Origin of the sequence: Sorangium sp. So ce590, assembly GCF_051521365.1 — a bacterium.
Taxonomy (GTDB): domain Bacteria; phylum Myxococcota_A; class Polyangia; order Polyangiales; family Polyangiaceae; genus Sorangium.
On sequence record NZ_CP150346.1, the window covers coordinates 5,542,450 to 5,773,135 of the forward strand.

Annotated in this window: 172 protein-coding genes, 2 tRNA genes and 3 pseudogenes (2 of these 177 running past the window's edge); 86 read left to right on the forward strand and 91 right to left on the reverse strand. The window is 71.3% G+C overall.

All coding sequences use genetic code 11. The features are described from left to right. Nucleotides 1-14,472, reverse strand: the 5' portion of a protein-coding gene (locus tag WMF28_RS20560; protein ID WP_437603959.1) for a type I polyketide synthase. 13,221 nt of this gene lie to the left of the window's left edge; the window shows 14,472 of its 27,693 coding nt (coding positions 1-14,472); it begins with the start codon at nucleotides 14,470-14,472; its stop codon lies beyond the left edge, outside the window. 439 nt (nucleotides 14,473-14,911) lie between these two features. Between WMF28_RS20560 and WMF28_RS20565 the strand changes: the two genes are divergently transcribed. Beyond that, nucleotides 14,912-16,078: an acyl-CoA dehydrogenase family protein gene (locus tag WMF28_RS20565; RefSeq protein ID WP_437603960.1), complete on the forward strand. Its 1,167-nt coding sequence runs from the start codon at nucleotides 14,912-14,914 to the stop codon at nucleotides 16,076-16,078. A 122-nt stretch (nucleotides 16,079-16,200) separates the two neighbouring features. After that, entirely contained in the window at nucleotides 16,201-17,097 is an 897-nt protein-coding gene (locus tag WMF28_RS20570; protein ID WP_437603961.1) for an SAM-dependent methyltransferase, read from the forward strand. A 91-nt stretch (nucleotides 17,098-17,188) separates the two neighbouring features. On the opposite strand, the gene WMF28_RS20575 is transcribed toward WMF28_RS20570, so the two are convergent. Beyond that, nucleotides 17,189-17,536, reverse strand: coding sequence for a DUF2834 domain-containing protein (locus WMF28_RS20575; protein ID WP_437603962.1), 348 nt, complete (start codon nucleotides 17,534-17,536; stop codon nucleotides 17,189-17,191). Between the two features lie 267 nt (nucleotides 17,537-17,803). On the opposite strand from WMF28_RS20575, the gene WMF28_RS20580 reads away from it, so the two are divergent. From WMF28_RS20580 to WMF28_RS20590, 3 genes are all read left to right on the forward strand, one after another. Next, the gene (locus tag WMF28_RS20580; RefSeq protein ID WP_437603963.1) at nucleotides 17,804-18,559 is read left to right on the forward strand and encodes a thioesterase II family protein; all 756 of its coding nucleotides are present in this window, start codon (nucleotides 17,804-17,806) and stop codon (nucleotides 18,557-18,559) included. 374 nt (nucleotides 18,560-18,933) lie between these two features. Further along, nucleotides 18,934-20,310 carry a hypothetical protein gene (locus tag WMF28_RS20585; protein WP_437603964.1) on the forward strand — a complete coding sequence of 459 codons (1,377 nt, stop codon included), beginning with the start codon at nucleotides 18,934-18,936 and terminating at the stop codon, nucleotides 20,308-20,310. An 82-nt stretch (nucleotides 20,311-20,392) separates the two neighbouring features. Then, the gene (locus WMF28_RS20590) at nucleotides 20,393-20,947 is read left to right on the forward strand and encodes a site-specific integrase (RefSeq protein ID WP_437603965.1); all 555 of its coding nucleotides are present in this window, start codon (nucleotides 20,393-20,395) and stop codon (nucleotides 20,945-20,947) included. Here the strand turns inward: WMF28_RS20590 and WMF28_RS20595 are convergent. Next, nucleotides 20,919-20,993 (reverse strand) — tRNA-Glu (locus tag WMF28_RS20595). The two genes, WMF28_RS20590 and WMF28_RS20595, sit on opposite strands and share 29 nt — an antisense overlap. A 508-nt stretch (nucleotides 20,994-21,501) precedes the next feature. Between WMF28_RS20595 and WMF28_RS20600 the strand changes: the two genes are divergently transcribed. The 3 genes from WMF28_RS20600 (at nucleotide 21,502) to WMF28_RS20610 (ending at nucleotide 26,540) form a co-directional block, all read left to right on the forward strand. After that, on the forward strand, nucleotides 21,502-23,556 hold the full coding sequence (locus WMF28_RS20600) for a TonB-dependent receptor plug domain-containing protein (RefSeq protein ID WP_437603966.1): 2,055 nt from the start codon (nucleotides 21,502-21,504) through the stop codon (nucleotides 23,554-23,556). Beyond that, complete coding sequence (locus WMF28_RS20605) at nucleotides 23,553-24,620, forward strand: HmuY family protein (protein WP_437603967.1); 1,068 nt, start codon at nucleotides 23,553-23,555, stop codon at nucleotides 24,618-24,620. Before WMF28_RS20600 ends, WMF28_RS20605 begins: the two co-directional genes overlap by 4 nt. Before the next feature lie 126 nt (nucleotides 24,621-24,746). Further along, the gene (locus tag WMF28_RS20610; RefSeq protein WP_437603968.1) at nucleotides 24,747-26,540 is read left to right on the forward strand and encodes a hypothetical protein; all 1,794 of its coding nucleotides are present in this window, start codon (nucleotides 24,747-24,749) and stop codon (nucleotides 26,538-26,540) included. A gap of 57 nt (nucleotides 26,541-26,597) precedes the next feature. Here WMF28_RS20610 and WMF28_RS20615 read toward each other — a convergent pair whose 3' ends face one another. The 5 genes from WMF28_RS20615 to WMF28_RS20635 all read right to left on the reverse strand — a co-directional run bounded on the left by WMF28_RS20615 (nucleotide 26,598) and on the right by WMF28_RS20635 (nucleotide 31,966). After that, nucleotides 26,598-27,713 carry a glycosyltransferase family 4 protein gene (locus WMF28_RS20615; RefSeq protein WP_437603969.1) on the reverse strand — a complete coding sequence of 372 codons (1,116 nt, stop codon included), beginning with the start codon at nucleotides 27,711-27,713 and terminating at the stop codon, nucleotides 26,598-26,600. 4 nt (nucleotides 27,714-27,717) lie between these two features. Beyond that, on the reverse strand, nucleotides 27,718-28,734 hold the full coding sequence (locus tag WMF28_RS20620) for an NAD-dependent epimerase/dehydratase family protein (protein WP_437603970.1): 1,017 nt from the start codon (nucleotides 28,732-28,734) through the stop codon (nucleotides 27,718-27,720). A gap of 95 nt (nucleotides 28,735-28,829) precedes the next feature. Continuing rightward, nucleotides 28,830-30,047, reverse strand: coding sequence for a glycosyltransferase family 4 protein (locus tag WMF28_RS20625; RefSeq protein ID WP_437603971.1), 1,218 nt, complete (start codon nucleotides 30,045-30,047; stop codon nucleotides 28,830-28,832). A gap of 148 nt (nucleotides 30,048-30,195) precedes the next feature. Continuing rightward, nucleotides 30,196-31,020, reverse strand: coding sequence for a CBS domain-containing protein (locus tag WMF28_RS20630; protein WP_437603972.1), 825 nt, complete (start codon nucleotides 31,018-31,020; stop codon nucleotides 30,196-30,198). A 553-nt stretch (nucleotides 31,021-31,573) separates the two neighbouring features. Further along, nucleotides 31,574-31,966, reverse strand: coding sequence for a hypothetical protein (locus WMF28_RS20635; RefSeq protein ID WP_437603973.1), 393 nt, complete (start codon nucleotides 31,964-31,966; stop codon nucleotides 31,574-31,576). A 711-nt stretch (nucleotides 31,967-32,677) separates the two neighbouring features. Between WMF28_RS20635 and WMF28_RS20640 the strand changes: the two genes are divergently transcribed. The 4 genes from WMF28_RS20640 to WMF28_RS20655 all read left to right on the forward strand — a co-directional run bounded on the left by WMF28_RS20640 (nucleotide 32,678) and on the right by WMF28_RS20655 (nucleotide 37,333). Further along, a complete protein-coding gene (locus tag WMF28_RS20640) occupies nucleotides 32,678-33,502 on the forward strand; it encodes a GNAT family N-acetyltransferase (RefSeq protein WP_437603974.1) in 825 nt (274 codons plus the stop codon). A gap of 50 nt (nucleotides 33,503-33,552) precedes the next feature. After that, nucleotides 33,553-34,959, forward strand: a complete 1,407-nt coding sequence (locus tag WMF28_RS20645; protein ID WP_437603975.1) for an FAD-binding oxidoreductase — start codon at nucleotides 33,553-33,555, stop codon at nucleotides 34,957-34,959. 128 nt (nucleotides 34,960-35,087) lie between these two features. Continuing rightward, nucleotides 35,088-35,960, forward strand: coding sequence for an alpha/beta fold hydrolase (locus WMF28_RS20650; RefSeq protein WP_437603976.1), 873 nt, complete (start codon nucleotides 35,088-35,090; stop codon nucleotides 35,958-35,960). A 149-nt stretch (nucleotides 35,961-36,109) separates the two neighbouring features. Then, on the forward strand, nucleotides 36,110-37,333 hold the full coding sequence (locus tag WMF28_RS20655; RefSeq protein ID WP_437603977.1) for an MFS transporter: 1,224 nt from the start codon (nucleotides 36,110-36,112) through the stop codon (nucleotides 37,331-37,333). Nucleotides 37,334-37,400: 67 nt separating this feature from the next. Here WMF28_RS20655 and serA read toward each other — a convergent pair whose 3' ends face one another. Then, a complete protein-coding gene (serA, locus tag WMF28_RS20660; protein ID WP_437603978.1) occupies nucleotides 37,401-38,660 on the reverse strand; it encodes a phosphoglycerate dehydrogenase in 1,260 nt (419 codons plus the stop codon). 168 nt (nucleotides 38,661-38,828) lie between these two features. Here serA and WMF28_RS20665 point away from each other — a divergent pair, with 168 nt between their 5' ends. After that, nucleotides 38,829-40,001: a S1C family serine protease gene (locus tag WMF28_RS20665; RefSeq protein ID WP_437603979.1), complete on the forward strand. Its 1,173-nt coding sequence runs from the start codon at nucleotides 38,829-38,831 to the stop codon at nucleotides 39,999-40,001. 89 nt (nucleotides 40,002-40,090) lie between these two features. Here the strand turns inward: WMF28_RS20665 and WMF28_RS20670 are convergent, their stop codons facing one another. Beyond that, the gene (locus WMF28_RS20670) at nucleotides 40,091-41,467 is read right to left on the reverse strand and encodes a DUF1552 domain-containing protein (RefSeq protein ID WP_437603980.1); all 1,377 of its coding nucleotides are present in this window, start codon (nucleotides 41,465-41,467) and stop codon (nucleotides 40,091-40,093) included. After that, nucleotides 41,464-43,179: a DUF1592 domain-containing protein gene (locus WMF28_RS20675; protein WP_437603981.1), complete on the reverse strand. Its 1,716-nt coding sequence runs from the start codon at nucleotides 43,177-43,179 to the stop codon at nucleotides 41,464-41,466. The genes WMF28_RS20670 and WMF28_RS20675 overlap by 4 nt, the downstream gene beginning before the upstream one ends. 351 nt (nucleotides 43,180-43,530) lie before the next feature. On the opposite strand from WMF28_RS20675, the gene WMF28_RS20680 reads away from it, so the two are divergent. From WMF28_RS20680 to WMF28_RS20690, 3 genes are all read left to right on the forward strand, one after another. Further along, on the forward strand, nucleotides 43,531-44,355 hold the full coding sequence (locus WMF28_RS20680) for an alpha/beta hydrolase (RefSeq protein WP_437603982.1): 825 nt from the start codon (nucleotides 43,531-43,533) through the stop codon (nucleotides 44,353-44,355). 113 nt (nucleotides 44,356-44,468) lie between these two features. Further along, nucleotides 44,469-46,256, forward strand: a complete 1,788-nt coding sequence (locus WMF28_RS20685; RefSeq protein WP_437603983.1) for a hypothetical protein — start codon at nucleotides 44,469-44,471, stop codon at nucleotides 46,254-46,256. Nucleotides 46,257-46,417: 161 nt separating this feature from the next. Further along, the gene (locus WMF28_RS20690) at nucleotides 46,418-46,933 is read left to right on the forward strand and encodes a putative immunity protein (RefSeq protein ID WP_437604282.1); all 516 of its coding nucleotides are present in this window, start codon (nucleotides 46,418-46,420) and stop codon (nucleotides 46,931-46,933) included. Here the strand turns inward: WMF28_RS20690 and WMF28_RS20695 are convergent. Further along, complete coding sequence (locus WMF28_RS20695) at nucleotides 46,850-47,506, reverse strand: hypothetical protein (protein WP_437603984.1); 657 nt, start codon at nucleotides 47,504-47,506, stop codon at nucleotides 46,850-46,852. The genes WMF28_RS20690 and WMF28_RS20695 overlap by 84 nt on opposite strands. A gap of 176 nt (nucleotides 47,507-47,682) precedes the next feature. On the opposite strand from WMF28_RS20695, the gene WMF28_RS20700 reads away from it, so the two are divergent. From WMF28_RS20700 to WMF28_RS20715, 4 genes are all read left to right on the forward strand, one after another. Beyond that, nucleotides 47,683-47,817, forward strand: a complete 135-nt coding sequence (locus WMF28_RS20700; protein ID WP_437603985.1) for a hypothetical protein — start codon at nucleotides 47,683-47,685, stop codon at nucleotides 47,815-47,817. A gap of 414 nt (nucleotides 47,818-48,231) precedes the next feature. Then, entirely contained in the window at nucleotides 48,232-48,984 is a 753-nt protein-coding gene (locus WMF28_RS20705) for an SDR family NAD(P)-dependent oxidoreductase (protein WP_437603986.1), read from the forward strand. A gap of 114 nt (nucleotides 48,985-49,098) precedes the next feature. After that, complete coding sequence (locus WMF28_RS20710) at nucleotides 49,099-49,737, forward strand: TetR/AcrR family transcriptional regulator (protein ID WP_437603987.1); 639 nt, start codon at nucleotides 49,099-49,101, stop codon at nucleotides 49,735-49,737. Between the two features lie 298 nt (nucleotides 49,738-50,035). Further along, nucleotides 50,036-51,628, forward strand: coding sequence for a S28 family serine protease (locus tag WMF28_RS20715; RefSeq protein ID WP_437603988.1), 1,593 nt, complete (start codon nucleotides 50,036-50,038; stop codon nucleotides 51,626-51,628). Nucleotides 51,629-51,682: 54 nt separating this feature from the next. On the opposite strand, the gene WMF28_RS20720 is transcribed toward WMF28_RS20715, so the two are convergent. After that, complete coding sequence (locus WMF28_RS20720; RefSeq protein WP_437603989.1) at nucleotides 51,683-52,264, reverse strand: LysR substrate-binding domain-containing protein; 582 nt, start codon at nucleotides 52,262-52,264, stop codon at nucleotides 51,683-51,685. Between WMF28_RS20720 and WMF28_RS20725 the strand changes: the two genes are divergently transcribed. From WMF28_RS20725 to WMF28_RS20740, 4 genes are all read left to right on the forward strand, one after another. Further along, on the forward strand, nucleotides 52,259-53,197 hold the full coding sequence (locus WMF28_RS20725; RefSeq protein ID WP_437603990.1) for a hypothetical protein: 939 nt from the start codon (nucleotides 52,259-52,261) through the stop codon (nucleotides 53,195-53,197). The genes WMF28_RS20720 and WMF28_RS20725 overlap by 6 nt on opposite strands. Nucleotides 53,198-53,312: 115 nt before the next feature. Beyond that, nucleotides 53,313-53,840, forward strand: a complete 528-nt coding sequence (locus WMF28_RS20730; RefSeq protein WP_437603991.1) for a hypothetical protein — start codon at nucleotides 53,313-53,315, stop codon at nucleotides 53,838-53,840. A 339-nt stretch (nucleotides 53,841-54,179) separates the two neighbouring features. Further along, the gene (locus WMF28_RS20735) at nucleotides 54,180-54,707 is read left to right on the forward strand and encodes a nuclear transport factor 2 family protein (RefSeq protein WP_437603992.1); all 528 of its coding nucleotides are present in this window, start codon (nucleotides 54,180-54,182) and stop codon (nucleotides 54,705-54,707) included. A 313-nt stretch (nucleotides 54,708-55,020) separates the two neighbouring features. Beyond that, nucleotides 55,021-56,088, forward strand: coding sequence for a trypsin-like serine peptidase (locus WMF28_RS20740; protein ID WP_437603994.1), 1,068 nt, complete (start codon nucleotides 55,021-55,023; stop codon nucleotides 56,086-56,088). Nucleotides 56,089-56,171: 83 nt separating this feature from the next. Here WMF28_RS20740 and WMF28_RS20745 read toward each other — a convergent pair whose 3' ends face one another. The 3 genes and pseudogenes from WMF28_RS20745 to WMF28_RS20755 form a co-directional block, all read right to left on the reverse strand. After that, nucleotides 56,172-56,396: a hypothetical protein gene (locus WMF28_RS20745; protein ID WP_437603995.1), complete on the reverse strand. Its 225-nt coding sequence runs from the start codon at nucleotides 56,394-56,396 to the stop codon at nucleotides 56,172-56,174. 91 nt (nucleotides 56,397-56,487) lie between these two features. Next, nucleotides 56,488-57,432: a hypothetical protein gene (locus WMF28_RS20750; RefSeq protein WP_437603996.1), complete on the reverse strand. Its 945-nt coding sequence runs from the start codon at nucleotides 57,430-57,432 to the stop codon at nucleotides 56,488-56,490. Nucleotides 57,433-57,797: 365 nt separating this feature from the next. Then, a pseudogene (locus WMF28_RS20755) lies at nucleotides 57,798-58,601 on the reverse strand (phytanoyl-CoA dioxygenase family protein). Between the two features lie 107 nt (nucleotides 58,602-58,708). On the opposite strand from WMF28_RS20755, the gene WMF28_RS20760 reads away from it, so the two are divergent. Beyond that, on the forward strand, nucleotides 58,709-59,464 hold the full coding sequence (locus WMF28_RS20760; RefSeq protein WP_437603997.1) for a hypothetical protein: 756 nt from the start codon (nucleotides 58,709-58,711) through the stop codon (nucleotides 59,462-59,464). Nucleotides 59,465-59,950: 486 nt separating this feature from the next. Here the strand turns inward: WMF28_RS20760 and WMF28_RS20765 are convergent, their stop codons facing one another. The 5 genes from WMF28_RS20765 to WMF28_RS20785 all read right to left on the reverse strand — a co-directional run bounded on the left by WMF28_RS20765 (nucleotide 59,951) and on the right by WMF28_RS20785 (nucleotide 65,099). After that, nucleotides 59,951-61,084: a glycosyl hydrolase family 18 protein gene (locus tag WMF28_RS20765; RefSeq protein WP_437603998.1), complete on the reverse strand. Its 1,134-nt coding sequence runs from the start codon at nucleotides 61,082-61,084 to the stop codon at nucleotides 59,951-59,953. Between the two features lie 135 nt (nucleotides 61,085-61,219). After that, on the reverse strand, nucleotides 61,220-62,209 hold the full coding sequence (locus WMF28_RS20770; protein ID WP_437603999.1) for a glycoside hydrolase family 19 protein: 990 nt from the start codon (nucleotides 62,207-62,209) through the stop codon (nucleotides 61,220-61,222). Between the two features lie 520 nt (nucleotides 62,210-62,729). Then, a complete protein-coding gene (locus WMF28_RS20775) occupies nucleotides 62,730-63,656 on the reverse strand; it encodes a hypothetical protein (RefSeq protein WP_437604000.1) in 927 nt (308 codons plus the stop codon). A 220-nt stretch (nucleotides 63,657-63,876) separates the two neighbouring features. After that, complete coding sequence (locus WMF28_RS20780; RefSeq protein WP_437604001.1) at nucleotides 63,877-64,740, reverse strand: PAS domain-containing protein; 864 nt, start codon at nucleotides 64,738-64,740, stop codon at nucleotides 63,877-63,879. 83 nt (nucleotides 64,741-64,823) lie between these two features. Next, nucleotides 64,824-65,099, reverse strand: coding sequence for a hypothetical protein (locus WMF28_RS20785; RefSeq protein WP_437604002.1), 276 nt, complete (start codon nucleotides 65,097-65,099; stop codon nucleotides 64,824-64,826). Nucleotides 65,100-65,597: 498 nt separating this feature from the next. Between WMF28_RS20785 and WMF28_RS20790 the strand changes: the two genes are divergently transcribed. Next, nucleotides 65,598-66,884 carry a PAS domain S-box protein gene (locus tag WMF28_RS20790; protein WP_437604003.1) on the forward strand — a complete coding sequence of 429 codons (1,287 nt, stop codon included), beginning with the start codon at nucleotides 65,598-65,600 and terminating at the stop codon, nucleotides 66,882-66,884. 46 nt (nucleotides 66,885-66,930) lie between these two features. Here WMF28_RS20790 and WMF28_RS20795 read toward each other — a convergent pair whose 3' ends face one another. The 7 genes from WMF28_RS20795 to WMF28_RS20825 all read right to left on the reverse strand — a co-directional run bounded on the left by WMF28_RS20795 (nucleotide 66,931) and on the right by WMF28_RS20825 (nucleotide 73,999). Next, nucleotides 66,931-67,269: a hypothetical protein gene (locus WMF28_RS20795; RefSeq protein ID WP_437604004.1), complete on the reverse strand. Its 339-nt coding sequence runs from the start codon at nucleotides 67,267-67,269 to the stop codon at nucleotides 66,931-66,933. Between the two features lie 9 nt (nucleotides 67,270-67,278). Then, nucleotides 67,279-67,449 (reverse strand): hypothetical protein, encoded by a 171-nt coding sequence (locus WMF28_RS20800; protein WP_437604005.1) that lies wholly within the window; start codon nucleotides 67,447-67,449, stop codon nucleotides 67,279-67,281. Between the two features lie 414 nt (nucleotides 67,450-67,863). Continuing rightward, nucleotides 67,864-68,676: a HugZ family protein gene (locus WMF28_RS20805; protein WP_437604006.1), complete on the reverse strand. Its 813-nt coding sequence runs from the start codon at nucleotides 68,674-68,676 to the stop codon at nucleotides 67,864-67,866. A 186-nt stretch (nucleotides 68,677-68,862) separates the two neighbouring features. After that, nucleotides 68,863-69,522: a DUF4276 family protein gene (locus tag WMF28_RS20810; protein WP_437604007.1), complete on the reverse strand. Its 660-nt coding sequence runs from the start codon at nucleotides 69,520-69,522 to the stop codon at nucleotides 68,863-68,865. Nucleotides 69,523-69,524: 2 nt separating this feature from the next. Beyond that, nucleotides 69,525-70,691, reverse strand: a complete 1,167-nt coding sequence (locus WMF28_RS20815) for an AAA family ATPase (protein ID WP_437604008.1) — start codon at nucleotides 70,689-70,691, stop codon at nucleotides 69,525-69,527. A gap of 170 nt (nucleotides 70,692-70,861) precedes the next feature. Continuing rightward, on the reverse strand, nucleotides 70,862-72,697 hold the full coding sequence (locus WMF28_RS20820; RefSeq protein WP_437604009.1) for a radical SAM protein: 1,836 nt from the start codon (nucleotides 72,695-72,697) through the stop codon (nucleotides 70,862-70,864). Nucleotides 72,698-72,724: 27 nt separating this feature from the next. Then, complete coding sequence (locus WMF28_RS20825) at nucleotides 72,725-73,999, reverse strand: glycoside hydrolase family 1 protein (protein WP_437604010.1); 1,275 nt, start codon at nucleotides 73,997-73,999, stop codon at nucleotides 72,725-72,727. Nucleotides 74,000-74,219: 220 nt separating this feature from the next. On the opposite strand from WMF28_RS20825, the gene WMF28_RS20830 reads away from it, so the two are divergent. Continuing rightward, nucleotides 74,220-74,897, forward strand: coding sequence for a tetratricopeptide repeat protein (locus tag WMF28_RS20830; RefSeq protein WP_437604011.1), 678 nt, complete (start codon nucleotides 74,220-74,222; stop codon nucleotides 74,895-74,897). 76 nt (nucleotides 74,898-74,973) lie between these two features. Here the strand turns inward: WMF28_RS20830 and WMF28_RS20835 are convergent, their stop codons facing one another. From WMF28_RS20835 to WMF28_RS20870, 8 genes are all read right to left on the reverse strand, one after another. After that, nucleotides 74,974-75,303 (reverse strand): DHCW motif cupin fold protein, encoded by a 330-nt coding sequence (locus WMF28_RS20835; RefSeq protein ID WP_437604012.1) that lies wholly within the window; start codon nucleotides 75,301-75,303, stop codon nucleotides 74,974-74,976. 111 nt (nucleotides 75,304-75,414) lie between these two features. After that, on the reverse strand, nucleotides 75,415-76,146 hold the full coding sequence (locus WMF28_RS20840) for a methyltransferase domain-containing protein (protein ID WP_437604013.1): 732 nt from the start codon (nucleotides 76,144-76,146) through the stop codon (nucleotides 75,415-75,417). A 76-nt stretch (nucleotides 76,147-76,222) separates the two neighbouring features. After that, entirely contained in the window at nucleotides 76,223-78,586 is a 2,364-nt protein-coding gene (locus WMF28_RS20845; protein ID WP_437604014.1) for a lantibiotic dehydratase, read from the reverse strand. Nucleotides 78,587-78,590: 4 nt separating this feature from the next. Then, on the reverse strand, nucleotides 78,591-79,436 hold the full coding sequence (locus WMF28_RS20850) for a hypothetical protein (RefSeq protein WP_437604015.1): 846 nt from the start codon (nucleotides 79,434-79,436) through the stop codon (nucleotides 78,591-78,593). Between the two features lie 4 nt (nucleotides 79,437-79,440). Beyond that, the gene (locus WMF28_RS20855) at nucleotides 79,441-80,340 is read right to left on the reverse strand and encodes a DUF692 domain-containing protein (RefSeq protein WP_437604016.1); all 900 of its coding nucleotides are present in this window, start codon (nucleotides 80,338-80,340) and stop codon (nucleotides 79,441-79,443) included. A 112-nt stretch (nucleotides 80,341-80,452) separates the two neighbouring features. After that, entirely contained in the window at nucleotides 80,453-80,650 is a 198-nt protein-coding gene (locus WMF28_RS20860; protein ID WP_437604017.1) for a hypothetical protein, read from the reverse strand. Nucleotides 80,651-80,708: 58 nt separating this feature from the next. After that, the gene (locus WMF28_RS20865) at nucleotides 80,709-81,833 is read right to left on the reverse strand and encodes a M50 family metallopeptidase (protein WP_437604018.1); all 1,125 of its coding nucleotides are present in this window, start codon (nucleotides 81,831-81,833) and stop codon (nucleotides 80,709-80,711) included. Then, nucleotides 81,830-82,792 (reverse strand): class I SAM-dependent methyltransferase, encoded by a 963-nt coding sequence (locus WMF28_RS20870; protein WP_437604019.1) that lies wholly within the window; start codon nucleotides 82,790-82,792, stop codon nucleotides 81,830-81,832. The genes WMF28_RS20865 and WMF28_RS20870 overlap by 4 nt, the downstream gene beginning before the upstream one ends. Before the next feature lie 275 nt (nucleotides 82,793-83,067). Between WMF28_RS20870 and WMF28_RS20875 the strand changes: the two genes are divergently transcribed. The 3 genes from WMF28_RS20875 to WMF28_RS20885 all read left to right on the forward strand — a co-directional run bounded on the left by WMF28_RS20875 (nucleotide 83,068) and on the right by WMF28_RS20885 (nucleotide 86,887). Further along, a complete protein-coding gene (locus WMF28_RS20875) occupies nucleotides 83,068-83,571 on the forward strand; it encodes a cupin domain-containing protein (RefSeq protein WP_437604020.1) in 504 nt (167 codons plus the stop codon). 1,609 nt (nucleotides 83,572-85,180) lie between these two features. Continuing rightward, nucleotides 85,181-85,783, forward strand: a complete 603-nt coding sequence (locus tag WMF28_RS20880) for a GNAT family N-acetyltransferase (RefSeq protein ID WP_437604021.1) — start codon at nucleotides 85,181-85,183, stop codon at nucleotides 85,781-85,783. A 60-nt stretch (nucleotides 85,784-85,843) separates the two neighbouring features. Further along, nucleotides 85,844-86,887 (forward strand): cation diffusion facilitator family transporter, encoded by a 1,044-nt coding sequence (locus tag WMF28_RS20885; RefSeq protein ID WP_437604022.1) that lies wholly within the window; start codon nucleotides 85,844-85,846, stop codon nucleotides 86,885-86,887. A 191-nt stretch (nucleotides 86,888-87,078) separates the two neighbouring features. Here the strand turns inward: WMF28_RS20885 and WMF28_RS20890 are convergent, their stop codons facing one another. Beyond that, complete coding sequence (locus WMF28_RS20890) at nucleotides 87,079-88,965, reverse strand: phosphoenolpyruvate carboxykinase (GTP) (RefSeq protein WP_437604283.1); 1,887 nt, start codon at nucleotides 88,963-88,965, stop codon at nucleotides 87,079-87,081. Between the two features lie 516 nt (nucleotides 88,966-89,481). On the opposite strand from WMF28_RS20890, the gene WMF28_RS20895 reads away from it, so the two are divergent. The 7 genes from WMF28_RS20895 to WMF28_RS20925 all read left to right on the forward strand — a co-directional run bounded on the left by WMF28_RS20895 (nucleotide 89,482) and on the right by WMF28_RS20925 (nucleotide 100,858). Further along, a complete protein-coding gene (locus WMF28_RS20895) occupies nucleotides 89,482-90,303 on the forward strand; it encodes an SAM-dependent methyltransferase (RefSeq protein WP_437604023.1) in 822 nt (273 codons plus the stop codon). 11 nt (nucleotides 90,304-90,314) lie between these two features. Further along, nucleotides 90,315-91,409, forward strand: coding sequence for a tetratricopeptide repeat protein (locus WMF28_RS20900; RefSeq protein WP_437604024.1), 1,095 nt, complete (start codon nucleotides 90,315-90,317; stop codon nucleotides 91,407-91,409). A gap of 15 nt (nucleotides 91,410-91,424) precedes the next feature. Further along, entirely contained in the window at nucleotides 91,425-91,715 is a 291-nt protein-coding gene (locus tag WMF28_RS20905) for a hypothetical protein (RefSeq protein ID WP_437604025.1), read from the forward strand. A 203-nt stretch (nucleotides 91,716-91,918) separates the two neighbouring features. After that, a complete protein-coding gene (locus WMF28_RS20910; RefSeq protein WP_437604026.1) occupies nucleotides 91,919-93,019 on the forward strand; it encodes a tetratricopeptide repeat protein in 1,101 nt (366 codons plus the stop codon). Nucleotides 93,020-93,044: 25 nt separating this feature from the next. Further along, on the forward strand, nucleotides 93,045-93,332 hold the full coding sequence (locus WMF28_RS20915; protein ID WP_437604027.1) for a hypothetical protein: 288 nt from the start codon (nucleotides 93,045-93,047) through the stop codon (nucleotides 93,330-93,332). 39 nt (nucleotides 93,333-93,371) lie between these two features. After that, complete coding sequence (locus WMF28_RS20920; RefSeq protein ID WP_437604028.1) at nucleotides 93,372-98,732, forward strand: trifunctional serine/threonine-protein kinase/ATP-binding protein/sensor histidine kinase; 5,361 nt, start codon at nucleotides 93,372-93,374, stop codon at nucleotides 98,730-98,732. Between the two features lie 146 nt (nucleotides 98,733-98,878). After that, nucleotides 98,879-100,858 carry a protein kinase domain-containing protein gene (locus tag WMF28_RS20925; protein ID WP_437604029.1) on the forward strand — a complete coding sequence of 660 codons (1,980 nt, stop codon included), beginning with the start codon at nucleotides 98,879-98,881 and terminating at the stop codon, nucleotides 100,856-100,858. On the opposite strand, the gene WMF28_RS20930 is transcribed toward WMF28_RS20925, so the two are convergent. The 6 genes and pseudogenes from WMF28_RS20930 to WMF28_RS20955 all read right to left on the reverse strand — a co-directional run bounded on the left by WMF28_RS20930 (nucleotide 100,801) and on the right by WMF28_RS20955 (nucleotide 110,850). Continuing rightward, the gene (locus WMF28_RS20930) at nucleotides 100,801-102,318 is read right to left on the reverse strand and encodes a complex I subunit 4 family protein (RefSeq protein WP_437604030.1); all 1,518 of its coding nucleotides are present in this window, start codon (nucleotides 102,316-102,318) and stop codon (nucleotides 100,801-100,803) included. The genes WMF28_RS20925 and WMF28_RS20930 overlap by 58 nt on opposite strands. After that, on the reverse strand, nucleotides 102,315-103,739 hold the full coding sequence (locus tag WMF28_RS20935; RefSeq protein ID WP_437604031.1) for a proton-conducting transporter transmembrane domain-containing protein: 1,425 nt from the start codon (nucleotides 103,737-103,739) through the stop codon (nucleotides 102,315-102,317). The genes WMF28_RS20930 and WMF28_RS20935 overlap by 4 nt, the downstream gene beginning before the upstream one ends. After that, nucleotides 103,729-106,791, reverse strand: coding sequence for a YbcC family protein (locus WMF28_RS20940; RefSeq protein WP_437604284.1), 3,063 nt, complete (start codon nucleotides 106,789-106,791; stop codon nucleotides 103,729-103,731). The genes WMF28_RS20935 and WMF28_RS20940 overlap by 11 nt, the downstream gene beginning before the upstream one ends. A gap of 141 nt (nucleotides 106,792-106,932) precedes the next feature. Further along, nucleotides 106,933-108,537 (reverse strand): annotated as a pseudogene (locus WMF28_RS20945) (SulP family inorganic anion transporter); the annotation flags it as partial. A gap of 548 nt (nucleotides 108,538-109,085) precedes the next feature. Then, nucleotides 109,086-109,964 carry an alpha/beta fold hydrolase gene (locus WMF28_RS20950; RefSeq protein WP_437604032.1) on the reverse strand — a complete coding sequence of 293 codons (879 nt, stop codon included), beginning with the start codon at nucleotides 109,962-109,964 and terminating at the stop codon, nucleotides 109,086-109,088. A 187-nt stretch (nucleotides 109,965-110,151) separates the two neighbouring features. Further along, a complete protein-coding gene (locus WMF28_RS20955; RefSeq protein WP_437604033.1) occupies nucleotides 110,152-110,850 on the reverse strand; it encodes a hypothetical protein in 699 nt (232 codons plus the stop codon). 674 nt (nucleotides 110,851-111,524) lie between these two features. On the opposite strand from WMF28_RS20955, the gene WMF28_RS20960 reads away from it, so the two are divergent. The 7 genes from WMF28_RS20960 to WMF28_RS20990 all read left to right on the forward strand — a co-directional run bounded on the left by WMF28_RS20960 (nucleotide 111,525) and on the right by WMF28_RS20990 (nucleotide 119,978). Further along, nucleotides 111,525-112,751 carry a FecR domain-containing protein gene (locus WMF28_RS20960; protein ID WP_437604034.1) on the forward strand — a complete coding sequence of 409 codons (1,227 nt, stop codon included), beginning with the start codon at nucleotides 111,525-111,527 and terminating at the stop codon, nucleotides 112,749-112,751. Continuing rightward, nucleotides 112,748-113,485, forward strand: a complete 738-nt coding sequence (locus tag WMF28_RS20965; RefSeq protein WP_437604036.1) for a hypothetical protein — start codon at nucleotides 112,748-112,750, stop codon at nucleotides 113,483-113,485. Before WMF28_RS20960 ends, WMF28_RS20965 begins: the two co-directional genes overlap by 4 nt. A gap of 773 nt (nucleotides 113,486-114,258) precedes the next feature. Then, nucleotides 114,259-115,242 carry an ABC transporter substrate-binding protein gene (locus WMF28_RS20970; RefSeq protein WP_437604037.1) on the forward strand — a complete coding sequence of 328 codons (984 nt, stop codon included), beginning with the start codon at nucleotides 114,259-114,261 and terminating at the stop codon, nucleotides 115,240-115,242. A 98-nt stretch (nucleotides 115,243-115,340) separates the two neighbouring features. Then, nucleotides 115,341-116,891, forward strand: coding sequence for a sugar ABC transporter ATP-binding protein (locus tag WMF28_RS20975; protein ID WP_437604038.1), 1,551 nt, complete (start codon nucleotides 115,341-115,343; stop codon nucleotides 116,889-116,891). Next, entirely contained in the window at nucleotides 116,872-117,954 is a 1,083-nt protein-coding gene (locus WMF28_RS20980) for an ABC transporter permease (RefSeq protein ID WP_437604039.1), read from the forward strand. Before WMF28_RS20975 ends, WMF28_RS20980 begins: the two co-directional genes overlap by 20 nt. A gap of 2 nt (nucleotides 117,955-117,956) precedes the next feature. Next, on the forward strand, nucleotides 117,957-118,961 hold the full coding sequence (locus WMF28_RS20985) for an ABC transporter permease subunit (protein ID WP_437604040.1): 1,005 nt from the start codon (nucleotides 117,957-117,959) through the stop codon (nucleotides 118,959-118,961). A 24-nt stretch (nucleotides 118,962-118,985) separates the two neighbouring features. Beyond that, the gene (locus tag WMF28_RS20990) at nucleotides 118,986-119,978 is read left to right on the forward strand and encodes an NAD-dependent epimerase/dehydratase family protein (protein WP_437604041.1); all 993 of its coding nucleotides are present in this window, start codon (nucleotides 118,986-118,988) and stop codon (nucleotides 119,976-119,978) included. A gap of 161 nt (nucleotides 119,979-120,139) precedes the next feature. Here WMF28_RS20990 and galK read toward each other — a convergent pair whose 3' ends face one another. Continuing rightward, a complete protein-coding gene (gene galK, locus WMF28_RS20995; protein WP_437604042.1) occupies nucleotides 120,140-121,261 on the reverse strand; it encodes a galactokinase in 1,122 nt (373 codons plus the stop codon). Between the two features lie 292 nt (nucleotides 121,262-121,553). On the opposite strand from galK, the gene WMF28_RS21000 reads away from it, so the two are divergent. From WMF28_RS21000 to WMF28_RS21010, 3 genes are all read left to right on the forward strand, one after another. Further along, nucleotides 121,554-121,991 (forward strand): CBS domain-containing protein, encoded by a 438-nt coding sequence (locus WMF28_RS21000; protein WP_437604043.1) that lies wholly within the window; start codon nucleotides 121,554-121,556, stop codon nucleotides 121,989-121,991. A gap of 244 nt (nucleotides 121,992-122,235) precedes the next feature. After that, nucleotides 122,236-122,451: an MbtH family protein gene (locus WMF28_RS21005; RefSeq protein WP_437604044.1), complete on the forward strand. Its 216-nt coding sequence runs from the start codon at nucleotides 122,236-122,238 to the stop codon at nucleotides 122,449-122,451. Next, on the forward strand, nucleotides 122,397-123,380 hold the full coding sequence (locus WMF28_RS21010) for a hypothetical protein (RefSeq protein WP_437604045.1): 984 nt from the start codon (nucleotides 122,397-122,399) through the stop codon (nucleotides 123,378-123,380). The genes WMF28_RS21005 and WMF28_RS21010 overlap by 55 nt, the downstream gene beginning before the upstream one ends. A gap of 91 nt (nucleotides 123,381-123,471) precedes the next feature. Here the strand turns inward: WMF28_RS21010 and WMF28_RS21015 are convergent, their stop codons facing one another. Next, the gene (locus WMF28_RS21015; protein ID WP_437604046.1) at nucleotides 123,472-125,856 is read right to left on the reverse strand and encodes a hypothetical protein; all 2,385 of its coding nucleotides are present in this window, start codon (nucleotides 125,854-125,856) and stop codon (nucleotides 123,472-123,474) included. A gap of 825 nt (nucleotides 125,857-126,681) precedes the next feature. Between WMF28_RS21015 and WMF28_RS21020 the strand changes: the two genes are divergently transcribed. From WMF28_RS21020 to WMF28_RS21030, 3 genes are all read left to right on the forward strand, one after another. Next, the gene (locus tag WMF28_RS21020) at nucleotides 126,682-127,203 is read left to right on the forward strand and encodes an STAS domain-containing protein (protein WP_437604047.1); all 522 of its coding nucleotides are present in this window, start codon (nucleotides 126,682-126,684) and stop codon (nucleotides 127,201-127,203) included. Between the two features lie 139 nt (nucleotides 127,204-127,342). Further along, nucleotides 127,343-129,076, forward strand: coding sequence for a nitroreductase (locus WMF28_RS21025; protein WP_437604048.1), 1,734 nt, complete (start codon nucleotides 127,343-127,345; stop codon nucleotides 129,074-129,076). 283 nt (nucleotides 129,077-129,359) lie between these two features. Then, entirely contained in the window at nucleotides 129,360-132,092 is a 2,733-nt protein-coding gene (locus WMF28_RS21030; RefSeq protein ID WP_437604049.1) for a protein kinase domain-containing protein, read from the forward strand. Nucleotides 132,093-132,136: 44 nt separating this feature from the next. Here the strand turns inward: WMF28_RS21030 and WMF28_RS21035 are convergent, their stop codons facing one another. Further along, nucleotides 132,137-134,068 (reverse strand): DUF6345 domain-containing protein, encoded by a 1,932-nt coding sequence (locus WMF28_RS21035; protein WP_437604285.1) that lies wholly within the window; start codon nucleotides 134,066-134,068, stop codon nucleotides 132,137-132,139. A gap of 252 nt (nucleotides 134,069-134,320) precedes the next feature. Here WMF28_RS21035 and WMF28_RS21040 point away from each other — a divergent pair, with 252 nt between their 5' ends. The 8 genes from WMF28_RS21040 to WMF28_RS21075 all read left to right on the forward strand — a co-directional run bounded on the left by WMF28_RS21040 (nucleotide 134,321) and on the right by WMF28_RS21075 (nucleotide 143,140). Beyond that, nucleotides 134,321-135,433: a polyprenyl synthetase family protein gene (locus WMF28_RS21040; protein WP_437604050.1), complete on the forward strand. Its 1,113-nt coding sequence runs from the start codon at nucleotides 134,321-134,323 to the stop codon at nucleotides 135,431-135,433. Beyond that, on the forward strand, nucleotides 135,430-136,518 hold the full coding sequence (mvk, locus tag WMF28_RS21045; RefSeq protein ID WP_437604051.1) for a mevalonate kinase: 1,089 nt from the start codon (nucleotides 135,430-135,432) through the stop codon (nucleotides 136,516-136,518). The genes WMF28_RS21040 and mvk overlap by 4 nt, the downstream gene beginning before the upstream one ends. After that, nucleotides 136,515-137,528 carry a diphosphomevalonate decarboxylase gene (mvaD, locus tag WMF28_RS21050; RefSeq protein ID WP_437604052.1) on the forward strand — a complete coding sequence of 338 codons (1,014 nt, stop codon included), beginning with the start codon at nucleotides 136,515-136,517 and terminating at the stop codon, nucleotides 137,526-137,528. Before mvk ends, mvaD begins: the two co-directional genes overlap by 4 nt. Continuing rightward, nucleotides 137,525-138,541 carry a hypothetical protein gene (locus tag WMF28_RS21055; protein WP_437604053.1) on the forward strand — a complete coding sequence of 339 codons (1,017 nt, stop codon included), beginning with the start codon at nucleotides 137,525-137,527 and terminating at the stop codon, nucleotides 138,539-138,541. The genes mvaD and WMF28_RS21055 overlap by 4 nt, the downstream gene beginning before the upstream one ends. A 484-nt stretch (nucleotides 138,542-139,025) precedes the next feature. Next, nucleotides 139,026-139,946 carry a hypothetical protein gene (locus tag WMF28_RS21060; RefSeq protein WP_437604286.1) on the forward strand — a complete coding sequence of 307 codons (921 nt, stop codon included), beginning with the start codon at nucleotides 139,026-139,028 and terminating at the stop codon, nucleotides 139,944-139,946. Nucleotides 139,947-140,080: 134 nt separating this feature from the next. Beyond that, a complete protein-coding gene (locus tag WMF28_RS21065; protein ID WP_437604287.1) occupies nucleotides 140,081-141,334 on the forward strand; it encodes an AAA family ATPase in 1,254 nt (417 codons plus the stop codon). Next, nucleotides 141,331-142,128: a hypothetical protein gene (locus tag WMF28_RS21070; protein WP_437604054.1), complete on the forward strand. Its 798-nt coding sequence runs from the start codon at nucleotides 141,331-141,333 to the stop codon at nucleotides 142,126-142,128. The genes WMF28_RS21065 and WMF28_RS21070 overlap by 4 nt, the downstream gene beginning before the upstream one ends. Before the next feature lie 247 nt (nucleotides 142,129-142,375). After that, complete coding sequence (locus tag WMF28_RS21075; protein WP_437604055.1) at nucleotides 142,376-143,140, forward strand: phosphoenolpyruvate--protein phosphotransferase; 765 nt, start codon at nucleotides 142,376-142,378, stop codon at nucleotides 143,138-143,140. A gap of 183 nt (nucleotides 143,141-143,323) precedes the next feature. Here WMF28_RS21075 and WMF28_RS21080 read toward each other — a convergent pair whose 3' ends face one another. Both WMF28_RS21080 and WMF28_RS21085 read right to left on the reverse strand, forming a co-directional pair. Continuing rightward, entirely contained in the window at nucleotides 143,324-144,049 is a 726-nt protein-coding gene (locus tag WMF28_RS21080; protein WP_437604056.1) for a nucleotidyl transferase AbiEii/AbiGii toxin family protein, read from the reverse strand. Further along, nucleotides 144,036-144,281: a hypothetical protein gene (locus WMF28_RS21085; RefSeq protein ID WP_437494337.1), complete on the reverse strand. Its 246-nt coding sequence runs from the start codon at nucleotides 144,279-144,281 to the stop codon at nucleotides 144,036-144,038. The genes WMF28_RS21080 and WMF28_RS21085 overlap by 14 nt, the downstream gene beginning before the upstream one ends. Nucleotides 144,282-144,398: 117 nt before the next feature. Between WMF28_RS21085 and WMF28_RS21090 the strand changes: the two genes are divergently transcribed. Then, nucleotides 144,399-145,211, forward strand: coding sequence for a DUF4150 domain-containing protein (locus WMF28_RS21090; RefSeq protein ID WP_437604057.1), 813 nt, complete (start codon nucleotides 144,399-144,401; stop codon nucleotides 145,209-145,211). Here WMF28_RS21090 and WMF28_RS21095 read toward each other — a convergent pair whose 3' ends face one another. Next, nucleotides 145,212-145,517 (reverse strand): hypothetical protein, encoded by a 306-nt coding sequence (locus tag WMF28_RS21095; protein WP_437604058.1) that lies wholly within the window; start codon nucleotides 145,515-145,517, stop codon nucleotides 145,212-145,214. Between the two features lie 828 nt (nucleotides 145,518-146,345). On the opposite strand from WMF28_RS21095, the gene hisC reads away from it, so the two are divergent. Together hisC and WMF28_RS21105 are read left to right on the forward strand one after the other, a co-directional pair. Next, a complete protein-coding gene (gene hisC / locus WMF28_RS21100; RefSeq protein WP_437604059.1) occupies nucleotides 146,346-147,437 on the forward strand; it encodes a histidinol-phosphate transaminase in 1,092 nt (363 codons plus the stop codon). Then, a complete protein-coding gene (locus tag WMF28_RS21105) occupies nucleotides 147,428-148,582 on the forward strand; it encodes a tetratricopeptide repeat protein (RefSeq protein WP_437604060.1) in 1,155 nt (384 codons plus the stop codon). Before hisC ends, WMF28_RS21105 begins: the two co-directional genes overlap by 10 nt. A gap of 2 nt (nucleotides 148,583-148,584) precedes the next feature. Here WMF28_RS21105 and WMF28_RS21110 read toward each other — a convergent pair whose 3' ends face one another. From WMF28_RS21110 to nuoE, 8 genes are all read right to left on the reverse strand, one after another. Continuing rightward, nucleotides 148,585-149,538, reverse strand: a complete 954-nt coding sequence (locus tag WMF28_RS21110; RefSeq protein WP_437604061.1) for a hypothetical protein — start codon at nucleotides 149,536-149,538, stop codon at nucleotides 148,585-148,587. Nucleotides 149,539-149,788: 250 nt separating this feature from the next. Further along, nucleotides 149,789-151,315, reverse strand: coding sequence for an NADH-quinone oxidoreductase subunit N (locus WMF28_RS21115; protein WP_437604062.1), 1,527 nt, complete (start codon nucleotides 151,313-151,315; stop codon nucleotides 149,789-149,791). Then, the gene (locus tag WMF28_RS21120) at nucleotides 151,312-153,318 is read right to left on the reverse strand and encodes a complex I subunit 4 family protein (RefSeq protein WP_437604063.1); all 2,007 of its coding nucleotides are present in this window, start codon (nucleotides 153,316-153,318) and stop codon (nucleotides 151,312-151,314) included. The genes WMF28_RS21115 and WMF28_RS21120 overlap by 4 nt, the downstream gene beginning before the upstream one ends. After that, nucleotides 153,315-155,825, reverse strand: a complete 2,511-nt coding sequence (nuoL, locus tag WMF28_RS21125) for an NADH-quinone oxidoreductase subunit L (RefSeq protein ID WP_437604064.1) — start codon at nucleotides 155,823-155,825, stop codon at nucleotides 153,315-153,317. The genes WMF28_RS21120 and nuoL overlap by 4 nt, the downstream gene beginning before the upstream one ends. A 55-nt stretch (nucleotides 155,826-155,880) precedes the next feature. Further along, complete coding sequence (gene nuoK / locus WMF28_RS21130) at nucleotides 155,881-156,192, reverse strand: NADH-quinone oxidoreductase subunit NuoK (RefSeq protein ID WP_437604065.1); 312 nt, start codon at nucleotides 156,190-156,192, stop codon at nucleotides 155,881-155,883. Beyond that, complete coding sequence (locus WMF28_RS21135; protein WP_437604066.1) at nucleotides 156,189-156,842, reverse strand: NADH-quinone oxidoreductase subunit J family protein; 654 nt, start codon at nucleotides 156,840-156,842, stop codon at nucleotides 156,189-156,191. Before WMF28_RS21135 ends, nuoK begins: the two co-directional genes overlap by 4 nt. Next, the gene (gene nuoF / locus WMF28_RS21140; protein ID WP_437604067.1) at nucleotides 156,839-158,191 is read right to left on the reverse strand and encodes an NADH-quinone oxidoreductase subunit NuoF; all 1,353 of its coding nucleotides are present in this window, start codon (nucleotides 158,189-158,191) and stop codon (nucleotides 156,839-156,841) included. The genes WMF28_RS21135 and nuoF overlap by 4 nt, the downstream gene beginning before the upstream one ends. 4 nt (nucleotides 158,192-158,195) lie before the next feature. After that, nucleotides 158,196-158,678, reverse strand: a complete 483-nt coding sequence (gene nuoE, locus WMF28_RS21145; protein ID WP_437604068.1) for an NADH-quinone oxidoreductase subunit NuoE — start codon at nucleotides 158,676-158,678, stop codon at nucleotides 158,196-158,198. A gap of 694 nt (nucleotides 158,679-159,372) precedes the next feature. Between nuoE and WMF28_RS21150 the strand changes: the two are divergent. The 3 genes and pseudogenes from WMF28_RS21150 to WMF28_RS21160 form a co-directional block, all read left to right on the forward strand. Continuing rightward, nucleotides 159,373-159,438 (forward strand): annotated as a pseudogene (locus tag WMF28_RS21150) (zinc-ribbon domain-containing protein); the annotation flags it as partial. Nucleotides 159,439-159,483: 45 nt separating this feature from the next. Further along, nucleotides 159,484-160,920, forward strand: coding sequence for a hypothetical protein (locus WMF28_RS21155; RefSeq protein ID WP_437604403.1), 1,437 nt, complete (start codon nucleotides 159,484-159,486; stop codon nucleotides 160,918-160,920). A gap of 114 nt (nucleotides 160,921-161,034) precedes the next feature. Then, nucleotides 161,035-161,388: a DUF2752 domain-containing protein gene (locus tag WMF28_RS21160; RefSeq protein WP_437604069.1), complete on the forward strand. Its 354-nt coding sequence runs from the start codon at nucleotides 161,035-161,037 to the stop codon at nucleotides 161,386-161,388. A 15-nt stretch (nucleotides 161,389-161,403) separates the two neighbouring features. On the opposite strand, the gene WMF28_RS21165 is transcribed toward WMF28_RS21160, so the two are convergent. Next, nucleotides 161,404-161,970 (reverse strand): hemerythrin domain-containing protein, encoded by a 567-nt coding sequence (locus WMF28_RS21165; RefSeq protein ID WP_437604070.1) that lies wholly within the window; start codon nucleotides 161,968-161,970, stop codon nucleotides 161,404-161,406. Nucleotides 161,971-162,123: 153 nt separating this feature from the next. Next, nucleotides 162,124-163,245, reverse strand: a complete 1,122-nt coding sequence (locus WMF28_RS21170) for a serine/threonine-protein kinase (RefSeq protein ID WP_437604071.1) — start codon at nucleotides 163,243-163,245, stop codon at nucleotides 162,124-162,126. A 255-nt stretch (nucleotides 163,246-163,500) separates the two neighbouring features. Here WMF28_RS21170 and WMF28_RS21175 point away from each other — a divergent pair, with 255 nt between their 5' ends. Further along, complete coding sequence (locus WMF28_RS21175; protein ID WP_437604072.1) at nucleotides 163,501-164,055, forward strand: exonuclease domain-containing protein; 555 nt, start codon at nucleotides 163,501-163,503, stop codon at nucleotides 164,053-164,055. A 19-nt stretch (nucleotides 164,056-164,074) separates the two neighbouring features. On the opposite strand, the gene WMF28_RS21180 is transcribed toward WMF28_RS21175, so the two are convergent. Next, the gene (locus WMF28_RS21180) at nucleotides 164,075-166,516 is read right to left on the reverse strand and encodes a hypothetical protein (protein WP_437604073.1); all 2,442 of its coding nucleotides are present in this window, start codon (nucleotides 166,514-166,516) and stop codon (nucleotides 164,075-164,077) included. A 33-nt stretch (nucleotides 166,517-166,549) separates the two neighbouring features. Further along, nucleotides 166,550-168,508 carry a hypothetical protein gene (locus WMF28_RS21185; RefSeq protein WP_437604074.1) on the reverse strand — a complete coding sequence of 653 codons (1,959 nt, stop codon included), beginning with the start codon at nucleotides 168,506-168,508 and terminating at the stop codon, nucleotides 166,550-166,552. 131 nt (nucleotides 168,509-168,639) lie between these two features. Between WMF28_RS21185 and WMF28_RS21190 the strand changes: the two genes are divergently transcribed. Then, nucleotides 168,640-169,332, forward strand: a complete 693-nt coding sequence (locus WMF28_RS21190; protein ID WP_437604075.1) for an HAD family hydrolase — start codon at nucleotides 168,640-168,642, stop codon at nucleotides 169,330-169,332. A gap of 37 nt (nucleotides 169,333-169,369) precedes the next feature. On the opposite strand, the gene WMF28_RS21195 is transcribed toward WMF28_RS21190, so the two are convergent. Both WMF28_RS21195 and ileS read right to left on the reverse strand, forming a co-directional pair. Continuing rightward, entirely contained in the window at nucleotides 169,370-170,590 is a 1,221-nt protein-coding gene (locus tag WMF28_RS21195) for an AAA family ATPase (RefSeq protein WP_437604076.1), read from the reverse strand. 302 nt (nucleotides 170,591-170,892) lie between these two features. Further along, entirely contained in the window at nucleotides 170,893-174,825 is a 3,933-nt protein-coding gene (gene ileS, locus WMF28_RS21200) for an isoleucine--tRNA ligase (RefSeq protein ID WP_437604077.1), read from the reverse strand. A gap of 189 nt (nucleotides 174,826-175,014) precedes the next feature. On the opposite strand from ileS, the gene WMF28_RS21205 reads away from it, so the two are divergent. Next, on the forward strand, nucleotides 175,015-175,143 hold the full coding sequence (locus WMF28_RS21205) for a hypothetical protein (RefSeq protein WP_437604078.1): 129 nt from the start codon (nucleotides 175,015-175,017) through the stop codon (nucleotides 175,141-175,143). 26 nt (nucleotides 175,144-175,169) lie between these two features. Here WMF28_RS21205 and WMF28_RS21210 read toward each other — a convergent pair whose 3' ends face one another. From WMF28_RS21210 to WMF28_RS21230, 5 genes are all read right to left on the reverse strand, one after another. Beyond that, a complete protein-coding gene (locus WMF28_RS21210; RefSeq protein WP_437604079.1) occupies nucleotides 175,170-175,787 on the reverse strand; it encodes a thiamine phosphate synthase in 618 nt (205 codons plus the stop codon). Between the two features lie 33 nt (nucleotides 175,788-175,820). Continuing rightward, complete coding sequence (locus WMF28_RS21215; RefSeq protein WP_437604080.1) at nucleotides 175,821-176,138, reverse strand: tetratricopeptide repeat protein; 318 nt, start codon at nucleotides 176,136-176,138, stop codon at nucleotides 175,821-175,823. Nucleotides 176,139-176,239: 101 nt separating this feature from the next. After that, nucleotides 176,240-177,508 (reverse strand): glycosyltransferase family 4 protein, encoded by a 1,269-nt coding sequence (locus WMF28_RS21220; protein ID WP_437604081.1) that lies wholly within the window; start codon nucleotides 177,506-177,508, stop codon nucleotides 176,240-176,242. A gap of 100 nt (nucleotides 177,509-177,608) precedes the next feature. Then, a complete protein-coding gene (locus WMF28_RS21225; RefSeq protein ID WP_437604082.1) occupies nucleotides 177,609-178,898 on the reverse strand; it encodes a glycosyltransferase in 1,290 nt (429 codons plus the stop codon). Nucleotides 178,899-179,123: 225 nt separating this feature from the next. Further along, the gene (locus WMF28_RS21230; protein WP_437604083.1) at nucleotides 179,124-179,906 is read right to left on the reverse strand and encodes a thiazole synthase; all 783 of its coding nucleotides are present in this window, start codon (nucleotides 179,904-179,906) and stop codon (nucleotides 179,124-179,126) included. A 164-nt stretch (nucleotides 179,907-180,070) separates the two neighbouring features. Here WMF28_RS21230 and WMF28_RS21235 point away from each other — a divergent pair, with 164 nt between their 5' ends. The 4 genes from WMF28_RS21235 to WMF28_RS21250 all read left to right on the forward strand — a co-directional run bounded on the left by WMF28_RS21235 (nucleotide 180,071) and on the right by WMF28_RS21250 (nucleotide 184,732). Then, nucleotides 180,071-180,700, forward strand: a complete 630-nt coding sequence (locus WMF28_RS21235) for a hypothetical protein (protein ID WP_437604084.1) — start codon at nucleotides 180,071-180,073, stop codon at nucleotides 180,698-180,700. After that, a complete protein-coding gene (locus WMF28_RS21240; protein WP_437604085.1) occupies nucleotides 180,687-181,652 on the forward strand; it encodes a matrixin family metalloprotease in 966 nt (321 codons plus the stop codon). The genes WMF28_RS21235 and WMF28_RS21240 overlap by 14 nt, the downstream gene beginning before the upstream one ends. Continuing rightward, nucleotides 181,649-182,860 (forward strand): HRDC domain-containing protein, encoded by a 1,212-nt coding sequence (locus tag WMF28_RS21245; protein ID WP_437604288.1) that lies wholly within the window; start codon nucleotides 181,649-181,651, stop codon nucleotides 182,858-182,860. The genes WMF28_RS21240 and WMF28_RS21245 overlap by 4 nt, the downstream gene beginning before the upstream one ends. 114 nt (nucleotides 182,861-182,974) lie before the next feature. Beyond that, nucleotides 182,975-184,732, forward strand: coding sequence for a mechanosensitive ion channel family protein (locus WMF28_RS21250; RefSeq protein WP_437604086.1), 1,758 nt, complete (start codon nucleotides 182,975-182,977; stop codon nucleotides 184,730-184,732). Here the strand turns inward: WMF28_RS21250 and bioB are convergent. Next, the gene (gene bioB, locus WMF28_RS21255; RefSeq protein ID WP_437604087.1) at nucleotides 184,671-185,723 is read right to left on the reverse strand and encodes a biotin synthase BioB; all 1,053 of its coding nucleotides are present in this window, start codon (nucleotides 185,721-185,723) and stop codon (nucleotides 184,671-184,673) included. The two genes, WMF28_RS21250 and bioB, sit on opposite strands and share 62 nt — an antisense overlap. 438 nt (nucleotides 185,724-186,161) lie before the next feature. Between bioB and WMF28_RS21260 the strand changes: the two genes are divergently transcribed. Beyond that, nucleotides 186,162-186,494 (forward strand): hypothetical protein, encoded by a 333-nt coding sequence (locus tag WMF28_RS21260; protein ID WP_437604088.1) that lies wholly within the window; start codon nucleotides 186,162-186,164, stop codon nucleotides 186,492-186,494. A gap of 597 nt (nucleotides 186,495-187,091) precedes the next feature. Here the strand turns inward: WMF28_RS21260 and WMF28_RS21265 are convergent. The 7 genes from WMF28_RS21265 to WMF28_RS21295 all read right to left on the reverse strand — a co-directional run bounded on the left by WMF28_RS21265 (nucleotide 187,092) and on the right by WMF28_RS21295 (nucleotide 193,230). Continuing rightward, nucleotides 187,092-188,144, reverse strand: a complete 1,053-nt coding sequence (locus tag WMF28_RS21265) for a type IV pilus twitching motility protein PilT (RefSeq protein ID WP_437604089.1) — start codon at nucleotides 188,142-188,144, stop codon at nucleotides 187,092-187,094. 126 nt (nucleotides 188,145-188,270) lie between these two features. After that, nucleotides 188,271-189,032, reverse strand: a complete 762-nt coding sequence (locus WMF28_RS21270) for a thiamine biosynthesis protein (protein WP_437604090.1) — start codon at nucleotides 189,030-189,032, stop codon at nucleotides 188,271-188,273. A gap of 13 nt (nucleotides 189,033-189,045) precedes the next feature. Further along, nucleotides 189,046-190,440, reverse strand: coding sequence for a phosphomethylpyrimidine synthase ThiC (gene thiC, locus WMF28_RS21275; protein WP_437604289.1), 1,395 nt, complete (start codon nucleotides 190,438-190,440; stop codon nucleotides 189,046-189,048). A gap of 138 nt (nucleotides 190,441-190,578) precedes the next feature. Beyond that, nucleotides 190,579-191,031: an ExbD/TolR family protein gene (locus tag WMF28_RS21280; RefSeq protein ID WP_437604091.1), complete on the reverse strand. Its 453-nt coding sequence runs from the start codon at nucleotides 191,029-191,031 to the stop codon at nucleotides 190,579-190,581. Between the two features lie 5 nt (nucleotides 191,032-191,036). Continuing rightward, on the reverse strand, nucleotides 191,037-191,453 hold the full coding sequence (locus tag WMF28_RS21285; RefSeq protein WP_437604092.1) for an ExbD/TolR family protein: 417 nt from the start codon (nucleotides 191,451-191,453) through the stop codon (nucleotides 191,037-191,039). Nucleotides 191,454-191,564: 111 nt separating this feature from the next. Further along, entirely contained in the window at nucleotides 191,565-192,281 is a 717-nt protein-coding gene (locus WMF28_RS21290; protein WP_437494415.1) for a MotA/TolQ/ExbB proton channel family protein, read from the reverse strand. A 169-nt stretch (nucleotides 192,282-192,450) separates the two neighbouring features. Continuing rightward, on the reverse strand, nucleotides 192,451-193,230 hold the full coding sequence (locus WMF28_RS21295; protein WP_437604093.1) for an energy transducer TonB: 780 nt from the start codon (nucleotides 193,228-193,230) through the stop codon (nucleotides 192,451-192,453). A 267-nt stretch (nucleotides 193,231-193,497) separates the two neighbouring features. Between WMF28_RS21295 and WMF28_RS21300 the strand changes: the two genes are divergently transcribed. Together WMF28_RS21300 and WMF28_RS21305 are read left to right on the forward strand one after the other, a co-directional pair. Continuing rightward, the gene (locus WMF28_RS21300) at nucleotides 193,498-196,695 is read left to right on the forward strand and encodes a TonB-dependent receptor (RefSeq protein ID WP_437604094.1); all 3,198 of its coding nucleotides are present in this window, start codon (nucleotides 193,498-193,500) and stop codon (nucleotides 196,693-196,695) included. Nucleotides 196,696-196,725: 30 nt separating this feature from the next. After that, on the forward strand, nucleotides 196,726-197,712 hold the full coding sequence (locus WMF28_RS21305) for a hypothetical protein (RefSeq protein WP_437604095.1): 987 nt from the start codon (nucleotides 196,726-196,728) through the stop codon (nucleotides 197,710-197,712). Nucleotides 197,713-197,803: 91 nt separating this feature from the next. On the opposite strand, the gene WMF28_RS21310 is transcribed toward WMF28_RS21305, so the two are convergent. The 3 genes from WMF28_RS21310 to WMF28_RS21320 form a co-directional block, all read right to left on the reverse strand. After that, the gene (locus WMF28_RS21310; protein WP_437604096.1) at nucleotides 197,804-199,105 is read right to left on the reverse strand and encodes a hypothetical protein; all 1,302 of its coding nucleotides are present in this window, start codon (nucleotides 199,103-199,105) and stop codon (nucleotides 197,804-197,806) included. Nucleotides 199,106-199,171: 66 nt separating this feature from the next. Then, nucleotides 199,172-199,837, reverse strand: a complete 666-nt coding sequence (locus tag WMF28_RS21315) for a class I SAM-dependent methyltransferase (protein ID WP_437604097.1) — start codon at nucleotides 199,835-199,837, stop codon at nucleotides 199,172-199,174. Between the two features lie 10 nt (nucleotides 199,838-199,847). Beyond that, a complete protein-coding gene (locus WMF28_RS21320; protein ID WP_437604098.1) occupies nucleotides 199,848-200,825 on the reverse strand; it encodes an NAD-dependent epimerase/dehydratase family protein in 978 nt (325 codons plus the stop codon). 87 nt (nucleotides 200,826-200,912) lie between these two features. Here WMF28_RS21320 and WMF28_RS21325 point away from each other — a divergent pair, with 87 nt between their 5' ends. Continuing rightward, on the forward strand, nucleotides 200,913-201,839 hold the full coding sequence (locus tag WMF28_RS21325; RefSeq protein ID WP_437604099.1) for a lysophospholipid acyltransferase family protein: 927 nt from the start codon (nucleotides 200,913-200,915) through the stop codon (nucleotides 201,837-201,839). Nucleotides 201,840-201,907: 68 nt separating this feature from the next. On the opposite strand, the gene WMF28_RS21330 is transcribed toward WMF28_RS21325, so the two are convergent. The 9 genes from WMF28_RS21330 to WMF28_RS21370 form a co-directional block, all read right to left on the reverse strand. Continuing rightward, complete coding sequence (locus tag WMF28_RS21330) at nucleotides 201,908-202,882, reverse strand: S66 peptidase family protein (RefSeq protein WP_437604100.1); 975 nt, start codon at nucleotides 202,880-202,882, stop codon at nucleotides 201,908-201,910. 44 nt (nucleotides 202,883-202,926) lie between these two features. Beyond that, a complete protein-coding gene (locus WMF28_RS21335) occupies nucleotides 202,927-208,170 on the reverse strand; it encodes a hypothetical protein (protein WP_437604101.1) in 5,244 nt (1,747 codons plus the stop codon). A gap of 176 nt (nucleotides 208,171-208,346) precedes the next feature. Further along, entirely contained in the window at nucleotides 208,347-209,813 is a 1,467-nt protein-coding gene (locus WMF28_RS21340; protein ID WP_437604102.1) for a serine/threonine-protein kinase, read from the reverse strand. Between the two features lie 249 nt (nucleotides 209,814-210,062). Next, nucleotides 210,063-211,082, reverse strand: coding sequence for a hypothetical protein (locus tag WMF28_RS21345; protein ID WP_437604103.1), 1,020 nt, complete (start codon nucleotides 211,080-211,082; stop codon nucleotides 210,063-210,065). Continuing rightward, nucleotides 211,082-212,161, reverse strand: coding sequence for a tetratricopeptide repeat protein (locus WMF28_RS21350; RefSeq protein WP_437604104.1), 1,080 nt, complete (start codon nucleotides 212,159-212,161; stop codon nucleotides 211,082-211,084). Before WMF28_RS21350 ends, WMF28_RS21345 begins: the two co-directional genes overlap by 1 nt. 190 nt (nucleotides 212,162-212,351) lie before the next feature. Further along, complete coding sequence (locus tag WMF28_RS21355; RefSeq protein ID WP_437604105.1) at nucleotides 212,352-212,660, reverse strand: hypothetical protein; 309 nt, start codon at nucleotides 212,658-212,660, stop codon at nucleotides 212,352-212,354. A gap of 56 nt (nucleotides 212,661-212,716) precedes the next feature. Continuing rightward, the gene (locus WMF28_RS21360) at nucleotides 212,717-213,787 is read right to left on the reverse strand and encodes a DUF4190 domain-containing protein (RefSeq protein WP_437604106.1); all 1,071 of its coding nucleotides are present in this window, start codon (nucleotides 213,785-213,787) and stop codon (nucleotides 212,717-212,719) included. A gap of 66 nt (nucleotides 213,788-213,853) precedes the next feature. Continuing rightward, nucleotides 213,854-214,984 (reverse strand): hypothetical protein, encoded by a 1,131-nt coding sequence (locus WMF28_RS21365; protein ID WP_437604107.1) that lies wholly within the window; start codon nucleotides 214,982-214,984, stop codon nucleotides 213,854-213,856. A gap of 239 nt (nucleotides 214,985-215,223) precedes the next feature. Further along, nucleotides 215,224-215,307: transfer RNA gene (locus tag WMF28_RS21370), tRNA-Leu, on the reverse strand. A gap of 256 nt (nucleotides 215,308-215,563) precedes the next feature. On the opposite strand from WMF28_RS21370, the gene WMF28_RS21375 reads away from it, so the two are divergent. From WMF28_RS21375 to WMF28_RS21415, 9 genes are all read left to right on the forward strand, one after another. Continuing rightward, entirely contained in the window at nucleotides 215,564-216,895 is a 1,332-nt protein-coding gene (locus WMF28_RS21375; protein WP_437604108.1) for a dihydroorotase, read from the forward strand. Then, the gene (gene rimO, locus WMF28_RS21380) at nucleotides 216,892-218,358 is read left to right on the forward strand and encodes a 30S ribosomal protein S12 methylthiotransferase RimO (protein ID WP_437604109.1); all 1,467 of its coding nucleotides are present in this window, start codon (nucleotides 216,892-216,894) and stop codon (nucleotides 218,356-218,358) included. Before WMF28_RS21375 ends, rimO begins: the two co-directional genes overlap by 4 nt. A gap of 109 nt (nucleotides 218,359-218,467) precedes the next feature. Continuing rightward, nucleotides 218,468-218,857 carry a hypothetical protein gene (locus tag WMF28_RS21385; protein WP_437604290.1) on the forward strand — a complete coding sequence of 130 codons (390 nt, stop codon included), beginning with the start codon at nucleotides 218,468-218,470 and terminating at the stop codon, nucleotides 218,855-218,857. Nucleotides 218,858-218,982: 125 nt separating this feature from the next. Further along, nucleotides 218,983-220,461, forward strand: a complete 1,479-nt coding sequence (locus WMF28_RS21390) for a sigma-54-dependent transcriptional regulator (RefSeq protein WP_437604110.1) — start codon at nucleotides 218,983-218,985, stop codon at nucleotides 220,459-220,461. 163 nt (nucleotides 220,462-220,624) lie between these two features. Next, complete coding sequence (locus WMF28_RS21395; RefSeq protein WP_437604111.1) at nucleotides 220,625-221,206, forward strand: type IV pilin protein; 582 nt, start codon at nucleotides 220,625-220,627, stop codon at nucleotides 221,204-221,206. A gap of 150 nt (nucleotides 221,207-221,356) precedes the next feature. Then, entirely contained in the window at nucleotides 221,357-221,971 is a 615-nt protein-coding gene (locus WMF28_RS21400; protein ID WP_437604112.1) for a type IV pilin protein, read from the forward strand. Nucleotides 221,972-222,048: 77 nt separating this feature from the next. Then, complete coding sequence (locus WMF28_RS21405) at nucleotides 222,049-222,663, forward strand: type II secretion system protein (protein WP_437604113.1); 615 nt, start codon at nucleotides 222,049-222,051, stop codon at nucleotides 222,661-222,663. A gap of 62 nt (nucleotides 222,664-222,725) precedes the next feature. Further along, nucleotides 222,726-223,223: a hypothetical protein gene (locus WMF28_RS21410; protein WP_437604114.1), complete on the forward strand. Its 498-nt coding sequence runs from the start codon at nucleotides 222,726-222,728 to the stop codon at nucleotides 223,221-223,223. Beyond that, the gene (locus WMF28_RS21415; protein WP_437604115.1) at nucleotides 223,220-224,209 is read left to right on the forward strand and encodes a hypothetical protein; all 990 of its coding nucleotides are present in this window, start codon (nucleotides 223,220-223,222) and stop codon (nucleotides 224,207-224,209) included. Before WMF28_RS21410 ends, WMF28_RS21415 begins: the two co-directional genes overlap by 4 nt. 197 nt (nucleotides 224,210-224,406) lie before the next feature. Here the strand turns inward: WMF28_RS21415 and WMF28_RS21420 are convergent, their stop codons facing one another. The 3 genes from WMF28_RS21420 to WMF28_RS21430 form a co-directional block, all read right to left on the reverse strand. Further along, nucleotides 224,407-226,623, reverse strand: coding sequence for a PEGA domain-containing protein (locus tag WMF28_RS21420; protein ID WP_437604116.1), 2,217 nt, complete (start codon nucleotides 226,621-226,623; stop codon nucleotides 224,407-224,409). Nucleotides 226,624-226,636: 13 nt separating this feature from the next. Beyond that, complete coding sequence (locus WMF28_RS21425) at nucleotides 226,637-227,155, reverse strand: hypothetical protein (protein ID WP_437604117.1); 519 nt, start codon at nucleotides 227,153-227,155, stop codon at nucleotides 226,637-226,639. An 82-nt stretch (nucleotides 227,156-227,237) separates the two neighbouring features. Continuing rightward, complete coding sequence (locus tag WMF28_RS21430) at nucleotides 227,238-230,042, reverse strand: hypothetical protein (protein WP_437604118.1); 2,805 nt, start codon at nucleotides 230,040-230,042, stop codon at nucleotides 227,238-227,240. A 185-nt stretch (nucleotides 230,043-230,227) separates the two neighbouring features. Between WMF28_RS21430 and gatC the strand changes: the two genes are divergently transcribed. Then, complete coding sequence (gene gatC, locus WMF28_RS21435; protein ID WP_020737093.1) at nucleotides 230,228-230,539, forward strand: Asp-tRNA(Asn)/Glu-tRNA(Gln) amidotransferase subunit GatC; 312 nt, start codon at nucleotides 230,228-230,230, stop codon at nucleotides 230,537-230,539. Nucleotides 230,540-230,544: 5 nt separating this feature from the next. After that, a protein-coding gene (gene gatA / locus WMF28_RS21440) for an Asp-tRNA(Asn)/Glu-tRNA(Gln) amidotransferase subunit GatA (protein ID WP_437604119.1) crosses the window boundary here: on the forward strand, nucleotides 230,545-230,686 show its start. Its footprint extends 1,406 nt past the window's final position; the window shows 142 of its 1,548 coding nt (coding positions 1-142); it begins with the start codon at nucleotides 230,545-230,547; its stop codon lies beyond the right edge, outside the window.

Consider the following 230,686-nt stretch of genomic DNA (forward strand, 5'->3'; position numbering starts at 1 on the left):
AAACGGGATCTCCGTCGCCTTCGGCCTGAGCGACGACAGCTTCGCCCCCAGCTCGGGCAGCAGCGCATCCATGTGCGCGCTGTGCGACGCGTAGTCGACATTGACCTTCCGGCAGAACACACCTTCTGCCGTCAGCTCCGCCATCAGCCCGTCCACCGCCTCCACGTCCCCCGACATCACCGTCGAGCTCGACGTGTTCACCGCCGCTATCGCCAGCGCGTCGCCGTACCGCTCGATGCGCTGCTGCACCTCCGACACCGGCCGCTCGACCAGCATCATCGCCCCTGACCCCGACCGCTGACGCACCGCCTGGCTGCGCAGCGCCACGACCCGCGCTCCCTCCGCCAGCGACAGCGCTCCGCATACCACCGCCGCCGACACCTCGCCCTGGCTGTGGCCCACCACCGCCGCAGGCTCGACCCCCAGCGAACGCCACGCCGCGGCCAGGCCCACGCACATCGCGAACAGCGCTGGCTGCACCACGTCCACCCGCTCCAGCGACGGCTGCTCCTCCCCGCCTTCTCCGCGCAGCACCGACAGCACCGACCAGCCCGTCCACGGTCGCAGCGCCTCATCGCACGCCTGCACCGCCTCCGCGAACGCCGCGCTCTGCTCCAGCAGCGCCCGGCCCATCCCCGGCCACTGGCTCCCCTGGCCGGGGAACACGAACACCACCTTGCCTCGCGCGCGCGCCGTGCCCACCGACGCCGCCCGGTGGCCGCGCCCCTGCGACAGCGCTCTCAGCCCCTCCACCGCCTCCGATACGCTCGCCGCCTGCACCGACGCGCGCGAGGCGAAGTGCGTCCGGTGCAGCGCCGCCGTCCTCACCACGTCCGACCAACGCACCTCCCCGCGCTCGCCGAGCCATGTCGCCCAGCGCTGCGCCTGCGCCGCCACCGAGGCCTCGTCTCGCCCCGACAGCACCAGCGGCATCGCAACACCCTCTGCCGCCGCCGCCGCCGCCGGCTCGCGCACCGCCTCCAACGGCGCCTCTTCGAGGATGACATGCGCGTTCGTCCCGCTGATGCCGAACGACGACACGCCCGCGCGGCGCGCCCGGCCGTTGCGCGGCCACCGACGCGCCTCTTGCAGCAACGACAGCCCGCTCCCCTCCCACGCAATGTGCGGGCTCGGCTGCTCCGCGTGCAGCGTCCGCGGCAGCACCTCGTGCTGCATCGACAGCACCATCTTGATCACACCGACCACGCCCGCCGCAGGCCCCGTATGCCCCAGGTTCGATTTCGACGAGCCCAGGTACAGCGGCCGCTCGGCCTTGCGCCCAGGCCCGAACACCTCCGCAAGCGCTCCGGCCTCGATCGGATCTCCGAGGCTCGTGCCCGTCCCATGCGCCTCCACCACGTCGATGTCCCCGGGCGACAGCCGGCACGACGAGAGCGCCTGCTCGATCACCCGCTGCTGCGAGGGGCCGTTCGGCGCCGTCAGACCCTGGCTGCGACCATCCTGGTTCACCGCTGACCCACGGACCACCGCCAGCACACGGTCCCCGTCGCGCCGCGCGTCCGAGAGCCGCTTCAACACCAGAATCCCGCACCCATCCGACCAGATGACGCCGTCCGCTCGCGCAGAGAAGCTCTTGCAGCGACCGTCCCGTGCAAGGCCCTTGAGGCGGCTGAACTCCACGAATCCCGCAGGCGTGGTCATCACGATCACCCCGCCGGTCAAGGCCAGATCGCACTCGCCCTGACGCAGCGCCGTGCACGCCAGGTGCAGCGACACAAGCGACGACGAGCACGCCGTGTCCACCGTGATCGCTGGACCCTGCAGCCCGAGCACGTAGGCCACACGGCCTGAGAGCACGCTCGCCGCGCTCCCGGTGCTTTGATACCCGTCCAGCGCCTCCAGGTCGCCGCCGTGAAGAGCACCGTAGTCCGAGCCTATCGAGCCCAGGTACACCCCGGTGGCGCTCCCGCTCAGCGCCGACGGGCGCACGCCGGCCCGCTCCAAGGCCTCCCACGTCGTCTCCAGCACAAGCCGCTGCTGGGGATCCATCGACTGCGCCTCGCGCGACGATATCCCGAAGAAACCCGCATCGAACAGGTCGATGTCCGGCAGGAACCCCCCCTCGCGCACGTAGGTCTTGCCCACCGCCTCCGGATCGGGGTCGTAGACCGAAAGCGCATCCCAGCGCGCAGGGAAGCCCGCGATCACGTCCCTCTCTTCCGCCAGGAGACGCCAGTAGTCTTCCGGCGTCTCGACGCCCCCCGGCAGCCGGCACGCCATCGACACGATCGCGATCGCCTCGTCTTCCCGCCCCCGACGACGCGCCCGCGGACGGGATTCCACCAACAGCAGCTCCGAAAACGCGTGTCTAAGGAGCAGCTCTGCGATCGCCCGCGGTGTCGGGTAGTCGAAGACCAGCGTCGCCGGCAGGGAGATCTCGGCTCGGGCGCTGAGCCGGCGGCGCAGCTCCACCGCCATCAACGAGTCGAGCCCCAGATCCTTGAGCACCTGATCCGCTGCCACAGCCTCGCTGCGCGGAAGCCCTATCACGGCCGCAACCTCGCCCCGCACCAGCTCGACGAGCGCGTTCAGCCGCTCCGCCTCCGGCAGCGCCGAGAGGCGCTCGCGGAGCGCCGAGGCGTCTCGCCTCGTTGCCGAGGACGCCTTGCGCAAGCTGGGCCGCAGCAGCGCCCGAAACAGCGCCGGCAGCTCGCCGCTGGCCTCCAGCCCACGCTGCAGCTGCGCGAGATCCAGGTGCACAGGGACCAGGCTCGCTTCAGGGCGCAAAAGCGCGGCGTCCAGCAGCGAGAGCCCCTCTTCCACCGGCATCGGCACGAACCCGTTGCGCCTCATGCGCGACAGCTCGGCCTCGCCCAGGTGCGCTGTCATCCCCACGCCCGCCTGTGTCCAGAAGCCCCACGCGAGGCTCGTCGCCGCGAGCCCGCGGCCGCGGCGGTGCGCCGCGAGCGCGTCGAGGAACGTGTTCGCCGCCGCGTAGTTGCTCTGGCCCGCCGTGCCAAACGTACCGGCCACCGACGAGAACAGCACGAACGCCGCGAGATCGAGCTCCCGCGTCAGCTCGTGCAGGTGCAGCGCCCCGTCCACCTTCGGCGCCAGCACCCGCGAGAGGCGCTCGGCCGTCTGGGCGGCGAGGACGCCGTCGTCGAGCACGCCGGCCAGGTGCAGCACCGCGTTCAGCGGGCACGCCGCGTCGATGCCGGCCAGCACGCGCGCGACCTCCTCCCGCTTCGACACGTCGCACGCAGCCACCGTCACCGTCTCGGCGCCGAGCTCCTCGAGCGACCGCACAAGCTCGCGTGCCCCGGGCGCCTCCAGCCCGCGGCGCGACGTCAGCACAAGGTGCCGCACCCCGTGCGCGCGCACCAGGTGCGCCGCGACCGCCTGACCCAGCTCGCCTGTTCCGCCGGTCACCAGGACCGTGCCCGTCGGGTCCAGCCCGCGAACCGGCGTGAGCGTCTCCGCTGCCGCCTGCACGCGCACAAGGCGCGCGGCCAGCGCCGCGCCGCCACGCAGCGAAAGCTCCGGCTCCGCCGCCGTCGCCAGCGCCCGCGCCAGCAGCCCAGCGTCCACGCGCTCGGTCCCGACATCGATCAAGCGCAGCCGGCGCTCGGGGTGCTCGTTGCACGCCGTGCGAACAAGCCCCCACAGCGGCGCGTGCGCCAGGTCCTCGACAGCGTCGCTCGGCGCCGCGCTGACCGCGTCCCGCGTCATCCACACCAGCTCGGTCGCGTCGAACCGTGGCTCCGACAGCCACGCTTGCAGCAGCGACAGCGCCTGCCGCGTCGCCTCGTGCGACGACCCCGCCACGTCCAACGGGCTCGGGCTCGCGGCGGTGACGTCGACCACCACCCACGCAGGCGCGCTCGCGCCCTGCTCGAGGCGCGCAACCAATGCATCGAGATCGGCAATCGCCTCCGCCCCCAGGGCTTCGGCGAGCCTCCCGCGTCCCTCCGCTGCACCGAGGACCACCAGCGAGCCCGCCTCCAGGGGGGCCGCCGCGAGCTCCACAGGTTGGAAGCTCACCCGGTACATATGCTGGGTTCCAGAGTGAATCGCTGTCCACAGCTGCTCGGCCGTCGCCCGGCGCAGATGCAGAGCGCCGATCTCCGCCACCGGCTGCCCCGCGGAGTCTGCGACTTGCAGCGAAGCGGTGTCCTGGTGTGCGCCTCGGTCCTGGATCTCCACCCGGACCCGAAGCTCGCTCGCCCCCGTCGCGTGCAGCGCCACGTCCGACCAGGCAAACGGCACGAGCACCTCGTTCGCCCCTGGGCTCTCGGAGAGGGCCGCGACCATCGTGTGGAGCGCGGCGTCCATCAACGCCGGGTGCACGCCATACGCGTCCGCGCTGTCCTTCTCGGTCCCCGGCAGCACCACCCGACCGAAGTAGGTTGTGCCTTGGCGCGACAGCTCCACGAGCCCTTGAAACGCCGGGCCGTAGTCGAGCCCGCGCTCACGCAGCCGCTCGTAAAACCCGGACAGGTCCACCGCCTCCGCGCCCGGTACAGGCCACGTCGACAGCTCGTCGAGCTCGTCAGGAGCGCCGGGCGTCTCGTCCGTCAACACCCCCGTGGCGTGCTGCATCCACGGGGCGTCCTCCGGGGCCTGCTCGGACTGGCTGTACAGCCCGACCTCGCGCCGGCCCGCCGCGTCCGGCGCTCCGACCGAAAGCTGCAGCCGCGCCGCGCCCTCCTCGGCCAGCACCAGCGGCTCGGCGAGCGTGAGCTCCGACAGCGACCGGCTGCCCACCGCGCGCCCCACCGCCAGCGCCAGCTCCAGCATGCCCGTGCCCGGAAACACCACCTTGCCAAACACCTTATGATCCCGGAGCCACGCATGCTCCGCCAGCGACAGCCGCCCTGTGAACAGGTGCCCCTCGCCGTCGGCCAGCTTCATCGCGGCGCCGAGCAGCGGATGGCCGGCCGCCTTCAGGCCCGCCGAGCTCACGTCACCGCGCCCCCTCGGCGCCTCCAGCCAGTAGCGCTGCCGCTGAAACGCGTACGTCGGCAGCTCCACGGGCCGGCCGCCACGGCCCGACAGCACCTGGGCCCAGTCCACCTCGTGCCCTTGCACGTGCAGTTGCCCCAGCGCCGTCGCCAGCGCGCGCTCTTCCTCCTGCTCTCGCCGCAGGCTCGCCACAAACGTCGCCTCCGCTCCCTCCGGCAGGCACCCCGCCCCCAGCGCGCACAGCACGCCATCCGGACCGCACTCGACGTACGTGCTCACCCCCGCCGCCGCCAGCGTCCGCATCCCGTCGAAGAACCTCACCGCCTCGCGCGCCTGCCTCACCCAGTACTCGGGTGACCTCAGCTCCTGCGCGCTCCACAGCTCGCCCGTCACGCTGCTCACCACGGGCAACTGCGGCCTCCCATACTCGCACTCGCGCGCCACCCTCCCGTACTCTTCCAGCATCCCGTCCATGTGCGGGCTGTGGAACGCGTGCGACACGCGCAGACGCCGCGTGCGCCGGCCCTGCGCCTCGAACCGACTCCCCACCTCCAGCACCGCCGCTTCGTCCCCGCTCAGCACCGTCTGGCTCGGACCGTTGAGCCCCGCGATCCCGAGCACGCCCTCCAGCCCCATCGCCGACAGCGCCCCCTGCACCTCCGGCTCCGACGCTTCCACCGACATCATCGCTCCGTCCGCCTGGCACCTCTGCATCAGCCGGCCTCGCGCGCACACGAGCCTCGCCGCGTCCACGAGGCTCAGCACACCCGACACGTGCCCCGCGCTCAGCTCTCCTATCGAGTGCCCCAGCAGCGCCGCGGGCCTCACTCCCCACGCCTCCCACTGCCGGTACAGCGCCACCTCCAGCGCGAACAGCCCGGGCTGCGTGTACTCCGTCCGCTCCAGCAGCGCTCCCTGCTCGCTGCCCGCTTCCGCGAACACCACCTCTCTCAACCCACGGTCGAGCTGCGCGTCCAGCGCCTCGCACACCTCGTCGAACGCCGCGCGGAACACAGGGTATGATTCGTAAAGACTCTTCCCCATCCCCGCCCGCTGGCTACCCTGCCCCGTGAACAGCACCGCCAGCTTCCCGCCGCGCCCTCCCGTCCCGCGCACCACCCCGGCAGAAGCTCGACCCTCCGACAGCGCCCTCAGCCCCTCCACCGCCTCCGATACGCTCGCCGCCTGCACCGACGCGCGCGAGGCGAAGTGCGTCCGGTGCAGCGCCGCCGTCCTCACCACGTCCGACCAACGCACCTCCCCGCGCTCGCCGAGCCATGTCGCCCAGCGCTCCGCCTGCGCCGCCACCGAGGCCTCATCTCGCCCCGACAGCACCAGCGGCATCGCAGCACCGTCCGCCGCCGCCGGCTCGCGCACCGCCGCCACCGGCTCGCGCACCGCCGCCACCGGCTCGCGCACCGCCTCCAACGGCGCCTCTTCGAGGATGACATGCGCGTTCGTCCCACTGATGCCGAACGACGACACGCCCGCGCGGCGCGCCCGGCCGTTGCGCGGCCACCGACGCGCCTCTTGCAGCAACGACAGCCCGCTCCCCTCCCACGCAATGTGCGGGCTCGGCTGCTCCGCGTGCAGCGTCCGCGGCAGCACCTCGTGCTGCATCGACAGCACCATCTTGATCACCCCAGCCACACCGGCGGCCGACTGCGCGTGCCCGAGGTTCGACTTCGACGAGCCCAGGTACAGCGGCCGCTCGGCCTTGCGCCCAGGCCCGAACACCTCCGCAAGCGCTCCGGCCTCGATCGGATCTCCGAGGCTCGTGCCCGTCCCATGCGCCTCCACCGCGTCGATGTCCCCGGGCGACAGCCCGCACGACGACAGCGCTTGCTGGATCACGCGCTGCTGCGAGGGGCCGTTCGGCGCCGTCAGGCCCTGGCTGCGACCGTCCTGGTTCACCGCTGACCCACGGACCACCGCCAGCACACGGTCCCCGTCGCGCCGCGCGTCCGAGAGCCGTTTCAGCACCAGGATCCCGCACCCCTCGGCCCAGATGACGCCGTCCGCCTGGGCAGAGAAGCTCTTGCAGCGACCATCTCGCGCAATGCCCTTGAGACGGCTGAACTCCACGAAGGTCGTGGGCGTGGTCATCACCATCACCCCGCCGGCCAGCGCCAGGTCGCATTCGCCCCGGCGCAGGGCCATAGAGGCGAGGTGCAGCGACACAAGCGACGACGAGCACGCCGTGTCCACCGTGATCGCTGGGCCCTGCAGCCCGAGCACGTACGCCACGCGGCCCGAGATGACGCTGCCGGCCCCGCCCGTAATGCGATAGCCATCGAGCGTCCTCAGGTCGTCCGCGTGGCCAGCGGCGTAGTCCGAGCCCATCCAGCCCAGGTACACCCCGGTGGCGCTCTCGCTCAGCGCCGACGGGCGCACGCCGGCCCGCTCCAAGGCCTCCCACGCCGTCTCCAGCACAACCCGCTGCTGGGGATCCATCGACTGCGCCTCGCTCGGCGATATCCCGAAGAACCCCGCGTCGAACAGGTCCACGTTCCGTAGAAATCCCCCCTCTCGCGCGTAGCTCTTGCCCACCGCCTCCGGATCGGGATCGTAAACAGAAGAAGCTTCATATCGGGAGGGGAAGCTCTCGATGACATCCTTCCCTTCACGCAGGACACGCCAGTAATCCTCCGGCGTCTCGATGCCACCCGGCAGCCGGCACGCCATCGACACGATCGCGATCGGCTCGTCGTCCCTCACCCGACGGCGCACACGCGCGCCGCCCCCCGTCTCCTGCAGCTCCGAGAAGGCCTGCTTCAGGAGCAGCTCTGCGATCGCCCGCGGCGTCGGGTGGTCGAAGGCCAGGGTCGCCGGCAGCGAAGTCTCGGCCCGGGAGCTCAGTCGACTGCGCAGCTCCACCGCCATCAACGAGTCGAGCCCAACCTCCTTCAGCACCTGGTGGGGCTCCACCAACGCGGGGTGGTGCAGCCCGAGCACCGCGGCGACCTCGCCCCGCACCAGGTCGATCAGCGCTTCGAGCCGCGCCGACTCCGGCAGCGCCGAGAGGCGCGCGCGAAGCGCTGAGGTCTCCTGTGTCCCGGAGGATGCCTTGCGCAGGCTCGGGCGCACGAGAGCCCGGAGCAACGCGGGCACTCCGCCGCTGGCGTCAAGCCCCGATCGCAGCTTCCCCAGATCGAGGTGCGCCGGAACCAGGCTCGCTTCAGAGCGCGAGAGCGCGGCGTCCAGCAGGAACAAGCCCTCTGCTACGGACATCGGAATAAATCCTGCGCGCCTGATGCGAGAGAGCTCGGCCTCGCCCAGGCTGTCCGTCATGCCCCCGGCACCCGGCGCCCAGAAGCCCCAGGCGAGGCTCGTCGCCGCGAGCCCGCGGCCGCGGCGGTGCGCCGCGAGCGCGTCGAGGAACGTGTTCGCCGCCGCGTAGTTGCTCTGGCCCGCCGTGCCAAACGTACCGGCCACCGACGAGAACAGCACGAACGCCGCGAGATCGAGCTCCCGCGTCAGCTCGTGCAGGTGCAGCGCCCCGTCCACCTTCGGCGCCAGCACCCGCGAGAGGCGCTCGGCCGTCTGGGCGGCGAGGACGCCGTCGTCGAGCACGCCGGCCAGGTGCAGCACCGCGTTCAGCGGCCGCGCCGCGTCGATGCCGGCCAGCACGCGCGCGACCTCCCCCCGCTTCGACACGTCGCACGCAGCCACCGTCACCGTCTCGGCGCCGAGCTCCTCGAGCGACCGCACAAGCTCGCGTGCCCCGGGCGCCTCCAGCCCGCGGCGCGACGTCAGCACAAGGTGCCGCACCCCGTGCGCGCGCACCAGGTGCGTCGCCACGATCTGACCCAGGCCGCCCACGGCTCCGGTCACCAGCACCGTGCCCGCGGGGTCCAGCCCGCGGGCTCGGGTGAGCTCTTCCGCTGCCGCCTGCGCGCGCACAAGGCGCGCGGCCAGCGCCGCGCCGCCGCGCAGCGAAAGCTCCGGCTCCGCCGCCGTCGCCAGCGCCCGCGCCAGCAGCCCAGCGTCCACGCGCTCGGTCCCGACATCGATCAAGCGCAGCCGGCGCTCGGGGTGCTCGCTGCGCGCCGTGCGGACGAGCCCCCACAGCGGCGCGTGCGCCAGGTCCTCGACAGCGTCGCTCGGCGCCGCGCTGACCGCGTCCCGCGTCATCCACACCAGCTCGGTCGCGTCGAACCGTGGCTCTGACAGCCACGCTTGCAGCAGCGACAGCGCCTGTCGCGTCGCCTCATGCGACGACCCCGCCACGTCCGACGGGCTCGGGCTCGCGGCGGTGACGTCGACCACCACCCACGCAGGCGCGCTCGCGCCCTGCTCGAGGCGCGCAACCAATGCATCGAGATCGGCAATCGCCTCCGCCCCCAGGGCTTCGGCCAGTCGCGCTCCTCCCTCCGGTGCACCGAGGACCACCAGCGAGCCCGTCTCCGGCCCGGTCGCCACGAGGCTCACCGGTTGGAAGTCCACCCGGTACAGCTGCTGGGCATTGGCACGGCTGGCAGCCGACAGCTGCTCCGCTGTCGCTCGCCGCAGATGCAGGGCGCCGACGCTGGCCACAGCCTGCCCCGCCGCGTCCGCGGCCCACAGCGACGCCACGGCTTGCGTCATGTCTCCTGCTTCAAGCTCCAGCCTCACCCGGAGCTCGCGCGGTCCCGTCGCGTGCAGCGCCACGTCCGACCACCAGAAGGGTAGCAGCACCATGTCCGCTCCAGCCGCCTCCGAAGAGGCCGCGAACAGCACATGCAGCGCGGCATCCATCAGCGCCGGGTGCACCCCATACGCCTCGGCGCTGTCCCTCGTGCTCTCGGGCAACACCACCCGGCCGTAAAGCCTCGTGCCTTCGCGCCACAGCTCCACGAGCCCTTGAAACGCCGGGCCGTAGTCGAGCCCGCGCTCACGCAGCCGCTCGTAAAACCCGGACAGGTCCACCGCCTCCGCGCCCGGCACAGGCCACGTCGACAGCTCGTCGAGCTCGTCAGGAGCGCCGGGCGTCTCGTCCGTCAACACCCCCGTGGCGTGCTGCATCCACGGGGCGTCCTCCGGGGCCTGCTCGGACTGGCTGTACAGCCCGACCTCGCGCCGGCCCGCCGCGTCCGGCGCTCCGACCGAAAGCTGCAGCCGCGCCGCGCCCTCCTCGGCCAGCACCAGCGGCTCGGCGAGCGTGAGCTCCGACAGCGACCGGCTGCCCACCGCGCGCCCCGCCGCCAGCGCCAGCTCCAGCATGCCCGTGCCCGGAAACACCACCTTGCCAAACACCTTATGATCCCGGAGCCACGCATGCTCCGCCAGCGACAGCCGCCCTGTGAACAGGTGCCCCTCGCCGCCGGCGAGCCTCATCGCGGCGCCGAGCAGCGGATGGGCGGCGGCCTTCAGGCCCGCCGAGCCCACGTCACCGCGCCCCCTCGGCGCCTCCAGCCAGTAGCGCTGCCGCTGAAACGCGTACGTCGGCAGCTCCACGGACCGACCGCCACGGCCCGACAGCACCCGCTTCCAGTCCACCTCGTGCCCTTGCACGTGCACCGTCCCCAGCGCCGTCGCCAGCGCGCGCTCTTCCTCCTGCTCTCGCCGCAGGCTCGCCACAAACGTCGCCTCCGCTCCCTCCGGCAGGCACCCCGCCCCCAGCGCGCACAGCACGCCATCCGGACCGCACTCGACGTACGTGCTCACCCCCGCCGCCGCCAGCGTCCGCATCCCGTCGAAGAACCTCACCGCCTCGCGCGCCTGCCTCACCCAGTACTCGGGTGACCTCAGCTCCTGCGCGCTCCACAGCTCGCCCGTCACGCTGCTCACCACGGGCAACTGCGGCCTCCCATACTCGCACTCGCGCGCCACCCTCCCGTACTCTTCCAGCATCCCGTCCATGTGCGGGCTGTGGAACGCGTGCGACACGCGCAGACGCCGCGCGCGCCGGCCCTGCGCCTCGAACCGACTCCCCACCTCCAGCACCGCCGCTTCGTCCCCGCTCAGCACCGTCTGGCTCGGACCGTTGAGCCCCGCGATCCCGAGCACGCCCTCCAGCCCCATCGCCGACAGCGCCCCCTGCACCTCCGGCTCCGACGCTTCCACCGACATCATCGCTCCGCCCGCCTGGCACCTCTGCATCAGCCGGCCTCGCGCGCACACGAGCCTCGCCGCGTCCACGAGGCTCAGCACACCCGACACGTGCCCCGCGCTCAGCTCTCCTATCGAGTGCCCCAGCAGCGCCGCGGGCCTCACTCCCCACGCCTCCCACTGCCGGTACAGCGCCACCTCCAGCGCGAACAGCCCGGGCTGCGTGTACTCCGTCCGCTCCAGCAGCGCTCCCTGCTCGCTGCCCGCTTCCGCGAACACCACCTCTCTCAACCCACGGTCGAGCTGCGCGTCCAGCGCCTCGCACACCTCGTCGAACGCCGCGCGGAACACAGGGTATGATTCGTAAAGACTCTTCCCCATCCCCGCCCGCTGGCTACCCTGCCCCGTGAACAGCACCGCCAGCTTCCCGCCGCGCCCTCCCGTCCCGCGCACCACCCCGGCAGAAGCTCGACCCTCCGACAGCGCCCTCAGCCCTTCCACCGCCTCCGATACGCTCCCCGCCTGCACCGACGCGCGCGAGGCAAAGTGCGCGCGAGCGGTCGCCAGGGTGAAGGCGACGTCGACGAGAGCCATGTCGCCTCGGCCAGCAAGATGTGTCGCCAGGCACGCGGCGTTCTCCTGCAGGGCCTGCACCGTCTTCCCGGACACCACCAACGGCAGAGTGACCGCGCGCGAAGCCGCCGCGCGGCCGCCCGTGCGGACCGCGTCCCAGTCGACATCGATCCCTTCGCGCCACAACGCGCCGAGCAGCGCCTCCAGCCCGCCCCGCGCGGCCGCCTCGCGCCAGCAGGTCGCGAGGACCACAGAACGGCTGTCTCCCCACGTCTTCAGCGACGCTTCGAACGAGCGCACCGCGACTGGATGCGGCCCCACCTCGACGATGCACGCGCTGTGCTGCCGCGTCACGCTCTCGACAGCTTCGACGAGTTGAACCGGCTCGCGGAGGTTCCGCGCCCAGTAGTGCCCATCGAGCTCCGGACCGGCGATATACCGGTTCGCGACCGTGGACCACATCGGGATCGTGGGCGCGCTGGGCTGGATCGCCGCGAGCCGCCGCTCGATCTCGGGGAGCAGCGGCTCCATCTCGGCGGTATGAGCGGCGTAGTCGATGCGCACGCGCATGGCGCCGATGCCATCGCTCGCGAACCGGCGCACAAGACGCTCGACGGCATCGACCGGCCCGGCCAGGCAAACCTGGCCGGGGGCCAGATGGACGGCGACTTGAACGCCGCCCGCGTCGCCGCTGGCGAGGACGCGCTCGGCGTCCGCGACCGACAGATCGGCGACGATCATCGCGCCACGTCCTGACGCATGGTTCGCGATCAGAGCCGACCAGGTGGAGATCACCCGCGCCCCGTCGCGCAACGACAGGGCCCCAGCGACCACGGCCGCGGCGACCTCGCCGACGCTCTGGCCGAAAACGAGCTCAGGGACCACGCCCCAGCTTTGCAGGGTGCGGGCAAGCGCGACCTGAACGCTGAAGACCACGGGCTGCACGACGTCGGTTCGGTCGAGCCGCGAGCACGCCTCGTTCGCCGCGAGCTCGGCGATCACGGACCACCCGGTGAACTCCCGGACGGCTCCATCGCAGGCCTCGAGGGTCGCGCGGAACACCGGCTCCCCGGCCATCAGGTCACGGACCATGCCAGCCCAGTGGCCGCCGTGTCCTGAAAAGAAGAACACCAGCCGCGGCCTCGGCCGGGAAATCGGGTGGAGCTCCGCGCCACCGTCGACCAGCTCCCGCAATGCGGCCTCCACCGAGGCAGCATCGCGCCCCTGGACCATGGCGCGAACGGAGCCCGTGCCGGGCTGGACCACGAGCCGCTCCGCGTCGCGACCCGCGCCCGAAGCAGCGAAATCGGCGAGGAGGCGTCGAGCCGCATCGCGGAGCGCCTGCTCCCCATCAGCAGCCAGGGGGACGAGGATCTGCGGTCTGTAGGGAGGTTCCTCCAGCGCAACATGGGCATTCGTTCCGCCGAAGCCGAAGCTGCTGACGCCGGCGAGACGGCCCGCGTCCCTCGGCCAGCCTTGCTGCCGTGCGACGACTTCGAGCCGAAGCGCCTCAAAGTCGATGTGGGGGTTCGGGCTCTCGAAATGCAGGCTCGGCGGCAGCTGCCCGTGATGCAACGCGAGCGTCGCCTTGAGGAGCCCGGCGATGCCCGCCGCAGCCTCGAGGTGGCCGAAGTTCGTCTTGACCGAGCCGATGCGAAGCGGCTGCTCCCGGCCGGGTGCGAACACGGCGGCCAGCCCCGCGGCCTCGATAGGATCGCCGAGGATCGTGCCCGTACCATGGGTCTCGACGTATGCGACCTCGCGGGGCGCAACCCCCGCTCGCTGCCAGGCGTCTCGGATGACGTCAGCCTGAGCCTCAGGGTTCGGTGCCGTGAGTCCATTGGACGCGCCGTCGCTGTTCACGGCGCTGCCTCGCAGCACCGCGTAGATGCGGTCGCCTGCGACGAGCGCGTCCGAGAGGCGGCGCAGCACCACCACGCCGCACCCCTCGCCACGGACGTAGCCGTTGGCACCTGCAGCGAAAGCCCGGCAGCGGCCGTCAGGACTCATCGCGCCGAACTTGGTCATCTGGACCGTGGCGTGGGGGGTCAGCATGAGGTTGACCCCACCCGCGAGCGCCAGATCCGCCTCCCCACGCCTGAGGCTCAGCGCCGCGAGATGCACGGCTACCAGCGAGGAGCTGCATGCCGTGTTGACCGTCATCACCGGCCCGCGAAGCCCCAGAGCGTAGGCGATGCGGGCGGGGATGATGGAGTTATCCCAGCCCACGGCAGAGTGTGGCTCGATGCCTGTCGCGTCCGCCCCCGCGACGCGGCCATACTCCTGCCACATGGCGCCGAAGAACACGCCCGTCCGAGACCCCCCGAGCCCGGTGGGAACGATGCGCGCGTCCTCGAGCGCTGCCCAGGCAGTCTCAAGCGCGAAGCGCTGCTGCGGATCCATCTGCCTGGCTTCAGCCGGCGAGATTCCGAAGAAGCCTGCGTCGAAGCCCACGATCTCATCGAGAAAACCACCCCATCGGGTCGTCATCTTCCCGGGCGCCTGGGCGTCCGCGTCCAGCCAGGCCTCAGCGTCCCAGCGGTCCGGAGGAACCTCGACGATGGCATTCACGCCCGAGCACAGGGCCCGCCACATCCCCTCGGGGGACGTGATGCCGCCGGGCATGCGGCACCCGAGCCCGATGATGGCGACGGGCTCGTCGACGGACGACGACGCGACGGCGCGCGCGCCGAGGGCTGTGGAAACGGGCTCACCGTGCGTATCCGCCAGATGCCTGGCAAGCGCGTTCAAGGTGCTGTGCTGCCATATCAGCGTGGCGGGGAGAGCGCGCCCCATCCAGCTCGACAGCTTTTCAACCAGGAGCAGCGCCCTCGCGGAGTCGAGGCCCTGCTCGTGGAATCGAACATCATCCTGAACGGCTCCCGGCGTAACCTGCAGCAAATCGGCCAATGAATCGCGCAGAAACCCAAAAATCCTGTCCATCGGCGCCACGCTTAACACAATGAATTATTATGATCAAGCACGACCCCATAAAGATGCACACGGCAAAACCGCCATCACCCCGCACAGTGCGGGCGCAATTTCACACAAACCGCGACACGTCTTTGAAATATGTGCCGCGATCCCCCAGGGACACGAACGATAGCGTTCATTGCGCCGCACATCAGGGAAAGAGATTTCCAAAACCAAGCAGCCAACATGAATCCGCTTGCAATCAAACAAACAAGCAAATACTGTGGCCCGCGCACCCCCACCTGTAGGTTTGCTGCCATCTCTCGATGGCGTTCCGCGGTCGTGCAGCGCTCGTAGTCACGGAGCTTCTGCCTCGCAGAGGCTCGCCTGTGGAAGGGGGTCACGAAAGGCAGCTCGCGCCGCTCGATGCGACGAGAGCCTGCACGACCGCAAAACGCAAGGAAGACCAATGAGCTCCACGCAAGGCCATCTCAGCATTCAGGATATACTCGTCTCCACGCGAGAGCTCGTCCCCGCGCTGCGCGCTTCTGCAGCCGAGGTCGAGGCAGGCCGCAAGCTCCCCAGTAGCGTATTGAGCTCCCTGGACAAGACGGGAGTGTTTCGGATGGCCATGCCCAAGGCGTGGGGCGGTCCGGAGGCCGATCCGTTCTCGCAAATCGAGGTGATAGAGAACCTTGCGCGCGGCGACGCCTCGTCGGCGTGGTGCGCGATGATCCTTTCGGGCAGCGGCTTCTATGCATCCCATCTGGAGGACAGCGTGGCGCGGCGCCTCTACGGCAAGCTCGACGTACGCCACGCCGGAAGCCTGAGATGGTCCGGGAAGGCCGAGAAAGTGGCCGGAGGCTATCGGGTGACAGGAACCTGGGACTTCTGCAGCGGTTGCCACCACGCGGACTACCTTGCGACGGGCTGTCTGGTCACCGAAAATGACAGCCCGGTTCTCAACGCGGACGGCACCCCACGTACCCTCTGGGCCGTCCTCCCCGCTGGAAGCTTCGAGGTCCTGGACACCTGGTACACGACGGGCCTGGCGGGAAGCGGTAGCAACGACTGCAGCGCGAGCAACGTCTTCGTGCCGGAGGAGCACACCTTCAACCTGGTGGACCGCAAGCGCAGCGAGCCGCTGTACTCCTATGCCCCCCTCTTCCTGCAAACCCTGGTGGGCGTTCAGCTAGGCATCGCGCGCCACGCGATCGAGCTCGCGCTCGATCTCGCGCAGAACAAGAAGGTCATGCCGATGGGGTACAGCCTGGGCGCCGAGCAGAGCGTGCAGGTGGCGATCGCCGAGGCGGAGGGCACGCTGGGCTCGGCCAGGTGCTACGTGCGCGATGTCGTCGGCGAGCTGTGGGATGCGCTGCAATCCGGCAACGGACCGTCGCTGAAGCTGCGCGCCAAAGGAATGCTGATGATGATCCACGCCGCACAATCGACGCGACGCGTGGTCGAATCGATGTGCGACGTAGCAGGGGCCACCGCGATCTTCGCCAAGCATCCCATCGAGCGCCTCCGGCGCGACATCATCACCGCGAACTCGCACTTCCTCTGCCAGCCGAACAGATATTCAATCATCGGCCAGGCGCTGATGGGTATCGAGCCGGCCTACCCCTACTTCTGATCCGGCAAGGACCGGGGCGGTCAGGGCGAGCCGGTCACGGGCTCGTCCGGTCGTCGCGAGCAATGCCGCATCGAGGGATGACTCAAACCTCTGGCCATGCGCCAAGGCACCATGAGGACGGTATGGATATACATCGGAATAGAGCGAGCTGGCGCGCGGCGCTGAGCGGGGTGTTCACGTCGGTGCACACCATCGCGAAGGGCAAGGACCCTCGCTGGTACTACAACAACCTCGGCGAGAACATATTCACCGAGCAGTCCAAGTTCTTGAACCTCGGGTACTGGGCCGACCCAGAGACGAGGACGATGGACGCCGCGTCGACCGCGCTGGTCGACCTCGTCGCAGGGGCCGCGAAGCTCTCGGCGGGCGACGAGGTGCTGGACGTGGGCTTCGGCTTCGGTGACCAGGACATCCACTGGGCAAAGCGTTACTCGCCGAAGCGCATCGTCGGCATCAATGTCACAGAGAAGCAGGTAGAAGAGGCGCGCAGGCGGATCGCGGAGCTCGGGCTCGACGACCGCATCGACCTGCGCGTGGGCTCGGCGACGGACATGCGCTTCGCGCCGGAGAGCTTCAACAAGGTGCTCGCCGTGGAGTCGGCCTTTCATTTCGATACGCGCGACAAATTCTTCGGCGAAGCCTTCCGGGTCCTCCGCCCGGGAGGTCGAATCACCACCGCCGACATCATCCCGCTGCCAGGGCGGCGGGGCTCCCCGCTGTTCACGCTGCAGTCGCAAGCCCCCGCGGAGAATCACTACCCTCGCGATGTCTATGCGGAGAAGCTTCGCGCTGCCGGCTTCGTGAACGTCGAGGTCCGGTCGATTCGCAAACACGTCTACGATCGGTACCTCGACCACCTGGATCGCTGCACGGCGAGCCCCGACTTCAAGCGCAAGAACCCGCTGCTCCGGCTGCTGATGATGAAGGAGAACCCGCTGCTCTCCTGGCTGTGGGCCTCATTCGATTACGTCATCGCATCCGGGGAGAAGCCCGGGAACACGCCTCAGCCCGCCACGTGAGCACCGCGCGCGGCCTCCCGGCGCAAGTGGCCTGTCTCGCCGGCGCGCTCCACGTCGCGCGCCGGCGGCCGCCCCGCTCCGACCGTCCGCGTCACCCCGCTCCTTCGAGCGCAGCGAGGCGCAGCTCGCGCGCGAGCAAGAACGCCGGGAACGTCGCCGCGAAGGCGAGCAAAAAGCTCAGCAACACATACGCCCAGACATGGCGCACGCCCACCCGCCGGCCCTCGACCACCATGAACAGCATCCCAGCCGCGGAGGCCACCGCGATGTCGACGAACACGGAAGCGCCCGCCGGGTTGACCGTGGCCGCGTCGACGAACCCCGTCGGGGAATCGAACCCCCCGGCGTTCATGAACTGCATATTGAACCACAAAACGCCGGCAGCGCCGATCAGCGTGAGCGCGGCATACAGGACGATACGAATTTTTCGTGTGTTCATGGCGATGCCTCGATGGCAACGCCTAACATAGAACACATTACCTCGTCAAGCGACTGCGATACCGGCGAGCATCGAAGGCGTGTGCGAGGCTGGATGGATAGAACCGCTGCCGCACTGGCCGTGAAGCCGGCATCGGGACGCCGCCTTCGCGATGAGACCGTATCGCCTCTCACGGAGCGGGTTGACGCGAATCGCAACCAATGCAAATGGCTTTGACCATGATCGCTCTCGCGGGAGAGACACGATCATCTTGCACCGGAGATCTACATGGAGAAGAATCCCTGGCTGTCGCACCGGACCGCGCGGACGGACGCGAAGCTTCGCCTTTTCTGCTTCCCCTACGCCGGCGCCGGCGGGGCCATTTATAGAGACTGGGCGAAGAGCCTACCAGCGCACATCGACGTCTGCCCGATAGAGCCGCCGGGGCGATTCGCTCGGTCCAAGGAGAAGCAACCTCGCTCGATGTCGGAGCTCGTCGACGGCATCGAGCGGGGGCTGGACCACATGCTCGACCTGCCGTTCGCGTGTTTTGGATACAGCCTGGGAGCGCTGATGGCCTTCGAGTGGGCCCGTTCTCTCCGCAGGCGCCGTGGGATCGAGCCGACATGCATGGTCGTCGCCGCGAGCAGAGCCCCTCACGTACCCGCCCGCCTGCCGCGGATCTCTCACCTCCCCGCGAGCGAGTTCCTGCGACGTGCGCAGCAGAGGTACGGCGCGTTCGATCGTGTGGTCCAGGAGGACCCTGAGCTGCTGCAGCTCGTCGGCAAGATCATGCAGGTCGATCTGGAGGTGCTGGAGCGCTACGAGTGCAGCGACGAAACGCCGTTCACCTGTCCGTTCACTGCCATCGGCGGCACCGACGATCCTGGGACGAAGCGGGAAGACCTGGATGCGTGGGGTAGCCACACGGTGGGCGGATGCGACGTGCGAATGGTGGACGGAGGCCACTTCTTTCTTCGTCCACGCGGCCAGGAGCTGCTGGACATCGTCCGGTCCGCGGTGCAGGCGCCCGGCGCGGCCTGACCCGCCGGGCAGCATTCATGATCGATACAATCACAGACAGCTGAACCACGAGGATGTGCCTGATGTCTAACGCAAAACGATGTCGACCCAGGACGCTCGCCGGCCTGGCGACGCTGGTCCTCGCTTTCACCGCAGCGTGTGGGAGCACGGACAACGACATAGCTCCGGTGGCCACGGGCGGCTGCGGGGATGCTGAGCTTTCCAGTACGTGGGAAGGAATTCAGCGAGTCATCCTCGCTGGCTACCAATGCAGCAACAGCACGTGCCACGGCGGCGCGAGCGCTCCGGCGGGAGGCCTCGATCTCCGGCCGGAGGCAGCGTATGCGAGCCTGGTCAACGTACCGGCGAACGCGCCGCTTCAGACCGAGACCGGCGTGACGCTGCGCATCCACCCGGGTGAACAGGAGCTGAGCTCGTTCTACAAGAAGATCGAGGCGGCGACGCTGGGCGTCTCCTTGCCTACGGACTTCGGCGCTCCGATGCCACCGCCGCCGACGTCCGCCGTCTCCAAGGAGCACCTGGAAGCCCTGCGGCTGTGGATCCGGGCCGGAGCGCCCGAGACGGGGATCGTGCAAGGAACCGAACAGCTCCTCGGATGCGACCTGCCCGACGACTTCGACGCGAACAAGCTCCCTCCCCTCGCCCCCCCGCCCGCCGGCGAGGGTCTTCAGTTCTACTCGTCCGGCTGGCATGTGCCCGCCGGAAGTGAGCATGAGGTATGCTACGCGACGTACTACGATTTCACGGCCGAGGCCGGGCAGATACCGACCTGGGCTGAGGCTCCATGCAGGCCCGAGGCCGGCGGCCCGGAGGAGACCTGCTTCTCCATCAACCAGAACCTGCTGCACCAGGATCCGCAGTCGCATCACAGCATCATCTATTCTGTCAGGGCCGTAGTGGAGCCGGAAGACGCGTCTTGGGGACAGTGGACCTGCCTGGGAGGCGATCTCGCCGGAGCGCCATGCGACCCGAGGATGCAAGGCGTCTCGGCGTCGCAGGGCGGCGCCGACTGCGGGCCCCGCAGCGCCTGCACGTCGCCGCCGAGAGACTCGATCGCTTGCTGGGACTACCTTCCGTCCGTGGCCATGAGCCCCGAGGTGCTCACGCCGCTCGGAGGCGCACAGGAGCCCGTGAGCGGCGGTCCGCTGCACGAGGGGGTGTACGACACCCTGCCCCTCAGAGGATACATCTTCTGGAACTCGCACGGATTCAACCTTACACGCAAAGACACGACCATCGAGCTTTACCTCAACCTGCGCTTCGCGCGCCCCGAGTCACGCAAGTTCATGTTCCAAGGCTTCGGCGCCAGCAGGTTCATGTTCGCGATGGATGTCCCTCCGTTCGAGAGCCGGGAGTACTGCGCCAGCTTCACGCTGCCACGATATTCCAAGGTCACCGATATATCCTCTCATATGCACCAACGCGGAGTGCAGTGGAGGACCTGGGAGCCCCCTCAGGATCCGGAGTGCAGCCCGGACAACGGATGCCTCCCGAACGATGATCCTCCGGACTACACCAGCACGATATATAGCGATCCTTTCAAGAAGGAGTACGAGACGCCTCTCGCCCTCGACGAGGAAGACGACGCGTCCCGCACATTCAAGTACTGCGCCGTCTTCGACAACGGCTTGAGGAATCCTGCGACCGTGAAGCGCTGCGAGGACGGACGCCCGTGCAATCTGGTGGGCGGCTACACGACGGATGACGAGATGCTGTTCTTCATCGGCCACTATTACCTCGACGAGCCGTAGGGATCCTGCGGGCGTCACGCCCACACGGCGGCCCGGAGCCCAGGCTCGGCAGCGGAAGCCCCCATCCACGTAGCCCACGTCCATGGACCCCCTGGTCCACGTCGACGTCCTGCGCCGCGTCCTCGCCGGGACCTGCGCCAGCACCAACACGGTCGGCTTCGCGACCGTCCCCTGTCGGGGTGACGGGAGGCCGCAGTACCTCACGGGGCTGAATCCCCTCGCCTTCGAGCTCGGTGGCGTGCGCCGCGTGGCTGTAGCGGACGCCGCAGTCGAGCAGGTGCGCCCCGACGCCTCCCCAGCGGCGCTCGGGCGCGCCGAGCTCTTCGCCAACGACGCCACCCGCAAACAGCTCACCTTCCACGATCTCCGCGCAACCGGCATCACGTGGATGGCCCTTCGCGGCGACGAGCCGATCAAGATCATGCGCCGCGCCGGCCACGAGGACATCGCGACCACCATGGGCTACGTGCGCGAGGCCGAGAACCTCATGCACCCGGTGGGCGAGCCCTTCCCGCCGCTCCCTGCCGCGCTCCTGGTTTCGTCAGCGGAATCGTCAGAAGGGCCGGCCCACTGGGCCCAACTCCGCGAATCTACTTACAAAACCGTAGCGTCCCCAGCGGGATTCGAACCCGCGTAGCAGCCTTGAAAGGGCTGAGTCCTGGGCCGGGCTAGACGATGGGGACCGGCGATGCGGCGCGGGAAGCTACCGTCCGTCGTCGACCAATGCAAGCCTTACTCGCATCGCCCGTTCCGTCAGGTCCCGCCCCCCGGGAAGCCGCGGCGTGAGCCGGCCGCTCGGCCGCTCGTCACGGCGGGCTTCCCTGGGGAAGGCGCCGGTCCTCGTGGACCCGCTCCAGACCACCTGGAGCCGTCGAGGCGCACCGCAAGGGGGCCAACCGGGCGCCGGTGAGCTCGACAGGGCTCGACGCAGCCGCTCGTCCGGCACGGACCTCCCTGCCCGCGCCGGGTCCCGCGCTGCCCTTGCGCCGCGTAGCCCTTGCGCCGCGCGCCGCGCACCCGTGCCCCCCGCGGCGCGACCTCCCGCTCGCTGCCCGCGAACCGCTGGACGACCGCGCTGAATCGGGCGACCATGCGAGCCGCGCACCCACCTTGCGCCACACAGGCAGACCTTTTCCCCATGCTTCCGCTTCTGCCCCTCGGGCCTGCCGTTCCGACGTCCCAGGGAGGACCGTGCATCGCCCTCGGCGCCTGACGCGCCCCGCGCGGCTCGCCTTCTGCCTTCTCCCGGCGCTCCTCTCAGCCGCCCCTTCGCGCCCTGCGCTCGCGCAGCTTCCGCCTGCGCCGCCCTCCCCGCCCTCTCCGCCCTCCCCCGCCCCGCCTCCCCTCGAGGTCGTCGTCACCGGCACCCGCACCCCCGAGAGCAGCCAGCGCGCCACCGTGCGCACGCGCGTCATCCCCCGCGAGGAGGCCGAGCGCCGCGGCGCCACAAACGTCGGCGAGGCGCTCGACGGCGAGCTCGGTGTCCAGGTCAACCCGAGCGCCTACGGCGCCATCGGCAACCCGAGCGCCATCCAGATCCAGGGCTTCGACCTCGACCGCGTCCTCGTCCTCGAGGACGGCGAGCGCGTCATCGGCGACAGCGGCGGCGCCATCGACCTCTCCTCCCTCCCGCTCAGCGACGTCTCCCGCATCGAGCTCGTCACCGGACCGACGAGCTCGCTCTACGGCGCGAGCGCCATCGGCGGCGTCGTCAACGTCCTCTCCGCCCCCCCGGCCCACCCCGGCTTCAGCGGCCGCGGCCGCATCGAGGGCCGCAGCCGCGCCGGGCTGCTCGTCCAGGGGTCCGGCGCCTACCGCGACGAGCACGCCTGGGCGACCGCCGACGCCTCGTTCCAGCGAGAAGACAGCCTCTCCCTCCTCGACGACAGCGCCGCCACCACCCTGCCCGAACGCGCGCAGCACCTCGTCGGCCTGCGCGCCGGCGCCGCGCTCGGCCGCGGCATCGACGTGCGCCTCCGCGCGCGGTGGATCCACGACGAGCAGGACGGCATCGAGCAGCCGCCGCAGCTGCCAGGCCTCCCCGTCTACCTCTACGACCTCCCCGAGGTGACCGACCGCGTCACCCTCCACCTCACCGAGACGCTCGACCTCGGCGGCGGCTCCAACCTGCGCCTCGCCGCCGGCCAGCAGTGGGCCTTCCGGACGAGCGGCCGCGACCAGCGCGGCTCGCCCTTCGCGGAGACGCGCGACCGCACAGGCACCCTGCAGAGCTACGAGGCCATCGCCACCGTCGCCCAGGGACAGCTCACCTGGGTCGCCGGCGCGCGCGCCGAGGTCGAGTCGCTCACCCAGAAGCTCGATCGCACCGAGGTCTCCACCTCGGGCATCTCCGAGAGCGCCATCGATGAGGTGCCCGACACCGAGCTCGGCAGCGCCGCCCTCTACGGCCAGCTCGCGTGGAAGCTCACCGATCGACTCACGCTCATGCCCGGCGTCCGCGGCGAGTACTGGCCGCGCTACGGCGGCGTCATCGCCCCGCGCCTCGCGCTCGCCTACCGGCCCGCGCCGTCGCTCACGCTGCGCATCTCCGGCGGCCGAGGGTTCCGCACGCCCAGCGCGAAAGAGCTCGGCTTCTCGTTCGATCACTCGGGCCTCGGCTACATCCTCGAGGGCAATCCGGAGCTCGCCCCGGAGACGTCCTGGGGCGCGAACGGCGACGTCACATGGATCCCCAGGGAGGCCCTGACGGTGCGCGCCGGCGCCTTCGCGAACTGGGTCGACGACCTGATCGACATCAACCCGAGACCCATCCGCTCCTCCGGCGACGTCGACACGTATACCTACAAGAACGTCGCCAGGGCGCGGACCGCAGGCATCGAGCTCTCGGCGACGTTCCAGGCGGCGTCGTGGCTCCGCGCCGAGGCCGGCTACGCCTACCTCTGGACGCGCGACGACGCGGCCGATCCCGCGCAGCCGCTCTCCGGCAAGCCGCCGCACACGGCGCAGGCGGCCCTCCGCGCCGGCCTGCCCCTCCAGATCGAGCTCGTCACCCGGCTGCGGACGATCTCCAGCGCGTTCGTCGAGGAGGGCCTGCGCGCGCCCGGCTTCACCACGCTCGACGCGCGCCTCGCGCGGCCGCTCTGGCCCTCGTCGCAGGCCTACGTCGGCGTCAGAAACCTGCTGGGCGCGCAGAAGGACCCTGACCGCCGCGGCGATCACCGGCCCCTCGAGGGGCGCACCGTTTACCTCGGCGTCGTCGCCGAGCTACCGTGGGAGGACTCATGACAAGAGGGTCAATCGCCATAGCGCTTCTCCTGCTCGCCCCGGCGTGCGGCAGCGGGGGCGAGCAGACCGCCGGAGACGGCACGCTCCTCGAGATCGAGGTGCCGGCCTCCGGGCGCGTCTTCCTCCAGCTCGCCACGCCGGAGGTCGTCGTCCCGGCCGGCGACGCCGCGGCGTCCACCGACTGGGATCTCGCGTTCTCGGGGTACGACGTCCTCACCAACAGCGGCCTCAGCGGTCCCGGTGATGGCGGAGCGCTGCCGATCAGCCTGGAGGACTACCGAGCAGGCCAGCTGCCGAGCACCCCCTTCCTGCTCCAGGACGAGGCCGGCGGCGCCTTCACGCGCTGGTACGCTTACGACGGCGAGACGCACGTCGCCTTCAGCCGCTATCACATCCAGGCGGTCGAGCACGAAGGGCGGCACTGGAAGCTCCAGATCCTCTCCTTTTACGGCGAGGTGGACGGAGCGCCGGTCACGGGGCTCTACCAGCTCCGCTATGCCGAGGTGCTCCCCGACGGCTCCGGCCCGACGGTCGACATCGAGGATCTCGACGCGACAGCGGGCGGCATCGAGGGGGTCGACTCCGCGCCGAGCGCTTGCCTCGACCTCGCCGGCAACCAGCAGCTGATGCTGACGCCGGAAGAGGCGCGCGCGTCGACGGCGTGGCACGTCTGCTTCCGCCGGTCGCTCGTCAGCGTCAACGGCGAGCTCGGCGGCCCCGGGACCGCGCGCGCCGCCGACCTCCAGGAACAGGAGGCGAGCTCCGAGGCGCTCGCCGAGGTCAAGGAGCGGACCGCCGAGTCGGAGGAAGCGCGGTTCAACGCCGCCGACCACGCCGCCCTCACCGATCCCGCGGTCGCGTACCGCGGCGACCACATCGCCACGGCCTTCACGGGGCGGTGGCTCGCTCCCGGGTCGAGCCCCCCCGCCCCGGCGAAGGACGCCGCATGGCTCGTCCAGAGCGCAGACGGCCAGTCACGCTTCGTCGCCGTGATCGAGCGCTTCGAAGGCGCGACCGACGTTTCCCCAGGACGGGTGATAATGCGCGTCAAGCAAGTGGAATGACCTCCACTCCCGCGATCTTGCGCCGCGGGACGTCACGAGGGTGCGCGGCGCGTGACATCGCGCCAGGACCCAAGCATACTGCGCGCGCGATAAGGGACGCCCTTGTCCACGGTAAGGAGTATGCTTATGATAGAGTCGCTTGCACCCGCATCGAGCGCCAGAGGTCCGTTTCGCGAGAATGGGACGCTGGACGATGAGCGCGCGGCAACGCGGGCGCGCCGTGGCGGCCTGCTCCCCGCGGTGGCGCTCGCCGCGGGCGCCGCGCTCGCCGCGGGCGCCTGCGGCGGCAGGGTGGTGGTCGACGGATTCGAGCCCATCGACGGCACCGGCGGCTCCGGAGCGACAACGAGCTCCGCCACGCCAGGCTCATCGGGCGTCGGTCAAGGGGGCGCCATCGGCGAGGGCGGCGCGCCGCCGATTCCGCCCCTCGTGAAGCAGGAGTTCGGCGATGTCGTCGCCGGGGAGGCCGTCGCGGTGGTGGTCCCGCCCGGCACCCTCGGCATCACGGCCGTCGCTCAACGCCTGACCTCGCCGCCGAGCTGGGAGCCGATCGGGATCAAGAACATCACCGGACCTGACGGCAGGACGCTGGTGACGGACTACTCGATTCCCGGCACCATGGCCCTCTTCTACAACCAGGGCATCGGCACGGCGGCCGTACCCCAGACTGGCACGGCCGCAGCCGTGCCACTTGTGCCAGGCATCTACTGGATCACGGCCGGCGACGGCGGCTCCGGCCCCCTGGCGGCGCCGGCGCGCCTCTCGGTGTGGCGCCGTCAGACGCTCGACGGGCGCTTTCACGGCGGGAAGATCGACATCAACGCCTTCATCGCCGGAAACGCGATCTCCGAGGCGTACATGCAGCGCGCGCTGCTCGCCGCCTACAGGGGGTTCGTGGGGCTCGACGTGGGCAGCATCACCGTCCATCACATCGGGTCGGAGTGGGCGAGCGTCGACGAGGAGCGCCTCCCCGGCGTGCTCGAGCAGACGGCCGGCGCCCTCGGCAGGCCGGCGCTCAACGTGATCGCGGTGTCGGAGTTCCACGGGCGGCTCGCGGGCGCGGCCGGCGCGACGCCCTCCGCGCCCGCGGTCGCGGTCGAGCACGGGACCCACCTCAGCGGGATCGTCGTCACGCTCTTCGAGGACCCCGGGGTCGACACAATCATCCTGCGCCACGAGCTCGGCCATTTCGCCGGGCTGTTCCACACCACCGAGTTCGACGCCGGCTTCGCCGATCCGCTGGACGACACCTCGCAGTGCGACGACGTGCTCTCGCAGCTCGAGGGCTGCCCCGATTACGACAACCTCATGTTTCCGACGGGGGGCGACCTCTCGAGCACGATGACGCCGCAGCAGACGACGATCGTGCAGGCGAGCGCACTCTACCGGGGGATCGTCGAGGACGGCGGCGGCGCGGCGGCTCCTCTCCCGGCCGGCCCGGGTACGCCGGCGAGCGGAGCGCCCGTGGCGCCGCCGGCCCCGAGCGGCGGGGACGCCCGGGCTGCGGCGCCCGACCGCCGCGCCTGGGGGGCGGCGCTCCCGCCGCGCGCCGCGATCCTGCTCGGGGGGCACTTCTGCGGGCACAGCGCGGCCGGGGGCGCGGGCTTCTTCGCGCGGCTCGGCGCGGCCGGCGGCGCCGACGCCGGCCAGCTGCTCGCGGTCGGCCGCGATGAGGGCGCGCCGGTGCACGCCAGGGCGCGCGCCCTGGCGGCGGCCGGCCGTTCCGCCGGGGCCTCGGCGCGCGTGGTCGCCGAGCTCCGGGCCATCGCCGAGGACCCGCGCCTGCCGCGGCAGACGCGGCTCGGCGCGATCCAGGGGGTCGCCTCCGCGTCGCCCGCCGCCGCCCGCGCGCTCGCCGCGCGCCTGATCGCCGATCCCGATGAGGTGGTCGAGCGGATGGCGATCCGCGCGGCGCGCTGACCAGCGGCCACGCGACCAGCGCCAGGGGCCGCGAAGAGCGCGAAATCACGGAACTGCTCACCGCGCAGCCGACGTGAGCTGCGCATAGAGCGCGGCGTACTCCGCCATGACCGTCCGCGTCGCGTAACGGCGCTCGGCGCGCCGACGCGCGGCCTCGCCGAGCTGCGTCCTGAGCGAGGGGTCGTCGCGCAAGGAGCGGAGCACGTCCCGCAACGCGGCCTCGTCCCTCGGGGCCACCGCGAGGGCCGCGCGGCCGTCTTCGCCCTCGATGACGTCGGGCACGGCGCCGACCGGCGTGACGACGCAGGGCAGGCCGCTGGCCATGGCCTCGAGCAGCACGTTGGGCAGGCCCTCGCCGTGGCTCGGTAAACAGAAGATGTCCGCGCCGCGGTAGGCCGCGGGCATCGCGTCCTCCGGCAGCTCGCCGAGCAGGTCCAGGCGGCCCTGCCGCGCGAGCTCCCCGAGCGCCTCGTCCAGGCGACGCGCGTCGCCCGCGGCGCCCCCGGCCGCCCGGGGCCCCGCGAGCGCGAGGGTCAGGCCCTCGACCGCCAGCACGGCCCGCGTGAGCTCGAGGACGCCCTTCTGCGGGGTGACGAGGCCCGCGAAGAGCACCCGCAGCGGCCCCCCGGGCGAGCGCGGCGCGTCGGCGGGGCGGAAGCCCTCGGTGTCGACCGGGTTCGGGATCCGGACGACGCGGCCGCCCGGGACCAGGCCCTGCACGTAATGCCGCAGCTCTTCCGAGAGCGTGACGACGGCGGCGGCGCGGCCGAGCACGGCTCGCACCGCCTGCCGGGCGGGCCACGCAAGGGCGCGATGCCAGGCGATGATCTGCGACGAGAAATGCAGGTGGAGCACGGCCGGCACCCCCGCGCGACGGCACAGCTCCACCGCGAGGCCGTCGCGGGCGGTCGCCCAGAACAGCGTGGTGCACAGGTGTACGACGTCCGGCCGGCGTCGCGCGAGCAGCCGGTGGAGCTCGGAGAGCGCCTCGCCTGCGCGGACCACGCGCGCAGGGCGAAGCTTGCTCGTGGGATCGATGGCGGCGCTGCGGGGCGAGGTGTCGATGACGTCCGCCTCGATGCCCGCCGCCGGCGCCGCGTCGAGGTAGGTCCGCACCCACCGCGTGAGCCCGCCGGCGGGCGGCGGGAGGGGGCCCCAGAGCGCGACGCGCATGGTCCTAGAAGCGCGCCTCGGCGGCGATCTGGGCCCAGTGCTCGCGGAACCACGTCACGGTGGTCGCGAGCCCCTCGTGCAGGTCCATCCGCGCGTCGAAGCCGAGGACGCGCCGGGCCTTTTCGGTGGACGCGAGGCGACGGCGCTGCGTGTCCCACGCGCGGCGCTCGACGAACCGGATGCCGGCGCGGTTGCCCGTCATTTCATTGATGGCGCGCGCGAGGTCGAGGATGGTGGTCTCGCTGCCGGACGCCAGGTTGAACGCCTCGCCCGAGGCGCCGGCCGTGGTGCCAGCCCGGAGCAGCCCGTCGACGATGTCGCCCACGTAGGTGAATGAGCGGGTCTCTTCTCCCGTGCCGGTGATCGGCAGCGGCTCGCCCCGCAACGCCCAGCAGATGAAGTTGGGGATCACGTTGCGGTAGCGGCCAGGGACCTCGCCCGGACCATACGAGTTGAAGAGGCGGACCCGCACGGTGCTCATCCCTGCCTGCCCCGTGAAATAATTGCAATAGAGCTCGCCGAGCAGCTTGGTGGCCTGGTAAGGCGTATGCACGTCGAGCGAGACGTAGTCCTCCGGGACGGGCCGCGGCGGATCGCTGCCATAGACCGCGCAGCCGGACGAAGCGAAGACGACGCGCTGGGCCCCGCTCCGTCGCGCGTGGCGCAGCACCCGCAGCGTGCCGAGGCCGTTGACCTCGAGATCGCGCTCCGGGTTGTCCACCGAGTTCTGGTTCGCGAACAGCGCGGCGAGGTGGAAGACGTGAGAGGGCTTGTCCCGGAAGGCCTCCGCGAGCACGTCGTCGTCGACGACGCTCCCCTCCACGAAGCGCACGTCGCTCCGCGCCGCGATGGACCACCGGGGCGAGGAGGAGAAGTCCTCCACGACGATCACCTCCGCGCCCGCGTCGGCCAGGGCCACGGTGAGGGAGCTGCCGATCGCGCCCGCGCCCCCGGTCACGACGACCCGCCTGCCCTTGTAATTCTGCCTGATGCCCGACATCTCCTCTGTCGCCTCGCGCATGGAATCCTCCTCACAGCAACGCGCCGGTGCGTTGCGTTCTGCCGTTGCCCAGCCCCGCGCCGGCGCATTCGCGCGCCGGCGCGCTCATGACGCGCTCATTGCGCCGCGCGCGCGAAGACCTCCTCGTAGCGAGTCACGAGCGCGTCGCGCGTGAACGAGCGAAGGAAATAGCGGCGGCCGGCCTCCCCCATCGCGCGCCGCGCCTCGGGCGTCATGTCGCGCAGCCGCCGCACCGCGCCCGCGAGCGCCGCAGGATCCTCGGGCTCGCAGACGAGGCCCGCCCCGCTGTCCCGGACCAGATCCGCCGAATCTCCGCCCGCCCCGACGAGCACCGCCCGGGCCGCGGCCATGTAGGCCGGGATCTTCGAAGGGATCGTGATCTCGAAGCGCGGATCGCGCCGCAGGTGCGAGAGCAGCACGTCGGCGAGCGCAAAGAGATGAGGCATGCGCTCGTGCGGCTGCTGGCCGATGAAGACGACGTTCGAGAGGGCGCGCGCCTCCGCCTCGCGCCGGAGCCTGGGCGCGTCGATCCCGTCCCCCACCATCACGAACCGCACGTCGTCGAGGTCCCGCAGCAGCGCCGCCGCGTCGAGCACGCTGGAGAGCGCCTGGGCGGCGCCCATGTTGCCCGCGAACAGGACGACGAACCGCCCCGTGAGCCCGTGCTCCGCCGCGAGCTGCGGATCCGGCTCCACCGGCTGGTAGATCCGGTCGTCCGCCCAGTTCGGTATCACGTGCACCTTGCCTTCGGGGACGCCTTTGCGCGAGAGCGCGCGCACGAGGCCTGGGCTGATCACGATGAGCGACGCGGCTCTCCGGTACAGGGCGCGGTTCACGCGGTCGATGCCGGCGAGCACGTGCGGGTTGTCGAGCATGCCTGAGGCGGCCGCGGTCTCGGGCCACAGGTCCTGGACCTCGTACACCCACGGGATCCCGCGGAGCGCGGCGAGCCAGGAGGCCGCGACCGCGAGGCTCGGCGCGGGATTGTGAACCCAGGCGACGTCGGCGCGCCCGGAGAGCGCGGGGCCGAGCACCGCGGTCGAGGCGGCGAAGCTCGCGTAATTGAGCGTCCGCCGCAGGCGCGACCGGCTGTGGTCGAGGTAGCTCGGGAGCCGTATCACCCGGGTGCCGCTCACGTGCTCCACGTCCCAGAGGCGCTGCCGGTACCCCGCGTAGAGGCGGCCGTGCGGGTAGTTCGGGAACGCGGCGATCGACGTCACCTCGTGCCCGCGCGCAGCCAGCGCCTCGGCGAGCAGATGGGCCCGCGATATCGGCTCCGGGTGATACCACTGAGATATAAGGAGAATCCTCACCGTGCGTCCTCCGATGCACGGATGCCTGGCGGCATTCATCCGGAGAACGCGGCGCGCCCTGGGCCCATGAGCCTCAGCCCCCGGAGCGCTGGCGCCATCGGATTTTTGCACGCGTCAGCCCTCCCTGACGCGTCTCTGAGGCGGCGAGCTAGCCGGCCTTGGACCTCGCGGCCATGGAGATGAGGCCCCTCCCGGCGACGGCGCGCGCGAAGTCCAGGCCCGTCAGCACGCCGCGGAGCCGCCGCCCCTGCACCACGAGCACGCGCCGCGCCTGCGCCGCGTGCGCGGCGGCTGCGGCCCGGTGGAGCGGCGTCCGAGCGTCGAGACAGACCATGGCAGGGCTCATCACGTCCTCGACCGGTGAGTCCGACAGCACGCCGTGCGCGAGCAGCGCCTCGGTCTGGGTGAACATCCCCACCGGCCAGCCGCCGGGGTCCACCACCACGAGCCCGCTCACCTGCGCCGTCGTCAGGCGGTCGGCGGCCAGCGCGAGCGGCGCTTCGAGCGGGATCGTGTACGCGGGGGCCGACATGAGCTCGGCGATCGGCGTCGCCTCCCGCGACTCGACGAGGGCCAGGAGGAGATCCTTCGTGCTGAAGACGCCGGTCAAGGCGTCGTCCTCGCGGACGAAGACGCGGTGGATGCGGTGCTTCAGCAGCACGCTCGCCGCCTGGACGACCAGCGTCGTGCGCCCGATCGTGATGATCCCGGGGCGCAGCACGTCGCGCGCCGGGACGTCGGGCAAGGTGAACCGCATTCCGCGACTGTTGGTCTTCGTCTCGAACTGGCCGAGCCGGAGCAGGTCGGTGCGCGACAGCACGCCCAGCGCACGCGACGCCGCGTCGACGATGGGCACGCAGGAAATTGCGTGCTCGCACAACGAGCGGTGGACCCGGGGCAGGAGGGTCGTGTCGGGCGCTGTGATGACTTCGCAGGTCATGTAACGCGAGACAGGTGTCGCAAAGCGCATCATGGGGAGGATTCCTCGAGGACGCCGGCGCGGGTCTCGGGCAGGCGGCGCGTGAGCGCGCAGCAGACGGGAGCAAGAAGCGATCCGTGATGCGGTGACGTGCGGCCGCGCCCGGCCGCCTCGGAGCGAAAGGCGTGGCGCAGCGCCGCGAGCGGGCGCCGCAAGCGGGCTCACCGCCGATCGCGCCGGCGCAGGCGTCGCGCGTGGGCGCGCGATCTGCGCCGGGTGTGCGACGAGCTGGGCAGTTCCGGGGCGATGACTCCGAGGTCAGGGCGCCCAGCGGACGCTGTCCCAAAATGCATCACGTGGGGAGCCCTGGAACGTGGCCGCCGGGGCACGGCCGTAGCGGAACCGGAAGACCCCCGGGGCGCCTGGCCGCCTGGAGCAGCGCGTTGACCGCGAGCTCCCGGCGGCCAGCGCCCCGGCGACTTGCCTCAGGCGACCCGCGGCTCAGACGCTGAGCGCAGAGCGGCTCCCTGTCGAGATCCCGAGAGCGCGCCGCGCCAGGGCGCGGGGCCGGAGCTCGCCTTCGCCTCGCAGCGCCGGCGCGGGGCGATTACCACCGCCCGTTGCAGCCGCTGCCGTAACCGAAGGGGCCGCCGTAGTTGCCGCCGCTGAAGCCGCCGCCGGGGCCGTAGCCGGGGCCGTAGCCGGGGCCGTAGCCGGGGCCATAGCCACCGGCAGGCGGACGGCCGTAGCCGCCGGACCACGGCGCCCAGGGCTCGCTGAAAGAGCCCCCCCAGGGGTCGAAAGCGCCGCCCCTGTTCCAGGGGCGGCGCCACCGGTCGCGCCCCCAGCCGCAGCTCCGCGAGTTCCCATAACCGTACAGCGCCTGCGAGGTCTCCTCGACCTCCACGGCCTCGGCCTCGTCCATGTCGATCTCGTCGGCGCCCGCCTCGCCCGCCGCGCACCCGGTGGTCAGGGCGGCCATCGCCATCGCAACATGCATCCACCTGCTATTCAACAGCTCAACCATTTCTCCCCCTTCCACGACCCGCGACATCCGCGGGCCGTCAGGTCAGTCGGATTGAGCAGAGAGCAGCGCTCATGCCCGAGAGCCGGTGTGCACGGGCTGCCGCCCGAGGGCGCGCGCAGCGGGCGGGAGGCAGCGACAAACCGACAATCCTAAACAGCGCACAGCCTCGCAGCGAAGGCGTGTTCACCCGCGCTGGATCGCTGAGCAGATAAGGCGCTTCGAGGCGCGCGCGGCGCACAGCAGCTCGCCGCGGCAGGCGCCCTTGAACGACGCGACGACTCGCGCAAAACACGCCTTTCGCGAGCCGCGGGCTTCTCGGCGCAGGGCGCCTCCACGAGGCGTCTCCGACGATTCGAAGCCTCGTCGCCGACACGCTCGGTCGACAGGCGACAACGCCATACCAACACTCACCGTCATCGGACGATCCGCGACTTTCCGCGCGGCGCGCTCAGCCCATTTCCTCTGCGCCCACGTAGGCAAAGGTGCTCAACAAGAGCGCTCCGGGCGTCTCGCGACGCGCGCACCAGAGCACCTGTCGGACCGACCCCTCCACGCGCGCCCCTGCTGGAGAAGCCCATGACATAACGCCCGCCGAACGTGTCGCCGAGAACGCGCGCCAGGCGCCGCGACGCTCGCGCCCGCGATCCGCGCGACGCGCGGCGCCCCCGAAGGTAAGCTCGACCCATGCTTCGCCTCGCCGCGCGCCCTGCGGGCCCATCCGATTATGACCACTTTGCTCGGTTCTTCGTGGAGCTCGGGACGGACAACCCGGTTCTGCCTCGCGACCGCTGGGAGAGCGCCTTCGCCAGGGACACCCTCTTTTTCGAGGAGGACGGCGAGGTGGTCGCCTATGCCTATGTCCAGCCGCTGCGCGGGGTCGGCTACGTGCGGCACGTCGTCGTCGCGCCGCCCCACCGCGGCCGCGGCGTCGGCGTCCAGGTCATGCGCGCCGTCGCCGCGCACCTCCGCGGCCGCGGCTGCACGCGCTGGTGCCTGAACGTGAACCCGGACAACACCGCTGCCGTGCGGCTCTACCGGAGCGCCGGCATGAACAACGTCTACGCCATGACCACGTTCCAGCTCGCCTGGGACGCCGCGGCGCGCCTCCCGCGCCCTGCCCGCCCGGTCATCGCCCGCCCGGCCGAGCCGCCCGACGACGCCGTCCTGGAGGCGTCGTTCGGCCTGCTGCCCGGCCAGATCGCCGAGGCCCGCGGCCGGGGCGGCCTCGTGCTCCTCTGCCTCGTCGACCCCGCCGCGCCGGGCGCCGCCCCGCTGGGGTTCGCCAGCTTCGACTCGTTGCTCCCCGGCGCGTTTCCCTTCCGCGTGGCCGCCCCCGAGCTCGCCGCTCCCCTGCTCGACGCCATCCGCCCCCACGCCCCGTGCGCCCCCGAGGCCCTCCTCGTCACGGTCGAGGACGACGACGCGCTCACCGCCGCGCTGCGCGCGGTGGGCGCGACAGTGCAGCTCGTCGGCGCGCACTTCCGCGGCGAGATCCCGGACCCCGGCTGAGCCGCGAAGGCCGCTTGCCCTCGCAGCCACACCGCAGTACCGAGCCGGCCATGAGCCCACTTCCCGGCCTCCCCGGCGACTTCCTCGCGGCCGTCCAGCGCGAGTTTCCCGCGGATTTCCTCTCCACGGACGCCGCCGACCTCGCGACGTTCGGCCGCGACTGGACCAAGGTCCACGAGCCGAGGCCCTCGGCCCTCGCGCTCCCGCGCTCGACCGACGAGGTCTCGCGGCTGCTCCGCCTGTGCTCCGAGCACCGCGTCCCGGTGGTGCCCTCGGGCGGGCGCACGGGGCTCGCGGCCGGCGCCGTGGCGGCGAAGGGCGAGCTCGTCGTGTCGCTCGAGCGGATGCGCCGGATGGGCCCGGTCGACGTGCTCGGCGCGACCGTGCGCGTCGAGGCCGGCGCCGTGACCGAGGCGGTGCACCAGCACGTCGCGCCGCACGGCCTCACCTGGCCTGTCGACTTCGCCTCCAAGGGGTCGAGCCAGGTCGGCGGCAACATCGCGACGAACGCCGGCGGCGTGAAGGTCATCCGCTACGGCCTCACGCGGCAGTGGGTGCTCGGGCTCACCGTCGTGACCGCGAACGGCGCGGTGCTCGAGATGAACGGCGCGCTCGAGAAGAACAACACAGGGATCGACCTGCGCCAGCTCTTCATCGGCAGCGAGGGCACGCTCGGGATCATCACCGAGGCGACGCTCAAGCTCACGCGGTCGCCCGAGGGGCTCAACGTGTTCCTGTTCGCGGTGCCGGATCTCGCCGGCGTGCTCGCGCTGTTCCGCGAGGCCCGGATGGGGCCCTTCGTGGTGATGGCCTACGAGTTCTTCACGGAGAAGTGCCAGGCGCGCCTGCGCAGCCACCGGAACGTGCGCGTGCCGCTCTCCGCGCCGTCGGACTACTACGTGCTCATCGAGGTCGAGCGCGGCGAGCCCGAGGCGCTCGAGGCGTGGATCACCTCGCTGTTCGAGCGCGAGCTGGTCACCGACGGCACGCTCGCGCAGCACGGGGCGCAGGCCGCCGAGCTCTGGGCGCTCCGCGAGGGGATCAGCGAGAGCCTGTCGGCGACCGGGCTGCCGCACAAGAACGACGTCTCGCTCCCCATCCAGGAGCTCGAAGGCTTCTGCTCCGAGCTGGAGAGCCTGTTCGAGGCCAGCTATCCAGGGTGGGAGATCGCGCTCTTCGGCCACATCGGCGACGGCAACCTCCACATCAACGTGATGAAGCCCGACAGCCTCACGCGCGAGGAGTTCCTCCGGCGCACCCACGAGGCGGATCACGCGATCTTCACGCTCGTGAAGAAGTACCGCGGCAGCATCTCCGCCGAGCACGGCATCGGCCTGCTCAAGAAGGACTACCTGCCCTACTCGCGCTCGCCCGAGGAGCTCTCGATCATGCGATCGATCAAGCGGGCGCTCGATCCGCTGAACCTCATGAACCCGGGCAAGATCCTCGATGTCTGAGCGCGTCCCAGGCCCCCTCGGCCCGAGGCATCCGGCGCGACGCCGGTGGACGGGCATGTAGAAACCCAGCCATTCAGCGCGGGCTCGGCCCCGGTGCGCCGGCGGCCGTCCTGCGGAGAGGAGAGACGATGACCCTCGACGAATCCAAGCTATCGCACCGGTTCACCGAACGGAGCGGCGTGCGCCTTCACTACGTCGAGGCGGGCGAGGGGCCGCTGGTCGTGCTCCTCCACGGCTTTCCCGAGTTCTGGTACTCGTGGCGCCACCAGATCGCCGCGCTTGTCGAGGCGGGTTACCGCGTGATCGCCCCGGACATGCGCGGCTACAACCTCTCGGACAAGCCCCGGGGCGTCGCGGCCTACGCGCTCGCCGAGCTGACCGCGGACGTGGCGGCGCTCATCGAGGCTTCGGGCGCGGAGCGCGCCGCGGCCGTGGTCGGCCACGACTGGGGCGGCGGCGTCGCCTGGGCGTTCGCGGGGCGGTATCCCGCGCTCCTCGATCGGCTGGTCATCCTCAACTGCCCTCACCCCCAGAGGCTGCTCGCCGGGTTTCGCACGGCGCGGCAGCTCCGCAAGAGCTGGTACATGCTCTTCTTCCAGCTCCCGAAGGTCCCCGAGCTGCTCGCCCGGCGGGACGATTATGCGTTTTTCCGCGCGTCGTTGAAGGACGATCCGCAGCGGCTGGGCGCCATGAGCGACGAGGAGCTCGCGCGTTACGTCGAAGCGTGGTCGCAGCCGGGCGCGCTCACGGCCACGATCAACTACTACCGCGCCACCTTCCGCCCGAGCGGCCTGCGCGGGTTGACCCGGCCGCTCCGCATCGCCCCCCCCGTGCTGGTGATCTGGGGCGAGCACGACCGCTACCTCGGCGCCGAGCTCGCCGTGCCGGATCCCGAGCTGGTCCCGAACGCCCGTGTCGCCCGCATCCCCGACGCGAGCCACTTCGTGCACTACGACAGGCCGGAGAGGGTCAATCAGCTCCTCCTCGAGTTCCTGCGGTGAAGCCCGCACGGCAGCGCCGCGCCGTCGGCGGCGCGACCGCGCCGTCACGCGCCGTCACGTGACGGCGTCTGCGCGGCGTCAAAGCGGCTCTTCGCCGCCGCGGACCCGTTTGACACGGCGGTGCGGCCGATCGACCCTGCCGGGCGACCATGCTCCGCCGCATCCCTGATCGGAATATCTGGCTCGTCTACGGCGCGATCTTCCTCCTCGGCCTCGCTTACGGCATCGCCATCTCGCTCACGGCGGTCTTCCTGGACGTGCGCGGGTTCACCAAGCGCGACATCGGGCTGCTCGCGTCGTGCTTCGCGCTCGGCATCGTCCTGCTCTCGCTGCCCATGGGCGCGCTCATCCGCCGGTTCTCGGCGAAGGCCACGCTGGTGAGCTCGCTGGTCGGGTACGCGGCCGCGGTCGGCGTCTTCCCCTACCTGCCGGGCTTCGCCTCCATCGCGGCGGTCCGCTTCCTCGACGGCGCGTGCTCGGTCGGCATCTGGGTGAGCTGCGAGACGATCCTGCTCGCCCGGTCGGACAAGGACAACAAGGCGTTCGTCACGAGCCTCTATGCGGTCGCGATGGCGCTCGGCTACGTCATCGGCCCGCTCTGCGCGAAGGGCATCGTCGCCCTCGCCTCGATGCCCGCGGCGTTCGTGATCTCGTGCGTCATCGCGGCGCTCTCCGCGCTCCTCGTGCTCGCGCGCCTCGATCGCGACCCGAAGGACGCGCCGGCGCACGGGGAGGCCGGCGCGCCGGACGGCGAGGAGCCTCAGGCGACCTCCGCCTCGATCCTCTGGCGCATCAAGACCTCGTGCTTCGCGACCTTCGCCTATGGCTACTTCCAGGCCTCGGTCGTCCTGTTCCTCCCGCTGTACCTGATGGCGTCGAAGGGCGTCACGCTGGAGCAGACGATCCTCATCCCTGCCTTCTTCGCGGTCGGGATGCTCGTCTTCACCAACGTCTTTGGCCGGATCGGCGATCGCCGCGGCCACCTGTTCCTCATGCGCGTGCTCGGCGCGATCGGCACGCTGATGATCCTCGGCTTCGTGTACCTGGATCGGTACGACGCGATGTGCGCTGCGGTGCTCGTCGCCGGGGCGACGCTCGCGTCGATCTCGCCGCTCAGCCTCGCGCTCCAGGGCGTCGTCACCGCGCCGCGCGACTACAGCCGCGCGAACTCGCTCTACAACGTCTTCTACGCCGCCGGGATGCTCCTCGGCCCCCCGGTGTCGAGCGCCCTCTACGAGGCCTCGGGCGGCGTCGCGATGCTCTACCACCTGGCGGTGCTGTGGGCCGGGTTCGTCGTCTTCGCCCTCGTCTTCGCGGGGGACGACCCGGCGGCGCGGCGGCGCGAGCGGAGCCGGGTCGAGGCCGCCGCCTGAGGGCGAGCTCGGCGGGGCCCCCGCCCCCCCCCCGAAGAACCCCCTCGCCGGCGGCCGGGCCCTGCTCTCAGTAAAGAACGCGCGTCCGGAGGCTGGTCTCCAGCGCCCCGATCCGCCGGCTCACCTCGGCGGACACGTCCTGCGAGAGGTCCATGATGAGGTAGCCGATGTTGGCGTCCGTCGACAGCACCTGGCTGTCGATGTTGGCGTTCACGTCCGACACGATGCGGTTCACGTCACGGAGCACGCCCGGCACGTTGCGGTGGACGTTGAGGATGCGGTGCGTGCCCTTGAGCGGCGGGAGCTCCACGTTCGGGAAGTTCACCGCGCCCGTCGTCGCCCCGGTGATCGCGAACTGCGTCAGCGCGCGCGACACCTCGCGGCCGATGGCCTCCTGCGCCTCCTCGGTCGAGCCGCCGATGTGCGGCGTCAGGATGACGTTCGGGAGCCGCTGCAGCTCCGTGTGGAAGCCGTCCGAGTTCGACTCGGGCTCCTCCGGGTAGACGTCGATCGCCGCGCCCGCGAGGTGCCCGCTCTTCAGCGCCTCGGCCAGCGCCGGGATCACGACGACCGTGCCGCGGCTCGCGTTGAGCAGGTACGAGCCCTTGCGCATGTGCGCGAGCTCGGCGGCGCCGATCATCTTGTGCGTCTCCGGCGTGCCCGGCACGTGCAGCGAGACGAAGTCCGACTCGGCGAGCAGCGCCTCCAGCGTCGGCAGCGGGCGGTTGTTGCCCATCGGGAGCTTCTGGCCGATGTCGTAGTAGACGACCCGCATCCCCATCGCCTCGGCGAGCACGCCGAGCTGCTGGCCGATGTGGCCGTAGCCGATCAGGCCGAGCGTCTTGCCGCGGATCTCGTAGCAGGCCTTCGAGACCTTCTTCCAGGTGCCGGCGTGCACCTCGCGCGACCGGTCGCCGAGCTGCCGGGAGAGCATGACGCACTCGGCGATGATCATCTCGGCGACGCTGCGCGTGTTGCTGAACGGCGCGTTGAACACCGGCACACCGCGCCGGTTCGCCGCGTCGAGGTCGACCTGGTTCGTGCCGATGCAGAAGCACCCGATGGCGAGCAGCTTGTCGGCCTTCTCGAGGACGCCCGCGGTGACGTGCGTCTTGCTCCGGATGCCGACCATGTCCACGCCCGGGAGCGCGGCGATCAGCTCGTCCTGCTTCATCGCGGAGCTGCGCGTCTCGATCTCGAACGACCGCGTTCGAAAGAGCTCGTGCGCGCTCTGGTGGATGTTCTCGAGCAGGAGCACCTTGACGGGCTCCTTCGCGGCTGGGGGGGTGGTCTGAAGTTTCGTTGAAGTTGGCGTCATTGGCTTCATCCGTCAGGGCCACCTCTACCGCAACTTGGCCGGTTTGCATCTCGGATCCGATCCGACGCCGCCGGGGCGGCTGTCCGCGCATCCGTTGCGCGCGGCAGATCGCCGCACCGCCCCCTCGCGCGCGCCGCAGGGGAGACGCCTTGCCCATGGCAGGCTAGATTGCGCCGCATGCGCCACCGCAGACACGCTCGACTCCCCGCCTTCCTCGCCGTCGCCGCGCTCGCCGCTGCCCCTGGATGCAAGGGGAAGCCCAGCCCCAGCGGCCCCCCGCAGAGCGCGACGACGGCCCACGACGCGCCCGCGGCGCCGCCGGCCTCGACGACGATCGACACGATGCCGCCGCCGGTCCCGCCGCCGTCGAAGAACGCGCTCATCGAGGACGAGCGCAACACGATCTCGGTGTTCCGCGAGGTCGCGTCCGCGACGGTGTTCGTGACGCAGCGCCGCCTCGTGGTGGACCGCTTCTTCGGGACCGCGGTCGAGGTGCCCGCCGGCTCGGGCTCGGGCTTCGTCTGGGACGCTGACGGGCACATCGTCACGAACTTCCACGTCGTGGACAACGCGCAGTCGCTCATCGTCCGGCTCCAGGGGGAGAAGACGTTCCCGGCGCGCCTCGTCGGCGTCGAGCCGCGCAAGGACATCGCCGTGCTCAAGATCGACGCGCCGAAGGAGATGCTCAAGCCGATCCAGATCGCGCCCCTGCGCGAGCCGCTCGAGGTCGGGCAGAAGGCGATCGCGATCGGCAACCCGTTCGGCCTCGATCACACCCTGACGACCGGCATCATCAGCGCGGTCGGCCGCCAGGTCGAGGGCGCCGGCGGCGTGACCATCCGCGACATGATCCAGACCGACGCCGCCATCAACCCCGGCAACTCCGGCGGCCCGCTGCTCGACTCGAGCGGGCACCTCATCGGCATGAACACGATGATCTTCTCGAAGAGCGGCGCCTCCGCCGGCATCGGCTTCGCCGTGCCCTCGACGATGATCGCGCGGGTGGTCCCGCAGATCATCAAGACCGGCAAGGCCGAGACGGTCGGCCTCGGCATCCAGCTCGACCCGGCCCGCCGCCTCGAGCGGCGCAACGGCATCCGCGGCGTCATCGTGATGAGCGTCATCCCCGACGGCCCCGCCGCCAAGGCGGGCCTGCGCGGCCTCTCCGAGGGCGACCGCGGGCTCGTGCTGGGCGACGTGATCGTCGGGCTCGACGGCGCGCCGGTCGCGGATTACGACGCGCTCTACAACGCCCTCGACGGCAAGAAGCCGGGCGAGAAGGTGAAGGTCGACCTGCTCCGCGGCGGCCAGAAGACCACCGTCGAGATCGCGGTCGAGCTCCTCAGCTGAGCGGCCGGCGGCCGCCGCGCGGTGTCCGTCGGGGGAGCGATGAGCCGCCCGGCGGCCGCCGACGCGGGCCCCGCCGGGCGACGGCGCGCTCAGGCGATGATCGGATCGATGAGCCCGCCTTCGAGGCTCTCGTCGCCGAAGGTGTCGAGCGGGCCGCCCTGGCCGTTGGTGCAGCCGACGGCCGCGCCGATCGTGTTGAGCAGCTTGTTGTTGGTGACCTTGATGTCGACGAACTGGCCGGTCTTCAGGTAGCCCGCGGCGCCGCCGGCGAGGATGTACGGGACCCTCCGGAAGGAGTGGTACTTGTCGGCGTTGTCGTTGAGCCACACGGCCACGCCGTGATCGAGCAGCGTCCCCGAGCCGAGATCGTAGGACGAGAGCCTGTCGAGCAGGTGCTTGAAGATCCGCCCGTGGATCCGGTCGACCTGGTGATGCAGCTCCTGCGCGCCCTCGATCGGCGGGCCCTCCGAGCCGTCGCCGTCGATGCGGTGGGAGATCTTGTGGAAGCTCTTCTGCCGCACGCCGTGGATCGTGTACTCGGTCCCGTCGTTGCCGTCGCCCACCTGGAGCGTCGCCGCGCGCGTCACGCCGCACGCCATCGCGAGCGCGATGATGTCCATCTGCATGCGGGCGATGGTCTCCACGTTGTCGTGGCTGCGGACGCCCGGGGAGATCGCCTCCATCTCGGCGACCCGCTCCTGCGGCAGCTTGCAGGCGAGCGCGACCTCGAGGTCGCGGATGCTGTCGAAGTGGAGCTGTAGCCGCTCGCGATCGCTCTTGCTGAGGTCCTTCCGGCCCATGAGCGACTGCATCTCCGCGCGGACCAGGTCGTTCACGCTGGCGCGGCGCTCGGCCAGCGACTGCGCGACCCCGTCGTCGGCGTCGGCGAGCCCGAAGAGCTTCTTGTACGCGTTGAACGGGTCGCGCTCGGCGGCGCGGAGCTGCTTCGGGCCGCGGTACGAGAGCACCTCGTTGAGGTAGCCGACCATCCTGCCCGCGTAGAGCGTCAGCGGCTCGACGCCCGCCGGGTTGAGCTCGGTCGCGATGCGGTTGTCGATCGACTCGCCCATCGCGAGCGACTCGTTGCCCGACGGATCGTCCGACACGCGCGCGGCCGTGAGGCACTGGTTGCCGCCGCCGGAGTGGCCGCACCCGTTGGCCTTGAACGCGAAGCTGATGCCGCGCACCATGATCAGCTTGCTCGCGTAGTCCTTGAGCTCGCTGACCGCGCGGTCGCTGTCCCGCTCCATCGACTCGGCGGTCAGCGGGCCCGTCTCGCTCGGCCAGAACATCTCGGGCTCGTCGTCGACCTCCTGCGCCACGCCGTTCGCCTGGCGCATGAAGATCGCGAAGGGCGGCGCGTCGCCCGTGCCGGCCGCGGCGCGCCGGGGCGCGAAGGTCTCCAGGAACGGGAGCGCGACCGTGACGCCAAACAGGCCTCGAAGCACACGTCGTCGGGTGATCATTGCGCCTCCGCGGGAACGCGAGCGAGGAAGGAAGTGGACGAGACGATCTGGAGAAGGAGCTCCTGGGTCGAGGCGCCGCCGCGCGACGCGTCGCCGAGCTCCTGGATGAGCCCCCGGTCCTTCGCGGCCGCGCCGCGGCCGTGGGCGAACTCGACCCAGTGCTTCGCGTAGCACGCGTGCGCCTCGCTGCTCTCGGCGAGGACCTGGCTGAACGCGATCGCGTCCGCGTAGCTCCTCGGCTGGCCGCCGAGATAATAGACGTCCGCGGCGTCGACGGGCACGCCGTTGTCGGTCGCGCGGTACTTGCCGATCGCGTCGTAGTGCTCGAAGGCAAACCCGGCGGGGTTGATCATCGTCGCGTGGCACGCCTCGCCGCAGGTCCCCTTGCCCGTGTGCGCCGCGACGCGCTCGCGGTTTGTCGCGTGCTCGCCCGGCGGCAGCGCGGTCGCGTTGTCGGGCGGCGCCGGCAGCGACGCGCAGAGGATCCTGAGGTTCACGAAGACGCCGCGGTGGATCGAGTCCGGCTGCCGCGCCGTCGCCCTCGACGCGAGGAAGCCGAGGCGCGTGAGCAGCCCGGAGCGCTCCGCCCCGTTGAGCTCCACCTGCTTGAATTCATTGGAAAATTCTCCGTCGATGCCGTAGGCCGCCGCGAGGTGGCCGTTCACGAACGCGGTGCGGGCGGTGAGCAGGTCGGTGAGCCCGCCTTCCTTGTCGAAGACGACGTGATCCACGAAGAGCTCCGCCTCGCGCTGCATGGCGTCGCCCATCTCGGGGACGAACTCGGGGAACAGCGCCTGGTCCTTGTTGAGGTCGTCGTACTGCTCGTAGTCGTAGAGCTGCCGGTGGAACGCGCCGACGACCTCGCGGGCGCGCGGGTCCTCGAGCATGCGCTCGGCGTAGGCGCGGACCGCCTCGTGGGTTGACAGCTCGCCCGCCTTCGCCGCCGCGAGGAGCTCGTCGGAGGGCATCGTGTTCCAGAAGAGGTACGCGAGCTTGGCCGCGATCTCGTACCCGCTCAGCGGGATGAGCCCGCCCTTCGCCGGCCCGGCGCTGAGCTCGACCCGGTAGACGAAATGGGGCGACTGCAAGAACGCCTCGAGCGCCGCGCGCACGCCCGCGACGAACGGGTCCTCGCCCTCGAAGAGCTCCTTGCCGCGGTCGAACAGCGCGAGGTACGCGCCCCGCTCGTCGGCCGTGAGCGGGCGCCGGAACGCCCGCTCGCCGAACCGCTCGACGAACGCCTGCGCCCGCGCCTCCGGCTCGGCCGGCAGGTCCGCGGGCACGATCCGCGCGAGCTTGCCCTGGTCGCCGGCGACCATCGCCGCGAGCTCCTCGGCGGCGCGCTGGTAATCGCTCCAGAGACCTGGCGTCACCCGGAGCGCAGCCTCGTTGTTGTCGAACACGCCGCCGAGCGGATCGCTCGTGAACGACGCCGAGAGACCGGGCCTGTCGTCGAGGCGCAGGAGATCGCGCACCGTATTCTCCCACTGCGCGTGGCTCAGCCGCGGGAACATGCTGCGCCCGGCGACCTGCGTCTCTGCCGCGCCATCCGGCAAGCCGCCCGGCACAACAGGGCCAGGGCCGTCGCCCTCCCCCGGCTCGCCCACGGAGCCCGTACACCCCCCGAGCAGGAGCGCCGTGGCGCAGAGCCCCGCGCCGAGCGCCCGCCGCCATCGCGGCGAGCCGGTCATCGAACAAGACGGTGGGGTCATCGTTCCCTCCTGGCCAAGAGCTCTGGTGATTAAGCAGCTCCTTCAGCATAACTATTAATTCAACACCCATCAACCAGAAACCGTCTCGTTTGAACGTCGTGTCGGTTCAAGCTGCAGCTCTGCCACGTTCGCGCCAAGTTCGCGTCACAACCGCTCGGCGCTGGACAAATCGAACATCACCGGAACTCCCATGCTCGCGCCGGAGCGAAATCGCCGGTGATCACGCGATCTCGATGGATGCCGCGCAACCGCGGGCGGCAGGGTGTGCGCCGATCCGCCGCAGGGGGGCGCGTGGAGTCTCACGTAGGTTCTCTGTTGCTCCAGCGGGGATGATTCAGCAGTCTGTCGCTCATGCGCACCTATCGCCCTCGACGCGTCTCCACGTGGTTTGCGCTCGCGTCGCTCGCTGCCCTCTCTGCCTGCGAGCGGCGGGCGGCGCCGCCCGCTGGCGGCGCCCCGGCGGGCCCCGGAACGGAGGCGCCGCCGGCCGCGCCGGTCGCGAGCGCGCCGGCGGCCGCCGCGGCGGCCCGGGTCGAGTACCTCGAGGAGGTCACGGGCGGCGCGGACAGGAGCGAGGCGCTCCCCCTGGTCGTCGCCATTCATGGGCTCGGCGATCGGCCCGAGTCGTTCGCGGGGGTCCTGGCGGGCGCCGACGTCAAGGCGCGCCTCATCGTGCCCCGCGGGCTCACGCCGTACGGGGACGGCTACTCGTGGTTTCCGCTCCAGCAGGCGCTCGCGAGCGAGGATGTCGGACAGGGCATCTTGCGCGCGGCCGCCGCGCTCGCGGCGACGATCGAGCGGATCGCCGCCGAGCGGCCGACGCGGGGCAAGGCCATCGTGACCGGCTTTTCCCAGGGCGGCGCGCTCACGTTCGCGCTCGCCCTGCACCACCCGCGCGCCGTCGGCGCCGCCTTCCCCGTGAGCGGCTGGGTCCCCCCCGCGGTGCTGCCCGGCGGAAGCGCGGTGGAGCCGGCGACTCCGGCGCTCGTCGCGCTGCACGGCGAGGCCGATCGGCGCGTCCCGATCGGCCCCACCCGCGACGCGATCGCGGCGCTCGACGGGCGCGGCGTCAAGGCGAGCCTGAAGAGCTACCCGGGTGTCGGCCACACGGTGAGCGGCGAGATGCGGCGCGATCTCCTGCAGCTCATCCGCCGCGCCGCCGCCGAGATGCGCTGATGTCTTTCCCGTCGTCGTCGGGAGCGCCGCGCGGGTCGTGGGGACGGCGACGTGCGGGACGCGCAGCGCCGATCTACACGGCGCGCCGCGCATACCCTATGTTGCGAGCTCGAATGGAACCGGACCTTTCCCCTCGCTTCGAGCGGTGGCTCTGCCACCCTCGCTTCTTCAAGGCCGTCTTGCTCCTCGCGCTCGCCCTGGCGGCGTCCACCATCACGCTCGCCTTCTACAGCGATGACTATATTCTGCTGTGCTATCTCGCGGAGCTTATCCCCGGCTCGCCGCCCTGGTACGATCTCTACAACTTCTTCGGCGGCGACCCGCACCGGACGCAGGCGAACATCGCCCTCACCGGGTTGCCGTGGTGGACCGATCCCGAGCTCAGGCTCCACCTCGTCCGCCCCCTGGCGAGCGCGCTGTTCACGCTCGAGAACGCCGTCTTCGGCCGCGCCCCGCTCGGGTATCACCTCGTCTCCATCGCGCTGTATGTCGCCCTTGTCGCGGCCGCCGGCAGGCTGTTTCTGCGGGTGCTCCCGGGCGCGACCGCGGCGCTCGCGCTGCTCATCTTCGCGGTGAGCGCGAGCCACATGCAGTCGGCCGGCTGGATCGCCTGCCAGCACCTCCTGCTCGCGGCGCTCCCGGTGGTGCTCGGGCTCTCGGCTTATCTCCGCTACCGCGAGGAGGGATGGCGCCCGGGGCGCTACCTGGGCCCGCTCGGGCTCGGGATCGGGCTCCTGGGCGGCGAGGCGGCGCTCGGCGGGGCAGCGTACTGGATCGCCTACCAGCTCGCCGGCCCCGCGCCGCCGGGCCGCGCGGCCGGCTGGCGCGCCCGGGCAGCCGCTGCGCTCCCGGTGCTCGGTCTCCTCGTGTACTTCGCCGCCTACAAGGCGGCCGGCGGCGGCGCCGCGCACACCGGCGGTTACGTCGACCCGCTCGCCGACCCGCTCAGGTTCGTGGCCACGGCGGCGGAGCGCCTGCCCGTCCTGCTCGGCAACGCCATCATGACCGTGCCCGCCGACTTCTCGACCGCGTTCCCCAAAGGCCCCTTCGTCGTCATCGGCCTCGCGGCGACCACCGGCGCCGCCCTGCTCTACCGCGCTTGCCTCCCGGCGATCCCCGAGCGCGAGCGCGCCGCCCTGCGCTGGCTCGTCCCCGGGGCGCTCCTCGCGTTCGTCACATGCCTCGGCGGCTTCCCCGGGTCGCGCCTCCTGCTGCTGCCGAACCTCGGGATCGCGCCGCTCCTCGCCGTCCTCGTCGTGCGCGGGCTCCGCCGCGGTCCATCGCGCGGGCTCGCGTCGTGGCCCCGCCGCGCAGGCGCGGGGTTTCTCGGCGTCGTGCACGTCGCGCTCGCGCCGCCGATGTTCCTCCTCGCCACCGTCTCGAGCGCGGACATCGCGCGGAAGCTCGAGGACGTCGCCCGCACCGCCGAGATCGGGGCGCCGCCCCGCAAGCGGGTCTTCATCGCCGCCTCCTCGGATCCCATGGCATCCATGTATCCTCAGGCGATCATCGCCCTGGAGTCGCCCGACGCCATCTCCTGCTGGGCGATGCTCTCGATGACCAAGGCGTCACACCGCCTCACGCGCACCGGCGAATCTTCGTTCACCCTCGCGCCCATCGGCCAGACGATGCTGACCGGAGCGTTCGAGAGCCTCTACCGCGCGCCGTCGTCGCCGCTCCAGCCGGGCTACGAGATCCGCCAGTGCGGCGGCACGATCCGGGTCGCCGAGGTCGAGGACGGGAAGCCCACGCGGCTCGAGATCGATGTGGGCGCGCCGCTCGAGGATCCAGGGCTCGTGCTCCTGGCATGGCGCGACGGGAAGCTCCGCCGCGTCGCGCCGCCCGCGGTCGGCGAGACGATCGAGCTCCCGTGGTCGCCGGGGCCGATCGGGCTCTTCTGAGCGACGTCCGGGCCCCCTGGGACCCGGCGGCTTCCGTGGCGGCCGCGGCGCCGTCGCGGAGCCCGCCGGCGGCAGACCGCGCCGCGGATTTTCCTGCTGAAAGCTCCGCTCCAGTATAGTGCTGAAGCGGTCCGCTCGGTCCTCGTGTCCCTGGCTCCTCCATCGCCCCAAGGAAGAAACGTGACCCACGGTTCATCACCATCCGCCGCGGAGGGCTCCTGGATGAACGCACCCATCACGCGTTGGCGATCTGGGCCGCAGATTGCGCGCAGCACGTCGCGGGGTTCTTCGATGAATTCAGGCCAGACGATGACCGGCCGCGTCGAGCGGTCGCGCTGGTGCGGGCTTGGACCCGAGGCGAGGCCACGATGAGAGAGTGTCACAAGGCGGCGTTCGCCTCCAACGCCGCAGGCCGCGAGGCGCCCCCCGCCGCCCGGTTCGCCGCCCTCTCGGCGGGTCAGGCGGTGGCCGTGGCGCATGTAGCCGCCCATGAGCTAGGGGCCGCGGCGTACGCCATCAGGGCTGCCAGGGAAGCGGCGCCATCGGGCCGAGGGGACGCGGCTGCGCGCGCCGAACGTCAATGGCAGTGGGAGCTACTGCCCGACGAGATCAGAGACCTCGTTCTTGACGACCAGAGGCTGCGAAACGCGCTCTGCTGGAGCGTGTTCGTCGACTGAGCCGACGGCGCTGCCCTGCTTCCGCAGCGCGACGCGGAGCGCGTGCCGGCCGAGCGCCGTGCGCCCGCGCCAGTGCTCGAGGTTGAAGTCCGTCGCCTCGATGAACCCGTATCCCACCCGGTCGCCCGACTGCACGCGGACGATCGCGACCCCGTTCGAGTGGTTGTTCGTGTGGGTGATGCCCCCGGTCGCGGAGGACGGGCACCTGCCGAGCAGCACCTTGCCCGCCGCGCCGGCGGTCAAGCTCATGTCCGCCGTGTTGTCGTAGACCTTCGCGTACCACCCCTCCCCGGGCCCGGCGCGGTAGATCCTGACGCTCGCGCCCGGCAGCGCGGCGCCGCTCGCGTCCCTCACCGTGAGCTCGTTCTGCGCCGGCAGGTCGTTCAGGTAGGCGCCGAGGTTCCCCGGTGCATTGTAGTTGCCGAGCGTGGCGCGGCGACCGCGGATCAGGTTCAGCGCCACCGCGCTGTGGCGGTCGACCGTCGGGCCATTGCCGTTCATCAGCCCGGTGTACGGCGTGTAGCGGACCGCATCGCGCCAGCTGTTCACGTACGGCATGTACGGGGTGCCCACGATGGAGGCGCCGTTCTCGAGGATGTCTATCCGGTCACCCGCCGAGACGTGGACGTTGAACCCGTAGACGTCGACGAGGTAACGCGCGTGGCCGAGCTCGTCGAGCAGCGACGCCTCGTAGTGGAACGGGTTGCTCGAGCTCCGCGTCGCGTGGTCCCCGTAGAACGTCCCGATCGATGCGTCGTTCGGGCGGCTCGTCCTCGAAGAGGCGCGCGGGCGCGTCGTACGTGCTCCCGTCGCGGATGGTGATCCGGTGCGAGGCGACGACGGGCGCGCTGGACTGTCGCTCGATCCACCCGAGCGAGCGGTGACTCGCCGGGTCGCTCTCGGCGATGCCGTTCCAGGCGGGGTCGCCGTATGCGTTGTACGTCGCGAAGCCCGCGATGGTCTTCGAGACGACGCCGAGGAGCGGGCCGCTCCTGCGCCCTCGCCCCGCGCTCGCTCCGGTCGCAGGTCGACGGTGACACAGCAAGCCTTGCGCAAGGCGCTCCGGGGGGACAGCAAGTCTTGCCTCGTCAGCAAGTTTTGCTGACTTCATGGCCAGCCCGCTCCGACGGGCGCGGCCTGGGAGCGGGCGAGGGCCGTGCATGATCGGCGCGACGTGTGCGGGCGGGCGCGAGCGCCTTGACAAACGGAACACCGTTCCGTATCGTCGACCATGACACGGCTTTGGCGGGTCGCTGGGTGAAATGCACCGCAGGTCGTAGACAAGAACAGGAACCACCATGCAAAACAGCCCCGTCGCCCTGGTCACCGGCGCTACAAAAGGAATCGGTCTTCAAATCGCGAAGGATCTCGCGGCGCACGGCTTCACCGTGCTCGTCGGGTCACGCAATTTCGAGCACGGGGAGACCGCCGCGAAGAGCGTCGGAGCGGATGCCCGCGCTCTCCAGCTCGACGTCGCGAATCAGGCCTCCATCGCCGCAGCCGCGGAGCGCATCCGGACCGAGCTCGGCCGTCTCGACGTGCTGGTGAACAACGCGGCCATCTCCCATGCGGGAAGGCCAGGCACCCCACTCCACGAGATAGGGAAGTCGAGCCGCGCGAGCGTCGCGTCCCTCGATGAGGTGCGCACGGTGTTCGAGACGAACGTGTTCGGCGTCCTCGCCGTCACGCAAGCGATGCTGCCACTCCTTCGTGAAGCGCCGGCAGCGCGCATCGTCAACGTATCGAGCGGCGCCGGCTCGCTGACGAGCAACGCGAACCCAGCCAATCCTATCCGCGAGATGTTCGGCGTCGTCTACACCGCCTCGAAGACCGCCCTCAACGCGATCACGCTCAGCTTCGCGATTGAGCTCGAGAAGACGAACATCAAGGTCAACGCCGCGTGCCCGGGCTTCACCGCGACGGCCCTCAACAACTTCGAGGGCACGCAGACCGTCGAACAGGCCGCGCGTGAGCCGGTACGCCTCGCGCTGCTTGACGCGAACGGTCCGACGGGCACGTTTTCGAGCGCCAGCGGTCCGATCCCCTGGTGATCGAGCGTCGCTTGGCGCTATACTTTGCCCGTCTTGACTCGAAGGTCTTCGAAGAGCGCCGCAGCTCACGCCGGAGCTGTTCCGCCAGCAGGATCCGTCCGAGGCAGGGACGACGTGAAACCCTCCGCGAGAGCCAAGAGACCCGACGCGGAGGCCACCGCGGCACGCAGCGTACGCGCCGACGCCCAGCGCAACCTCGACGCGCTGCTCGAAGCGGCCAAGGCCGTGTTCAGCACCTCGGGCGTGGACGCCCCCGTGCGTGAGATCGCCGCGCGGGCGGGCGTCGGTGTCGCGACGGTCTACCGTCACTTCCCGCAGCGCTCCGACCTAGTCGCGGCCGTGTTTCGACGCGAAATCGATGCTTGCGCGGCCGCCGCCCCCGCGTTGGCGCGCCAGCACGAGCCGGACGAAGCCCTGGCACGCTGGCTACGGCGATACACCAGCTTCATCGCGACCAAACGTGGACTCGCCGCGGCCCTGCACTCCGGTGATCCAGCTTTCGATAGTCTGCCTGCTTACTTCCGGCAGACCCACGAGCCAGCCCTGCAGTCGCTGCTCGACGCCGCGGCGACAGCCGGTCAGATCCGCGACGACGTCGCGGCGTACGACCTGTTGCGTGCGGTGGGCAACCTCGCCACCGCCACCGGGGAGGACGGAGCGCTCCACAGCCGGCGCATGGTCGACCTGTTGATCGACGGATTGCGCTACGGCGCCCCCGGGGCGGCTCCGAAAGGGCAACGCCGCTCGCGCTGACAAGCTGCGACGAAGGCTCTCATCGCCGAGGTCGCGTGCACGGTCGTTGGCGGGAGATTCTTGACAGGTCGGAATGGCTTTGCGCGGACTATCCTCCCGGAGGCTGTCATGTTCCGCATCGCCTGATACAGTACAACCCCTGGCGGAAGAGCGAGTGCGTCCGCTTGTTCGACGTATTTGCCTGCAGGGTTCGATCAAGCCCGGTCTCTTCGCTGGTCGCCCGTTCCGCATGGCTCGACACCTGGGCGGCGCGCAGGACGCCGACCACGCCGTTCCTTTGAGGTGTACTCTCCCGGACATGCAACCACTCCGGATGGCTTCTCTGACCCTTCCCTTTGCCCTCCTCGGGCTCGCCGCTTGCGGCGACGGCGCGGCGCCCCCGGGGCCCACGACCAGCACCCAGGCCACGACCAGCTCCAGCGGCGCCGGTGCGGACGGCAGCACGAGCAGCTCCTCGGCGGGCGGCTCCGGCGGCTCTGGCGGAGACGGCAGCACGAGCAGCTCCTCGGCGGGCGGCTCCGGCGGCTCCGGCGGCGCCGGCGGCGCCGGCGGCGCCGGCGGCGTCGTGCAGCCTGATGTCCTGGAGCAGCTCCGGGAGCTCCCCGGCGTCACGAACGTGGTCGAGGACCGCTCGGCCCTCGACGACTATCGCTTCTTCCTCATCGATTTCGACCAGCCCATCGATCACGCCGATCCGGCGGGACAGCACTTCTCGCAGCGCCTCGCGCTACACCACCGCGATGCCGGCGCTCCCTTGGTGCTCGCTAACTCGGGGTATTTCCTTATGGTGTCTTCAGAGTACCAGTACATCGATGAGCCGACCGGGCTGCTCGGTGGGAATCAGCTCAACATCGAGCACCGTTATTTCACTCCGTCGCGCCCTGAGCCGGCGGACTGGACGAGGCTCAACATCGAGCAGGCAGCCGCCGACCAGCACAGCATCTCCGAGGCATTCCACGCGCTTTACACCGGCCCCTGGATCTCGACCGGCGCCAGCAAGGGAGGGATGACCTCCGTGTATCATCACCGCTTCTACCCCGAGGACGTGGACGGCACCGTGGCCTATGTCGCGCCACACAGCAACTCCGTCGCGGACCCGCGGTACGTCGACTTCCTCAACGAGGTCGGCGACGCCGGCTGCCGGCAAGCCCTGAGAGACTTCCAGCGCGAGGCGCTGCTCCGGCGCGACGCCATGCTCGCGCGCATGGCCGAGCAAGCGACGATATTAGGGGTCACCTATGACCTCTTCGGGCTCGACGCGACCCTCGAGAGCACCGCCATCAGCTTGGCGTTCGGGTTCTGGCAGTCCCATGGGCAATATCGCTGCGCCGACATCCCCTCGCAAAAGGCCTCCGACAACGAGGTCTGGGGCTTCCTCGACGAGATCGGCTCGCCGCTCACCGCGTCCGATTCCTACATGCTCGCCCTTGAGCCCTACTACTGGCAAGCCTACACGCAGCTCGGCGCGCCGGCGATCGACACGTCCTACTTCGAAGACCTCCTGGTCTTCGACTGGGGAACCGTCGACGATCTGCCCAGCGTCCCCATCGAGCCGGAGTTCGACCCGGCGCCGATGCAGGACATCTCCGCCTGGCTGGCGACGGAGGGGGAGCGGATCCTCTTCATCTACGGGGAGACGGATCCCTGGACCGCCGGCGCCTTCGAGCTCGGCGGCGCGCGAGACTCGTATAAGCTCGTCATGCCAGGCGGCAACCACAGCGCGAGTATCGACGGCCTCGTCGCTGCGGATCAACAGACCGCGCTCACCGCGCTGGAGACCTGGACCGGCGTGAGCCCGCGCTCCCCGAGCCGCCTCCTGCGCTCGAGGCCGACGCCGCTGCCGCCGTCCTTCCAGCTGCTGCACCGCCTGCACCGCCGCTCCCACCGCTGATCGCGGGCAAGGTGAGATTTTCCCCTCCGGCTCTGCGCGCGAGAACGATGCGGCTCACCGCGATCGCGGACGTGCCCGCACGCGTCGCGCGTCGCTCAAGAATTGAAGATGCTCTTCGAGAGCGCTCCACACGGCGGCGATGCGCGGCACCTGGCGCAGGCTGCGCGGCGTGACGAGCCAGAGCTCGATCGCTGGACCTGCGGGTAGACCCAGATCGAGCGCCACCAGGTCGTCGTCCAGATCGAGCGCGCTGCGCGCCAAGACGGCGGCGCCAGGCCCCGCTCGCACGGCCTCGATCTGAGCAATATAGCTGCTCACGATGAGCTTCGGGACCTTCCTTGCGTGCCGCTTCACGTAGTCGTCCTCGACGGTGGACGTGCGGCCCAGATCGACGCCGCCCCAGTCGAGCTCGTCGAGGCTCTTCTTCGAGCGCTTGCGGTGGGCGATAGGCACCGTGGGCAGGGTGACGATGCGCGCGACCACCAGATCGCCGCTCTTCGGTCGGAAGAAGCGCACGGCCATTTCGGCCTCGCGATGGCCCAGGTCCGCCACCTCGTAGCTGGTCAGCAGGTGGAGCGAGACGCGCGGGTGTTTCTCGGCGAGCGCCGGGAGCACGCGCGGAATGACGCCGTGCACGGCGATCGACTCGGTGAGCGCAAGGCGAACCAGACCTTCGGCCTCTTTCTCGTGGACGCTGCGTCGCCGGACGGCGACGCAGCCCCGCACATGACCCTCGAGGAGGTCGCGGCCGCGGCCTCCCCACCCCCTGCGTTCGTCGATTCGGCCGGCGTGCGCTGGTTTTACGTCGGGCAGGTCGCCCGCACGAGCGCGCCCGCCGCCGACGGGGAAACCAGCGAGGAGCTCGCCGAGGACGAGGCCGCCGAGCTCGAGCCCCTGTCGCTCGTGTTCGCGGACGGGCGCGAGTACATCACGCGCGACACGCTGCCGCGCCTCGACATCGACATCCCTGGCAGCGGCGAGAACGTACATGCGCTGATCAATGGCTCCGACGGCCGCATGCAGATCGTGTCACCGGCGAACTTGTCCCCGCCGTTCTCGAGGGTCGTGTTCCTCGCCAACAGCAGTATTAGCTGTTCCGGGGCGATGTCAGAGCGGGTCGGGCATCTGGATCGACGACAAGCTGGTCGGCATCCTCAGCAATCACACGTTGTTCGCCAACCGCGCGGTCCGCATCCGCGACGAGATCGTGTCGGCGATGAACGACGCGCGCGCGGACTACCCTTAGCGCTTCACCCGATGCCCGAGCTGCACGATGCCATCGTCGTCAGGACTGCGGCGCTGCAGCGCTTCCGGTCGAGCTGGCTCTGCTCACACGCCGGGATCGTCCTCGTGAACGACGTGAGATCGGGCCCGCCGTCGGTCCGGTGCACGATGACCACGACGTCCGTCGGTCGTGGGCCAGTTCTTGACGTACACCGGGGAATCCTGGCGCTCGCCCGCGTCGACGGCCGGCTGCGCCACCGACATCAGATCGCCGAAGCCCACCGGTACGTCGAGCAAGATCACAAGCAAGGCGCCGTCGTCATCACCGTCGCGCACGACGACTGAGCGGGGCTACGCAGCGCATCCGGCCCTTTCGCCTGCAGGAGGCCCGGGAGGCTCGAAGCTCTTCTGGGAGGCCTATGTGACCCTGGGTCTGCCCCTGTCGCTTGAGAACGACGAGGTGCTGCGCGAGCAGCTCTACGGCTCGGAGGCGGTGCTCACCGGGCGGGACGTGGTCAACATCGACGACCCTATCAACGATGTGGAGGACGCCCACCGCTTGTTTGCCGTCACTCCGCCGGACAGCAACGTGCTCGCGGATATAGACGCTTCCGCCGTCTCCCGCGCGAACCGGCTCGATGCGATGCTCGACGCCATCCTCACCCGGCTGTCGCAGAGCGGTGACACAGCGGCCGGCTCGATCGTGGCGCCGACGCTGCTTCGCGTACGTCTGCTCGGTCTCCAGAGCACCGATTACGTCAAAATCCCGAGAGATTCAGCAGATTGGAAGAGAGCCGCAAGGGCGCGAGGGACGCAAGGGGAAGAGGGGAACAGGGCGGCGACGGAGGTGACGACCGACATCCCCGAGCACAGCGACCTTCACGACGCGCCCCGGACGGCGGTGGCGGCGAGCAGCGCGACCGATGCGCGATGCACGCGCGGGTCATGTCACGCTGCAGGCCGTGACATGTCACGCTGCAGGCCGTGACATGTCACGCTGCAGGCCGTGACATGTCACGCTGCAGGCCGTGACATGTCACGGAGAAATGAGCCGCAATTCATGGCGAGCGGCTCATTGTCCGGCGCATGGGGCGCGACGGTTCGAGAAGTCCAGCGGCTCCTGCGCATGGCACATGGCGTGCAATGCCCCTCCAAGCGAGGCCGAGCCGCGTCGAGCTTCCGGGACGCACCTGGTCGCGTTCTTCTCACGCTGGCAGGGGAGAAGGAACGATGGCCGACCGCTAGCCTCGAAGGGACGACAACAAGGACACACGCCGCGCCCTCGCGGCGAACCCGGCGAAGGAGAACGAACATGAAGAATGGTTCGATGAAAAGCCTCTGTCAGATGCTCGCCGCGTCGACGGCCGTGCTGGCGCTCGGAGGTACGATGAGCAGCGCCGAAGCCACGACCACCTGCACCAGCAGCTCGGAGGAAACTCAGATCGCCAGCCTGGTCGGGCAGCTCTATGAGGCATCCACCACGGGTGATATCGATTTCATCGACGATATCATCTCGAACGATCCGAGCGCGCTGTTCCTCGGCACGGCGCCGGGGGAGGTCTATGCCGGCCACACGGCCATCCTTCAATGGTGGGAGGACCTGTTCACCGGCCTCGACGGCCTTGGATACCCGAACGATGGGGGGCTCCCGATCGAGGCCACCGGAGGGCTCCTCCAGCTGAAGCAGCACGGCACCGTCGCGTGGGTGGCGGATGACCCGACGTTCGCTTTGCTGGGCGGCGACGTCCCGAGCCGATTGACCCTCGTCTTCCACAAGGAGAGTAGCGGACAGTGGAAGATCATCCAGGGGCACTGGTCCATCGGCGTGCCCAACGAGGATCTTCCCCTGCTGTGATCGTGGTCCTGAAGGGGCGGCTCGCACGTCGCTGACGCCGCCCCCTGCACGGCTATTTCGTCGGTGCGCAGCTCGCCGGGGTAGACCGACTTGTATGGACGTCGCAGAAGATGCGCTGCACGGGCGACGATCTGTACACGGAGGTTCAGCTTTTACCCAGGGACCCAGCGCACGATGGGGCTTCACGCCGACGGAGACGAAGCAGAGCCTGGCCTGGGTGAAGCGTCACGTCCGGCGGAGGCGGCGGCCAGGAGGAAGCTCCGTCCCCGTAGGCCTATCGCCGCAGGCCCCAGAACTCTGATACGAAGGAGGAATGCACTTTCTATCATTCCTCCAGTTCGCGCAGCGCGGGGGCCTCGTGGCCGCCGCGCTGTCCGTGGGCCTCGCGGCCTGCGCTGTCGACGGCGGGACCGACGCTGCGTCGCCGGACGGCGACGCAGCCCCGCGCATGACCCTCGAGGAGGTCGCGACAGCGGCCTCCCCACCCCCTGCGTTCGTTGATTCGGCCGGCGTGCGCTGGGTCTACGCCGGGCAGGTCGCCCGCACGAGCGCGCCCGCCGCCGACGGGGAGACCAGCGAGGAGCTCGCCGAGGACGAGGCCGCCGAGCTCGAGCCCCTGTCGCTCGTGTTCGCGGACGGGCGCGAGTACATCACGCGCGACACGCTGCCGCGCCTCGACATCGACATCCCTGGCAGCGGCGAGAACGTACATGCGCTGATCAATGGCTCCGACGGCCGCATGCAGATCGTGTCACCGGCGAACTTGTCCCCGCCGTTCTCGAGGGTCGTGTTCCTCGCCAACAGCAGTGTTAGCTGTTCCGGGGCGATGTTCGGCCCGCGTCACGTGCTCACCGCCGGCCATTGCCTGCACAGCGGCAAGCGCTCTGGGAACCACTATGGCCCGACCTCGGCGACGCCCGGTCGCGTGTGCGCGTCCGGCGCCGCCTGCGCGCCGTACGGCACCGCGGGCGAGCTCGCGCGCATCGTCTCGTCGTCGTGGCGCAGCGGTATCCGCCACCGCTGGCCGGACGATTGGGCGATCCTCATCCTCGACAGCAGCCTCGGCCTCAGCACCGGGTGGTTCGGAGCTGGATCGACGAGCTCGAGCGCGCTCCGGGACGCCCAGGTCACGACGTATGGATACCCGGGCGACAAGCCGGCGGGTACGATGTGGGGTATGTCGTGCGGCGTCGACACCGTGCTTGCACAAAAGTTCCGCTATGAGTGCGACACCATGAACGGCCAGAGCGGGTCGGGCATCTGGATCGACGACAAGCTGGTCGGCATCCTCAGCAATCACACGTTGTTCGCCAACCGCGCGGTCCGCATCCGCGACGAGATCGTGTCGGCGATGAACGACGCGCGCGCGGACTACCCTTAGCGCTTCACCCGATGCCCGAGCTGCACGATGCCATCGCCGTCAGGACAGCGGCGCTGCAGCGCTTCCGGTCGAGCTGGCTCTGCTCACACGCCGGGATCGTCCTCGTGAACGACGTGAGATCGGGCCCGCCGTCGGTCCGGTGCACGATGACCACGACGTCCGTCGGTCGTGGGCCAGTTCTTGACGTACACCGGGGACTCCTGGCGCTCGCCCGCGTCGACGGCCGGCTGCGCCACCGACGCGAGCGGCTCGTCGTCCTCCGGGGCCACGCAGCCAGACGCCGCCACGGCCGCCGAGGTGATGCTCACGAGGGCGAGAGGGGCTTGCCGGCGCAGCCCGCGGGCGCCTCGCTCGCCCCGAGCCGAGGACCAGCTCGGGGGCGAACGCAACGAGGACGCTTTACTCCATGGCCATCACCGCGGTCTCGCCCCCGATGTCCAGGCGCGAAAGAAACGATTCGACGGTCTCTACGGACAGGGAGGCATCCCTCACCATCAACGCGGATTCACGAACCCTGGTGAGCGCTGGAAGCCAGTCGAAGCTCGTGAGCTCGCCCGAGCTCGAGAGTCTGAGCTCGCCCACCTCCGCGAGGGCGTCGAAGCCGTCGAGGCCCGGGCCTTGCAGCAGATGCGTCTGAAAATTCGCGCCGACGCGGCGCAGGTTGCGCAGCGCGGTGAAGTCGTCCGTATGGTTGCGGAAGAGGGTCAGCGAGCCGTCGATATGGACGAGGGAGGAGAGCGGCTCCAAGGCGCCTGGCGTCGTGTCGCTCAGGTGGATCGAGCCTCGGAAGCGGGTGCATCCGGCCACGCTCGTGTAGGGCAGGATCACCAGATCGCTCGGCTGGCCACACACGACCGCCTCGGCGTCGGGGTCCGGCGGCTCCTTGGGAACGGCGTTCGTGAGGGACACCAGCGCGCCGCTGCGCACGTGCGACGTCGCGAAGGAATCCAATGCTTCAGCGGTCAGCTGCGCGTTGCGCCGAGCGATCATGGAGGCGCCGATCTCCGCGAGAGCAGGGAGCCACGAGAAGTCGGCAAAGCCGCTCTCGTAGAGCCACAGCCCGGAGACGTACTGGACCGACTCCAGGCCGCGCAAGGCTTCCGGCGCTGCCATGACCAGCAACCGATCTTCGATCCGCGTCAGGTTGGACAGAGGCCCGAGATCCTCAGGAGGCCCAAGGAGCACCAAGGACCCCGCTATTTCCCTGAGCTCCGTGAGCGCGTCGATCGCCTCGGGGCCATCCAGGCTCAGCAGATGAAGCGTGCCGAGAAAGCGCGTACAGCCGCGCAAGCGCTCCAGCTCGGGCGCGGGTCCGGTCGCGTCTTGAAGGATGTTCGCGCCCACCGCGATCACCTCTCCCGCCGTCCCACAGTCACGACCCTCCGGAGATCCCGCTTGCCCGCCCCCGGAGGGCTCGGCGCCCCCGGAGCCGCCGCTGCCAATCGTCGCCCCCCCTCCACCGCCCGCGCCGGCGCTCGAAGCTCCCGTGGAAGCGCCGCCTGTCGCACCGCTCGGGCCGTCGGAGGTGGTGCCACAGGCCGCAGCCCCGAGAAGCAGCAACGCCGCCGCACCGCTCAGCGCGCCGCAGCATGCCCTTTTCCTCATTCTTCCTCGCATGGTCGCTCGATTCTAACAGAATTCTCACGCGCGAAGGCTGCGCAGGTAGGAGGCAGACCTGCGCGTTTCCGCCGGAGGGCGACCGGGCGGCTTCAACCTGAGTCGGGTCGCTGGTCGGCTCCGCTCAGCGCCCGGCGGATGGCTTGCTCGACGGGTGAATGATCGCCGCGCTGGCGATCGAGCTGCAGCGGCTCGGTCGGGAGCAGGGGCGGCTGGGCCATGAAGCGCGGATGCGTGCCGCGGTGCGTCTGCGCTGCGTGGACCAGGAACGGGTGGCACAGATAGACCGTCCCCGCTTCGCCCGTCGCGAGCACCTGCGGTCGCTGCGCTGTCTCCGCGAAGCCGTTCGCGGCCAGCTCACGCAGCGTCAGTCCCTGCTCGGCTGCCGGCGCCAGCCGCCTCGCGATGTCGAGATGCGACCCCGCTCGAATGCGCGTCGGCGCGTCGGCTTCGCTGACCTCCGAGAAGAGAAACAGCAGGAGCAGCGCGCGGCCGCGCGACGTGACGTTCACGCGCCACTCCATGAAGTCAGGGATCTCGGTGCCGAAGCTCGCGTCGATGTGCCAGCCCGTGTCGCCCGGGTCGTCGGGCGATGGGAAGCGAATGGGGAACGTGCCGAGGGCGGTCAGCGGTTGCCAGCGCCCGCGGCCGACCAGTTGATCGAGCGCGGCTCGGAGCACCGGTGTGTTCGCGGCGTCGGCGAATGGTCGCTGGCCGTACTGCCCGAGTCGAACGACCGGCTTCGTTTAGGTCTTCCGGTCGTGTGGGGCCATGCCTGTGTCACGCCACAGGATGGCGCGGGCCTCGTCGGCGAGGCTCCGAGGAAACGCCGCATCGATGCGGACGAATCCGTCGGTGATGAAGTGCTCGATCTGCGAATGACTCAGCTCGTTCATGGCCGCGGACCACACTCTACCCAATCCAGTATCGGGTTGTACCGGCTTCTTTTACTTACGCGCCGGGATGCGGAAGGCAAATCCGCTGTAGTGCTTGCGCGCGGGGGGTGATGATCGCATTCCGTGTCTCGGTCAATGGAACGAAGGTCTGCACCGCCGGCGTCGGCCCGAACGGCGTTCTGTCGATCGTGGTCGGGCGGAACGCCGGCTCTCTGCAGGCGCTGATCGAGGACGGCGACATGCACATCAGCGGGATGGACTCCGACCGGCGGGAGTATTTTTTCTGGTCTTCCCCCAGGCTCAGGGTCGGGGACGAGATCGGGATCGAGATCCTCGAGGCCGACAGGGGCGACCCTCCTTCGAGGCGCATCCCGCACACCGAGTCGTATCTCGGCCTGAACCTCCTCCACGCCCGTGCTGCGCTGGGCGCCTTCACCGGGTCGATGCTCCGCGATCCCAGGGGGCAGCTCGCGACCATCGCCCGCAGCATCCGGGACATCCTCTCCAGAACCGCAACCGCGATCGTGAGCCGCGCGCTTCGTATCCCTGCTGCGCGCGCAGAACGCGCCCTCTGCGTCGAGCTCAACTCGCGGCGATTATGTATCGCCGGTGTACCGCGCCGTGGTCATCTGATGACCTTGATCGCCTGGGCTGGAAGTGAGGGAAAGCGTACCTACAGCCATTTCTTGTTCTCGGTCTACGGGCGGGACGCCCGCACGGACGAACACCTGGACTGGAGCCGTCCGACCCTGGCCGTCGGCGATCATGTATCGATCCGAATCGCTCGATCGATAGAACACGATGCGCCCACGCGACGCGCGGGAGAGAGCGCGTCGCCGTGCGCCATGCCGACGGGGGCCTGACCCGCCCCCCCACGACCGCGCCGGGGACGTCGTGCGCGTCGATCACGCGGACGGCACGGCGACGCGCTTCGAGCTCGGAGGGCTGCACAAGGTCTGCGCGATCCGTCGCCGTCCATCGGCGCACCGCTGCGAACGGCGAGGAGCGCCACAGGGCCACGCCACGGCGGGGTAGGCCTATCCGGCGCTCCGTCGTAGGGCGGCTCACCGAGATTTGGGGGGGGGCCACCCGGCCTCGGTGGCGGTTCACCGGGATTTTGGGGGGGTCCACCCGGCCTCCGAGGCGGTTCACCGGGCCTCCGAGGCGGTTCACCGGGCCTCCGAGGCGGTTTACCGACTTTCCGAGGCGGTTCACCGGGCCTCCGAGGCGGTTTACCGGGCCTCCGAGGCGGTTCACCGACCCTCCGAGGCGGTTCACCGGCAGCGTCAACATCGGACCCGCGCCGGTAGCGCGGCGGCCCGGCCCGGCTCCCTCGCGATGGCGTCCCGCTACTTGACCAGCGGTCCGACGCGGTTGGCGAAGGGCCACCCGAGGCTCTCATCGGTGTGGATCTGCCAGTCGAACGCGCCGCGGAGCGTCGGGTGGTTGCTCTCGATCTGGTTCCACGTGGGGATCGCCTCGTCGATGGACATGTAGTTCGGCTGGTCCCAGATCCCGAACCCCACGACGACGTGCGTCGGGCCGAGCAGCCGGACCCACTCGTTCACGTTGTTGATGATATAGGACTGCTGGTCCAGATCGGGACCGTCGTAATACTGCGGGGCCGCATAGTCCATGGCGCCGGCCTCCACCATCTCCTTGCAAAACGTCTTGTCGCGGTTGTTCCACGGGGCCGGAGGCGAGGTGATGAGGAAGCCGGGGTAGCGCCGCTTCAGCTCCAGGCTGATCCACTTCATCTCGGCGGTGTCGGGCGCCTGATCGGCCTCGAAGGTGTTCCAGTCGAGGCCGTCGAACCCACCGAGGTCGTTGTAGATCCCGACCACGCTATCGACGAAGGTCTGCGACTTCGTGCGATTCGGGAAGCTCATGCCAGCCCCGGCGCCGCCGACGGACAGGATGATCTTGCGACCCTGGGTCGTCCGCGCGTACTGGATGTCTGCCTTGAGGTTCGTCGCCGCTCCCCTGCCGTTGCCCGGCGGCGTCCAGGTGACGGCGCCCGTCGTGCCGGGCGACCCGCCCACGGGCTTCGCGGCGAAGAGGTAGATCACGTTGTAGTTGCTGTTGACGTCGCGGATGCGGACGGGCGACGGCGTCCAGTTGGGATAATAGCCACCGACGACCTTGGCCGGCAGCGCGCCGATCGGGCCGGGGGTGGGATCGGGGTCGGGGCCGTCGCTGCAGGCTGCGTACGGCTCCCAGAAGTACGTGCTGACGGTCGGGATATAGCCCGGATTACCGTGCTCGGCGATGTAGGCCGATCCCTGGTAGTTCACGACGGTCCCCTCGCCGTACCACTGCCCGCTCCGCCATTCCGGAGCGCCTGCGCACACGGCAGACTCGTTCTGCTCGGCGTCGATCTCGTCCTGCGGCGAACCAGCACCGAGGCATCCGACGCCGCTCGTGGCGATGGCGAGGAGGACAACTGACAGCCCAGAAGCAGTGGCAGCAGAATTGAGCAACATGATGACCATTCCCTGTCTAAGTGGAGAAGAATGAAGGCTGACGGCCACACTTGCCTGCTGAAGTGTGGCCATGCGGTGTGCGCTCCGGTGTTTTGCACACGGTGTTCCATCACCGCGATGAGGCGCCGGGGCAGCTCAGCAGCCGGTGTTGTTCCCGGGGCTCACGCCGAGGAGGCGCGTGAACTGCATGTATTTGTCCACGCGGCTCTGCACCTGGGCGGGGTTGCGGCCGTTGCACTCCAGCGCTCCGTTGATGGTGCGGATCGTCTCGCCGAATCCGGCGCCAGTGACCATGGCGTCGTGCGCGGTCCTGGTGCCGGCGCCGCTCTGCGTGGTCCAGAACCAGAAGGCCGTACGCCACGCGGCGTTCGCGTCCTGCGCGACAAGGTCCGGGTTGCTCTGGAGGGGCAGCCCGAGCGCGTTGCCGGCAGCGCAGTAGTTGCCGTTCCAGGAGAGCTGTATCGGTCCGCGCCCGTAGTACGACTTGCCCGGTGCGCAGCTGCAGCCCGGCGGGCCCCAGGAGGTATCGCAGAGTTGCGCCTTCGCGATCTCCTCGACGTACACGAGCCCGCCGGTCTCGTGCGAGGCATTGGCGAGGAAGGCCGCGACCTCCCGCTTGCGGGTGTCGGCGTCGCCCGTGGTGGCGAGCCCGGGGAAGGTCGACGCCGCGGCGATCAGCGCCCGGTACGTGTAGAACGGGTTGCGGCCCGGGAACATGGTGTTGAACACCGATTCGCTCAGGATCGCACCAATCCCGCCGCCGCCGCCACCGCCGCCGCCGCCGCCGCCGCCGCTGCCACCCGAGCTGGCGCTGCTGCTGCTCGAGCTGGAGCAGGTCCCCGTCTCCAGCCAGAGCGCGGGCACGGCGGAGGGCGTCCAGCCCGCCAGGCTCGTGTGGCTCTGCCTGCACGTATAGGACTTGCCGCCGTGGTTCACGACAGTTCCGACCGTGTACGCGACGCCCTCGGCCCAGCCTTTTGCGCTCGCACAGAGCGCCGCTTCCTGGCTGTCGAAGTCGTCCTCGTCCAGCGAAGCCTCCGCGACGCATCCGCTCGCGTTCACGGCCGCGGCGACGAGGACCAGGGACAGCAATGAACCAGAGATGATGCCGAGTTGGTGCGACATGGCAGTGCTCCTTTGCAGTTCGCAGGGGGTGTCTCGCAGGCAGCCCCGCCGGCCGTTTCAGCGCAGCGTCGCCGATCGCGAGGGTCGACCCGCTGCATCGCAAGGAGCAGGCCTGTGGCCGGCGACCTTCAGCGAGCGCCGTTTCTGGCCTCCGTGGCGCGAAGAGCGCAGCGCGCGCAGCGATCGCGCCAGAGGGGGTGATCCACCCGATCACCCTCTCTGGCGATCCCGGGGATCGCCCTCCGGCGATCCTGGGGATCGCCCCTGTCGATCATCACCAGCCAGGCGACGAAGCGCTGGAACCTGCGATCTGGCGCACGAAACAGGGAATCGATTCCAGCCCGCCACCGCAGTGCAGCGTGGATGCCATCTTCCAGGAGACGCTCCGGGGTGAGGGATGGGCCGATGTCGCAGCACGATGTGAGCCAAGCACGGCGGTGGATCGCCCACCAGCGATGTCAGCGCCCCGGCTTCGCGTGACGGGGCGGAGGCACGCGCGCGCGGCGCGCGCGGTCAGAGATCAGTACACGATCCCGGAGTACGGGCAGCGCTGCTGGATCGCCTCGACGTCGCACGGCTCGGGCGGCATGCAGTCGAACGAGGGAGGACAGCTCGCGTCCTGCTCGCAGCCGCAGCCGCACGCGCTCTGGAAGTAGGCCGTGCTCTCGGGGCAAATGAAGTCGATGAGCGTGCACTCCTCCGGGCTGCTGCCCACGTAGCTGCGCCACCACTCGGTCTTCGGGTCGCACGCGCAGGCGCGCTCGGTGCACGCGACGTCGCCGCCGGCCAGGCACGTGCAGGTGTTGCAGCCGTCGAGCGACGGGAACGAGCCGCCCGGCTCGTAGCTCGCGCCGCCGTAGGCGCAGGTCTCCGGGCAGCCAGCGTCCGTGCAGACGACCTTGCCGTCCACCGAGCACGTGCAGGTGTTGCAGCCGTCGTCCGCCGGGAACACGTCCCCCGACTCGTGACTCGCGCCACCGTAGGTGCAGGTCTCCGGGCAATAGGCGTCCGTGCAGATGCGGTTGCCGTCCGCGTCGCACGTGCAGGTGTTGCAGCCATCGCCCGCCGGGATCTCCTCCCCCGGCTCGCAGGCATGGCACCCGATCTTCGTGCAGGCGACATTGCCGCTGCCGGAGGGGTCGCACGTGCAGGTGTTGCAGCCATCCGAGGCGGGGAACGACGCGCCGGGGGCATGGTCGACGCCCTCGTAGGTGCAGCCGGAGATGCAGGCCATGAGGGTGCACGCGACACTCCCATCCTCGTTGCAGTAGCAGCTGTTGCACCCGTCATTGTCCGGGAACGAGTCGCCAGGGTGGTAGACGATCCCATCCCTTTCACAGGTCCCGTCAAAGAGGGTGATGTCGCAGCCCGCGAGGGCCCCGGGGAGGGAGACGGCGAGCGAGAACAGGCTGCCGAGGTGGAACCAAGAAAGACGATGGGCTGTCATGGGTTTCGCTCCTGTGCCAAAGAGTGCCACGGCGCCGCATCCGGCTGGAGGCGGATCGACCGCGGATCGATGCTGGAGCGAGGAGGTAGAAAATAACGTGCCAGCGCCGGGCGCCCGGCGCCGCTGCACGGGGCTGTCCGCGCCGGCAGGGGCGGCCTCCAGCAACCCCGCGCCGGAGCGGGCGGCCGCCGGCGCCCCAGCGCCGGAGCGGGCGGCGCGCTCACGCGTCCTGGGTCACCCGGATCCGCGCGATGAACTCGACCCCCGCGCCGGGCTGCGCTCCGAGCGGGGTCAGCGTGACGCTGGCCTCGAGCGCGCGGCTGCGCGGGCAGACGAGGCGGCTCCGCGCGACCGCGCGCGCGGCCGGGAGCGGGGCCTGCACGTCGACGAGCACCGACGCGACGTCGCGCCCGCAAAGGAGCTTCTCGTCCACGCCGAACAGGTCGTGAGCGCTCGGGTTGGCGCCGAGGATCTCCCCCGCGCTGTCGAGCAGGAGGCACGGATCGGCGATCTCGGCGAGGAGCGCCCTCGACCGCTCCTCGAGCTGCGAGACGCTCTCCATCGCGATCACGAGCTCCTCCTCCAGCTGGCTCACCGACGTCCTCACGCCGGCGAGCGAGTCGTACATCCGCGCGATGGTGGTGACGATCTGCCGGACCTCGATGGCCTCGAACGGCTTGCGGAGGATGAGCAGGTTCGGCGGACACCCGAGCTCGATCGCGATCTCATCCCAGCTGTAGTCCGAGTAGGCGGTGCAGATGACCGTGTAGATGTCCGGCGCGACGCTCCAGATCCCCTTGATCGTCTGGATACCGTCGAGCCCCGGGGGCATCCGCATGTCGACGAAGGCAAGGAAATACCTGCGCGGACTGGCCCTGACGAGCGCGATCCCATCCATCCCCGAGTGGGCCGATTCAATGGTGAACCTGAGCCCGTGAAGGGGGTCCGGCTCCTCCTCGGGCGGCTCGGCGCCGAACAGGCGCGACTCGAGGGCCTGCAGCCCGCGGACCATCTCCGGATCGTGGATCGGCCTGGGCACGAGCATCCGCTCCATCAATCCATGGATGTCCGGATTGTCGTCCACGACGAGGATAGGTCGGCTTACGGATTCCGAAGACATGAAGTTCCTCTCGAGTCGCTCAGGCCCCGCCGCGGCCCCCCTCGGGTCTACCGCCGATTCCGCTGCTCCAGCCGGCGCCGGACCGAGGCGACGCGCAGCTCGGCCCGCGCGACGCTGGCCGCGGTGCCGGTGACGCCGGGCCTCGCCGCCAGCGACTCGAGCACCTCGGACGCGTCGTCGAGCGGCCAGAGGGCGCCCGCCAGCGCGAGCCGCTCGCCCTCCCGGTCGACGAGCTCCGCCGCCGCGGCGCCGCCGAGCGCCCGCCCGAGGCGCTCCACCAGCTCGGCGCGCTCACATCGAGGGGTGCTGTCCGAGGATCCCATGCCTTCGCGTTTCCTTGATCGCCACGTTGCGCGGCAAACATTGGACTCCCTGGCACGGGAGGTGTCAACGATCAGCGTGATGGCACGCACATCCCATCGGTTGACTCGAACTCAATAGGCGTAATCCAGACCACACCGCCCAGCAGATCCCGGGCGTTTGCGGGCGGCGCCGTCGCGGATCGCCGGGGCGGCTTGCGCCTCGCCTCGCGCGCCGGCCGCGCTCCCGGCGCGGCGGTCGATCGCGCGCCGCGGCCTCGTCGCGCGCGCAGCGCGGGCAGCCGAGCCCGCACGCCCGGGCCAGGCCGTCGCAGATTTCATCCGTCGTGCAGAGGTCGTCCGCCGCGAGCGCGCGGGTCGAAAGAGCGCGCGCGGGCCGGTGAGCGCTCGGAGCAGCGTCAAGATCGGCTATCGTCCTCCTCATCGCGGCGCGCGGGCGGGAGAGCGGCCCTCGGCCGGTCGTGGGTGGCCGCGGCGGGGATGACGGAAGGAAGACCGAAGGTGGCGACAGATCACGACAGCATCGAGCGGCTCCGGGTGGAGAACGCGGGACTGCGCAAGGAGGTCGACAGGCTGCATGAGCAGCTGGGGCGCCGGGAGGAGCGGACGCGGCTGATCCTGCAGGCGGCCGTCGATGGATTCCATGTCGTCGGGATGAACGGCGAGATCCTCGACTGCAATCCATCCTTCGCCAGCATCGTGGGTTACGAGCGGAGCGAGCTCCTGACGATGAACATCGGCCAGATCGACGCGCAATCGCCGCACGAGGTCGCCGCGATCATCGAGGAGATCAAGGCGAAGGGGGCGCTCCGCTTCATCACGAGGCACGTCCACAAGGACGGCCGCCCGATCGACGTCGAGGTCAGCTCTCACCTCGTCCGCAGCGGGGACGAGCAGTTCTTCTCGGCCTTCTCTCGCCCGCTCACGGAGCAGCTCAGGCGCGAGCAGGCGCTGCGCGAGAGCGAGCAGATGTTTCGAGCGATCTTCGACGAGACGTCGATGTTCATCAGCCTGCTCACCCCGAGGGGGGAGCGGCTCGAATGCAACCGGACGATGACCGATTTCATCGGGGTTCGTCCCGAGGATGGGCGCGGCGAGCCGCTCTGGCGCGCGCCGTTCTGGGGCGGCGCGCCGGGCGTGGAGGAGCGGGTGAAGGCGTGCGTGCTGAAGGCCGCGTCGGGCGAGCCGACCTCGTGCGAGCTGGAGATCCACGGTACGGGCGGGCGCGTGGCCACGCTCGACCTCAAGATGAAGCCGATCCTCGACGTGTCGGGCGAGAGCGTCCTCGTGGTCGCCGAGGGGTACGACGTGACCGAGCTCCGGCGGGCCGAGGCGGAGCGGGCGGCGCTTCAAGCGCGGATGATCGACGCGCAGGAGGCGACGATCCGGGAGCTCTCGACGCCGCTCATCCCGCTCGACGCGGGGATCCTCGTGATGCCGCTCGTCGGGCGGCTCGACCGGGTGCGCATCGAGCAGCTGCTGGAGCGGCTGCTGCGCGGGGTGGTGGCGCAGCGCGCGGCCACGGTCATCCTCGACGTCACCGGCGTGCCGGTGGTGGACGCCGAGATCGCGGACTCGCTGCTCAGGGCGGCCCAGGCGGTCAAGCTGCTCGGCGCGGAGGTCATCCTCACCGGCGTCGGCCCCGAGGTGGCGCAGACGATGGTGGGTATCGGCATCGATCTCCGGGAGATCGTCACGCTGAGCTCGCTCCAGAGCGGGCTCCACCACGCGCTCGGGCGCTCGCGGCGCGGGAGCAGGGCGGGCGGCTCGCGGCGCCGCGGAGGCTGAGGGGCTGGCGGGCGGCCGCGGTCAGGGGCGGGTCAAGGGAAGCGCTTCACCGGCGCATCGGCTCGGCGAGCCAGCGCACCAGCGCGTCGCCATCGAGATCGAGCAAGGCGTCCTCGACCTCGCCCGGTCCGATCGCCTGTGCGCGCTCGACGATCGAGCGCTCCTCCTCGGTCGTCGGCCGGCGCCCGACCCGCCGCGCGAAGAGGCGGCCGAGCAGCTCGGCGATGACCCTCTCCGCCGCTTTCTCCGCCGCTTTCTCCGCGCTCTTCGCGGCCTGCTGCGCGGCCTGCTGCGCGACCTGCTGCTCGGCCTCGAGGATCATCTCCCCGATGATCGGCATGCTCCGGAGCAGCTTCTTCTCCGTCTCCCTGTCGTCGAACAGCATGACGAGCTCCTATTGCAGATTGTGACCCCAGGGGTCGATGGCCGCCATCACCAAGAGCGCGGCGTAGAGCTCGACCCGCTCCTCGCCGGTCGACGCTCGCGCGTGGATCTCCGCGACGACCTCCCGCAGCGCCACCGCGGTCGCGTCGCGGGCCAGCGGGGCGAACACCAGCCAGAACACGCTGCCGCGCGCCCGGAGCTCGGCGATCGTGCGCTGGTAGACCGCGTCGATGCGGAAGTGCGCGCCGCTGAACGGCCTTGTCGAGGCGTCGCTCGAGCTTCGTGACCTGGGTGTCGACCCACCCGAGGACCTCGACGGAGCGCCCCTCGGGGACGAATACGCGCGCCAGGTCTCCGGGGCATCTCCGGGCGATGTGGCGCAAGGTGATGTCGGCGTCTCCCATGCGCCGCGCACCTGGCAGATCGCATGCCGGCAGCGCGGATGGGTCGAACGGCGAGGGTTCCGGGGCGTGGCGCGCGCCGCGGGGATGACGCCGCCATGGCGGGGGCGGCATCGCCACCGTGCGGGCCACCTGGCATGGTGGCATGGCGCTCTCACAGCCCGGCGAACGTGATGCCACGCCACGGTCAGCTCTCAGGCGCTGCGCCCGCGCGCCTCGCGCACCAGCGCCACCATGGCCTTCCGCACCTCGTCGCTCGTCGAGACCGGCGCATCGAACGCGAGCCGCGCCGCCTTCGGCCCTGCGGGCGTGATGACGTCCAGCTCGAAGCCGTAGCGATCGACCGAGGTCATCGTGGCGCCGGTAGCATCCTTGATGCCGGCGAGGGCCTTCGCATACGCGAGGACGGCGTCGGCGTGATCGGTGTTCATGTGCTCGAGGATGCGCGCGGCGTCGGCCGCGAGCGGATCGGGCTCGGCGGCCGCGTACGCGTCGGCCTCGACCCAGGACATCCGGCCGAAGCCGCCGACGTAGCGGATCGACACGGGGTCGAGCCGATAAAAGGAAAAGTCAGTAAAATCCACGTAGTACGACGCGCGCGGGTGCACCGCGAGGAAGGTCGTCCGGGCGGCCGCCGCCTCGGCGCCGTCGAGTGGGCGGCAGGGGCCGATCAGCGTCATCCGCCCGAGCGCGAGCGGGTCCGTCCGGCCCTCGGCGGGCTCGGCGACGAGCAACGACGCCTCGGGACGGACCTTGAGGTTGCCGGTGTGCTCGGCGAGCGCCGAGAGCAGCAACAGCGGCCGCCCGTGCGCGTCCACGGCAACGGTGACGAGCGAGCCGTAAGGATAGCCGGCCGGGTCCCGCGCGAGCGTGCACAGCGTGGCGGAGCGGGCCCGCTGCGCCAGCGTACGGCAGCGCTCGGCGTGGCTCGGCGACGGGGCGTTCTGGACAGGGGGCGCCGCCTCCGAGGCAGAGCCCGGTCGGCCGTGATCTGTGGGCGTCGACATGGAGGGCGGGTAGCACGCCCGGAGGCCCGGCGGAACCCGGGCGGCGGCGCGCTTCATGGGCGCCGTGCGCGCTCAACGGACGCGGCAGGGACAACACCCACGGCGTCGCACGTCAGGTCTCGACCCGGCCGTGCGCGCGACCTCTGCAACCGTCGGGGCTCGCTTGACTCCCGGGCATCATCATCACTACGCCCTGGGCCCTCCAAGCTGCATGAGCGTCTTGACCCAGCCGTCGAAGAGCGGGCAATTCGCGCGGATCTGCTCAAGCCCGATCGTGAGCGCCGCGAGCGTCCCGCCCGCGACCTTATCATACCCCGGGAAGTGCGCCAGGACCCGCTTCGACGGAGCCGTCGCCTTGTCATTGTTGATGTCTTCCGGCGTCGGGAATTGAGCTCGAATCCCCCTGAACGGCGCGGCGAGCTCGGGTTTGTAGAGCCCCCTGGCGAATCCATCAGGATCGCTAAACAACAACCCTTCAAACTCGTACATTTGTATGTACGGGATGAACCGCCTGGCATCGAAGCGACGTCCCATCTCCTGTTCGACATCAGCGTAGAACGCGGACTCCAGGATCGTCTTCTTCCGGACCGCCGGGTCAAACTCACCGACGCGCTCTTCGTCCGGAAACATGTTTCTACGCCCATAGTAATCGATAAAAGTAGTACAGAAGGCCGTCGACTGTTCCTTCAACCGCTTCACGACGAGACTCTTCAAGCGTTCATACCGAACGTTTCCGCTCATCTGGATCGAGGGCAATAGGACGACGCCGTTGTCCGCGAGGAGGGGACGAAGGAGCTCCTCGATGAAGGTCTCCTCTGTCTGCCCCTCGGCGACAATGCAAAGCATCGTCATCGGCTCGGTCGCGCCCCGAGAAGATTCTTCAACCAGAGGTCGCCGAGAGAGTATTCCTCCAGCCAGGTGGCGAGCGACGCAGGGTCGAGGCGGCGCATGGTGGCTTCGCGCCCGGCACGCACCGGCGGCGCTCCGGGCGGCGAATGCATCGGGCGCTCGACGACGACGACATCCTCGGGAGCGAATTGATCGAGCAGCGTCACGGACTGCGTGGCGATGAGCACCTGGACATACTTTGAAGCCCGCTTGATCATCGAGCCGATAACGCCAACGCCATACGGATGAAGCCCGAGCTCCGGCTCGTCGAGTATCAGGATGCTCGGTAGATCCTTCTCGGGTTGGCCGAGGAGCGTGACGAGGGCCATCGTCCGCAGCATACCGTCAGATGCCTGCGAGGCATCGAACACGACGTCGCTACCTGTCTCGCGCCACGCTAGCAGCAGTGTATTATGAGCGGGGATCAGCTCAAAGTCGCTGAAGAACGGGGCGATGAGGCGAATCGTGTCGACGATCCTGCGATAGGCCAGGGGTTCATCGTTCTGGAGCCGCAGGAGAACTGGGGCGAGATTCCCGCCATCTTCCTTCAGGTAACGATTGTCGTTGACGCTCCACTTATCGAGCATCCTGGAGGTCTGCGAGGTATTATGAAACTGAGCGACGATGCAGCGCTGGATGAGGACACGGATGGTCTGGGCCGTCCTGTTGCCCTGATCGCCCAGCGAGATGAGCCCTGACTCTCGATGCCCGGAACCAAGTCTTTTCCACGGCGAGGCCGGGCCATCCTGATTTCTGGTGAATCTGAACTGCTCGTCGGCGAAGATCAGCGTGTCACCCGCCGCATGGTCGAGGCACGCGGCGTACTCGTTTCTGCCCTTCTCTGTCTCGAAGGTGAGTCCTACCTCGATCCGAGGCGTCACCTGCGGACCGTCGTGCAGGAAGCGACTCGCCCCTCCCTTGCGCGCGATCTCGAGCTGGAGGTTCCCCGAGGAAGCCATCGCCCAGCTCATCAGCCGGAAGAACGAGATGAAGTTGCTCTTCCCCACACCGTTTGCGCCGATGAGCACGTTGAGCGCGCGCGGCTCGAAGACGAGCTCGCGGAAGGTCTTGAATCCTTTGATCTCAAGCTTCGTGAGTCGGATTAGCGGTGCCGTCTCTGTGGTCACGGTCAGTGGCGTCCGGCGGGCGGATAGAGAGCACGCTCACCTTCCCTCGACCCCACAGGAACGTCAAGCCCGACGCTCGGGGTTCTGGCGCGGCCGAGCCACATCGTCCGGTGAAACGGCAGGGCCGGCCCCCGGGGTCCAGACGTCCCCGTTCCGAACGTCGCGCGCCCCTACGACGGCACCACCCGCAGCCGCCCGCGCTGCTGCCCCGCCGCCTCGCGCCCGCCCGCCTCGACCGGCCGCGCCGGCGCGGGCCGCGCCACGACGGCCGGCGGCCACGCCGCGAAGTCCTCCGGGAGCGGCCCGGGGAGCGCCGGCTGCGCTGTCCGCTCCAGCAGCTGGAAGTCGCAGCGCGCGACGAGATCGAGCGGCAGCCCCTTGTCCGGACCGCCCTTCGCGTACCACGCCCGCGCCGCCTGCACGTTGCGGATGAGCACGGCGTGCTGCGGATCGCTCTTCGCCGCCGCCGTGAAGTGATCCTGCATCGCCTGCCAGTCGCGCCGGCCCGCCGCGATACACGCGAGCGCATTGTACGCGAGCCCCGGCAACGGATACCCGAGCTCCAGCGCGCGCGCGACGTGCCGCTCCGCCAGATCGAGCTGCCCCGCGTCGAGGTAGGCGACGCCGAGCTCCAGGTGCGCCGCGTGATGATCGCCGAGCAGCGCGAGGATCGCCCGCCGCTCCTCCACCCCCTCGCGGTAGAGCTCGCGCAGACCCTTGTTCTGCTCGAACCAGGCGCCCATCAGCGCCGTGTCCTCCTCCGAGGCGTCGAACGGGGTCTTGAGCTCCTGGAAGTCGCCGCGGAAATAGACGTCGCGCTCGAGCCAGCCGGCCGCCTCGGCGTCGTCGAAGTCGCGCGTCCCGGGGTAGATGGACAGGCACGAGAAGATGTACTGGTGCGGCCTCGCCGCCTCCAGGAACGCGAGCGTCTCGCGGAACGTCTCCGCCGTCTCGCCGCGGTTGCCCAGCATCATGTAATAGCGGACCTGGATACCGTACTTCTTCGCGAGCTCGGTCGACTCGATGATCTTCTTGGCCGTGATCTTCTTGTCGATGTTCTTCAGGATGGCCGGCGACCCCGACTCGACACCGAGGCTCAGCCGCTGGCAGCCGGCGAGGCGCATCTCCCGGAGCAGGTCGTCGCCGAGCACGTCGACGCGCGTGTCGCAGCTCCACAGAAACGAGATCTTGCGCTCGCGGATGCCACGGCAGATCTCGATGACGCGCTTCCTGTTCGTCGTGAAGGTGTCGTCCTTGACCTGGACCATCTTCACGGGGAGCTTCTTCACCGTGGCCTCGAGGGCGTCGAGCACGTAGGGCACCGACTGGCCCCGGAAGCCGCGGCCCCAGGTCGCCTCGGCGCCGCAGAACGTGCAGGCCCAGGCGCAGCCGCGCGAGGTCATCACGATGTGCGTGGCGTAGTGGCCATGCGGCGACTCGAGCGCGTCGAGGTCCTCGATCGCGGCCCGGGGCGGGCCGAGCTCGACGCGGCCCTCGACGCGGTAGGCCGTGCCGGCGAGGCCGAGCGCGGGCCGGCCGGCCTCGAGGCGGTCGAGGAGCTCCAGGAACGAGTGCTCGCTCTCGCCGAGCGTCACCGTGTCGATCTCGGGGTGGTGCCGCAGCATCTCGGCCGCGAGCGGGGTCGCGTGCGGCCCGCCGACGACGATGTGCGCCGCGGGATGGAGCCGCCGGATGCTCCGGGCGGTGAGGGCCACGCCGCGGCGGTTGGCGGTCCAGCACGACATGCCGAAGACGTCCGCGTCGAGCTCGCGCACGATCCGCTCGACCTGCGAGAACGGGTACGACGAGAGGTTCAGCACCTTCACCTGGTGGCCCGCGCGGAGGGCCTGCGCGCCCAGAGAGAAGAGCCCGTACGGGGTCTGGTGGAAGTCCGGGTCGAGATCGCCCTCGCGGTAGTCCGCCGGCGGGCCGTCCCCGCTCGTGTCAGGCGCGTCCCCGGGCGCGGGGATCTTCCAGGGCGGTGGGTAGAGCAGCGCGATGCGCATCGATCCTGCCTTTCCGGTGCTGGGGGGTCACGCGGGCGCGGCGCCGAGCGCGAGCGACGCGCCGTCGACGTCGATGCGGCGCGCGCGCGCGATCCGGGCGTAGAGCTCGGCGCTCGGCCGGGGGCTGCGCTCCTGGGTCACGCGGTCGACCTCGACGAGCCCGAAGCGCGGGGCGTACCCCTCGGCCCACTCGAAGCTGTCGAGCAGCGACCAGTGCATGTACCCGCGCACGTCGATGCCGCGCTCGATCGCCCGCGCGACCTCGGCGAGGTGCCGCACGAGGAAGCGCGGGCGCTGGTCGTCGTCGGCGTCGGCGATGCCGTTCTCGGTGATGTAGATGGGGACCCGGGCGCGGGGCCACCAGGCGTCGAGCACGTAGCCGAGCCCCTCGGGGTAGACCTCCCAGCCGAGATCGCTGACCTCGGCGCCCTCGGGGACGAGGCGCCGGAGGAAGCCCGCGCGCGCGTGCGCCGGCGAGAAGCGGACAAGGTCGCGGCTGTAGTAGTTCACGCCGAAGAAGTCGTGCAGGCCGCTGTCGCAGAGGGCGCGCGCGAAGGCGTCGTTGAACAGCCGCTCGAAGAGCGCCGCCCACATGCGGTCGGCGAGGCGCCCGAACCGCTCCGGCTCGATGACGCGCAGGTGGTGCGCGACGCCGACGGCGATGGCGTGGCCGCGGCGGCCCGCGGCCTCGTGCATGGCGCGGTACATGGCGGCGTGGGCGCGGAAGAGGTTCTGGTGGGCGCGCACCGCCTCGACGGGCGAGCTGCGCGCGGGCGGCCAGACGCCGAGCAGGTGGGCCTGGAGGGCGAGCATGTTGGGCTCGTTGATGGTGACCCAGAGCTGGCAGAGATCGCCGAGCGCCTCGACGGCGCGCTCGGCGAAGCGCGAGAGGAGCGCCGGCAGCTCCTGCGAGAGCAGGCCGCCGCGCAGCGCGACCCAGCGCGGCAAGGTGACGTGGTGGACGGTGACCATCGGGGTGATCCCGGCCTCGAGGTGCGCGCCGAGCACGGCGCGGTAGTGGTCCCACGTGGCCGGGTCGAACTCGCCCGGCTCCCGCTCGACGCGGGCCCACTCGATGGAGAGCCGGTGGGCCCCCATGCAGAGCCGCGCCTGGAGCGCGACGTCCTCGCGGAAGCGGTGCAGCTGGTCGCACGCGTCGTCCGGCGTATCGCCGCCGCGGACACGCCCCGGCTCGCGCGCGAACGCGGCCCAGTCGCTCTGCGCACAGTGCCCCTCGACCTGTGTGGCAGAGGCGGCGGTGCCGAACAGGAAGGCGTCCGGGAAGCGCAGCTCCTCACCCATGGCCGCGCATCCTACGCGAACTCGCGCCGGGCGGCTGCCTTCCGGGCAGGAACGCGACCCCGCGGCGCGCTGCGCTGCGGCGTGACCTGCGTGACGGGCAGGACCGGCGTGCCGCCTGCGGCGGCGCGACGATTGCCCGATCGGCCGGGCGCCCGTACGATACGGACCGGTGCGGTGCGGAGGTGCGGCGAGCGCGGGACGGGGAGCGCGCGCCCTCGCCGTGGCCCTCGCCGCCGCGCTGCTGCACGGGGCCGCGCTGGCCAGGGCGGACGGGGTCGGCTGGGCGACGGCGCAGGCCGCCGAGCTGACACGCCAGGCCGAGGCCCGCGCGGCGGCCGGCGAGGCGGACGTGGCGCTGTCGCGGTACCTGGAGGCGGTCCGCTTCGACGCCACCTACGGCCCGGCGTACCTCGGGCTCGGCGCGCTGTACGAGCGCGCGGGCGACCCGCGCGAGGCGGAGCGCACGTACTCGGTGGGCCTCGACCACGTGCGCGGCTTCGTCGAGGGCTACCGCGCCCGGGCAGCGCTCCGGGCGCGCGCGGGGCGGCGCGACGAGGCGATCGCCGACTTCGAGGCGGCGGCGGCGCTCCGGGCCGACGACGCCGGGCTGCTCCAGGAGCTCGCGGCCGCCTACGTGGCCGCGGGGGCGCTGCCCGCGGCGCTCGGCGTGGCGCGGCGGCTCTCGGCGCTGGCCGCGCAGGCCGGCGATCCCGCCCGGACGGCCACGGCGAGGACCCAGGCGCGCGCCCTGTCGGCGCTTGTCGGCGAGGCCGATCCCGTGCGGGCGGGCGGCGCCGATCGCGGCCCGGTGCGGCGCGCGCTCGCGCTGTACGCCGCGGCGCCGGCGCGGGCGGTGCTGTCATTCGAAGGCGGGAAGGCGAGAAGAAAATCCCAGTGATCTTCCCGCCACAGCCGAGACGACTCTCCACGACCGGCCCTCGAGGGAGCAGCCGAAACCACGCTCGCGCTCCCCGTCAATCGACGATGAAGAGCGTCGCGCCCGCCTGCGTGGACGAGAGGTGCGGCTCGGCGCCGTCCGCCACCTGGTAGCTGGTCCCGGCTGGCAGCGTGAACCTCCGTCCGTCCTTGAGCTCGGTGGTCAACTCTCCCTCGAGGACAAGGAGGACGTGCCCGCGGCTGCACCAGTGATCCGCGCGGTACCCCGGCGTGTATTCGACCATCCTGACACGGAGGTTGCCGGCCTCGATCGTCCGCCAGATGGCCTTCCCGGTCTCCCCTGGATGCTCGGTCGGCTCGACCTTCGCCCAGTCGGCGACGAAGAAGGGGACCCCTTCGATTTTCATCCTCGACAACTCCTCTCTTCTGCGCTCTCGCGCCCCGCCCCGCCCGCTCGCCGCGAGCGGAGGCCGGCCGGGCGCCGCGCGCTGGCGCCGTGCGGCCGGCGCCCGGCGCGCTCACTTGATGGCCAGGAACCCCTCGAACGAGACGTACTTCATGATGGACATGATATCGACGAAGCCGGCCCGCTTCAGCATGTCGACGTTCCCCTGGGTCGAGAACGGCTCGAGCACTCCCTTGAGGCTCCGGGCCTTCGCGACGATCTCGGAGGGGGTGAAGCGCTGCTTCAGCTTGAACTCCTGGTACAGCGCCGTCGTGATGTCCTGGAACCTGGCGTCGCACGCCCGCACCTTCTCGAACAGGACGAAACAGCCTCCCCAGTTGAGGGACTCGTAGATCCTGTTGATGACCTCCTGCCGGAACTTCGGCGGAACGAACTGCAGACAGTAATAGGACACCATCATGTCCGATTTCTCGAAGTCCCACAGGACCGCGTCGCCGACGTGGAGCTCGACGTTCTTCATGCCGTCGAGGCTCGCGCGCGCCTGCGCGATCATGGTCTCCTCGACGTCGAGGCCGATCCACTTCGCGTGCTTGCCCGCGTTGTGCCGGGCCAGCTTCCCGAGGAGCTCCCCGGTCGACACCCCGAGCTCGTAGCAGACGGACCCGTCGTTCACGAAGAAATCGCTGATCTGACAGATCAGGTCGTGCCCCGCGTCGTACAGCGGCACCGACCTGCGGACGTGCTCCAGAAACGTCTTCGGCACCTCCGCGCCGAAGGACCACGACGCGTTGGGCGCGAGGATACCGTCACCGACGCTGAACACCTCACTGTGCTGCATGCTCATAGAACTGTCTCCTCAGTCAGGATCTGCTGCATCAAGCTCGCCTGAAGGCCGCCGCGCCCGTGCCGCGCAGGCGCGGTCACCGGCGAGAGCCCTTGGTGGTGAAGGAGGTCCGCAATTCGGAGGTGAACGCGCCGCGCTCGTCGGCGAGCCAGAGCTCGTCGGGGCCCGGTCGCATCTCCGAGATGGTCACGTCGTCGGCCTGCCGGGCCTGTTTGTAGAAGAGGTCGACGGCGAGGGGGTTCTCGAAGTCGACGTAGATCGGCTTGGGCTCTCCCGGGCATTTCACGAACACCCAGCGCGGCAACCCGAGCGCCCGGGCCCACGCGTGGACGGCCATGAAGGACTGGAAGCTCTCGCCGGGGAGCTTCACGTTCGGCAGGCTCGACCCGGAGGCGCGCCACGTGCGGCGCTTCAGCATGAAGTTGCCGCACGAGATGCGGCACGGGTGCGCCGCTCCGAGCACGTCGGCGGCCAGGTCGAAGAGCATGCGGTGGAAATCCCGCGGCATCACCGTGATGATGTCCTCGAGGCGCCCCGAGGCGCGATCCAGGTACTTGACGCCCCCGTCGCGGAGCACGACGCGCCCGTTCCCGGTCGCCACCTGCCGCGAGAGCGGCGAGCGGCTGTCGTCTCCGGGCATGAGCACGTCGTGGAGGTTCGTCACCACGGGCCAGTTGAGGTTCGAGCGCTGGTGCCCGAGCGCCGGATCGACGAGCACCATGCGGCCGGGGGCGAGCAGCGCGTCGACCTCCTCCAGGATCTCGCGCGAGAACGGCGAGAACGGCTGCGCCACGGGCTGCGACACGTTGTGGACGCCCGGGTGCACCTCTCCGACGATGATCTGGTACTCGCCGCTCCGCAGGGCCTCGATGTCTCTGGCCGCGACAAGGAGATCGGGGGAATGCACGTCGACGCCGAGCGGCTCCGGGGCGCCGTCCGTGGGGCCGCTCTCCTCGAGCCAGCCGAGCAGGCGGACAAGATCGCGCTCCTCGATCATCACGTCGTCCGCCGGCGCCGGGCCGAGGAGGCGCCCCCACGCGGCCCTGAGCTCGCCCCTCAGCAGCTCGACCGAGGGCTCCAGGGCGGGGCTCTTCCGCACGGTCGTGAAGAAGAGCAGGAAGTCGACGCCCTCCTCGTCGCCCTCGGCGCAAAGCTCCCTGTAGACGCGCTCGTAGCGCGCATGGATGAGGTGCGCGGCGCGCTTCGCGAGCCACCGGTAGATGTTGCAGACGGGCTCCAGCACCGCGTCGAGCCTCGCCTCCACGGAGCGCCCGAGCTCGATGAACAGGGACCGCTCGCAGTCCTCGTAGACGACGTACCTGCCCGTGTACATGCTCCCGGCTTCCCGGTCCGTGTTGATCCCGAGGCTCTTCAACACGCTGTAAAGCTCGCTCGAGGTGCGCGCGCGCTCCTCCAGCGCGCCGCCCTGGTACCGCTCCCGAAGCGCGAGGAGGCCGTCGATCGTGTGCAGCCAGCGCGCGCGCCCCGGACACGCCTCGGGCAAGGCCGCGACGGTCCGCCGGACCCGCTCCTCGGGGCGATGCTCCGCTGTCGGGACCTCGATGCTCCGCACGAGCACGCCCTTTTCGAGCAGGAAGCTGCACGCGCGCTCGACGTCCTCAGGGCTCTGGCCCGTCTCGCGGGCGAAGCGCGCGCACAGCGCCGCCGCCGGCCAAGCGCCGTGGCGCCGCGCCTCGCCCACGAAGCGGAGGAAGTCCGCGGCCGGCGCCGAGAGCCGGGTCCGCTTGTTCAAGGGATACCGCAGCTCGGTGCCCTCGACGTGACAGCCCGCGTTGAGCCGGAGCGGCAGGTGCGGGGACACCTCGGGATCGGCCGAGATCGCCGCGCCCAGCGCGACGGCTGCCCAGTGCTCGAACGACACGATCCGCCGCTTGATCCAGCCCGGGCCGGTCGTGCTCAGCCGGGCGGGCTCGTCGAGCCCGGACATGCGCCCCCAGGCCATGGGGCCGAAGAAGCTCACGGTGTCGTTCTTCGTGCAGAGCCGCTGGAGGTAGCTCCACGCGAGGCGAACATGCTGTCTCCGGCGGCTGTCGAGCTGCGCCGCGCCCCCCTGCCCGAGCGAGCGGACCCGCTCGAGCGCCGCGGGGTTCAGGAGGAAGAGCGCCTCCTCCGCCAGCGGCCCGGACAGCCGCTCGATCACCTTGCTCCTGACGGCGCGCGCGTCGGCCGTGAACAGCGCCTCGCCCTCGGCCTCCAGCGCGGCCCGCCGCTCGGTCAGCTGCTTGCGCCGGACCGCCTGCGCGTCGGGCGCCGCCTCCGCCGCGCCGCCGGCTCGCCGCGCCGCGCCGAGGCCGCGCAGCTCGTCCGTCACAAGGTACAGCTGCGCGACGACGGGGCGGCTCGCCTCGATGCCGAGGTCGCTGACCCAGCCGATGGGGAACCCCGCCGATCGCAGCCAGAAGGTCCTCGAGAGGGACATGGCGCTATCCTCTCGAGGCCTCGACGACCCCGTACGCGCAGAGCCGTCGCAGGATGACCACGTCGTCGCCCTCGGGGGGCTCGTCGCCCCCGAGAGAGCGGCGCAGCGCCGAGAGCGAGCGCGGCTCCGTCAGGGCGTTGAAGAGCCGCGCCCCGCGCTCCGGGATGCCGGCGAGCTTGTAGCTGCTCGTCGGCGACGGCACGTAGAGCAGCAGGTGCTGCGGTCCCTTCTGCAGCGGAGTCCGCCCCAGCAGGGACTTGTCCCTCAGCCACGGCCCGAGCGCGTGCTCCGTGGTCACGGTGATGCCCTGCAGGTTCCTGCGGAGCGTGGCGGCGCGCAGATCGACTCCATCGCTCGGCGCCGGGCGCAGGTAGCGCTCACCGGGCAGCTTCGCCAGGCGGCGCACGAGCTCCACCGAGGCGGCCTCGAGCGCGATCACGTCGCGAAGGTAGGGCAGCTCGGCGGCGAGCTCCGAGCGCCGCAGGAAGTCCAGCACGTCCGCGCAGAACGTGTAGACGAACGGCCCGTGATCCTCCCACCCCCGCGCCTCCATGTAGCGCTCGCCCAGCGCGCGCAGATCGTGGCCGGCGCTCACGAGCAGGCGCACGGTCAGCGGGGCGCCCGTCTCGAGGGCATACAGGAACGAGCTCACGAGGCGGAAGCGGTAGTTGACGATGAACCACCGCGTGCGGTGGGGCGTCTCGGCGTAGGCGAGCGCGATGGGGATCTGCTCCGCCGTGAAGCCGTGCTCCGAGGCGCGGTCGGCGAAGCCGGGCTCGAAGATCACGTCGCTGAGCGCGGGCTCGCGGAGGATCCGGCGCCAGACGGTCCAGACGGTCGACGCTTCCATGCGGTCACCCTGCCTGCCGTGTCGCGACCACGCCATACGCCTTGTCCCACGCGCGGCGGGCGCGCTCGATGTCGCGCACGATCATCTCGTGATCGCTCTCGCGCCCGAGGACGCGCGTCGACGGGTGGTGCGCCTGGCCCTGGTACTCGATGATGACCGCGCCGGGCCGGGCCCGCTCCAGCACGCGATCCAGGAGGTCCCACACGGGCTCCGGCACGCGCTCGTCGTGCCAGTCGTGGTAGAGGCCGTCCAGCCAGCTGCCGCCCGCGAGGTGGATCGCGATCACGCGGTCCAGCGGGATCGTATCCAGGTAATCCTCCAGGTCGAAGCGCGGGAGGTTGATCGAGTTCGTGTAGATGTTGTGCAGGTCGAGGTGAAGGTAGGTCCCGGCCTCGTCGACGAGGCGGGCCATGAACTCGGCCTCCCGCATCTCGGCGCCTGGACACGGGATGTAATAGGCGGCGTTCTCGTGCGCGAGCGGCATCCCGTACATCTCCTGGAGCGCCCGCGCGCGCCCGGCCACCCGCTTCACCTCGGAGGTCGAGAACTGGACGGGGCTGCTCCAGATATCGAGCCACGAGTTGTCGCCATAAAAGCAATGGTTCGCCACCCACGGGCTGCCGATCGCCTTCGCCAGCGCGACGTGACGCAGCGCCGCCGGCGTCGTGTCGAGCGGCTCGAAGCCGAAGTCGCACCCGTAGTTGGAGTGGGCGAGGAGCTTGTATTTCGAGGCGAGGCGATCGAGCTTCTCCTTCGCCCCCGGCTTCATGACATAGGGGCTGTCCAGGGGGCCCATCACGGTGTCGAGGAGGATCTCCATCGCGTCCACCTCCATCTCCTCGAAAGGAAACCAATCCAGGATCTCTGGATTGTACTGAAGGCCGACTCCGAGGCTCGGGTACATAGCGGCGCTCCTTGACGGAGGCCGTGCCCGGTCGATCGCCCCGAGCGCGGCCCCGTCCTAAACTGCTCGATGGAGGGCAGGAGCGTTCTCCAGCCCTCCATCGAGCCACCTGTCACGCGAAGACCTTGCTCTCGAGGACCTCGATGTCGTCGAGATCGAAATCCTCGAAGCTCGCGGCGGCCGGCTTCTGGGCGGCCTCGTCCTTCGCGGCGGTGGGAGGGCCCTTGAGGGCCTCGGTACAGCTCCCCTGGGCGACATGGCCGGTCGCCTCGATCGGGTCGCCCGCTTCGTGCTCATTCAAACGAATCATTGCTCTTCTCCTCTTGAGGATGCCTGTGATGGATGCGTTGCAGGGTAGGCGCCGGGGCCTACCGGAAGAACAGCGAGTACGCGCTGGCCCAGGCGATGAGCCAGCTAAGGAAGGTCCCTGCGACAACGGAGAGGTAAAGGAGCTTTCGCCGCGGGCTCAGGTCCTGCGCGCGCCCGGCGTCGCGGCGGAGCAGACCGCGCGCAAACCGCCACGACTTCTGCCGGAGGCCGGGGATCCCCAGCACCTCGGTCAGGAAGAGATAGCTGTCCCCATTGAACACCGGCAGCAGCGTCGGGATGACCGCGAGGGCCGACGTCGCCGCCACGCGGACGCCGAAGACGCCGAGCTCCGAGCCGGGCGCCGCGAGCGCCCACATCACCATGCCCACCGAGGCGCACGCCAGGCTGGCGAGGGGCCCCATGACGATGCTCACGACCCGCTGTCGCTTCGTCATGCGCGACCACTCTCGCTGGACGGGGCGGGCCCATCCCGTCACGAAGAGGAGGTAGGCGCCGAGGCCCATCTCGCTGATGCGCACGCCGTACGCCTTGCAGGGCAAGGCATGGCCGAGCTCGTGGCACACGACGGACGCGATCATGATCGGGTAGTGCCACGGCAGCCAGCCCCAGCCCGTGTACGCCAGCACGAGATCTCCGGAGAACGCGTGCCATCCGAGCCCGGCGATCCAGCCGCCCGCGGCGATGAGCGCGAGACATCCGTAGACGAGCCACCGGCTGACGAGCACCGGGGCGGCGCGCGCGAGCCGGTCGAGGTGCTCGTCGGGCTTCAGGTTGATGAGCGGCACGAGCAGCAGCGACTTGAGCGGCCCGAAGCTGATGCCGGCGAAGGGGTCCTTGCGGAGCCTCTCGGGGCGGCTCGAATCGACGAGGATGCCGAGGCCGACGAGGCGCTGCTCGAACTGCGCGAGCTTCTCGGCGGACAGCCGCGGGGACACGCACGCCCGCGCCTGCTCCAGCACCTCGTCGCGGGATCGGCGCCCGTCGAAGAGCCTCGCCAGGGTGAGCTCCGCTTTTCCCAGCGCGAACGACGTGTCCGTGGCGCGGTCGTAGAGCGCGAAGCGGCGCGGGTCCGGCCCCTCGCCCTCCGCGGGCCCGAGCACCTCGATGTCCGGCGAGAGGAGCGGGAAGGCCGCCGCGCTGCTCGAGCTCTTGCCGCCGGTCACGCGACGCCCTTGGCGCCTCGGTTGGGCACCGCGTCGACCGCGACGCCGCCGGCCGCCAGGCGCTCCTGCAGCGCGCGAGGGTCGTCGCGCTTTCCGCTCCGGATGAGCGCGCGGACGACCTCCGGGGCGGGCACGTCGACCGCGCGTCCCAGGCAGTAGACGCCCCCCGGGCGCGTCGGCCCGCAGAGGGGCGCGTCCGTGGTGAAGAGGGGCTCCCAGCCATGCTTGACCATGAGCAGCTCGAGCGAGCTCGCGGTCAGGTACCGGCGGTGGTTGTGGCTGAAATGGCCGCTCAGGATGCCCTGCCCGAGCGCGCGCCCCTCGAGGAAGAGCAGCGCGCCGGGCCTGGAGGCCCGGCGGCACAACGAGAGCGTGTGGTTCGCGTCATAGACATGCTCGAGCGAGCCGGTGATGACGACGAGATCGTACTCGTCGGCCGGCAGGTCCATGTCCTCCGCGTCGACGACGACCAGCGGCAGCCCCAGCCGATCCTTGCCGTGGTTGACGAAGCCGATGTCAGGATCCGTCCCGAGCCCCGTCCACCCGCGCCGCAGAAAGCTGACCATGAGGCCGCCGGCGGAGCACCCCACGTCGAGGAGCTTCCCCGGCTCCTTGAGATAGCCCCTCTCGGCGAGGCTCCTGTAGAGCAGCTCGCCGCGCCGCACCTGGTCGGAGATGAACGCCTTCTCGGGCTCGCTGCTCCCGAAGAGGAGGGTCCGGTAATAGGTGTTGTAGAAGGTCGTGTAGAAGTGCCTGTTGAAGCGCGGATTCTGCATCATGAATCCGCAGGCGGTACAGCACTGGATCGGCAGCTTGCCGAAGGCGTCCTTGCCGATGTCCACGATGTCCGCCACCGTGACGAACTCGGCTCCGCCGCAGACCTCGCAGTCGACCGCCGACGCCGTGACCCCCTCCGTGATACCGATATGACGCAAGTAGTCGACGAGGAACGATTCCATCGAGCCCTCATTGCAGGGCCGCATGCGTCAGCGCACGGCCGGCGTGTCGGGCGGCAGGATGCATGCTTACCATAAACGGGTCAAGTCCGTATTTCGATCAGGGTTCGCCGGACTTCGGCCGTACGCGGCCGGGCCGGCTGGGATCTCACAGGACTGTAACTCTCCATTCGCCGACGTGTCGCCCTGGCGATATCGCGTCGCACCGGCAGAGCCTGCCATCGGCAAGGACCGACCTGACGGAAGAGTTTGTGTATCTTGAGCAAGGAAACTCCCCGATGAAAAATCCGCAAGACGACAACGGCGAGCACGGCGGCGAGCACGGCGAGGCGCGCTGGAAGCACGACGGCGTGCAGGTGATCTCCGGCGATCAGCTCGACCCGAACACGGCCCAGACGGAGGGCATGGATCGCAGGGCCGCGATCGACCACGCCCGCGTCGGAGCGCAGAAGCTGTGGGCCGGGACGGTGAAGATCCACCCGAACGCGAAGACCGGCGCCCATCACCATGGGCCGCTGGAGAGCGTTATCTTCGTGGTGAAGGGTCGGGCACGCATGCGCTGGGGCGACCGGCTCGAGTTCACGGCCGAGGCGGGCGCCGGCGACTTCATCTATGTGCCCCCCTTCGTGCCGCACCAGGAGATCAACGCGAGCGCGGACGAGCCGCTCGAGTGCGTGCTCGTGAGGAGCGACGGCGAAGCGGTCGTGGTCAATCTGGACATCACGCCGGCGGAGAGACCGGAGGCGGTCGCCTGGATCGATCCGATCCACCGCGCGCCGTAGAGAGTCGGCCTCAGGTCCCCGCCATCTAGACAGATGGTGGTCCGGCGGCGTCGGTTGACCAATCGACTGATAGTTACGCCCATTGGGGAACGCGATGCATAGCGCGCAAGCAAGCTACCGTGAGCTCCATGACTCGCTCCTCGAGTACGACGGTGGTTCGCTCTACCCGGATATACTCGCGCCCTGGCTCGAGGCGAATGCCGACGAGCGGATTTGGCTCCGCTCCTTCGCTTTCGAGAGCGGAGGCCCCATTCCGTCCGTGGACGTCGAGGACCTGTGGCGGCTGTATGCCTTCAGTCGCGTCAATGACATCTTACTGCTGCGTTTTCAGCGCGGGACGGCAGACGGATCGGATTGGCCGGGCCCATTGATCTCGCAGGCCGAGTACGTGGCGTTCGCGGAGGCGCCAGGACTCACCATCGCCCACATGCCCTCGTTCTCGCCGTTCTATCATGAGATCGTCGAGATCGAGCACGCCGACGACTACCGTCAACCGGCATCGCTTCTGAGCTACTCCTGGCCGTGCTTGATGCTCGGTGACATGCTCTTCTCTCGGGCCGGAGTGCGCGCGCGCGGCGGCAGCGATATCATCCGCAAGGACATCGCTGAATCATCTACCATGTACTGGGCGTACCGGCGGAAGAACCGCCCCTCTCAGGACCTTTCCCATGGCTGGGGCAGCAACTCACAGTGGCGTACCGCCTTCCGCAGGGGCTATCGATCGGGCCAGAAATTGCACTACAACGTCGATGGTGAGCGCGATCTGAGCACGCCGGAGTCAAAGGTCGAAGATGACGGTGGCCTGACACGGGAGGAGCGCGCCGAGTTGCTCACCAACCGCTGTTTCTGCTGCGATGGGCAGCGAAGCGCGGCGCGTCCTCTCCCGTCGATGCGCGTTCGTGATGGCTGCCCCGGTGGAGCGCAACGCCCCGAGGCTCGACACGGCGGACTCCTGATACCGCCATCCGATCACCGGACAGCCGCCGTCGACGCCGGAGCGCTCGAGTCCGCCCGCCTCGCCCCCCTCGCCCGGTCGCCCGCCCCCGGATGCGCCCCGCGTTTCGCCCAGAAGCGTGCCGGCCCCGCAGCGCACGCTCTGGTGTGCGGTCCGGCGGGGTCTCGCCCTGCCGCGCGCGCTCAGAATTGCGGTCCGGAGGGGTCCCGACCCCCCTCCTGGCACAAGATCGAGGGCGTTCCCGGGGTTGATGGCACAAAAATGCGACGCAGATCGCGGTTTTTGGCACAATTTTGTCTCAAACGGCGCTCTGCAGAACGTTGTCGAGGGGTCGGGACCCCGGTGTGTCGCAATGCATTGCGTTTGTGCCAGTGCCGGACCCCCCTCACCTGGCACAGACCCGGGTCGGCTTGGCACAGATCAGGGCGCTGCTCGCTCCGTGGCACGCCGCAAGAGCGGCGGCTCGGAGGGGCCGGGCTGCGGCGGCGATCAGCCGGGCCTCGCTGCGCGTCGCGCCGCGGCCGGAGCACGCTGCCGGACGGCGATCGCGGCCTTCAGGCCCGCCCGCAGGTTCTCTCGACCCACCGTGCGCGTCCGCGATCGAATTTCCCGGTCGCGTGGGGACCGCCGCGGCGGCTAGCCTCGGAGGCCGCCATGGACCTCGATCCGTACCGCGCCCCGCTCCGGGGCGGTCGTCACTGCATTCTCCGGCAGATCTCGAGGGAGGACGCCGCTGCCCAGCTCGACCTCGAGCGGGCGATCGTGCGCGCGCGCCACGGCATCGTGAAGCACGAGGACGAGCTGCCCGCCGACGCGGCCGCCCACGCCGAGCAGCGGGAGCGCGCCGGGCTCGCGGCGACGGACGGCTCGGCGCTGTGCCTGGCCGCCGAGCTGGAGGGGGGCGGCCTCGTCGGGGAGGCGACGCTCCTCCGGTTCAAGCCCCGGATGGTGCGCCACGTGGGGGTCCTCGGCATCGGCGTGCACCCGGAGGCGCAGGGGCTCGGGGTGGGCCGGGCGCTGATCGAGCGGCTGCTCGGGTGGGCGCGCGCGCACCGCGACGCGGACGGGGGGCGCGTGCGGCGGGTGGAGCTCTCCGTGCGGGCCGACAACGCCCGGGCGATCGCGCTCTACCGGTCGTTCGGGTTCGCGCACGAGGGGACACGCCGCGATTTCGTCCGCGGCGACGGCGGGGCGTTCGTGGACGACCTGATCATGGGCCTGCTGCTGTCCGACGATGCGCCCGCCGCAGGCCGGTGAGGCGCGTCCTGCCCGCGGCGGGCATGACGAGCGCGGGCGCCGCGGGGTAGCCTCTCCGCGATGAGCGGACCGCCCAACGCCGCCCGCGCCGCCCCCCCCGGCGCCCTCCCCGACCCCACCGCCCTCCCCGGCCCTGGCGTTGCGCCCGCCGGCGCGCCTGCCCCCACCGGCGCGCCTGCCCCCGCCGGCGCGCCCGCGCCCGCCGCCCGCCTCGACCCCGCCGCCCGCGCCCGCGCCGCGCTGCGCGCCGGGCGCATCGCGGCGCTGACCGCGGGCGGCCTCGCCCTCGGCAAGCTCATCGCCGGCCAGCTCGGCCATTCGATGGCCGTCACCGCGAGCGCCGTCGACTCGCTCACGGACCTCTTCGCCTCCTCGGCGAACGCCCTCGCCATCCAGCTCGCCAACGCCGCGCCCGATCGCTCTCACCCGTTCGGTCACGCGAAGATCGAGACGCTCGCGACCGCCGGTCAGGGCCTGCTCATCGGCGGCTCGGGGGTCTACCTGCTCATCGAGGGGATCCGGCGGCTGCTCTCGCCCGAGCCGCTCCGCCTCGCCGCCGTCACGCTCGGCACCATGGCCGCCGCCGCGCTGATCACCGCCGCGCTCGTGGCCTACCTCGGCCGCGTCGCCGCGCGCACCGGGTCGAGCGCCATCCAGGCCGACGCCGTCCACTACCGCACCGACATCGCGGCGAACGTCGCGGTCCTCCTCGGCGTCGCCCTCACCTACGCGACGGGCTTCTCCCGCATCGACGGCCTGCTGTCGATCGCTGTCGCCGTCTACATCCTCGCGTCGGCGGGGACCCTCCTCCGGCTCGGCGTGCGCGACCTCATCGACACGAGCGCCCCCGAGGAGCGCGTCGGCGCCATCGAGGCCGCGCTCGACGCCATGCGCGCGCGCGGCGAGCTGCTCGGCCACCACGGGCTGCGCACGCGGATCGCCGGGAGCACGCTGTTCGTCAACGTGCACATCGAGCTCCCCGGCGACATCCCCCTCGCCCGCGCGCACGCGAGGGGCGACCGCGCGCGCGACGCGATCCTCGCGATCGAGCCCGACGCCGAGGTGCTCGTGCACATCGACGTCGAGCGCGACGAGCCGGCGTGAACGCGCCGGCGGAGCCGCCGCGGAGCACGCTGGAAGGGCACGGCACCCAGTCAGACGAGAGACCGCAAGGGCGCGAGAGGCGCAAGGGAACAGAGATAGAATTAACTTCTTCTCCCCCCTTGCGCCCCTTGGTCCCTTGCGGTCCTCTTCCCATGAGTCGATTTTAGCGGAATTTCAATGTGATCGGCGTTCTAGGCGCTCGCCTCGCCCTCGTCGCCGTTCTCGTCGTGCTCGTCGAGGTAGCGCTCGGGCGCGAGCTCCCACCGCTCCGGCGAGCGCCAGAGCTGCGACAGGAGCAGCTCGCGCATCAGCAAGAACTCCTTGGGCAGCCGGTCGTAGAGCCGCTCGAAGAGCTCACCGTGCGAGCCGAACTCGACCTTCCACGCCTCTCTATCGACCGCCATCAGCTGGTAGAACCGCTCCTTCGAGAAGCGCTCCATGCCCCGCCACTCGATGTCCTCGTAGCGCGGCATCCAGCCGAGCGGGCTCTCCTCGGCGAAGCCGCGGCCGTGCACGCGATCGACGATCCACTTGAGGACACGCATGTTCTCGCCGAAGCCCGGCCAGAGGAAGTTGCCCTGATCGTCCTTGCGGAACCAGTTCACCGAGAAGATGCGGGGCGGATTGACGATCTGACGCCCCATCTGCAGCCAGTGGTTGAAGTAATCGCCCATGTGGTAGCCACAGAACGGCAGCATCGCCATCGGGTCGCGGCGGACCTGGCCAATGGTGCCGCCCGCCGCCGCCGTCATCTCCGAGCCGATCGTCGCCGCCATGTAAACGCCGAAGCCCCAGTTGAACGACTGGTACACGAGCGGCACCGTCGTCGCCCGCCGCCCGCCGAAGACGATCGCGCTGATGGGCACCCCGTTCGGGTCGTCCCAGCGCGGATCGATCGAGGGACACTGCGACGCAGGGGTCGTGAAGCGCGCGTTCGGGTGGGCCGCCTTGCGCCCGCTGTCCGGGGTCCAGGGCTTCCCCTGCCAGTCGATGAGCTCCGGCGGCGGCTCGTCCGTCATCCCCTCCCACCAGACGTCGCCGTCGGGGGTGAGCCCCACGTTCGTGAAGATCGTCCCCTTCCGGATGGTCGCCATCGCGTTCGCGTTCGACTTCTCCGACGTCCCCGGCGCCACGCCGAAATACCCCGCCTCGGGGTTGATCGCGTAGAGCTTCCCGTCCCGCCCGGGCTTCATCCAGGCGATGTCGTCGCCGACCGTCGTCACCTTCCAGCCCGCGAACGCCTTCGGCGGGATGAGCATCGCGAAGTTCGTCTTGCCGCACGCGCTCGGGAACGCCGCGGCGACATACGTCTTCTCGCCCTCCGGCGACTCGACCCCCAGGATCAGCATGTGCTCGGCCAGCCACCCCTGCTCCCGGCCGAGCACCGAGGCGATGCGCAGCGCGAAGCACTTCTTGCCGAGCAGGGCATTGCCGCCATAGCCGCTCCCGAAAGACCAGATCTGCCGCTCGCCCGGGAAGTGGACGATGTACTTGTGCTCCGCGTTGCACGGCCACGGCAGGTCGGCCTGTCCCGGAGCGAGCGGCATGCCGACCGAGTGCAGACACGGGACGAAATCGCCGTCCCCGAGCGCATCGAGCACCCGGCGCCCCATGCGCGTCATGATCCGCATGCTCGCGGCGACGTACGGCGAGTCGCTGAGCTCCACGCCGATGTGCGCGTAGGGAGAGCCGACGGGGCCCATGCTGAACGGGATGACGTAGAGCGTCCGGCCCCGCATCGACCCGGCGAAGAGCCGGCGCAGCGTGGCCTTCATCTCCTGCGGCTCGGCCCAGTTGTTCGTGGGGCCGGCGTCCTGCTTGCGCCGGCTGCAGATGAACGTGCGGTCCTCGACCCGCGCGACGTCGCTCGGGTCCGAGCGCGCGAGGTAGCTGTCCGGGCGCTTCTCCGGGTTCAGGCGGATGAGCGTGCCCGCCTTGACCATCTGGTCGCAGAGCGCGTCGTACTCCTCCTTCGAGCCGTCGCACACGTGCACGTTGTCCGGCTGGCAGAGCGCGACGACCTCCGAGATCCACTGCCGCAGCTTCTCGTTGGCGATCGACGATCGCAGCCCGGGGATGGAGACCGGCGGCGGCGGCTCGGAGTGGACCGAGTTCTGGATGCTCTGACTGGCTGCTACGGACACTGGCGTACCCTCCTGATTCTCTGGGTCGAACGGGTTTGCAAGGTGCAGGCCCTGCCCGCCCTCACCACGATTCTGGCCGAAATGCGCCCGCCAGGCTGCACCGATTCTTCCTGAGCCTGGCCGCCGCAGCGCAGCCGCGCGCACCAGGTGCGCCCAGGGGCAAACGGTGCGCCGGCGATGTGCCCCGGTAGGCGCCCCCGCAACGTCGACCGCCGTCGCGGCCGTACCGCGTGGACGATGCGGGTCGCGGAGCGGGCGAGCTCGGGCCGAGCGCGCCCGAGGACAGCGCCGCGCGCGGGCCGGGCCGAGCGCGCCCGAGGCGCCTGTGCACGTTCGATTGATCCCGGGTCGATGTCACGTTAGGGAGAAAATGAAGCCATGGGGTCCGGGGGGAACGACGATGGATCGCCCCTCCGGCCGACGCGTGGACGCCGGCACAGGGCAGAGCGCATGTCAACCAGTGGATCTCTCGTCGTCGTCGGCATCGGCATCCAGTGGGCCGGCCAGACGACCCTCGCAGCCCAGCGTGCCATCCAGCGCGCGGATCGCGTGCTCTTCGCGGTCGCCGACCCGTGGGCCGCGCGCTGGGTGCGCAGCCTGAACCCGGCGGCCGAGTCGCTGCCCTACGGGCAGGGCAAGACGCCGCGGCGGTCGATCTACGCCGAGATGGTCCAGCGCGTCCTGGGAGAGGTGCGCAAAGGGCTCAAGGTCTGCGCGGTGTTCTACGGGCACCCGGGCGTGCTCGCGAGCGCGGCGCACGAGGCGGTCCGGCAGGCGCGCGACGAGGGGTTCTCGGCCCGGATGCTGCCCGGCGTCTCGTCCATCGACTGCCTCTTCGCCGATCTCGGGTTGGACCCGGGCCGCGACGGGCTCCAGCTCTTCGAGGCGACCGATCTCCTCATCCGGGGGCGGGAGATCGACGCCCGGACGCCGCTCGTGCTGTGCCAGATCGGCGGCGTCGGCAACGCCGGCGTCTTCGACCCGTCGGACGCCGCGCGCATCCGCCGCGGGCTCGAGGCCCTCGTCGAGCGCCTGTGCCAGACCTACCCGGCCGCCCACGAGGCGGTGATCTACGAGGCGGCCGCGCACCCGCTGGCCTCGCCTCGGCTGGACCGGGTGGCGCTCTCGGCGCTCGCGGCGGCGCGGGTGGACGACATCTCGACGCTGTATGTGCCGCCGATCGCGCGGGCGGCCGTCGACCCGGAGGTGCTGGAGCGCATCGGCTGGGACGGCGGCGCCGGAGCCGGGGTGGATTCACCGCTTGTCCACTGATGAGGGAGCTCATGGCAGAGAATGAATGCACGATGCGCAAGAGCCTCGCCCAGCAAGGTGAGGTGCACCGCAGAAACGGCGAGTACACCGCGGCGATCCAGCTCTTCACCGAGGCGCTCGCGATCGACAGCGAGTACGCGTGGGCCTACGCTCACCGGGGCGCTGCGCGCGCGGCGATCGACGACTGGAAGCGCTGCTGCGAGGATTTCGAGACGGCGTTGAAGCTGAAGCCCGATTACGGGTGGGCGTACGCGCGCTGGGGAGAAGCTCATCGGATGCATGCTAGCTACAGGCTGGGCAGGGCCGACACGCCCCCGGACTGGCGCGAGCAGCACGCGGTCATCGACCGCGGGATCGAGCTCCTCGAACGAGCCGCCGAGCTGTCGCCGGGGAGCGCCTGGACCTTCGCCCACCGGGGCGCGGCGTACATGTACAAGTACTGGCTCGAGGTGATGCCCAGGCTGGTGCCGGCCCTGGAGCTGGACAACCGCCCGGCGCCGGAGGCGCAGAGCGGCAGCGACGCCGCGTCGCGAGCGCTGCAGGACCTCGACAAAGCCAGCGAGCTCAATCCGCAGTACGCGTGGGCCTTCGCGTTCAAGGCATGCGTCCTGGCGCTCATCGCGCGGGAGCAGCTCGATATGAAGCCCGGGCTTCTCGAGGCGCACGACTGCCTGCTCAAGTCGCTCGCGCTCGACGTCGACAAGCGGCTGCCAGTCCACCGCGCCGCCGCAAAGGCCCTGAGCTCCGCGGGGACTTTCCGTGAGTCCGTGGCCGCAGGGCTCAACGGCGTGGCGAAGGATCCGTCGGATGTCTTCTCGCGCTACTTCATCGCCGTCGGGCTGAAACACCTCGATGACCCCCTCGCGCCGGTGGTCATCGAGCACACCCGGAAGGTGCTCGAATCTACAAAGAGCGAAATCGACACGATGCTTCACGGACTGGACGTGCTCGAAGGCCGGGTGGGCGGCATGTCCATCGTGAGCGAGCGGAATAACCTGTCCGTCGAGGCAATCGCGCTCGTGGCCTTCGATCCCACGTGGAGCGAACTCCACATGAAGCCGCTCTCGTCGCTCGAAATTCGAGAGCTCCAATCCAAGAACGACTGAACCACAGGAGGATTCATGGATCATCTCTTCGACCTGCTCACCGAGCTGAGCATCGACCCCTTCAAGCAGACCGCGTTGGTGGCTGACCGGCAGGATGAGCTGCGCACCGACGAGGAGCGGGCCGCGCTGGAACAGCGGGGTTCGCCCGAGGTGCAGGCCGCGATCGCGGGAGGCGCGTGGACCCGATGCGCCGGTCTCCTGGATCCCGGCCCCGACCCGAGCGAGGACGAGGATCCCGACCACTCCGACCTCCGGGACGAGAGCCCCCACGCCTTCCAGAACGACCGGCGCCACGCGGCGCGGTGACCCGGCCGCCAAGAGCGCGGGCTCAGCCCACGCGCGCGGATGTGAGCCAGTCAAGTGAATGGAGAACGAATCCATGAGTTCCGGGGGGGATGGCTCTGTATCGCGCGAGCGGCCGTCGACCTGGACGTGCTGGAGCACATCGGCTGGGACGGCGACACCGCGCCCGGGGCGGATCCAACGCTTGTGCACTGATGAGGGAGCGCATGACAGACAAAGAACGCACGAAGCTCAAGAGCCTCGCCCAGCAAGGCGAGGTGCACCGCACGAACGGCGAATACACCACGGCGATCCAGTGCTTTACCGACGCGCTCGCGATCGACGACAAGTACGCGTGGGCCTACGCTCACCGGGGCGCCGCCCACGCAGCCATCGACGACTGGAAGTGCTGCTGCGAAGATTTCGAGACCGCGCTGAATTTGCAACCGGAATACGGCTGGGCCGTCGGGCACTGGGCGGAGGCCTTCAGGACCCACGCGATCTACAACATGTCCGGGCAGAGCTGGGAAGAGCTGCACAGCCTCGTGGACAGGTCGGTCGAGCTCTTCGATACGGCGATCACGCTCTCGCCGGGGAGCGCCTGGACCTTCGCCCACCGCGGCGCAGCGTACACATTCAAATACTGGCTCGATATGATGCCGAAGCTCGCGCCGAAGCTCGGCCTGGACGCCGCGCACGTGGCGCCGCGCAGGGCGAGCTGCGGCAAGAGCGCCGCGGAGCTGGCGAGGGAGAGCTTCGATAGGGCGTGCCAGCTCAACCGGCGCTACGCCTGGGCGCACGCCTTCAAGGCGATCCTCCTCGGCCTCGTCGCGGGCGAGAAGCAGGGGGCGCCGAAGGATTTCGACGAGGCGCGCCAAGCCTTGCTCGAGGCGCTCCTGCTCGACGTCAACCAGCGGCTCGTGCTCGATCGCCCGCTCGCGACGCTCCTGCACAGCGCCGGACGCTTCGAGCAGTCGGTCGCTGTCGGGACGTCCGGCCTTCAGAAGGATCCGGAGGATGTCGTCTCGCGCTATCTCGTCACCGTCGGGCTCAAGCGGCTTGGCGACCCGCTCGCGCCGGCGGTCATCCAGCAGACGCGAAGGCAGCTCGAGTTTGCCCGGTCCGAGATCCAGGTGATGCTCCTCGGGCTCGATCTGCTCGACAAGCCCGGCAGCGAAGGCACGGTGCTCGAGACGCTGTCGCGCGAGCGCCTGTCCGTCGAGGCCATCGGGCTCGTCGCCTTCGACCCCACGTGGAGCGCTGTCCGCGCGGCGTCCGCGGAGGCCGACGGCAGCACGACAGGCCCCGCCAAGCCCACAAAAGAGTGAGAGAGAGAGAGACAGAGGAGGATTCATGGATCATCTTTTCAAGCGGCTCACCGAGCTGAGCGTCGACCCCTTCGAGCACGCCGCGTTCACGGCCGGCGGGCAGGACGCGGCGCTCACGGACGAGGAGCGCGCCGCGCTCGCGCGATCGCGCTCGCCCGATGCGCAGGCCGAGATCGCGGGCGGGGCGTGGAGCCGATGCGCCTGGATCGGTGACCCGGGTCCCGACCCCGACGAGGATCCCGACCCCCCGGGCCGAGAGGCGCAGGGGTCGCGGGCCGGCCATCGCCTCCCCGGCGGCGGTCGCGGGCTCTGAGCAGGGAGAGGGTCGCCTAACCCGTCGTGGTGGAGAAGGATGATGGACATCTGCGGCTGTGAGATCATCGAGCGGCTCCGGGAGGGCGCCCGCTCGACCGCCTACCGTGCGAGGCGGCGTTCGGACGGGCTCCCTCTGGTGCTCAAGGTCCTGAAGGAGCAGAATCCGTCGCAGGCGCAGATCGCGTCGCTCCGCCACGAGCACGCGATCCTGAGCGATCTCAAGGACGTCGACGGCGTCGTGCGCAGCCACGGCGTCGAGGAGGACGGCGGGCGATATGCCCTCTTGATCGAGGACTTCGGCGGCACCTCGCTCAAGGCGATGAACGCCGCCGGGACGCTCTCGCTCGAGCGGACGCTCGCGCTGGCCATCGACGTGGTGTGTGTCCTCGAGGCGATCCACCAGCGCCGCGTCGTCCACCGCGATCTCAACCTCTCCAACATCGTGATGAACCCGGCCGACGGGCGGGTGAAGGTGATCGATTTCGGCCTCGCCTCGGTGCTCCCGCAAGAGTCGACGTCGTTCACGAGCCCCGGAGGCCTCAAAGGCACGCTGGCGTACATGTCTCCGGAGCAGACGGGCCGGATGAACCGGTCTGTCGACTACCGGACAGACTACTACTCGCTCGGGGTGAGCCTCTACGAGCTGCTCACCGGCCGTCTCCCCTTCACGGCGGATGACGTGCTCGAGCTGGTGCACGCGCACATCGCGCGGCAGCCTCCCTCGCCGCGGGCGTCGAACCCGGCGATCCCCGAGGTCCTCGCGCAGATCGTGCTCAAGCTGATGGCGAAGAGCGCCGACGATCGCTACCAGTCCGCGCGCGGCATCCGCGCCGACCTCGCGGGCTGCCTCGAGAGGCTCCGCCAGCACGGCGCCGTCGATCCGTTCCCGATCGGGCGACACGACCGCTCCGAGCGGTTCCACCTGCCGCAGAAGCTGTACGGCCGCGACGTTGAGGTCCAGGCGCTCATGGCGGCGTTCGAGCGGGTCGACCAGGGCGCGGTGCTCATGCTCGTGTCCGGCTACTCCGGCGTCGGGAAATCAGCGCTCATCCACGAGGTGTACCGCCCGCTCACCGCGCGGCGCGGCGTCTTCATCGCCGGCAAGTTCGACCAGTACCGCGACGACGCCCCGCACGCCGCGCTGGCGCAGGCGCTCCAGGCGCTGGTCGAGCAGCTCCTCACCGAGAGCGAGGACCGCCTCGCGGCGTTCCGCTCGCGGGTGCGCGAGGCGCTGGGAGCGGGAGCGCGGGTCCTCATCGACGCGTGCCCGAGCCTCGAGCTCGTGCTCGGGCCACAGCCCGAGGTGCCGGTGCTGCCGCCCACCGAGGCGCGCCAGCGCTTCAACCAGACGGTGCGCGATCTGGTCGCCGCCATCGCCACGCCGGAGCACCCTCTCTGCATCTTCTTCGACGACCTCCAGTGGGCCAACCTCGACGCCTTGAAGCTGCTGGAGGAGCTGCTCAACGCCGCGCAGGATCTGCCGCTCTTCTTGATCGGCTCCTACCGGGACAACGAGGTCACCGACGTCCATCCCCTCTCCCTGGCGGTCCGGGAGATCGCAGCGCGCGGCGCGCGCGTCGAGCGGCTCTCGCTCGCGCCGCTGGGGCTCGACCCCATGAAAGAGATGGTCGGCGACGCGCTCGGCGCCTCGCCCGAGGAGGCCGCCCCGCTCGCCGATCTCCTGCTCTCGCGCACCGCGGGCAATCCGTTCTTCGTGCGCGCGTTCCTGAGCTCGCTGTACGCCGATGGGCTGATCGAGCGCAGCGCCGACGGCTTCCGGTGGGACCTGGACCGCATCCGGCAGCGCGGGATCACCGACAACGTCGTCGAGCTCATGGTGGCCCGGGTGCGGAAGCTCTCGCCCGCGGCGCAAGACCTGCTCAAGGTGGCGGGCTGCCTCGGCGGCATGTTCGACCTCGGCACGCTCGCGATCGCGGCGGAGCGGCCGGTGGAGGAGGTCGGACGCGACCTGTGGAGCGCGGCCGCAGAGGGGCTCTTGATCCCGATGGATCAGGTCAGCTCCGCCGTGCAGATGGGGGCGGCGGGGCCAGGCCTCCGCTGTCGGTTCGCGCACGACCGCATCCAGCAGGCCGTCGTCTCGCTGCTGGACGAGGAGGCGGGGCCGCGCCTGCGCCGGGACGTCGGCAGGAGGCTCCTCAGGCGCTCGAGCGCGGAGGAGTCGGCCGGCCGGCTGTTCGACATCGTGGGGCTGCTCAACCAGGGGCGAGCGGCGATCGAGCAGCGCGAGGAGCTCATCGATCTCGCGCGTCTCAATCTGCAGGCGGCGCGGAGGGCGCTCCAGGCCGGCGCGGGGCAGCAGGCGCGGGTCTACGGTCAGGCGGGCATTGCGCTCCTCGGCGCCGAGGACTGGAGCACGCGCTACGAGCTCGCCCGCGACATCCACCTCGCCGCGGCCGAGGCCGCGTTCTCCCAGGGCGACTTCGAGGCGACGCAGACCCTGTGCGAGGTCGTCCGGCCGAGGGCCGCGAGCGCGCTCGACGAGGTCAAGCTCCTCGACTTGGAGGGGCACGCCCTCTATTCGCAGCAGCGGCTCGCCGACGCGATGCGGGTATACCTTGAGGCGCTCGGGCGGCTCGGCGTCGAGATGCCGAAGAACGCGGCTGCCGAGGACGTCGAGCGGGAGCTCGCCCTCACGGCGGAGGCGCTCGGCGACCGGCCGATCGAGGAGCTCGCCGACCTGCCGGAGTGCAGCGATCCGGCGGACCGGGCGAGGATGGCCCTCCTCAACCACGTGATCAACATCGCCGTGATCACGGGGGCGAGGCTGCTCTCGATCGCGGTCTGCCGGCTCGTCCGGATGTCGCTGCGCTGCGGGGGCGCGCCGCAATCCCCCTTCGGGTACGCCTACTACGGCTTCCTCCTCCTCTCCCGGGACGAGCTCGATCGGGCCTACCGCTTCGGCCGGCTGGCGCTGCGGCTCGCAGATCGGTTGAGCGACAAGGGGTCTCGCGCGCACACCTATCTCTATGGCGGCTTCATGGTCATTCACGTGAAGACGCCGCTCCACGAGCTCTCGCCGCTGTTCTCGGACGCCTATCGCTTCGCGCTGGAGGCCGGCACGCCGTACCAGGCCGCCAACGCGGGGGTGACGGTCTGCATGACGCGGCTGCTCGCCGGCGTCGACCTCGGGACGCTCGCCGCCGACATGGAGCAGTACGCGCACGGGATCGCGAAGCTCCACCAAACCATGGTCCTCGGCTGGATGCAGATCTACCAGCAGACCGTGCACGACCTGCGCGGCAAGTCCTCCGATCAGGTCGTGCTCGCCGGCCCCGCGTACGTCGAGGCCGAGCGGGTCCCGCAGCAGCGCGCGGCCGGCGACATGGGGGCGATGTTCAACTACCATTTCTGCAAGACGCTGCTCTGCTACGTGTTCGGCGAGCACGAGCAGGCTGCGGCAACCGCGGAGGCCGCCGCGCCCTACGCCGCCATCGTCGAGCGATCGACGTCGGCGGCGCCGTGGATGCTGCTCGAGTCGCTCGCCCACCTCGCGGTCCACGACCACGCGGACGAGCCCGCGCGCGAGCGCATCGGCGCGCTCGTGGAGCGGAACATCGCCAAGCTCGAGACGTGGCGCGAGCACTGCCCGGCCACCTACGAGCACAAGCTGCTCCTCATCCGCGCCGAGCGCGCGCGCGTGCTCGGCCAGGACGACGCGGCCCGCGACGCCTTCGAGCGCGGCGCGGAGCTCGCGGAGAAGAGCGGCTACCAGCACGAGGCCGCCATCGCCCACGAGCTCGCCGGGCGCTTCTACCTCGCGCGGGGCGACCAGAAGCTCGCGCGGCAGCACCTGCGCGACGCGCACGAGGGCTACCTGCGCTGGGGCGCGGTCGCCAAGGCCAAGGCGCTGGAGAAGCAGCACCCGGGGCTCGTGCCGCACGTCGCCTCCGGCATCCTGGCGGCGTCGAAGTTCTCGGAGACGGCCGGCCGGGAGCTCGATTTCAGCGTCCTCGACCTGATCAGCGTCCTCAACGCCTCGCAGGACCTCTCGCGCGAGATCGAGCTCGACCGCCTCCTCGCCCGGCTGATGCAGATCCTCCTGGAGACGAGCGGCGCCGAGATCGGGTACCTGCTCCTCGAGCAAGGCGGCCAGTGGGTGGTGGAGGGCGAGAAGTCCGTCGATGAGGACGCCAAGGTCCTCCAGTCGATCCCGATAGCCGATCTCGCGCCCCGGGGGCGCCGGGGTCTGCCCTCCTCGATCGTCTATTACGTCGCGCGCGCGCAGGAGAGCGTCGTGCTCGACGACGCCGCCGCGAACCCCCGCTTCGGACGCGACCCCCACATCGCCGAGCACGCGGTCGGCTCGGTGCTCTGCTTCCCGCTCGGCCGCCCGGGAGGCCGGCGCGGCATCGTCTACCTCGAGAACAGCCTGGTCAAAGGCGCCTTCACCCCGGCCCGCATGCGCATCCTGCAGATGCTCTCGACGCAGGCGGTCATCTCGCTCGAGAACGCCGCGCTCTACAACACCCTGGAGCAGCGGGTCCAGGCGCGCACCCGGGAGCTGCAGGTGAAGAACGAGGAGCTCGCGGCCACCCTGAAGCGCCTGCGCGAGGCCCAGGACCGCATGATCGTGCAAGACCGGCTCGCCTCGCTCGGCTCGCTCACGGCCGGCATCGCCCACGAGCTCCGGAATCCGCTCAACTTCGTCAACAACTTCGCCGAGCTCTCGGCTCGCCTCATCGACGACATCGGCGGTGACATATCGACCCTCGCCCGGGGGCTCGACGACGGCCGCGAAGAGTACCTCACCGAGGCGCTCGGCGACCTGACGAGCAGCGTGAAGAAGATCGGCGAGCATGGCCAGCGCATGGAGGGCATCATCCGCTCGATGCTCGATCACTCGCGGGGTGAGCGCGGAGAGCGCCAGGAGGTCGACTTCAACACGCTCGTGACGACCTACGTCAACATCGGTTATCACGGCGCCCGCGCGCGCGCCTCATCGGCCGAGATCGCGATCGAGCTCGACCTCTCCCCTTCCATCGGCCAGGTGAGCCTCGTCCCCCAGGAGATCAGCCGCGTGGTCATCAACCTCGTCGACAACGCCTGCTACGCCGTGCGGCGGAGAGACCCGGCGCGCGGACAGGGGCCCTCCCCCCGTATCCGGGTCACGACACACGATCTCGGCGATCGTGTCGAGCTCCGTGTCCATGACAACGGCGTCGGCATCCCCGCGGGGATCCGGGACAGGATCATGAACCCCTTCTTCACGACGAAGCCGCCGGGCGAGGGCACGGGGCTCGGGCTCTCGATCTGTCATAACATCGTCGTCGAGGGCACCGGGGGCACCCTCACCTTCGAGACGGAAGAAGGGGAGTTCACCGAGTTCATCGTGACGCTCCCGAAGCGCGTGTCCGGCCCGGAGCTCGGTGCTGTGTAGGCGCCCTGACCAGACCACCGCGCGGCCCCTACAACGATCCTCCCGCGCCGCGCGCAATGGAGCGCCATGGAGGCGGATGGCTGTAGGGCAGAGCGCGCGCTGCTCCATTGACTCCCGTATGCCACGGCTGTAACATGCGCCCCGCCATGGCAGAACCCATCATCGCCGAGAAGTACATGCTGATACGGCATATCGGCGGTGGCGGCATGGGGCAGATCTGGGAGACGGAGGACTTGCGCCTTCAGCGGCGCGTCGCGCTCAAGCTGATGAGCGCCGAACACGTGGAGTCGCCGGAGTCGTGCGCCCGCTTCGATCGCGAGGCCAAGGCGATTGCGCAGCTCCGCAATCAGCACGTCGTGCACATCTACGATTACGGGATCGACCGCGGGATCGACGAGGAGCGGCCGTACATCGCGATGGAGCTGCTCGAGGGCGAGGATCTCCAGCGCCGCCTCGATCGCGTGAGGCGGCTCCCGCTCCCGGCGGTCGCGTCGATCGTGACGCAGGCGGCGCGGGGCCTCGCGGCCGCGCACGCGGCGGGCATCGTGCACCGCGATCTGAAGCCCGGGAACGTCTTCCTCGCCCGGACCGAGGCCGATGAGGTCGTGAAGCTCCTCGACTTCGGCGTGGTCACCATGCTGTCGAGGACCGACGATCTGCGCCTCACCGGCGGCGGCGGCCTCATCGGCACGCCGACGTACATGAGCCCGGAGCAGATGCGCGGCTCCGTCGTGGACCACCGGAGCGATCTCTGGTCGCTGGGCGTCCTCGCCTACTGCGCGCTCACCGGCGAGCTGCCGTTCTCGGCGCAGACGCTCGCCACGCTCGTCATGGGCATCTGCACGGAGACCTTCCCTCCCCCGTCGAGCCTCGTCCCCGAGCTGTCGCCAGAGCTCGACCGGTTCTTCGAGCGCGCGCTGGCCAAGGACCCGACCCAGCGCTTCCGGTCGGCGCGCGAGATGGCTGCCGCGTTCACCGCGCTGGCCGCCGGCAACGAGCGGCGCCCGGCCAAGATCCTGATCGCCGACGACGAGCCTGACGTCTCCACCCTCATCAAGCAGTGCTTTCGTCGCCAGATCCGCGAGGGCATCTACAACTTCGTCTTCGCCGAGGACGGCGAGAGCGCCCTCGCCGCGCTCCGCAACCACCCCGACATCGACGTCATCCTCACCGACATCAACATGCCCCGCATGAATGGTCTCACGCTGCTCGCCCACCTCGGCGATGTGACCCCGCACGCGCGGGCGGTGGTCGTGTCCGCGTATGGCGACATGCAGAACATCCGCACCGCAATGAACCGGGGCGCGTTCGATTTCCTTGTGAAGCCCATCGCGCTCAACGATCTCGAGCTCACGATCGAGAAGACGCTGAAGCAGGTGCGCGAGCTGCGCGACAACAGCCGGTCGAACCGGGAGAACGACCTCCTGCGCACGTTCGCGAGCCCGCTCGCCGTCGAGCGGCTCCGCAGCCCCGACGGCTTCGGGGCGTGCGAGGTCGCGGAGGGCACCGTCGCCTTCCTCGATCTGGCCGGCTTCCACGACGCGGTCCGGGGCAAGCGCGCGGAGGAGACGGTGCGGGTGCTGAACGCGAACCTCGATGTCATCGCGCTCGAGCTCTCGATGCGGGGTGGGATGGTCGACAGGTTCCTGGGCGACTGCGTCATGGCCCTCTTCCGCGGCCCCGATCACGTCGCGCGCGCGCTCGACGCCTGCCTGGTCGTGCGCGCGCAGCTCGAGACGCTGGCGCGCCGCGCCGGGGAGACGTCGGCCTTCGTCCCCGGCATCTCCATCGGCGTGGCGACAGGCGAGCTCACCATCGCCGAGGTCGGCTCGAGGTCCTGCCGCCGGCTCGACTGCACGGTGCTCGGCGAGATCGTGAGCGTCGCCGCCCAGCTAGAGGCCGCGGCCGAGCGGAATCAGATCCTCGTGAGCGGAGACGTCCACACGAAGGCCGCCGGCTTTCAGTGCGCGCCGCGCGGGCAGCGCGCCTTCGTGGGCGCCGCGGGGCCCGTGGAGGTCTTCGAGCTCCTCGGCCGGGCGACCGCGGCGCAGGGGGCCGCCGCGGGCGCTCAGGGCGACATCCCCACGCTCGAGATTCGCTCCAGCCGAGCCACGTCGGCCTCCTGAGCGCTGGGTCCGAGGACCCGCTTCACCACCGGCTCGTGCAGCGCGAGCAGCCGCGACGGCGCGACGCCCAGGGCCACGGTCAGCGCCAGGATCGACAGCAAGACGGCCCGCTCGCGGAACAGGAGCGCGGAGATCGCCGCGCCGCTCGCCCGGCCGCGCGGGATCGGGCCCAGGAAGGTGCGCTGGAACGCGCGGAACATCGTGATCCCGTTGAGCGCCGTCGCCCCGAGCATCAGCACCGAGAGCACGGGGTGCACGTGCATGATCCCGTGCAGGAGGAGATCCTCGCCGATGAACGTCAGCGCCCCCGGGAACCCGATCGTCGCGCACGCGAGCAGCAAAAAGAAGGCGGCCATGCGCGGCGTCTTCGCCACGAGGCCGCCGAGCTCCGCCATGTCCGCCGTGCCCGTGCGCGCCTCGATCGCCCAGACGACCATCGTCACCCCGGTGACGGCGATCGACAGCGCGAAGCTCTGGAGCAACGCGCCGCTCAGGCTCTGCGGGTTCATCGACGCGAGCCCGAGGAGCACGAGCCCCTTCTGGCTCGCCACGAGGTAGCCGATCATCCGGCGGAGATCCGTCTGCGTGAGCGCGAGGATCGCGCCGTGCAGGGCGCTGAAGAGCCCCAGCGCGGCGAGGATCGGCATGTCCTCGGCGCAGCTCTCCGGCAGGAGCGGCGCCACGACGCGCACGAGGACGCACAGGCCGACCTGCATCTCGGCGAGCAGGACGGTCACGCCGAGCGGCCCCCGCTCGAGCAGCACGGGCAGCCAGCCGTGGAACGGCACGGCGGCCATGCGCATCAGCACCGAGATGCCGATGAGCGCGAACAGCGGCGACTGCCACGCCTCGGGGATCCCGGCGCGGGCGACCTCCTGGAGGTCGAACGGCGGCGCCACGCCGCGGCGCGCGGCGAGCGCGGCCATGATGCCGAGCGCGAGGACGAGCGGCGCCGTGCCGCCGATCAGGAAGATGCGGTAGGTGCGCCGGAGGAGCTTGTCGGCCGCGCCCCTCCCGGCGATCAGGCGCGCGCCCGGCAGGAACGCGGCGACCCACGCCGCCGCGAGCAACGCGAGGTCGGAGGCGCAGTAGACGCCGAGGATGGCGCTGCCCGTGGTGAGCAGCGCCGTGAGGTTCTGCCGCTCGAGCGCGGCGCGCGGGCCCGCGGCGATCAGGGCGATCAGCATGAAGCCGAGCAGCGGGAACAGCGTGGCGGTGAAGCCGTCGAGGCCGAGGCGGAGGCGCACGCCGAGGAGCGGCACGGCGGGGCCGATCGCGTCGACCGCGACGCCGCCGGCGGCGTGGAACAGCGCGAGCGACACGAGCGAGAGCGCCAGGGTGAGCGCCGCGCCGGCGAGGGCCACGCGGCGCGCGGCCTCGTCGCTGCGCGCGCGGGAGACGGCCAGCGCGGCGAGCGCGGGCGCGAGCACGGTCGCCGAGAGGAGCAGGAACATGCTCATGAGCGCGCCCCCTTCGTGCTGGGCACCGGGGCCCCCGCGCCCGCGCGCTCGCCGCGAGCGCCCGCCTCGTCAGCGTCGCCGGCCTCGCGCTCGGCGAGGCCGCTCAGCGCCGCGACCCAGCGGCGCTCGAAGCCGTCGATCGCCTGCCCGAGGCGCATGAGCGGCGCAGCGACGAGCCGCTGCTGCAGCGCCTCCAGGTGGAAGCGATCGAGGGAGAGCCAGTACGCGCGCCGCACGAGCGACGCCGGCAGCACGCGGGCGGCGATCCCGAGGTGCGGCAGCGGCTCGCCGGCGTGCGCGGCCCGGATCTCCTGCGCGTCGCGGAGCGCCGAGGGCGCGCGCAGCATCTGCAGGCACCGCAGGCACGCGTGCGCGAAGAGGTGCACGAGCGCGAGCCGGTAGTACCCGAGCCCGATCTCCACGAACATGATCCCGACCTGCGACATCGTCGCGTACGCGAGCGCGCTCTTCACGTCCGCCTGCGCCCGGCCCACGAGCGTCCCGTAGGCGGCCGTGAGCGCCCCGACGCCGGCCACCACCACGCTCGCCACGGGCGAGCGCTCGAGCAGCGGGGCCGCGCGCAGCATCAAGTACACGCCCGCGTGGATCGAGATCGCCCCGTAGAAGAGCGCGCTCGACGGCGTCGGCCCCTCCATCGCGCGCGGGAGCCAGCTCCCGACGGGGAACAGCGCGCTCTTGCCCATCGCGGCGAGGAACAGGCACAGCGCGAGCGCCGTGGCCCCGGAGGCGCCGATCGCGGCGGCGGGCCCGGGCCACGCGGCGCCGCCGAACACCTCGGCGAAATGGGAGGAGCCCGAGATCCCGTGCATCAGCACCAGGGCCACGAGCAGCCCCACGTCGCAGAGCCGGTAGGTGATGTAGACGCGCAGCGCCGCCCGCGCCGGCGCCGCGCGCTCGTGGAAGAAGGCCACGAGGAGCACGCTCGTCGCGCCGACGAGCTCCCAGCCGGCGAAGAGCAGGTCGATGCTCCCCGCGGACACGAGCGCCAGCATGCCCGTCGAGAACAGGGCGAGGAGCAGGAAGAACCGCGCGAACCCCGCCTCGCGATGCAGGTACGCGACCGAGAACCTGCCGGCGATGAGCGCGATGAGCGAGACGAGCACCATCATCGTCGTCGACAGCCGGTCGACGAGCAGGACGACGTCGAACGAGTAGCCCGAGGCCTCGAACCAGCGCCCGAGCTCCACCGAGAGGAAGGCGTAGGGCGCCATGACGGACGAGCCCCAGACGACCAGCGAGGCGGCGAGCGAGAGCGAGAGGGCCGACAGCACGACGCCCGACACGACGCGCTCGCCCGGCGTGCGCAGCAGGAGCAGGTAGGCGCCGAGCGCGGCGAACGCGAGCGCCGGCGAGAGCACGGCGAGCGCGGCGAGCTTGCCGAGGAGGACGTCAGGCAGCATGGGAGGCGATCTCCGGCGAGGGCCGCGGAGGCGCGGCGGCGGCGTGGACGATGGCGGGCGGGAGGAAGCCGCGCTTGCCCGCGTACCAGTCGGCGGACCGCTGGACCGTGGGCAGAGGGTGCTCCGGGGGCGTGAACGGCGCGAAGGCGCCGCGGGCGAGGTGCGCGATCTGGCCCGTCGCCGGATCGACGCAGACGAGCTGGATCCAGCCGTTGAAGATGAGCTCGCGGAGCGAGGGCTGCCGCGCGCAGATCGCCGCGGCCGTCTCCGTGCTCGCCTCCACGATGACGAGCAGGCGCACCGGCTCGTGGATCTCGATCATCTGCTTCGGCAGGCCGGTGCGCAGATCGCTCAGCGAGCCGTCCATGACGCCGAGCAGCGAGGCGAGGTTGTGCGGGAGCTTGGTCCCGGCGCCGTAGCGGAGGTTGTCGACGCGGGAGAAGTAGTACTCGAGGTTGATCCCCGCCCCGACAGGACCGGCGGAGAGCAGGACGCGCTCGAGGATCGCGCCGGTGGGGTCCTGGGCCGGGTCGTACGAGACGAGGAACGCCCGGCGGTCGAGGAACAGCCCGCGGGTGAGCTCGCGGTGGCCGACCACGCAGACAGCGTTTGTGGCGTGGCCGAGCTCGGGCCGGGCCTCGCTGAGGTCCACGGCGCGCGCCTCGACGTGCGCGAGCGCCCGCTCGGGGCTCAAGCGCTCCGAGGCCGACGCGAAGCGACGGCAGCGCTCGTGCGCGTGCCGCTTGCGCGCCTCGCCGAGGGCGTCGATGAGCGCCGCGATCTCGCCGCGGTGCGACGCCGGCGCGAGGTGCTCGTCGTAGAAGACGATCTCCTCCGTCGTCGTGTTGTTCATCCCGCCGAGGAAGAAGGTCCCGTCCGGGATGGCGATGCCGCGCTCGGCCAGGAGCGCGCGCACCTCCCGGTCGTTGGCCATGGCGGCGAACAGCCGCGCGTTCGGGCCGCCGTGCCGGCCGCCGCACGCGCCGCAGTCGTACGCGGACTGGTGCGGGTTGTTCACGCTGGCCGCGCCGTGCCCGAGCACCGCCACGATCGGCGCGAAGCCCCGGGTGAGCCCCATGCTCTCGAGCGTCGCCGCCACCCTGGCGGCCTTCTCGGAGGCCGTGAACGGCGCCCCTCCGCTGCCGGCCGGCTCCCCGTCCTCGTGCGGGCTGCGGAGGTGGGTCGGCACCGCCGGCAGGAGGCGGCGCTCGAGCGCGCGGCGCAGCCGCGCGGCGCTCCTCGGGAAGAGGGTGCGCCCGACGAGCGGGATCGTGGAGAGCAACCCGAGGGTCGGCGTGAGCAAGAGGCCGCGCGAGAGGGTCCGCGTCCCGTGCCCGAGCGCGTGGACGAGGCGCGCCCAGCGCCTGCGGCGCCCCTTCCGGAGGAGCCAGGCGTCCTCCCCGCGGGGCCGCTCGACGATCTCGTGCGCCGGCTCGACGCCGACGGGGCACAGGCTCACGTCGCCGGCGTCGTCGAGCCCGCGGTACCGGATCGGCACGCCGAAGAACCCGGCGAAGCCGAGCGTCTCGTGCCGCGGGGAGAGCTCCTCGAAATGCCGCCGGAGGCCCTCGCAGCGATCGTCGATGCAGAGCACGACCTGGAACCGAGGATCCACGACCGCGCGCTCGGCCGCCGGGCGCCGCAGGTTCGCCGCGATGCCGTGCAGCACCTCGACCCGGTGGTGATGCTCGTAGGCCTCGTGCAGGAGGCGCCGCCGCGCCACCTCGTCGAGCGCCTCGAGCGCCTCGAGCGCCCAGATGCGGTCCGCCGCCGCGAGCGGCTGGAGCTCTGCGACCGAGAGCCCCGCGAGCTGCGCGAGCTGGAACAGGCGGAACGGCCGATCGCAATCGGGCGAGCGTCGCGGCGGCTCGGCGTGCCTCGCGGCGCGCCGGGCGTGCTCGACGAGCCCCGCGAGGGGCCCCTCGAACCCGAGCCTCCGGCGCGCCACGTCGCGCAGGGCGTACCGGGCGAGGGTCAGGCGCACCGCGAGGTACTCGAGCAGCGACGCGGGCGGCGAGCCCTGCGGCCGGTCGCCCGGCGTATGCTCGAGGCGGTGGATCAAGCCCGCCCAGCCCGGCAGCTCGAGCAGGACGCGCGTCACGTAGCCTTCCCATCGATCCTCCGCGACGCCGAGGTCGCGCAGGGCGGCGACGACGATGGCGGCGGGCGGCGCGCTCGCCCCGAGCCGGCGGAGCTCCGCGCCGAGCCCGGCGAAGTGCGCGCCGGCCGGCGTCGATCCCTCCAGCACGAGGCGGCGGAACGCGCGAAAGAGCCCCTGCGCGCGGTCCGGCATCGCCCAGTGCGCGACGCCCTCGTCGAGGTAGGCGCCGAGGAGCCGGATGAAGAGCGGGTCGATGAGCTCGGCCGGATCTTCCCCCGTGAGCGCGAGCAGCAGATCGCGGTGCGATCGATCGACGCCCACGCGGCCGACGAGCGGCGGCTCGGCCGGCGGCGCGGGCGGCAGCGGCACCCTGCGGCACGCCTCCCAGAGGGCGAGCGCGGCGCGGGACTCCGGGTCGCCGCCGCCCTGATCGACGAGGCGCGCCGCGGCGTCGGGGCGGTCGGCGAGCCAGCGCTCGGTCTTGACGATGAGGCGGCGGTACGGCTCCGTCGGGAGGTCGGGCCGCAGCCTGCGCGTCTCTCCCGCCTCGGCGATGCGCCACCGGAGCCCTGCCTCGGTGACGGCCTCGACCCCGAAGCGCAGCGCGAGGCGCTCGATCTCGTTCCGTGACAGCGGGCCTCGGCGCTCGTCGGGCCTCTCGGCGAAGCGCTCGGCGAGCGCCGCCTCGATGTCCAGGTCGTCGATCCGACCTGACGCGATGTGCGCGCGGTACTCCGCCTCGGAGAGGAACGGTTCTGCCTCGAACAGCGCGCTCGCCGTGGCGAGCGCGTCGTGGAACGGCAGGTGCTGGAACGCGTGCAGCGTGTTGTGGTGGACGAACACGCCGATGGGCCCCTGCGCTGGCAGGAAGTGACCGGCGTGCTGGAGGAGGGTGCGCAGGCGCTCTGCTGGAGCTTCGTCTGCGCCGGACTTCGAACTTGGCTCGTTCATGTCAATCGTATGGTGGTGATTATCCCTCCAGATGCGTTGCGCGCACGCGGATCTTTCGCGCGTCTCGCCCGCAGCGTGCGGGCTCGACGGCGCATCTTCCTCATCATCATGCGCCCGGGGAGGCGGCTTCTCCTTCCGCTTCCGCTTCCGCGCAGAAAGGGGGTGCGAGGACATCGGACCGTGGTCGTCGAGGCCTGAGAGCGTCAGCGCCCGCCCCTCGCGCGCGAGGCTGGCCTTGAGATCGTGCAGGTTGGCCATGACCGTGTGATCGACAAGACCGGTGCCGGCGAGATCGATCTCGATGGCAGGGGCGCCCTGGTGCCGCGCGAGCCTCCGTTTGATCGAGAGGTAATTGCTGAAGACGGCGGCCTGCTTGACGCGCAGCACGACCCGCCCGCCGTCGACGTGCTCCTCGAGACCGGGCCGGAAGAGGTTGCGGAGCGGCGCGCCGTTGAGCACGTGGATGAGCATCTCCACGGCGATGCCGGCCGCGACCCCCACGAGCAGATCGGTCGCGATGGTGATCGCGGCGGTGGCGACGAAGACCACGAGCTGCTCCTTGCCGATGCGGAACGTCTTCACGAGCTCCCCGGGAGACGCGAGGCGGATGCCCGTGAACGTCAGCATCGCGGCGAGCGCGGCGAGGGGGATCCGGTGGATGAGCCCCGGCGCGAAGGCGACGAAGAGCAGGAGGAAGGCGCCGTGGAAGAAGTTCGAGAGCCGGCTCCTCGCGCCGTAGCCGAGGTTGGCGGAGCTGCGGACGATCTCCGAGATCATGGGCAGCCCGCCGAGCAGGCCCGCGACGAGGTTGCCGATGCCGGTCGCGAGCAGGTCCCTGTCGAGGTCAGGGCGGCGCCTCTCGGGATCGAGAGAGCTGACCGCCTTGGTGGACAGCAGCGACTCGATGCTTCCCACCATGGCGAACATCAGGACGTACTTGATGGACGCGGGCGAGGTGACGAGGCTGAAGTCCGGGAAGACGATCGCCTGCGCCAGGCTCCCCGGCAGGTTGACGAGGAACTGCGGCCCGATCGTGTAGATCGAGCCCGTCAGCGGGAGCGTGTACGTGTGCTCGTGCTCCAGGTCGAAGGCGAGCGCGAGCGGCATCGAGGCCGCGAGCACGAGGAGCGGCGCGGGGATCTTCTGCAACCATCGCGTTCTCCTGGCGAGCGCCGGAGCTCCGAACAGGAGGACGAGCGACAGGACGCCTATCAGGGCGATCTCGGGGTTCAGCCGGAGGACGCTGGCCGGGATCTCCAGCAGCAGCTGGAGCGGCGCCTTGGCGGTCGGGGTGACGCCGAGGAGCGTGTGAACCTGCTTCGAGCAGATGATGATCCCGATGGCCGCGAGCATGCCGTGCACCACCGAGGACGGGAAGAGGTCGCCGAGGGTGCCGGCGCGCGCGAGCGCGAAGGCGATCTGCACCACGGCGGCGACGGCGATGCAGGCGAGCGCGCGGCGGTAGCCTGTCGCGTTGTCTCCGCCGCCGAGCTCCTGTACCGCGCCGAGCGCGATGACGATGAGCCCCGCGGCCGGGCCCTTGATGGTGAGCGGCGCGCTGCCGAGCCAGGTCGCGACCACGCCGCCGATGACGGCGGTGAGCACGCCTGCGATGGGGGGAAATCCGCTCGCCATGGCGATGCCAAGGGAGAGCGGTAGAGCGATCAAGAAGACGAGGAATCCTGCGACGAGATCGCTCTTCCACGTCAATGGGTTTGGAGCTGGTGGATCCGGGATCTTCGGCATGGGCTTGGTGGTATTCGACCTTCGGGTGCGAGGCAGGACGTGAGTCCGCAGTCGCTGTGCCGACCGCTGGTACGTTGTCGTCCAGGCTCGTTCCAGGTTCGTCGCTCACGTGGCCAGCGCGCCAGCGAGCCTCAGAGATGGCTCGCCTCCACGCCGGTCCCTCCGCGGCGGACCTCGGATGAGCTTGGGCGACGCGGTACTAGGAAACGAGGTGGACGGTTTCCAGTCCCCGGCCAGACGATATTTCAAAATTGTTTCCTGACGCACCTACATCCAACTATTCCGCTGTCAACGCATCGGCGCGCCGTGCCTGCGCCCCGCTCTCGGGCAGTGCGCGCCGTGCGGGCAGCGCGCCTTCGTGGGCGCCACGGGGCCCGTGGAGGTCTTCGAGCTCCTCGGCCGGGCGACCGCGGCGCAGGGGGCCGCCGCGGGCGCTCAGGGCGACGTCCCCACGCTCGAGATTCGCTCCAGCCGAGCCACGTCGGCCTCCTGAGCGCGGGGTCCGAGGGCCCGCTTCAGGATCGGCTCACAAGCCCATGGCGTGGAGATCAGGGCAGGAACTGGGCGATGGCTTCTGCCGTGGCGTCCGCCCATTCGGTATTGCTGGACAAGTTGTGTTGTGCGCCGGGGATCTGGATCCACTCGGCGTGGTGCACGCTCTCGGAGAAGGCGAGAGAGGCGTCCTCGAAAGCCGAGTCGAGGGCCTCCGACACTCCCGGGATCGTGGGGATGGAGAAATCACGGGTGATCAGCAAGACCTTCCGGAGGTGGTCCCAGGTGGGCTCGACCCCAAAGGCCGAGTACGCATCGATGCCGGCCACGCACTCATCGAACGTCATCCCCATCTCGGGCGCCCCACAGAACATCTTGTTCACGTCGCCGATGCTGTACTCTCCCGCGGGGATCCCGAAATCGTTTCCTCCCGGGAAGACGAGATTGGGCAGGTCCTGGAACGAGATCTGTCCGTCATCCAAGAGGACCACGCGGTTCTTCACCCGATTCGGGTAGGCGTCCTGGAACGCGAGGACCTGAAAAGCGCCCACGGAGTGGCCGACGAAGTATGCCCTGCGGATCCGCTCGTGGTCCATGAACCGGCGGATCACTTCGTTCATGAACGGCACCAGGTCGGTGACCACCTCATGATCCGACTGACCTTGATTCAGCGGATCGATGGAAAGGACGCCGTACTTCCTGAACTCGTCACGGTGGAGAATCGGATCGCCCGACGTCCCCGCATCCCCGAATCCCGGCATGTACACGATGGTCTGGTGACGATCGCAGTTCCAGCAGGTCGCATGGAACGTGAGACCGTCATAATCCACGTAGACGTCGCGAACCGGCACGGGATCTTCCCAGCATTTCGCCATGGCCGGCTGCGCAGCCAGCAGTGCAAGAGCGACAGCTTGAGCCTTGAGGACGGTTTTCATCTTCATTCGCCTTTCTGAAACAAGAATTGATAAAACGCAGTAAACGCGCCTGCGCGAGCGCAGGGGCCGGTGGCTTTGGGGGAGAAGGACAGCTGTTCGAGCGACTTCACGACATCCGAAAGAACAGGCCCGCGGTGCGCTTCAACCGAGCCGGGTCGGCTTGTGCGCCGGAGGTGCGAAACTTGAGCTAAGAGGCCAGGAACACCGTCACAGCGCCCTTCTGCATCTTGCCGGAGGGATCCCTGCACTTGTCGGAAGCGCCGTCGTTGAGCTCCTTGCTGCAGACGTCATCGCAATCCCCGAGCACCTCGATGGGTGAGCAGCCCTGGATAGAGGGCCCGCACACCCGCGGGATCTGCGACGCGCCGGGGGCGACGCACGCGTAGAGCTCCTGCGGGGTCGCGAAGATGTCCCCGAAATAGGCGCCCTCGCGCTCGGTGTACTCCTCGCGCTCCTCACTCGTGCTCGCGAGCGCCTTGTCCTTCCCCCGGACCGAGATCCTGACGCTCTGGCCGAGGTAATTGACCCGGGAGATCACGCACGCGGACACCCAGGACTTGCAGTTCTCGCCGCACTCGCCGCCGTCCTTGCCCCACTCGGGCGCCAGGCCAACCGAGCCTTCGAAGGAGTAGTCGACGCCCTCGATGTTCAGATCGATGGCCTCCCCCTCGGGGAGCGCGCAGCTCACGATGGCGGACAGCAGCTGGCGGCCCAGCGGATCCGAGAGCTCCGCCATGGCAAGCCCGTTGAACGTCAGCCCGTTGAACGTCAGCCCGTTGAACGTCAGCCCGTTGAACGTCAGCCCGTTGAACGTCAGCCCGTTCCCCATGATCGCGGCCTGCTGGTCCGCTCCGAGGGTCTCCTCGGCCGTATCCTCCGGGAGCACAGCACAACCCAATGGCACGAGGGATACCGCGGTGGCGATGATGAGCGCGAGTCGTGGCGACTTTGTCATATCACTTAACAATGACCCGTCACGCACGGATATTCAACTTTTTCTTTCGAGGGCAATGCGCGCTTTTGTGCTTCTCACGAGCCTGCGCCCATCGCCCCAGGACCCCCTGGAAGGCGCAGCGGGGCACGCTATCCACCGCAACGTCGTGCCGCGTTCAACGAGGGAGCATTCAAAGGGCGACCGCTGACGACCGCTTCGAGAATATTACCGTTACGATGGAACAGCGGGCGACCCTCGTTGAATCCGGGTTGAAGCGGCGGACTCCCGATAAAATCGGTCGGCGGCGCAGCTCCTTCCTGCGGCTGGTCTCCTGGCGCTCAAGGCCTCGGCCCTCGTCCTTTGCGCGGCAGCCGGGGCGCCCTCGCGTCGCCGCCACGGAGGCTCGCCGCTGAGCACCGGCTCGCCGGCGCCAGGACACACAAGACACAGAGGGCGGACTGCGCGACGATTGTTGGACCGCGCTGGAGGGGGCCGGCCACCTTGGAGCGCCGAGAGCTCCGGCCTACCGCCAGCCCGAGGACGTCGCTCCCGCGACCTCCCATCCCCATCGCCTCTCCCGGCTCCGAAGCAAGCGGTGCGCCGCGAATGATGAAGGAGGGCTCGCGATGGCCAGCGCGCGTCTGAGTCAGGCAGGGCGTCGCGTCGCGGCGACGCTGGACGGCGCCCTCCAGCGCCGTGAGCGCCCGAGCCTCGATGAGCACGCCTCGAACCTGAGCGCGCTCCGCGCCGAGCGACGCCGCGCGGCGACGAAGCGGACGCGCGGCGCGCTCCTCGGCGCGGCCGCCATCGCCGCCGCGAGCGCGGACATTTGTCTCGTGACGCGCCCGAGCGACATGACCTTCTCGGTCGACAGCGCACACGGCGAGGAGGGCGCGTGGGTGGCCGCCGTGGGCCAGGGTGTCGCCCTTCGGTTCTCGGACGGGACGCTCGTCGATGTGCGGCCCGAGGGCCGCACCCGCGTCGTCGACGTGAGCGAGCGCGGCGCCAGCATCTTGCTGGAGCGGGGCAGCCTGTCGGCGCACGTCGTGCACCGCGAGCGGAGCGCGTGGACCGTCGTGGCGGGGCCGTTCGCGGTGCACGTCATCGGCACACGCTTCGACGCGGCCTGGGACCCGTGGAACGAGGTGCTGAGCGTCGCGCTGTCCGAGGGTCGCGTCGAGGTGACCGGGGCTTGCCGGCGCGAGCCCCGCTCCGTCGGAGCCGGCGAGGCGGTGCGCCTCTCCTGCCGCGACGTCGTCACCGACGCGAGCGACGCCCCTCGCATCGACGCGCCGGCGCCTGCTCCGACCCCGCGCGCCGCGCCCGCCGCCGCGCCATCGACGACGGCGGCGCCCGCTGCGCCGAGCGACGCGCAGGTCAGCCGGCCCAGGCCCGCTGCGTCGTGGCGCGACCTGTCGCAGGAGGGCGACTATGCGGGCGCGTTCGACGCCGCAGAGCAGCAAGGCATCGACGCCATCGCGGCGCAGGCGGGCTCCTCCGAGCTCCTCGATCTCGCCGACGTCGCGCGGTTCGCCAAGCATCCGGAGGTCGCTCGGCGGATCTACGCGAGCCTCCGAGCTCGCTTCGCCGGGACCGACAGGGCCGCGGCCGCGGCCTTCCACCTCGGTCGCATGAGCTTCGACGCCAGCACCGCCGAGGCGGAGCAGTGGTCTTCGACCTACCTCGCGGAGCGCCCGTCGGGCGCCTTCGCCCCCGAGGCGCTCGGCCGGGTGATGGAGATCCAGCACCGCGCCGGGCGGCTTGATGCCGCCCGCGCGACGGCCTCGCGCTACCTCGACGCCCATCCTCGAGGTGCCCACGCCGCGCTGGCGCGCAGCATCCTCGCGCCGTGACTCGCTCGCTCACCGCGCTCGCCTCGCTCGTCATGCTCGCCGGCCTCGCGGGCGACGCGCGCGGCCACGACGGCGGCGGGCAGGTCATCGTGATCGTCACGCGGACGGGCGGCCTGTTCTCTGCGCGCGTTCGCGCCGAGCTCGAGTCGATCGGCTTTCGCGTCGTCGTGCGCGGGGCCGTGCGCCGCGAGGTCCCCGACGGCACGATCGCCATCGCGCGGATCATCGATGGACCGCCCAGCCGCATCGAGATCAAGACGGTAGACCCCCGCTCGCAAGCGGAGGACGCGGAGATCGTGATCGACGGCGCGGGGAGCGACGTGGACGTCGGATCCGTGCAGGCCGCCGAGCGCGTCAGGGCCCACGTTCAGCCCCTCGCCGCGCGACGTGCCGAGCCGGGCGCAGCTCCGGGCGGAGCGCCCCGGGGATCGCCGATCGAGGTGTCTCCGGCCCCGGGGCCGCGACCAACGCGCACCACGGGCGCGCAGGCGAGCGAGAGAGCGCCTCGCCGGCTTCGTCACGAGGCGGGGACTCCGGTCCCCCGGAAACGGACCGCGGTCACGGCGGCCACGGGCACCCAGCTCGGGCTGTCGCTGGGTCTCGGCATCCCCATCGACGTCGGGAACGGCGGTCTCGACGGAATCGGGTCCTTCTGGTTTTCGCTGACCCCCAGGCTGCGAATCGAGCCGATCGTGAGGGTTCAACGTCGAGCCCATCGACGATGGGCTCGATGATGTGACTACCTCCGGCGGCGGCATCGGCCAAGGCGGCTCTACCAACGCATCCACCGGCGGCGGCATCGGCCAAGGTTGCTCGATGCGCCAACGCTCGTGATGCGCCGGCGGAAGCATCGCGCCAGCACGGCCTATCCAGGGCAAAGCGAAAGAATACCCGAAGCGCATATTGTGAGCGTTCACATCATCCGCGTCAATCAAGGGCCGGCGCGCGGCTATCCTCGATCCCGAGCGGGGCGCAGCGGCGGTCGGCGGCGGCGTCGTGAGCCGCCAACCAATCTCGGCTCATGCGAGCTCGTCGGTTCCTGGGGACCTGGGCGGAGCTTCTGCGCAGGACCAGCTCGGCCTCGACCACCACGCGCGGCCAGGAGCGCTGGCCGCTCTCAATCTGCCCGAGCAGGGAGATGGAGGCAGCGGCGCCCGACCTCGGAGAAGTCCTGGCAGCCGTCGATGCGCTGATCGGCTTCGAGCTCGCCGGGCGGGCCGGCGATGATCCCGGTCCGGCGCCCCGCCCCTCTTGACGCGGCGCTCCGGAGGAGCCCCGCCAGCCTCGTCCTCCCTCGGGCTCGAGGATACCCGCGGGCCGATCGATTGGAATTGACGCCGGCCATGTGATCGTTCACATTGCAGCCGAGGGTATCCTTTTGCTTCGCAAATGCGATGCAACGGCGTCCGCGCAGGGCCGGCCAGCGATCCGCGCCCCAAAGGCAGCAGGAAGAGAGAAGAGCATGGACCTCCAAAACTCCGTATCACGGAGGATGTTCCTGGCCATCTTGGGCTCAGCATCCATCGGCGCCGGCTGCTCCCGCGGGGAGAGCGACGCCGAGCGCGCCGCCCCGAAGCCGGCATCGGGCACCGATCCCGTGGGGCGGAAGCCGAAGAAGCTGTCCGAGATCGTGGTCGGCTTCTCGCAGACGGGCGCCGAGAGCTCCTGGAGGATCGCGCACAGCAAGTCGATCCAGGAGGAGGCGGCGAAGCGCAACGTGCAGCTCCTCTTCGCAGACGGCCAGAACGTGCACAACAACCAGGTCAACGCCGTCAACGGGTTCATCACCAAGGGCGTCGATGTCATCGTCATTGCGCCGCAAGAGTCCGTTGGCTGGAAGCCTACGTTGAAGGAGGCCAAGCGCGCCGGGATCCCGGTGGTGCTCACGAGCCGGGGCGCGGACGCCGACGAAGATCTGTACGAGACGGTGATGGTCGCAGACTTCGTCGGGGAGGGGCGCCGGGCGGCCGAGTGGCTCGCAAAGCAGACGAACGGCAGCGCGCGCATCATCGAGCTCGTGGGCACGCCGGCGGCGGACGTGGCGGTGATGCGCAAAGCCGGCTTCGCCGAGGCCATCGCGAAATCCCCGGACATGAAGATCATCGCGAGCCAGAGCGGTGACTTCACGCGCACCAAAGGCAAGACCGTGATGGAGACGCTGCTCTCGGCCCACAAGGGGGAGATCAACGCCGTCTACGCACACAACGACGACATGGCGCTCGGGGCGATTCAGGCGATCCAGGCGGCAGGGTTGAAGCCCGGGCAGGATATCCTGGTTGTGTCGATCGACGCCGTGAAGCCGGCCTTCGAGGCCATGATAGAGGGGAAGCTGAACGCGACGGTCGAGTGCAACCCCATGCACGGCCCCCTGCTCTTCGATACCATCGAGAAGATCGTGCGCGGCGAGACGGTGCCGAAGCGCACGATCGTCCCTGGCCAGATCTTCGAACGCGAGCAGGCAGCGACGCTCATCAGCTCGCGGCCCTACTGAGGAGGAGGCGGCGCCGGCGCGCTGCAGCGGCGGCGCAAGCCCCATCACGCTCGTGAGCCCGCTTGTCGAGCGGCCCTCACCTACGGAGTAGCAGCCGCATGCCTGGTTCGAAAGCCTTGCTCTCTGTCGAGGGCCTCAGCAAGTCGTTCCCTGGCGTTCGCGCTCTGCATGACGTGCACGTCGAGGCGCACGCGGGCGAGATCCAGGCGCTGATGGGGGAGAACGGGGCCGGCAAGTCGACGCTGATCAAGCTGCTCACTGGCGTCCATCCCCCCGACGCCGGGACCCTGCGCCTCGACGGCACGTTGATACGGCCGACCTCTCCCCGTCACGCAGAGTCGCTGGGGATCAGCGCGGTGCACCAGGAGATCAGCCTCATCCCGCAGCTCTCCATCGCGGACAACATCATGCTGGGCCGGCAGCCTCGGCGCTTCGGTCTGATCGACCAGCGCGCCGTCCGCGCGAAGGCTCGTCAGGCCCTCGCGCGCCTCTCGCTCGACCTCGACGTGTCGCGATCGGTGGCGGCGTTGCCCACCGCACTACAGCAGATGGTCGCGATCGCCCGCGCGCTCGCCGTGGACGCCCGGATCCTGATCCTGGATGAACCCACCTCCAGCCTGGATGAAGCGGAGACGCAGCGGCTCTTCGGTGTGATGCAGAGGCTGAAGGCGCAGGGGCTGGCGATGCTCTTCGTGACTCACTTCCTGGATCAAGTCTACGCGGTCAGCGACACGATCACGGTGCTCAGGAATGGCTGCTTGGTCGGGCGATACGCGAGCAGCGCGCTGCCTCGCCTGGAGCTCGTCCAGGCGATGCTGGGCGTGAAGCTCGGCGCAAGAGACAAGCCCGCGCCAGGCAGCCCTGCCGGCCCTGGAGGGGAGGCGAGCGCCGCGGAGCCGGCGCTCGCCGCGCGCGGCCTCGAACGAGAGGGGGTCATCGGGCCGATCGATCTCGCGCTGCGGCCCGGCGAGGTCGTGGGGCTGGCGGGGCTGCTCGGCTCCGGTCGAAGCGAGACCGCCAGGATGCTCTTCGGGATCGAGCCCGCCGATCGCGGTGAGCTCACGGTGGACGGCGGCGCGCTCGAGATCAAAACACCACGGCACGCGATCCGGGCGGGCCTCGCGTACTGCCCGGAGGACCGCAAGGTGGATGGCATCGTCCCGAACCTCTCCGTGCGAGAGAACCTCGTGTTGGCCTTGCAGGCCTCGCGGGGGGCGCTGCGGGTGCTCCCGCGCCACGAGCAGGATCGTCTGGTCCAGCACTACATCAACGCCCTGAGCATCAAGACACCGTCCCCGGAGACGCCCGTCAAGCTGCTATCGGGCGGCAATCAGCAGAAGGTGCTGCTCGCGCGCTGGATGGCCATGCAACCACGGGTCATGCTGCTCGACGAGCCCACGCGCGGCGTGGACATCGGCGCCAAGCTGGAGATCGAGGCGCTGGTGAAGTCGCTCAGCGAAAAGGGGGTCGCTACGCTCTTGATCTCGTCGGAGCTCGAGGAGATCGCGCGCAACTGCTCCAGGGTGGTGGTCTTGAGAGACCGAAAGCAGCAGGGCGAGCTCGCGGGAGAGTCGGTGACTCCCTCGTCGATCATCCAGGCCATTGCCCAGCAGAAGGAGGCGCCGACCGATGCACGAGAAGATCGCTGAAGCGGTGCGCACGAACGCCAACCTCACGGGCATCGGGATCATCCTCGTCACCGGCGGCGCCGGCGCCCTGCTGTTCAGGCGCGGGCGCCGCGAAGCTTGGCCTTTGCTCGGTCTCCTGGCGCTCTTTCTGTTCAATTTCATCCTGTCCAAGAACTTCTTCTCCATCGTCGAGCGAGACGGGGCTTATTACGGGACGCCCATCAACCTGCTCAACCAGGGCTCGGAGGTGATGCTCCTCGCCATCGGCCTGACCCTGGTGATCGCCGTCAGGGGCATCGACCTGTCGGTCGGCTCGGTCATGGCGCTGTCGGGCGCCACCTGCGTGATCCTGATGAAGGACGCTGGCCACGGGCCGCTCCTGGCGGCGCTCTTGTCCCTCCTGGTAGCGGGCAGCGTCGGTTTGTTCAACGGCGCGCTGGTTACGTTGCTGAACATTCAGCCCATCATCGTGACCTTGATCAGCATGGTCGGCGTTCGTGGCGTCGCCATGCTCATCACCCGCGCCGAGCCCGTGACGCACGTGGATCCGACGTTTGCGTTCATCGGCAGCGGCCACGTCGGTGGCTTGCCGTTCTCCATGTTGCTGGTGGCCGCCGTGTTCGTCGTCGCCGCGCTGCTCTCCCGGAAGACGGCGCTCGGTCTGTTCATGGAAGCGATCGGCGACAACGAGCGGGCGAGCCGCCTCGCAGGCGTCGACGACCGCCGCATCAAGCTCTGGTTGTACGGGTTCTCCGGTCTGTGCGCCGGCATCGCCGGGCTCGTGGCCGCCTCGTACATCTCCACGGCTGACCCCGATCGCGTGGGGCGCCTGCGGGAGCTGGATGCCATCTTCGCCGCGGTGATCGGTGGCACGGCGCTCACCGGTGGGCGCTTCTATCTGGGCGGTACCCTGATAGGAGCATTGTTGATCCAGACGCTCTCCATCACGATGTACATCCAGCATGTGCCCTCGGAGATCGAGCCGATGCCCAAGGCCGGCGTGATGCTGATAAGCTGTCTGCTGGTCTCGGAGGAGTCGCGCCGGCGGCTCGTCGCGCTGCTCGGCCTCAAGAGGTGGCAGTAGCGATGCACAGCTGGGATCGGCGGCATCTGCCGCTCATGGTGACTGCGGTCCTCCTGGCCGCGCTTTACTCGGGGGTGCTGGTCGGTTACGATGCGACGCGCAGCCTGCGTTTCCTTGTCGACCTGATCAAGGGTAACGCCGCGATGGGCATCTGCGCGGTCGGCATGACCTTCGTCATCCTGTCGGGCGGTATCGACCTCTCGGTCGGCTCCGTCGTCGCGCTCACGACGGTCCTCGTGGGCACGCTGGTGGCAGGTGGTTGCCATCCGCTGCTGGCGTTCTGCGTCGGCCTCGCGGTGTCGGTTTCGTTCGGCGCGATGACGGGGTACCTGATCCATCGTTTCTCGCTGCCCCCGTTCCTTGTGACGCTCGCGGGCATGTTCTTCGCGCGCGGCGCGGCGTTCCTCGTCAGCATGCAGCCCATCGGCATCGATCATCCGGCGCTGGACTGGATCGTCGATGAGCTCGGCTTCGCGATGAGGATCCCGGGCCTGGACCGAACGTGGGTCCCCGCGACGGCGCTCTTGTTCTTGATCGTCCTCGTGCTCGGCGTGATCGTTGGCCGCAGCACGAGCTTCGGCCGGAACGTCCTGGCCATCGGCGGGGACAGGCAGGCTGCCCTGCTCATGGGGGTGCCGGTGGGCGCCACGACGGTGTGCCTGTATGCGTTGAGCGGCCTGTGCGCGGGCCTCGGCGGGGTCACGACGGCGCTTGTCGACAGCGCCGGCAAGCCGAACATCGGCGCCGGCCTGGAGCTCGAGGCCATCGCCTCGGTGGTGATCGGTGGAACGCTGCTGACCGGGGGCGCTGGCAGCGTCGTCGGCACCGTGATGGGCGTGATGATCACGGGCATCGTGCGGGCGGTGATCAACCTGGATGGACGGCTGCCGTCGCCCTGGCACCACATCAGCATCGGGCTGCTGCTGCTCGGCTTCATCGTCATGCAGCAGGTCCTGATCCGCTCGGCCCCCGCAGCCAGGGGTGGTGAAGTGCGGTCTCATCGATGACGCTGGAGAGCGAGGAGCGATAGAATGAGCGAGACGAAGCGAATTCTGGTCACCGGGGCGGCGGGCAAGGTCGGCCAGACATTCATCCGCAGGTTCCTGTCGGACCCCAGGTTCGAGGCGTGGAAGGTCCGTGCGCTATGCCACAACCGCATGCTGGAGCGGACGACGCGCCTGGAGGTGGTGCGTGGGTCCATCGAGCACCGGGCCGTGGTCGACGAGGCAGCGGAGGGCGTGAGCCACGTGCTGCATCTGGCGACCAGCAAGGAGACCCCCGAGAGCGTCATGGACGTGGCCGTCAAAGGCATGTTTTGGCTGCTCGAAGCCTGCCGCGTCAGCCCTGCGTTCGAGCAATTCATCTTGATCGGGGGCGACGCCGGGATGGGCCACTTCTTTTATCCGCACCCGGTCCCCGTCACGGAGGCGCAGAGGCACAGCGCCTACCCGGGCTGTTACGCGCTGTCCAAGGTGCTCGAGGAGGTCATGCTCGAGCAGTACTACATTCAATATGGTATGAACGGATGTTGCCTGCGCGCGCCGTGGATCATGGAGAAGGACGACTTCAAGGCGCAGCTATCCTTCGGTGACGACGTGTTCGGAGGGCCGAGGTGGCGCGATCTGGTCGGCGCTGAGGCGGCAGCGGGTTACGTCCGCTCAGGCGCTGTCCCTGTGATGCTCGACCCTGACGGTAAGCCGGTGAAGCGTAACTTCGTGCATGTGGAGGATCTGGTCACCGCGATCCTCAAGGCCATCAATCATGAGAAGGCTCGCCAGCAGACCTTCAACATCTGCATGGATGAGCCGGTCGACTACGGGGAGCTGGCGCGTTATCTGGAGGCCACGCGGGGCTTGCCGAGCGTGAGGCTGAAGACGCCGTTCCATTCGACCTGGCTGGACAACTCGAAGGCGAAATTTCTGCTCGGTTGGCGGCCGCAGTACGATCTGGCGCGGCTCACGGACGCCGCCTTCGACCACGTGCGCGCGCCCGATGACCCGCGGATCACGTGGTACCCCGGCTGACGAGCGCCGCCACCGAGCCGCGGCCTAGGCCCGTGGGCCAGCCAGGAGCCGTGGCGTCCGCTCCGTGAGAAATCGCTGCTTTGTGCGGGTACCGCGCGGCTGCGCAGGACCGCGCGCCCGGCACTCGACGCCGGCCCAGCGCGCGATCCCGGAGCGCTCTTTCATGAGACGGGCCCTCCTACCAGCACCGTCGCCCGGCGGCCCGGCGTGCGCTCGTAGGCCTCCACAACCGCCCGCCCCACCCTCGCCGCGCCCCCGCGCTTCACGAGGGCCACGATCGCGCCGCCGAAGCCGCCGCCGGTCAGCCGGGCGCCGAGGACGTCCGGCTGCGCCCGCGCGCTCTCCACGAGGTCGTCGACCGCCGGCACCGACACCTCGAAGTCGTCGCGCATCGACCGGTGCGACGCGTCGAAGAGCTCGCCCAGGCGGCCGAGGTCCCCGGCGCGGAGCGCGGCCACGGCGGCGAGCACCCGGGCGTTCTCGGTCACGACGTGGCGCGCCCGCCGGTCGAGCGGCGCCGGGAGCGACGCGATGCGCGGCTCCACGGCCGCGTCGACGTCCCGGAGCTGCGGGACGCCGAGCGCCGCGGCCGCGCGCTCGCACTCCGCGCGCCGCGTCTTGTAATCGCCGCTCGCGTGCTGGTGCGCCACCCCGGAGTCCACCACGAGCAGCTCGGTCTCCGCGGGCAGCGGGATGCGCTCGAACGCGAGCGTCCTCGTGTCGATGAAGAGCGCCGTGCTCTCGTCGGCGAGGCTCGCGGCCATCTGATCCATCGTCCCGACGGGCGCGCCCACGAAGTCGTGCTCCGCCGCGTGCGCGATCCGGGCGATCTCCACGTCGTCGATGGACAGGCCGAGCATCGCGCGCAGGGCGCGGGCGAGCGCCACGAGCAGCGAGGCGCTCGACGACAGGCCGCTGCCGAGCGGCACCGTCGACTCGATCCTCGCGTCGAAGCCGGGGATCGAGGCACCCCGGCCCCGGAGGACCGCGGTGATGCCCTGCACGTAGTCGAGCCACAGGCCACGGCGCGACTCCTCGCCAGCGCGGAACGAGAGCTTGGCGCCGCCGTCCGCGCCGCCCACATTCAGCGTGACGACCTGGATGAGCCCGTCGCCCCGCGGCGCGATCTCGACGCGCGTCTTCTGCGGGATCGCCGTCGGCAGCACGTACCCGCCGCTGTAGTCCGTGTGCTCGCCGATCAGGTTCACGCGCCCCGGCGCCTCGGCGAGGACCTTCGCCGGACGGCCGAAGAGAACCTCGAAGCCTTGCCCCTTCACCGTCATCGCGGCGCACCCATTTTCATGGGCAGAAGGCAACATAGGAACGTGGCGTCCGCAAGGTCGATCCTGCTGGTTCCCGCAGCCGCCGACCGTGGCCGCGCAACCGGACGCCGCCGCGCGCGCTCCGCACGACCGCCCCCTCCCCGGTCCGCGACCCACGTCGAGGCGAGCGCGGCTGTGAAGCGCGGGAAGTCTGGCTTCCAGGTGAAAAGAACCCGAAAAATCTGCGCGCGACAACGTCCCAGCGCTCGATTTTTTGTCATGCTTCCGGCTGGCTCTGGGTAAGGAGGCGACGATGGACAGCGTCGGCGAAATCCTCAACAGGAAGGGTCGGAACGTCTACACCATCGCTCCGGAGGCGACAGTCTTCGAGGCCGTGCAGTCGATGTGCGTGCGACACGTGGGCGCGCTGCTCGTGAGCATCGACGGGTCTCCGAGCGGCATCATCAGCGAGCGGGACGTGATGACGCGGGTGATCTTGGCCTGGCGCGATCCGGCGACGACCCCGGTCGCGGAGGTGATGACCTGCGAGGTCGTCTGCGTCGAGCCGAGCACGACGGCGCGGCAGGCCATGGCGGTCATGACCGAGCGGCGCTGCCGTCACCTGCCGGTCGTCCAGGACGGGCGGGTGGTCGGGATGATCTCGATCGGCGATCTCGTGCACTGGGCGAGCCGAGAGCAAGAGGCCGAGATCAAGATGCTGACCGAGTACGTGCAGGGGGTCTACAGCTGAGCGCCCCGGCGAGTGGCCGCCTTGCATGATCTCGGCTGGCGGCTCGGACAGGGGAGTAGATCCACCGGCAATCGGCTCGCCGGCACGATGCCAGGACATGGGCATCGACCCCGGCATGACGCCGTATTGGGCCGGAGACGGCCTGATCCTGCGATGCGCGCTCCGAGATTCGGGCTCGCCTGCGCGAGCGCCGAGGTTATGGTGCGACCCCGCAGCGCAATCGGGCCGCCCCTCGGAGGTGAAGATGAGTCAGGGAGAGCGACAGGACGCAGCCACCTATCGCGTCGTCGTGGATCACGAGAAGCAGTACTCCGTGTGTCCGGTCGAGCGAGCGATCCCGCGCGGGTCGCGGGAGGCCGGCAAGCAGGGATCCATCATGGAGTGCCTCGCTTATATCGAGCAGGCATGGGAGCGCCTGCGCGCGCCGGTGGAGGGAGGCGCCCCGGCGGACGTCGCCTGAGCGCGCGCGGATTCGGCAATCCTGGCGCCGCCAGGAGGCGAGCCAGCGAGGACGGCGAGAGCGCCCTCGCCGCGCTCCGCCTGCTCGCCGGCCTCGCGGGCGACGCGCGCGGCCACGACGGCGGCGGGCAGGTCATCGTGATCGTCACGCGGGCGGGCGGCCTGTTCTCTGCGCGCGTTCGCGCCGAGCTCGAGTCGATCGGCTTTCGCGTCGTCGTGCGCGGGGCCATGCGCCGCGAGGTCCCCGACGGCACGATCGCCATCGCGCGGATCATCGATGGACCGCCCAGCCGCATCGAGATCAAGACGGTAACCCCCCTCTCACAAGCGCAGGACGCGGAGATCGTGATCGACGGCGCGGGGAGCGACGTGGACGTCGGATCCGTGCAGGCCGCCGAGCACGTAAGGGCCCACGTTCAGCCCCTCGCCGCGCGACGTGCCGAGCCGGGCGCAGCTCCGGGCGGAGCGCCCCGGGGATCGCCGATCGAGGTGCCTTCGTCCCCGTCCCCGGCGTCGGAGCCGCCCCCGGCTCCAGCCCCGACGCTGGCGCCGACGCCGCGACCGACGAGCGCCACGGGCGCACAGGCGATCGAGAGCGCGCCTCGCCGGCTTCATCACGAGGCGGGGACTCCTCCGGTCCCCCGGAGACGGACCGCGGTCACGGCGGCCACGGACAGCCAGCTCGGGCTGACGCTGGGTCTCGGCATCCCCATCGACGCCGGAAATGGCGGTCTCGACGGGATCGGGTCCTTCTGGTTTTCGCTGACCCCCAGGCTGCGAATCGAGCCGATCGTGAGGGTTCCTCTCGCGCCGATCACCCTCGATGGCCCCGGCGGGACAGCCAATCTCTACGCGGGCATGCTCGGCGTCATGGGAAACGGCACGCTCTTCGATGAAGACGCCAAGGGCGCCAAGAAATCAGCGAAATAGGAGGGAAAAAATGCGGAGACGGTCCTTCCCCTCTCAACGTGGCGGCCTTGGCGGTTTCTCTGCTGATCCGGGGCAACTTCCCGCAGTGGTGCTACTGGATCGGGAGCACGTAGTTGCCGCTGCCGCTCAGCTCGTGGCCGCCGCCCGCCGGGCACCGGCCGGCGTTGTTGTCGCCAGCGTAGCGGAGGCTGCCGCACTTGTGACACCAGCGCCACTGGCTCTGCCCGTTCCTGTCCTGCCGCGTGGCGTTGGTCGCCCACACGACGCCGCCGTTCGGCCCGTAGACGACGAGGTTGCCATCATCCGTCAGCACGAGGACGTTGTTGCCCATCGACCGGCCGCCCGTGCCCGCCGCCCACACGACGCCGCCGTTCGGCCCGTAGACGACGAGGTTGCCGTCGGACTGCATGACAAGGTGGTTCGTGCCCACCGATTTGCCGCCGGTGCCGGCTGCCCACAACACGTCGCCCCCGGCGCCGTAGACAACCAGGTTGCCGTCGCCTTGCACGACCATGGTGTAGTGTTTGTTGCGCGACTTCAGCTTCCCGTCGCTCGCAAGGGCCGCATCGGCGGTGAGCCGGTCGGGCTCGTCGCCGACGCAGAGGGAGTAGCTCTCACCGCCACCCTCGTGCGCGCCGCCGTCCGCCGGGCATCGGGTGGTGGCGAGGCCATAGAAGAGGACGCCGCACTTGCGGCACCGGCGCCAGCCCGACTGACCTTCGTACGGCGACGTGCCGTAGTAGAGGAGGTAGTCCCCGCTGCCCGTCGGATCGTGCGATACAGCCGATTGCTGGAGCGTGAGGCCCTGCTGCATCGCGCTGAGCTGGCGTCCGTGCGCGGCGCTGGTGAGGTGGAGCTGCCGTCCCACGGACGCGTCCGTCGTGAGCCACCAGCGCTCCCATGACTGGGTGTTGGCGTGGGTGTAGATGCTGCCGTCCGGCCGCGCGCCGAGGTGCAGCCCGTGCTGCGCCGAGGTCACGAACACAGCGCTGTCGGCCTGCAGCTCGATGCGCCAGCGCTCCCACGCGTCGCGGTTGGTGGTCAGGTAGACCGAGCCGTCCGAGCGCGAGCCGAGCACGCCGTCCGAGCACGTCAAGAAGATCAGCCCGCTCCCCGCGTCCTCGACGGACCATGCGCCCGCCGAGGGCTGCAACGCGAGGCTGCCCTGCGTCACGCCGAGCATCCTTCCATGCTCGGCGCTGGTGAGGCGCATCGTGCGTGCGGCGCGAGGCGGGCTCGTCGCGGGCCGCCAGCGCTCCCATGACTCTGTGTTGACGTGGGTATAGATGCTGCCGTCCGGCCGCGCGCCGAGGTGCAGCCCGTGCTGCGCCGAGGTCACGAGCACGGTGCCGTCGGTTTGCGGATCGATGCGCCAGCGCTCCCACGCGTCGCGGTTGGTGGTCAGGTAGACCGAGCCGTCCGAGCGCGAGCCGAGCACGCCGCCCGAGCACGCCAAGAAGATCAGCCCGCTCCCCGCGTCCGCGACGGACCACGGCGACCACGCCGGGCACACGCTGGGACCGGCGCCGGAGAACAGCGACTGGCAGTTGCGACACCACCTCCAGCCGCTCTGCGAGCCGGAGTAGCGAAAGCCGCTGCCCGGGCGGATGTACGACCGGCGCGCCGGCCCCTCCGGACCGACACCGCTCTTGTATTGGTCCGGGATGATCCCGAGCATGCCGCCGATCGCGGCATCCATCTTGATGAAGCTCCAGTCGGACGAGTCCAGACCGCGACCGTCGAAGTAAGTCGCCCCGGTGAACCCCGTGTCCTTCTGCTTCCCGAGGCGCCCTCCGAACTTCGCCCACCTCTCCGTGCCGATGGGGTTGCCGCTGGCGTCCAGACCGATGAGCTTCAGCTCGCTCGTCTCGAAGGGCCGCCACTGGATCCCCTCGCCCATGGACGAGCCGAAATCGGCGACGCCGGCTTGCCTGTATTCGCTGACCCAGTATTTGCCGCCGCCGCCGCCGTCCCCCCCCTCTTTGAAGGGGTTGCGCATCGAATGGCCGTTCAGGGCAGAGTAGACGACAGGGTGGCTCCCGTCCCATCGGACATCGCCCTGCGCGAACTCGCTGGCATCGCCGTGCGCATAGTAGATGAGGCGGTCGACCTCGTAGTCGCCGCCGCCCCTGGGGCGCAGCCGCACCGTGACCTCTTCGAGGTCGCCCTGGTGCTGGCCGTAGTCGTTCAGGATGCACCAGAACTCGGTGCCGACCCGGAGGGCGCGGATCGTCTGGCCGCCCTGGAAGGCGAAGAGCGACACGTACGTGATCTCGACACAATCGCCGAACTCTTGCACCGCATAGTACATCGGCGCGGTAATCCTGCCGTTCGAGAGCGGCATACCGGCGTATTGCGACGGGTTGATCTCGATGTTGACGCTGATCCGCGGATCGATGTCGAACAGCGTCCTGATGAACGTGTCGATGGTCTGATTCGGCATGGGCGGGATGACGCCGCCCTGTCCGTTGATCACCCCGCCTCCATACAGCTTTCCGCCCTGGACCAGGTGCTCGATCGAGCAGGGAAAGAACCTCTCGTTGTCGTGAAAGAAAATGACAGGACAAAAGCGTCTGACCACTTCGATGGATAGCGACATGGCACCTCTTCGAGCAGAAAAATGGCACACGGCGTGCACCTGAAACGCCGCATCAACGGATCCAAGAACACGGTTTCGGGTGACCGGTGCGTCAGATGCTCCCGGGGAACCCAGAGGGCGTGGAGGGGAGGAAAGGATATCCAGACCGGCTCTGAAATGTCAACCACGAGCGGCTCCGCCGATCCCAGCTGAGATGCGTGTCAAACGCCATCCACACCGCTCTCACGATGTGCCGAGCCAATCCCCTGGATGGGGATTCAGTCGCAGGGGAATGGAACACCAGCGCGGAATCACGAATACGGTCTTTCGATGGCGGTCGAGGTCGCGCAGCGCGCGCATGCATCTTGGCAGCCCTCGCGTCGAGCAGCGGACGCAGGTCGCGTGGGCGAGCATGGGCACGCGCCGCGCGGAGCATGTCGGCAACCAGCGCGCCAGGTGCGATGTTGCCGGAGGTGACGATGAGGCGGACGAGGCGACGGTTGGCCGGCCAGCACAAGAAACATAGCTTTCGATGTGATCCCCCACTCGCTGGCCCCCGGGAGTTTGTCGAGCCCACGGACGCTGCGCCGGACGGGGCTGGATCGTGAAAATGGCCTATCCTAGCGGCTACGAGCTAGCGCCGCGCACCGTAACGGCGAGCTCCGGACGCTGGCGTGGAACTCGTTCCACCGCTTCGGGCCGGACGGCGCGCTGATCGAGGTCGTGTTCCTGGGCATCGACGTCACGGCGCGCAAGGCGTCCGAGCTCGCGCACCAGCGCCTGCAGGAGGTGATCATCGCCATGCAGGCCGCGGCGCTCGTCGCGCCGTCCACGCCGCTGATCGCGATCGACGAGGATGTCGTGGTGATGCCGCTGATCGGGTCAATCGACGAGGCGCGGGCGCGCCAGATCATGGAGACCCTGCTGTGGGGCACCTCGCGGTCCCGGACGAGCACGGCTATCCTCGACATCACCACCGTGGTGACAGTCGACCCCCGCGTCGCCCACGCGCTGCTGCAAGCCGCCCAAGCGGCGCGCATGCTCGGCGCGCAGGTAGTCCTCACGGGCATCCGCCGCGACGTGGCGCAGACCCTGGTGAGGCAGGGGAGACCCGCCTCGAGGGCATTGTCACCCGCGGGACCCTGCAGAGCGGCATTGCGTTCGCTCTCGAGCGCGGACAAGCCGGCGCCGGGGGATGATCCGCCGCTCAGCGCCCGGCTCGACCGCCAGTCGCGCCGTCCGTAGTTGAACCCCGAGGGGGTTGCCCACGGGGACGAGGGGGACTGGCCTGACGCCGCTGCCCTCCGGGCCGTCGGACTCGAGGCAGTTCGGTCCGGTAGCGGCGCCCCGGGCCGCTGCTACCCTGGGTCCGCGGAGCGGCCCCATGTCCAGAAGCCCCGTCGAGCGCGCGCTCTCGTATCACACGCGCACGAAGCATCACCTGCGGCGTTATGCCCGCGCCCTGGGCTACCTGGACTGGAGCACGCAGCCCGATCCATTCCGCACCTTCCAGGGCGCCCCGGAGGTCCTCTTGCCGCTCCGCGCCGGCGAGGTCGCCGCGCCGTACGGGGACCTCTACCGCCCCGGCGCGGTGCCGCCCGCCGCGGTCGAGCTCGGATCGATCGCGGCCCTCTTCGAGCTCTCCCTCGGCCTCTCCGCCTGGAAGGAATACCGAGGCTCGCGCTGGGCGCTCCGGTGCAACCCCTCGAGCGGGAACCTCCACCCGACCGAGGGATACCTGCTCTCGGCCGGCGCCCCCGGCCTACCTGCGGGCCTCTATCATTACGTGAGCCGCGACCACAAGCTCGAGCGCCGGTCCACGCTGGGCGCCGGATCCGCCCGCGCGCTCTCGGAGCTCCTCCCCGCCGGCGGCTTCCTCGTGGGACTGAGCTCCGTCCACTGGCGCGAGGCGTGGAAGTACGGCGAGCGGGCGTTCCGCTATTGCCAGCACGACGCCGGTCACGCCATCGCCGCTGTCCGCTATGCCGCGGCCGCGCTCGGCTGGTCCGCCGTGCTGCTCGACGACCTCGGCGATCCCGAGCTGTCCGCGCTGCTCGGCCTCGATCGGGACGCGGACTTCGCGGGGATCGCGGCGGCGGATCGCGAGCACCCGGACGCCGCGTTGCTCCTCGTGCCCACCGCGCCGCTGCGACGGGAGGAGGCGCTCTCGGCCGCCCGCGCGGCCTCCGCGCGCGCGGCCGAGCTGACCCGCCTCGCCGGCGAGGGCGCGTGGGCCGGACGGGCGAACGCGCTGAGCCCGAGCCACGTCGACTGGGAGGTCATCGAGGACGTCGCCCAGGCCACCTGGAAGGCCCACACGGAGGACCCGGCCGCCGTCCTGGAGAGCGCGCTGCCTCCATTGCCTGACGTCGGCGGAGGCGCCCTGGCGTCCGAGATCATCCGGACGCGGCGGAGCGCCTCCGCGTACGACGGCCGCACGTCGATCGGCGCCGAGACGTTCTACGCCATGCTCGACCACCTCCTCCCCCGCCCCGGCGTGCCCCCGTGGGACGCGCTCCCGTGGGCGCCGCGGGTGCACGCGATCGTCTTCGTGCACCGCGTCCGCGGCCTCGCCCCGGGCCTCTACGCGCTAGAGCGGTCAGAGGACGCGCACGCGCGGCTCAAGGCCGCGCTCGCGCACCCCTTCGCGTGGGAAAAGCCGGAGGGGTGTCCGGGTCACCTGCGGCTCTATCGCCTCTCCGAGGCCGATCTCCGGAGCGCGGCGCAGATCGTGAGCTGTCATCAGGAGATCGCCGCCGAAGGCGCGTTCAGCCTCGGGATGATCGCCGATCTCGGCGCCACGCTCCGGGAGCGCGGCGCGCCGTCGTACCGCCGGCTCTTCTGGGAGGCCGGCGTCCTCGGCCACGCGCTGTACCTCGAGGCCGAGGCCGCGCGGGACAGCGGCGGCCGGGTGCGCGCGACAGGCATCGGCTGCTACTTCGACGATGTCTTTCACGAGCTGTGCGGCATCGCCGGCGACGACTTCCAGAGCCTCTATCACTTCACCGTCGGCGGCCCCCTCGAGGACACGCGCCTGACGACGCTCGCCCCCTACGAGCACCTCGATCGAGAGCGCACGGCTCCCCGCGTCCCCTCCCCCGGCGCACCGCCCACGTGAAAAATGACGACCACACAACAAGGCCGCAAACCGGCTTCGAATTCGTGATGTCAACTCGGTCGCATCGCCCCATGAACCCATCGATGCCACGACCTCAACCGGCTGAGGGCGGGCGGGTGAAGCACGCGCAGCACATGCAAGGCGTGAAACGTGCTCGATCGACCCAACCCGCGGAGGCGTTCGCCTCTGTGGCGGGGGCCGGCGGCGTTGACAGGGATATCGGTCTTTGCTCCTATGGCCAATCCACTCGGAGCGGCGCGCGCGTCTGAGGACGGCCGGGGGCATGGTGGGCACGGGTCAAGACATCGCGGACGCGGAGCCGACCCAGACGGCGATCATGGGCAAGTACCGGCCGATCGCGAAGCTCGGCCGGGGTGGGATGGGGGACGTGTTCCTGGCGAGCGCGCGGGGGCCGGGGTCGTTCAACAAGCTCGTCGTCGTCAAGCGCCACCGCGGCGTGGGCGGAGACGACGAGAAGGTCGTCAGCATGTTCCTCGACGAGGCGAAGCTGTCGGCGCGCCTCAACCACCCCAACATCGTCCAGACCTACGAGGTGGGCATGGACGAGACCGGCTACTTCACCGTGATGGAGTATCTGGAGGGCCAGCCGCTCAACGGGATCATGAAGGCGGTGGCCCAGGGAGAGCCGGGCGCGGCAGGCTTCACGCGCGGCGTCTGTGTCCGGATCGTGGCCGACATGCTGAGCGGCCTCCATTACGCGCACGAGCTCTGCGATTACGACGGCACGCCGCTCGGCATCGTCCACCGCGACGTCTCCCCGCACAACATCTTCGTCACGTACGACGGCGCGGTGAAGCTCCTCGACTTCGGCATCGCCAAGGCGTCCATCAACACGAACCACACCGAGACCGGGAAGCTGAAGGGCAAGACGTCCTACATGGCGCCCGAGCAGGCCGTCGACAGCGCGGGGATCGACCGGCGGGCCGACATCTTCGTGGCCGGGATCGTGCTCTGGGAGCTCCTCACGCGGGAGCGGCTCTTCGGGGGCGACCCCGTGAGCGCGCTCTGGAAGCTGGCGGCCGTGGACGAGATCCAGCGGCCCTCGCTCGTCCACCCGGACATCCCGCCGGCGCTCGACGCCATCGTCGCGAGGGCGCTCGAGCGCGACCCGGCGAAGCGGTTCGCGACCGCGCAGGAGATGCGCGCGGCGCTCGAGGACTACCTGCATGGGACGGGCGAGGACGCGGGGTCGGACGAGATCGGCGCCACGATGCTGGGCATGTTCGCGGAGCGCCGCGCCAGCATGCAGCGGCAGGTCAAGGCGTACATCGAGCAGAGCGCGAGCCGTCCGAGCGTGCTCCTCTCGCCCGGCCTCTCCCGCGCGAGCTCGATCGAGGGCGCAGACGGAGGGCGCCTCCAGGCCATGCCCCCCCTCGATGAGGAGCTCGGGCAGAGGACCCCTGGGCCGCCTGGCCAGCGGCGCGCCACGTCCGACTCGACGAGCCTCAAGTCGACCCTCCCCACGGCCGCCGCGCCTCAACAGCGCAGCTACCTGATCGGGGCGCTCGGCGTGGCCGCCCTGATCGCCGCGGTGGCGATCTCCGCGCGCCGCCCGGAAGGGCAGGCGCGCTCGGCCGGCTCCGGGGCGGCCGTGCTCGCCGGGTCGACCGCCGCCGGATCCGCCGCGGCCGCGGGCGCTGGCTGCACGGGGGCGCTCCGCATCCGGATCACGACGGGCGAGACAGGGCCGACCGCCGACGTCGCGCCGGCGTACAAATACGGAGTCTACGACTACCTGCGTCACCTCAACGACAGTCAGGGAGGGCTCCGTGGCTGTCCCATCGACGTCGACATGAAAGACGCGCAGTACAACCCGGCCATGACGGAGGAGGCCATCGAGGCGTGGCGGCGGGAGCCGGCGTGGAGCGAGGTCTCCACGCTGTTCATCTTCGGCACCGGACCGACCACCCGCGTCGCGCCGAAGCTCGCGGAGGAGAAGAAGCTCATCATCCCCGGCTCGTACGCCGGCTCGCTCGCCACGCCGGTGCCGATCTCGGCGGACGTGCGCTACGCCGAGTTCAACGCTCTCGGACACAGCCTCTCGGCGACCGAGCACAAGACGAGCCCCGGCTATCCGTACATCTTTTTCCCGGCCACGGACTACTCGACCGGGATCCGCATCGGGATGAAGGCCGCCTGGAAGATCGCGCCCGGGCGCATCGCGATGGTGCATGACACCATCGACAGGTGTCTTTACTGCGTCGATCCGCTCGCGGCGGGCAAGTCGTACGTGGAGCACCTGCCTGGCATGCTGCTCGGCGAGGATCTCCTCGTTCCCCAGACGTCCTCCCCCGACGACGAGGGGCTCATCGTCGACGCGGTGACCCGCTACGTGAAGAGAGAGATCGAGAAGAAGAAGGCGGACCCGTCCTACGTCCCGGCGAGCTGGTTCTGGGCCGGCAACACCGTCCTCTCTTCGGCCTTCGTCGGGAAGGGCGCCGCCGCCGCGCAGAAGCTCGTCGATCGGGCGTTCCCGGGGAAGGAGCGCTGGCAGCTGCGCGTGATGGCGAACAACTGGGGCATCGGCGAGCGGACGCTGACGATCTGCGGGGCCGACTGCGCTGGCATCTTCTACGGCCTGTTCCCCGTCCCGATCTACGGTGACACCCAGCATTCGAGCGGGATGGCGGCGATGCTGCGGATCCACCGGGCGTACCGGGAGAAGGACGACCACCCGCTCGGCCGGTATCAGGACCAGTTCTACGTCCAGGGCCACGCGGCGGCGCTCATGTGGCGCAAGGCCGTCGAGCGGGCCGTCGACGCGGGGCACGAGCGGCCGACGGGAGAGGACCTGAAGAACGCGCTCGAGTCGTTCCAGAACGTGGTGCTCGACGGGATGACGGCCGGGCCGATCTCGTTCAGCCCGACCGACCATCGACCTCAGTCGAACGAGTCGGTGTACGCGATCCGCGCGAGCGGGGATGCGGGGGGCGTGGCGTTCCGGTTCGTGGACTACTATTCCATCGAGCTCGATTCGACGTGGCGTGGCTACTGAGCCGAGCCGGCGGGATCCAGGGATGAGCCTGGACGACGCGGCGCTCAGGTAGGTCCGGCGATCCGCCAGAACCCGATCCTCGCGGCGCCCCGGAGGTCCGGGCCGACCGGGCCCTTGCCCCAGAAGTGATCATCGTAGTTGGGGAGAGTCCAGTCCGCACCATAGACCCCCATCACGGCGTAGGTCACCTTGTCGTCGGGCTGGATCTCGATCGCCGTCGTCGCCCACGCCTGCCGCACCGGCGCCGGGCTCTTGTCGTCGAGCAGGTAGCTCGCGAACAGGGAGCCCTCGGTCGTGTCGTCGAACGACTCGGTCGCATAGCCGAGCAGGAGGTGGAGGCCGTCGAACGCGCCCGACCACCGGAGACGCCAGGCGCCCGCGTCGTCCTGCAGCGGGCCGCAGGCGGCGACCACCATCCACTCCAGGTTGGAGTTGCCCCAGTGAGCGTCGCTGAAGTGCAGGAACCGATCGCTCATGGCGCTGCAGAACATGAACCCGACGCCGTTCGCGTGCCCCGTATAGAACGTGAGATCGACCGAGTCCGCGTACGACGCGTCCTGGCCCCCCAGCGCCGGATCCTTGAAATCGACCTCCCACGCGCGGAGCTCACCCCAGTTGAAGCGCTGCTGGACCCCCCCCTCCCGGAAGGTCTTCAGGAGCCCGTCGACGTTCGCCGCCGAATGATCGAGGCCGCCGCAGAGCCCGACCCACTCGGCGCCGACCATGGCGCGGCCCTCGTCGCCCGGAGACGACGGGGAGGGGCTCGGCGACGGGGGCGGGCTCGGCGCCGCGGGCCCCGCCGTGCGCGCGAACGAGAGCGGCCGCGCCGCCGTCGCGACAAGACCGTCGGCGTCCGTGACATAGAGAGAGAGCGTCTCCGTCTCGCCGCGAAAGCCCGAGCCGCCCCGCGCCATCCGCACCGCCCTGCCGTCTGCGTCCGCAGGGGCGAGCGAGCGCGCCGAGGATACCCACCTGTACGTGTAGGGAGCAGTGCCCCCGGTGACGCTCGCCTCCGCGGAGACGGCCTCGCCGTCCACACGCACGGTGATCGCGGCCCTCGGAGCGTCGACGACGGCCGGGACGATCACCTTGCGGACGTCCACCACCTCACCGCCGACGCGCCGCCTGGCGCTGCACACGAAATGGGGGAGGATCCGCCGCACCTCGCGGGAGAGCGGCGGCGCGTAATAGACGAGCTCCGGCTCGGCCGCGATCACCGCGCCGCCGCCCAGCGCGCGGGCGCACAGCGCCGGGGCCTCGGAGGCCGGGACAATCGCGACGTCCTCGCCGCGCTCGAGGTCGCGACGCGCGTAGATCAGGTGGGTCACGGCGCCCTGGGCGTCGAACGTCACCCGGACCTTGGCGCCGGGGCCGATCAGCCGGAGCCCCTCGGCCTGCTCGCGAAAGCTCACCTGCGTGTCGAGCTCGGCCCGCGCCACGTAGCGCCCCTCGACGTCGATCGCCTCGAAGAGCGAGTGGCCCACGGCGATGTCGCGCCCGACGGGCAGGCGCGCGCCCTCCAGCGCGGCCCACGCCCGCGCCGCAGCGTCCGGCTCCGGGACGACGCGCAGCGCCGCGAGCGCCTCGAAATCCAGGGCGTCATCGCCCGGCGCCGTGGCGAAGCCGCGCTCGTCGCGGAACCCGGGCGCGGGCGGGCCGGCCTTCGTCGTGGGCAAGCGCTGGAACCGCGCGCGATCGAGGTAGCGAATCGCGCCGTCGGCCCCGATCGAGGCGCCGCCCCGGAAGTTCTCCTCCGCGAGCCCGAGCGCGCCGGCGAGCGCGGACGCCCGCGCGACATCGGCGCTCCGGCCGATCACGCGGTAAGCGGGCAGGAAGCTCGCCCTCGCCCACGCCCGCGTCAGAGCGGGCGCCGTGCCGGACGCACCGTCACCGGCGCTCTCCGGGAGATCCTCGCCGGCGTCGCGGCCGCTGCACCCGGCGACGCCGAGGGTCATGAGGAGAAAGATGCCCAACACCCCACCCGGTGATCTCTTCACGAAAGTCCCCCTTTCCCTTCGGTTGCGGCGAGGCTCGGCGCGCAACTCCAGAGGAGCGATCTCGCAGGGAGCCTGCGCGCGGCGCTCCCGGCCCGCGACGCGGCCCCCCCACATTGCAGGACCCAAGCCACCTCGGAGGCGGCGCGGAGCGGCGCGACTCACCGCGCTATCCGCCCTTTTTCGGGCGAGATTGACCGGCTCGCGCGCGGCTCCTAGGCTGCCGCGCATTCCATGACAGCGCACACGAAGGACGGAGAGAGCGCGCCCCGCGCCGGTGATCGAACGCTCGAAGGGACGGAGGACCCGGGCGCGCGCCTGTTCCTCGACTTCCTCTCCTCGATCCGCCCCCGCATCGAGGCCGCGCTCGAGCAGCGCTGGCGCGACAGGGTGAGCCACGTGCAGCGCTACGGCCGCGAGGTCGCGGCGATGGCCATGGAGGCGAGGAACCTCACCCTGCGCGGCGGCAAGCGGTTCCGCGCGGGCCTGCTCGTCGCCGCCTACCAGGGCGTCGCGCCGGACGCGCCGCTCGAGCCCGCGATCGACGCCGGCGTCGCGCTCGAGCTGCTCCAGACGTACCTGCTCATCCAGGACGACTGGATCGACGGCGATACCGTCCGGCGGGGGGGTCGCACCGTGCACGTCGCGCTGACCGAGGTGCTCGGCGATCCGCACCTCGGGGCCTCGTCCGCGATCCTCGCGGGCGATCTCACGTGGAGCCTCGCGCTGAGCGCGCTCGCGGGCGCCGAGGCGCCGCCGGCGAGGGCGCTCGCGGCCGTGCGGCTGTTCTGCGCGATGCACGAGGACGTCGTGATCGGGCAGCACCTCGACATCGTCGGGCGGGCCGAGGACGTCGAGCAGATGCACGCGCTCAAGACCGGCAGCTACACGGTGCGCGGCCCGCTCGCGCTCGGCGCCACGCTCGCCGGCGCGCCGGCCGAGACCGTGGCGGCGCTCGAGCGGTTCGCGGCGCCGGTGGGCGTCGCCTTCCAGCTGCGCGACGACCTCCTCGGCACCTTCGGGAGCGCCGCCGCGACGGGCAAGCCGGTCGGCAACGACCTGCGCGCCGGCAAGCGCACCGCGGTGCTCGCGTCGGCCGAGGGGCGCCTCGACGCCGCGGGCCGGAGCGCCGTCGAGCGGGCGCTCGGCCACAAGGACGCGAGCGACGACGCCGTGACGGCCGCCACCCTGGCGCTCGAGGCGTGCGGCGCGCGGCGCGCGGTCGAGGAGCGGCTCTCCGCCCTGTGCGGCGAGGCCGAGGTCCTCGGGCGATCGCTGCCGGTGAGCGCGTCGGCCCGGCAGATCCTGTGCGGCGCGGCGAGCGCGCTCCGGTGGACGGGCGCATGATCGAGGCGCTCGGCCAGGCGTCCGGCAAGGTCATCCTGCTCGGCGAGCACGCGGTCGTGTACGGAGCGCCCGCGCTCGCCGCCGGCATCGAGCGAGGCGCCCGCGCGCGCGCGACGCGCGTCGACGCGCGGGCGAGCGCGCTCCGGCTGGGCGGGCGCGAGCACGGCACGGCGCCGGCCGAGGGGGACATCGCGCACGCGTTCGCGGCCCTGCTCGACGCGCTCCCCGGCGCCGGCCCGGTGCGCGTCGAGGCGGAGAGCGACCTGCCGCCCGGCGGCGGCCTGGGGAGCTCGGCGGCGCTCGGGGTCGCGATCGCCCGTGCGGTCGCCGCGCTGGCGCGCGGGTCGATCGAGGCCGCCGCGCCGGCCGAGGCCGCGGTTCCGGCCGAGGCCGCAGTTCCGGCCGAGGCCGCGGTTCCGGCCGAGGCCGCCGCGCCGGCCGCGTCCATCGCGCCGGCCGCGTTCACCGCCGAGGCCGTGGTCACCGCGGCGGCCGCCTGGGAGCGCGTGTTCCACGGCAACCCGTCGGGCATCGACACGACGGCGGCGGCGCGCGGCGGGTGCTTCCGCTTCACCCGGGCGCACGGCGCGAGCTCCGTCGCCCCGCGCGACGACCTCTGGCTGTGCGTGGGCTCGACGGGGGTGCCGTCGTCCACGCGCAGCATGGTCGAGCTCGTGGCGAAGCTCTTCGAGCGCAAGCCCACGCTGGCCGAGACCTCGGTCGCCGGCATCGCCGCGCTCGTCGAGAGCGCGGCCCTCGCGATCGAGGCGGGCGACGCGATCGGGCTCGGCCGGCTGATGGACCTCAACCAGACGCTCCTCGCCGGGATGTTCGTCTCGACCGAGGCGATCGAGACCCTGTGCAAGCTCGCGCGCGAGGCCGGCGCGCTCGGCGCCAAGCTCACCGGCGCCGGCGGCGGCGGCTCGGTCATCGCGCTGCTCCCGCCCCCGCTGCCCGGCGGCGCGGCGGCGACGTCGAGCGGCGCGGCACACCGCGTGCTCGCCGCCTGGCGCGACGCGGGGTACAGCGGCTTCGTGACCCGGGTGAAAGCGGGCACGAGGACGGGGGTGGAGGAGCAAGCATGAGCGCCGTGAGCCGGGCGACCGCGATCGCCCATCCGAACATCGCCCTCGCGAAGTACTGGGGCAAACGGGCCGACGGGCACAACCTGCCCGCCGTGCCGAGCCTCTCGGTGACGCTCGCCGGGATGGCGACGACGACGGAGGTCGTCTTCGACCCGTCGCTCGATCGCGACGAGCTCCACCTCGGCGGCGCGGCCCTGCCGCCGGACTCGGGGGCGACGCGCCGGGTCGCCGGGCTCCTCGACCGGGTCCGCGCCGCCTCGGGGCGGCGCGAGCGCGCCCGCGTGGTCAGCCACAACGACTTCCCCACCGCGGCGGGGCTCGCCTCGAGCGCGTCGGCGTTCGCCGCGCTCGCGCTCGCCGCGAGCGCCGCCGCGGGCTTGCCCACCGCGCCCGCCGTGGTGAGCGACCTCGCGCGGAGGACCTCGGTCTCCGCCGCGCGCTCCGCGTTCGGCGGCTTCGTCGAGCTCCGCGCCGGGCGCCCCGGCGACGAGACGCTCGCGGCGACGCCGCTCGCGCCCGAGGGCCACTGGCCGCTCGCGGTCGTGATCGCGGTGACGCGCGAGGGCCCGAAGGAGGTGGGCTCCAGCGAGGGCATGCGGCACACCGCGACGACGAGCCCGTATTTCCCCGCCTGGGTCGACGCCGCGCCGTCGCTCTTCGACGTGGTCCGCGCGGCGGTCCTCGCCCGCGACTTCGCCGCGCTCGGCGCCGCGGCCGAGGCGAGCGCCCTGTGCATGCACGCCTCGAGCATCGCCGCCTCGCCGGGCCTGCTCTACTGGACCGGCGCCACCGTCGAGGTGATCGCCGAGGTGCGCAGGCTCCGGGGCCAGGGCATGCCGGCGTTCTTCACCATCGACGCCGGCCCGCACGTGAAGGTCTTCACGGCGCCCGAGGCGCAGGCCGCCGTGGAGCGCGCGCTGCTCGCCGTCCCCGGCGTCCTCCGCACCATCTCGGCCGTCCCCGGCGGCGGTGCCCGCCTCGTGCCTCTGGCGGGGAGCGCGGGCGCGTGATCGTCCGGGCGCCTGGCAAGCTCGTCCTCTCGGGCGCGTACGCCGTGCTCGAGGGCGCGCCCGCGCTCGTGGCCGCGGTCGATCGGTATGTCGTCGCCGATCCGGCGCGCCGGGCCGACCTCGTCACGGAGGAGGTCCAGGCGGCGATCGACGCGGGCGCGCTCGACCGGGCGGTGTGGTTCGACGCGTCCGCGCTTCGTTCGTCGGCGGCGGCGTCGGCGGCGCCGGAGCCGCGGGCGGCCTCGCCGGGCGCGCCACCGTCCGGGGCGAGCCGCAAGCTCGGCCTCGGCTCGAGCGCGGCCATCCTCGTGGCGACCCTCGCGGCGCGCGCGGCGGCGTCCGCGCCGACCTCGACTGCCGCGGCGGCGGCGTCCGGCCGGCCGATGCCCGCCTGGGACGTCCGCGCGCTCTTCCTTGCCGCGCTCGCGGCGCACCGGCGGGCGCAGGGCGGGGGCAGCGGCGTCGACGTCGCGGCGAGCGTCCACGGCGGCGTGCTCTGCTGCCGGCTCGGGCCGGACGGCGAGCTCGCGGTGACGCCGCACGCGCTGCCGGGCGGGCTCGCGATCGAGGTCTTCGCCAGCGACGCCTCGGCGCGCACGAGCGCCATGCTGGAGCGCGTGCGCGCGCTCGCCGCCCGCGAGCCGGCGGCGCACCGCGCCCTGCTGGACGCGGCCGCCGGGGGCGCACGCGCGGCGGCCCTTGCCACGGACGCCCGCGCGCTCGTGGCCGCGCTGGATCGCCAGGTCGATGCGCTCGCCGAGCTCGGCGACCGCGCGGGCGCGCCGATCGTCACCCCTGCCCTCGCGCGCCTCCGCCCCGCCGCGGCCGCCGAGGGCGCAGCGCTCGCGCCGAGCGGCGCCGGCGGCGGCGACGTCTCCCTTTACGTCGGCGGCGCGCCGCCCTCGGCGGCCTGGCTCGCTGCGGCGCGCGCGGCCGGCCTCGAGCGTGTGCCCATGTCGCTCGGCGCCCCCGGCGTCCACGTGCTGGACGCAGCTCCTCCGCCGCACGCCTGAGCGCGCCCCCTCACCGATCGTGCGCCCCGCGGTGTCGCGGCGCTTGGCACGGAGCCCGCTCTGCTCGCTCCGGGCTCGACCGCGGCGCTGCGCTCCGGCGACGCACCGCGGGCCTTCGCGAGGCCTTCGAGATGCGAAGAGCGAGACAAGCATGAGATTCGTGGAGCTCGTGATGCCGCAGCGCCGCCACAAAATATTGAATTTTCATGATGTTACCTCATGGGCGGCCGATGAGCGCGGCGGGCTCTGGGTCCTCCGAGGCGGGCTGTGCGGGCTGGTGGTCGCCGGCGGGGGCTCGGCGAGCGTGAGCTGTGTTCACAGCGCGCCTGCGCGGGGCGCGCGCTTTCGCGCCGAACGCCCGACCGGCTGTGTCGGCCGCGGGGGGTGGTGAACGGGGCGAGGTGGCACGAGGACCAGAGGACCAGGTGGTGAGGAGGGGGGCTCCATGACGACGTGCGATCGAGAGCTTTGCCGATTGGAGGATGTGCTTGGCGCCAGCATGGCCGAGTCGCGGGCGACGCTGGCCGCGTTCGGCGTCCAGGTCGCACCGCTGCGGAGGCGCACCGCGCGCACCTACCTGGGGCGGGTGATGGTGCACCCGTACAACCTGCTCGTCGTGGGGAGCGTGCTCCTCCTGAGCTTCATCGGCTGGAGCCCGCTCCTCTTGCTGTTCGGCCTCGGGGCGGAGCTCGTGATCCTGTGCATCATCCCCTGGCGCGGCTACTTCCGGCGCAGCATCGACGCGCAGCTCGACGAGGCCGATCGGGCGGCGTGGTCGCGGGCGCGCGAGTCGCTGATCCGGCAGATGGACATCCGGCACCAGCAGGAGCTCGCGCGGCTCGACCGGCTGATCGATCGCACCCGCGAGAATATCCGTCGCCGCGGCGGCTCCGTCCCGCTGTTGCTCGACGACGGCTTCGGCCTGAGCCGCCTGCTCATGAGCTACATCCGCCTGGCGATCGCGCACAAGGCCGGCCAGGAGTCGCTCGCGATGACGAACCACAGCGAGCTCATGGAGACGATCCGGTCGCTCGAGACGCTCCGGAGCACGTCGGCGGGGCGCGCGCGCGGGCTGTCCGAGCGGCGGCTCTCGATCGCCTACCGGCGGGCCGAGTGCTGGAGCCGGACCCGCGAGGGGCTCGATGTGGTGTCGCAGAAGCTCGCGACGATCCTGGAGCTCATCCAGCTGATGCACGAGCAATCGATGACGCCCGTGGACTCGCCGGCGACCTGCGCGGAGATCGACCGGTTCATGCGCGAGCTCGACGGCTTCGACAGCGGCGAGAGCACGCAGCGCGAGCTCGAGGAGCTCGACATGGACATGGACAGGGCGTTCGAGCTGGAGGAGCTCGAGGCCGAGCACACCCAGCACAGCCGCCCCGCGATGCGCCTGGTCGCGCGCTGACGGCGGGCGGGCTGGCCGGTGTGATCACCCGGCGATTCGGGGCGGGTGTCCGGCCGCTGCGCGCGGGCAGCCGCCCGCTGCGCGCGGGCAGCCGCGGTTGACGGCACAGCGCGGCCGGCTAACGTCGGCGCGTGATGCTGAAGCTCAGGCGACTGCGGATCGAGAAGTTCCGGGGCGTGGCACCGGGCACGGAGCTCCGGTTCTCGGACGGCCTCAACGTGCTGCTCGGCCAGAACGGGACCGGAAAGACGACGCTGCTCGAGCTGATCTCGATGGTCGTGAGGTCGGATTTCAGCGGCCTCGCCAGGGAGGAGTTCGCCGTCGAGTACGAGCTCGCGGTTCCGGGAGAAGCGACGGTGCTCGTTGCGATCGGCAACAAGGAGCAGACGAGCTTTGTAGAGACAACGCCTCGCCCCCAGATTGACCTATCGGAGCACTGGCGCCCTGCTGCGGACGTCACGATCGAGGATTCGTCCTCTGGAACTCGCCGCCGCATCCGGTACGACGTCGAGCGTAGACTCACGATCGGAGATAACCAGCCGATCGGAGCGGGTCGGGTGTTCTCATGCCTCGACGCAGGATTCCTTTGGAACTACATGCTGGAGACTCCTGAGTTCATGGGCTCCATCTTCGACAGGGTCTTCGCTGGGAGCTCCGCGCGGCGATTCGACGAGTCACTGGAGCTGTTCACGTCGCTAGCTGGGTCGAGTGACGCTCACGAGAGGGTCGTCGTTCGTCGAGGAAAGGAGCTGATAGCTGGAGCTGGCTCCGTTCTCCTGCCGGAGCCCCTCCTCCGACAGCTGGCGCCGATGTACGAGCGGTCAAGGTCTGACTACACCTTCAAGCACGCTGATCTGGACTTCCTTGCCACCATCAAGGGAATCATGGGGTTCGACGCCGCCGAGCTGAAGGTGGACGTGACCGAACGGCACCCGTGGGGCGAAGATTCCGAGTACGTGACGCTCGGGGGTCTCGTGTTCCGGTTCTGGTGGGAGGGCGGCGAGTTCATCACCCACACGCGCCTGAGCTACGGGCAGAAGCGCCTGCTCACCTTCTTCTATTACCTCGCCTGCAACGACGACATCGTCATCGCCGACGAGCTCGTGAACGGTCTGCATCACCACTGGATCACGGCGTGCGTCGACGCCATCGGAGAGCGTCAGGCGTTCTTGACGAGCCAGAACCCGCTCCTGCTCGACTACATCCCCATCACCTCGCCCGAGCAGGTCCGTCATAGCTTCGTCCTGTGTCGCGGCGAGCGTAGCGGCGGCAGACCGGCCTGGAGCTGGGCGAACATGCGCGCAGAGGATGCCGCGGAGTTCTTCGCCGCGTACGAGGTCGGCGTCGAGCACGTGAGCGAGATCCTCCAGTCGCGGGGCCTGTGGTGACTCCGGAGGATACCCGCCTCTCGATCGTGATCCTCACGGAGGACAGCGGCAGGGACGGTCGCGCGACCGTCGAGGCGCTCGTCGGCCGGATGCTCGAGGTCGTCGTTCCCGGCTACGGGCGCCATCGCGTCGACTTCCTCCCGAGCGAGCCGATGGAGGAGGAGGCGATGCGCGGCAACGTCTGGAAGACCGACGGCAAGAACCCGCGCGAGCACGAGCGACGCGTCCGGCTGCTGAAGTACATCGCGCGCAAGCTCCTGTCGCCCGGCACGTTCGTGATCTTCCATATCGATGGGGATCGGCCGTGGGCCGAGCGGGACACCAGCGAGAACATCGCGAAATTCGACCGGAAGGTCCTCATGCAACTGCCGCAGGTCGTCGACCGCGGTCGCGCCAATGCGCCTCGGACCAGGCTACGAACCAAGGGCGACGCCGAGCCGCCTGCTCCCGTACTGCAGATCGAGCATCTCCTTCTCGTCTGCCCGTTCCGGAGCATCGAGGCGTGGCTCTACCAGAACGTTCGACGCGCGAGCGAGATCTGCCGCCGTGAGCACGGGGGCCGCCACGTCGGAGACATCGAGGCATGGGAGGGAAAACGTGCGGAGCTCGATGAGCTGCCCGCGCCCGACCAGGCGCTGTGCCTGAAGAAGGCACACAACATGGAGCTCGCATCCCGTGGATTTCCCGCGCAGCTCGCCTATGACGTGAGGAAATCGTTCGCCGAGAGCGTGGATCGCATGGGTCGGTGCGGCGCGCTGCGCGCTGCGCTCGAGCGCACGCGCGGCTGGGAATGACGCGGCCGCTGCACCTGAGGCGCCTCCGACGGCGACGATGACCTCGGGCGCGTCGCCGCGTCGCCGACGCGCCCCGGGGAGCCACCACCGCGTCGCCGACGCGCTCCGGGGAGCCACCGCCGCGTCGCCGACGCGCCCCGGGGAGCCGCCGCCGCGTCGCCGACGCGCCCCGGGGAGCCACCGCCCCCCATGGACGCAATGCTGCCCCGCGCTCCCACGCCCGCTCGGCCGTGATATCCCTGCCATCATGAGAAAAGCCGCGTTTCTCGCCCGCCGGCTCACGCCGGCCGGGTGCATCATCGCAGGTACGAAGCTCGCCGCTCATCGAGAGGCGCTCAGATCCAGGAAGACCAAGCTCGCCCCCAAGGTCGACGCAGCGGTCCAGTCCGTCATCGCGCGCACCGAGGCCGTCGAGGCGCTCGGGAGCACCGACGCCACCATGACGGAGATCGACCGCGGCGCCGACCGGTGCATCTCCGCCTTCGGCGCCCAGCTCGACGGCATCGAGCGCGCCTTCGACCACGACGACATCCTGCCGGTGGGCCATGGACAGGCCGCGCGCCGGGCCGACGCCGCGCTCGTGCGCTCGGAGGTGCTGTCGTCGGGAACGGGCTTCGTCAAGCTCGTGTACTCCCAGCAGTGGGTGCGCATGAACGCGATGGTGAAGGCGCTCGACGGCAAGGACGTGAAGGCGGCGGTGGAGCGCCTCGGCCTGGGGGCCGAGGTCGATCGCCTCCGCCGCTGGACCGCGCTCTACGGCCAGAAGCTCGGCGTCACCGAGGCGAAGGGCGCGGATCCGGCGATCAAGGCGGTGGAAGCGTGGCACGAGGCCTACGGCACCCTCATGGTGCAGGTGCACGCGGAGTACGACGACGACACGGACGAGACGCACGCGCTCCTCCGCGACCGCCTCCTCTCGCCCTACGAGGACGCGGCGGAAGAAGAGCGGCGCGCCGAACGGGCCCGCGCCGCCAGCGCCAGGAAGAAGAACGAACCCGAGCCGATCGTCTAGAGCTCCTCTCCCGCACGGTCGCCCCCCGATCGCTCCCGGCTCCACGCCACCCTCCCCCACTCGCCGTGCGCATTCACGTGTCCCGTGCCTCGCGCACGATCGCCCTATCGTCCTCCCTCCTGGCGCCGCACGCCGACCCGGGTGATGCGCGCTTTGGGGCGTACCTGGCCAGCCCCGGGCAGGCTATTGCTCCCGCTGGTTCGTGTGCGCATCGAGGTCGGAGAGCAGCGCGCTCACGCCGCGCAGCACGTCGTCCGTACCCTCGACGTCGAGCCCCGCGAAGCATCGCCCCTGGTAGCTGGGCTCCGAGAGGAACCGCTCGGCCGCCTTGCGAAGGTCGTGGAGCGGCGCGGACTTGTAAGCGCTCTCTGCGGCGGCCCAGGCCGCCTCCGGGATCGGCCCGTGCGAGACGCGCAGCACGGCGAGATCCACGAGATCGCGCGAGAGCTCGTCTCGATCGGCCCAGCGGTCGGAGTTCGCGAGGAGCTTCTCGGCGAACGCATCGGTGACGGACAGGAGAGGCACGGGCGTCCATGCGGCCTGCGCGGCGGGGCCGAGCGCGATGCGCGCCTCGCGGATCATCTCCACGCGGATCGACGTGCCCCCCACGACGACCGGGAAGCGCAGGCCGTACTGATCCGTGCGAATTTCCCGAGGAAAGCCGAAGGTGGCCCGCGCGGACGCGGGGAAGAGCGCGTCGTACCCGCGCTCTCGCACCGCGAGGCGAAGCTCCGCGTACCCGCTCGGGTCGGAGCACACGAAGTCGAGATCGCGCGACAGACGGTACTCGCCGTGCGCCAGCGCGAGGCACGTCCCACCGCCGAAGCGGAAGGATGTCCGCGCGAGCGCGTTCGCATCGAGGGCGTCGAGCACGCGCGCCATGGTGCGGTAGAGCTCACGCCGGAACATCGAGCACGCTCCCGAAGCGGTGAATGAGCGCCCGCACGAACGCGGCCTCCTCGCCGGAAAGATCGGCCGTCACGCCGCGATTCCGCCACCCGCGCTCGTAGCGCTGGAGCATCTCGATGGCGGACAGCTCACGCCAGCGGGCGTCGAACCAGGACAGGCTCTCCAGGAAGGGGAGATCCTCCGGTACGACGAGGTCGGCAGCCGCGCCGCCTTCGGGGTTCATGGCGCTCATCGCCCGGGGAGTATACCGCTCCCTCGATCCCCTCCCCCACGCTCGCGACGACGGTGGACTGCAGGGACGAGCGCGCGGTCGTGGCCGCCTCCCCGCCCGTGAGAGCATGCCAGGGCCATGGGTAAGGTCACTGCCCTCCACCTGAACACCGTCACGGGGAAATCCGGACACCAGATGACCGGCATGGCCGTCAGCGTGTGCCTGACCCCGGCCGCGCCCAGCCCATTGCCCATCCCCTACCCGACCATGGGCACCGTCGCCGAGGGGATCATCGACCCGTGCATGCGCACGAAGATCGAGGGCGCGAAGATCCTCACGGTCGGCGGCTGCATGAAGGCGTGCCACGGCAACGAGCCAGGCACGCTCAAGGAGGTCGTCAGCCTCAACACCGGCGGGCCCTGCTTCCCCTGGCTCGGCGCGCCCAACGTCCTCCTCGAGCTCGGCATGGCCGGCATCACCGGCAGCATGGGCCAGATGAACAAGAGCATCACCGTCGGCGCCGGCGCCAGCGCAAGCAACGCGAGCGGCGGCGGCGGCGGCGACGGAGCCGGGGGCCCGGGCGGGGGCGGGCCGCAGGGCGGAGGCAACGGCGGCGCCGGCGGTGGCGGCAGCAACGACGGCGCGGGACCGCCCAGCCCTCCGGCGCCGCCCGGCGCTGATGGACAAGGCAAGGCTGGCCACCCGGTCGACGTGAGCGCAGCACCGCCGGCTCGGGGTCGCGTACGAGATCGATGCGCGGGGAGACCTGGTCAAGGTCGTGGACTCAGGCGGCGTTGCCGTCGAGTACCGCTATGCGGTGGCACGCCCACGGTGGGCCAGGTCAGCACGCCCAGCTCGCAGCACGCGGGCTCGTGGAGCGATCCCACGGCGCCGACCGGGCGCGGGTCGCACGGCGGCGGCTTCCCCGGCGCACCGCCGCACCAGGACTGATCACCGGGACGCTGGCGCCTTCGCGAGGACCTCGGCGTTCTCGACCCACGCTGCGAAGACGGGCAGCTTGCTGCGCCGGGCGAGCACGAGGACCAGGAACGGCATGGCGCAGCTGAAGCGCCGCGGGGGTGACATCAGGCCGAAGGAGCGCGGCGGCGAGAGCGCCTTTGCGCCCCCGTCGTCGAGGCGAAAGCGGATGACCTGCTCGAGAGGGCCCAGGCGAGCGCGCCCGAGGGACGGACTCTCGAACACGCGGTCGGCGAGCTCGCTTGTGCGGGCGGCGCACGCGATGTCGATCACCGGCATGAACAGGCCCTCGTCGGCGGAGAAGCGCGCGCGGGTGCGCGTCGTCTTCTTGAAGAAGGGAGAGCGCGCGGCTGATCGTGCGCGCTAGCGTCGATCCGGCGGGCAATGTGGCCACGAGGATCCTGACCTCGGGCTCGGCCGCGCGGAGCTCGACGACGAACTGGTTGTATGCAGCGTCGATCTCGTCGTCCGAGAGGCCCACGAGCTCGGCGTCCGTGTAGCGGGGGAAATGCACGAGTGCCTGGGTTGCCCGCGCCTGCCAGACGGATTCGGGCTCGCCCGGGCTCGACCACACGCCGAAGCAGGGGACCTGAACGCCGTGGTGCGATCGAGGGAATGGAGCGCGGGCCAGCGGAGGATCGAAGCGCGGGTGCATCGCGAAGCCGCTCCACAGGGGGTGGTAGACGGCGAAGGCGGTGGGCGGCATGGCGACAAGGGAGTTTAACCGCGGACGCCTGCCGCGCGCCGAGCAACGCCGGCCCAGGCCCCGCCGGCTGCGCGAAGCTCCGCGCCCTGCGCCCGCCCTCACCGCTCACGATCTCCACAAATCCTGCCCAACGCGCGCGACCGACCAGGGCACCTCGGCGGCGCGCCGCACGGCGAACGCCTTCCCGTGGCTCGCTCCTCCAGCGGGAAGTCCGGCGAGGAGATCAGGTTCAGGCCTGGAACGATGGGGGACGACAGCGACGGCACGAGCACGGTCGCACGGCGGATCGTGGGCATGAGATCACCTGGCATCGCACGTCGAGATGTTCCCGCTCAGGCGCGGGTAGTATACCGCTCCCCAGCTCCCCTCCCCCCCCGCCCGCGACGACCGTGGACCGAGACATGCCGCTGCCCGACTTCCTCCCTGCGCTGCTCCGCCCGGAGCTCGCCGAGCTCCACGCCTACACCCCGGTCGCAGGTCACTTCCCCGTGCGCCTCGACGCCAACGAGAGCCCGCCGCTGCTCTCGGCCGAGGCGCGGGCCGCCCTCGCGCGCGCCGCGGCCCCCGAGGACTGGGGCCGCTACCCCGACGCGCGCCTGATCGAGCTCCGCGAGGCCATCGCCGCCCGCTGCGGCGCCGAGCCCGACGAGGTCCTCGCCGGCGTCGGCTCCGACGAGGTGATCTCTATCGTCCTCACCGCGCTCAGCCGCCCGCGGCCCGACGCGCACGCGGCGAGCATCGTCACGGTGAGCCCCACCTTCGTCATGTACAAGCTGAGCGCGCGCGCGCGGGGCATGCGCGCCGTCGAGGTCCCGCTCGACGCCGGCTGGGATCTCGACGTGGCGGGCCTCGTGCGCGCCGTCGAGTTCGCGCGCCCGAACGTCGTCTTCATCGCCTCGCCGAACAACCCGACGGGCGCGCTCATGTCGGAGGACCGGCTCGAGGCGGTCATCGCCGCGGCGAAGGACGCCCTCGTGATCCTCGACGAGGCGTACATCGACTTCGCCCCGCGCGACCAGCTCGCCCTCTGGCGCAAGCACCCGAACGTCGCCGTGCTGAGGACGCTCTCGAAGATCGGCCTCGCGTCGCTGCGGGTCGGCTGGCTCCTCGGCGACCGGGCGCTCGTGGCCGAGCTCGACAAGGTCCGCCAGCCCTACAACATGCCCGTCCCGTCGCAGCGCGCCGCCACCTACGCCCTGCGGGAGCTCGGCGGCGAGCTCCACCGCGCCGCCGCGACCGTGACCGACGAGCGGGAGCGCCTCGCGCGCGGCCTGGCCGAGCTCGGCCTCTCGGTCGCGCCGAGCCACGCGAACTTCCTCTGGGTCGGCACGCGCCGCCCCGCCGGGGAGGTGTTCGAGGCGCTCGCGGCGCGCGGCGTCCTCGTGCGCAGCTTCCACGCGGCGGGCGGGCGCCTCGCGCACCGGCTGCGGATCACCGTCGGCCTCCGCGAGGAGAACGATCGCCTCCTCGCCGAGATCGCCGCGTGCGCGTAGCCCTGCCGCGCTCCGCCGCGCGGCTCGCGGCGCTCGCGGCGCTCTCGTTCGGCGCCGGCTGCGCCGCGCCCCGGGTCGCGCGCTCGGTGGACGGCCAGATCATCGAGGGCCGCCAGATCGGGCCGCACGCCTACGCGCTGTACGCCATCGGCGCCGAGTCCGAGGCGCGCGGCGATCTCGCGATGGCCCTGCAGGCCTACGAGCTGGCGGAGGACAGCGATCCCGAGAGCGCGGACATCTGGACCCGGGTCGGGTCGGTGCGCTGCCGCCTCGACCGCCCGGAGGCGGCGGACGACGCGTTCGAGCGCGCCCGCGCGATCGATCCCGACTACGAGCCGGCCCACCGCGAGCAGGCGCGCTGCGATCTCGCGGCGGGGCGGCTTCTGGCGGCGCTCGGGCGCGTCGACCGGGCGATCCTGCTCGATCCGGATCGCGACGACGGCATCCTGCTCCGGGCCGAGATCCTGCGGCAGCTCGGCCGGACCGAGGACGCGCGCCTGTCGTTGCGGGCGCTCCTCGTGCGTCGCCCCTGGTCGGCGGACGCGTGGCGCGAGCTGCGCGCGGTGGCCCTGGGGGCCGGCGATCGCGCGGCGGCCGAGGAGGCCGCGCGGCGCCTGCGCGAGCTCGCGTCGCGGAGGGCTGCCGCTTCCGGGCGGCCGCTGCCTCCCCGGGGGCCGCTGGCCGAGCTCGACGAGGCGCTGGTCCTGGGGCAGCTGCGCCGCGCCCGCCGGCTGGCGCGCGACGCGGATCTGCCGCCCGCCGAGATCGCCGTGCGCGCGGCCGCCCTGGGCCGCGTCGCCGAGGCCCGCGAGCAGGCCGAGCTCGTCTCGGCGGCCGACCCGGCGAGCGCCTCGGCGCTCGTCGCGCTCGCGGCGGCGGCCGATCTGGGCGGCGATCTCGAGGCGCTGACCCGCGCCTGCGACGCGCTCAATGCGCCCGCGGGCGGCGGCGCCGCGGTGCCCCCCTCGCGGCTCGCCCGGCTCCTCTTTGCCGAGCTGCTCTTGCGTCGCGTCGGCCGCGACGCCGCGCTCGCCTGGCTCGGCCCGCCTCCGCCCCCCGCGCCCGGCGCCCGCGATCCGCTGTCGCATGCGATCGAGCAGCGCGTTCACCGCGAGCTCGCAGGGGGCGCGCCGGCCGCGCCCTGAGCTCACTGCGACGGCTTCGCGCTCTTCTTCTCGTTGTGCTTCTTGAGATCGAAGTTGAGCTCGAAATCGAGCGTGTTTTCGCCCTCCTTGATCTCGATCTCCTTCTTCACGTCCTGCGCGATGGCTGGCAGGAGGGCGGCGGTGAGCACCTTGCCGACCGGGATGTTCTTGATCTCGAACTTGCCGTCGAGGCCGGTCACATCGTGGGTCGCGAACTTCAGCACGAAGACCTCGGCCTTGAGGAACGGCTTCGGCATCTTGTCCACGAGCTGGTAGTAGCCCGGCTGCGGGGGGTGGAACGGCACGGCTTCGCCTTGCGGCATGGCGACGAGGACGGCCATGAAGGGGACGCCCTCGAGGTTGGGCATGTAGGGTTCCAGCGGGTCGAGGTTCGCGACCTCGAGCCGCTGTCCGAAGGTCATGGCCACGGTCCGGGTCGAGAACGCGCAGCCGTGGATGGTCACCTTCTCTGCCTCTTCGCGCTCGGGCACGTGGCCGCTGTAGTTGACGACGGTGACGAGCGCGTCGGCGACGGCGTTCTGCTGCCCCACCCGGAAAAGCCTCCCGTAGGTGGCCGCTGCCTCACCGCACTTGCCGATCGGGAAGCTGAGCCCGGTGTCCGGCGGCGGGTCTCCCTTGATGGTGACCCGTCCTCGCAGCGTCCCCGTGGGCCCGCTGTACGGCGCTCGCCCCCGCGGGTTCATCACCTTCAGCACGGCTTCCGAGGTCAACGAGATCGTGGACAGCGCAGCCGGCGCCGCCTGCGCGCTCCCCGCTGCGCCGGCGCTCGCCGCGCTCCCTGCCGGCGCCGCGCTCTCTGCCGGCGCCGCGCTCCCCGCGGGCGAGCCTCCGCCCGTGTTCCCCCCCTGACACCCGAGCGCCCCGAGCAGCGCCACGCTTGCCGCCCGCATCCGCCAGTTCCTCGCCGTCTTCTGCATCTTCTCACCGTTCCGCATCGGCGCCGACTTTAGCAACTCGCGCGCCCCGCGCAGCATCGCGGATTCGCTCCAGAAGGACGCGACCGCCGCTGGCGCCGGTGCCATCGTTGCCAAATCAGTTGGCAGCGCGCGACGCGCGGCGCGCTGCGTCGCGCCGCATCCGCCTCCGCGACCGTCGCGCTTCCTCGCGCCGCCCGACGAGCAGGGGCCCCGAGGGCCCGCCAGCTCGGCGAGGCCCCCCTTCCGCGGAATCCGGGATGGTCGTGGATCAGTGCGAAGCGAGGACCGCGCGAACCGCGATCCCGAGGGAGGTCGTCGGCCAGATGCCAAGGACCATCACGAGCACCGCGGAGACGATCAGCGCCGCGTTGACGTAGCCCGAGCGCATGGGCCGGGCGATCGGCGCGCCCGGGGCCGGCTCGCGCATGTACATGAACACGAGCACCCGCAGGTAGTAGTACGCCGAGAGCACGCTGTTGAGGAGCAGCGCCACGGACAGCGTGTACAGCTCGGCGCCCATCGCCGCCTTGACGATGTAGAACTTGCCGAAGAAGCCGGCGGTCGGGGGGACGCCGGCCAGCGACAGGAGGAACAGCGAGAACGCGAGCGCCGCCACCGGGTGCCGCTTGCCGATGCCGGAGAGATCCTCGTAGCTCACCGCCTCGGCGCCGCGGCTGCCGCAGAGGATGAGCGTGCCGAAGGCCCCGACCGTCGAGACCATGTAGACGAGCAGGTAGAACATCACGCTCGCCTGCGCGTCCTCGCTCGCGCGCACCGTCGCCGCCACGCCGACGAGCAGGTAGCCGGCGTGCGCGATGCTCGAGTAGGCGAGCATCCGCTTCACCGACTCCTGCCGCCCCGCGATGAGGTTCGCGACCGTCATCGTGAGCAGCGCCATCACCGCCACGGCCGGCGGCCAGCCCGCCGCCCACGACGAGAGCGCCGGGCCGCCGAACGCGCCGAGCAGCACGCGCAGCAGCGCCGCGAACGCCGCGCCCTTCACCGCGACCGCCATGAACGTCGTGGCCGGCGTCGGCGCGCCCTCGTAGGCGTCGGGCGTCCACATGTGGAACGGCACCGCGCTCACCTTGAACGCGAGCCCCACCAGTATCAGCGCCGCCCCGATGAGCAGCAGCGCCGGGTTCGGCGCCTTGTCCCCCGTCGCGCTCGCGATGGTCTGGCCGATCCCGGCGAGGTCGGTGTGCCCCGTCGCCCCGTAGATCAGCGCGCCGCCGTAGAGGAGCAGCGCCGCCGCGAACGAGCCGAGCAGGAAGTACTTGATCGCCGCCTCGGTGCTCCGCGGCGAGGTCCGGCGGAAGCCGGTCAGCGCGTACGCCCCGAGCGACATCGTCTCCAGGCCGAGGAAGAGCGTCAGCAGATCCCCCGCGGCGGCGAGGATGATCGCGCCGACCGTCGAGAAGGTCAGCAGCGGGTAGAACTCCCCGCGATCGAGCCGGTGCTCCGGGAGGTACCCGCCGGCGAGCAGCGCCGCCAGCGCGCCGCCCAGGCAGAGCACGAAGGAGAAGAACAGCGTGAAGCGGTCGATGATCAGGTAGGGCGCGAGCACGTCGGCCCCGTCCAGCGTCTCGGGGCCGACGAACCCGACCGCGCCCGAGAACACCGCCCCGGCGAGGAGCGTGATCGCGGTCCCGAGCGCGATGTCGGACGAGGGCCCGGAGCGGCGGTCGTGCGACTCCTCGCGGCGGTGCGAGAACGCCTCCGTGAGCATCAGCAGCAGGCCGCCGAGCGAGACCACCAGCAGCGGCGACACCGCGATGAAAGGTCCGACGTTCATCGCGCCGCCTCCCCCGCGCGCGCCACGACCTTGCCGCCCGCCGCCGGCTCGAGCCGCGCCTCTCCGCCGTCACCCGCCCCCTCCGCGCCCTCACCGGAGCGCAGCACGGGCGCCCCCTTCATGAAGGCCGGCGAGAACGTGTCCTCGGGCAGGAGCTTCGCGTTCTGTTCGTCCGCGAAGAGGATCGCCTGCCCGGAGACGACCTTGAACTGGTTGTAAGTAGACAGGACCGACTCCTTCATCCGATCGAGGAAGATCCCAGGAAACAGGCCGATCACGAAGATCATCAGGATCAGCGGCGCGAGCGCGAGGCCCTCGCGGGGCGTGAGGTCGGGCAGGTGCCTGTTCTTCGGGTTCGTGAGCGGCCCGAAGAACATCTTCTGCACGACGCTCAGCATGTAGACGGCGGCGAGGATGACGCCCGCCGCGGCGCCCACGGTGTGGATCCCGCTGAAGACCCCGAGGCGCTCGGAGACGTAGGTCGCGGTGATGATCATGAACTCGCCGATGAACCCGTTCGTGCCGGGCACGCCCACGGAGGCGAACGTCACGATCAGGAAGAGCGCCGCGTAGACCGGCATCACCTTGGCGAGGCCGCCGAACTCGGAGACCTGGCGGGTGTGGCGGCGATCGTAGATCACGCCGACGAGGAGGAAGAGCGCGCCGGTGGAGACGCCGTGGTTCACCATCTGGAGCACCGCGCCCTGGATCCCGCTCGGCGTGACGCCGAAGAGCCCGAGCATCACGTAGCCCAGGTGGGCGACCGACGAGTACGCCACGAGCCGCTTCACGTCGGACTGCTTCCAGGCGACGAGCGCGCCGTAGAGCACGCCGCCGAGGATCGCGATGCCGGCCAGGTTGGCCGCGAGGCTGGAGGCCGGGCCGGGGAAGAGGCCCATCGAGAAGCGCAGGTACGCGTACGTCCCGATCTTCAGCATCACCGCGGCCAGGATGACCGAGCCGCCGGTCGGCGCCTGCACGTGGGCGTCCGGCAGCCACGTGTGCACCGGCCACATCGGCACCTTGATGAAGAACGCGATCGAGAACGCCCAGAAGCAGAGCATCTGGGTGCTGCGCGGCAGCACCACGCGCGAGAGCGCGAGGTAGTCGAAGGTGTACGCGCCCGTGAGCTTCTGGTTCGCCCACACGAGGTACACGATGCCCGCGAGCATCAGCATCGAGCCCGCCATCGTGTAGACGAACAGCTTGAGCGCGGCCTTGATCTTCTCGACGCCGCCCCAGATGCCGATCATCACGAACATCGGCACCAGCATCAGCTCCCAGAAGACGAAGAACAGGAACAGGTCGAGCGCCACGAAGGCGCCGAGCATCGCGCCCTGCAGGAGCAGGAGGCAGAAGCAGAGCTCCTTGATCCGGCTCTTGATCGACCCGAACGACGCGTACGCCGCGATGGGCGCGATGAACGTCGTGAGCAGGACGAGCCAGAGGCTGATGCCGTCGATCGCGACGTGCCACCGGATGCCGAGCGACGGGATCCACTCCTTGATCGACTGGAAGTGCCAGCCCTCCGTCATCGGCACGCTGAGCAGCCAGAGCGACGCGAGGAAGCCCGCGCCGAGCACGGCCAGCGTGAAGCCCCGGAGCAGCGAGAGCATCTGCCGCGGCATGAACAGCACCGCGGCGGCCCCGACGAACGGCAGGCCGATGAGCACGTTGAGGAGCGACGACCACTCCCCGGACGCCTCCGCCGCGGCCGCCGGCGCGCCGGACGGCCAGAGCCACTGCACGCCGAGCACGGTCAGCGCCGCGATCAGCCCGAGGCCGAACCGCTGCCACGGGGTGTACCCGGCGCTGGCCTGGGCCTCGCCGTGCCCGTCGCCGTGGTGGTGGTCGTCGCCCGCGTGGTGGTCGTCGCCGTGCCCGTGGTCGTGGTCGTGATCGCCGTCCGCGCGGGCGGCGTCCGCGCCCCGCGGGATGAGCGCTCCGACGACGCCGGCTGCGAGCGCCGGCCAGTGATGGGTTACGAGGTCGAGCGCGCTCATTGCAGGCCTCTCGGCTTGATCAGGTCATGGATCTGCTCCGCCGGGGTCGTCCCCGGGGGGAGCGTGGGCACGTCCGGGACCCGCAGCGTGGTCGGACCCGTCGGGCTCTTGCGGCCCGGTGGCCGCGAGAACGAGAACGTCTCGGTCGCCTCGCGGTTGAAGGCGTTGCGCACGCGGAGCACGACGTCCTTCTTCTCGCCCGGCTCGAGCTTCACCGTGACGTCGGTGGTCTTGGAGAAGTCGCGCGACGGCACGCCGGGCCCCTCCCAGCGGTACTGGTAGCCGAGCCCGGGCGCGGCCGAGAGCTTCACCTCGCCCGACCGGCGCAGCTGCGCGTCATCGACGTTCGCGTCCGCGTGCGGGCTGACCATGAACCAGCCGACGCCGGCGAGCCCGACGACCATCGACGCGGCATAGACCTGCACGCGGCCCGTCTGGAGCGCGCGCAGCACCGTGCCGAAGAACCCGACCAGCGCGGCGGTGAGCTTGGCGATGACGCCGTCGATGATCCACTTGTCGGCCATCGTGAAGATGTCCGCCAGGGCGTCGACCATGCCCACCACCGTCGCGTTGTAGAGCTCGTCGATCCGCCACTTGTCGTAGATGAGCCGGTAGAGCCGCGGGAAGGCCTGGGCGAAGCGCCGCTCGTCCTCGCCGCGGCGGTTCCAGTACACGTACGTCGCCGCGACGATGCCGATGAAGCACGCCGCGACGCCGGGCAGCATCATCGGGAAGAGCATCCCCTTCGCCGCCTCGCGCTCCACCACCGCCCGCGACGTCATCGAGAAGACCGGCTCGAGCAGGTGCGCGAGCGGCGCGAACGCGTGCACGTGGGTGAGGTGCACGAGCGGCTCCGCCATGAGGAAGCCGGCGAAGACCGACAGCGCCGCGAGCACGATCAGCGGGATCGTCATCGACAGCGGCGACTCGTGCGGCTCCGGGCCATCGAGCTTCTCGCCGTCCGCGTGCGCGTGGTGGTCGTCGTGATGGCCGTGCGGGTGCGGATCCTTCCACCCGCCCACGATCTTCCAGCCGCGGAACTCGCCGTGGAACGTCATGAAGTAGGCGCGGAACATGTAGAAGGCGGTCATCGTCGCGGCCACGATGCCGGCGAAGAAGATCGTCGGGCCGAGCCACTCGGGCCACTGCCACACCGGCTGCCCGCGCGTCGCCACCGAGGCGATCCGGCTGGAGAAGGCGCGCCACAGGATCTCGTCCTTCGACCAGAACCCGGCGAACCCGGGGAAGCCCGCGATCGAGAAGCACGCGAGGAGGAACGTCCAGCGGGTCAGGGGCATGTACTTCTTGAGGCCGCCCATGTTCCGCATGTCCTGGGACCTGTCGGTGTCGTGGATGCGGGCGTGCATCGCGTGGATCACCGAGCCGGCGCCGAGGAAGAGGCAGGCCTTGAAGAAGGCGTGCGTGAGGACGTGGAAGAAGCCGGCGGCGAACGCGCCGACGCCCACGCCGATGAACATGAACCCGAGCTGGCTCACCGTGGAGTAGGCGAGGACCTTCTTCAGGTCGTTCTGGAAGAGCCCGATCGAGGCCGCGAACAGCGCCGTGAGCACGCCGGTCACCGCGATCACCGCCATCGCGAACGGCGACAGCACGAACACCGCCGCGAGCCGGGCCACGAGGTAGACGCCCGCGGTCACCATCGTCGCGGCGTGGATCAGGGCGGAGACCGGGGTCGGGCCGGCCATGGCGTCGGGCAGCCAGACGTACAGCGGGATCTGCGCGCTCTTGCCGGCGCAGCCGAGGAACAGCGCGAGCCCGACCAGCGTCGCCGCGTACATGAGCACGGGCTGCGACGGGATGAGGAAGCTCAGGAAGCCGGGCACCGTCTCGGCCGACATGTTGCCGATCGGCCAGACCTTCACCGCGGAGAGCAGGTTGCCCGCGTTCGCGGCGATGCCGTCGAAGTTCAGCGTGCCCGTGTAGTAGACGAGCATCGCCATCGCCACGAGGAGGCCGAAGTCGCCGATGCGGTTCACGACGAACGCCTTCTTGCCCGCGCTCGCGTTCTTGTCGTCCTGGAACCAGAAGCCGATGAGCAGGTAGCTGCACATGCCGACGCCCTCCCACCCCACGAAGAGGACGGCGAGGTTGTCGGCCAGGATCAGCACGAGCATCGAGAAGCAGAACAGGTTCAGGTACGCGAAGAACCGGTGGTACCCGGGGTCCTCGCGCATGTACGCGGACGAGTAGAGGTGGATGAGGAAGCCGACGCCGGTGACGACGAGGATCATCGTCCCGCTCAGGCCGTCGACGCTGAAGGCGACGTCGATCGGGATCGACTGGCCCATCCGGCCGGTGATCGAGAACCAGCGCCAGGCCGTCCAGGTGAGCTTGCCGCCATCGTGCGGCAGCATCAGGAACGTCATGACGGCCGCCAGGAAGGCGCCGCCGAGCGCGGCGAGCGCCATCAGCCGGACCGCGTCCTTGCCGAGCCGCTTGCCGAAGAGGCCGTTCACGAACGCGCCGAGCGCCGGCAGGCCGAGCACGACCGCGATCAGCGCGAACTCGGACGCGGGGAATAAGACTCTCAGGGCTTCCACGCTAACTCCTCAGGAGATCGGCGTCGTCCGAGCGCACCGTCTTCCGGATGCGATAGAACGCGAGCACGATCGCGAGACCGACTGCGGCTTCCGCCGCGGCGATGGCGATGACGAAGAAAGTGAAGATCTGCCCGGTGTGATCGTGCAGGTGCACCCGGTTGTACGCGACGAGCGTGAGGTTCACGGCGTTGAGCATCAGCTCGATGCTCATCAGGAGGACCAGCAGGTTCCTGCGCAGCAGGAAGCCCACCGACCCGATCACGAACAGCACCGCCGCGACAACGAGGTAGTACTCGATGGGGACGGAGATCATGATTTCGGCTCCTTCGTCGACAGGGTGAAGTGGCCCGTGAGGGCGCCCGGCTGCGGGTCCGGCGCCGCCGCGTCGCGCACGGGGACCTGGTCGCTCGCGTCCGGCGACGCGGCCCCGACCGGCAGCAGCGTGGGGTCGACCTGCTTGCCACGGGCGACGGCGACGGCGCCGACCACGGCGACGAGGAGCAGCGCGCCCGAGAGCTCGAACGGCACGATCCCCTTCGTGAAGAGCTCGTGCCCGAGCGCATCGATGGTCCCGAGCGACTCGGGGGCCTCCGCGAGGACCCGGGCCCCGGGCTTCGCGGCGCTCACGATGAGGGAGAGCGCGCCGATGCTGCTGGCCACGAAGACGCCCGCGCCCAGGTAGCGCGGCACCGCGGTGCGGGCGTCGCGCGGCGACGTCGCCGACGGGCCGAGGAGCATGATCACGAAGAGGAAGAGGATGACGACCGCGCCCGCGTACACGAGGATCTGGATCGCCGCGAGGAACTCCGCGGACAGCATCAGGTAGAGCCCCGCGATGCCGACGATCGACGTGAGCAGGCCCATCGCGCCGCGGATCGGGTTCCGGGCCGCGACCGTGGCCACGCCGCCGAGGAGGACGAGCAGCGACGCCAGCCCGAAGAAGGCGAATTCAAAGATTTTCACGGCGAGAGCACCCCTGTCGACGACCGGCCCTTGGTCTGTATGTACGCCTCGAATTCCTTGCGGAATTTGCGCAGGAAGCCGAGCGCGGGCATCGCCGTGCCCTCGCCGAAGGCGCAGATGGTGTTGCCCATGATGTTGTCGGCGATCTCGTGCAGCCGATCGAGCTCCTCGATCGTCCCCTCGCCGTGCACGATGCGATCGAGGATCCGGTGGATCCACGCGCTGCCCTCGCGGCACGGCGTGCACTGGCCGCACGACTCGTGGCGGTAGAAGCGCATCAGGTTGTGCATCGCGAGGACCGGGCACGCCTTGTCGCTGAGGACGATGGCGCAGCAGGTCCCGAGCATCGTCCCGAGCGAGCGGAACGTGTCCACGCCGAGCGGCACGTCGAGCACGCTCTGGCCGTGCCACGGGTGGAGCGGCGACTTCTCGTTCGGGGCGTTGACGATCTCGTCGGCGCGCAGGATGGGGCACGACGAGCCGCCCGGGATGACCGCGAGCAGGTTGCCGTGCTTCACGCCGCCGCCGAAGTCGTAGATGAGATCGCGGAGGGTGACGCCGACGCACGCCTCGAAGATCCCGGGGTTGTTCACGTGGCCGCTCACGCCGAAGAGCCGGCAGCCGCCGTCCTTCAGGTGGTGCAGCGCCGAGAGCTTCGAGAAGTTGTCGCCCCCGAGCTCGAGCGCCGTGGGCACCGCGGCGATCGTCTCGAGGTTGTTCACGGTCGTCGGCATCCCGAACGCGCCGAACTGGGCGGGGAACGGCGGCTTGAGCCGCGGCTCGCCGCGCTTGCCCTCGAGCGAGTTGAGGAGCGACGTCTCCTCGCCGCAGATGTACGCGCCGGCGCCCGTGTGGACGTAGACCTCGACGGGGTAGTCGATCCCGAACGGGCGCTTGCCGAGGTAGCCCTTCGCGCGCGCCTCCTCGATCGCGGCCCAGAGCCGCGCCTTCGAGAGGTGCAGCTCGTCGCGCACGTAGATGTACGCGGCGTGGGCGCCGATGCCGAAGCACCCGATGATGCACCCCTCGACGACGGAGTGCGGGTTCTTCTCCATCAGCGTGCGGTCCTTGAAGGTGCCGGGCTCGCCCTCGTCCGCGTTGATGACGAGGTAGTGCGGCTTCTCGGGCTTCGGGGGCCACGGCATGAAGCTCCACTTCACGCCCATCGCGAAGCCCGCGCCGCCGCGGCCGCGGATGTTGGCGGCCTTCATCTCCTCGACGAGCGCCTCGCGCGTCATCCCGAGGGCGCGCTTCGCCTGCTGATAGCCGCCGCCCTTCTCGTACACCGAGAGCTTGTGGCCGTCGGGCGTGTCGTAGTTCTTCGTCAGATAGCGCGTCAGCCGGAGCATCTCGTCACCTCGTCAACCGATCGAGGATCACGTCCACCTTCTCGAGCGTGAGGCCCTCGTGGTAGTCGCGATCGACCTGCATCATCGGGGCGGTGCCGCACGAGGCGAGGCACTCTGCGGTGCGCAGCGTGACCTTCCCGTCCTTCGTGGTCTCGCCCGCGTGGATCCCGAGCCGCTTCTCGCAGTGGTGGAGCACCGCATCCGCGCCGTTCAGCGCGCAGCTCAGCGTCCGGCAGACCCAGACCTGGTGCTTGCCCACGGGCTCCTTGTTGAAGAGCGTGTAGAAGGTCGCGACCCCCTGGACGTGCGCCGTCGGGAGGCCGAGCTGCTCGGCGACCCAGCGGAGCACCCGTTCGGAGACCCACCCCTCCTGGCTCTGGCAGAGGTGGAGCACCGGGATGCACGCGGCCTGGCGGTTCGGGTAACGCGCGAGGATCTTCTCGAACTCGGTTTGCCGGTCGGCGCTCAGAGCAAATTTGTCGGTCATGTCCGCTGTTGGCACGGTCCGCTGGCTCCCTGGGCGCGCCGCGATTGCGACGTGCCCGCTTCGACATGCAGTCGGGACCCCGCAAGGCGGGTCCCTTCCAACGAGGGTCTGCCCGGCAAAGCCGGGCGCTACCTCGTGCGCCTCCGGTGTGGAGGCGCCTGCCGGAGGCGGACAGCCCCGCGCACCGGCGGCCGGGCATTCGGTTGTCCGTCGTACGGAGCCGTCCCGAGGCGCCGGCACGCTAGTGAGCCACGGTGGTCACTGTCAAGGCGCGCCGGGGGGAAACCTCCAGCGAACCACGCAAACCCTCCCGCTGCCCAGAAAGCTGGCGCCTGCAGCAGCACGGGTCACGGGTGACAGGTGCCCCGCAGCCGCCCGCAGCCGCCAGAGCGCCGGCCGGCCTGCCCCGACCACGGCGGGTCGCCGGCGCGCCGCGCCCACGGCGGCACGGCCTTCCAGGCGGAGAGCGGAGGAGCGCGCGGCGCACGGCGCGCGGCGTACGGGAGCGCGCTCGCTCGCGGCGAGAGAACGCCCTGGGTTTTCTGGCGGAGAACGCGTAGCCTCGGGAGAAGTCCGCAGCGTTCTTCGTCTTTCACTTGAGAACCGGAACGCGCTTCAACTACCCTTCGCGCCCATTACGACGCGCGCAGGGCGCGGACATCCGTAGCAGCGAACCCCCCTCCGGAGGTGGTGCGTGTTCTGTCCGAATTGTGGGACGCAAAACTCGGAAACGGCGTCCACGTGCACGAAGTGTGGCTTCAACCTCAAGGGGGCGGCCGCACCGAAGTTCAAGGGCACCATGCTGATGAGTCAGCCGTCTTCGGGGGCCCCGCGCGCTCCCGGGGCGCCTCTGCCTCCGGCGCCTCCGGCCGGCGCACCGCCGGGCATGCCCGGCGGCATCCCGAGCCCGCCGCAGGGCCTGGCTGGCACGGTGGTCGGCGTCCCGCCGGCCGGGCTTGGCGCTTCTGCCGGGCCTCCCCCTGCGCCGCCTCCGCCCGGGATGGGCTATGGATCGCCGCCCGGGGGACAGCAGCCCTCCGGTCCGTCCTTCGGCGGCGCGGCCGCGAGCCCGTCGGGCGGGTATGCGCCGTTCGGCCAGCAGCCCAACCAGGGCGTGAACCCGCTCGGCGGCACCATGGCGATCGACCAGCTGCCCGGGTACAGCGGACCGGGCGGGCAGCAGTCGCCCGGCGGCACGCCGGCCGGCGCGTTTCCGCCGCCCGGCGGCAGCTACGGTCAGCCCCCGCAGGGCGGCAGCCCCTTCGGTTCGCCCCCGGGCCAGGACCCGATGGGCGGGCTCGGCGGCGCGCCTCCCGGTTACGGCCAGCCTCCGGGTTACGGCCAGCCTCCGGGTTACGGCCAGCCCCCGGGTTACGGCCAGCCCCCGGGCCAGGATCCGATGGGCGGGCTCGGCGGAGCGCCTCCGGGCTACGGCCAGCCTCCGGGCTACGGCCAGCCCCCGGGCTACGGCCAGCCGCCGCAGCACAGCGCCAGCGGGTACGGTCCGCCTCCGGGCCAGGATCCGCAGGCGGGCGGCGGCTACGGCAGCCCTCCAGGCGGCGGTGGTTACGGCAGCCCTCCGGGCGGCGGCGGCTACGGCAGCCCTCCGGGCGGCGGCGGCTACGGCAGCCCTCCGGGCGGCGGCGGTTACGGCAGCCCTCCGGGCGGCGGCGGTTACGGCAGCCCCCAGGAGGGCGGGGGGTATGGCAGCCCTCCGGGCGGCGGTGGTTACGGTAGCCCCCAGGGTGGCGGCTACGGTAGCCCCCAGGGTGGCGGCTACGGCAGCCCGCAGGGCGTGAGCGATCCGGGTGGCTACGGCAGCCCGCAGGGCGGCGGTCAGCTGTCGGCGCCTGGCCAGTTCGGCCAGGCGGCCAGCAACCTGGGCGTGTACGGCGGCAGCGGGTCGCTGGCCCCGGGCGGCGGCCGGGGCGAGACGCGCAACCCGGTCACGGTGTGCGTGATCGGGATGGTCTGCTTCGTCTACGCGATCTGGCAGCTCTGGGCGATGCTGAACGAGCTGCAGCAGGCGACGAAGGACCCCGAGTTCAAGCCCTGGTACGTCTTCATCCCGCTGCTCAACTACTACTTCCTCTGGGTGAAGGTGCCGGAGCAGGTGACCCGGGCCAAGCAGATGGCCGGCTCGCGCAACCCGCAGGCCGAGGGCATCGTGCTCTACATCTTCCTCCCGCTCTACGCCCTCGCGAAGGACCTCAACGAGGTCTGGGACCCGAACGCCGCCTAGCCCGCGCCGCCGTTGTCGCTGTCCTGCCCGACCGACGCCCCTTCGCCCGCTCCATCGGCTCCGTCCCGATGGAGCGCGGCGCGTCCTGGCGGCCGCGCGGCGCGCCTCGGCGCGATGGCGGCGCTGCTCGGGCTCCTTGTCGCGTGCGGCGTCCCGCTCTGCCCGTTCGCGATCGTCACCGGCCACCCCTGCCCCGGCTGCGGGCTCACGCGCGCGACCCTCGCCCTCGCGCACGGCCACGTGGCCGAGGCGCTGCGGTTCCACCCCCTCGCCCCGCTGATGGCGCCGCTCGTGCTCGCCGCGATCGCCTACAACGCCGCGATCTACGTGAAGGACGGCCGCATCGCCGCGACCGAGTCGGTGCAGGGGGTCTGGGTGACGCGGCTCGGCGCCGCGCTGGCGGTCCTGATGGTCGCCGTCTGGGTGGCGCGCTTCCTCGGAGCCTTCGGCGGCCCCGTACCGGTCTAGTTCCGTCCTACCGGCTCAGCACCCGCGGGCGCGGGGCCCCTCGCCGCGGCGGCGCGACATGGGCCGGAGGGCGCGCAGGGTGTGGGTGCCGCGCCTCGGCCGGCCGCGCTGCGATCGCACGAGCGGGACGCCCGCGGGCACCCCGACGCGCAGCAGCACCTCGTACGCGCGCTCGAGATCGCTGCCGATCACGTCGAGCTGCTCGTCCGTGAGGCCCCGCTTCGCCTTCGGGAAGAGGATGCCCTCCTCCTCGTCGGCGTGGTGGGCGAAAACATCCCGCAGGAGCCGGAGGCGCGCCTCGAAGCGCACATCGGTGACGCGCGTGCGCAGCAGGTTGTCCGCCGCGAAGCGCGCCAGGCCGTGCTTCTCGTACGCGTCGTGGAGCGGCTTCCGGTCGACGGCCATCCGCTCGGCACACACCGGGTAGAGGTACGTCTCCTCGATGCGCACGTGCGCGTCGATCATCCGGGAGAGCTGCGCGACCATCGATGTCCGCAAGCCCGGGCTGGGCTCGGCGGCGATGCGCGCCATCAGGTCGCTGACTTCGAGATGCTGCTGCTCCAAGAGATCGAGTGCGTCCATGGGGTTCCCCTCGCGTGAAGCTCACCGCGCCACGTCGCCGCCCTTGAGCAGCGCGTGCACAGCCCGGCTCGCGGTGCTGCGTGGCGCGGCCCCCGTCGTGGCAAGGAGCGGGCCGGCGCTGGAAGGGACCGCGGACGCGCCGCGCGCGCGGGGCTACACCTGAATGGCGGCGAGCGCGTCGCGCATCGCCGAGGCGCCGGCGAAGCGATGGTCGGGGTGCTTGGACAGCGCGCGGGAGAGCACCTCGTCGAGCACGCGCGGGAGTTCGCGGCGCTCCCGCCGGAGGGGCACGGGCGCGGAGCGCACGATCGCGACGAGCACGTCGAGATCGCCCCGGCCGCGGAAGGGGAGCTTGCCCGAGAGGGCGTAGTAGATGAGCAGCGCGGCGGCGAAGAGGTCGCTCCGATCGGTGATGGCGCGGCTGCGCATCGCCTGCTCCGGCGACATGAACAGCAGGGTGCCCACGAGGGACCCGGGGCTGTCGGGCGTCACGCCGTCGCCCGTGTCGACGCCCGGCTCGTGCGCGAAGCCGAGATCGATGAGCTTGATCGTCGGCGCCCCGTCCCCTGCTCCGGCGCCCGGCGCCCCGGGGACGAGCAGGATGTTGCCCGGCTGGAGGTCGCGGTGGACGACCTTCGCCTCGTGCATGGCCGCGAGGCCAGCGAGGATCTGGTCCGCGAGGGCGAGCGCGCGGCCCAGCGGCAGGGGGCCGTTGCGCCGCACCTCCTCGCTCAGGGTGACGCCGTCGAAGAGCGGCATCAGGAAGAACGGGCGCCCGTCCGCGAGGCGCCCCTCGCCGAGCACAGGGCAGACGTTCGGGTGGTCGATGCGGCGGGCAAGCCGGACCTCGCGGGCGAACCGGCTCTCGATCCCCGCGTCCCCCGCATGCACGCGCCGGAGCGCCTTGAGCGCGACCGGCTCCCCCGTCGCGACGCGGCGGGCCGCGTACACCGCGCCCATACCCCCCTCGGCGATGAGCCGCTCGATGTGCAGTCCGTGCTCTGTACGGCCGACGAGCGGGTCGAGCGCCGCGGCCCCACATGCTGCCGGGAACCGCGCCGCCGCGCTGGCCGCCGCCCCGCCGCGCGCCGCGGGGTACGCCTTCGCCCCCCCCCGGTCACGGCCCGCGTGGCAGACGATCCCGGAACGAGGAGGCCGCCGTCGCTCCGAGGCGGGACCGGGATCCTCGGCGGCAGGTTCGGGGAGCGCCTCAGCGAACGCGGACCTGTCCCTGGCTGAACCGATGGAGCGACGGAGCGGGGAACCAGGAGCCACGTAGAGAACCTCGTCAGAAATTACCTGACGAGTGTCCATGGTCCAGGCCCTCCAAGCAAGGGGATTGGGCACCGAAACGACCGGACCGCTGTAGGTGCTCTGCCGGCTTATGTCCCGTATCTACTCAGTTTTTACCCGGACAAAGCGAACCGCCCGAGGCGGTTTTGGCTTGTCGGGAAAATCCCGAAAGAATTTTCGTCCCGATCGCCGTTACCATGGCAACGTACTCATCACTACATGTAGGGGCGATAACGAATGGCGAAGCGTCTTGATCTCATCCTCGTGATCGACGTCGAATCGACCTGCTGGGACGGCGACCCGCCGCGGGGCGAGGAGAACGAGATCATCGAGATCGGCGTGTGCACGCTCGAGGTCGCGTCGGGCCGGCGGCGCGATCGGCGGTCGATCCTTGTGCGCCCCGAGCGCTCGCGCGTGAGCCCGTTCTGCACGGCGCTGACCACGCTGACGCAGGCGGACGTCGACGCGGGCGTCTCGTTCAGGGAGGCGTGCGCGCTCCTGCGGGGCGAGCTCAAGGCGCAGGATCGCCTCTGGGCGAGCTACGGCGACTACGACCGGCGCATGTTCGAGCGGCAGTGCCAGGCGTCCAGCGCGCCCTTCCCGTTCGGGCCGAGCCACCTCAACGTGAAGAGCCTGTTCGCTGTGACGCACGCGCTGTCGCGCGAGGTGGGCATGGCCGAGGCCCTGGAGCGCGTGGGCCTGCCGCTCGCGGGCACGCACCACCGGGGCACCGACGACGCGTACAACATCGCGGGCCTGCTCGCGCACCTGCTCCTGGCCGCGCGGCGGTGAGGCGGGGCGCGCCGCGCGCTCACGCGACCGGCGCCGCGTCGGGCACGTCGGGCTGCGCCTCTGCGGCGCCCCGGGCCGGCTGCGCGCTGTGGGCGGCGGCGGCGCTCGACGGCCCCCGCTCGTCGTCGCCCGCGGCGGCCGCCCCGGCCGCCGCGGGCGGCACGGCCGCCGCGGCGAGGAGGTACACGAGGCCCGCGCCGAGCAGCAGGGCGCTGTAGCCGAGGTGCATCGCGCACAGGGCGCCGAGGGGCAGCGCCGTCGCGCCGGCGAGGGCGCAGAGCGACCAGCACCAGGGGAGCAGCGCCGGCGCGATCGAGGCCACGAGCTTGACCCCGAGCGGCGCGAGCGAGCCCGCGAGCAGGCCGAACGGCACGAGGATCGCGATGGCGAGGATCGCGCGCGGGAGGGACCCGAGCCCGAGGCTCCACTGCGCGAGCGGGACGAGCCCCACCGCGGCGAGCGCCGCGGCAACGACGAGCACCTCCGCCACCCGCGCGGAGACCCGCGTCGCGGCGTCCGGCGCCACGCGGGCGGTGAGCAGGCCGCCCACGCCGGCGGAGACGAGGAGGATCACGAGGACGGCCGGGAGCTCGTGCGCGGGCAGCTCGAGCAGGAGGAGCCCGTGGCGGAAGACGGCGAGCTCGACGAGCGCGAAGCCCGCGCCGATCGCGGCGAAGAAGAAGAGCGCGCGGGCGCGCGGCGGCGGGGGCGCGGCCCCTGGCACCACGACGTCGCGCGCCGCGGCGTCGCGCCGGAGGCCGCCGACGCGCGCGGCGAGCACCGGGAGCAGCGCCACGAGCGCGAGGAGGCCCGCGCCGACGGCGAGCAGCGCCGAGAGCGCGAAGAGGCCCGCGTGCTCGGCGCGGAGGGCCCCGAGGTCGCCGAGCACCGCGGGCAGGCGGCGCGCCGGGACGGTGTACGAGAAGAACGGCCTGTCGTCGGTCGGCGTGGGCGGCGTGAGATCGGCCCCCGCGCCGGGCGCGCGCGCCCCCGCGGCCGCGACGAGGAGCCCGCGGCTCGGCGTACCTGGGCGGTCGGGGGCGAACGCCTCCGAGAACTTGTGCCGGCGGCAGTGGCGGCGCAGCGCCTCGACGTCCTGGCGCGCGAGCGGCGTGCGCCGCGCGAGGAGCGCGGTCCTGTGCGCGGCGGTGCACGCGAAGAGGTGGTCCCTCGGCTCGGCCGCGCCCGCGCGGCGCAGCGCCGCGGCCGTGAGGGCGAGCAGGCGATCGAAGTCGACGTCCGCGCGGCTCAGGACCAGCGTGCCCTCGGGCAGGAGGCGCGAGAGGAAGTCCCCGACGCCCTCGACCGTGTGGAGCCGGCTCTCCGACAGCGCGAGCGCGCCGGTCGTCGACGCCTCGGCGGTCTCGGCCGACGGGATCACGATGTTCCGGAAGAGCAGCGGCGTGCGCCGGGCGAAGCTCCGCCCGTCGCCCAGCACGAGGTGGACCTCGGGCTTGTCGAACAGGTGGCCGTTGAACGCGGCGTACCGCCCGCGCATCACCTCGACGACGCCGCGGTCTCCCTCGACGGCGACCACGTGCTTCTGCCCGGCCTTCAGCGCGGCGCGCACGTCGCGCCCGCCCCCGGCGCCGACGACGAGCGCCGGGCCCTGGTCCTTGTGGAGCGCGTACGCCATGTCCTCGGGCTGGGGCGGGGGCGACGTCTTCGCGTCGAGGATCGGGCTCTGCGCGGCGCTGCCGAGCCGCATCATCGCCGTGCCGGCCCTCGGGCGGTCGACCGTGATCAGCGAGCGCTCGCTCCAGGCCTCGTGCTCGGTCCGGTCGGGCGCGCCCCGGCGGAGGCCGGCGAGCCGGAGCCACGGGGCGCCGAGGTCGCCGGCGAGGAGCACGAAGCCGCCGAGCACGAAGGTGGCGACGAGGCCCCCCGACGCCCGCTGCTCGCCCTCCCGACAGCGCGACCCGAGGTAGAAGAAGACGCCCGCCACCGCGAAGAAGATCGCCGCCGCGAGCGCGGCGCGGGGCGCGCCGGCGCGGATCGCGACGGCCGCCGCGAGCCCGCCGAGGGCGCCGCCGGCGAGATCGAGCAGGTAGAGGCGGGGCATCTCGGACGCGGCGTGCCGGATCGCGGCCGCGAGCGCGAGGCCGGCGAGCGCGAACGGGACGGTGGACGCGGCGTAGAGCAGCGCGTGCCACGGGAGCGACCCCGGCGCGGGCCCGCGCTGCGCGAGCAGGATGATCGCGGCGAGCGTCGCGCCCGACGCGAGCGAGGAGAGGGCCGCCATGCGGGCGAAGAGGGCGGGCGGGCGGACGAGCCACGGGGCGAGGTAGAGCAGCGCGCCGCCCGCGCCCGCGCCGACGAGCGGCAGCGCGAGCGCGACGAACGCGTGGGGCTCGCCGAACAGCGCCGCGAAGATCCGCGTGAGCGAGATCTCGAGCAGGACCGTGGCGCACGCGAGGGCTGCGACGCCGCTGAAGAGGCCGCTCCGCTGGGAGACCCGCATGGGCCCGCTCCTACCACAGCGTGGAGCGGTCGCTCACCTCTCTCGACCGAGCGGGGCGAGCGGCCACGGCGCGAGCAAGGGCACGGGGCCGCTCGGCCGGAACCCGGGCGCGCCGGGAGGGCTCACCGCCGCGGCCCCCGATCGAGCGGCCTCCGCGCTCCGCGGCGCGGGCCCGCCCGGGCGCGGCGCCGGCGGCGCGCCGCTCTGCGGGCCCAGGCGCGGGTCCGCCGCGCCGCTCTGGCGAATCGCGCGCGCGCACTCGTCGACCGTGAGGCGGCGCGGCCCGTACGCGGAGGCGTTGGCCGCGTCGGCGTCCATCAGCCGGGTCGGGGTGTCGATCCCGAAATCGTCGGGGTGCCCCGGCTCGTCGAGCAGCACGTGGCCGAGCTCGTGCGACAGCGCGAACGAGGCGCGATCCGCGCGCAGGCCGGCGCGATCCTCGATGATCGTGTTCCGGATCGCCCCCCCGTCGGCGAAGATGAACGACTCGCCGATGCGCCCGCCGCCGGCGAAGCTCGGGACCATCACGACGTCGACGGTCGCGGGGTCGCCGTCGTCGAACGCCTTGATCAACGCGCGCTCCTCGACGGTGCCGGCGATGGCGTCCGTGTCGGTGAAGTGCTGCAGGCCGTCCTCGAGCTCCACGGCGCCGATGCACGCCGTGAGCGTGGCGTCGGTGCTCAGCGCGCCCGACGCCGGCGGCTCGATCGTCGCCAGCGCGCCGCCGGGGCGCCGCACGAGCACGTCGGTGGTCCCGTACGCGCCCGCGCCGATGACCGGGTTGTCGGAGAGGCGCACCGAGAACCCCGCGGCGCCGATCGCCGCGGCGACGGCGCGGGCCGCGGCGCCGGGGCGCATGCGGGGCCGGATCGCCGCGGTCACCTCGTGGCCGTCGACGCGCACCCGGATCGCGCCGCCGCTCGCCGGGAGGCCGTGGTCGCAGCCGATCGCGAGCAGGTGCGGGCGCGGGGGGTCGACGAAGGTGATGTCGAGCTCCTCCAGCGGGCCGAAGCTCACGCCGCACGCGCCCCAGAGGGCGTTCGCGCGCTCGACCTCCGCCCGCGCGATGGCGACGGCGCCCGCGTCGTCCCCGCCCATCGGCGGCGGCCCGCCGGCGCGCGGCCGCACCATGAGGATGCGGAGGCGCGCGCGCGTGCGCCCGAGCGGCCCGAGCGGCGAGGCGCGCGGGCCGGCGATGCGGATCATCTGGAGCTTCGGCCCCCCGGGCACCGCGACGACGAGCGCCCCGCCGACCTCGCCCTTCACCGAGCGCTCGGCGACCATCGGGTGGTTGCGATCGATGTCGTCGGCGACCGCCCGGAGGGGGCGCGTCGAGCCGCACACGAGGCCTGGCGCGACGTCCGGGGGGCACGGGACGTGGCCGAGCGGCACGCTGGACAGCCGATCGATCGCCGTGCCGGACGGCGCCGCGGAGTGGACGTCGAGGGTGAGCGGCAGGTCGTCGGGCGCGCCGATGACGAGCAGCCGGATCGCGTCCGGATCGTCGAGGTTCCCGAGCGGGTCGTCGCCGAGCCGGTCCGGGGGCGTGCGCTGGAGCGAGGCGTGGGACCGCGCCATGTCGATGCGCCTTCCGGCGCCGTCGATGGCGCGGACCTCGAACGCGCTGATCGTCCGCGTCGTGCCGAAGAGGGCGACCTCGCTCCGCCCCGCCCGGACCGCCTGGATCTCGACGCGGCGCGCGCTCGCGGGGATCGCGCCTCCCGGCTCGACGGGGCTGCCGTCGACGAGGAGCCGCAGGCCGGCGGGGATCGCGGCGGGCGCCTGGCTCGCGCCGCGCGGCGCGCGCAGCGCGAGGAGCTCCGGGGAGGGCGGCACGCGGGCCTGCGCGCCGTCGGGCACTCCGTCGGCGTCGTCGTCGTCCTGATCGACCACGACCACCACGGGCCCGGCGGCCGCGGCGGAGCGCTGCGGCCCGAGGAGGGCGCCGAGGAGGATCGAGAGTGCCGTCAGCCGGCCGTTCATGGATCGCATGGCCTTGTCCGCTCGCCCCCTCGACCAGTCTATCGCGCCTTCGTCCGGGCGCCGCTCGGGCCGGCGCGGCGGCCGCGCCGTCGGGAGCCCTCCGATGGCGATGCGTCCGGCCCTGCGCCACGTGTTGCGCCATGGTCAGCGTCAGCGCCGTCATTTTCGGTGTCGACGGCACGATCCTCGACACCGTGGATCTGCACGCGGCCGCCTGGCAGCAGGCCTTCGGGCGGTTCGGCCGAGAGGTCTCGCGGGAGAAGCTGCGAAGCCACGTCGGCGAGGGCGCGGACCAGCTGCTGCCGGTGTTCCTTTCGTCCGAGGAGATCGGCTGGATCGGCGCGGGGATCGCGGCGCTGCACGACCGGATCTACGAGCGCGAGCTCCTCCCGGGGGCGCGCGTCTTCCCGAAGGTGCGCGAGCTGTTCGAGCGCGTCGCGGGCGACGGGCGCCGGATCGTCCTCGCCTCGTCGCTGCCGCGCGGCGAGCTCGACGCGAGCATCGAGCGCGCCGGGGTGGGCGACCTTGTCTCGTGGGCGGTGTCGGCGGACGACGCGGGGAGATCGAAGCCGCGCCCTGACCTCCTCGAGGCCGCGCTCGACCGGCTGGGCAGCGTCGATCTGCGCGAGGTGCTCCTCGTCGGCGACACGCCGTCCGACGCCGAGGCGGCGGCGAAGCTCGGCATCCTGACGGTGGGGCTGCTCTGCGGAGGCTTCCCCGAGATGGAGCTCATCGAGGCGGGGTGCGCGGCGCTCTACCGCGATCCGGAGGACCTCCTCGCGCGGTACGACGCATCGCCGCTCGCGCCGCGCAGGGAGCGGCTCGCGGGGTAGCGGCGCCGCGGGCGCGGACCACGGCGCGCGGGCGGGCTCACGGGACACGCGGCGGGCGCTCGGATCGCGCGGCCTGGGCGCGCTGGCGCTCCGCGGCGCCGAGCTGATCGCGGAGCGCCTTCCGCTGCGGCGCGTCCACGGGCGACGCGGTGGTCGAGCCGTCGCGGAGCTCCACCGAGTAGACGGATTCGAGCGACAGGAGGTCGAGGAGCGCGGGGCACTCGGTCGTGAGCAGGATATGGCGCTGGGTGGAGGCGCCGCGCAGGTACTCGATCAGCGTCGGCAGCGCCCCGCGATCGACGCCCGCGTCCGGGTGCTCGAAGCCGGCGAGCACGAGCGGCGGCTCCTGCGAGAGCGCGGTGACCATGGCGGCCACCCTCAGCGTGGCGTCCGGCTCGTCCGCGGCGGCGCGCCAGCGCTCGCGGCCGCCTTCGTCGACGCCGTGGCGCAGCTCCGGGACGAGGAGCCCCCCGGACGAGGACGCGCGGGCGCCGTCGATATCGCCGGTCACCTGCGCGAGGCCGGCGAGGAACTGTTCGCTCCAGCGCTCTTTCTCGAGCGCGCGGAGGACGGAGCCCCAGTTCTCGCCGCCCGCGCGGAGGCGGCGGGACGCGCTGATCTTCTGGGGCGAGCGGAGGGTGCGCGGCGCGAGGGAGTAGAGGACCGCGCGGCGCAGCTCGTCGAGCATCGGGGTGAGCGGTCCATCGGAGAGCAGCGGCAGGACGAGCCTGGCGCCGCTCACGGCGATGGGGGCGACCCCGCGGTAGGCGAGCGTGCCGCTGCGGCCCTTGTCCTTGCGCGAGAACCCCTTCGGGCTGCCCTTCAGCCGGTCGAAGGAGACCTCGGGCGGGTCGGTGCCGGCGTCGAAGACGTCGCGCAGGCCCGGCTTGACGAGCCGCGTGAGCGCGCTGCGCTGCCACCACGCGGCCGTCTCGCTCTTGACGCGCGGCACGCCGTCCCGGTCCCCCGGCGCGAGCTGCACGAGCCAGAACCCGTGGCCCTCGGTCCTGGAGACCGCGACGCCGAGGGTGGTGAGCGCGCCGTCCCCGCAAGGGCGCTGCAGCGCGCCGCCGCCGCGCCGGCTGGCCGCTGCCTGCTCGAGCGCCCCGTTCGCGCACTCGGCGAGGAACCGCACGGCGTCGAGCAGGCACCCCTTCCCTGCGCCGGGCGGACCGACGAGCGCGGTCAGCGCGCCGAGCGTGAGCTCGAGGCCGGCGCCGATGCTGCCGTAGTTGCTGACATAGATGTGGGTGATCATCGCGGCACGGGGCCCCGGATCGAGGAGCTCCACGCCGCCGCCCGCACCGCGACGCAGCGGGCGGAGCGGCCCAAAGCGCCCAGCTGGGACAGCGGAGCGCCCTTCCGGGATGTCCAACGGCCGATCACGAACATGCCCTCCCCGCGCGCGACGCCCACGCCGGCGCACCAACCCATCGGAGGACGGCTTTCCTCCCAGGCCGGCCGCGGCGCCGCTTCCGTCACGAGCTTACACGAAGCGGATTCGTGTCGATCCACGCGGGATGCGTGGGGTGTCGAGCCATCTGGGTGCTGGCTGACAGTTCACGGCATGCGCGCCAAGCCGATCTCCAGCGCCTCCCCCTCTACGGATGCGTCCATGGTGCTGATCTCCCCCTCGAGGGCACCGCCCACCACGAGCTCCGCGGCGAGCGATTCTGCCATGATCAAGCCCCGCGCCGCCTCGGCGACGCGGCATACGCGCTGGCTGCCCCGGATGGCGAGGCGGATCCTGTCGGTGAAGTCCAGCCCCGCGCCTTTCCTGGCCGCCTGCACGCGCGAGAGGATCTCCCGGCCGAGCCCCTCGTCGCGGAGCGCGTCCGTGAGCGCCGTGTGCAGCACGACGACCCCCGCGCGGCCGCCGGCCGCCGCGAACCCCTCGCCCGCCTCCACGACGACCTCGATCTCCTCGGGGCCGAGCTCCACCGGCTCGCCGTCGAGCGCGATCGCGATCTTGCCCTCGGTCGCGAGCGCCGCGCGCAGCGCCGACGCGTCGGCCTTCGCGAGGACCTGCTTCGCGAGCTGCACCTTCTTGCCGAGCTTCGGCCCGAGCGCGCGGAAGTTCGGCTTGAGCACGTAGCGCACAGCGCTCCCCTCCTGCCCGGGCTTCAGGAAGCGCACCTCGTGGACGTTGAGCTCCTCGGCGATGAGCGGCACGTGCTCGGCGAGCGCCGCCGCGAGGCCCTGCTGCGACAGCACGATGTCCGCGCGCGCGAGCGGCTGCCGCACCTTGAGCCTGTTCGCCGTGCGCACCTGCAGGCCGAGCGAGACGAGCTCGCGCACGGCGCGCATCTCGATCGCGAGCGGCTCGTCCACCGCGGCGGCGTCCGCCTCCGGGAAGGCCACGAGGTGCACGCTCGCGGGCTGCGACGCAGGCCACGGCCGCCGCACCAGGTTCTGGTACACGGCGTCGGCGAGGAACGGCGTGAACGGCGCGCTCAGCTTGGCGATCGCGACGAGCACCTCGTACAGCGTGAAGTACGCGTCGCGCTTGTCCTGGGCCGCGCGCACGGCGCCCGGCGCGACGTCCAGCGGATCGGCCGGAGAGGACGGCGAACGCCGATCCTCGACACACGTAGAGGACGGCGAACGCCGATCCTCGACACACGTAGAGGTCGGGGCCCAGAAGCGCGCGCGGCTCCGGCGGACGTACCAGTTCGACAGCGCATCCACGAGATCGACAAGCCGCTGCGCGGCCTCGTACAGCCGGTACTCGTCGAGGTGCGCCGTCACCTCCCGCGTCGAGAGCGCGACCTCCGAGAGGATCCACCGGTCGAGGAGCGATCGCTCCTTCGCCGGCCGGTAGCCGGCGCTCGCCGCGAGCGCCGCGGGCGACGTGTCCCTCGCCTCGGGGTTCCCCTCTGCCGGCGAGAAGCCGTCGATGTTCGCGTAGATGGTGAAGAACGAGGTGACGTTCCGGAGCTTGACCGCGAACTCCTTCTGGTACGCGCGCACGTTCGTCAGCGAGTGGCGAGTGTTCGTCCACGGCGGGGAGGACGCGTAGAAGAACCAGCGGAACGCGTCGGCCCCGGGCGCGGGCGTCGTCGGGTCCTCGATGGTGACGCGCTCGGGCTGAGCGAGCCGCGGCACGTCGTTCGGCTTCACCGAGAGCGCGTCGCTCCTCGGCGTGAGGCCGAGGCGATCGAGATCGGCGTCGGAGAGCGCGACGATCCGCCGCGGCATCCCCTTCTGCGGCCGGAGCTCCATCGCGATCGGCTGCGCCTCGCGATCGGCGCGGTACATCCGCACCTTCGCGGCGTCGCCCGTCAGGTCGAGCCCCTCGTAGTCCTCGCGCGCGATGAGCGCGACCCCGTCCTTCGGCTGGGCGCCCTTCACTTCGGAGGCCCGCACCGCCGCGAACTCCATCCGGACGCGCTCGAGGATGACCTCGGGCGGCGTGTAGTTGCCCTTCGACTTGCTCTCCTTCTTGCCCTCGCGGTCGCAGACGTGCCCCAGCACGACGCACGTCCTGTACGGGTGCGGGTAGCTCCGGATCCGCGACAGCCCGAGCTTCTCCTGCGTCGCCTCGTCGAAGACCAGCGTCGAGACCATCAGCAGCGAGTAGAACCAGCCCCGCGTCTGGTCGATCGCCTCGCTGATGAAGTCCGCCGGGAACGCGCGATCGAACAGCTCCTTCGAGCCCGGCGCGTGCGGGTAGCCCCACTGCGCGAACGGCATGCTCCCGCTGTCGAACCACGCGTCGATGACCTCGGTCACGCGCCGCATCTCGCCGCCGCAGGTCGGGCACGGGAAGGTCACCCGGTCGATCCACGGCTTGTGGACGATGAGGTGGTCGTTCAGGCTCGGGTCGGCCTTCTTCGCCTCGTGGAAGTGGTCGAAGGCGCGCGGGTTCAGCGCCTCGATCTCGGCGACCGACGCCGGGGCGAGCTGGTGCTCCTCGCTGTTCGCGCAGATCCAGACGTTGAGCGGCGTCCCCCAGTACCGCTCGCGCGAGAGCGCCCAGTCGACGTTGTTGGCGAGGAAGTCGCCGAAGCGGCCCTCCTGGATGTGGGGCGGGAGCCAGCGGATCGCGCGGTTGTTGGCGATCGCCTTGTCGATGTTCTCGCGCGTCCTGATGTACCAGGCGGGCCGCGCGAGCTGGATCAGCGGGTCGTCGTCCGCGCGCCAGCAGAACGGGTAGTCGTGCCGGTACTTCTCGTCGTGGACGAGCAGCCCGCGGGCCGCGAGATCCTTGAGGATGAGCGGATCGGCGTCCTTCACCCAGAGGCCCGAGAAGGGCGTGAGCCCCGGCTCGAAGGTGCCGTCCGGCCGGACCGCGCACAGCATCGGCACGTCGCCCGCGGCGCCCGGCTCGGCGAGATCCGCGATGCGCCGCTTGTGCGCGTTGAAGTCGTCCTCGCCGAACGCGGGCGCGATGTGGACGATCCCGGTGCCGGAGTCGAGCGTGACGAAATCCGCGCCGAGCACGACCCAGTAGAGCGGCTCGTCGTTGCCGTCCTTCCTCCGCAGGGTGGCGCCCTCGAGCGACCTCGCGAAGCTGTCGAACGGCGGGCGGTATCGCTTGCCGATGAGCTCGCTCCCCTTGAGCTCGCGGAGCACGGGCAGATCGCGCTTGAACTTCTTCGCGAGCTCCTCGCGCAGCGCCGCGGCGACGATGAGCTTCCCGGCCACCGGCGCCGCCCCGCCGCCAGCGTCCGCCGGCGCCCCGGCGTCCACGACGACGTAGTCGAACTCGGGCCGCACGGCGGCGTAGCCGTTCGAGGGCAAGGTCCACGGGGTGGTCGTCCAGGCGCAGAGCGCCGTGTCGGGCTCGTCGACGAGCGGGAACGCCACGAACACGCTGGGGTCGTCGACCGTCTTGTAGTTCAAGCCGACCTCGGCCGCGCTGAGCGCCGTGCCGCCCTGAGGCCACCACCAGCACACGCGGTGGCCGCGGTAGAGCAGCCCCTTCCTGTGCAGCTGCGAGAGCGCCCACCAGACGCTCTCGACGTAGCTCCGGTGGTAGGTGACGTAGGCGCTGTCGAGGTCGACCCAGAAGCCGATCTTGTCGGTCAGGCTCTCCCACGCCTCGGTGTACCGGAAGACCGAGTCGACGCAGCGCGAGATGAACGGCTCGACGCCGTAGCGCTCGATGTCGGCCTTGCCGTGGATGCGCAGCTCCTTCTCGACCTCGACCTCGACCGGCAGGCCGTGCGTGTCCCAGCCGGCCTTCCGCGGGACGTCGTAGCCGCGCATCGTCTTGTAGCGGGGGAAGACGTCCTTCACGGCGCGCGTCAGCACGTGGCCGTTGTGCGGCATGCCGTTGGCGGTCGGCGGGCCCTCGTAGAAGACGAACGTGCCCCGGGAAGGGCCGGTGGCGCGGGTCTCGGCGCGGAGGGTCTTCTCGAAGATGCGGTGCTGCTTCCAGAAGGCGAGGATCTTCGCCTCGTCCGCGGGGAAGTTCAGCTCGGTCGCCACCTTGTCGAACAGGGGCTCGTGCGGGCCGCCGGTCGGTTTCTTCGAGGACGCTTCGGACATGGCCCGACCTAGTAGCAAGGCCGATTGCCAGCGTCGAGGGAGGCGCTGGGGCCGGCGCGGAGGCGCGCGACGAGCGGCAGGGGTGCTAGGATCGGGCGATGAGCGCGCAGCGCCCGCCATTTCCAGGCAATGCGCCCGCGGTCGAGGCCGCGTTCCAGGCCGCGCCGGAGGCTCAACCCGGTCGCGCAGATGCTTGAGGTGTACCGGCTCGACGACGGCCGGTGGTGGCTGCTCGATACCCACGAGGGTGACGAGGCCGTGCGGCCCGAGCCGTTCGAGGCGATCGAGCTGCCGCTCGCCGCGCTCTGGGCGCGGTAAGTCGCCGCCGGGCGCGGCGGCGCGGCTCACCCCGCGCGCGGCACCGGCAGCGCGCCGTCGAAGTCGGCGCGGATGGCGGCCACCCCGTCCGCGCCCGCCGCGAGGCAGGCCGGCGCCGAGGCCGCGTCCACGCCGCCGAGGGCGATGAGCGCGACGCCGCGCGGCGCCGCCGAGAGGCGGGCCCGCGCCTCGCGCAGCGCGGTCAGCCCGAGGGGCGGGCCCTTGCCGGGCGTCGCGAAGATCGGCGAGAGCACCGCGGCGTCTGCCCCGGCCTCCGCCGCGCGGAGCACCTCGTCCACGCTGTGGCACGCGACCGAGACGAAGACGCCGGCGCCGAGCAAGGCGCGCGCGTCGGCCACCGCGACCGAACGGCGGCCGAGGTGCACGCCGTCCGCGCCCAGGAGGAGCGCGAGATCCAGGCGGTCGTTGACGAGGAACGAGGCGCCGATCGCGGCGGTGGCGTCGCGCAGGCGCCGGCCGAGCGCGTGGAGCGCCGCGCCGGAGAGCTCGGGGTCGCGGAGCTGCACCGCCACGCGGGCGCGGGCCTCGGGCGGCAGGGCGCCGAAGGCCGAGAGCCGCGCGCGCAGCAGCGGCTCCGGGACGTCCGCCGTCTGGGTGATCAGGGTCAACCTCGGGGTGAGCATGGCCTTCCTCCAGCGCGAAAGCGGGGCGGAGCGTCAGCGGGCCCCGTCGCCCGGAGCGCGCCCGCCCGGAGCGCCCGTGTCGCCGAGCGCCTCGAGGTCCTGCCGGGCCATCCGGGCGAACCGGCTGGAAGGATACCGCTCGACAAGGAAGCGCAACGTATCGGCATGGGCGCGGCGGTCGCCGTTCGCCTTGAAGCGCCCGGCCAGGTCGTACAGCGCCTCGCTCGGATCCTCGTACTGGCGATGATCCGGGTCGACATCGCTCACGCACTGGTAGGGAGCCCGCGCGACGGCGGCGAGGAGCACGAGCGGGCCCAATGCCGCGCGGAAGCCGGTGAGCACGAGCGGCATTGGTCGCTGAACGGGCGCGAGCGTCAAGAGGACGCCGCTCCCGCGAACCATCACGACCGCCGCGAAGGCCGCCCCCGAGGCGCCGCGACCCGCCCGTCAGCTCAGGGGGCGCCCGTCCGCGGTGCGTCGCTCTCGAGCCCGCTCTTCGGGGCCGGGACGCTGAAGGCCACGTCGTCGAGCTCCTGCCCGCCCGCGCTCGGCCGCCGCGCGCTGCGAATCGAGCGCAGGAGCGTCTCGTGGAGGGCGCGCGCGCTGTCATCCCAGTCGCGCCCGCCGGCGAGCTCCGCGATCCGCGCCGGGTCGTAGTCGTGCCGCGCGGCGCGCAGCAGCGCGTCCGCCAGCGCGTCCGTGTTCCCGGGCGGGATGAGCTCGCCGAGCTCCGGGCTGTGCAGGACGTCCGGGATGCCCCCCACGGTCGTCGCCACAACGCGGCGCCCCGAGGCGAGCGCCTCCAGCACGACGTTGGGCGTCCCCTCGTGCAGGCTCGGGAGCACCAGGGCGTCCGAGGCCCCGAGCCACAGCGACACCTGGTCGTGCGGCAGGTAGCCGGTCACCGTCAGCCGGCCGCCCAGCCGGGCGGCGGCGGCCCTGCACGCCTGCTCCTCGGCGCCGCTGCCCACGAGCGTCAGCTCGATGTCCGGGTGCGCGGGCGCGAGCCGCTCGAACGCCGCGACCAGATCGAGCACCCCCTTGTCGCGGTTCAGGTGGCCGACGAAGACGAACAGCTTCGAGCCCGGGGACCGGCCGAGCGCCGCGCGCGACTCGGCGCGGTTGCGCGGCTGGAACAGCTTCGCGTCGACGCCGTTCATGATGACGTCGATGCGATCGCGCGGCACGCCGAGCGCCGCGACCCCGTCCGCGAGCTTGCGGCTGACCGCGACCACCCGGGTCGCGCGGGTGAGCCCCCAGCCGAGCGGCCGTCGCAGCCGCCCGTCGCGCGGGATGATGTCGATGTCCGAGCCGTGCACCTTGATCACCACCGGCACCCCGAGCAGCCGCCCCAGGCACACCGCGGCAAAGCCATCCGGGTAGGCGAAGGCCCCGACGATCACGTCGGGCGACGGGCCGCGCCCGACGAGCTCCGGGAGCATCGACGCTGCATACAGCGGGCCGTTCAGGGCCGGCGCGACCCTCGGCACGTAGAGATAACGCGGGTGCCGGACCGGCAGCCCATCGATGACCTCCTCGCGCGGCGCGCTGGCGCCGATCGGCCACTTCGAGAGCCGCTTCATGCCAGGGAACCACGGGATCGTCGCGAGCACCCGGACGTCGCAGTAACGCGACAGCGCGGCGAACTGGCGGCGATTGTACGGTGCCTCGTCCGGGTGTACCGCGTTCGGGAAAATTTTCGTGATAAGCAAAACGCGCATCCGCCGCAAAAGCGCCTCCTGTTCGATCCGAGGCAGTGAGCGCCCCGACAAAGGCTGTTGTTCTGGTTCTATCAGAAGCCCCGGACAAGCCTGATGAGAGCTACACGTCCAGCCCCGCCCGATCGCCGGGCCGCCCGTCCCGCTCGCCCCGTCCGGCGGCCGGGCCGCCCGCTGGAGGGCGCGCCGGCTCGGCCGAGCCCGCGGGGGCCGACTGCGCGCCCGCCCGGGGCGAGGTCTCCCCGCCGCGCCGCCGGGCGACGAGCTCGTCGAAGAGGCGCACGTGCGCGTCGACCATCGCCTCCAGGCTGAACTGCTCGGTGAACTTCGCGGGGCTCTGCGTGCGCGCGCGCTCGCGGAGCTCCGCGTCGCGGGCGACGCGCGAGAGGTGCTCGACCAGCGCGCCCGGGTCCTTCGGCGGGACGAGGTACCCGTCGACCCCGTGCTCGACGACCTCGGGGACGCCGCCGACGCGGCTCGCCACGATCGGCTTGCCGAGCGCGAGCGCCTCGAGCAGCGCGAGCGGCAGCCCCTCCCAGAGCGACGGGAGCACGTAGGCGTCGAACGCGGAGACGAGCTCGGGGACGTCCGAGCGATAACCGGGGAAGAGCACCCGGTCGCCGAGCCCCGCGTCCCTGGCGCGCTGCTGCAGCTCCCCCCGGAGCGGGCCGTCGCCCGCGATGACGAAGCGCGCCTCCGGCACGCGCCGCAGCACCTCGGGCGCCGCCTCGATGAGGTAGCGGAGCCCCTTCTGCTCGATGTGCACCACCGCGCACCCGAACACGAACTCTCGCTCGCCGATGCCGAGCTCCGCGCGGATGCGCCCCTGCTCGCCGCTGCTCAGGGCCCGGGCGAAGCGCGTCCCGTCGATACCATTGTGGATGACCCGGACCGGCGCGCGGACCTTCACGTCGTCGACGAGGATGCGCTTGAGGTCGTGCGAGACCGCGACCATCTCGTCGGCGAGGTAGGCGTAGTAGCCGAACTTGCGCCGATCGAAGCCCTTCGCCCGGTTGATCTGGTTGTGCTCGGAGTAGACGACCTGCGGCCGATTCCGGAGCAGGCGCGCCGCGATCCCGGCGAAGATGAGCGGAGCCCGGTTGTGGACGTGGACGATATCCACCGAGCGCTGGTGGAAGAAGCGCCGGATCCAGAGGAGCGCCTCCGGATCGCTCTTGAGGCCGGGCAGCACCGGCCGGATGTCCTTGGTGATCACCAGGCACTTCGAGCGGGGGAGCTTGACCTCCGAGAAGAGCCGCCCTTCGCCGTCGAGGCAGATCAGCGACAGGTCGAAGCCCTGATCGCCGAGCCGATCGAGGAGGCTCAGCACCACCTTCTCGAGCCCGCCGACCTCGAGGTTGTTCACGACCATGCAGACGTTGGGCTTGCTCATACTCTCCTGAGCGGACCGTCAGGTCGCCGCGGCCGTCCTCGGGGCGCCTCTCGCGCCACGACAGAGGTGTCGACCGTGCGATGAGCGTTCCGTGTCATTGTGACTCAGGTAGGTGAGCGTATCATGACACCGGCGTGCTGTTCGTTTGACGTCGCACATCCGCGCGATGACATCGCGCGCGCCTGCCGCCCCGCCGGGACGCGCGGGGCGCGCCCGCGGCGCCCCCTACAGCGCGGAGATCTTGCCCTGCTCCGGCGACGACGCCGTCGCATAGAGCTTCTTCGGCATCCGCCCCGCCAGGTACGCCATTCGCCCGGCCCTCACGGCGTCCCTCATCGCCTGCGCCATCAGGATCGGGTCCCGCGCGCCCGCGATGGCCGTGTTCATCAACACCCCATCACACCCGAGCTCCATCGCCACCGCGGCGTCGCTCGCGGTCCCGACTCCCGCGTCCACGATCACCGGCACCTTCGCTGTCTCGCGGATGATCATCAGGTTGTACGGGTTCCGGATGCCGAGCCCGCTGCCGATCGGGGCCGCCAGGGGCATCACGGCCGCGCACCCGAGGTCCTCCAGCTTCCGACACACGATCGGGTCATCGATGCAGTAGGGCAGCACCGTGAACCCCTCCTTCACCAGGATCCGCGCCGCCTCCAGCGTCGCCTCGTTGTCCGGGAACAGCGTCCGTTCGTCGCCGATGACTTCGAGCTTCACGAGGTCCGACAGCCCGAGCTCGCGCGCGAGCCGGCAGGTGCGGACCGCATCCTCGGCGGTGGAGCAGCCCGCCGTGTTCGGCAGGATCGTGACGCGCCTCTGCTGGAGCAGCGACATCATCGACCCCTCGCCCCGATCCTTCAGATTGACGCGGCGGAGGGCCACCGTGACCACCTCCGCGCCGGACGCCTCGAGCGCGCGACGGGTCTCATCCATGTCCCTGTACTTGCCCGTCCCCACGAAGAGGCGGGAAGTGAAGGTGTGTCTGCCGATCGTCAACGCGTCGCTCGTCATCGCAGGCTCCTCGGGGTCTCGACCTAGACGATCTGCTAGTCGGACCGGGACACAGGGTCCAGCGCGTCGACCACGCCCCGGCGCTTCCGGCGCGCCTCGCTCGCCAGCATGGTATCTTTGCGCCGATGTCTCCCAGAGCCTTGGTCATAGCCCTCCTTTTCGCGTTGCCCCCCGCCCTCACCCTCGCGCCCCCAGGCGACGCCGTCCCGGCCGCCGGAGTGGGCCCCGGCGCGCTCCTGTCCGGTCCGCGCGCGGCGCAGGCAGCCGTCGCCATCCAGCTCTCGCTGGATGAGCTCGTCTCCGCCGCCTCGTACGTCGTGGTCGCGACCGCGGCCGAGCAGCAGAGCAGGTGGGAAGAGCTCGGCGGATCCAGGAGGATCGTCACGTATACCCGCCTGTCGATCGACCGGACCGTGGCCGGACAGCCCGACGGGGACGTCTGGGTCAGGACGCTCGGAGGCGTGGTGGGAGACATCGGACAGCACGTGGACGGCGACGCGCAGCTCAGCGTCGGCGCGCAGGCGATGCTCTTCGTGTCCCGGGCGAGCTCCGCCCTGGTCGTCTCCGGGATGGCCCAGGGCCACTACCCCATCGTCGACGGCGCGGAGACGCGGCGGGCGGCCGGCGCGCCGCGCATCGCCGCGCGGCGGCTCTCGGCGAGCCCGTCCAGCGGGACGATCCTGGCCCGGCCCGGCCCCGCGATCTCGGCGCGCGAGCAGCTCGTCGGCGCGACGCTCGACGCGGCGATCGACGCGGTGAGCCGCGCCTGGAAGGCGAAGCATGCGCAGAAGTGACCGCGCGCCCGCCGGGCGGGGCGCGCGCGCCCGCGCCGTCGCCGCAACCTGCAGCGTGATCGCCGTCGCGGCGCTCGTCCACCCCCGGGCCGCCCTGGCCTTCTGCCGCACCAGCGTCTGCCCCGAGACGCAGTCGACCGCGGCCGTCTGCACGCCGGCGCAGTCGACCGACTGCGGCATCCCCCTCGCCTGGCCGTCACCGTGCGTCGGCTACGCCATCCAGGAAGACGCCTCGGACCAGGTCTCGCTCGCGGAGACCGAGGCGATCTTCGCGCAGGCGTTCGCCGCGTGGACCGCGGCCGACTGCGGCGGCGGGGAGACCCCGCGCATGGAGGTCATCTACATGGGCCCGGTCTCGTGCGACGCGCACGAGTACAACCAGCGCCAGGGGAACGCGAACATCATCACGTTCCGGGACAACGGGTGGCCGTACGGCGGCAGCGGGAGCACCCTCGCGCTCACGACCGTCACCTACAACCTCAAGACCGGCGCGATCTACGACGCCGACATGGAGATCAACTCGTTCGACCAGAAATTCACGCTCGGCGACGACGGCGTCGGGACCGATCTGCTGAGCGTCGCGACCCACGAGGCAGGCCACTTCCTCGGGCTCTCGCACTCGAGCGATCCGGAAGCGACCATGATGGCGCACTACAACGACGGGACCGTCCTGCTCCGCGACCTCCACGACGACGACATCGCCGGGATCTGCGCGGTGTACCCGCCCGGGGAGCCGGTCAAGGGGTGCGACCCCACGCCGCGCCATGGCTTCTCCGACCTGTGCGCCGCAGATCAGCCCAGCAGAGCGCAGGCGAGCGGCGGCTGTACCGCGGTCCCGTCGCCGGGCGGAGGCGGCGGTGGGCTCCTCGCCGCCGCGCTCGCGTCGCTGGGCGCGATCGCGCGGGCGCGGCGCGGCGCGACGGCGCGCCCGGGCCGGAAGAGGGCCCGCTGAGCCAGAGCCCTCTCCTCCTCGTCGAGCGCGAGGACGAGCTCGCCCGGCTGGTCGAGCGCGCGGCGCGCGCCGACGCGCTCGCGGTCGACGTGGAGGCCAACGGGCTGTTCGCCTACCGCGCGCGGCTCTGCACGGTCCAGCTCGCCTTCCGCGAGGGGGACGGCATCGCGGTCGCGGTCGTCGACGCGCTCCGCGTGCCCGTCGGGCCGCTCGCGCCGCTCCTCGGGGCCGCGGGGCCGCCCAAGGTGCTGCACGACCTCACCTTCGACGCGCGCATGCTCGCCGAGGCGGGCGCGCCGCTCGCCGCGGTGCGCGACACCTCGGTCGCCGCGCGCATGCTCGGCTGCGCGGCGACGGGGCTCGCGGCGCTCCTCTCGGCGGAGCTCGGCGTGAAGGTCGACAAGCAGCTCCAGCAGCACGACTGGGGGCGCAGGCCGCTCGCGAGCGCCGAGCTGCGCTACCTGGCCGACGATGTGCTCCACCTGCTCTCGCTCGACGCGTGTCTCGCGGAGCAGGGCCGCGCGCTCGGGATCGACGACGAGATCGCGGAGGAGTGCGCCTACAAGCTGGCGGCCGCCCTCGGGCCGCCGCGCGATCCGCGGCCCGCGTACGCGCGCGTCAAGGGCGCCCAGGCGCTCGACCCGGAGGGCCGGGCGATCCTGCGGCGGCTCGTGGCGGCGCGCGAGGCCGCCGCCGAGGAGGCGGACCAGCCCGCCTTCAAGATCGTCGCCAGCGAGGTGCTGCTCGAGCTCGCGCAGCGGAGGCCGGCCCGGGCCGACGACGTGCGCGCCGTCCGCGGGGCCGCGGCGGGACGGGCGGCGGGCTTCGTCGCCGCGTGGCTCCGCGCCATCGAGCAGGGGCGCAGCGACGGCGACGTGCCGGAGGACGAGCGCGCCCTCTTCCAGCAGGCCCGCCCGCCCCGGAAGGAGCTCGCCGCCCGGCGCGCGGTGGAGACCCGGATCATGGCGTGGCGCAGGGCCGAGGCGAGGGCGCGGAAGGTCGACGAGCAGGTCGTGCTGCCAGGGCACTGCGCGCAGGATCTCGTGGAGATCGCGCTCGCGGGGGGCCGCGCCGGCGACGCCGCGGTCGCCGCCGCCATCGCGCGCATCCCCGGGCTCGGCGCGCGCCGGCTCGCGCGCTACGGCGCGGCGCTCGCGGCGCTCGCGACCGCGGCGCTGTCGAGCGAGCCGCCCGCCGCAGCGGTGTAGCTGCGAGGGAGCCTACGCGCCGCGCGTCGCGCGCGGTGCGACACGCGCGACGCACGGCTCACGCGCGCGCCGCCCGGTCGACAGACGCGCCGGGCGATGGAATAGCAGGGGCCCATGCCCAGGAACGATCCTCCCGAGGCGCCGAAGCGGCGCCGCCTTTGGCCGGCGGCGCGGTGGTGGCTCCGCGCTGCGTTCGCCTTCGCGCTCGTCTCCGGGTGCGTCCTCCTCGGAGCGAACGCCGCCGAGCTGGCCCCTCCGCCTGCCCCCTCGGCGCCGCCAGCGAGCGCCGAGGGCGGCGTCGATCCCGAGACGCTCCCGGTCGCCCCCGACTCGCCGCAGGCCTCCATGCGCCGCTTCATCGAGCTTTGCCGCGCGGGCAACTACGCCGAGGCCGCGCGCTACCTCGATCTGCCGCCGAAGGCGGACGGCGCGGTGCTCGCGCAGAAGCTCAAGGCGGTGCTCGACCGGCACCTCTGGCTGGACGTGGAGAGGCTCTCGCCGCTCCCGCTGGGGGACGCGCAGGACAACCTCGGGGCCGGCGTGGAGGAGCTCGGCAAGATCCCGACCCGGACAGGGCCCCAGCCGGTGCGCCTGGTGCGGCGAGCGACGCCCGACGGCGTGCGCTGGCTCTTCTCGCGCGCGACCGTGGACCGCGTCGACGAGTGGTACGCGCGGCTCGAGGATCGCTGGCTCCGCGACCACCTGCCGCCGGTGCTGCTGCGCGCGGGCCCGCGCGAGCTGCTCTGGTGGCAGTGGCTCGCGTTGCCGGTCCTCGCGCTGGCCGCCTGGCTCGTCGGCGCGGTGCTGAGCTTCCTCCTCCGCGCCTTGCTCCGCCGCCTCGTCGTGCGAACGGGCTCCGCGATCGACGACGCGCTCCTCGAGGGCACGCGCGGTCCGCTCACGTTCGCGGCGGCGCTCCTCGCCATCGCGGTCGCGCTCCCGTGGTTCGGGCTCTACCAGCCGGCCGAGGCGTTCCTCGACAAGGTGTTGCGCGCCGGCGTCTTCGTCGCCGTCTTCTGGTTCGCCCTCTGCGCGATCGACGCCGTCGGCGGCCGCCTGCTCGCCGCCCCCGCGACGCGCGACAACCCCGCGGCGCGCTCGCTCGTGCCGCTCATGGGGCGGATCGCGAAGGTCGCGATCGTGATCTTCGGCGCGATCGCCGTGCTGTCGGAGCTCGGCTACCCGGTGACGAGCCTGCTCGCCGGCCTCGGCATCGGCGGCGTCGCGCTCGCCCTCGCCGCGCAGAAGACGGTGGAGAACCTCTTCGGCTCGGTCTCGATCGGCATCGACAGGCCGTTCCAGGTCGGCGACTTCGTGAGGATCGACGCGCTCCTCGGCACGGTCGAGAGCATCGGGCTCCGGTCGACCCGGATCCGCACGCTCGACCGCACGCTCGTCACGATCCCGAACGGCAAGCTGGCCGATCTCCAGATCGAGTCGTACACGGCGCGCGACCGGATGCGCCTCTCCTGCGTGCTGAGCCTCGTGCACGAGACCACCCCCGAGCAGCTCCGCGCGATCATCGAGGGGTGCGAGCGCGCGCTGCGAGCGCACCCGCACATCTGGCCCGACGACGTCGTCGTGCGCTTCATCGGCGTCGCCCCCTCGTCGCTCGACGTCGAGGTGATGGCCTGGTTCGAGACGCGCGACTTCGGCCAGTTCCGGACCATGCGCCAGGAGGTGCTGATCACCTTCCTGGAGATCGTCGGCTCGGCCGGATCGAGGCTCGCGCACCCGACGCAGACGCTGCACCTCGCGGCGCGCGACGGGGAGCGCCCGCAGGCCGACGCGGCCGACGGTGGCGGCCCGGCTAACGGCGGGCGGCGTGAGCCGCGGCAGGCGCCATCGGCTGGAGCCCGGCCTTCTCGATGAGCGCGCGGTCCTCGTCCGGGCCCGGGTTCGGGGTGGTGAGCAGCTTGTCTCCGTAGAAGATCGAGTTCGCCCCCGCGTACATGCAGAGCAGCTGCGCCTCGCGCGAGAGCTCCGTCCGGCCGGCGGACAGGCGCACCATCGCGCGGGGCATCATGAGCCGCGCGACCGCGATCATCCGGACGAACTCGATCGGGTCCACGGGGGGCAGGCTCTCCAGCGGCGTGCCCGGCGAGCGCACGAGGGCGTTGATCGGCACGCTCTCCGGCTGCGGATCGAGGCGCGCGAGCTCGACGAGCATCTCGCAGCGGTCGGCGATCGACTCGCCCATGCCGATGATCCCGCCCGAGCAGACGGTGATGCCCGCCCGCCGGACGTTCCGCAGCGTGACCAGCCGCTCGTCGTACGTGCGGGTCGAGACGATGGACTTGTAGGCTTTCCGCGACGTGTCGAGGTTGTGGTTGTAGGCGTCGAGGCCGGCCTCCTTGAGGCGGCGCGCCTGGTCGTCGGTGAGCATGCCGAGGGTGCAGCACGCCTCGAGGCCGAGGGCCTTCACGCCGCGCACCATGTCGAGGACGCGCTCGAAGGCGGGGCCGTCCTTCACCTCGCGCCACGCGGCGCCCATGCAGAACCGCGTCGAGCCGCCGCCGCGGGCGCGCTCCGCGGCCGCGAGGACCGCGCCGACGTCGAGCATGCGCTCCGCCCCGACCTCCGTCTCGTAGTGGCTCGACTGCGGGCAGTAGGCGCAGTCCTCGGGGCAGCCGCCCGTCTTGACGCTGAGCAAGGTGCAGAGCTGCACCTCGTGCTCGCCGTGGAAGGCGCGGTGGACCGAGCGCGCGCGGTCGATCAGCTCGAAGAGCGGGAGATCGTGCAAGGCGACCGCCTGCTCGACCGTCCAGTCGTGGCGGATCGCGCCCGCCGCCGGGGCGCGCCCGCCCGGCTCGCCGCGCCCACCTTTGTGCTCCGCCGTTTCTCGTTCGATCCCTTCGAGCATGGGCTCGCTCCATACCCGGGCTTGAGGCGCCGCCGCAAGCGAGCCGCGCGGGGCGCGGAGCGCGGAGGGGGAGCGAACCGCGGAGGGGGAGCGAACCGCGGAGGGAGAAGGCGCAGCCCCCGCCGCCGCCGCGGGGGTGGAGGCCCCCGGCGCGCCCGCGGCGGGGGGCTGCGCCTGGAGGAAGAGGAAGGCATCCGGCGCGGAAACGAAGCCTTCCGGCACGGAAACGAGGCCTTCAGGCACGGAAACAAGGCAATACGGCACGGAAACCAGGCAATACGGCACGGAAACCAGGCAATACGGCACGGAAACCAGGCAATACGGCACGGAAACTAGGAAGTTTTGCACGAAAACGAGGCCTTCAGGCTCGAAAACTAGTCAATACGGTACGAAAATTAGGCAACACGGCACGGAAACGAAGCATCCGGAGCGCGACGGATGGTCTCGGAGGTGCGCCGAACGCTTCGATACCGAGCGTACGGCGCGCGGCCGGATCACCGCGGCCTTCCAGAGGCTCGTCGCGACGGTCACGGCGCTCTCGATCCTCGCGTCGTCGTTCGCCTGGGCCGGCACACCTTACAGCCTGAGCTGGCCCTGAAGAAGAAGGGGCTCGATGGAGACGTGGAACGCGTCGAGCTCATCATGCAACAGGGGGCGGAGTTCGACCCAACGAAGTACATGGTCAAAGATGGCTACCTCTTCGATTCGAACGAGGGCGAGACGGTTACCCTTGCTGGTTTTAACAAATTCATCATGGTGATCCGGCGATGAGCGAGTCAGGACCTCACTTCTTCGCCTGATGCGACGAGGCAGAACGGCTCGACGCCTTCGCCGCGGCACTCTCGGCGCTCGTCCCCCCCGGGAGAGCTCATCGGCTTGAGGATGAGCGCGAGCATATCGTGCGACACGCACTCGATCGACGAGGTTCTCTCCAGGGTTCGCGCCCACTTCGGAGGATTGAATAGCGCCCACGTGCTGTCCGGCGTGAGTCTGAACGACTCCGAGCGCGATATCTGCTGTGGCATTGCTTGCTACCCCGAAGAAAGCGAACGTCGCTCCTCCAGCGGCGCCTGCCAAGCGGCGGTGTGGTGCTGGCGACCCACCCGTACCGCACGCTCTGGCCGCTCTGGGCCGATGCGCTCTTCGCGCGCGGCCTGATGTCCTGACGCGCGTCGTGCACGCCCTCCCTTCTCCGGACCTCACCCCCCGGCCGCAGGGACCAGACGACGCACCCCTCCCTGAGCGCGCGGAGCGCGCGATTTGGGAGGGGCGGACCGCGCGCAGGCGCGGAGCGCCGAGCACGGGCCGGGGGTGGGCATCCATCTCGCCGCACCGAACCTCCGCGCAGGACGCGAACGACGCAGTTCGCTACAGCGACGTCACCGCCTTGGCCGTCTCCTTGGCGATCGCACCCTGGCCGACGAGCTGGCGCAGGTGCGCCTCGAAGGTCTGCATGCCGTAAGGCGTGACCCCCTTCTCCATCAGCTCGCGCAACGACGGGCTCCCCTCCGGACGACGGATCGCCTCGCGCACCGCGGCCGTCGCGACAAGCACCTCGGAGGCCAGGACCTCCCCGGCACCGTCGCGGCGAGGGAGCAGGCGCTGCGCGACCGCGCCCTGGAAACAGTCGGCCAGACGGTCGCGCACCTCGCTCGGGCTCCTGCCAAGCGCGACAAGCCGCCCGAGCGTGCGCGTGACGTCCGGCGTGTGCACCGCCGCAAGCACGAGGTGCCCCGTCTCGGCAGCGTGCAGCGCCAGATCGAGCGACTCGCCGTCGCGGAGCGCGCTGAGCATCACGACGTCCGGATCCTGCCGCAATGCGGAGCGCAGCGCGGTCGGAAAATCCGAGGTGTCCACGCCGATCTCGCGCTGGCTCACGCTGGAGCGGTTGTCGTCGTGCACGTGCTCGATCGGGTCCTCGAGGGTGACGATGTGGCGCGGCAAGGTCGCGTTGATCTGCCCGACGAACGCGGCCAGCGTGGTGCTCTTGCCGCTGCCAGCCGTGCCGGCGACGAGGACGAGACCATGGTCGTGCTCCGCCATCGCCCGCACCGCCGAAGGCACGCCCAGCTCATCGAACGCGGGGACCTTGAGCGGGATGCTGCGCAGGATGATCGCGAGCGAGCCGCGCTGGCGATACAGGTTGACCCGGAACCGGCCAAGGCCCGGGACGACATATGAGGTGTCAAGCTCCTGGAGCGTGGCGAGCAGCTCGCGCGAGGGCCTCCCCGCAAGCAGCACGCGCGCCGCAGCCTCGCTGTCCTCGGGGCGGATCCTGTCGACCCGGAAATAAACCATATCGCCGCGCACCCGCGCGCCCGGCGGCTGACCGACCTTGAGATGGATGTCGCTGGCGTGGGCGGCTAGCGCCTTGCCGAGGAGCTGGTGGAGGAAAGCCTCGGAGGTGTACGGCGTCGTCACGGGGGGCAAGCTACCAAAATAGACCCCGATCGGCCCAAAGCGCGGCGGGTCGACCCGGCAGCCAGGGGCGCCGCGCAGGACGGCCGCCCGGCCTTGACGTCCCGCGCCGGCCGCGCAGGACGTACGTCAAGGCCGCGGCGCTTGGCCCCCGGCGGAGCCCGCGCCGGAGACCTCGAGGTCCAGATCCGCAGGGATCCGGCGCGGGTCGACGAGCCCCTTCTCGGCGAGCGCGCGCGCCGCCGAGATCGCGAGCGCGCGCTCCTCCGCAGGGAGGCCGCGCCTGCCCGACAGCTCGACAAGCGCCGCGGCCGCGGCGCGCGCTCCGTCCGGGTCGAGCGGCTCGCGCGGGCGCGGCGGACGGCCGGCGATCCCGAGGAGCGCGTCGAGCAGGGGGGCGAGCGACGCCCCGGACGCCGCGCGGGCGCGCTCGGCGAGCGGCGCGAGCGCCAGATCGGCGTCGTCGGCGTGAGGCAGCGCGCGCAGCGCCGTGAGCGCGATGTCGCCGCCGTCGTCCAGCGCGTCGAGGAGGCCGGAGGCGCCCTCGGCCTCGGCGAGCCGGGCGCACTCCAGCGGGTCGTCCCCGGCGGCGAGGCGCCAGCGCGGATCCGTGAGGCGAGGGCTCGGCGGGCGCGGTGCCGCCGAGACGGAGGCTGTCGGCGAGGAGGGCGACGACGAGGCGCGCGAGGAATTCGCGCGGTCGCGGCCGCACGCGACGGGGGCGAGGAGGACGAGCGACAGGCAGGCGACGAGGGCCGCGCGCGCCGCGACGGGCGACAGGCAGGCGACGAGGACCGCGCGCGCCGCGACGGGCGACAGGCAGGCGACGAGGGCCGCGCGCGCCGCGACGGGCGCGCGAGGGAGGACCGCGCGACCCCTCCCCCGTGTCACGGCCGCCCCGGCGTCACGGTTGATCGATGAGCGCGAGCGAGCGCTTCGTGGGCGCGTTCTCGGGCTCCTGCCGGTCCTGCCGCGCGTTGTACTCGTCGACCACACGGTTGATGTGCATCGAGCAGAACTTCGGCCCGCACATCGAGCAGAACTCCGTGGTCTTGAAGTACTCCTGGGGGAGCGTCTCGTCGTGCATCGCCTGGGCCGTCTCCGGATCGAGCGAGAGCGCGAACTGCTGCTTCCAGTCGAAGGCATAGCGGGCGCGGCTCAGCGCGTCGTCGCGATCCCGCGCGCCCGGGCGCTTGCGCGCCACGTCCGCGGCGTGGGCGGCGATCTTGTAGGCGATGAGGCCCTGCTTCACGTCGTCCGCGTTCGGCAGGCCGAGGTGCTCCTTCGGCGTCACGTAACAGAGCATCGCGGCGCCGGCGAAGCCGGCCATCGTCGCGCCGATGCAGCTCGTGATGTGGTCGTAGCCGGGCGCGAAATCGGTGACGAGCGGGCCGAGCACGTAGAACGGCGCCTCGTGGCAGAGCTCCATCTCCTTCTGCACGTTCATCGCGATCTGATCGAACGGCACATGCCCGGGGCCCTCGATCATGACCTGCACGTCCTTCTCCCAGGCGCGCTTCGTCAGCTCCCCGAGCGTCTTCAGCTCGGCGAACTGCGCCGCGTCGCTCGCGTCGTGGAGGCAGCCAGGGCGGAGGCCGTCGCCGGCCGAGATCGTGACGTCGTACTTGGCGCAGACCTCGAGCACCTTGTCCCAGTGCGTGTAGAACGGGTTCTGCTTGTGGTGCTCGATCATCCACTGCGCCATGATCGAGCCGCCGCGCGAGACGATGCCCGTGATGCGGCCCTTCACGAGCGGCAGGTGCTCGAGCAGCACGCCCGCGTGGATCGTGAAGTAATCGACCCCCTGCTTCGCCTGGTGCTCGAGCATGTCGATGAGGTCCGCGGCCGTCATCTTGTCCGTGCCCTTGCACGCCTCGAGCGCCTGGTAGATCGGCACCGTCCCGATCGGCACCGGGGAGTCGGCGATGATCGCGCGGCGGATGCCGTCGATGTCGCCGCCGGTCGACAGGTCCATCACCGTGTCGGCGCCGTACTTGATGGAGTAGCGCAGCTTCTCGAGCTCGCCGTTCACGTCGCTCGTGGTCTGGCTGTTGCCGATGTTCGCGTTCACCTTGCAGAGCGACGCGATGCCGATGCACATCGGCTCGAGGTTCAGGTGGTTCTTGTTGGCGGGGATGATCATCCGGCCGCGCGCGACCTCGCTGCGGATGAGCTCGGGCGCGAGGTTTTCACGGCGGGCGACGTACTCCATCTCCTCCGTGACGACGCCCTTCCTCGCGAAGTGCATCTGGCTCTGGTTGGGGCTCCCGGAGCGCTTGCTCACCCATTCGGTCCGCAACATCGACAACCTCCCTTTCGAGGTGGGCGGTGTAGGTCGCGACCGCGCGCGACGCAAGCCTCCCGTCGCGCCGGGCCGCCCGCGCCGAGCCCGCGAACCAGGGCCCACGAACCGGCGCGCCGCGTGGGCGCGCGCCGCTCACGGCGTGGGCGGCTCGGGGAGCTCGGTCATCATGCCGAGCGTCTGCGCGCCGGCCGCCTTCGCGCCGTCGAGCACCTCCACCACGGTGCCATAGACGGCGCTGTCGTCGGCGACGACGAAGACGATCCTGTCCTGCGGCCTGCTCTGGCGCTCGAGGAGCGGCCTGAGCTTGCCGACGAGATCGGCGCGCTCGACCCGCTCGTCGTTCACCAGGAGCTCGCCCTGCGCGCTCACCCGGACGACCAGCTGGTCGGGCGGCGGGGGGGTGTCCACCTTGACCTGCTCGGTGTCCGGCACGCGCACGCCGATGTCCTTCTCGAGCAGCGGCGTCACGACCATGAAGATGATGAGCAGCACCAGCACGACGTCGACGAGCGGCGTCACGTTGATGTCCGAGTTCAGCGGCACCGCCGGCTTGACGACGAACTTCCTCTTCGCGCGAGCGCTCATCGCCGCTACCTCCCCTTCAGCTCCTCGACCGCCAGCGACACGCTCTTCGCGCCCGCCTTGCGCGCCGTCTCCATCACCCTGCGGACGTCGCCGAACGAGAGGCGCTGGTCCCCCTTGACCAGCACCTTGCGCCCGCTGTTCGCGGCGAACTCGCGCGTGAGCCGCGCGGCGAGCCCGGCCTCATCGTACGGGTCGTTCTCGACCCACACCGTCTTCTCCAGCGTCACGGAGAGGATCAGCGGGTCCACCTCCTTCTTCTCCTCGTCCACCTTCGCGGCCTGCGGCAACTTCACGTCCTTGCCGCGCTGCAGCATCGGCGTGACGACCATGAAGATGATGAGCAGCACCAGCACGACGTCGACGAGCGGCGTGACGTTGATCTCGCTCTTGAGGCCCTTCTGCGGGCCGGCAGCCATCCCCATTGGAACGCTCGCTTCCCGGCTGAGCGCGTCAGCGCGCGCCTCGCCGCGGGCGCACGGCGCTGCGCGCCGCGCTCCGCGACCCGACAGACACCGTATCGCGCGGGCTCTGTGTCAAGCGGCCTCGTCGGAGGCCGGCGCGAGGCGGCCGTCGAGCCGCTTCGCCACGATGTCGAGGAGTTCGTTCGACGACTCCGAGATGTCGATCGCCCGGGCGTCGACCCAGCCCTGGAGGTAGTTGTAGCCCATGACGGCCGGGATCGCGACGAGCAGGCCAAAGGCGGTCGTGATGAGCGCCTCCGCGATACCCGCCGAGACGGTGCCGAGGCCGCCGGAGCCGGCGGCCGCCATCTGCTGGAACGCGGTCACGATGCCCATGACCGTCCCGAGCAGGCCGACGAACGGCGCCGTGGAGCCGACCGTGGCGAGCAGGCCGTAGCCGCGCTTCAGACTGAGCACCTCGCGCTGCGCCTGGCGCTCGAGGGCCCGCGAGACCGACTCGAACACACCGTCGCGCTCGTGCCCCTGCGCCGGCAGCCGGGAGGGGGCGCTCGACGCGTAGGCGGCGAGCCCGGCGCCGATGACGCGCCCGAGGTAGCCAAGCTCGGCCGGGGGCTTGGCGGCGGCCCGGGCGCCCTCGAACTCGCCCCGGGCGAGCATCGGCCCCACCCGCTCCGCGAAGGCGCGGGAGGCGGCGCGCGACTTGAACGACACGACGAGGCGCTCGCCGAAGATGATCAGGGACGAGACGGACATGAGGGCCAGCGCGAACACGATCAGCTTCGCGAAGAGCCCCATGTGGCCCCACAGCTCAATCAACGTGAATTGCATCGTCTCGCTCGCGCCTCCTGGCGCTCCATGGTGTCGTGATGGTTTTGGCTAGGCTGGATCAGCGCCTCTCGACGCCGTAGCGAACTCGACAGTACCTCCGAGCGGACCTACCTCGTACCCTTCTCTACTACGTGCCGAGCCCGTTCAACAACACCCCCGGGCCCGGCGGTCAAGGGAGCTTGAGCCGGATGTTGAACACGTAGTCGACCGAGACGGGGCGCCCCTGGTACATCACCGGGGTGTAGCGACGGCCCGAGAGCGCATCGAGGATCGCCTTGTCCATGTGGGGCAGTGATTTGACCATGCGGCACTGGGTCAGGGCGCCGTCGACCTTGATGACGCACTTGACAATCGCGAGCCCCTCCACCCGCGCGGCGAGCGCCTCGCGCGTGTACTGCGGATCTCGCCCCGAGGTCATCGTCGGCCGGCTCATCCCGGCGCCGAACGGCAGCACAACGTTTTGCGGCGGCGCCGTGCTGCCCAGCTGACCGCCGAGCTGGCCGCCCAGCGTACCGCCGATCTGCCCGCCGACCTGGCCGCCGACGGTCCCGCCTGCAACGCCGCCCTCGACGCCACCCTCGACGCCGCCCGGCTGCTCCGGCGCCTCCTCCCTGGGCGGCTCCGGCTCAGGCGCCTTGGCCTTGGGCTTCTCCGGCATGTCGTAGATGGTGTCAGGTGTCTTGACAGGCTTCGGCTGCTCGATGCGCTCCACCTTCGGCGGGCGCTTCGCGCCGCCTCCCGGCGGCGGCGGCGGCGGCGGAGGTGGCGGCGGCGGCGGCGGCGCGGCGAAGAAGGTGACCTCGACGTCCTTCTGCTTCTCGACCCCAGGGCGCGCGGCCAGCCCGAGGATCGCCGCCGCGATCGCCGCGTGGGCGACGATGGAGAGCGCTGCGCCCGTCCCTAGACGCCCCTGGGTGGCGGTGGCGCGGCCGAGTACCGAGTCGAACATGGGCGGTCGTAACTCCTAGAACTCGAGCTGTTCTTCGATAGGGAGACGCCGTGTGGAAGCGTGCGGCGCCTACCCGGAGTGTACAAGCGAGCAAGTACTACAAAAAAGTCTATTGTCTCGCGCGATTCCTGTCTAGGGTGAGGAGGGACTCGAGGGGCCTACACTTCTGGAGGGAATTCCGTGAAGTTTCTCGAAAAGAGGATGAAACACGGAGCGCGCTCACCACGTGCACCGTTGGGGATGTGGGCGGCATTGGTGCTGCTCGCCATGACTTTGTTGACCGCGGTGCCGGCGCTCGCGCAGACGGGCAACAGCGTTCTGATCGGACGGGTAATCGACGCCTCGAGCAAAGCGCCCGTCGCCGATGTGGTCGTGACGGCGACCTCACCCGCGCTGCAAGGGGAGCAGCTCGTGGTCACGGACGGCACAGGCCAGTACCGTATCCCGAACCTGCCTCCAGGCGACTACACACTCCGCCTGGAGAAGGAGTCGTTCAAGCCGTACGCGCGCGGCGGAATCGCGGTCCGCTCCGGGACGACCCTCCGGGTCAATGTCGAGCTGCTGCCGGAGGCGCTGAAGGCGGAGGAGATCGTCGTCGTCGGCCGCGCGCCGACGGTCGACGTCGGCTCGAGCACGGTGGGCCAGAGCATCACGGAGGACTTCACGCGGCGCATCGCCGTGGCGCCCCCGACGGGGAAGGGCGCGGCGTCGCGCTCGTTCGAATCGATCGCCGCGACCACGCCCGGCGCGCAGACGGACGAGTACGGGACGTCCATCGCCGGCACGTCCTCGCCCGAGAACCAGTACGTGATCGACGGCCTCTCGGTGAACGACCCGGCGTACGGGATCATCGGCACGCCGCTCACCATGGAGTTCATCAAGGAGGTCAACGTGATCGCCGGCGGGTACATGCCCGAGTTCGGCCGCGCGACCGGAGGCGTCCTCGACGTCATCACGAAGAGCGGAGGCAACAGGTTCCAGGGCTCGGTCTTCTTCAACATCACGCCCGGCGCCACCGAGGGGAAGCTCAAGGAGGTCCGCCGCCAAGGCGCCACCGTCCAGACGGACACGCGCCTGTCGTCCATCCGCGACTACGGCTTCGAGGTCGGCGGCCCCATCCTGAAGGACAAGCTCTGGTTCTTCGCGGGCGCCGCTGTCGCGTTCAAGAGCCACGAGCTGGAGCGCAACCTGTTCGCCACGCGCTACGACCGCGACACCTTCGAGACGGTGACGGATCCCGAGACGGGGCTCAACGTCCTCGACCGGCTGCCGGGCACGCAGAGCTTCTACCGCGCCGAGGAGCAGACGCTGCAGTACCTCGGCAAGCTGACCTACCAGATCGACCCGGATCACAGCATCGCGCTCTCGGTCTACGGATCGCCGTCCTCCTCCGGCGGCAACGGCAACTTCGGGTACGACCCGCAGCAGGGCATCGTCGAGGTGGCCAACATCGCCGGCACGTACAACGCGATGGCGCACGAGTACGTGGCGTCATCGAACGACGTCGCGCTGAAGTGGGCATCGGCGTTCAACAACAAGACCCTGCTGCTCGACGCGACGCTCGGCTGGCACAGCCAGCGCAGCGCGCGGCTGCCCTCGGACGGCTCGGAGCTCGGGACGAACGAGGGCCTGGCGGGCAGGCCCTTCGTGGGCTTCGGGAAGTACGACCCCTACCGGCACTCGATCGGCGAATTCGAGCGGCTCTCGCCCGAGGCCCGGCAGATGTGCAGGTGGCTGAGCCGGCGGACCGGCGAGCTCGACGAGAACGGAAGAGAGCTCTCCGAGACCCACGATCCGTGCGCGCTGAACACGTACAGGAAAGGCGGCCCTGACTTTCTCGACGACGCCTCGCTCAACCGCTTCCAGCTCAAGGCGATGGTGACGAGCATCTTCGAGGCGCTCGGTCACCACGTCGTCAAGGCCGGCATCGACGGCGAGATCACGACGTACAAGCACATCAAGGCGTACGCGGGCGGCACCAGCTACCAGGAAGAGGGAGACTGGGACGCCTTCCACGACGAGCGACAGCTCGGCTTCCTGACCGGTCCGGATGGCCTGGCGACCGGCCCCGGCGCCAGGGACTACGTGATCCAGGACAAGATCACGGTGACGTCGCTCGGGGCGACGATCGGCGCGTTCGTGCAGGACAGCTGGAGCATCCTCGACCAGGTGACGTTGAACGTCGGAATGCGCTACGACGCGCAGTACCTGTACGCCAGCGACGGCAAGCTCGGGCTGGCGCTCGCGAACCAGTGGTCCCCGCGCGTGGGCGTCGTCTACGACATCACGCAGCAGGGCCGGTCGAAGGTGTTCGCGAACTACGCACGGTACTACGAGAGCGTCCCCCTCGACATGATGGATCGCGCGTTCGGCGACGAGCGGAACGTCCGCTCTTACCACGTCAAGGGCGACGACGGCTGTAACCCCGAGGATCCCGTGGACGCGAAGGGCTATGGCGAAGGGCAGTGCCGGGGCGACGCGAACCGGCCCGAGATCATGGGGAGCCACGATCCGAACCGGTCATGGTACACGATCGGCGGCGGCAAGTCCCCTGTGGATCCGGACATCGCGCCGCAGTCGTCCGACGAGCTCGTGGTCGGCGGCGAGTACGAGATCATCGCGAACGGGCGGATCGGCGCGACGTACACGAAGCGCTGGATGAACAACGTCATCGAGGACATGAGCCGGGACGAGGCGAACACCTACTTCATCGGCAACCCCGGGAAGGGGATCGCGAAGGACTTCCCCGAGGCGAGGCGCGACTACGACGCGGTGACCCTCTATTTCCAGAAGGCCTTCGCCGACCTGTGGCTCGCCCAGGCGAGCTACACGCTGTCCTACCTGCGCGGCAACTACTCGGGCCTCTTCAAGCCCGAGACGGACCAGCTCGATCCGAACATCAACTCGGAGTTCGATCTGGCCTCGCTCCTCGTCAACCGCGACGGGGCCCTGCCCGGCGACAACGCGCACGAGATCAAGATCTACGGCGCGAAGACGTTCGAGCTCCCGAAGAACATGCTCGTCGACCTCGGCCTCACGTACCGGTCCCGCTCGGGCGCCCCCATCGACTACTGGGGTTCGCACTACCTGTACAGCTACGACGAGGCGTTCATCCTGCCCCGCGGCTCCGGCGAGCGGCTGCCCTGGCAACACAACTTCGATGGCCACCTCGGCTATTCGGTCCGGCTCTCGAAGGACAGCCAGCTCACCGTCAGCATGGATGTCTTCAACATCTTCAACTTCCAGCAGATCGTCGCGGTGGACCAGCGCTACACGACGGCGAACGTGAACCCGTGCGTCGATGGAACGCCCGAGGATCTGGAATCGAGGCCCGGAAAATCGACGTGCGTGACCACCATGGACGGCCAGCCGCTCGCGGAGAACGCCAAGAACCCGAACTTCGGCAAGCCGACACAGTACCAGACGCCCCGGCAGTTCCGGTTCGGCGCGCGGGTCACGTTCTAGGCGCGGCGCGCCGGTGAAAGGAAGCAAGCGATGAAGAGGCGATGGCTTGTTGGGATGGCGGGGCTCGCGGCGCTCTCACCGCTCGCGGCGATGTCGCCGGGCTGCTCGCAGCCCAAGCCCGAATGCATGGTCGGCACCGCCAGCTATTACCCGTACGCGACGAAGTTCACGCTGATCGACGGGGATGCGGAGAGCCCCTGCGGTCGGAAGAATGGCACTGTCGAGCGCGTGGGGATGCAGACCTACAACCCGGACGCGAACGGCGACCAGATCCCCGATCGGGAGACGAAGCTCGTCGCGATCCAGACCGAGGAGTTCGGCGGCTGGTACCGCGGCGGCGCCACGATCGATCCGAACCCGGACCTGAACGCGTTCGCGATCGGAACCTTCGCGACCCTCCAGCCGGATGACAACGACATCTGCACGGTACCGTCGCTCGCCCCTGCCGAGGTGGTGGTGCTGCCCGCCGGCGAGGGCGGCGCCGGCGGCGAAGGCGGCGCCGGCGAAGGTGGCGCCGGCGGTGAAGGCGGCGCCGGCGAAGGCGGTGCTGGCGGCGCTGGCGAAGGCGGTGCTGGCGGCGCCGGCGAAGGCGGTGAAGGCGGCGCCGGCGAAGGCGGTGCTGGCGGCGCTGGCGAAGGCGGCGCTGGCGGCGCCGGCGAAGGCGGCGCTGGAGAGGACGGCGCCGGTGAAGGCGGCGAGCCGCCTCTGGAACCGGGATCGCGCAAGCTCGAGTGGAGCAATCTGCGCGTGTACGTGACGGCCGCCAACCTCGGGAATCAGTTCGAGGCGGAAGTCACGTATTCGGAAGAGAGCTGCACGGCGCGGTACAAGGTCGTCGGGCTCTGGCCGCTGGTCGCCTGTGGGAATGGCGGGAAACCCGATGACACGATCTGCCAGGACCCCCTCTCAGGCATCTCGCCGGAGCTCAAGGTGAAGTGCGCGGCGGTGGACCCCGCGCAGGAAGAGACCGATCACTTCTGCGTGCTCGACTCGGAGTCGATCCCCGCCTTCAAGTAGACAGCCCCGCGGGCGCGACGCCCATCGCCGCGCCCGCGCTGCTCCGGCTCCCCCTCCCCTCACCTCACCGGCGTCGTCCCTGAGCGCAGGCTCACGGCGCCGGCTTGCCCGCGATCCTCTCCAGCGCCGCGCAGCCGGCACCGCTCGCGATCTCGAGCGCGGCCGTGAGCGCGCACAGGCGCGTCGCCCGCCCGAGCGCGGCCGGATCGCCCGATACGATCGCCCGCTTGGCCTCGTGCACGGTGCGGAACGACAGCGTCGTCTGCGCGCGGGGGGGCAGCTCAGCGCGGCGCGCCGCGAGCACCTCGCCGAGCTTCGGGCCGGGATCGGCGGACGGCACCCACGTCCAGACCGACGCGATCAGGGCGTCCGCGAACGCCGCGCGCAGCTCGTCGCCGCCGCGCGCGCCGTCGCACGGGAGCGCAGGACCGGTCGGCCCGACGTCGGTGGCGAGGAGCCTCCGCTGCGCGATCCGCCGGAGCAGATCGTTGTTCACGCCGGCGAGCTTGCCGTCCTCCTCCGAGAACGCCCCCGCCTTGAACCGCACGGCGAGCGCGGCGCACTTCTCGTCGCGCTCCGCGCGCGCCTTCTCCTCGGCGCGCGCCTTCTCCTCGGCGCGCACCCGCTCCTCGCGCTCGCGCGCCTCCCGGGCCTCCACCGCGGCGCACTGCTCCATCCGCGCGGCCACGCGCCGCTGCTGCTCGCTCGCCGCCCGGCCGAGATCGCCCGACGCGATCTCGCGGACGGCGCACACCTCGGGGCGCGCGAGGAGCGCGTCGACGCGCGCGCGGGCGGTCTGGACCCGCACGATCACCGACAGCGCCGCCACGATGACGAGGGCCGAGACCGCGATCGACGCGAGCTTGCGGATCTGCCGGCGGCGGTACGCCTTGGCGAGCGCGCCGCCGCCGCTCTCGTCGAGCAGCTTGCGGCAGCGGCCGATCATCGTCTGCCAGGTCGCGATGTCGTCGGCGAGCGCCTGGAGCGGCTCCGCGAAAGGACGATCGCGCCGGACCTTGTTCGCCAGCCGCTCCAGGCACAGGCCGACGTCCGGCGCCTGGCCGTAGTCGGTCACCTCGGCGACCCCCTCGAGCAGCCCGCCGATGCGCCCCGCGTAGACGTCCCACGCGACAACGGCCTCGGTCTGGCTGTCGCCGAGCCGCTCGACCGCCTCGCGCACCTCGTCCATGGGGAGGAGGCGCTCGACGTCCTCCTTGCGGACGCCGGCGAGCTTCGCCGCGTGCTCGACGCCGCGCTGGAAGCCGCCGAGGAGCCCCTCGGGGGTGAGCGCACCGAGCCCCTCCGGCACCCTGCTGGCCTGAATGGACGCGCCGGCGTGGTGCAACGGCCCCATCGCGCAGGTCAGGAAGGCGCCCCCGAGCTTCACTTCCATTGCACCGTCGCCCTCTCTACCCCGGACGGCGCGGCGCGGAAAGGCTCGCCGCGTGTCCTCGGCGCATCATCGGCCGCTGCGCGGGGCCTCGAGATCCCAGAGGGCGTAGAGCACGTCGACGTCGTACTCGGTGTGTCGCCAGCCCGGGTGGAGGCGGTAGCTGCGCGGGAGCAGGCCCGAGCGCAGGATCGCGTCTGTCTGCTCGGCGAACGTGTAAAGATACATGCTCACGCCGGACAGCTCGGCGTCGGAGAGCGGGCGCGCGGCGCGCTCGTGCATCCGGACGTGCGGCCTGCGCTCGACGATGCTCACCAGCATCCGGCCGGAGGGACGCATCGCGCCGGCGAGGTTCGTGAGGGCGAGCGCGAGATCGTCGCAGAATTCCAGCGTTCCGAGCGCGAGCGCGACGTCGAACCGCCCCCACGAGCGGGGGATCGGGAGGTGGTAGTCGTGCCGGTGGTACGCGCCGTGGGGCCGCTTCTTGCGGGCGATCTCGAGCATGCCCTCGGCGATGTCGAAGCCGACGACGTCGACGGACGGCGGGAGATCGCGCGTGAGGTGGCCCGGACCGCAGCCCGCGTCGAGCACGCGGCCCCCCTCGGGGACGGCATCGCGCAGGAACGCGCGCACGGGCTTCTCGTAGTGCTGGATGTCCTTCCAGGTGGAGACGTAGTCGGGCGCGAAGTCCTCGTAATAGCCGACGAGCCGCTCGATCCGGGTCGATCGCTTCATGACGCGCCCTTCAGGTGATGTCGTCGACCGCCTGGACGGTCTCCTGGATGTCGTGCTGATGCGTGTGGCCGAGGATCTCGCGCGCGCGCCGGTCGTCGACCATGCACACGTAGCGGATGTGATCGAGCTCGGGGGCCGGGAACGAGGTCGCCCGGAACCGCCAGAGCCGCGGGATGATCGTCTGCATGACGAAGTGAGGGATCGCCGCGCGCGCCCGCCCGGTCATGTCGATGACGCGCGAGAGCGGCAGCGGCGCCGGGCCCGCGAGGTTGAAGATCCCGCGCACGCCGGGGCGGAGCGCCGCGGCGATCGCGGAGACAACGTCGTCCTGGTGAATGACCTGCACCATCGGATCGAAGCCGAGGAGCGTCGGGATGACGTTGAGCCGGAGGTAGTTCGACGGCGCGTTGCGCACGGAGCCGAGGATGTGGACCGGCCGGAGGACGACCGTCTCGGTCTGCGGGTGCTTCCAGAAGAACGACTGCGCCAGCATGTCGACCTCGATGAGGTCGCGGATCTCGCTGAACGAGGCGCCGCCGAGCAGCGGCGCGTCCTCGGTGATGAACTGCGGGTTGTCGGGGCGCGGCCCGTAGGCGTTCGCGCTGGACAGCACGATGAGCTTGGGCACGTCGTACTGCGCGACGAACTCGAGCAGCCGCTGGAAGCCTGCGAGGTTCCAGCTGTGGTGCTCCATCTGGCTGGCCCGCGGGTCGTGCATGACCCCGAGGTGGACCACCGCGGCGAGCTGCTCCTGGCGGAAGATGTCCTGGGTCTTCTTGCGGCGGATATCGATCTGGTGATGCTCGATGTCCTTGGGGCCCCCGTCGAAGCTGCGCCGGTCGACGCCGATCACGCGCCGCTCGCGGTGGAGGCGCCGCGCGAGCCGCCGTCCGAGACGACCGCAGATGCCGGTGATGAGGATCGGCCGGAGGGACGGATCCGTATCTGCGCCGGGGCGGCGGCCTCGACCGAGCATTCGTTCGCTCATCGGAGCGACGGTCGCTTCGAGGAGGCCGATGGTCAAGCCCTTCCTGCCGGTGCAGTCTCACGCGAGGTTTGCTATCGTCCCGCGCCCATGGCCAGCAGAACGACGCTCGCCAGGCTGAGCCACTTCGTCACCCACAGCGCGCTGCCGCTCGCGCGGGTCGGGGTCGACAGCCTGCGCGGCACGATCGACGACGCGACCATCCGGTTGCTCGGTCAGGATTTCGAGGATCGGCTGCGCCGGGTCGCGCTGCCGCACGCCGCCGACGGGGTGGACCCGTTCGGGCTCGACCGCGCGTGGGCGAAGTACGCGGTCGGGGTCGCGGCCTTCTTTCATCGCTTCTATTTCCGGACCGAGGTGTTCGGCATCGAGCGCGTCCCGACCGGACGGGTCCTCCTGATCGCCAACCACTCCGGCCAGCTCCCGTTCGACGGCCTGCTGATCGCGGCCTCGCTGTTCCTCGACGCCGAGCCGCCGCGCGTGATGCGGAGCATGGTCGAGAAGTGGACGCAGACCCTGCCGTTCGTGGCGACGTTCTTCTCGCGCGTGGGCCAGGTGGTCGGCGTGCCCGAGAACGCGCGGCGGCTGCTCGACATGGGCGCCGCGATCCTTGTGTTCCCGGAGGGGACGCGCGGGATCTCGAAGGGGTTCTCCAGCCGCTATCAGCTGCTCGACTTCGGGCTCGGGTTCATGCGGCTCGCGCTGGAGACCGACACGCCGATCGTGCCCATCGCGGTCGTCGGGGGCGAGGAACAGTACATCTCGCTCGGCAACCTCGAGTCGGTCTCGAAGGCGCTCGGGATGCCGACGTTCCCCATCATCCCTCAGGTGCTGATCCCCGGCGGCCAGATGCCGCTGCCGACCCGATACAGGATCTACTTCGGCGAGCCCATGACGTTCCAGGGCGATCCCGACGACGACGACGCGGTGATCCAGGAGAAGGTCGGCCTCGTGAAGGGCCGGATCCAGTCGATGCTGAACCGCGGGCTGAAGGAGCGGAAGAGCATCTTCTGGTGATCGCGTGATCGCGTGATCGCGTGATCGCGTGATCGCGTGATCGCGTGATCGCGTGATCCTGCGGGCGCTCAGGCGCCCGCCAGCGTGACCACGGCCTCGGGGCCGAGCGAGAGGACGCGCGCGCGACCGCCGAGGATGGCGGGCTCGTTGCGGAGGCCGTGGCCGATCGGCAGCCCGGCGACGACGGGGACCCCCAGCGGCAGCAGCCTGTCGCGGAGGACCTCGTCCACCGTGACGCCGTCCGGGCCTGGGTTGCACTGCTCGAAGTCGCCCAGGATCACCGCCGCGGCCGGCGCGAGGTGGCCGCCGACCTCCAGCGTCGCGAGCATGCGATCGATGCGGTAGGGCCGCTCGGTGACGTCCTCGATCACAAGGACGCACCCCTCCGGCACGCGGAGGCGGCCGGCCGCGGCGCAGGCGTGGAGCAGGGCCAGGTTGCCGCCGAAGAGCGGGCCCTCGGCGGCGCCGGCGCGCAGCGTGGCCAGGCCGTCGAAGCGGCGCTCGCCCAGCGGATCTTCGAGGGCGCGGATCAGCGCGGCGCGGGCGCGGGCATCGCCGCGGCCGAGCGCTGTGACGTGGGCGCCGTGGAGCGAGGCGACGCCCGCGCGCGTGGCCTCGACGTGGAGGGCCGTGACGTCGGAGAAGCCGACGATCCAGCGAGGGCGCTCGGCGAGGACGCTCCAGTCGAGCCGGTGGACGAACCGGTTCGCGCCGTAGCCGCCGCGGGCCGCGAAGATGGCGCGCACGTCGGGGTGCGACAGCGCGCGGACGAGCTCGTCCCTCCTCCGCGCGTCGCTGCCGGCCAGGTAACCGGTCCGCGCGAACATCCCGTGGCTGGAGGGCGCCGAGAGCGACGGCTCCCCGCCCCCGCGGCTGTCGCCGGCGAGCGGTGGACCTCCGCCGGTATCGAAGAGCACGCGGTAGCGCTGGGCGAGCCAGCCGAGGCCGACCCGCGCGAGGACGTGCTCGAACGGGCTGGAGGGGGCGATCACGGCGACGGTGTCGCCCGGTCGGAGCGCCGGGGGGAGGATCAGAGGGGGCATGTTTCCTCTGTGCCTCTGTGGCTCAAGATCTCTCCGTTGCGCGGCTAAGGAGCACCGGAGTCGTCGTCGAGGAACTCCACATCTTCCGCGTCCTCGTCGACGTCGACCTCGTCGGAGGCAGGCAGGGGCGGCAGCGCGGGCGGGTAAAACGACGGCCGAAGCGCGGCCCCCCCGGCCGCCGCTGCGTGCAGCGGCGGGGGATGGGGCGGCGCGATGGTGGGAGGACGCGAGGGCGCCGCGGACGACGGCGGCGGCGCGACGGGCTGCGGGGGGGTAGCGGGCGCGACGGGCTCCGCCCCGTAGGCCTCGCCGCCGTCGTCGAGGCCGCCGTACGCCGGCGGCGCAGCGTCGCCGTCGAGGTCCGACCGCGGCGCAGCGGCGGCTTGCTCGTCGGCGATCGGCGCGGCGTGGCCGGCGCTCTCCGGAGGAAGCTCCTGCTCCTCGGGCGGCGCCGCGTGGGCGTCGACGGCGCCGCTGTCTGCGTCGCCCTCGGCCGTCGCGATCAACGCGTCGCCGTACGCCTCGGCCTGCGGCTCCGGCGCGATCTGCGGCGCCTCCGGGCCGACCACCTCGGGGGCGTCCACCTGCAGCGCCTCGGCAGCGGCTTGCACCCCGCCGCCCGCGTAGCCGTTGCTCAAGGCCGCCGCCGCAACGCCAATCTCCACGCCGGGAGCCTCGAGGGTCGGCAACCGGGGCGCGAGCGGCGGCTCGGTCAGCGGCAGGCCCGGCGGCCGGGTCGGCAGCGAGGGCGGCGGCGGGGTACGCTTGAGCTTGCCGGTCTTCGCCCGCTCGAGGCCCGCCGTCGCCTCCGGATCGCCCGCCTTCATGCGGAGGACGCGGCGCCAGGCGTCCGACGCCTCCCGCGCCTCGCCGAGCTCCTCCTCCCAGAGGCGCGCCACCTTCCGCGCGAGCTCCGCCCGCTGCGCCGGATCGCGACCGCGGAGGACCTGGTCCTCGTACAGCTGGATCATGCCGCGGTGGTCGCCGAGCTCCTGCAGCAGACCGGACAGCTCGTTCATCACGTCCTGGTCCGAGGGCGACAGGTCGTGGAGCTTCTTCAGATCCGTCGCGGCGCCCTGCCGGTCGCCGAGCACGTCGCGCCGCAGCCTGGCCCGCCGCTGAAGGAGCTTGCGCACGAGCGGGCCGTCGAACACCTCGTCCAGCGCGCGGTTCAGCGTCGCGCCGATGCGGGGCAGGTCGCCCACCTCGCGGCCGAGCGCCTCGAGGGCGTCGAGCGACGCGTCGTCGACCTGCGTGAGCACGGCGTCGCCGAGCCAGCTGAAGGCGCGGTCGACTTCGCCGAGGTCCTGGTAGGCGATCGTGGCCGCCCGGCGCAGCAGCGCCGCCCGGGTGCGGCCGCCGTCGCGCGAGCCCTGGCCGCCGGCCGCGAGCGCCTCGGCGAGGATCGTGCGCAGCACGGTCGACTGGGACCGCTCGTCGTCGTCCCGCGCCACCCGCTCGAGGGTGGTGATCGTCTCCTCCTGGACGCCGCCGCCGAGGGCCTGCTCGAAGAAGCTCCTCGCCCGATCGATGGCGCCGCGCTCGCAGGCGATCTGGGCGGCGCGGACGAGCGCCGCGAGGCGATCGGCCGGCGTGCGGCAACGGCCCACCTGGCGCTCGAAGAGATCGATGATGAGGCTCGGGGCCTCGGCCAGCGCCGCGAGCCGCTGGAGCAGCGGCTCGACCTCGGCGGTCGGCACGCTCGACAGCGCGCCCTCGCCGTGGTGGATGGACTCCAGCGGGTCGGCGCCCATCGAGACCCGGACCTCGGCCTGCCGTATGAGCTCGACCGCGCGGGCCATGCCCGAGAGATCCCTGGCGAGCAGCTCGTGCGCGACGGCGAGGGCCTCGCCATCCTGGAGCTCCACCGCGATCGCCTCGAGCTTCGCCGCGAGGCCGGCGTCGGCGGTGCGCGAGCGGGCGAGCTCCATCGCCACGCGCGCGGCGTCGCGGTGGCGGTCGACCTCCACGAACCTGTCGAAGGCCCCGCGCAGGGCGACCTCGCGCCCCGCGCGCGCGACCGACTCGTTCCAGGCGACCAGCTTTGTCGCGACGACGCCCTTCCACCCGAGGCGGTCGCCGAGCGCGACGTACGCATCCCGGCACGGCTCGTCGCCCTGGTCCGCGAGCCGCTCCAGGAGGGACAGCGCCTCGTCGCTCCTGCCGAGCGCCAGCTCCAGGATCTCGGCGAGGCGGCGGGTCATGTTCGACGCCTCGTCCTCGTCCCCCTCCACCTCGATCAACGCCGCCAGGAGACGCGCGACCGTCGGCCAGTCGTTCAGCCGCTCGGCGAGCCGCAGGAGCCGCGCGACCGCGTCGAGGTCGTCCGGCTCGGCGGCGTGGACGATCTCGAGCGCCCTGACGGCGCCGTGCGGATCGTCGAGCGGCCCCTCGTAGAGCGTCGCGAGCCGCTGCGCGATGTCGAGCTGCTCGGGGCCGTCCACGAGCGCGAGCTCGCGCTCGAGCGCGCCCGCGGTGCCCCGCAGGTTGCCGCGCCGCTCCTCGAGATCGGCGATCCCCCGGAGCGCGATCCGGTTCTGCGGATCGAGATCGGTGACGACGCTCTCGTAGCGCGCGATCGCCGCCTCGAGGTCGCCGGAGCCGTCCGCGAGCATGCGCGCCTCGCGCAGGACGAGCGAGATCTTGCCGGGCTCGCTGTCCGTGAGCGCGCTGAGCCTGTGAAGGAGCTCCGCGCCGTGCTGGTGATCGCCGCGCTCGCCGGCGTCATCGGCGAGCCGCGCGAGCGCCTCGGCGTCCTCGCCGTCGGTGAGCAGCAGCGAGAGCGTCGCGCGCTCCCCGTCGCGGTCGCCGAGCTCGCGCTGCGCCACCGCCGCCGCCCGCCGCGCCGCGACGCGCGCCGCCCGGTCGCCGAGCAGCTCGGCCCGGTTAAGGAGGAACCGCACGAGCTCGGGCAAGCGGTTCGTGCGCCGGTAGAGGTCCTCGATCGCGGGGGCGCAGCCGTCGCTCGCCGGATCGATCTCGATCGCGCGCTCGACCCGGTCGAGCGCGCCCTCGACGTCGCCGGCGCTGAGGAGCAGCTCGGCGGCCTGGACGAACAGCGCCGGGCGCGCGTTGCGCTCCGCGAGCAGCGCGCGCTCGCAGAGCGCCCTCGCCGCCTCGACGAGCCGGCCGGCCGCGACGTAGGCCTTCTCCGAGAGCTCCCACAGCTTCGGCTGGCGCAGCAGCTCGGCCACCTGGCTGTACGCGTCGCCCGCGGCGCCCGGCTCGTCGAGCCGCATCCGGAGCTCGCCGAGCTTCTGGAGGAGCGGCGCGCGGGTGAGCTTGTCCTGGAACCGGGAGGCCGCGTCGGCGAGGACCCGCGCGGCGAGGTCGAACCGCTCGCCCCGCTCGAAGAGCTTGACCGCGGACTGGATCGCCGTGCTGTCCTCGGGCGAGAGGGTCGCGACGCGCACCCACGCCTCGGCGGCCGCGATCGGATCGCGGCGCTTCTGCTCGTGGAGCGAGACGAGCTGCTGCTCGATCTCGATCCTCTGCGCGACGTCCGAGGTCGCCACGGCCTCCTGCTCGAGCAGCGCGGCGAGATCGTCCCAGCGGGAGCTCCGCTCGAGCAGCCGCCGCAGCTCGGCGTGGGCCTGCGCGTCGCCGGGATCGAGCTCGGAGAGCAGCTTCCAGGCCTGGACCGCCGTGTCGACGTCGCGCAGCTGCGCCTCGCACAGCCCCGCCACGTCGCGCAGCTGCGCCATCCGGCGCTCGACGGGGGCCGTGGGGACGCGCGCCGCCGCGAGCAGGACATCGCGCAGCTCGGCGAACATCCGCTTCTGGCGGAGGTGCTCGTCGACCTGCGCGAGGGCGTCCGGGTTGGCGGGATCGGCCTTGAGCACCTCGCGCAATCGGGCGAGCGGCAGCGGCTTGCGGGGCTCGGTCACCTCGTCTGCCGCGGGCGACGCCTCCAGCGGGGGCGAGGCGCCGGGGGCTCCAGCAGGAGCCGGCGCGGAGGCGGGTGCGGCCTGCACCGGGCCGGAGCTCGGCCCGGCGGCGCTCGGGACCGACGCCGGCGCGTCCGAGGCCGCGGGCCCCGGCACGGGAGCGAACGAGGAGGCCGGCGCGAACGCGGCGACCGCCGGCTGGGCCAGCTCCGCCGCGCTCGCGGCGGCTGCCGGGGGCGACGGGACGCCGGAGGGGGGCACCGGCGGCGCATGCGCAGGGGCGACGCCCGCGGCAGGCGGCGCCGAGGGCGCCCGCGCCGGAGCAGGGATCGCGCTCACCGGCGGCGGCACCGACGGCAGCCGCGGAGGGGGCGGCGGCACGGACGCCCTCTTGCGCGCCTCGGCCGCCATGAACCCGTTCGGGTTCACCTGGAGGTAGGCGAGGTAGCGCGGGCGGAGCTCGGTGGTGCGGCCCAGCTGCTTCGCGTAGTGATCGGCGAGCTGCATCGCGCGGTCGTGGCCCGGCAGCGCGCGCAGCGCGTACACCGAGTACGAGTAGCCGTACTCCCCGTCGTACGTCTCCGCGAGCGCGACGAAGAGCTCCGCGGCCTCGTCGCGCTCCGGCTGCGGCACCGGCTCGCCGGCCTCGACGCGGTCGACGATGGCGACGCCGAGCGCCTGGATCAGCCCCACGTCGTGCGGCACGAACGCGCGCGCGCTCCGCAGCGCCACCGTGGAGCCGGCGAGGTCGCCGGCGCGGCGCCGGATGTCGGCCTCGTCGCGCAGCAGGGCGAGCCGCCGCTCCGGGTCGTCGACGAGCGCCTGCTCCATCGCGAAGTAGGGGATCGCCTCGGCGTACTGCTGCTGGGCCTTCAGCAGCTCGCGCGCGGCGTAGATGGCGTAGACGTTGTGCGGATCGAGCTCCGCCAGGCGGCGCCAGTTCTCCAGGGCGCGCTCCGGCCGCGACAGCGGCGGCTCGCCCCACAGGCGGCCGAGCTCCTCGTGGAGCGTCGAGAGCTGCGCGCGCACCTCGGGTCGCTCGAAGAGCAGCGGCGTGAGCGCCTTGACGAGCCGCTCCAGGAGCGCGACGAGTGCCTTCTGATCGCCCTTGTCGCGGTAGAGCTGCGCCAGCCGCTCGGCCGCCGTCCGCTGCGTCGGGTCCTTGTCGATGGCGATCATGAGCGTCCGCGCGGCGTGGTGCGCGTCGCCGATCGTGGTCGACCACACGTTCGCCGCCTCGCTCAGCCAGTGCGCCGCGTACGACGGATCCGCGGTGGAGCTGCCGACGCGCTCGAGCAGCATCGCGTACGAGCGTGGGTCCTGCTCCCCGGCTCGGTGCGCATACGCCAGGGCTTCCCCGTCATGCGGATTCGTGACGAGGCGCTGGATGAGCGTTTCCATCTCCCGGGGATCCATCGGTGCGCGGCGAAGTTACACGTTAGCCTCCGCCTCGTACAGCGACTCTCGGCCCAATTCGCCAACGACCGCCGCTGCTTCTCGCGCAGCAGGCCTCGTCGACGTGCGGACCTCCTGCGCCCGGATCGGCCTCGCGCAGCGACGCTGCGCGCTTGCCGTCATCAGTCGAATTTCACATACGGCTTGCGCGACTGCGCCGGCCTGCGCTTCGGCGTCGGCGCGGAGGGAACGCCCGCGGGCTCGGGAGCAATGCTGGCGGCGCCGGCGGGGACCGGCGCGGGTGCCGTCGCGGCCGCCGTCGTCGCGGCCGCCGTCGCCGTCGCGGTGGGTGGCGCGACGCGGGGCAGGGCGGGGAGCGCGATCGCGTCCGCGAGCGCCCTGGCTTCCAGCGCCACCCCCGTCTGGAGCCTGCGCACGCCGCTGTCGGCGGGGCGTCGGAGCTCGCGCACGGCGAGGGCCGTCACGATCAGCGACAGGGCGACGGTCCCGACGGCGACGCGCGAGGTGCGCCTCCGCGGCGCGGGGCGCGACGTGCTCGGCGGCTGCGAGGCGTCCACGTCGTCGCCCACGACCGCGAGCAGCTCGCTCGTCGCGCTGACCTCGGCTGGCTGGATCGGGCCGGGGCGCTCGCGGCTCAGGCTCGGCCTCGCCTGGTCCATCGCGCGATCGAGCTCCGCGATGAGCTCCTGCGCGCTCCGCGGCCGCTCGTCGGGCCGCTTGGCCAGCGCGCGCTGCAGGAGCGCCGAGAGCGACGACGGTATCCCGGCGCCAGGCGCCGCCTCGATCGCCGGCACCGGCGGCGACTGGATGTGCCTCGCCATCACGACGACCGCGTCGTCGTCGATGAACGGCGGCCGGCCGACCAGCATCTGATAGAGGAGCACGCCGAGCGAGTAGAGGTCGCTCCGCGCGTCGAGCGGCCTGCCCTGGGCCTGTTCCGGAGACATGTACCGCGGCGTTCCGAAGACGGTGCCCGCCTGGGTCTCGAGGGCGTCGACCGGCCGCTCGGTCCCGGTCATCACCTTCGCGATGCCGAAGTCGAGCACCTTGCAGATCTCCTCGTGCTCGCCCGCGGGGGGCCTCGCCAGGAACAGGTTGTCCGGCTTGAGGTCGCGGTGGATGATCCCCTTGTCGTGCGCCTCCGCCAGCGACAGGAGCGCGTGCCGGGCGAAGCGCGCGGCGTCGCCGACGCGCAGCCGTCGCAGCCGCTTGAGCCGCTGCCCGAGCGATTCGCCCTCCAGGAGCTCCATCGCGAGGTAGAGCGAGCCGCTGCGCCACGTCGCCCCCTCCGCGGGCGAGCTCTGCTCCGCCGAGCGGCCGCGACCGAAGGCCGCGTCCGTCGCGTCGTCCACGATCTCGCCGAAATCGAAGACGGTGACCGTGTGCGGCGACCGGAGGAGGCTCATCGCGCGCGCCTCGCGCGTGAAGCGGGCCTTCGCCTGCGCGTCGAAGGCCCGGTCCGACCGCAGGATCTTGATGGCCACGTCGCGGCCCATCGCCTCCTGGCGCGCGCGGTACACCGTGCCCATCGAGCCGGCGCCGAGCTTGCCCACGATCACGAACCGATCCGCGATCGTGATCCCCAGGAAGGGGTCCCCCTCGGCCTCGGCGAGCGCCTCGCGGCTCACGAGGGCCCGCCCGTCGTGGGGGCAGCGCGGCAGCTTCGCGGACGGGCCGGTCTGGGAACCGCGATGGCCGGCGGCGGGCGGGAGCAGGCTGGACGAGCTCCTCGCGTCCAGAGCGACCGCCGAAGGGTGGTGGCACCGCGGGCAGATCAGCGCCAAGGCCCTGCTGGGCTCGCCGGACGATCCGGGTGCGCTGGCCGGGAACTGGTCGTCAGCTGTAGGAGCTACCACCGCGATGGGGGGGATCGTCCGTCACTTGGGCTCGCATCGCAAGGCCCACGACGGACCCGTCGAATGGGGGCGACAGCCGAAGGACGAGGCGTCGCCGCAGGACGCCTCGCCGCAACAGACATCGCTACAGAATCGCTGTGTTTGTTCAGGATGCTCGACGCACATACCGCTCCGACACGCATCATCCGTGGCGCACGGAACGCCGACGGCGGCGAAGCTGTGCTCGGGCAGCGGCCTCGCGCACGCCCGGACGGTCGAGCCTTCCCCGACCGTGATCTTGGCGCAGCCGACGTTCTGCATCACGTCGCCCGGCGCGGCCGGGCACATGTCCGAGGAACAGCACGGGATCGTGCAGCGGCGGGTCCCCTCGACGTAGACGCAGAGCCCGGAGGCGCAGTCCGCGTTCCCAGCGCACTCGTCGAAGTAGCGGCCCTCGCCCTGGCCGACGGGCTGGCACGCCCAGGCCGAACCGGCCGAGACGACGCCCGTCGTGAACCGGCACGCCGCCCCGTTCGTCGCGCAGTTCGTGTCTGAACAGCAGGTGTCGACGCAGGCGCCTTCGTTGCAGATGCCAGAACGGCAGTCGCCAGACGTGGCGCAGGTCGCGCCGGAGAGCCGCGTACCCACCTCGGGCCGGCCGACGTACCGGCCGACGCGACAGAGGCCGCTCCCTCCGCCGTCGGGGATCCAGCAGACCGCGTCCCGGACAGGATCGCAGTCGCTCGAGGTGCAGCAGGCGCGCGCGCAGGCCCGCGGCCCCTTGCCGTCGAACAGCGCGGTATCGAGGCAGAAATCGCGCGCTCCGCAGTCTTCGTGATCCGCGCAGGGCGCCCCCAGCGCGCGCTCGGTGGGCAGCATGTCGATGCAGATCCCGTCCCTGCAAACGGCGCCCTCGGGGCACGCCGGGGGCCCGATCGCGCCCTCGTCCGAGCAGGGCACGGAGCCCAGCTTGCCATCGACGAGGACCTCGCACCCGACGCCGAGCAGCGCGAGCGCCGAGAGCCCGCGGAGGAGCCTGCGCGCCGCGACGCCGAGGTCCATCAGAACTGCACCCGGAGCCGGGCTCCCCCGGCGCCCAGCGACAGGCCGACGCGCGGCGCCTCCTCCCCTGCGCGGGCGCCGCGCGAGGTCGGACCGTCGTCGTGACCCGAGCTCGGAGCGCCCGAGGCCGGGCGCGCGGCGCGCGGGCTCGCCGCGGGAGCCCGCGGCGACAGGGCCAGGTAGAGCGCCGCTGCGCCGGAGAGCCCGGCGACCAGCAGGGCGACATCCGCGGCGACGGCGCACCGGTGGGCGGCGCTCGCGTCGGCCTGCAGATCGGCCACCGAGACGCCCCCGCCCGTGCGCTCGCTGGGGCCGGGATCCCGCGCCACGGCGAGCGCCGCGAACACGCCGCCGACCGCGAGGGACCCCGCAGCGATGCCCCCGCTGACGTAGAGCCAGGGCCCATGCGGCTTCGCGCTGCCCGCCGCCGCGGAACGACGCGGCAGGCGCGGCAGATACGGCAGCGCCGCGGAGGCCTGGACGGAGGGCGAGGGCGCGGGCGGCGGCTTCGCGCTGGAGAGCTCCCGCTTCGCCCCCTGCAGCCGCTTGAGGACCGCCGCGACCTCCTCACGCTCCTTCGGGAGCGCCTCCATCACGAGGTAGCGCCGGTAGTAGCGCTCGGCCTGCTCGATCTCGCCCAGCCGCTCGTGGATGACCGCCAGGTTGTAGATGAGCTCTTTCCCCTCGGGATCGAGCGCCACCGCGGCCTCCAGCTTCGCGATGGCGGCGCGGTACTGGCCGTGCTGGTAGAGCCCCTGCGCCGCATCGTGCAGCGCGGTGGCTCGTTCGATGCGGCGCCGGTTCTCCGCCCCCTCCTCCTGCGATATCGCCGGCGGCGCGGACGGGTCCTGGGCGCTTCCCTGCAGCGGTGGCGCGCTGCCCTGCGGCGGCAGGGCGGCGCCGGACGGCGCGGGCGCGGCCCCCGGCGAAGTGAGCGGCGCCTGCGAGGGCAGCTGCGCGGCGAGCGCACGCGACGGCGCTCCGAGCGAGGCCACCGCGAGCGCGCAGGCGAAGCGCACGAGGATACGCCCGGCCTCGGGACCGATCGAGAGCGGCAGGCGCGCTGCGTGATTCGTCACGGCCGCCCACAATAGCGTAACTCTCGCGAGTGTAACGCCTCTTGCGTGGCGCGGGTCGGCGCGGCGCCGCGTGCGCTGCCCCGGCGTCGCCTGCTGCACGCCGGCCGCGGTCTGCGCCGATCCGCCGGCGCGCGGCCCGGCGCTCCGAGGACGGGGCGCGCTCCTTCCCGCGAGGCCGCCGTTGCGACGATCACCTGAGCTTGCAGCTGTACTCGCCCGCGAGCACGAGCGCACGCTCGCACCGGACGCCCACGGTGCGCTTCGCGGTGGTGAACTCGAAGGTCTGGCCGAACGGCGTCCGCTCCAGCCGGGTCATCTGCGCCCTGCAGTCCCCGCCCGCGCGGCGCGGATCCGGCGCGAGCGAGCCACCATCCTCGCCACATGCGACGAGCGCCGCGCTCCGCTCGACCTCGGCGTTGTCGGAGAAGACGTTGTAGGCCGCCGAGAAGCTGAACGCGACACAGAGAGCGAAGAGGGCGAGCTGGATGAAGCGCTTCACGGGCCGAGCTTACCCCGTCCGAGGCGCGGGGGGCTGGCCGCCGCACGCGACGTCGCTCAGAGCCGCATGCCCGAGCCCGGCAGCGGGTGCCACGGCTGGCGGCGGGTCGTGTACTGGCCGCGCACGAACGCCCCGAGCACGGGCGCGATGTTGCGCGCGATGTCGTCGTCCCACTCGCCGCCGTTGATCCCGTCCTGCGGGGAGAGATCCGGCGAGAGCAGGAAGAAGCCGGGGTAAAGCCGCCGCGGCATCTTGATCTGATCGAGGTCCTCCTTGAAGACGTCGATGTCCACGCGCACGAGCCGCACGCTCCGGAGCGCGGTCTGCATCAGCGGATCGCTGAGCGCGCGGTCGACGCCGCGGCACGGCTCGCACGGATCGCTCGTCGTCATCACGAGGACCTTCTCGCCCCGGGCGTGCGCATCCGCGCGCTGCTTGGCGAGCTCCTCGCTGAGCGTGGAGACGTCGACGCCGATATCGACGATGGAGACCCCGCCGATGCGCCGCTGGATCGTGTGCTGAGGGACGCTGCCGCCGGGCTGGGCCGCCGGAGGAGGCGCGTCCGGCAGCGGCGCCGCCGGGGACGCGGTGCTCGCCGGCTCCGGCGAGCGCTCACCCTCCCCGATGGCGGCGGCGGCGGTCTCGCCGCTGTTGTGCGTCCTCCACATCCACACGCCGAAGCCGATCGCCGAGCTCCAGCAGAGGGTGAGGAGCACGCCGAGCGAGAGCCCCACGCTGGCGAGCACCTGGCCCCTGCGCGCCTCGGGGGCCCGCTCGATCTCGCGGCGGGCCGCCCAGCCGAAGGCGATCGCGGCGATGGCCCCGAGCGGCCCGAAGAGCGCCGCGACCACCGAGCTCACGGCCAGCGTCGAGAACGGCGGTCGCTCCGGCGGGAGCGGCCGGGTGAGGTAAGGATCCTGGATGACCGGCAGCGGCGTGGTGGCGCCGCTCGGCGACGGCGCTCGGGGAGCGGCAGCGACGCGCGCCGCCTCGTCGCAGGCGGGCGCGCTGACAGGCAGCTCGCCCTCGCCGGGCAGGAGGCCCGCCCGCCCATCCCGGAGCGCCGCCAGAGGCTCGTTCGCATCGCGGTTCGGCGGTGGCTGACTCGGGCCGCATGCGTGGCTCACGTCCCTTATCCTAGCGCCAGAGTCGGAGCTACGCCCGCGGTACGCGCCCTCTCGTCGCGTCGGAGCTCAAGGGATGCAGGCGCGCTCGAGCACCCGCAAGACTGCGCGCTTCGTGCTCACACCGCGGCTCATCGCCTCCGTCCATGCGACGCCCACGCGCTCGCCGACGAGGGCCAGGCTGGGAGAATCCTTTACAGGAGTCACCCCATCCGACACCCGGATCCCCCGGGCAGAAGGCGCTCCGTCGGCGGCCAGCTTCACGAGCAGGAGCTGCCCCTCGGCCTTGCCATCGTGGCCGACCCACGCCACGAGCGCCCCGTCCCCGCTCGGCGCGATCGCGCGCCACTTGCCCTTGCCGAGGACCCAGGGCGCCCCGCGAGGCTGCGCCTCGGCGTCCAGCGCGCGGGCGATCAGGGTGGACCCTTCGTTCCACGCCACGAGCGCCCCGCCGCCGGTGGCCACGAGCCCGAGCCGCCGCTCCCTGTCCGGCGTTTCCTGAGTCGCCGCGGCCGAGAGGTCGCTGCCTTGGGGCTTGGCCACGACGTGGGCATTCCCTTCCCTGCCGGCCGCATCGAACCGCGAGGCCTGGATGCTCCCGTCCGCCTCGTCGTGCCACGCGACGAGGTAGCCGCCGGACGCGTCCGCGGCGACCGCCGGCCAGCGCGGCTTCTTTGTGTGGCGCGTTACCCCCACGGCCTTGAGCTGCGGCTGCGCGGGATCCACCGGCGCGAACCGGAACACCCCCAGCTGATTGCGCTCCGCCCCGAAGGGGGCCGCCGCCACCAGGGCGCCGCCCGGAGCCGGCGCGATGGCGACATGCTCGCTGACGTCCCTGCCGATGGCGCCGACGCGCTGGATCTCCGCCGGCGGGGTCGTCTCCCAGCGGGGCCGGGCGTACGCGAGCCCCTCCGCGTCGAACCACGTGATCGCCCACGCGTCCCCGGACGAGAAGATCCGGAGCCCTGCCTCGCGCGTGTTCGAGATCGCCCTCGCCCGGGCGATCTGCCGGGCATCGCTGTCGAAGCCGGCGAACGCGATCTGCGCGTCCCCGCCCTTGAGATCCACGAGCCACACGGCGCCGAACGAGCCGTCGGCCCGGCCCGCCACCCCCATCCCCTCGCGCAGGATGTAGGTCGCCATATCACCCGACTTGACCTTGCACGCAGCGAGGGTCCCGAGGGGAACGAACTCCTGCACGCCGGTCCCCTGCGGAGGCGCGATCTCGACAGGCGCCGTTGCGACAGCGGGCTCGGTCGAGGCGCTCGATGCGGGGGGGCCGGTGGGAGGACCGGAGCGGGGCTCGGCGTCGCTCGAACCGGACGCCGCGGCCGCAGCGCCCCCGGAACGGGAAGCGCTGCGATCGCAAGAGCCGCAAAAAACGGCAAATAAGGAGAAGGCCACTACAGTGGCTAAAGAAGAATAAGAAGAGCGCTTTGTGCGAAGCAGAGGACTTGAACCTCCACGGGAGTTACCCCACTGGAACCTGAATCCAGCGCGTCTGCCAATTCCGCCAGCTTCGCGAGCGGGGACGGCATCACTACCTCACCCCTTCGCGATCCGTCAAGCCCCGCGTCACGCCCTGAGCGTTTTTCTTCCATCCCGTGTTGCCCGCCGCCGGTCACGTTGCGTCGCGTCTCGTCATCGTTACCGGCCAGCGCGCGGCTTCCCTCGCTTCACCCGCTGACCTCGCAGCGGTGTCCTCGCAGCGCTCTGGGCCCCCGCTGACCCCGCAGCGGTGCACGGCGAGAGGCGCATGTGCTAGGGGAGCGCGCTCCCATGGCGGCTATCGGCTCACCTCCCCCTCTCCTTCTCATCGTCGGCGTGCGCGCCGTCGACCCAGCCCAACAGCTCGACGACGTTGTCGACGTCGTCGTGGAAGACGGCGTCATCACCCGGGTAGGACGCGGCGCAGCGACCGACGATCTGCGCCGCGCCGACCGGGCCGAGGTCGTCCAGGGCGAGGGGCTCCTGCTCCTCCCCGCCTTCGTCGATCTCCACGCCCACCTTCGCGAGCCCGGGCAGGAGTACAAGGAAGACATCGCCTCCGGGCTGGCCGCCGCGGCTGCCGGCGGCTTCGCGCACGTGTGCGTGATGCCGAACACGCGACCCGTCAACGACACCCGATCCATCACCGAGGCCATGATCGCGCGCGCCCGCGCGCTCTCGGGGCCCGCCCTCCACCCCATCGGCGCGATCACGATGGGCCAGAAGGGCACCGAGCTCACCGAGATGGCCGACCTCAAGGACGCCGGCGCGGTGGCGGTCTCCGACGACGGGCGCTGCGTCACGTCGAGCGCGGTGATGCGCCGCGCGCTCGAGTACGCGAAGACCTTCGATCTCCCGGTCATCCAGCACGCCGAGGACCACGCGCTCACCGAGGGGGCGCAGATGCACGAGGGGGCGATCGCGACGCGGCTCGGCCTCCGGGGCTGGCCCCGCGTGGCCGAGGACATCATCGTCGCGCGCGACGTGCTGCTCGCCGAGGCCACCGGGGCGCGCTACCACGTGGCGCACGTCTCGTCGCTCGGAGCGGTCCGCATCCTCCGCGAGGCGAAGGCCCGCGGCATCGCCGTGACCGCCGAGGTGACGCCGCACCACCTGACGCTCACCGACGCCGCCGTGCTCGGCTACGACACCGCGTGCAAGGTCAACCCGCCCCTGCGCGAGCAGGCGGACGTCGACGCGCTCCGCGAGGCGCTCGCCGACGGCACGATCGACGCGGTCGCGACCGATCACGCGCCCCACTCGACGCTCGAGAAGGACTGCGAGTTCGCCGAGGCGTCGCCCGGCCTCATCGGCCTCGAGCTCGTCGCCCCGGTCCTGCTCGACCTCGTCCGCCAGGGCGCCCTCCCCCTCGGGCGGCTCGTCGACGCGCTCACCCGCGCCCCCGCCCGCATCGCGCGGCTCGACGCGCCCGCGATCAAGGTCGGCGCCCGCGCCGAGCTCTGCCTCGTGGATCCGAACCTGAGCTTCGTCCTCGACCCGGCGCGCCTGCGCTCGAAGAGCAAGAACACGCCGCTGCTCGGCAAGCAGCTCACGGGCCGCGTCAAGATGACGCTGGCCGCCGGCAGGGTCGTCTTCATCGACGGCGAAGGAGCAGCGACATGAGCTCGCGCAAGGTCCATTTCGTCAGCCTCGGGTGCCCCAAGAACCGCGTCGACTCCGAGGTGATGCTCGGCGTCGCCCGCGCGGCCGGCTACGCGCACGTCGACGACGCCGCCGAGGCCGAGGTGATCGTCGTCAATACCTGCGGCTTCATCGGCGAGGCGAAGAAGGAGTCGATCGACGCCATCTTCGAGATGGCGCAGCACAAGGAGCGCGGCAGCTGCAAGCGGCTGGTGGTCGCCGGCTGCCTCTCGCAGCGCCACCCCGAGGATCTCGCCCGCGAGATGCCCGAGGTCGATCACTTCCTCGGCTCGAGCGACATGCTCAAGCTCGGCCGGGTGCTCGCGGGCGACGCGGAGCGGATGCTCGTCGGCAACCCCGCCGAGTGGCTGATCCACGCCGGCGATCCGCGCACGCTCTCGACCCCCGGCGGCAGCGCCTACGTCAAGATCGCCGAGGGCTGCAACCGCACCTGCTCGTTCTGCGTGATCCCCGATCTGCGGGGCGCGCAGCGCTCGCGGCCCATCCCGGACGTGGTGCGCGAGGTGGAGCAGCTCGCGGCGGCGGGCGTCCGCGAGATCAACCTCATCTCGCAGGACACGATCGCCTACGGCCGCGACGCCGCGGGCCGCGCGCAAGGCGACGCGCGCGCGACGCTCGCGCAGCTCGTGCAGCAGGTCGCCGACGTGCCCGGCGTGCGCTGGGTGCGGCTCTTCTACCTGTACCCCGAGACGATGACCGACGACGTCATCGAGCTCCTCGCCGACCACCCGCGGGTCGTGCCCTACGTCGACATGCCGCTCCAGCACGCCGCCGACGCGATGCTGCGCAGGATGCGGCGCGGCCACGGCGGCGACCGGCTCCGGCGGGTCGTCTCCACGCTGCGCGAGCGCGTGCCCAACCTCACGTTCCGCACCGCGTTCATCGTCGGCCACCCCGGCGAGACCGACGCCGAGTTCGAGGAGCTCTGCGATTTCGTGCGCTGGGCCGAGTTCGAGCGGGTCGGGGTGTTCCGCTACTCCGACGAGGAGACGAGCCGCAGCCATGCGCTCGAGGGCAAGGTCCCCGCGCGCACCGCCGCGAGCCGCTACCGCCGCCTCATGACGCTGCAGCGCCGCATCGCGCACAAGAAGAGCGCCGCGATGATCGGCCGCGAGCTCGATGTGCTCGTCGAGGGGACGAGCGACGAGCACGAGTACGTGCTCATGGGCCGCCACGCCGGCCAGGCGCCCGAGATCGACGGGCAGGTCTACCTCTCCGGCGGCGAGGTCCGCCCGGGTGAGATGTGCCGCGTCCGGATCACGCAGGCGAGCGACTACGATCTGGTGGGCGAGCTGCTCGACGAGGAGGAGGGCGAGCGCGGCGCCGCGCTCCCCCTGCCCCCGGAGCTCGGCGCGGTCACGGCGAAGCGGCGCGTCGCCCTGCGCGTGCTGCAAACCGATGGACGCGAGCGCCAACAGAATTGACGGCCCGGCCGGCGGGCCGCGGCGCGACGGCTGAAGATCACGGCATACCGCGGCGCTCGCGGGCGTCGAAGGCGCGGCACACGGTGTGCTATGAAGCGGTGCCGTGCCGATGCTCCGCCGCGCTGCGCTTCATCTTGCTCTTGCCCTCGCGACCTCGCTGCTCGCCGGTGCAGCGTGCCTGAGCCCGACGTTGCCCCTCCCCCCGCCCGAGCCGGCCGACACGATGCGGCCGTCCGCGGACCGGGAGGGCGTGTGGCAGATCTCGGGCAACTGCAGCCCTGGGGCGCGCGTCAGCGTGTTCAACGAGCGGACGCAGCGGGGCGTGATCGAGGACGACACCGACAGGAACGGTCGGTACCACCTCGAGATCGAGGCGGAGCTCTGCGACGTCCTGCTCGTGTGGCAGGAGCTGGAGGGCAACGACGAAGAGAGCGCGGCGCAGCCCTTCGTCGTCGAGGAGCGCACGCCGCTCGGCGTCGTGAACGACGCCTGCCCCTGAAGGCCGACGGGCGCGCCGCCGCGGCGCGATCCCCGCGGGCCTGAGCGGGCGCGACGACGCGGCGCGCTGGGCCCGACGGCCGCCGTCGACGCGCGCGCGGGGCATCGTGATAGGGTGGTGGCGTGATGGCGACGATCCCGCCGAGCGTCCCGCCGAGCACCACCCGGGTGCTGGTCGTCGATGACGAGCCTGGCCTCCGCCAGGTGCTCACGATCGCCTTCCGCCGCCAGGGCTACGAGGTCGTGCTCGCGCCCGGCGCCCACGCCGCGCTCGAGGCCATCCGCCAGAACCCGCAGCCGTTCCCGCTGATCCTCACCGATCTCGTGATGCCCGACGGCTCGGGGATCGAGGTGCTCACGGCCGCGAAGGCGCGGAGCGGCGCGACCGAGGTGATCGTGATGACCGCGTACTCCACCGTGGAGAGCGCGCTCGACGCGATGCGCCACGGCGCCTATGACTTCGTGACAAAGCCGTTCTCGCCGGCGGAGCTCACCGCGCTCGCGGCGAAGGCGCTCGAGAAGAGCTCGATCGTCGCCGAGAACCAGCGGCTGCGCGCGCAGCTCGAGCGGCTCGATCTGCCGTCGCGCGAGCCGCTCGGCACGAGCGCCGCGATGCAGCGGATCTCGGAGCTGATCGGCAAGATCGCGCCGACGCGCACGACCGTGCTGATCACGGGCGAGAGCGGGACCGGCAAGGAGCGCGTGGCCCGCGCGATCCACGATCAGAGCGACCGCGCCGCGAAGCCGTTCCTTGTCGTCAACTGCGGGGCGCTGCCGGAGGCGCTCATGGAAAGCGAGCTGTTCGGCCACGAGAAGGGCTCGTTCACCGGCGCCGGCGCGCGCGCGCTCGGGCTGTTCCGGGAGGCGGACGGCGGGACGCTGCTCCTCGACGAGATCGGGGAGCTGCCGGCCTCGCTGCAGGTGAAGCTCCTCCGCGTGCTCCAGGAGCGGAAGGTGCGCCCGGTCGGCGCCGCCGCGGAGCTCGCGGTGGACGTCCGGCTCCTCGCCGCGACAAACCGGGATGTGGAGGCCGAGGTGCGCGAGGGCCGGTTCCGGCAGGATCTCTACTACCGGCTCAACGTCATCCGCATCGAGCTGCCGCCCCTGCGCGAGCGCCCGGAGGACATCTCGCGGCTCGCCGAGCGCTTCCTGCGCCGCTTCGCCGCCGAGCTCGGCAAGGACGTCCGCGGCCTGACGACGGACGCCGTGCGTGCGCTCGACGCCTACAGCTTCCCGGGCAATGTGCGCGAGCTCGAGAACATGATGGAGCGCGCGGTGGCGCTCGCCGGAGGGCCCTCGATCGGCCTCGGCGACCTCCCGAGCGCCGTCGCCGGCCTCAGCGCGAGCCCGGCCCCGCTCCTCGCGCAGCTGCCGGCCGGCGGGTGCATGCTCGACGAGGTGCTCGGGGAGGTCGAGCGCCGGCTCATCCTCCAGGCGCTCGAGCACACCGGCGGCGTCCGCAAGGCCGCCGCGAAGCTGCTCGGCGTCTCCTTCCGGTCGCTGCGCTACCGGCTCGCCAAGCACGCGCTCGCCGCCGACGGGGAGGGCGACGACGAGCTGGAGGGGTCCCGACGAGAATCGTCACCGCCCGGGGCCCCGCAGTGACGGTTTTCGTCACCGTCGCAAACGAACACAAACACACACCTCCCGGAGCTCGCCCCGCTCCACTCGAGGAAAACCGAGGCAACTCATGAGCTTCTCGCGCAAGTCGACGACGACGCCGGGCCGCGCTCTTCTTGGCACGTCGCCTGCTGAAAGGTCCGGACGGATGCGGAGCACGCAGCGACAGCGAAACGCAGCGAGGCGAGCGTTCACGCTCATCGAGCTCCTCGTCGTCGTGGCGATGGTGGGTGTCCTCGCGGCGCTCGCCATGGTCGGTTACCGCAAGTACATGAACGCAGCGGGCATCGCCGAGCCGAAGGCCGTCATACAGGGGATCCGCGGTGCGCAGGAGTCCTACAAGGCCGAGATGCTCGTGTACCTCGATGTGTCCGAGGGAGCGCTCGATGACTGGTTCCCTGCGGGGACTCTCAACGATCAGAAGCGCGCGTGGGGTGGCTCGGGTACCGTCGCTGACAACTGGCGGATGCTCAATGTGACGACGGACGGCGCGGTCCGCTTCGGGTACGCGACGGTGGCGGGCGATACCCCCCCCTTCACCACGACCGGCCTCGCGAACTTCACCTGGAGCGGGTTGCCCGGGCCTCCGCTGGCAGATTCGCAGTTCGCACCGACCGGCCCCTGGTACATCATCCAGGCAGCCGGCGATCGCGACGTGGATGGGACGCTCGCCTTGCTCCTGACGACATCCACGATGTCCGGGATCTACTGGGAGAACGACACAGAGTAGAGGATGGTTTGCCCCGGCGCGGCGCCGAGAGCGCCTGTCCGTGGGAGAGGTTTTCGCACGGCGGGCTGGCCGGGCCCCGCACCACGCATCGTCACGGTCCGTCTCGGCAAAGAATCCAATTAAAGAAAACATCACGGAGGATCGACACTCATGCGTGCACTGAAGCGATACGACAGGAGAGGCTTCACCCTCGTCGAGCTCATGATCGTCGTCGCCATCATCGGCGTCCTCGCCGCGCTGGCGATCTTCGGCGTCCGCCGGTATCTCGCGAGCGCGAAGACATCGGAGGCCAAGAACAATGTGGGCGCGATCTCCCGCGGCGCCGCCGCGGCGTACGAGCGGGAGACGGCTGAATCGCAGATCCTGGCCCCCGGCTCCTCGTCGACGACGGCGAACCACGCGCTCTGTGGGACTGCGGCTACGACGGTTCCGGCGAACCTCACCGACGTGCAGGGCAGGAAGTACCAGCCGTCGGCGGCCGAATGGGAAGATGGCGACTCGAGCACGGGCTGGCCGTGCCTCCGGTTCTCGGTCTCGCAGCCGATCTATTACCGGTATGGCTACACACGAGGCGGCACCACGACGCTGGATCCGACATCGGAGGACCCGTCCGGTGTCGCCGGCGCCACGGATTCGTTCGAGGCGGCCGCCCAGGGCGATCTCGATGGCGATACCTCCCCCGGCGCGTTCTCGCGCGGCGGAAGCGTCGTTGATGGGGAGCTGATCCTCTCCACGCAGGTGCACATCGACAACGAGTACGAGTGATCCCCCCAGGCTGCCCGACTCGCGTGAGCCGGGCAGCCATGGTTCACCGGCGTCGTCTGCGAGCGGAGGAGCGCGTCATGTCGAGCACGACAGCGATCCGTGGACGAGGCTTCACGCTCCTCGAGATCATGATCGTGGTCGCGATCATCGGCGTGCTCGCCGCCCTGGCGGTCCTCGGCGTGCGCAGCTACCTCGCCGCCGCCAAGACCGCGGAGGCCAAGCAGGCGGTCGGCGCCATCACCCGCAGCGCCGTCATCCAGTACGAGCGCGATCTCAGCATCTCCCAGATCCTGCCCCCCACGGGCGCGAGCGCGGCGAACACCCATATCCTCTGCGACTCGGCGTCGCCGGTCCCCCTCGATTTCGCGCGCGTCCAGGGCACGAAATACCAGCCGAGCGCGGCGTCCGGCGTCGACTTCATGACGGGCACGGCGCTCTTGGGCTGGCAGTGCCTCGGCTTCTCGATCGCCGCGCCCATCTACTTCCAGTACTCGTACCAGGTCGGCGGCGACTACGTGAGCCAGCTCCTGCCAGGCGCTCCCATCCCGAGCGGCACGGAGGCGTTCGAGGCGGCGGCGCGCGGCGACCTGGACGGCGACGGCCGGGCCTGCACGATCGTCCGCACCGGCGAGGTGCGCGACGGCGAGATCGCTCTGAGCACCGTACTCTATACGAACGACGAACCGGAGTGACGCGGGCCACCCGTCTCGGTCGCGCTTGTTGGATCGCGGAGGGGTGAGGTAGAGAGTAGCCCATGACCTGGCGCTCCTGGAGCGCGCTGGAGCTCAGCGCGGCCTTCGCGGTCGGCGGCAGCGTCCTCGCCGTCGCCGTTCCGGCGTTCTTCCGAAATCTCAGCGCGTCCAAGCTGAGCGAGCCGATCGAGGGGCTCGACCGGCTGGTGACCAGCGCGGTCGCCTACGCCGAGTCGCGGCCGCAGGAGATCAGCTTCCCCCCGTCCGCCCCGCTGACCCCGGCGCAGGTGCCGCGCGGCGTGCGCGCGGTCGATCCGCCGGAGTCGTGGGAGCACCTCACGTGGCGGTCGCTCGACTTCCGCTTCGAGGGGCCGCACGCGTTCGCCTTCCAGTTCACGAGCGAGCTCGACGCGTCGAAGGCCATGCGCTTCATCGCGACCGCGCACGGCGACCTCGACGGGGACGGCGCGCTGTCCACGTTCGAGGTGCGCGGCGAGCGGATCCCCGGGGAGCCGGCCCGCGTGCTCCCGGGCATGTTCGTGGACCGCGAGGTGGAATGATGGGGGCTCATCCGGCGCCTGAGACAGCGGCCGGTCCGGCAGCCCGCCCTCTCCTCTCCCGCGTCGCGCGCGCGCGGGACGCGCTCGTCACGGTCGCGCTCTCGGCCGTCGCCGCCGTCGCGATCGGGAGCGTGCGCGCGCCGGCCGCGGCGCTGGAGCAGCGCGTCGCCGAGACCTCCGACGTGTACGTCCTGCCGCCGCCGGACGAGGTGGTCACCCTGTCGCTCGGCTACCGCTCCGCGCTGGCCGATCTGCTCTGGTCCCACGTGCTCGTCTCGCAGGGGCTGCACACCATCGAGCGCCGCCGGTTCGAGAACCTGACCCTGCTGCTCGACGCCATCATCGCGCTCGATCCGACCTTCCGCGAGCCCTACCTGTTCGCCGACGCGCTCATCACGTTCCAGACGAGCACGACCCCGCGCAACGAGGTCATCAAGGCGCGCGAGATCATGGAGCGCGGGGTGCAGAACCGCCCCCTCGACGGCGAGCTCTGGCTCGCGCTCGGCCAGTTCGTCGCCTTCATCGCGCCGGCCTCGTACCTGACCGATCCCGCGGAGAAGGCGCAGTGGCGCCTCGACGGGGCCCGGATCCTCGCGCGCGCGGCGGAGCTCGGCGGCGGCGACGCGAACATCAGCTGGCAAGCGCTCGGCGGCGCGGGCATCCTGGGGCGCGCCGGCGAGCGCGAGGCGCAGATCCGGTTCCTCCAGCGCACCCTCGCCGTCACGGACGACGAGGAGCTGAAGCAGAAGATCCGCGCGCAGCTCGACGTGCTGCTCGGGGAGCAGGCCGCAGAGTCCTACCGCCGGCGCCTCGACGGCTTCAGCGAGCTCTGGCGGCGCGATCTGCCGTTCGTCAGCAAGACGGCGATCCTCGTGCTGGGCCCCCCGCGCGACCCGGCGTACTGCGCGGGCGGCGCCCACGCGAACGAGCCGCGCTGCGCGCCCACCTGGCGCGCCTGGGCGGAGCGGGTCGAGCACGACAGGTGAGCCGCCTCCAGCCCTGAAGCGGCTCGCACCGCGCCGGACGCTCGAACAGCGACGGACCCGCCCGGGGTTCGCGCCTCCAGCATCGAGCCGCCTCGAGAAGCGCTCGAATCGGCGCGAAGAGCGAGGCCGCCACGATGAACGGAGCGCCAGGGACGCTCAAGAGAGGTTCTCCCTCTCCCCATGTCCCTGGCGTCGCGTCACTCGAACCTGACGGCCGCGGTCTTTGTCTCGCCGGCCTTCACGGAGACGGTGACCGACTTCTTCCCGAGCTCCGAATGGATGAACGTCACCGTGTGCGCCCCCGCGGGGACGCTGACGCCGACCTTGGGCGTGCTCCCCAGCGGCCGCCCGTTGAGGACCACCTTCGAGACCGGGATCGAGTTGATGTTCAGGGTCGCGTTGCCAGCGGCGGCCGCGGGCGCAGCCGCAGCGGCCGCCTCCGACCTCGGCGCTGCGGCCGCCGCCGGGGCAGGCGCAGGCGCAGGATCCGGCGCGGGTGCCGCGGCGACGGCGGCGGCCGGCGCGGGCTTGCTCGCCTCGTCGAGCGCGATCCGGATCGTCTTCTCGGGCTGCCCGTCCTCGAACGAGATCGCCTGGGAAAAGTCCTCGTACCCCCTCTTCGCCGCGACGACCTTCCAGCCCTCCGACGGATTGACCTCCACCTTGACGGGCGGCTTCTTCCAGGCCGAATCCGGCAGCTTCTTCTCCGTCCCCTTGGCGCTCACCAGCTTGACCGAGGCCCCCGACGTGGCGAGATCGAGCGTGACCTGGCCCTTCAGCACCTTGAGCGCGACGGCGCCGAGGTCCTTCATCTGGCCCTGACCGACCTCCACCGTCTGCTCCACGGGCTCGTAGCGCTCGCCGCCGTCGAAGCGGATCTTGTGCTCCCCCGGCGATACGCTGACCTCGAGCGGCAGCGTGCCTTTCTCCACGCCGTCGACGAGGACCTTCACGCCGGGCTGCGCGCCCGACGCCTTCACGCCGGTCGTCGTCGACGCGTTGGTCGAAGTCCCCGCCGCGTTCGCGCCGTCGAGCGTGATCACGATGACCTTCTCCTTGCCGCCCTCCACGATCTCGACGGCATCGCGCGGCGGGAAGTCGGGGGCGAGGATCTTGACCGCCTTCGAGCCGGGATCGAGCTCGCGCACGATGCAAGGCACGGTGTCGCAGCGCTTCTGGCCGTCGATGAAGATCTCGGCCCGCGCGACGGAGGCGCCGCCCGGGGTCTTCAGGTCGATGTTGAGCGCGCCTTTCTTCGGCACCAGCAGGAGCACGGCCAGGATCAGCACGGCCACCAGCGCGAGCCCGCCGAGGAGCACGCCCGCCTTGCCGGCCCCCTGCTGCATCGCGGGGCGGGGGCGGATCGCCGTCGGCTCGTCGTTGTTGCGCGACAGCGGGCGGTGGCCGATGTCCGGCATCGGAGGCGCCGGCGGGGCGCTCGGGATCGGCGGCGGCGTCGGGATGGGGGTGCGCGCCTTCGCGGCCGGCGCCGCGCCGCCGGAGCTCGCGAGCAGCGCCGCGGCCGCCTTCGGGATCGCCGGCATGCCCCCCGCCGGCAGCGGGGTCGTCCGCCCGGGCATGCTGTCGCTCCCCTGCCGGTCGTAGACGTGGGTCGACTCTTCATCGTCGTCCCAGTTCATGTCGACGGCAGCGCCCTTGCCCGAGCGAGGCTTCGCTTCTTCAGCCGCCTTCTGCGGCGGCATCACCGACGGCGCCCGCACCGGCGGAGGGACCACCGGGGGCAGCGCGCTGGTCGGCGCCGGCGGCAGAGGGCTCTTCGACGGCAGGGCCGGGGCGGCGATCGCGGGCAGAGACGGCTGCCGCGAGCGACGCGGCACCACGGACGGCAGAGCGCCCGGCTTGACCGAGGGGGGCATCGGCGGCGGCAGCGAGCCGGGACTGGTCCCCTTCGGCATCACCGGCGGCGGCAGCGAGCCGGGACTGGTCCCCTTCGGCATCACCGGCGGCGGCCGCGAGCCGGGACTGGTCCCCTTCGGCACCGGCGGCGGCAACGAGCCGGGACTGGTCCCCTTCGGCATCGGCGGCGGCAACGAGCCGGGACTGGTCCCCTTCGGCATCGGCGGCGGCAACGAGCCGGGACTGGTCCCCTTCGGCACCGGCGGCGGCAACGAGCCGGGACTGGTCCCCTTCGGCAGCACCGGCGGCGGCGGCAACGACCCGGGACTGATCCCCTTCGCCGTCACCGGCGGCGGCGGCAGCGGAGAGGCCATTCCCCCAGGGAGCGTCATCGCATGGTTGTTGGGAGGCGGCTGCAGCGCGCCGACCCCGCCGACGAGGGTGCGGTGCCGCGTCGGCGGCGAGGGGGGCACGAGAGCGGGGGTCGTGGGGCGTGACGACTTCTTCGCGAGCCCCTCGAATACGTCCAGATCGCTGCCGCCCTTGTTATCCGCCATGTTCGAGAACTCCTCACGACATGCGGCGCAGTTCGCCGCGGCTTCCGGGAAACGATCGCGCAGGCTCCACGCGATGAGCGTGACATGGAACAGCAGGCCCTCGGCGCGGGCGCGCGCGGAGAGCCCTGCGCAAACCTGACCCGCTGAAGCGTACCGCTGGTCCGGTAATTTCGCGAGCACCATCGCGGGGATGCCGGCGCCCGAGCCACGGCGCATGCACCGCGATCTCGCGCGGATCCAGCGCGTCGCGACCGGCGAAACGCCCCATCACGTCCGCGGCGCTCGAGGCCTCGGACAAGCGCTTGCCTGCTGTCATCGTCCGGAAACAGATGCCCAGCGCGACGTGGACCGATCGCGCGCCGCTCGCGATCGCGCGCAACGATGCGACCGCACGCCTCGACACGATGGCGCGCTCGCGCTCCACGATGGCGCGCTCGCGCTCCCGGCACGTCGCGCGCGCGACCTCCGCCAGCGAGCCCACGCCGATCCGCGCCGAGAGGTCGCAAGCTCCAAAGGACTGCAAACGGTGCACCGACGACCTTTTTCTAGTCCCTCGGACCGCCGGCGCACAAGCGCCTACTGCATCCCAGGCGAGGATCCAGGCGCGCCCACGCTCAGGGGTCTCCGTCCGTCGTTTCCTCTCTCTTCGGCTTTTTGAAGTATCGAACTCGCTTCTGCTGGAGCGGATACCAGACGCTGTGCGGAACGATCGGTGTGGATTCGAACATCCTGCCTGCACCGGGCGCCTCGGCGCGCGTGAGCCGGACGGCGCGCGGGCCCGAGGGCGGGTGAACCGCGGCGCCGGAGAGGTCTGTATCGCCGCCGAGGGCCACCGAGAGCGGCCGGGAGAGGTAGATCCGCGAGGAGCACCCGAGCCGCGCCAGGAAGTCCTGAAGGAGCTTCGCGTCGCGCCGGTCCACGGGCGTCGGGGGCGGCGCCGAGGCGTCCGGCGACAGCGCGGCGGCCGGTGCGCTGGACGGGCCGGCCGCCACCCGCTCGACGTAGATCAGCATCCCGTCCTCGTCGTTGACGCCGAGAGCGGCCACGGCCCCCGCGCTGCCGTCAGCCCCCGTCGCGATCCGGACCGCGCCGCGGACCGGGGGGGTCGGCGAGGCAGAGAAGGCCCCGGCCGAATGCCACAGGCTCGACGCCGCGCCCCGGCCCGCGCCGGGCGCCGCGCCGCCGCCTCCGTCGCCGAGCACCGCCACGGCCGCGCCCGTCCCGGCCGGCGGGGGCGCCCCGGGCTCGCCCAGCGGTGTGGCCGCGACGGTCCGCGGATCGACCTTGAGCACCCGCAGCCGCACGTCGGGCCGCGCGGGGTCGGGGCGGAGCTCGGTGATCGCCACCGCATACGGGAAGCCGTGCTGCGGGAGCCCCTGGGTGCGCCAGATGCCCTCCCCCGCCTCGGCCGGCGCGGCGCGCGGGGCGAGCGGCGGCCCCGGCAGGAGGTGCCGCAGCGTCATGTAGAAGAAGTCGCGCGCCTCCCGCCGGATGTAGCGGGGAAAATTCATCAGGCCCATGCCGCGGATGAGCCGGCGGCCGCGGAACCGGTAGCCCGAGAGCCCCGAGACCTCGCCCTCCGCCTCCCATTCGCCCTGGAGCGGGCGCCCCAGCGCGGGCAGCTCGCCGCTCGGCGCCACATGGTAGAACTCGAGCCCGCTGTGGCCCGCGTTCATGTCGAGCGCGATCCCGTAGGCGCAGCGGGCCTGGATCATCGCCCGGGACAGGGCCTCCGGGCTCACGTCGGCGCCGTAGAAATACGCGACGAAGCGCTCCCGGGTCAGGCAGATGCCGGTCCTCACCGTGTGCGTCTTGTCGGCCCAGCCGGGCGGCGTGCCCCCCCACCACGTCCGTCCGAACGGATTCCACTTCTCGTCCTGGACCATGACCGTCATGTTCTGACGGAACGAGAGCATCCACTCGGGGATCGTCTCGTCCTCCGACCAGGTCCCGAAGACGGTGCTGCCGTCGCGCCGGACGGCCACGGTCGCGGCGTACGGCTTCGGCGGCAGGTACACCACCCCGTCGGCCATCATGCCGAACTCGCCGTGCATCGCCTGGAAGCCCGCGTTCGACGCCGCGACCACGCGCTTCATGACCTCGGGCGTGCGCGGGATGAGCCCGGGCCCCGCCTCGCCCGTCGCGCCCTTGGGCTCCACCCTGCCCGCCATCATGTGCAGCTCCACCTGCCGCGGGTCCCAGAGCGCGACGTAGACGCGCGTCGCCTTGCGCGAGCGATCCGCCCGGATATACGTGGTCATGAACGCCGGCGGGAGCCCGTCGAGCTTGCGCACGAAGGCGTCGCCGCCCTGCGGGTTCCACTGCCCCTCCCCGGGCAGCGCCGGCGTCACCCACGGATCGAGCGGCGAGGGCGGCCAGCCGATCTCGGGATCGATCGGGCTCTGGCGGACGGGCGGATCCAGCGCGCTCTTGCCGAGGTCCGAGGCGATGTCCTCGGCGCCCGTGTCGCCCGTCACCGCCTCCTTGTTGCGGAGGATGAAATCGAGCGCCGTGAACGCCACGGCCTTGACCGTCTGCATCGCGGCGTCGCCGATCAAGAAGCGCACCCGGTCGACCGCCCAGGTGACGAAGTTCCCCGGCCGCGCCGTCTCGAACGCCTCGGCGCGGATCCACGCGGGCAGCGGCGCGTCCGCGCCGTGCAGGGGCAGGCGCGCCTCGCGGCCGGCCGCGCGGACGACGACCGCGCTGTCGTCCTCCAGGGCGATCGCGACGTCGCCCGCGTTCGGGGCGCGTCGGCTGCCCCCGTCGGGCTCCGCGGCGCCGGGATCTTCCGCGCCGGGATCGCCGACGGCGAGGTCCTCGGCGGGGGCGGGGTCGATCGCGAACGTCCGCCGGCCGATCCCGCGCAGCCGGCCGGTCGTCTGCCAGTTCGTGAGGGCGAGCTGGAGCCGCTCGACGAGGGGCCAGTCGGCGCCGCCCGGGAGCTCCCGTCCGCCGAGATCGAGCACGTGCACCGTGGGCGACGCGGCCTCGATCAGCGGGCGCGAGATGTACGCCAGCGCGTCGCGGCGGAGCACGGGCTTCGACTCGTCCGCGCCGCTCGTCTCCGTGAGGTTGTGGATCCCCGAGACGTCGAGCAGGACGCCCTCGGGCGAGAGCCTCGTGTCGACGAGGTAGAGGTCGGTGGGCTCCCCGCGGTCGGCGTCAGCGCGCGCGCCGCGCGCGACGGCGCGCGCGCTGATGCCGAGCGGGCGGAAGCCGCCGCGCGGCGGGTCCACCCAGACCACGTCGCCGGACGCCGCGGTGATGCCCTGCTCCGAGAGCTCCTCGGCGAGCGCGGCCGAGCGATCTCGAGCGCCGCCGCCCACGTCCGGCGACATCGCCACGGCCGCGGCCATGCAGAGGACGATGATGCCGATGCGCTCGCGGCGCAGGGAGGGCGTTTTCGGGGACAGCATTCGCCAACAACGCGCGGCGGGCCGGGGCTCCTGCCCGAGCGGCCGAGAACGACCAGGCGCGCGCGAGCCCGCCGTTATCACCGTTTTTGTACCGCGGCCAGATTCGGGGGGCGCGCGTCGGGCAGCCCTCCATGCGGCCGGCTCTAGCGTCCGCCGAACCGGCGGTGCTACATCGGGCGCTCGCCATGTCGAACGCTGACTCGCCCCCTCTCCGCCGCGATGAGGCGCTGACGATAGCGCGCCTCGCCCACCTCGACCTCTCCGCTGAGGAAATGGAGCGCCTCACCGGTGATCTCGGCAACATCCTCAGCTACGTCCGGCAGCTCGAGGAGCTCGACGTCTCGGCGGTGCCGCCGACGGCGCACGTGCAGATCGAGCGGCTGCCGCTCCGCGCCGACGAGGAGGCGCCGAGCCTGCCGCGCGAGGTGGCCCTGCGGGAGGCGCCGCGGGTCGAGGACGACGGGTTCGCCGTGCCGGCCTTCGTGGACGAGGGGTGAGGCCGATGACCACAGCGATCCTCGATCGATCCATCCCGGAGCTCGCGGCGCTCGTGCAGCGCGGCGAGGTGAGCGCCGAGGAGGTGGCCCGGGCCGCGCTCGCGCGCATCGAGCAGCGCGACGGCGGGCTCGGCGCGTTCCTCACCC

Coding starts and splice junctions, on each gene's coding strand:
- WMF28_RS20565 (WP_437603960.1), top strand. CDS start 14,912: ATGAGCTCCACGCAAGGCCATCTCAGCATTCAGGATATACTCGTCTCC.
- WMF28_RS20570 (WP_437603961.1), top strand. CDS start 16,201: ATGGATATACATCGGAATAGAGCGAGCTGGCGCGCGGCGCTGAGCGGG.
- WMF28_RS20575 (WP_437603962.1), bottom strand. CDS start 17,536: ATGAACACACGAAAAATTCGTATCGTCCTGTATGCCGCGCTCACGCTG.
- WMF28_RS20580 (WP_437603963.1), top strand. CDS start 17,804: ATGGAGAAGAATCCCTGGCTGTCGCACCGGACCGCGCGGACGGACGCG.
- WMF28_RS20590 (WP_437603965.1), top strand. CDS start 20,393: ATGGACCCCCTGGTCCACGTCGACGTCCTGCGCCGCGTCCTCGCCGGG.
- WMF28_RS20605 (WP_437603967.1), top strand. CDS start 23,553: ATGACAAGAGGGTCAATCGCCATAGCGCTTCTCCTGCTCGCCCCGGCG.
- WMF28_RS20610 (WP_437603968.1), top strand. CDS start 24,747: ATGATAGAGTCGCTTGCACCCGCATCGAGCGCCAGAGGTCCGTTTCGC.
- WMF28_RS20615 (WP_437603969.1), bottom strand. CDS start 27,713: ATGCGCGTCGCGCTCTGGGGCCCCCTCCCGCCGCCCGCCGGCGGGCTC.
- WMF28_RS20620 (WP_437603970.1), bottom strand. CDS start 28,734: ATGCGCGAGGCGACAGAGGAGATGTCGGGCATCAGGCAGAATTACAAG.
- WMF28_RS20630 (WP_437603972.1), bottom strand. CDS start 31,020: ATGATGCGCTTTGCGACACCTGTCTCGCGTTACATGACCTGCGAAGTC.
- WMF28_RS20635 (WP_437603973.1), bottom strand. CDS start 31,966: ATGCATGTTGCGATGGCGATGGCCGCCCTGACCACCGGGTGCGCGGCG.
- WMF28_RS20640 (WP_437603974.1), top strand. CDS start 32,678: ATGCTTCGCCTCGCCGCGCGCCCTGCGGGCCCATCCGATTATGACCAC.
- WMF28_RS20645 (WP_437603975.1), top strand. CDS start 33,553: ATGAGCCCACTTCCCGGCCTCCCCGGCGACTTCCTCGCGGCCGTCCAG.
- WMF28_RS20650 (WP_437603976.1), top strand. CDS start 35,088: ATGACCCTCGACGAATCCAAGCTATCGCACCGGTTCACCGAACGGAGC.
- WMF28_RS20655 (WP_437603977.1), top strand. CDS start 36,110: ATGCTCCGCCGCATCCCTGATCGGAATATCTGGCTCGTCTACGGCGCG.
- serA (WP_437603978.1), bottom strand. CDS start 38,660: ATGAAGCCAATGACGCCAACTTCAACGAAACTTCAGACCACCCCCCCA.
- WMF28_RS20665 (WP_437603979.1), top strand. CDS start 38,829: ATGCGCCACCGCAGACACGCTCGACTCCCCGCCTTCCTCGCCGTCGCC.
- WMF28_RS20670 (WP_437603980.1), bottom strand. CDS start 41,467: ATGATCACCCGACGACGTGTGCTTCGAGGCCTGTTTGGCGTCACGGTC.
- WMF28_RS20675 (WP_437603981.1), bottom strand. CDS start 43,179: ATGACCCCACCGTCTTGTTCGATGACCGGCTCGCCGCGATGGCGGCGG.
- WMF28_RS20680 (WP_437603982.1), top strand. CDS start 43,531: ATGCGCACCTATCGCCCTCGACGCGTCTCCACGTGGTTTGCGCTCGCG.
- WMF28_RS20685 (WP_437603983.1), top strand. CDS start 44,469: ATGGAACCGGACCTTTCCCCTCGCTTCGAGCGGTGGCTCTGCCACCCT.
- WMF28_RS20700 (WP_437603985.1), top strand. CDS start 47,683: ATGCGTCGTTCGGGCGGCTCGTCCTCGAAGAGGCGCGCGGGCGCGTCG.
- WMF28_RS20705 (WP_437603986.1), top strand. CDS start 48,232: ATGCAAAACAGCCCCGTCGCCCTGGTCACCGGCGCTACAAAAGGAATC.
- WMF28_RS20715 (WP_437603988.1), top strand. CDS start 50,036: ATGCAACCACTCCGGATGGCTTCTCTGACCCTTCCCTTTGCCCTCCTC.
- WMF28_RS20735 (WP_437603992.1), top strand. CDS start 54,180: ATGAAAAGCCTCTGTCAGATGCTCGCCGCGTCGACGGCCGTGCTGGCG.
- WMF28_RS20740 (WP_437603994.1), top strand. CDS start 55,021: ATGCACTTTCTATCATTCCTCCAGTTCGCGCAGCGCGGGGGCCTCGTG.
- WMF28_RS20765 (WP_437603998.1), bottom strand. CDS start 61,084: ATGTTGCTCAATTCTGCTGCCACTGCTTCTGGGCTGTCAGTTGTCCTC.
- WMF28_RS20770 (WP_437603999.1), bottom strand. CDS start 62,209: ATGTCGCACCAACTCGGCATCATCTCTGGTTCATTGCTGTCCCTGGTC.
- WMF28_RS20775 (WP_437604000.1), bottom strand. CDS start 63,656: ATGACAGCCCATCGTCTTTCTTGGTTCCACCTCGGCAGCCTGTTCTCG.
- WMF28_RS20785 (WP_437604002.1), bottom strand. CDS start 65,099: ATGGGATCCTCGGACAGCACCCCTCGATGTGAGCGCGCCGAGCTGGTG.
- WMF28_RS20795 (WP_437604004.1), bottom strand. CDS start 67,269: ATGCTGTTCGACGACAGGGAGACGGAGAAGAAGCTGCTCCGGAGCATG.
- WMF28_RS20805 (WP_437604006.1), bottom strand. CDS start 68,676: ATGTCGACGCCCACAGATCACGGCCGACCGGGCTCTGCCTCGGAGGCG.
- WMF28_RS20810 (WP_437604007.1), bottom strand. CDS start 69,522: ATGCTTTGCATTGTCGCCGAGGGGCAGACAGAGGAGACCTTCATCGAG.
- WMF28_RS20820 (WP_437604009.1), bottom strand. CDS start 72,697: ATGCGCATCGCGCTGCTCTACCCACCGCCCTGGAAGATCCCCGCGCCC.
- WMF28_RS20825 (WP_437604010.1), bottom strand. CDS start 73,999: ATGGGTGAGGAGCTGCGCTTCCCGGACGCCTTCCTGTTCGGCACCGCC.
- WMF28_RS20835 (WP_437604012.1), bottom strand. CDS start 75,303: ATGAAAATCGAAGGGGTCCCCTTCTTCGTCGCCGACTGGGCGAAGGTC.
- WMF28_RS20840 (WP_437604013.1), bottom strand. CDS start 76,146: ATGAGCATGCAGCACAGTGAGGTGTTCAGCGTCGGTGACGGTATCCTC.
- WMF28_RS20845 (WP_437604014.1), bottom strand. CDS start 78,586: ATGTCCCTCTCGAGGACCTTCTGGCTGCGATCGGCGGGGTTCCCCATC.
- WMF28_RS20850 (WP_437604015.1), bottom strand. CDS start 79,436: ATGGAAGCGTCGACCGTCTGGACCGTCTGGCGCCGGATCCTCCGCGAG.
- WMF28_RS20855 (WP_437604016.1), bottom strand. CDS start 80,340: ATGTACCCGAGCCTCGGAGTCGGCCTTCAGTACAATCCAGAGATCCTG.
- WMF28_RS20860 (WP_437604017.1), bottom strand. CDS start 80,650: ATGATTCGTTTGAATGAGCACGAAGCGGGCGACCCGATCGAGGCGACC.
- WMF28_RS20870 (WP_437604019.1), bottom strand. CDS start 82,792: ATGGAATCGTTCCTCGTCGACTACTTGCGTCATATCGGTATCACGGAG.
- WMF28_RS20875 (WP_437604020.1), top strand. CDS start 83,068: ATGAAAAATCCGCAAGACGACAACGGCGAGCACGGCGGCGAGCACGGC.
- WMF28_RS20880 (WP_437604021.1), top strand. CDS start 85,181: ATGGACCTCGATCCGTACCGCGCCCCGCTCCGGGGCGGTCGTCACTGC.
- WMF28_RS20885 (WP_437604022.1), top strand. CDS start 85,844: ATGAGCGGACCGCCCAACGCCGCCCGCGCCGCCCCCCCCGGCGCCCTC.
- WMF28_RS20895 (WP_437604023.1), top strand. CDS start 89,482: ATGTCAACCAGTGGATCTCTCGTCGTCGTCGGCATCGGCATCCAGTGG.
- WMF28_RS20900 (WP_437604024.1), top strand. CDS start 90,315: ATGGCAGAGAATGAATGCACGATGCGCAAGAGCCTCGCCCAGCAAGGT.
- WMF28_RS20905 (WP_437604025.1), top strand. CDS start 91,425: ATGGATCATCTCTTCGACCTGCTCACCGAGCTGAGCATCGACCCCTTC.
- WMF28_RS20910 (WP_437604026.1), top strand. CDS start 91,919: ATGACAGACAAAGAACGCACGAAGCTCAAGAGCCTCGCCCAGCAAGGC.
- WMF28_RS20915 (WP_437604027.1), top strand. CDS start 93,045: ATGGATCATCTTTTCAAGCGGCTCACCGAGCTGAGCGTCGACCCCTTC.
- WMF28_RS20920 (WP_437604028.1), top strand. CDS start 93,372: ATGATGGACATCTGCGGCTGTGAGATCATCGAGCGGCTCCGGGAGGGC.
- WMF28_RS20925 (WP_437604029.1), top strand. CDS start 98,879: ATGGCAGAACCCATCATCGCCGAGAAGTACATGCTGATACGGCATATC.
- WMF28_RS20930 (WP_437604030.1), bottom strand. CDS start 102,318: ATGAGCATGTTCCTGCTCCTCTCGGCGACCGTGCTCGCGCCCGCGCTC.
- WMF28_RS20935 (WP_437604031.1), bottom strand. CDS start 103,739: ATGCTGCCTGACGTCCTCCTCGGCAAGCTCGCCGCGCTCGCCGTGCTC.
- WMF28_RS20940 (WP_437604284.1), bottom strand. CDS start 106,791: ATGAACGAGCCAAGTTCGAAGTCCGGCGCAGACGAAGCTCCAGCAGAG.
- WMF28_RS20950 (WP_437604032.1), bottom strand. CDS start 109,964: ATGAAAACCGTCCTCAAGGCTCAAGCTGTCGCTCTTGCACTGCTGGCT.
- WMF28_RS20960 (WP_437604034.1), top strand. CDS start 111,525: ATGGCCAGCGCGCGTCTGAGTCAGGCAGGGCGTCGCGTCGCGGCGACG.
- WMF28_RS20975 (WP_437604038.1), top strand. CDS start 115,341: ATGCCTGGTTCGAAAGCCTTGCTCTCTGTCGAGGGCCTCAGCAAGTCG.
- WMF28_RS20980 (WP_437604039.1), top strand. CDS start 116,872: ATGCACGAGAAGATCGCTGAAGCGGTGCGCACGAACGCCAACCTCACG.
- WMF28_RS20985 (WP_437604040.1), top strand. CDS start 117,957: ATGCACAGCTGGGATCGGCGGCATCTGCCGCTCATGGTGACTGCGGTC.
- WMF28_RS20990 (WP_437604041.1), top strand. CDS start 118,986: ATGAGCGAGACGAAGCGAATTCTGGTCACCGGGGCGGCGGGCAAGGTC.
- galK (WP_437604042.1), bottom strand. CDS start 121,261: ATGACGGTGAAGGGGCAAGGCTTCGAGGTTCTCTTCGGCCGTCCGGCG.
- WMF28_RS21000 (WP_437604043.1), top strand. CDS start 121,554: ATGGACAGCGTCGGCGAAATCCTCAACAGGAAGGGTCGGAACGTCTAC.
- WMF28_RS21005 (WP_437604044.1), top strand. CDS start 122,236: ATGAGTCAGGGAGAGCGACAGGACGCAGCCACCTATCGCGTCGTCGTG.
- WMF28_RS21010 (WP_437604045.1), top strand. CDS start 122,397: ATGGGAGCGCCTGCGCGCGCCGGTGGAGGGAGGCGCCCCGGCGGACGT.
- WMF28_RS21025 (WP_437604048.1), top strand. CDS start 127,343: ATGTCCAGAAGCCCCGTCGAGCGCGCGCTCTCGTATCACACGCGCACG.
- WMF28_RS21030 (WP_437604049.1), top strand. CDS start 129,360: ATGGTGGGCACGGGTCAAGACATCGCGGACGCGGAGCCGACCCAGACG.
- WMF28_RS21040 (WP_437604050.1), top strand. CDS start 134,321: ATGACAGCGCACACGAAGGACGGAGAGAGCGCGCCCCGCGCCGGTGAT.
- mvk (WP_437604051.1), top strand. CDS start 135,430: ATGATCGAGGCGCTCGGCCAGGCGTCCGGCAAGGTCATCCTGCTCGGC.
- mvaD (WP_437604052.1), top strand. CDS start 136,515: ATGAGCGCCGTGAGCCGGGCGACCGCGATCGCCCATCCGAACATCGCC.
- WMF28_RS21065 (WP_437604287.1), top strand. CDS start 140,081: ATGCTGAAGCTCAGGCGACTGCGGATCGAGAAGTTCCGGGGCGTGGCA.
- WMF28_RS21075 (WP_437604055.1), top strand. CDS start 142,376: ATGAGAAAAGCCGCGTTTCTCGCCCGCCGGCTCACGCCGGCCGGGTGC.
- WMF28_RS21080 (WP_437604056.1), bottom strand. CDS start 144,049: ATGTTCCGGCGTGAGCTCTACCGCACCATGGCGCGCGTGCTCGACGCC.
- WMF28_RS21085 (WP_437494337.1), bottom strand. CDS start 144,281: ATGAGCGCCATGAACCCCGAAGGCGGCGCGGCTGCCGACCTCGTCGTA.
- WMF28_RS21090 (WP_437604057.1), top strand. CDS start 144,399: ATGGGTAAGGTCACTGCCCTCCACCTGAACACCGTCACGGGGAAATCC.
- WMF28_RS21095 (WP_437604058.1), bottom strand. CDS start 145,517: ATGCCGGTGATCGACATCGCGTGCGCCGCCCGCACAAGCGAGCTCGCC.
- hisC (WP_437604059.1), top strand. CDS start 146,346: ATGCCGCTGCCCGACTTCCTCCCTGCGCTGCTCCGCCCGGAGCTCGCC.
- WMF28_RS21110 (WP_437604061.1), bottom strand. CDS start 149,538: ATGCGGAACGGTGAGAAGATGCAGAAGACGGCGAGGAACTGGCGGATG.
- WMF28_RS21115 (WP_437604062.1), bottom strand. CDS start 151,315: ATGAACGTCGGACCTTTCATCGCGGTGTCGCCGCTGCTGGTGGTCTCG.
- WMF28_RS21120 (WP_437604063.1), bottom strand. CDS start 153,318: ATGAGCGCGCTCGACCTCGTAACCCATCACTGGCCGGCGCTCGCAGCC.
- nuoK (WP_437604065.1), bottom strand. CDS start 156,192: ATGATCTCCGTCCCCATCGAGTACTACCTCGTTGTCGCGGCGGTGCTG.
- nuoF (WP_437604067.1), bottom strand. CDS start 158,191: ATGCTCCGGCTGACGCGCTATCTGACGAAGAACTACGACACGCCCGAC.
- nuoE (WP_437604068.1), bottom strand. CDS start 158,678: ATGACCGACAAATTTGCTCTGAGCGCCGACCGGCAAACCGAGTTCGAG.
- WMF28_RS21155 (WP_437604403.1), top strand. CDS start 159,484: ATGAGTCAGCCGTCTTCGGGGGCCCCGCGCGCTCCCGGGGCGCCTCTG.
- WMF28_RS21160 (WP_437604069.1), top strand. CDS start 161,035: ATGGCGGCGCTGCTCGGGCTCCTTGTCGCGTGCGGCGTCCCGCTCTGC.
- WMF28_RS21165 (WP_437604070.1), bottom strand. CDS start 161,970: ATGGACGCACTCGATCTCTTGGAGCAGCAGCATCTCGAAGTCAGCGAC.
- WMF28_RS21175 (WP_437604072.1), top strand. CDS start 163,501: ATGGCGAAGCGTCTTGATCTCATCCTCGTGATCGACGTCGAATCGACC.
- WMF28_RS21180 (WP_437604073.1), bottom strand. CDS start 166,516: ATGCGGGTCTCCCAGCGGAGCGGCCTCTTCAGCGGCGTCGCAGCCCTC.
- WMF28_RS21185 (WP_437604074.1), bottom strand. CDS start 168,508: ATGCGATCCATGAACGGCCGGCTGACGGCACTCTCGATCCTCCTCGGC.
- WMF28_RS21190 (WP_437604075.1), top strand. CDS start 168,640: ATGGTCAGCGTCAGCGCCGTCATTTTCGGTGTCGACGGCACGATCCTC.
- WMF28_RS21195 (WP_437604076.1), bottom strand. CDS start 170,590: ATGATCACCCACATCTATGTCAGCAACTACGGCAGCATCGGCGCCGGC.
- ileS (WP_437604077.1), bottom strand. CDS start 174,825: ATGTCCGAAGCGTCCTCGAAGAAACCGACCGGCGGCCCGCACGAGCCC.
- WMF28_RS21205 (WP_437604078.1), top strand. CDS start 175,015: ATGCTTGAGGTGTACCGGCTCGACGACGGCCGGTGGTGGCTGCTCGAT.
- WMF28_RS21210 (WP_437604079.1), bottom strand. CDS start 175,787: ATGCTCACCCCGAGGTTGACCCTGATCACCCAGACGGCGGACGTCCCG.
- WMF28_RS21215 (WP_437604080.1), bottom strand. CDS start 176,138: ATGCCGCTCGTGCTCACCGGCTTCCGCGCGGCATTGGGCCCGCTCGTG.
- WMF28_RS21220 (WP_437604081.1), bottom strand. CDS start 177,508: ATGCGCGTTTTGCTTATCACGAAAATTTTCCCGAACGCGGTACACCCG.
- WMF28_RS21225 (WP_437604082.1), bottom strand. CDS start 178,898: ATGAGCAAGCCCAACGTCTGCATGGTCGTGAACAACCTCGAGGTCGGC.
- WMF28_RS21230 (WP_437604083.1), bottom strand. CDS start 179,906: ATGACGAGCGACGCGTTGACGATCGGCAGACACACCTTCACTTCCCGC.
- WMF28_RS21240 (WP_437604085.1), top strand. CDS start 180,687: ATGCGCAGAAGTGACCGCGCGCCCGCCGGGCGGGGCGCGCGCGCCCGC.
- WMF28_RS21250 (WP_437604086.1), top strand. CDS start 182,975: ATGCCCAGGAACGATCCTCCCGAGGCGCCGAAGCGGCGCCGCCTTTGG.
- bioB (WP_437604087.1), bottom strand. CDS start 185,723: ATGCTCGAAGGGATCGAACGAGAAACGGCGGAGCACAAAGGTGGGCGC.
- WMF28_RS21260 (WP_437604088.1), top strand. CDS start 186,162: ATGGTCTCGGAGGTGCGCCGAACGCTTCGATACCGAGCGTACGGCGCG.
- WMF28_RS21280 (WP_437604091.1), bottom strand. CDS start 191,031: ATGAGCGCTCGCGCGAAGAGGAAGTTCGTCGTCAAGCCGGCGGTGCCG.
- WMF28_RS21285 (WP_437604092.1), bottom strand. CDS start 191,453: ATGGGGATGGCTGCCGGCCCGCAGAAGGGCCTCAAGAGCGAGATCAAC.
- WMF28_RS21290 (WP_437494415.1), bottom strand. CDS start 192,281: ATGCAATTCACGTTGATTGAGCTGTGGGGCCACATGGGGCTCTTCGCG.
- WMF28_RS21295 (WP_437604093.1), bottom strand. CDS start 193,230: ATGTTCGACTCGGTACTCGGCCGCGCCACCGCCACCCAGGGGCGTCTA.
- WMF28_RS21300 (WP_437604094.1), top strand. CDS start 193,498: ATGACTTTGTTGACCGCGGTGCCGGCGCTCGCGCAGACGGGCAACAGC.
- WMF28_RS21305 (WP_437604095.1), top strand. CDS start 196,726: ATGAAGAGGCGATGGCTTGTTGGGATGGCGGGGCTCGCGGCGCTCTCA.
- WMF28_RS21310 (WP_437604096.1), bottom strand. CDS start 199,105: ATGGAAGTGAAGCTCGGGGGCGCCTTCCTGACCTGCGCGATGGGGCCG.
- WMF28_RS21315 (WP_437604097.1), bottom strand. CDS start 199,837: ATGAAGCGATCGACCCGGATCGAGCGGCTCGTCGGCTATTACGAGGAC.
- WMF28_RS21320 (WP_437604098.1), bottom strand. CDS start 200,825: ATGAGCGAACGAATGCTCGGTCGAGGCCGCCGCCCCGGCGCAGATACG.
- WMF28_RS21325 (WP_437604099.1), top strand. CDS start 200,913: ATGGCCAGCAGAACGACGCTCGCCAGGCTGAGCCACTTCGTCACCCAC.
- WMF28_RS21330 (WP_437604100.1), bottom strand. CDS start 202,882: ATGCCCCCTCTGATCCTCCCCCCGGCGCTCCGACCGGGCGACACCGTC.
- WMF28_RS21335 (WP_437604101.1), bottom strand. CDS start 208,170: ATGGAAACGCTCATCCAGCGCCTCGTCACGAATCCGCATGACGGGGAA.
- WMF28_RS21345 (WP_437604103.1), bottom strand. CDS start 211,082: ATGGACCTCGGCGTCGCGGCGCGCAGGCTCCTCCGCGGGCTCTCGGCG.
- WMF28_RS21375 (WP_437604108.1), top strand. CDS start 215,564: ATGGCGGCTATCGGCTCACCTCCCCCTCTCCTTCTCATCGTCGGCGTG.
- rimO (WP_437604109.1), top strand. CDS start 216,892: ATGAGCTCGCGCAAGGTCCATTTCGTCAGCCTCGGGTGCCCCAAGAAC.
- WMF28_RS21385 (WP_437604290.1), top strand. CDS start 218,468: ATGCTCCGCCGCGCTGCGCTTCATCTTGCTCTTGCCCTCGCGACCTCG.
- WMF28_RS21390 (WP_437604110.1), top strand. CDS start 218,983: ATGGCGACGATCCCGCCGAGCGTCCCGCCGAGCACCACCCGGGTGCTG.
- WMF28_RS21395 (WP_437604111.1), top strand. CDS start 220,625: ATGCGGAGCACGCAGCGACAGCGAAACGCAGCGAGGCGAGCGTTCACG.
- WMF28_RS21400 (WP_437604112.1), top strand. CDS start 221,357: ATGCGTGCACTGAAGCGATACGACAGGAGAGGCTTCACCCTCGTCGAG.
- WMF28_RS21405 (WP_437604113.1), top strand. CDS start 222,049: ATGTCGAGCACGACAGCGATCCGTGGACGAGGCTTCACGCTCCTCGAG.
- WMF28_RS21410 (WP_437604114.1), top strand. CDS start 222,726: ATGACCTGGCGCTCCTGGAGCGCGCTGGAGCTCAGCGCGGCCTTCGCG.
- WMF28_RS21415 (WP_437604115.1), top strand. CDS start 223,220: ATGATGGGGGCTCATCCGGCGCCTGAGACAGCGGCCGGTCCGGCAGCC.
- WMF28_RS21420 (WP_437604116.1), bottom strand. CDS start 226,623: ATGGCGGATAACAAGGGCGGCAGCGATCTGGACGTATTCGAGGGGCTC.
- WMF28_RS21430 (WP_437604118.1), bottom strand. CDS start 230,042: ATGCTGTCCCCGAAAACGCCCTCCCTGCGCCGCGAGCGCATCGGCATC.
- gatC (WP_020737093.1), top strand. CDS start 230,228: ATGTCGAACGCTGACTCGCCCCCTCTCCGCCGCGATGAGGCGCTGACG.